The organism is Aeromonas sp. 600479, assembly GCF_049175515.1.
GTDB classification, from domain to species: Bacteria; Pseudomonadota; Gammaproteobacteria; order Enterobacterales; family Aeromonadaceae; genus Aeromonas; species Aeromonas veronii_A.
On the sequence record NZ_JAAKVF010000001.1, the window covers coordinates 403,018 to 608,858 of the forward strand.

General features: G+C 58.3%; 174 protein-coding genes, 1 other RNA gene and 2 pseudogenes (1 of these 177 running past the window's edge). 78 read left to right on the forward strand and 99 right to left on the reverse strand.

Annotated elements, in window-relative coordinates; all coding sequences use genetic code 11:
• The 10 genes from corA to G5149_RS01800 form a co-directional block, all read left to right on the forward strand.
• Nucleotides 1-234: the 3' end of a magnesium/cobalt transporter CorA gene (gene corA / locus G5149_RS01755; protein WP_005345036.1), read on the forward strand. The gene continues 714 nt to the left of window position 1, outside the view; the window shows 234 of its 948 coding nt (coding positions 715-948); its start codon lies off the left edge, out of view; the stop codon is at nucleotides 232-234.
• A 148-nt stretch (nucleotides 235-382) separates the two neighbouring features.
• The gene (locus G5149_RS01760; RefSeq protein WP_337072115.1) at nucleotides 383-859 is read left to right on the forward strand and encodes a DUF2919 domain-containing protein; all 477 of its coding nucleotides are present in this window, start codon (nucleotides 383-385) and stop codon (nucleotides 857-859) included.
• Nucleotides 860-1,108: 249 nt separating this feature from the next.
• Nucleotides 1,109-1,558 (forward strand): hypothetical protein, encoded by a 450-nt coding sequence (locus tag G5149_RS01765; RefSeq protein WP_005361249.1) that lies wholly within the window; start codon nucleotides 1,109-1,111, stop codon nucleotides 1,556-1,558.
• 4 nt (nucleotides 1,559-1,562) lie between these two features.
• Entirely contained in the window at nucleotides 1,563-4,553 is a 2,991-nt protein-coding gene (locus G5149_RS01770; protein ID WP_421211307.1) for a YncE family protein, read from the forward strand.
• Nucleotides 4,553-5,392 (forward strand): FTR1 family iron permease, encoded by an 840-nt coding sequence (locus G5149_RS01775; protein WP_421211309.1) that lies wholly within the window; start codon nucleotides 4,553-4,555, stop codon nucleotides 5,390-5,392. Before G5149_RS01770 ends, G5149_RS01775 begins: the two co-directional genes overlap by 1 nt.
• 102 nt (nucleotides 5,393-5,494) lie before the next feature.
• Nucleotides 5,495-6,919, forward strand: coding sequence for an NAD(P)/FAD-dependent oxidoreductase (locus G5149_RS01780; RefSeq protein WP_421211311.1), 1,425 nt, complete (start codon nucleotides 5,495-5,497; stop codon nucleotides 6,917-6,919).
• Between the two features lie 34 nt (nucleotides 6,920-6,953).
• Complete coding sequence (locus G5149_RS01785) at nucleotides 6,954-7,517, forward strand: hypothetical protein (RefSeq protein ID WP_421211313.1); 564 nt, start codon at nucleotides 6,954-6,956, stop codon at nucleotides 7,515-7,517.
• Between the two features lie 106 nt (nucleotides 7,518-7,623).
• Complete coding sequence (locus G5149_RS01790) at nucleotides 7,624-8,952, forward strand: hypothetical protein (protein WP_421211460.1); 1,329 nt, start codon at nucleotides 7,624-7,626, stop codon at nucleotides 8,950-8,952.
• Between the two features lie 58 nt (nucleotides 8,953-9,010).
• Nucleotides 9,011-10,705, forward strand: a complete 1,695-nt coding sequence (locus G5149_RS01795) for a hypothetical protein (protein WP_421211315.1) — start codon at nucleotides 9,011-9,013, stop codon at nucleotides 10,703-10,705.
• Between the two features lie 113 nt (nucleotides 10,706-10,818).
• Nucleotides 10,819-12,030 (forward strand): Bcr/CflA family multidrug efflux MFS transporter, encoded by a 1,212-nt coding sequence (locus G5149_RS01800; protein WP_076491839.1) that lies wholly within the window; start codon nucleotides 10,819-10,821, stop codon nucleotides 12,028-12,030.
• Between the two features lie 77 nt (nucleotides 12,031-12,107).
• Here the strand turns inward: G5149_RS01800 and nhaD are convergent, their stop codons facing one another.
• Nucleotides 12,108-13,532, reverse strand: coding sequence for a sodium:proton antiporter NhaD (gene nhaD, locus G5149_RS01805; RefSeq protein WP_421211317.1), 1,425 nt, complete (start codon nucleotides 13,530-13,532; stop codon nucleotides 12,108-12,110).
• Nucleotides 13,533-13,639: 107 nt separating this feature from the next.
• Nucleotides 13,640-14,107, reverse strand: a complete 468-nt coding sequence (locus tag G5149_RS01810) for a DUF4357 domain-containing protein (protein ID WP_005333716.1) — start codon at nucleotides 14,105-14,107, stop codon at nucleotides 13,640-13,642.
• Nucleotides 14,108-14,304: 197 nt separating this feature from the next.
• Between G5149_RS01810 and G5149_RS01815 the strand changes: the two genes are divergently transcribed.
• From G5149_RS01815 to G5149_RS01835, 5 genes are all read left to right on the forward strand, one after another.
• A complete protein-coding gene (locus G5149_RS01815) occupies nucleotides 14,305-14,985 on the forward strand; it encodes an ABC transporter ATP-binding protein (protein WP_421211319.1) in 681 nt (226 codons plus the stop codon).
• A 30-nt stretch (nucleotides 14,986-15,015) separates the two neighbouring features.
• Nucleotides 15,016-17,445 carry an FtsX-like permease family protein gene (locus G5149_RS01820; protein ID WP_421211321.1) on the forward strand — a complete coding sequence of 810 codons (2,430 nt, stop codon included), beginning with the start codon at nucleotides 15,016-15,018 and terminating at the stop codon, nucleotides 17,443-17,445.
• Entirely contained in the window at nucleotides 17,442-18,515 is a 1,074-nt protein-coding gene (locus tag G5149_RS01825) for a lipocalin-like domain-containing protein (protein WP_421211323.1), read from the forward strand. The genes G5149_RS01820 and G5149_RS01825 overlap by 4 nt, the downstream gene beginning before the upstream one ends.
• Before the next feature lie 383 nt (nucleotides 18,516-18,898).
• Entirely contained in the window at nucleotides 18,899-19,663 is a 765-nt protein-coding gene (locus tag G5149_RS01830; protein WP_421211325.1) for an SDR family oxidoreductase, read from the forward strand.
• Nucleotides 19,664-19,714: 51 nt separating this feature from the next.
• Nucleotides 19,715-20,542: a bifunctional transcriptional activator/DNA repair enzyme AdaA gene (locus tag G5149_RS01835; protein ID WP_421211327.1), complete on the forward strand. Its 828-nt coding sequence runs from the start codon at nucleotides 19,715-19,717 to the stop codon at nucleotides 20,540-20,542.
• A gap of 339 nt (nucleotides 20,543-20,881) precedes the next feature.
• Here G5149_RS01835 and G5149_RS01840 read toward each other — a convergent pair whose 3' ends face one another.
• From G5149_RS01840 to G5149_RS01870, 7 genes are all read right to left on the reverse strand, one after another.
• Nucleotides 20,882-21,691 carry a nucleotide-binding protein gene (locus G5149_RS01840; protein WP_335841998.1) on the reverse strand — a complete coding sequence of 270 codons (810 nt, stop codon included), beginning with the start codon at nucleotides 21,689-21,691 and terminating at the stop codon, nucleotides 20,882-20,884.
• 64 nt (nucleotides 21,692-21,755) lie between these two features.
• Complete coding sequence (locus tag G5149_RS01845; protein ID WP_139348866.1) at nucleotides 21,756-22,088, reverse strand: hypothetical protein; 333 nt, start codon at nucleotides 22,086-22,088, stop codon at nucleotides 21,756-21,758.
• A gap of 322 nt (nucleotides 22,089-22,410) precedes the next feature.
• Nucleotides 22,411-22,683 (reverse strand): hypothetical protein, encoded by a 273-nt coding sequence (locus G5149_RS01850; protein WP_005337011.1) that lies wholly within the window; start codon nucleotides 22,681-22,683, stop codon nucleotides 22,411-22,413.
• Nucleotides 22,684-23,062: 379 nt separating this feature from the next.
• Nucleotides 23,063-24,652 (reverse strand): glutamine-hydrolyzing GMP synthase, encoded by a 1,590-nt coding sequence (gene guaA, locus G5149_RS01855; RefSeq protein ID WP_040066364.1) that lies wholly within the window; start codon nucleotides 24,650-24,652, stop codon nucleotides 23,063-23,065.
• 84 nt (nucleotides 24,653-24,736) lie between these two features.
• A complete protein-coding gene (gene guaB, locus G5149_RS01860; protein WP_005345006.1) occupies nucleotides 24,737-26,200 on the reverse strand; it encodes an IMP dehydrogenase in 1,464 nt (487 codons plus the stop codon).
• Nucleotides 26,201-26,464: 264 nt separating this feature from the next.
• Nucleotides 26,465-27,100: a YitT family protein gene (locus G5149_RS01865; RefSeq protein ID WP_216953846.1), complete on the reverse strand. Its 636-nt coding sequence runs from the start codon at nucleotides 27,098-27,100 to the stop codon at nucleotides 26,465-26,467.
• Between the two features lie 610 nt (nucleotides 27,101-27,710).
• Nucleotides 27,711-30,917: an alpha-amylase family glycosyl hydrolase gene (locus G5149_RS01870; protein ID WP_421211330.1), complete on the reverse strand. Its 3,207-nt coding sequence runs from the start codon at nucleotides 30,915-30,917 to the stop codon at nucleotides 27,711-27,713.
• 330 nt (nucleotides 30,918-31,247) lie between these two features.
• On the opposite strand from G5149_RS01870, the gene xseA reads away from it, so the two are divergent.
• Nucleotides 31,248-32,621: an exodeoxyribonuclease VII large subunit gene (gene xseA, locus G5149_RS01875; protein ID WP_421211462.1), complete on the forward strand. Its 1,374-nt coding sequence runs from the start codon at nucleotides 31,248-31,250 to the stop codon at nucleotides 32,619-32,621.
• A gap of 127 nt (nucleotides 32,622-32,748) precedes the next feature.
• Here the strand turns inward: xseA and G5149_RS01880 are convergent, their stop codons facing one another.
• Complete coding sequence (locus G5149_RS01880; protein ID WP_005337027.1) at nucleotides 32,749-33,468, reverse strand: GntR family transcriptional regulator; 720 nt, start codon at nucleotides 33,466-33,468, stop codon at nucleotides 32,749-32,751.
• Nucleotides 33,469-33,715: 247 nt separating this feature from the next.
• On the opposite strand from G5149_RS01880, the gene mngA reads away from it, so the two are divergent.
• Both mngA and mngB read left to right on the forward strand, forming a co-directional pair.
• The gene (gene mngA / locus G5149_RS01885) at nucleotides 33,716-35,662 is read left to right on the forward strand and encodes a PTS 2-O-a-mannosyl-D-glycerate transporter subunit IIABC (RefSeq protein WP_005345000.1); all 1,947 of its coding nucleotides are present in this window, start codon (nucleotides 33,716-33,718) and stop codon (nucleotides 35,660-35,662) included.
• A gap of 86 nt (nucleotides 35,663-35,748) precedes the next feature.
• Nucleotides 35,749-38,403: a mannosylglycerate hydrolase gene (mngB, locus tag G5149_RS01890; RefSeq protein ID WP_421211331.1), complete on the forward strand. Its 2,655-nt coding sequence runs from the start codon at nucleotides 35,749-35,751 to the stop codon at nucleotides 38,401-38,403.
• A gap of 164 nt (nucleotides 38,404-38,567) precedes the next feature.
• Here the strand turns inward: mngB and G5149_RS01895 are convergent, their stop codons facing one another.
• Both G5149_RS01895 and G5149_RS01900 read right to left on the reverse strand, forming a co-directional pair.
• Nucleotides 38,568-39,557, reverse strand: coding sequence for a D-alanine--D-alanine ligase (locus G5149_RS01895; RefSeq protein ID WP_005344996.1), 990 nt, complete (start codon nucleotides 39,555-39,557; stop codon nucleotides 38,568-38,570).
• Nucleotides 39,558-39,761: 204 nt separating this feature from the next.
• Nucleotides 39,762-40,370: a 2OG-Fe(II) oxygenase gene (locus G5149_RS01900; RefSeq protein WP_005344994.1), complete on the reverse strand. Its 609-nt coding sequence runs from the start codon at nucleotides 40,368-40,370 to the stop codon at nucleotides 39,762-39,764.
• 350 nt (nucleotides 40,371-40,720) lie between these two features.
• Here G5149_RS01900 and G5149_RS01905 point away from each other — a divergent pair, with 350 nt between their 5' ends.
• The gene (locus G5149_RS01905; RefSeq protein WP_421211334.1) at nucleotides 40,721-41,197 is read left to right on the forward strand and encodes a glutathione peroxidase; all 477 of its coding nucleotides are present in this window, start codon (nucleotides 40,721-40,723) and stop codon (nucleotides 41,195-41,197) included.
• Between the two features lie 161 nt (nucleotides 41,198-41,358).
• Nucleotides 41,359-42,747, forward strand: a complete 1,389-nt coding sequence (locus tag G5149_RS01910; protein ID WP_421211336.1) for a DEAD/DEAH box helicase — start codon at nucleotides 41,359-41,361, stop codon at nucleotides 42,745-42,747.
• Between the two features lie 111 nt (nucleotides 42,748-42,858).
• Here the strand turns inward: G5149_RS01910 and hutW are convergent, their stop codons facing one another.
• Nucleotides 42,859-44,220, reverse strand: coding sequence for a heme anaerobic degradation radical SAM methyltransferase ChuW/HutW (hutW, locus tag G5149_RS01915; protein WP_421211338.1), 1,362 nt, complete (start codon nucleotides 44,218-44,220; stop codon nucleotides 42,859-42,861).
• 256 nt (nucleotides 44,221-44,476) lie between these two features.
• On the opposite strand from hutW, the gene G5149_RS01920 reads away from it, so the two are divergent.
• Entirely contained in the window at nucleotides 44,477-46,072 is a 1,596-nt protein-coding gene (locus G5149_RS01920) for a methyl-accepting chemotaxis protein (protein WP_421211340.1), read from the forward strand.
• A gap of 102 nt (nucleotides 46,073-46,174) precedes the next feature.
• Here the strand turns inward: G5149_RS01920 and G5149_RS01925 are convergent.
• Nucleotides 46,175-47,190, reverse strand: a pseudogene (locus G5149_RS01925) (S66 family peptidase).
• Nucleotides 47,191-47,455: 265 nt separating this feature from the next.
• Between G5149_RS01925 and G5149_RS01930 the strand changes: the two are divergent.
• The 5 genes from G5149_RS01930 to cysG all read left to right on the forward strand — a co-directional run bounded on the left by G5149_RS01930 (nucleotide 47,456) and on the right by cysG (nucleotide 53,003).
• A complete protein-coding gene (locus tag G5149_RS01930) occupies nucleotides 47,456-48,298 on the forward strand; it encodes a patatin-like phospholipase family protein (RefSeq protein ID WP_421211342.1) in 843 nt (280 codons plus the stop codon).
• A gap of 200 nt (nucleotides 48,299-48,498) precedes the next feature.
• The gene (asrA, locus tag G5149_RS01935; RefSeq protein WP_421211344.1) at nucleotides 48,499-49,557 is read left to right on the forward strand and encodes an anaerobic sulfite reductase subunit AsrA; all 1,059 of its coding nucleotides are present in this window, start codon (nucleotides 48,499-48,501) and stop codon (nucleotides 49,555-49,557) included.
• A gap of 1 nt (nucleotide 49,558) precedes the next feature.
• On the forward strand, nucleotides 49,559-50,404 hold the full coding sequence (gene asrB, locus G5149_RS01940; protein ID WP_421211346.1) for an anaerobic sulfite reductase subunit AsrB: 846 nt from the start codon (nucleotides 49,559-49,561) through the stop codon (nucleotides 50,402-50,404).
• Between the two features lie 11 nt (nucleotides 50,405-50,415).
• Nucleotides 50,416-51,426, forward strand: coding sequence for a sulfite reductase subunit C (gene asrC, locus G5149_RS01945; protein ID WP_040066440.1), 1,011 nt, complete (start codon nucleotides 50,416-50,418; stop codon nucleotides 51,424-51,426).
• Between the two features lie 197 nt (nucleotides 51,427-51,623).
• Nucleotides 51,624-53,003: a siroheme synthase CysG gene (cysG, locus tag G5149_RS01950; protein ID WP_421211348.1), complete on the forward strand. Its 1,380-nt coding sequence runs from the start codon at nucleotides 51,624-51,626 to the stop codon at nucleotides 53,001-53,003.
• Between the two features lie 116 nt (nucleotides 53,004-53,119).
• Here the strand turns inward: cysG and G5149_RS01955 are convergent, their stop codons facing one another.
• The 8 genes from G5149_RS01955 to G5149_RS01990 form a co-directional block, all read right to left on the reverse strand.
• Nucleotides 53,120-53,437: a heavy metal-binding domain-containing protein gene (locus tag G5149_RS01955; protein ID WP_216953896.1), complete on the reverse strand. Its 318-nt coding sequence runs from the start codon at nucleotides 53,435-53,437 to the stop codon at nucleotides 53,120-53,122.
• A gap of 171 nt (nucleotides 53,438-53,608) precedes the next feature.
• A complete protein-coding gene (dedD, locus tag G5149_RS01960; protein WP_421204757.1) occupies nucleotides 53,609-54,397 on the reverse strand; it encodes a cell division protein DedD in 789 nt (262 codons plus the stop codon).
• 74 nt (nucleotides 54,398-54,471) lie between these two features.
• On the reverse strand, nucleotides 54,472-55,731 hold the full coding sequence (gene folC, locus G5149_RS01965) for a bifunctional tetrahydrofolate synthase/dihydrofolate synthase (RefSeq protein WP_421211350.1): 1,260 nt from the start codon (nucleotides 55,729-55,731) through the stop codon (nucleotides 54,472-54,474).
• Between the two features lie 2 nt (nucleotides 55,732-55,733).
• Nucleotides 55,734-56,597, reverse strand: coding sequence for an acetyl-CoA carboxylase, carboxyltransferase subunit beta (gene accD, locus G5149_RS01970; protein WP_005344944.1), 864 nt, complete (start codon nucleotides 56,595-56,597; stop codon nucleotides 55,734-55,736).
• A 119-nt stretch (nucleotides 56,598-56,716) separates the two neighbouring features.
• Nucleotides 56,717-57,526: a tRNA pseudouridine(38-40) synthase TruA gene (gene truA, locus G5149_RS01975; protein WP_421211352.1), complete on the reverse strand. Its 810-nt coding sequence runs from the start codon at nucleotides 57,524-57,526 to the stop codon at nucleotides 56,717-56,719.
• A gap of 188 nt (nucleotides 57,527-57,714) precedes the next feature.
• Entirely contained in the window at nucleotides 57,715-59,907 is a 2,193-nt protein-coding gene (locus tag G5149_RS01980) for a FimV/HubP family polar landmark protein (RefSeq protein ID WP_216978585.1), read from the reverse strand.
• Between the two features lie 271 nt (nucleotides 59,908-60,178).
• A complete protein-coding gene (locus G5149_RS01985; RefSeq protein WP_337072090.1) occupies nucleotides 60,179-61,195 on the reverse strand; it encodes an aspartate-semialdehyde dehydrogenase in 1,017 nt (338 codons plus the stop codon).
• Between the two features lie 193 nt (nucleotides 61,196-61,388).
• On the reverse strand, nucleotides 61,389-62,510 hold the full coding sequence (locus G5149_RS01990) for a 4-phosphoerythronate dehydrogenase (protein WP_337072089.1): 1,122 nt from the start codon (nucleotides 62,508-62,510) through the stop codon (nucleotides 61,389-61,391).
• Nucleotides 62,511-62,757: 247 nt separating this feature from the next.
• On the opposite strand from G5149_RS01990, the gene G5149_RS01995 reads away from it, so the two are divergent.
• The 26 genes from G5149_RS01995 to G5149_RS02120 all read left to right on the forward strand — a co-directional run bounded on the left by G5149_RS01995 (nucleotide 62,758) and on the right by G5149_RS02120 (nucleotide 96,383).
• Entirely contained in the window at nucleotides 62,758-63,495 is a 738-nt protein-coding gene (locus G5149_RS01995) for a phosphatase PAP2 family protein (RefSeq protein ID WP_337072088.1), read from the forward strand.
• A gap of 102 nt (nucleotides 63,496-63,597) precedes the next feature.
• The gene (rnt, locus tag G5149_RS02000) at nucleotides 63,598-64,275 is read left to right on the forward strand and encodes a ribonuclease T (protein WP_216953912.1); all 678 of its coding nucleotides are present in this window, start codon (nucleotides 63,598-63,600) and stop codon (nucleotides 64,273-64,275) included.
• Nucleotides 64,276-64,548: 273 nt separating this feature from the next.
• The gene (locus G5149_RS02005; RefSeq protein WP_005344933.1) at nucleotides 64,549-65,871 is read left to right on the forward strand and encodes a Na+/H+ antiporter family protein; all 1,323 of its coding nucleotides are present in this window, start codon (nucleotides 64,549-64,551) and stop codon (nucleotides 65,869-65,871) included.
• A 364-nt stretch (nucleotides 65,872-66,235) separates the two neighbouring features.
• Entirely contained in the window at nucleotides 66,236-66,994 is a 759-nt protein-coding gene (locus G5149_RS02010) for a flagellar motor protein (RefSeq protein WP_335843154.1), read from the forward strand.
• A complete protein-coding gene (locus G5149_RS02015) occupies nucleotides 66,969-67,847 on the forward strand; it encodes a flagellar motor protein MotB (protein WP_245130660.1) in 879 nt (292 codons plus the stop codon). Before G5149_RS02010 ends, G5149_RS02015 begins: the two co-directional genes overlap by 26 nt.
• 162 nt (nucleotides 67,848-68,009) lie before the next feature.
• Nucleotides 68,010-70,148 carry a TonB-dependent hemoglobin/transferrin/lactoferrin family receptor gene (locus G5149_RS02020; RefSeq protein WP_421211357.1) on the forward strand — a complete coding sequence of 713 codons (2,139 nt, stop codon included), beginning with the start codon at nucleotides 68,010-68,012 and terminating at the stop codon, nucleotides 70,146-70,148.
• Nucleotides 70,148-72,154 (forward strand): prolyl oligopeptidase family serine peptidase, encoded by a 2,007-nt coding sequence (locus tag G5149_RS02025; protein ID WP_421211359.1) that lies wholly within the window; start codon nucleotides 70,148-70,150, stop codon nucleotides 72,152-72,154. The genes G5149_RS02020 and G5149_RS02025 overlap by 1 nt, the downstream gene beginning before the upstream one ends.
• Nucleotides 72,151-74,598 (forward strand): proprotein convertase P-domain-containing protein, encoded by a 2,448-nt coding sequence (locus G5149_RS02030; RefSeq protein WP_421211361.1) that lies wholly within the window; start codon nucleotides 72,151-72,153, stop codon nucleotides 74,596-74,598. Before G5149_RS02025 ends, G5149_RS02030 begins: the two co-directional genes overlap by 4 nt.
• A 59-nt stretch (nucleotides 74,599-74,657) precedes the next feature.
• A complete protein-coding gene (locus tag G5149_RS02035; protein ID WP_421211363.1) occupies nucleotides 74,658-76,097 on the forward strand; it encodes a DUF1566 domain-containing protein in 1,440 nt (479 codons plus the stop codon).
• Between the two features lie 13 nt (nucleotides 76,098-76,110).
• The gene (locus G5149_RS02040) at nucleotides 76,111-76,680 is read left to right on the forward strand and encodes a DUF1566 domain-containing protein (RefSeq protein WP_236345621.1); all 570 of its coding nucleotides are present in this window, start codon (nucleotides 76,111-76,113) and stop codon (nucleotides 76,678-76,680) included.
• 368 nt (nucleotides 76,681-77,048) lie between these two features.
• Nucleotides 77,049-77,453: an NADH-quinone oxidoreductase subunit A gene (locus G5149_RS02045; RefSeq protein WP_337072084.1), complete on the forward strand. Its 405-nt coding sequence runs from the start codon at nucleotides 77,049-77,051 to the stop codon at nucleotides 77,451-77,453.
• 29 nt (nucleotides 77,454-77,482) lie between these two features.
• Nucleotides 77,483-78,157, forward strand: a complete 675-nt coding sequence (locus G5149_RS02050; RefSeq protein WP_227094751.1) for a NuoB/complex I 20 kDa subunit family protein — start codon at nucleotides 77,483-77,485, stop codon at nucleotides 78,155-78,157.
• Nucleotides 78,158-78,159: 2 nt separating this feature from the next.
• On the forward strand, nucleotides 78,160-79,965 hold the full coding sequence (gene nuoC / locus G5149_RS02055) for an NADH-quinone oxidoreductase subunit C/D (RefSeq protein ID WP_421211366.1): 1,806 nt from the start codon (nucleotides 78,160-78,162) through the stop codon (nucleotides 79,963-79,965).
• Between the two features lie 80 nt (nucleotides 79,966-80,045).
• The gene (nuoE, locus tag G5149_RS02060; protein WP_005337236.1) at nucleotides 80,046-80,588 is read left to right on the forward strand and encodes an NADH-quinone oxidoreductase subunit NuoE; all 543 of its coding nucleotides are present in this window, start codon (nucleotides 80,046-80,048) and stop codon (nucleotides 80,586-80,588) included.
• Nucleotides 80,585-81,970, forward strand: a complete 1,386-nt coding sequence (nuoF, locus tag G5149_RS02065; protein ID WP_337072081.1) for an NADH-quinone oxidoreductase subunit NuoF — start codon at nucleotides 80,585-80,587, stop codon at nucleotides 81,968-81,970. The genes nuoE and nuoF overlap by 4 nt, the downstream gene beginning before the upstream one ends.
• A 41-nt stretch (nucleotides 81,971-82,011) precedes the next feature.
• The gene (gene nuoG / locus G5149_RS02070) at nucleotides 82,012-84,750 is read left to right on the forward strand and encodes an NADH-quinone oxidoreductase subunit NuoG (protein WP_421211369.1); all 2,739 of its coding nucleotides are present in this window, start codon (nucleotides 82,012-82,014) and stop codon (nucleotides 84,748-84,750) included.
• Complete coding sequence (nuoH, locus tag G5149_RS02075; protein ID WP_005337244.1) at nucleotides 84,747-85,715, forward strand: NADH-quinone oxidoreductase subunit NuoH; 969 nt, start codon at nucleotides 84,747-84,749, stop codon at nucleotides 85,713-85,715. Before nuoG ends, nuoH begins: the two co-directional genes overlap by 4 nt.
• Nucleotides 85,716-85,725: 10 nt before the next feature.
• A complete protein-coding gene (gene nuoI, locus G5149_RS02080; RefSeq protein ID WP_005337245.1) occupies nucleotides 85,726-86,268 on the forward strand; it encodes an NADH-quinone oxidoreductase subunit NuoI in 543 nt (180 codons plus the stop codon).
• A 10-nt stretch (nucleotides 86,269-86,278) separates the two neighbouring features.
• Nucleotides 86,279-86,830 (forward strand): NADH-quinone oxidoreductase subunit J, encoded by a 552-nt coding sequence (nuoJ, locus tag G5149_RS02085; protein WP_227340745.1) that lies wholly within the window; start codon nucleotides 86,279-86,281, stop codon nucleotides 86,828-86,830.
• Nucleotides 86,827-87,135 (forward strand): NADH-quinone oxidoreductase subunit NuoK, encoded by a 309-nt coding sequence (gene nuoK / locus G5149_RS02090; protein ID WP_005337247.1) that lies wholly within the window; start codon nucleotides 86,827-86,829, stop codon nucleotides 87,133-87,135. Before nuoJ ends, nuoK begins: the two co-directional genes overlap by 4 nt.
• Nucleotides 87,132-88,979 (forward strand): NADH-quinone oxidoreductase subunit L, encoded by a 1,848-nt coding sequence (gene nuoL, locus G5149_RS02095; protein ID WP_421211371.1) that lies wholly within the window; start codon nucleotides 87,132-87,134, stop codon nucleotides 88,977-88,979. Before nuoK ends, nuoL begins: the two co-directional genes overlap by 4 nt.
• Nucleotides 88,980-89,077: 98 nt before the next feature.
• The gene (gene nuoM / locus G5149_RS02100) at nucleotides 89,078-90,622 is read left to right on the forward strand and encodes an NADH-quinone oxidoreductase subunit M (protein WP_005337249.1); all 1,545 of its coding nucleotides are present in this window, start codon (nucleotides 89,078-89,080) and stop codon (nucleotides 90,620-90,622) included.
• The gene (gene nuoN, locus G5149_RS02105) at nucleotides 90,619-92,082 is read left to right on the forward strand and encodes an NADH-quinone oxidoreductase subunit NuoN (RefSeq protein WP_194496077.1); all 1,464 of its coding nucleotides are present in this window, start codon (nucleotides 90,619-90,621) and stop codon (nucleotides 92,080-92,082) included. Before nuoM ends, nuoN begins: the two co-directional genes overlap by 4 nt.
• A gap of 191 nt (nucleotides 92,083-92,273) precedes the next feature.
• Nucleotides 92,274-93,404: an FIST signal transduction protein gene (locus G5149_RS02110; RefSeq protein ID WP_216978569.1), complete on the forward strand. Its 1,131-nt coding sequence runs from the start codon at nucleotides 92,274-92,276 to the stop codon at nucleotides 93,402-93,404.
• A complete protein-coding gene (locus tag G5149_RS02115; RefSeq protein WP_421211374.1) occupies nucleotides 93,401-94,831 on the forward strand; it encodes an HD domain-containing phosphohydrolase in 1,431 nt (476 codons plus the stop codon). Before G5149_RS02110 ends, G5149_RS02115 begins: the two co-directional genes overlap by 4 nt.
• Nucleotides 94,832-94,847: 16 nt before the next feature.
• The gene (locus G5149_RS02120; RefSeq protein WP_254204468.1) at nucleotides 94,848-96,383 is read left to right on the forward strand and encodes an HD domain-containing phosphohydrolase; all 1,536 of its coding nucleotides are present in this window, start codon (nucleotides 94,848-94,850) and stop codon (nucleotides 96,381-96,383) included.
• Nucleotides 96,384-96,447: 64 nt separating this feature from the next.
• Here the strand turns inward: G5149_RS02120 and purL are convergent, their stop codons facing one another.
• Nucleotides 96,448-100,371, reverse strand: a complete 3,924-nt coding sequence (gene purL / locus G5149_RS02125) for a phosphoribosylformylglycinamidine synthase (RefSeq protein WP_216978567.1) — start codon at nucleotides 100,369-100,371, stop codon at nucleotides 96,448-96,450.
• 149 nt (nucleotides 100,372-100,520) lie between these two features.
• Here purL and mltF point away from each other — a divergent pair, with 149 nt between their 5' ends.
• Nucleotides 100,521-102,005 carry a membrane-bound lytic murein transglycosylase MltF gene (gene mltF / locus G5149_RS02130; protein ID WP_216978566.1) on the forward strand — a complete coding sequence of 495 codons (1,485 nt, stop codon included), beginning with the start codon at nucleotides 100,521-100,523 and terminating at the stop codon, nucleotides 102,003-102,005.
• A 373-nt stretch (nucleotides 102,006-102,378) separates the two neighbouring features.
• Here mltF and G5149_RS02135 read toward each other — a convergent pair whose 3' ends face one another.
• The 20 genes from G5149_RS02135 to trmJ all read right to left on the reverse strand — a co-directional run bounded on the left by G5149_RS02135 (nucleotide 102,379) and on the right by trmJ (nucleotide 121,382).
• Nucleotides 102,379-102,603, reverse strand: coding sequence for a zinc ribbon domain-containing protein (locus G5149_RS02135; protein ID WP_151286783.1), 225 nt, complete (start codon nucleotides 102,601-102,603; stop codon nucleotides 102,379-102,381).
• Between the two features lie 148 nt (nucleotides 102,604-102,751).
• The gene (gene der / locus G5149_RS02140) at nucleotides 102,752-104,248 is read right to left on the reverse strand and encodes a ribosome biogenesis GTPase Der (RefSeq protein WP_421211378.1); all 1,497 of its coding nucleotides are present in this window, start codon (nucleotides 104,246-104,248) and stop codon (nucleotides 102,752-102,754) included.
• A gap of 74 nt (nucleotides 104,249-104,322) precedes the next feature.
• Complete coding sequence (gene bamB, locus G5149_RS02145; RefSeq protein WP_421211380.1) at nucleotides 104,323-105,507, reverse strand: outer membrane protein assembly factor BamB; 1,185 nt, start codon at nucleotides 105,505-105,507, stop codon at nucleotides 104,323-104,325.
• On the reverse strand, nucleotides 105,500-106,150 hold the full coding sequence (locus G5149_RS02150; protein ID WP_041207428.1) for a YfgM family protein: 651 nt from the start codon (nucleotides 106,148-106,150) through the stop codon (nucleotides 105,500-105,502). Before G5149_RS02150 ends, bamB begins: the two co-directional genes overlap by 8 nt.
• 3 nt (nucleotides 106,151-106,153) lie before the next feature.
• Nucleotides 106,154-107,431 carry a histidine--tRNA ligase gene (gene hisS / locus G5149_RS02155; RefSeq protein ID WP_033114510.1) on the reverse strand — a complete coding sequence of 426 codons (1,278 nt, stop codon included), beginning with the start codon at nucleotides 107,429-107,431 and terminating at the stop codon, nucleotides 106,154-106,156.
• A 138-nt stretch (nucleotides 107,432-107,569) separates the two neighbouring features.
• Nucleotides 107,570-108,685, reverse strand: coding sequence for a flavodoxin-dependent (E)-4-hydroxy-3-methylbut-2-enyl-diphosphate synthase (gene ispG / locus G5149_RS02160; RefSeq protein ID WP_215801449.1), 1,116 nt, complete (start codon nucleotides 108,683-108,685; stop codon nucleotides 107,570-107,572).
• 10 nt (nucleotides 108,686-108,695) lie between these two features.
• Complete coding sequence (gene rodZ / locus G5149_RS02165; RefSeq protein WP_421211382.1) at nucleotides 108,696-109,661, reverse strand: cytoskeleton protein RodZ; 966 nt, start codon at nucleotides 109,659-109,661, stop codon at nucleotides 108,696-108,698.
• A complete protein-coding gene (gene tapF / locus G5149_RS02170) occupies nucleotides 109,651-110,442 on the reverse strand; it encodes a PilW family type IVa pilus biogenesis/stability lipoprotein TapF (RefSeq protein ID WP_085943024.1) in 792 nt (263 codons plus the stop codon). The genes rodZ and tapF overlap by 11 nt, the downstream gene beginning before the upstream one ends.
• An 11-nt stretch (nucleotides 110,443-110,453) precedes the next feature.
• Nucleotides 110,454-111,557, reverse strand: coding sequence for a bifunctional tRNA (adenosine(37)-C2)-methyltransferase TrmG/ribosomal RNA large subunit methyltransferase RlmN (locus G5149_RS02175; RefSeq protein ID WP_033136073.1), 1,104 nt, complete (start codon nucleotides 111,555-111,557; stop codon nucleotides 110,454-110,456).
• A gap of 167 nt (nucleotides 111,558-111,724) precedes the next feature.
• Nucleotides 111,725-112,153 (reverse strand): nucleoside-diphosphate kinase, encoded by a 429-nt coding sequence (ndk, locus tag G5149_RS02180; protein WP_005333805.1) that lies wholly within the window; start codon nucleotides 112,151-112,153, stop codon nucleotides 111,725-111,727.
• Nucleotides 112,154-112,420: 267 nt separating this feature from the next.
• Nucleotides 112,421-113,704: an aminopeptidase PepB gene (gene pepB, locus G5149_RS02185; RefSeq protein WP_005344853.1), complete on the reverse strand. Its 1,284-nt coding sequence runs from the start codon at nucleotides 113,702-113,704 to the stop codon at nucleotides 112,421-112,423.
• Entirely contained in the window at nucleotides 113,701-115,005 is a 1,305-nt protein-coding gene (gene pepB, locus G5149_RS02190) for an aminopeptidase PepB (protein WP_337072073.1), read from the reverse strand. Before pepB (G5149_RS02190) ends, pepB (G5149_RS02185) begins: the two co-directional genes overlap by 4 nt.
• Before the next feature lie 173 nt (nucleotides 115,006-115,178).
• Complete coding sequence (fdx, locus tag G5149_RS02195; RefSeq protein ID WP_005333808.1) at nucleotides 115,179-115,517, reverse strand: ISC system 2Fe-2S type ferredoxin; 339 nt, start codon at nucleotides 115,515-115,517, stop codon at nucleotides 115,179-115,181.
• A 1-nt stretch (nucleotide 115,518) separates the two neighbouring features.
• A complete protein-coding gene (gene hscA / locus G5149_RS02200; RefSeq protein WP_337072072.1) occupies nucleotides 115,519-117,366 on the reverse strand; it encodes a Fe-S protein assembly chaperone HscA in 1,848 nt (615 codons plus the stop codon).
• A 28-nt stretch (nucleotides 117,367-117,394) separates the two neighbouring features.
• Nucleotides 117,395-117,913 carry a co-chaperone HscB gene (gene hscB, locus G5149_RS02205; RefSeq protein ID WP_042013204.1) on the reverse strand — a complete coding sequence of 173 codons (519 nt, stop codon included), beginning with the start codon at nucleotides 117,911-117,913 and terminating at the stop codon, nucleotides 117,395-117,397.
• 118 nt (nucleotides 117,914-118,031) lie between these two features.
• Complete coding sequence (gene iscA, locus G5149_RS02210; RefSeq protein ID WP_005333812.1) at nucleotides 118,032-118,355, reverse strand: iron-sulfur cluster assembly protein IscA; 324 nt, start codon at nucleotides 118,353-118,355, stop codon at nucleotides 118,032-118,034.
• Nucleotides 118,356-118,370: 15 nt separating this feature from the next.
• Nucleotides 118,371-118,754: a Fe-S cluster assembly scaffold IscU gene (gene iscU / locus G5149_RS02215; protein ID WP_005333813.1), complete on the reverse strand. Its 384-nt coding sequence runs from the start codon at nucleotides 118,752-118,754 to the stop codon at nucleotides 118,371-118,373.
• A gap of 41 nt (nucleotides 118,755-118,795) precedes the next feature.
• Nucleotides 118,796-120,010 (reverse strand): IscS subfamily cysteine desulfurase, encoded by a 1,215-nt coding sequence (locus G5149_RS02220; protein ID WP_013723838.1) that lies wholly within the window; start codon nucleotides 120,008-120,010, stop codon nucleotides 118,796-118,798.
• Between the two features lie 53 nt (nucleotides 120,011-120,063).
• On the reverse strand, nucleotides 120,064-120,567 hold the full coding sequence (gene iscR / locus G5149_RS02225; protein ID WP_026035025.1) for a Fe-S cluster assembly transcriptional regulator IscR: 504 nt from the start codon (nucleotides 120,565-120,567) through the stop codon (nucleotides 120,064-120,066).
• A gap of 92 nt (nucleotides 120,568-120,659) precedes the next feature.
• Nucleotides 120,660-121,382: a tRNA (cytosine(32)/uridine(32)-2'-O)-methyltransferase TrmJ gene (trmJ, locus tag G5149_RS02230; protein ID WP_337072071.1), complete on the reverse strand. Its 723-nt coding sequence runs from the start codon at nucleotides 121,380-121,382 to the stop codon at nucleotides 120,660-120,662.
• 187 nt (nucleotides 121,383-121,569) lie between these two features.
• Between trmJ and G5149_RS02235 the strand changes: the two genes are divergently transcribed.
• Entirely contained in the window at nucleotides 121,570-121,986 is a 417-nt protein-coding gene (locus G5149_RS02235) for a hypothetical protein (protein ID WP_005344838.1), read from the forward strand.
• Here the strand turns inward: G5149_RS02235 and ubiT are convergent.
• Nucleotides 121,939-122,472 (reverse strand): ubiquinone anaerobic biosynthesis accessory factor UbiT, encoded by a 534-nt coding sequence (ubiT, locus tag G5149_RS02240; protein ID WP_005344837.1) that lies wholly within the window; start codon nucleotides 122,470-122,472, stop codon nucleotides 121,939-121,941. The two genes, G5149_RS02235 and ubiT, sit on opposite strands and share 48 nt — an antisense overlap.
• A gap of 189 nt (nucleotides 122,473-122,661) precedes the next feature.
• On the opposite strand from ubiT, the gene ubiU reads away from it, so the two are divergent.
• A complete protein-coding gene (gene ubiU / locus G5149_RS02245; protein ID WP_421211386.1) occupies nucleotides 122,662-123,657 on the forward strand; it encodes a ubiquinone anaerobic biosynthesis protein UbiU in 996 nt (331 codons plus the stop codon).
• A gap of 11 nt (nucleotides 123,658-123,668) precedes the next feature.
• A complete protein-coding gene (locus G5149_RS02250) occupies nucleotides 123,669-124,541 on the forward strand; it encodes a U32 family peptidase (protein WP_337072069.1) in 873 nt (290 codons plus the stop codon).
• 83 nt (nucleotides 124,542-124,624) lie between these two features.
• Here the strand turns inward: G5149_RS02250 and ppsA are convergent, their stop codons facing one another.
• On the reverse strand, nucleotides 124,625-126,997 hold the full coding sequence (gene ppsA, locus G5149_RS02255; protein ID WP_337072068.1) for a phosphoenolpyruvate synthase: 2,373 nt from the start codon (nucleotides 126,995-126,997) through the stop codon (nucleotides 124,625-124,627).
• Between the two features lie 347 nt (nucleotides 126,998-127,344).
• On the opposite strand from ppsA, the gene ppsR reads away from it, so the two are divergent.
• A complete protein-coding gene (ppsR, locus tag G5149_RS02260; RefSeq protein WP_005344832.1) occupies nucleotides 127,345-128,157 on the forward strand; it encodes a posphoenolpyruvate synthetase regulatory kinase/phosphorylase PpsR in 813 nt (270 codons plus the stop codon).
• A gap of 239 nt (nucleotides 128,158-128,396) precedes the next feature.
• Here ppsR and G5149_RS02265 read toward each other — a convergent pair whose 3' ends face one another.
• Nucleotides 128,397-128,732, reverse strand: coding sequence for a hypothetical protein (locus tag G5149_RS02265; RefSeq protein WP_337072067.1), 336 nt, complete (start codon nucleotides 128,730-128,732; stop codon nucleotides 128,397-128,399).
• A gap of 348 nt (nucleotides 128,733-129,080) precedes the next feature.
• On the opposite strand from G5149_RS02265, the gene G5149_RS02270 reads away from it, so the two are divergent.
• Nucleotides 129,081-130,463: an amino acid permease gene (locus G5149_RS02270; protein WP_005352966.1), complete on the forward strand. Its 1,383-nt coding sequence runs from the start codon at nucleotides 129,081-129,083 to the stop codon at nucleotides 130,461-130,463.
• A gap of 88 nt (nucleotides 130,464-130,551) precedes the next feature.
• On the opposite strand, the gene G5149_RS02275 is transcribed toward G5149_RS02270, so the two are convergent.
• Nucleotides 130,552-130,878, reverse strand: coding sequence for an ArsR/SmtB family transcription factor (locus G5149_RS02275; protein WP_064339937.1), 327 nt, complete (start codon nucleotides 130,876-130,878; stop codon nucleotides 130,552-130,554).
• Nucleotides 130,879-130,984: 106 nt separating this feature from the next.
• Here G5149_RS02275 and G5149_RS02280 point away from each other — a divergent pair, with 106 nt between their 5' ends.
• On the forward strand, nucleotides 130,985-132,055 hold the full coding sequence (locus tag G5149_RS02280; RefSeq protein WP_236354548.1) for a permease: 1,071 nt from the start codon (nucleotides 130,985-130,987) through the stop codon (nucleotides 132,053-132,055).
• A gap of 126 nt (nucleotides 132,056-132,181) precedes the next feature.
• On the opposite strand, the gene G5149_RS02285 is transcribed toward G5149_RS02280, so the two are convergent.
• Complete coding sequence (locus G5149_RS02285; RefSeq protein ID WP_421211390.1) at nucleotides 132,182-132,892, reverse strand: HAD family hydrolase; 711 nt, start codon at nucleotides 132,890-132,892, stop codon at nucleotides 132,182-132,184.
• A gap of 203 nt (nucleotides 132,893-133,095) precedes the next feature.
• Here G5149_RS02285 and G5149_RS02290 point away from each other — a divergent pair, with 203 nt between their 5' ends.
• A complete protein-coding gene (locus G5149_RS02290; RefSeq protein ID WP_421211392.1) occupies nucleotides 133,096-134,649 on the forward strand; it encodes a methyl-accepting chemotaxis protein in 1,554 nt (517 codons plus the stop codon).
• 90 nt (nucleotides 134,650-134,739) lie between these two features.
• Here the strand turns inward: G5149_RS02290 and gcvP are convergent, their stop codons facing one another.
• The 6 genes from gcvP to G5149_RS02320 all read right to left on the reverse strand — a co-directional run bounded on the left by gcvP (nucleotide 134,740) and on the right by G5149_RS02320 (nucleotide 143,265).
• A complete protein-coding gene (gcvP, locus tag G5149_RS02295; RefSeq protein ID WP_421211394.1) occupies nucleotides 134,740-137,616 on the reverse strand; it encodes an aminomethyl-transferring glycine dehydrogenase in 2,877 nt (958 codons plus the stop codon).
• 298 nt (nucleotides 137,617-137,914) lie between these two features.
• On the reverse strand, nucleotides 137,915-138,304 hold the full coding sequence (gene gcvH / locus G5149_RS02300; protein WP_005333898.1) for a glycine cleavage system protein GcvH: 390 nt from the start codon (nucleotides 138,302-138,304) through the stop codon (nucleotides 137,915-137,917).
• An 85-nt stretch (nucleotides 138,305-138,389) separates the two neighbouring features.
• Nucleotides 138,390-139,487 (reverse strand): glycine cleavage system aminomethyltransferase GcvT, encoded by a 1,098-nt coding sequence (gene gcvT, locus G5149_RS02305; protein ID WP_058056652.1) that lies wholly within the window; start codon nucleotides 139,485-139,487, stop codon nucleotides 138,390-138,392.
• Nucleotides 139,488-139,903: 416 nt separating this feature from the next.
• A complete protein-coding gene (locus tag G5149_RS02310; protein ID WP_421211464.1) occupies nucleotides 139,904-141,172 on the reverse strand; it encodes an FAD-dependent 2-octaprenylphenol hydroxylase in 1,269 nt (422 codons plus the stop codon).
• Between the two features lie 122 nt (nucleotides 141,173-141,294).
• The gene (gene ubiH / locus G5149_RS02315) at nucleotides 141,295-142,518 is read right to left on the reverse strand and encodes a 2-octaprenyl-6-methoxyphenyl hydroxylase (protein ID WP_421211395.1); all 1,224 of its coding nucleotides are present in this window, start codon (nucleotides 142,516-142,518) and stop codon (nucleotides 141,295-141,297) included.
• Between the two features lie 177 nt (nucleotides 142,519-142,695).
• Entirely contained in the window at nucleotides 142,696-143,265 is a 570-nt protein-coding gene (locus G5149_RS02320; RefSeq protein ID WP_005346580.1) for a UPF0149 family protein, read from the reverse strand.
• Between the two features lie 173 nt (nucleotides 143,266-143,438).
• Between G5149_RS02320 and zapA the strand changes: the two genes are divergently transcribed.
• Both zapA and ssrS read left to right on the forward strand, forming a co-directional pair.
• Nucleotides 143,439-143,771 (forward strand): cell division protein ZapA, encoded by a 333-nt coding sequence (zapA, locus tag G5149_RS02325; protein WP_005333910.1) that lies wholly within the window; start codon nucleotides 143,439-143,441, stop codon nucleotides 143,769-143,771.
• A gap of 16 nt (nucleotides 143,772-143,787) precedes the next feature.
• Nucleotides 143,788-143,969, forward strand: a non-coding RNA gene (gene ssrS / locus G5149_RS02330) — 6S RNA.
• A 165-nt stretch (nucleotides 143,970-144,134) separates the two neighbouring features.
• On the opposite strand, the gene G5149_RS02335 is transcribed toward ssrS, so the two are convergent.
• Together G5149_RS02335 and fdhD are read right to left on the reverse strand one after the other, a co-directional pair.
• Nucleotides 144,135-146,426: an FdhF/YdeP family oxidoreductase gene (locus G5149_RS02335; protein WP_421211397.1), complete on the reverse strand. Its 2,292-nt coding sequence runs from the start codon at nucleotides 146,424-146,426 to the stop codon at nucleotides 144,135-144,137.
• Nucleotides 146,413-147,207 carry a formate dehydrogenase accessory sulfurtransferase FdhD gene (fdhD, locus tag G5149_RS02340; protein WP_005346582.1) on the reverse strand — a complete coding sequence of 265 codons (795 nt, stop codon included), beginning with the start codon at nucleotides 147,205-147,207 and terminating at the stop codon, nucleotides 146,413-146,415. Before fdhD ends, G5149_RS02335 begins: the two co-directional genes overlap by 14 nt.
• Before the next feature lie 152 nt (nucleotides 147,208-147,359).
• On the opposite strand from fdhD, the gene G5149_RS02345 reads away from it, so the two are divergent.
• On the forward strand, nucleotides 147,360-148,268 hold the full coding sequence (locus tag G5149_RS02345) for a LysR family transcriptional regulator (RefSeq protein WP_005346583.1): 909 nt from the start codon (nucleotides 147,360-147,362) through the stop codon (nucleotides 148,266-148,268).
• Between the two features lie 84 nt (nucleotides 148,269-148,352).
• Here the strand turns inward: G5149_RS02345 and emrD are convergent, their stop codons facing one another.
• The 3 genes from emrD to G5149_RS02360 form a co-directional block, all read right to left on the reverse strand.
• Nucleotides 148,353-149,549: a multidrug efflux MFS transporter EmrD gene (emrD, locus tag G5149_RS02350; protein ID WP_005333920.1), complete on the reverse strand. Its 1,197-nt coding sequence runs from the start codon at nucleotides 149,547-149,549 to the stop codon at nucleotides 148,353-148,355.
• Between the two features lie 260 nt (nucleotides 149,550-149,809).
• A complete protein-coding gene (locus G5149_RS02355) occupies nucleotides 149,810-150,472 on the reverse strand; it encodes a glutathione S-transferase family protein (protein WP_005333923.1) in 663 nt (220 codons plus the stop codon).
• Between the two features lie 148 nt (nucleotides 150,473-150,620).
• Entirely contained in the window at nucleotides 150,621-151,076 is a 456-nt protein-coding gene (locus G5149_RS02360; protein ID WP_421211399.1) for a hypothetical protein, read from the reverse strand.
• 199 nt (nucleotides 151,077-151,275) lie between these two features.
• On the opposite strand from G5149_RS02360, the gene suhB reads away from it, so the two are divergent.
• The 7 genes from suhB to pseC all read left to right on the forward strand — a co-directional run bounded on the left by suhB (nucleotide 151,276) and on the right by pseC (nucleotide 158,287).
• Nucleotides 151,276-152,079 carry an inositol-1-monophosphatase gene (suhB, locus tag G5149_RS02365; protein WP_033137241.1) on the forward strand — a complete coding sequence of 268 codons (804 nt, stop codon included), beginning with the start codon at nucleotides 151,276-151,278 and terminating at the stop codon, nucleotides 152,077-152,079.
• 323 nt (nucleotides 152,080-152,402) lie between these two features.
• The gene (locus G5149_RS02370) at nucleotides 152,403-153,335 is read left to right on the forward strand and encodes a ZIP family metal transporter (RefSeq protein WP_335832032.1); all 933 of its coding nucleotides are present in this window, start codon (nucleotides 152,403-152,405) and stop codon (nucleotides 153,333-153,335) included.
• Between the two features lie 168 nt (nucleotides 153,336-153,503).
• Entirely contained in the window at nucleotides 153,504-154,196 is a 693-nt protein-coding gene (mtnN, locus tag G5149_RS02375; protein ID WP_040067225.1) for a 5'-methylthioadenosine/S-adenosylhomocysteine nucleosidase, read from the forward strand.
• A complete protein-coding gene (locus tag G5149_RS02380; protein ID WP_335832033.1) occupies nucleotides 154,193-155,155 on the forward strand; it encodes a cobalamin biosynthesis protein CobD/CbiB in 963 nt (320 codons plus the stop codon). Before mtnN ends, G5149_RS02380 begins: the two co-directional genes overlap by 4 nt.
• Nucleotides 155,148-155,993 (forward strand): cobalamin-binding protein, encoded by an 846-nt coding sequence (locus G5149_RS02385; RefSeq protein ID WP_421211402.1) that lies wholly within the window; start codon nucleotides 155,148-155,150, stop codon nucleotides 155,991-155,993. Before G5149_RS02380 ends, G5149_RS02385 begins: the two co-directional genes overlap by 8 nt.
• A 156-nt stretch (nucleotides 155,994-156,149) precedes the next feature.
• Nucleotides 156,150-157,154, forward strand: a complete 1,005-nt coding sequence (gene pseB, locus G5149_RS02390; RefSeq protein ID WP_005346596.1) for a UDP-N-acetylglucosamine 4,6-dehydratase (inverting) — start codon at nucleotides 156,150-156,152, stop codon at nucleotides 157,152-157,154.
• Nucleotides 157,151-158,287, forward strand: coding sequence for a UDP-4-amino-4,6-dideoxy-N-acetyl-beta-L-altrosamine transaminase (gene pseC, locus G5149_RS02395; RefSeq protein WP_335832035.1), 1,137 nt, complete (start codon nucleotides 157,151-157,153; stop codon nucleotides 158,285-158,287). The genes pseB and pseC overlap by 4 nt, the downstream gene beginning before the upstream one ends.
• 26 nt (nucleotides 158,288-158,313) lie before the next feature.
• Here pseC and G5149_RS02400 read toward each other — a convergent pair whose 3' ends face one another.
• From G5149_RS02400 to G5149_RS02520, 25 genes and pseudogenes are all read right to left on the reverse strand, one after another.
• On the reverse strand, nucleotides 158,314-159,588 hold the full coding sequence (locus G5149_RS02400; protein WP_337073743.1) for a radical SAM protein: 1,275 nt from the start codon (nucleotides 159,586-159,588) through the stop codon (nucleotides 158,314-158,316).
• 41 nt (nucleotides 159,589-159,629) lie between these two features.
• Nucleotides 159,630-160,409, reverse strand: coding sequence for a cephalosporin hydroxylase family protein (locus G5149_RS02405; protein WP_144715584.1), 780 nt, complete (start codon nucleotides 160,407-160,409; stop codon nucleotides 159,630-159,632).
• The gene (locus G5149_RS02410; protein WP_266133846.1) at nucleotides 160,399-161,127 is read right to left on the reverse strand and encodes a WbqC family protein; all 729 of its coding nucleotides are present in this window, start codon (nucleotides 161,125-161,127) and stop codon (nucleotides 160,399-160,401) included. The genes G5149_RS02405 and G5149_RS02410 overlap by 11 nt, the downstream gene beginning before the upstream one ends.
• On the reverse strand, nucleotides 161,127-161,813 hold the full coding sequence (locus G5149_RS02415) for a formyltransferase family protein (RefSeq protein WP_216978537.1): 687 nt from the start codon (nucleotides 161,811-161,813) through the stop codon (nucleotides 161,127-161,129). The genes G5149_RS02410 and G5149_RS02415 overlap by 1 nt, the downstream gene beginning before the upstream one ends.
• A complete protein-coding gene (locus G5149_RS02420) occupies nucleotides 161,810-162,502 on the reverse strand; it encodes a class I SAM-dependent methyltransferase (protein WP_421211406.1) in 693 nt (230 codons plus the stop codon). Before G5149_RS02420 ends, G5149_RS02415 begins: the two co-directional genes overlap by 4 nt.
• Nucleotides 162,503-162,506: 4 nt before the next feature.
• The gene (locus G5149_RS02425; protein WP_421211408.1) at nucleotides 162,507-163,619 is read right to left on the reverse strand and encodes a DegT/DnrJ/EryC1/StrS family aminotransferase; all 1,113 of its coding nucleotides are present in this window, start codon (nucleotides 163,617-163,619) and stop codon (nucleotides 162,507-162,509) included.
• Entirely contained in the window at nucleotides 163,616-164,923 is a 1,308-nt protein-coding gene (locus G5149_RS02430) for a methyltransferase domain-containing protein (RefSeq protein WP_421211410.1), read from the reverse strand. The genes G5149_RS02425 and G5149_RS02430 overlap by 4 nt, the downstream gene beginning before the upstream one ends.
• Nucleotides 164,836-165,396 carry a dTDP-4-dehydrorhamnose 3,5-epimerase family protein gene (locus G5149_RS02435; protein ID WP_005346616.1) on the reverse strand — a complete coding sequence of 187 codons (561 nt, stop codon included), beginning with the start codon at nucleotides 165,394-165,396 and terminating at the stop codon, nucleotides 164,836-164,838. The genes G5149_RS02430 and G5149_RS02435 overlap by 88 nt, the downstream gene beginning before the upstream one ends.
• Entirely contained in the window at nucleotides 165,393-166,496 is a 1,104-nt protein-coding gene (gene rfbG, locus G5149_RS02440) for a CDP-glucose 4,6-dehydratase (RefSeq protein ID WP_319890029.1), read from the reverse strand. Before rfbG ends, G5149_RS02435 begins: the two co-directional genes overlap by 4 nt.
• Nucleotides 166,457-167,230 carry a glucose-1-phosphate cytidylyltransferase gene (rfbF, locus tag G5149_RS02445; RefSeq protein WP_421211413.1) on the reverse strand — a complete coding sequence of 258 codons (774 nt, stop codon included), beginning with the start codon at nucleotides 167,228-167,230 and terminating at the stop codon, nucleotides 166,457-166,459. Before rfbF ends, rfbG begins: the two co-directional genes overlap by 40 nt.
• A 5-nt stretch (nucleotides 167,231-167,235) precedes the next feature.
• Nucleotides 167,236-168,072 carry a glycosyltransferase family 2 protein gene (locus G5149_RS02450; protein WP_236348971.1) on the reverse strand — a complete coding sequence of 279 codons (837 nt, stop codon included), beginning with the start codon at nucleotides 168,070-168,072 and terminating at the stop codon, nucleotides 167,236-167,238.
• 57 nt (nucleotides 168,073-168,129) lie between these two features.
• Nucleotides 168,130-168,765, reverse strand: a complete 636-nt coding sequence (locus G5149_RS02455) for a class I SAM-dependent methyltransferase (protein ID WP_337073745.1) — start codon at nucleotides 168,763-168,765, stop codon at nucleotides 168,130-168,132.
• Nucleotides 168,731-169,900 (reverse strand): glycosyltransferase, encoded by a 1,170-nt coding sequence (locus G5149_RS02460; RefSeq protein ID WP_005346631.1) that lies wholly within the window; start codon nucleotides 169,898-169,900, stop codon nucleotides 168,731-168,733. Before G5149_RS02460 ends, G5149_RS02455 begins: the two co-directional genes overlap by 35 nt.
• Before the next feature lie 78 nt (nucleotides 169,901-169,978).
• Nucleotides 169,979-171,166, reverse strand: a complete 1,188-nt coding sequence (locus G5149_RS02465) for a glycosyltransferase family 2 protein (RefSeq protein WP_421211416.1) — start codon at nucleotides 171,164-171,166, stop codon at nucleotides 169,979-169,981.
• A 7-nt stretch (nucleotides 171,167-171,173) separates the two neighbouring features.
• Nucleotides 171,174-172,289, reverse strand: coding sequence for a class I SAM-dependent methyltransferase (locus tag G5149_RS02470; RefSeq protein ID WP_005346638.1), 1,116 nt, complete (start codon nucleotides 172,287-172,289; stop codon nucleotides 171,174-171,176).
• A 40-nt stretch (nucleotides 172,290-172,329) separates the two neighbouring features.
• The gene (locus G5149_RS02475) at nucleotides 172,330-173,553 is read right to left on the reverse strand and encodes a hypothetical protein (RefSeq protein ID WP_421211418.1); all 1,224 of its coding nucleotides are present in this window, start codon (nucleotides 173,551-173,553) and stop codon (nucleotides 172,330-172,332) included.
• A 71-nt stretch (nucleotides 173,554-173,624) separates the two neighbouring features.
• Complete coding sequence (locus tag G5149_RS02480) at nucleotides 173,625-174,560, reverse strand: glycosyltransferase family 2 protein (RefSeq protein ID WP_421211466.1); 936 nt, start codon at nucleotides 174,558-174,560, stop codon at nucleotides 173,625-173,627.
• Nucleotides 174,561-174,599: 39 nt separating this feature from the next.
• A pseudogene (gene glf, locus G5149_RS02485) lies at nucleotides 174,600-175,697 on the reverse strand (UDP-galactopyranose mutase); the annotation flags it as partial.
• 44 nt (nucleotides 175,698-175,741) lie between these two features.
• A complete protein-coding gene (locus G5149_RS02490; protein ID WP_254204464.1) occupies nucleotides 175,742-176,713 on the reverse strand; it encodes a glycosyltransferase family 2 protein in 972 nt (323 codons plus the stop codon).
• Nucleotides 176,714-176,882: 169 nt separating this feature from the next.
• Nucleotides 176,883-178,088 (reverse strand): acyl-CoA reductase, encoded by a 1,206-nt coding sequence (locus G5149_RS02495; protein WP_337073749.1) that lies wholly within the window; start codon nucleotides 178,086-178,088, stop codon nucleotides 176,883-176,885.
• Nucleotides 178,067-179,122: an acyl-protein synthetase gene (locus G5149_RS02500; RefSeq protein WP_236768424.1), complete on the reverse strand. Its 1,056-nt coding sequence runs from the start codon at nucleotides 179,120-179,122 to the stop codon at nucleotides 178,067-178,069. The genes G5149_RS02495 and G5149_RS02500 overlap by 22 nt, the downstream gene beginning before the upstream one ends.
• The gene (locus tag G5149_RS02505) at nucleotides 179,119-180,477 is read right to left on the reverse strand and encodes an AMP-binding protein (protein WP_337073750.1); all 1,359 of its coding nucleotides are present in this window, start codon (nucleotides 180,475-180,477) and stop codon (nucleotides 179,119-179,121) included. The genes G5149_RS02500 and G5149_RS02505 overlap by 4 nt, the downstream gene beginning before the upstream one ends.
• On the reverse strand, nucleotides 180,474-181,223 hold the full coding sequence (locus G5149_RS02510; protein WP_337073751.1) for an SDR family NAD(P)-dependent oxidoreductase: 750 nt from the start codon (nucleotides 181,221-181,223) through the stop codon (nucleotides 180,474-180,476). Before G5149_RS02510 ends, G5149_RS02505 begins: the two co-directional genes overlap by 4 nt.
• Entirely contained in the window at nucleotides 181,223-181,456 is a 234-nt protein-coding gene (locus G5149_RS02515; RefSeq protein WP_005346661.1) for an acyl carrier protein, read from the reverse strand. Before G5149_RS02515 ends, G5149_RS02510 begins: the two co-directional genes overlap by 1 nt.
• On the reverse strand, nucleotides 181,453-181,989 hold the full coding sequence (locus G5149_RS02520; RefSeq protein ID WP_336885333.1) for a GNAT family N-acetyltransferase: 537 nt from the start codon (nucleotides 181,987-181,989) through the stop codon (nucleotides 181,453-181,455). The genes G5149_RS02515 and G5149_RS02520 overlap by 4 nt, the downstream gene beginning before the upstream one ends.
• 163 nt (nucleotides 181,990-182,152) lie before the next feature.
• On the opposite strand from G5149_RS02520, the gene pseF reads away from it, so the two are divergent.
• From pseF to G5149_RS02550, 6 genes are read left to right on the forward strand one after another with little or no spacing between them, the layout of a single operon-like run.
• Nucleotides 182,153-182,848, forward strand: coding sequence for a pseudaminic acid cytidylyltransferase (gene pseF, locus G5149_RS02525; protein WP_236768428.1), 696 nt, complete (start codon nucleotides 182,153-182,155; stop codon nucleotides 182,846-182,848).
• Nucleotides 182,838-184,094: a UDP-2,4-diacetamido-2,4,6-trideoxy-beta-L-altropyranose hydrolase gene (gene pseG, locus G5149_RS02530; protein WP_421211421.1), complete on the forward strand. Its 1,257-nt coding sequence runs from the start codon at nucleotides 182,838-182,840 to the stop codon at nucleotides 184,092-184,094. The genes pseF and pseG overlap by 11 nt, the downstream gene beginning before the upstream one ends.
• 6 nt (nucleotides 184,095-184,100) lie before the next feature.
• Nucleotides 184,101-185,147: a pseudaminic acid synthase gene (pseI, locus tag G5149_RS02535; protein WP_421211423.1), complete on the forward strand. Its 1,047-nt coding sequence runs from the start codon at nucleotides 184,101-184,103 to the stop codon at nucleotides 185,145-185,147.
• Entirely contained in the window at nucleotides 185,140-186,435 is a 1,296-nt protein-coding gene (locus G5149_RS02540; RefSeq protein WP_421211425.1) for a motility associated factor glycosyltransferase family protein, read from the forward strand. Before pseI ends, G5149_RS02540 begins: the two co-directional genes overlap by 8 nt.
• The gene (locus G5149_RS02545) at nucleotides 186,432-186,692 is read left to right on the forward strand and encodes a hypothetical protein (protein ID WP_421211427.1); all 261 of its coding nucleotides are present in this window, start codon (nucleotides 186,432-186,434) and stop codon (nucleotides 186,690-186,692) included. Before G5149_RS02540 ends, G5149_RS02545 begins: the two co-directional genes overlap by 4 nt.
• Complete coding sequence (locus G5149_RS02550; RefSeq protein WP_337073756.1) at nucleotides 186,692-187,438, forward strand: class I SAM-dependent methyltransferase; 747 nt, start codon at nucleotides 186,692-186,694, stop codon at nucleotides 187,436-187,438. The genes G5149_RS02545 and G5149_RS02550 overlap by 1 nt, the downstream gene beginning before the upstream one ends.
• On the opposite strand, the gene G5149_RS02555 is transcribed toward G5149_RS02550, so the two are convergent.
• The 12 genes from G5149_RS02555 to flaA all read right to left on the reverse strand — a co-directional run bounded on the left by G5149_RS02555 (nucleotide 187,420) and on the right by flaA (nucleotide 199,022).
• A complete protein-coding gene (locus tag G5149_RS02555) occupies nucleotides 187,420-188,781 on the reverse strand; it encodes a DUF4910 domain-containing protein (protein ID WP_337073757.1) in 1,362 nt (453 codons plus the stop codon). The genes G5149_RS02550 and G5149_RS02555 overlap by 19 nt on opposite strands.
• Nucleotides 188,778-189,182 (reverse strand): VOC family protein, encoded by a 405-nt coding sequence (locus G5149_RS02560; RefSeq protein WP_005346679.1) that lies wholly within the window; start codon nucleotides 189,180-189,182, stop codon nucleotides 188,778-188,780. Before G5149_RS02560 ends, G5149_RS02555 begins: the two co-directional genes overlap by 4 nt.
• A complete protein-coding gene (locus G5149_RS02565) occupies nucleotides 189,179-189,934 on the reverse strand; it encodes an AAC(3) family N-acetyltransferase (RefSeq protein WP_421211429.1) in 756 nt (251 codons plus the stop codon). Before G5149_RS02565 ends, G5149_RS02560 begins: the two co-directional genes overlap by 4 nt.
• The gene (locus G5149_RS02570) at nucleotides 189,931-190,164 is read right to left on the reverse strand and encodes an acyl carrier protein (protein WP_216954016.1); all 234 of its coding nucleotides are present in this window, start codon (nucleotides 190,162-190,164) and stop codon (nucleotides 189,931-189,933) included. The genes G5149_RS02565 and G5149_RS02570 overlap by 4 nt, the downstream gene beginning before the upstream one ends.
• The gene (locus G5149_RS02575) at nucleotides 190,157-191,776 is read right to left on the reverse strand and encodes an HAD-IIIC family phosphatase (protein ID WP_337073759.1); all 1,620 of its coding nucleotides are present in this window, start codon (nucleotides 191,774-191,776) and stop codon (nucleotides 190,157-190,159) included. Before G5149_RS02575 ends, G5149_RS02570 begins: the two co-directional genes overlap by 8 nt.
• Before the next feature lie 85 nt (nucleotides 191,777-191,861).
• Nucleotides 191,862-193,946 carry a 6-hydroxymethylpterin diphosphokinase MptE-like protein gene (locus G5149_RS02580; RefSeq protein ID WP_337073760.1) on the reverse strand — a complete coding sequence of 695 codons (2,085 nt, stop codon included), beginning with the start codon at nucleotides 193,944-193,946 and terminating at the stop codon, nucleotides 191,862-191,864.
• A 6-nt stretch (nucleotides 193,947-193,952) separates the two neighbouring features.
• Complete coding sequence (locus G5149_RS02585; RefSeq protein ID WP_005346693.1) at nucleotides 193,953-194,261, reverse strand: hypothetical protein; 309 nt, start codon at nucleotides 194,259-194,261, stop codon at nucleotides 193,953-193,955.
• Nucleotides 194,258-194,680 carry a flagellar export chaperone FliS gene (gene fliS, locus G5149_RS02590; protein ID WP_005346697.1) on the reverse strand — a complete coding sequence of 141 codons (423 nt, stop codon included), beginning with the start codon at nucleotides 194,678-194,680 and terminating at the stop codon, nucleotides 194,258-194,260. The genes G5149_RS02585 and fliS overlap by 4 nt, the downstream gene beginning before the upstream one ends.
• Before the next feature lie 25 nt (nucleotides 194,681-194,705).
• Nucleotides 194,706-196,124 (reverse strand): flagellar filament capping protein FliD, encoded by a 1,419-nt coding sequence (fliD, locus tag G5149_RS02595; RefSeq protein ID WP_421211432.1) that lies wholly within the window; start codon nucleotides 196,122-196,124, stop codon nucleotides 194,706-194,708.
• Nucleotides 196,125-196,150: 26 nt separating this feature from the next.
• On the reverse strand, nucleotides 196,151-196,591 hold the full coding sequence (locus G5149_RS02600; protein WP_216978512.1) for a flagellar protein FlaG: 441 nt from the start codon (nucleotides 196,589-196,591) through the stop codon (nucleotides 196,151-196,153).
• 33 nt (nucleotides 196,592-196,624) lie between these two features.
• The gene (gene flaB / locus G5149_RS02605) at nucleotides 196,625-197,530 is read right to left on the reverse strand and encodes a flagellin B (protein ID WP_005346708.1); all 906 of its coding nucleotides are present in this window, start codon (nucleotides 197,528-197,530) and stop codon (nucleotides 196,625-196,627) included.
• Between the two features lie 580 nt (nucleotides 197,531-198,110).
• Entirely contained in the window at nucleotides 198,111-199,022 is a 912-nt protein-coding gene (gene flaA / locus G5149_RS02610; RefSeq protein WP_005346712.1) for a flagellin A, read from the reverse strand.
• A 382-nt stretch (nucleotides 199,023-199,404) separates the two neighbouring features.
• On the opposite strand from flaA, the gene G5149_RS02615 reads away from it, so the two are divergent.
• Entirely contained in the window at nucleotides 199,405-200,037 is a 633-nt protein-coding gene (locus tag G5149_RS02615) for a trimeric intracellular cation channel family protein (protein WP_421211435.1), read from the forward strand.
• Between the two features lie 101 nt (nucleotides 200,038-200,138).
• The gene (locus tag G5149_RS02620) at nucleotides 200,139-200,531 is read left to right on the forward strand and encodes a hypothetical protein (RefSeq protein ID WP_005346723.1); all 393 of its coding nucleotides are present in this window, start codon (nucleotides 200,139-200,141) and stop codon (nucleotides 200,529-200,531) included.
• A 98-nt stretch (nucleotides 200,532-200,629) separates the two neighbouring features.
• Here the strand turns inward: G5149_RS02620 and G5149_RS02625 are convergent, their stop codons facing one another.
• The 3 genes from G5149_RS02625 to G5149_RS02635 form a co-directional block, all read right to left on the reverse strand.
• The gene (locus tag G5149_RS02625; protein WP_421211437.1) at nucleotides 200,630-201,349 is read right to left on the reverse strand and encodes an SIMPL domain-containing protein; all 720 of its coding nucleotides are present in this window, start codon (nucleotides 201,347-201,349) and stop codon (nucleotides 200,630-200,632) included.
• A gap of 55 nt (nucleotides 201,350-201,404) precedes the next feature.
• Nucleotides 201,405-201,965 (reverse strand): hypothetical protein, encoded by a 561-nt coding sequence (locus G5149_RS02630; protein WP_421211439.1) that lies wholly within the window; start codon nucleotides 201,963-201,965, stop codon nucleotides 201,405-201,407.
• An 85-nt stretch (nucleotides 201,966-202,050) separates the two neighbouring features.
• Entirely contained in the window at nucleotides 202,051-205,830 is a 3,780-nt protein-coding gene (locus G5149_RS02635) for a type I secretion C-terminal target domain-containing protein (protein WP_421211441.1), read from the reverse strand.
• Nucleotides 205,831-205,841 lie beyond the last annotated feature (11 nt).

A 205,841-nucleotide genomic window follows, 5' to 3' on the forward strand; every position in this document is an offset into this window, starting at 1 on the left:
CAGCTGGAAGCCTCCATGGGGGTAACCAATCTGGAGCAAAACAAGGTGATCAAGATCTTCTCGGTAGCCGCCGTAATCTTCCTGCCGCCGACCCTGATCGCCAGTATCTACGGCATGAACTTCGGCCGCATGCCGGAGCTCGCCTGGGAGTATGGTTATCCCATGTCACTGGTGCTGATGGTGATGTCATCGCTCGGCACCGGGCTCTTCTTCAAGCGCAAAGGCTGGCTGTAACGCCAGCTGCCCGGCACAAAAAGATTCTCGCGGATTGGGGGGCATGGCCCCCGATTAATTCCCACCCTTTCCCTTGCCTTGCAAAGGGGTCGCCTTCGCCCCATATCCTCTGCATCACTTGCACTCTATGAATGGATATCGGGCAACCATGACCCTCTACCCCGAACACCGCTATAACGATCACGGCCAGTTGCGCCCGCCCCTCTGGTTCTGGCCCATCGCCCTGTTGCTGACCCGCTCGGTCTGGCTATTTCTGATGGCCGGCGTCACCCGCGAGAGCGGCAGCGAGATCCTGACCCTCTTCTATCCCGACAGGATAAGTCTCTACATCAGTCTGCTGACCGACGTACCCGCCATGCTGGCGTTGCTCGCCTGCGGGGGCACCTATCAGCAGACCCAGAGCATTCGCGCCAGACTCCGGCGCAACAGCCCGTTGCTGCTGCTCTGCTCTGCCATCAGCGGCCTGTTGATGCAACTCCACAGCCTCAATCTGCAGAAGTGGTCATTCAGCTGGCCCACCGCACTGGTGCTGGTCGCCAGCCTCTGGTCACTATGGTATCTGCTGCGCAGCCGCCAGCTACGGGAATATGCTGCTGATGATCCTCATCAGGAACCCTCCATCTAGCCAGACACGTGGTCATAGCATCGGACCGTAAACATGAGGAGGCCGCTGCCCCGCTGTCGAGGAGCGACAGCGCCCGCACTCTAACCCCATTGGTGACACCCAATTGGATAAGGGATCATCAATATAGGTGTTCGGTCACTGCATTCAGCTTTGATTCATCAGCAATACAACTGATAACACTTTTCATTACTCTTACAGCGTTATAAACTTGCTCCCCCCGGGCTGCCCCGCCCGGGTGCTGGAGCCTTTATGACAAGCCTTTCTCTCTCACCCCGACAATTCTGGCAGTGGCTGGCCTACCACCATCAGGCCGCCGAGGGCACCCTCTATCTGATGTTCTTCTCCGGCCTGCTGCTGTGGGAACCGCTGACCCCGCTCTGGTCGCTGGCACGCTGGAATCTGTTTTTCCATGTGATGCTCTCGCTCACCCTGTTTCCCCTGCTGTTTGGCGCCTTCTGGCTCTCCCACCGCAGCTTGTTGAACCGCAGCAACAAACCCTTTTTGCGCACCACGGGGCGGATTATCGAAGCCCTGCTGCTGATCTGTCTGGCCAGCGGCCTGCTGCTGGTGCTGCACGGCACCCCGGGCGATGCCATGGGCAACCTCGCCAGCTGGGCCCACTGGTTGAGCGCATTGGCGTTAACTCCTCTGGTGCTGCGCCACGCCTGGCGCTGGACCATCTTGAAATGGCGCACCTGACCCCATGTTGAAGTCTTCGTTCTCTGCATATTTGTCACCCCTGCTGGCCCTCATCTTGCTGCTGACCAGCCACTTTGCCACTGCCCAGCAGATGGGCGCCGGGATGCTCGCCTATAAGGAGGGGCAAAGCCCGCGCCTCGTCACCGCCAACCTGAGCGCAGGTTCCGTCACCCTGCTGGAGCGCGATAGCGGAAAGCGCCTGAAAGAGGTGCCGCTGGGGGGCGATCTGCGCCAGCTGGCCCGCGCCGATGGTGGTACCCTGCTGGTCACCGACTACAGCGGCGATCGCCTGCTGCTGCTGGATGATGATCTCGATCTGGAAAAGACGATCCCCACCGGCCACCGCCCCTATGGGGTCATCTTCGATGTCAAGCGGCAGTGGTTCTGGGTCACCCTGTTCGAATCCGCTCGTCTGCAGGCCTACGACACCGCCGGCAACCTCCAGCTGGATGCAGAAACCGCCGAGACTCCCCGTGGGCTGGCCCTGACCGACGACGATCGCCTGCTGCTCACCCACGCCATGACCGGCCAGCTCGCCATCTATGATCTCGCCAAGCTCGGCCACGGCGCCAAGGGAGCTTCGCTTCCCAAGCCCAAGCTCATTACCCTGGCCGAGACCCATAGCGACACGCCGAGCGACTCTCAAGGCTTGCCGCGCCTGCTCGATGGCATCGCCCTCTCCCCAGATGGCAGCGAGGCCTGGCTGCCCCATGTGCTGTGGAGCTTCAGCCACCCCTTCCAGTTTCAGAGCACCGTCTTTCCGGCTGTCTCCATCATCGATCTCGATGAGGAGAAAGAGCGGGTCGATGAAAGAAAACAGCTCTTTTTGCAGATCAATCTGCCAAGCGTCGGCAACCGCAGCCAGATCGTCTCCAACCCGTTCGCAGCGCGCTTTGCCGCCGACGGCAAGCGGGTCTATCTGACCCTTGCGGGCTCGGAAGATCTGCTGGTGTTTGATCTCTCCCGCAGCGGCAAGCAGAACAGCAACCGCCACCGCCGCAAGAAGTTTCAGGGGGGCGCCAAGGCGACCCAGCTCTTGCGTCACCTGCCGGGCCAGAATCCGCGGGATCTGCTGATCGATGGCGACCATATTCTGGTGCACAACGCCATGGGGCAGGATCTTACCCGCCTCAATAGTGGCGGCAGCGGCCCGTTTGCCCGAGTCACGGTCGATGTGCCCCACTTCGCCAAACTGGTAGAGACGGATCCCCGCCCCGAGCCGATTCAGCGCGGCGAGCGGCTATTCAACCTTGGTAACACAGCGTCCAACTCACGCTTCCCCATGGCGGGAGACAACTGGATGAGCTGCAACTCCTGCCATCTGGACGGGTTCAATTTCACCAACCGCTATCTGATGGCGGCCCATCGCCAAAAGAGCGGCGACAACGCCATCAACGGCCACGCCAACCTCACCAACATGGTGGCGGGGGATTTTGTCGGCGAATACCTGCGCATGACCCAGCAGACCCAGGGCGGCATGGGCCATGACACCCGCGATGGGGCCGAGGTGGTTGACCCCGCCCAGCCTCAGCCCGAGGTGAAGGTAATGATGGAAGATCTGCACGCCTTCGTCACCGCCGATGGCAACCTCCCCTATCTCGCCAACTGGCTGCGACTCGATGCCCCGCGCACGGATCCCGCCAAGGCGCCGACCACTCACCCGAAGGAGTGGCTCAACTCCGCCTCCTGCCAGAACTGCCACCAACAGGCGTTCAAGGATTGGAGCGAGAGCAACCACCGGCTGATGGGCAACTCCCACCCCTACTACAAGGTGGTACAGGCGCTGGCCCGCGAAACTGAGGGCGAAGCCTTCGGTCAGTGGTGTCAGGGCTGCCATATGCCCCAGCAGGTGATGACCGGCCAGCTGGATCTGCCCAAGGGCTCCCACATGTTCGAGCAGGGTGGCGCCTCGCTGATTGCCGCCCACAAGGCGGGCGAACCTGTGGTGGAGGAAGGGACCGGCTGCGTGCTCTGCCATCGCATCACCAAGGTAGAAGATGCGGGCGGCAACAGCGCCTTTACAGTGAATTTGAAAGACCGCGAGAGCTATGTGTTCGAGGATGCCCCGGGCGGCAGCCTCCAGCACTGGATGGCTGAGCGGCAGATCAACGCCCGTCCGGCGGCCCACAAAGCCTCCTATCAGAAGGATTTCTACCGCGACGCGGCCCTGTGCAAGTCGTGCCACAACGAGTTTGCCCCGGGCACCGGCGCCAATATCGTCAACACCTGGGACGAGTGGGAGAACTCAAGCTTCGCCAAGGCCGAGGATCCTGCCAAACGGCGTACCTGCATCGACTGCCATATGAACCCGGAGCCGGGCAATGGCGGCGCGCCGGTGGCGGGTCAGTCCACCGAAAACGGCACCATGAAAGCGCGGCTCTATCGCCACAACTTTACCGGTGCCCAGCACCAGCTGGTGGGGCTGCGTAATCCTGCGCTTGAACAGGAGAGTCTGGCCCTGCTGCGCTCCAGCGCTACCCTCTCCGCCCGTATCGAACAGGCTGCCGATAGTCAGCAGCTGGTGGTGCGGGTCGCCAATACCGGCGCGGGCCATGCCCTGCCCACCGGGGTGGCTGATTTCCGTGAACTCTGGCTGGAGCTGACAGTCACCGACGCCAGCGGCAAGGTGGTGCTTGCCAGCGGCCAGCCGGTGGATGGTGCTGTCCCTGAAGATGCGCGACTGTTCAGAAAAGTGTTCGGCGATGCCGAGGGCAAGCCGGTGGGGCTCAAGTTCTGGCGCTACGCCAAACTGCTGGAAGATACCCGCATTCCGGCCGATGGTTGGCGCGATGAAGCCTGGCCGCTGCCTGCAGACGCCCAAGGGCCCTTCAAGGCCGATATCAAACTCAATTTCCGCACCTACCCCAAGTGGGTCAATGATGCGGTGCGCGCCGCCGAGACGAGCTTGCCGGAGCCACCCATAGTGCAGCTAAATCGGTTGCAACTGACCTTGCCGCCTCTCCCCATAACGCCCGCTACGGAGCCTCAATCCTGATGTTTGCAAGTTTTCTGATTACCCTGCGCGAGGGGCTGGAAGCCTTCCTGCTGGTCGGCATCTGCCTCTCCTACCTCGCCAAGCTGGGGGCGAGCCGCTACAACAAGTTCATCTATCTGGGGGTGGGGCTTGGCCTTATCGCCTCCCTTATCGTCGCCTTCCTGTTCCAGGTGGTGGTGAGCCAGTTCGAGAGCGAGCGCTACAACCACCTCTTGATGGCGGGGATCCTGATGTTTGCCACTCTGGTGCTCACCTATATGGCGATCTGGATGCAAAAACAGGCCAAATCCCAGGTGGGAGCCATGACGGCGCGCATCGATGCGGCCATCGATGGCGGCAACCTGTTTGGGCTGGTGCTGCTCGCCTTTCTGGCGGTGATGCGCGAAGGGTTTGAAACCGTGCTCTTCTTCTCTGCCCTGCTCTATTCGGGCCAAGGGGTCGATCTGCAATCCGGCCTGATAGGCGCGCTGGCGGGGCTGCTGGTCTCCATCGCGCTGGTGTGGGGGCTGCTGCGCTCCACCCGCAAGGTGGCGCTGGCCCCCTTCTTCCGCTGGACCGGCCTGCTTATCATCATCATCGCCGCAGGCTTGCTCTCGTCCGCAGTCAACATGTTGCAGGCGGCAGATATCATCACCTTCTGGACCACGCCGGTGTTCGACATCAGCCACATTCTCGACGATCAGGGGGTATTTGGTACCTTCCTGCGCGCCCTGTTTGGCTACAATGCTTCACCCGCTGGCTTGCAGCTGCTGACCTGGGCCCTCTATCTGGCGATCTTCGTTACCCTCTGGCAGCGCAGCTATCGCCCGCAGGTGAGCGCCGCATCCAGCAAGGGCTGAGCCCGCACGCCCTGTGGCAACAAAGCCACGGGGTAACAACACTATTCGGGAGCCGCGCCTTGGCGCGGTTCCCTTATCTATCAAGCAGTTTCGGAATAGGTCATGAGCGATAACAACAAGAAAAGCATTGCAGTGCTGGGTGCTGGCCCCGCCGGTTTGATGGCGGCCTGGCGCCTGCGCCGCGCCGGTTTTGCAGTCACCCTGTTCGAGCAGGAGCCGGTGGTCGGTGGCATGTGCGCCACCCAGACCTTCAAGGGGCGCGATGGGGAGTATCGCTTCGACTACGGCGGTCACCGCTTTATCACCAAAAACCCCGAGCTGCTCGCCTTTATCGACGAGCTGATGGGGGACGACCTGCTCCACGCCGAGCGCAAGAGCGTCATCCGCTTTGGCGGGCGCACCTATGACTACCCCCTGAACCTGCCCAACCTGCTCAAGACGGCACCGCTCGCCCTGATGGCGGGTGCGGTGAAGGATCTGCTGCTGTTGCCCTTTAGCAAGAAGCCGGATGATTTTGCCAAGGCGAGCTTTGCCGAGTGGATCCAGAGTCACTTCGGCCGCACCCTCTATCGCCAGTTCTTCGAGGGTTACACCGGCAAGCTGTGGGGCATCAATCCGGACAAGCTCTCCGCCGACTGGGCTGGCCAGCGCATCAGCCTCATCGATTTGAAAGACGTGGCGCGCCGCCTGCTGCCAAGACGCAACGGCAGTATCTCGGTGCGCACCTATGCCCGCAAATACCGCTACCCCAAATATGGCTTCGGCCAGATCTTCACCACCTTGGGCGAGCGGCTGGTGGCAGAGGGCGTTGAGCTCAAAACCGGTGCCACCATCACCCGCCTTGAGCAGGCCGATGGCCGCATTGAACGGGTTTATTGGAAACAAGATAACGTTGAGCTGAGCGAGCGCTTTGATCAGGTGATCTCCACCCTGCCGCTGCCGCTCACCTGCCAGCATCTGGGCTTGCCGTGCGATCTGCACTACCGGTCGCTTCGCTTCGTCAATATGCCGCTCAAACAGGAGAACCTGTCGGACAACACCTGGCAGTACCTCTCCGACCCCCATATTCTGGCCACCCGCTTGCAGGAACCGCGCCGCCGCAGCCCCTTTATGGCGCCCCAGGGCCAGACATCGGTGATGCTGGAGATCCCCTGCAATCCGGGGGATGCCACCTGGCAGGCACCGCTCTCTGATCTGCGCAGTCGGGTTACCGCTGATCTGGCGAGCCTCGGCGTCGATACCCAGAAGCTTGGCGATGAAACCTTCGAGGCCCGCAGCGAATACGCCTATCCGCTGATGGATCTCGGTTATCAGGCCCGTCGCAACGAAGCCATCAAGGCGCTGATGCCCATCACCAACCTCATCATGACCGGCCGTCAGGGGACATTCCGCTACATCTTCACCGACACCGCCATGGAGATGGGGATGATGGCCGCTGACATGGTGATCGACGGGGTGGACAGACGCCACGCCATCTTTAACCATCGCAACGAAAACACCGTAATCGAAACCCAGAGCGTGGCCTGATGGCCGCGCCATTGGCATAAGTAAGGAGAACAGGATGACCATCCGCCCGGGTTTACTCGCCCTCACCCTGCTGCTGCTGACCCTCAGCGAACAAGCACAGGCTTACTCCTACGCCGCCGCCGGCAAGGAGCCGCTGATCGACGCCCGCGAGGCACTGCTGGGCGCCGCCACTGACGGCAAGGATGTCAGCGCCACCTTGAGCGAAATTGCCGAGGAGCTGACCTATCTGGAGCAGCACCACAAGGTGGAATTGCAAGCGCCACTGGCCGCAGCCATCAAGGCCAAAGACGCCGCGGCTACCGCGGCCCTGCTCAACCGCGCCTACAAGGCGGAGATCGAGCGCCGCCTCGAAGGGGCAAGCCAAAATCTTGGCGACTACCAGACCGCCAAGGTGCTGGTGGTCAAGAGCAAGCGCTTCCTCGACTTGATCCTCCCCTCCCTCAGTGAAGGGGATCGCAAGGCGGCCGAGCAGGCGCTGGCCAAGGTGCTCGATGCCATCGGTAACCCGGGGGTATTCGGGGTGGGCGCCAAGCCCGCTGATTCCGCAGCTTTTAGCGATGCAGAAAAAGCGCTGATGGCCGTGCTGGCGCCGCTTTGATGACCTCTCATTGATGCCGACGGCCCCCCTCATCCCCGGCCCCTCTCCCGCAAGGGGAGAAGGGGGGCGTCACCACGGCCGATTACGCTTCGCTAATCGACCCTACTTGCTGATCCTGCTGCAACTGGTCTGGCTCGGCTGGCTGCTGGCCTTCCCGGTGGCGCTCGATTCCGACGATGCCCTCAATTTCGCCCACGGGGTGACGCGCTTTAGCGTGCTGGAGTTCTCACCCCACTTTCCGGGCTACCCCGCCTTTATCTGGCTGGCGCGGCTGATCAATCTGCTGGTGGACGACCCGGCCCGTGCGGTGCAGTGGGCAAGCCTGCTCGGTAGCAGTTTGCTGGCGCCGCTCGCCGCCTTGCTGGCGGTCAAATTGTGGCAACGGCCCAGCCTGCTCGCCCCCGTCTGGCTGCTGGTATTGGCCCTGCCGCTCACCCCGACGCTGGCGCTCTCCGGCCTTTCGGACGGGCCCGCGCTCGCCGCCTGGCTCGGGTCGCTGCTGGCCTTGCAGCAGCGCAGAATTGCGCTGGCGGGTCTGCTGCTGGGCCTTATGCTGGCACTGCGCCCCTCCTATTTTGTGCTGGCGCTGCTGCCGCTGTGGCTCGGGCTGGCGCAGCAGGGCACGCGCGTCAGGTTTGTGCTCCCCATCGTGCTGGTGGGGCTTATCAGCCTGCTGTTTGTCTGGCAAGCCGATGGCTGGGCCTATTTCAGCGAGGGGCGGCGCTTTACCGACGGCCACTTTACCCTGTGGGGCAACACGGCGGCTGCCCACGGCGATCGGCTGCTGAGCTGGGCGCGCACCTTCAACGATCAGCTGACCCCGCTCTGGCCTATGTTGATGGGTGCCTTGCTGGTGCTGCCGCTTTGGCAAAGATCAAAAAACCACCCTGCCGCCCTCTCCCCACTCTGGACACTCTACTGGCTCGCCCTGCTGCTCTGGACCCTGTTTGGCCAGAATCCCGACAATCCCCGCCATCTGGCGCCCATTACACTGCTTGGCATAGTTCTGCTGGCAGGTTGGCTGCCGCGCCGTGGCGAGGGGGTGGTCGCGGTGGCCGGATTGCTGCTGCTCGGAGTAACCTTTACCCTGCCCCGTCCACCCGCCATGGAGCAGGCAGCAAGGCTCGCAGAAAAAGCGTGTCCGGCATTGGTGACCCAGTGGGGAGTGCGGCTGCTGCGGGAGACCACAGCCTTGGCCGTCACCGATGGCTGGTACAAGGGGGATGCGGCGCTGGCACTCTCTCAGGGAGCCTGCCGCCTCAGTCGCCGCCCCATCGCCGCGAACGAAATGCCCAGCGCGGTGCGCCAGCACTGGTTTGCCCCACGCTTTGCCGCCGAGCCCGGACTCTGGCTCGCCATTCCCTCGCGGCAGACAACCCATGGGGAAAGTGACAAGAAACATATAAAGAGCACAAAAATCCGCCAAGGCAACTAAAAAAGAGGGGAACAACTCGGGTACACTCACAGCGCATCCATAACAGACGAGTCTCCTTATGCGTGTAACCAGAGAGTGGCTGTGGGTTTTGTCGGTGCTGACCGGGGCCTGTGCCCTCCTGTTGCTACCATTCTGGCTGCGCGGCGGCAGTCAGGGCCATGATCTGTTTCACCACCTGCTCTCCGGTCACTTCTTTGCCGTGCAACTGTGGCAAGGTGAGCTCTATCCGCGCTGGTTGATGGAGATGAACGGCGCCTTCGGCAGCCCGGTCTTTTTCTTCTATCCCCCCCTGCCCTACTATGTGAGCGCACTGTTCGCCGGCCCCACCCCACTGGCCCACGAGGCGATGACGCCGCTGCTCTGGAGCAGCAGCGTGGCACTCTGGCTCTCCGGCCAGTTTGCCTATCTCTGGTTGCGTCCCTTTGCCGGCCACGGACGGGCGCTGGCGGCCAGTCTGCTCTATATGGCGCTGCCCTATCATCTGGCCATCGATATCTACGCCCGCTTTGCCCTGGCGGAGAGCTGGGCCTTCGTCTGGGCGCCGCTGGCACTGCTGGCGCAGGATCGCCTCTGCCGCGGCGCCCCCTTTGCACTACTGCTGCTCGCACTGGCGGTCTCCATGCTGACGCTTTCCCATCTACCAAGCACCCTGCTCATTCTGGGCTTGCTCACCCTGCGCAGCCTGCTACTGGTCTGGCGCTACAAGGGGAGCACAGCGCTTGTCAGTGTCCCTGTCACCGCCTCCCCGCTCATTGGCACCCTGCTGGGCCAGCTCTGGGGGTTGGCGATGGCCAGCCTGTTGCTGCTGCCCGCTCTGCTGGATCAGGGGGGGATCTCCATGGAGCAGATGCGCACCGGCATGTTCGAATTTCAGCGCAACTTTCTCGATCGTTTGCCCCAAAGCCGTGATGACTGGCGCTTTCGCGGCCATCTCGCCTGGCTGACGCTGCTCACCCTGGCTCTGCTACTGGTAGCTTGGGCTGCCGCCCGCGAGCCGCGCCATCCCGAGTTGCTGCTCTGGGGGGTCATTGGCACCCTGAGCTTTCTGATGATGCTGCCTCCAAGCGAGCCCCTGTGGCGCCTGCTCACTCCGTTGCAACTGGTGCAATTTCCCTGGCGTCTCAATCTGCTGCTGGTCATCGCTACCGTCGCCGTGGTGGCGCTGGGTACCCCCACCTATCGCCCGTGGCAGTGGGTCTGGTGGCTACTGCTTGCCCTCACCCTGCTCTCGCAGGGACTCTATGTACGCGAGGCGCCGCTCACCCAGGCTCCCGTAAAGAGTCAGCTCGACGGGGAGTTCGACAGCAAGCGCAGCGCCCGCGAATATCGGCCAAAGCAGGTGCCACGCGGCATGTTTGCCCCCACTCTGCTGGCCTGGAAAGAGGAATTCCAGCCCGCCATCACCAGCGACCATCAGGGGGTGAACTGGCAGATCCAGCGCTGGCAGCCTCGTCATATCGAATTGACGGTGGATGCCCCGGCGCCCGCCAAACTGATCCTGCACCAGTTTGATTATCCGGGCTGGCAAGCAAGGCTCGACCAGCATCTGCCCCTTAGCGTCAGCAGCACCCGTAACGGGCTGGTACAGGTCTGGGTGCCCGCCGGACAACACAGCCTCACCTTTACCCTCACCGCCCGCTGGCCGGAGCGGCTCGGGTACGCCATCTCGTCGCTGGCCTGGCTGCTCTGGCTGGGGGGAGTGATCCGCGCAGCGCGCCCGCGTGACCGCAAGCGTGCACCCCAAGGTGGCTGAGCCGCCGGGCACCTCCCCCTTTTGAGGGGGCAGGAACGTCATGCCGAGCGGGGGCAAACCTGATAGACTCGCCCTTCTCCCTTTTTCAACCAAGGTTCACCAGCGGATACCCTATGCCCCAATCGCCAACAGCTCAGGCTGCCGCCCTCTCCCCCCGTTTTCTGTTTATCCTGCTCGGCGCTCTGGCGGGTCTGACCCCGCTGGCGGTGGATATGTATCTGCCCGCTATTCCGGCCATCGCCCGGGATCTGGCCACCAGCATCGACGGCGCCCAGCTCACCATCAGCGCCTTTTTGGGCGGCTTTGCCATCGGCCAGCTCTTCTACGGCCCGCTCGCCGACAGCTATGGCCGCAAGCCGGTGATCCTGGCGGGGCTGGTGATGTTTGCCATCGCCTCGGTGGGCTGCGCCATGGCGGACTCCCTGCCTGAATTGCTGGCCTATCGGATGTTGCAGGCGGCGGGCGGCGCGGCGGGCTCTGTGGTGGTCAATGCCCTGCTGCGCGATCTGTTCGAGAAGGATGCCTTTTCCCGCGCCATGTCGTTCGTCATTCTGGTGATGACCCTGGCGCCGCTGGTGGCGCCTGTGGTGGGCGGCTATATCAGCGCCCACGCCGACTGGCGGGTGATCTTCTGGCTGCTGGTGGGGATCAGTCTGCTGATCTGTCTGGTGATGCAGTGGAAAATTCAGGAGACCCTGAAACCGGAGCACCGTCAGCCGCTCAAGATCGGCCAGATCCTCAAGAACTACTGGGGGGTGCTCTCCCATCGCGGCGCCATGGGTTACGTGCTGTGCGGCTCCCTCTCCAGCTCCGGCATGTTCGCCTTCTTAAGCGGCTCCCCTTACGTCTATATCGAGTATTTCAAGGTGCCGACCGAGCACTACGGCTGGCTGTTTGGCCTCAATATCCTGCTGATGATGGTGGTCACCTTCGTCAACAGCCGACTGGTGAAAGGGGTGGGCGCCGAGCGGATGCTGCAATACGGTCTGCTGGTGCTGCCCTGCGCGGGCGCCCTGCTGGTCTACAACGCCTGGAGCCAGACCGGCGGCCTGTGGGGCATCGTCATTCCGGTGGTACTGTTTGTCGGCCATATCAGTCTGGTGGGCGCCAACGCCATGACCGGCCTGATGGGCCACTTCCCGCAATCTGCGGGCACCGCCTCGGCACTGGCGGGCACCCTGCGCTTTGGCATCGGCGCCCTGGTCGGGATTCTGGTCAACCTCAATCCGCCCCACTCGCCGCTGCCGATGGCCATCGCCATCGCCTGCTGCGGCGTGGGCTCCACCCTGAGTTACTGGCTGCTGACCGGCAAGCGAGGCGATTGATCCCCCCGCCGCCTGTCAGGGAAAACGAAAGAGGCTTCCGTCGACGGAAGCCTCTTTTCGTACTGGAGCCCAGACGTTCAGAACTGGGCACTGTTGAGCCAGAGGTGCGCCCCTATGCTCACCAGATAACCGAGCAAGATGGCCGGCAGCCACTTCAGGTGGCCAAAGAAGGTATACATGCCGTGGGCCTGTCCCATCAGGGCAACACCGGCCGCAGAGCCGATGGAGAGCAGGCTGCCGCCCACCCCGGCGGTCAGGGTCACCAGCAGCCACTGCCCCAGCGCCATATCCGGGTTCATCGACAGCACGGCAAACATCACGGGAATGTTATCCACGATGGCCGACAACACCCCGATGAAGATGTTGGCTATGGTGGGATCCCCACCGGCATAAAACCAGTGTGATACCAGCTCCAGATAGCCCATAAAGCCCAGCCCCCCTACACACATCACCACTCCGTAGAAGAAGAGCAAGGTATCCCACTCCGCCTTGGCCACCTTGTTGAACACATCGAATGGCACCACAGAGCCCAGGCTGCGCAATCTTTCAGTGTCGCCATTGCGTTCGTAGAGCGCCCGTTTGCGTGCAAGGGATCGTGGCAACGACTTGCGCAGATAAAACCCGAAAAACTGCAGATAACCGAGTCCCAGCATCATGCCCAGTACGGGTGGCAGGTGGAGGAAACTGTGGCATAGCACCGCCGTGATGATGGTCAGCAAGAACAGCGCGACGATGCGGCGGGCACCCCGCTTGAGATCGACCACCTCGTTATCAGCCTCCGGCACATGACGCGGCACCATCAGGCTCATCAGGATGGCCGGGACCAGAAAATTGAGCAGAGAGGGAATAAGCAGGGTGAAGAACTGGCCAAATTGTACCTTGCCCGCCTGCCACACCATCAGGGTGGTGATATCCCCAAAAGGACTGAAAGCACCACCGGCATTGGCTGCCACCACGATATTGATACAGGCCAGGTTCACAAAACGCCGATCACCATTGGCCACCTTCAACACGACGGCACACATCAAGAGCGCAGTGGTCAGGTTGTCTGCCACCGGCGAGATGCAAAATGCCAACCCGCTAGTCAACCAGAACAGGGTGCGCAAGTGAAAACCGGATCGCACCAGCCAGGCGCGCAGGGCATCGAACAGCCTGCGATCCTCCATGGCATTGATGTAGGTCATCGCCACCAGCAGGAACAGCATCAGCTCGGCATATTCCAGCAAGGTATGGCGAAATGCCTGCTCGGCGACAGGGCTCATCCCTTGTTGCTGGTAGGCGATACCGATCAGGATCCAGATCACCCCGGCGGCCACCAGCACGGGTTTGGACTTGCGCAGTTGCAGATACTCTTCAGCCATCACCAGGGCGTAGGCCAACACAAACAATCCGACACAAAAAAGTCCGATGGCGGAGGATGTCAACAAAACAGGGCCACTACTGGCATGGGCGGGAGGGATAAACAGGGAAAGCAGCAACATAACAGGGGTGAGCGCAGACATGGTCTCTTCCTTTTAGAACCGTCTGGCAACCATGCTAGCACCTGGATGAAAAGAAGAATTCATCCAGGTCAATTAACGATTAATTGGTGTGCTGTCAAAACGCGGGATTATTTCTTGCCGAAACCCGACTGCTTGAGGGTATAACCTGCGCTGTTCTGCCAGGCATCCAGCCCGCTACGGTTGTTGCCCGCCACCAGACTGGCCGCCAGACTCGGGCTGTTGAACAGCTGATCGGCGGTAAAGACAAATCCGCCCTGACTGCGGGGCACTATAACCCCCTTCTCCAGCAGTTCGTGACGCAGCTCGATCACAGCTTCACGCAGGGAGGCGGCATCCTCGCCATTGGCGGTGGAACCGGCCAGCACCATAAAGCCCGGATTTTGCCGCTTGCCCACCGGATAACCGTGGGCCTCGGCCCCTTTGCCGTTGAAGTGGTAGAGCTCGCGCTCCCCCGGCCGGTTGTCGGAGAGTGCCTTTTGCAGGGTCATCAGCTCGTTGTAGATCTCGATGGGGACGACGGCAGCCTGCTTGTTGCCCTTGCTATCGATGATAAAACTGACTTGCTTGTGTAACATCCTTGCTCATCCTGTGACCCATGGAAGCCCCTATTCTAACCACCTCGGGCAAGCGGGATCCAGCGAGGATCCACTGCTCTTTTGCCGCCTTGATCACTAACTGGCACTCTTGATCAGCCGTAAGGGGTGTTGATCAATGCTGGCCGTGCTAGCGTACCAAGCATGATGAAAGCCATTGACCATCAAACGGTTATCCCATGCTGACCCTGCGCAACCTCTGCAAGAGCTTCGATAACGGCAGTGAACGACTGCCGCTGTTCCACCATCTCGATCTCGCCCTCCCCGCTGGCGAGATCACCCTGCTGCTGGGCCAAAGCGGCTGCGGCAAGTCGACCCTGCTCAATCTGATCGCCGGGCTGATTGCACCGGATGAAGGGGAGATCTGGCTGGGGGAGACCCGGATCGACACCCGCTCCCCCGACGAGCGGGCGCGCCTGCGGGGCCGCCATTTCGGTATCGTCTATCAGGATTTCAACCTGCTGCCGACCCTCAACGTGGCCGAGAATCTGGCCCTGCCGCTCGCCATCAACGCTCTGCCACCGGATGAGGCCAGGATTGACCTGTTGCTGCACAGGCTCGATATGAGCCACAAGCGCCATGCCTGGCCGGAGCAGCTCTCCGGCGGTCAGCGTCAGCGGGTGGCGCTGGCCCGCGCCCTCATCCATCAACCCGGTTGGCTGCTCGCCGACGAACCCACCGGCAGCCTCGATGAGCACAATGCCGAACAGGTAATGGCGTTGATGGTGGCGGCAGTGCGCGATACCGGCGCCGGTTTGCTGCTGGTGAGCCACAACCCCGCCTATGCGGCCTTGGCCGACAGAGTGCTGCGCCTCGAAGGGGGCCAACTTATCGAGCTCAAGGGACCCCGTCATGACTAAACGGCGACTGCAACTGCCGGGAGCACGCTGATGCTGCCACTCAAAGCGCTGCTGCGCCTCTATCGCAGTCACCCCTGGTTGCTGCTGATGAGTCTGGCCGGGCTGGTGTTGGGGGTGTCACTGGTGGTGGCCATCGAGCTGCTCAACCACAGTGCCCGTACCAATTTTGTTGCCGCCCGCAGCCAGCTGGCAGGGGAAGCCAACTACCGGCTGGCCCCCGCTGGTGGGCTGGATGAACAGCTTTATGTACAACTGGTGACCAGCCAGCCCGCCCTCGATGCCATGCCCCAGATCCATGGCTGGCTCAAGGATGAAGAGGGGCGCAGCTTTCAACTGCTTGGGATGGATCTCTTCAACCCCGGCCCCCTGCGCCAGCTGTTTGGCGCCCAACCCGCAAGCGAGCCCGCCTTTTCCCTCAACCGTGCCGACAGCATCTGGCTGGCGGCCCCCGAGGCAGATCGCCTTGGCTGGCAAGCAGGCCAGAGCCGCCGCTTTGTGCTGGGCGGCAGTGATGGCGCAAGCGCCCGCCCCCTGACCCTGACGCTGGCGGGCACGTTCGAACCGGGCGCCGTGCCCATGGAGCGGCTGCTGATAACCGATATCGGCCTCGCCCAGCCGTTGCTGGATAAAACGGGTCGGCTCGATCGCATCGTCTTCAAGCTAAGCGACGCCGAGGCTCGTACCCTGCAGGCCACCCTGCAAACCCGTTACCCGAACCGGCCCTTGTGGCTTGAGCCCATTAGCCCGGCGCTCGATGCCAGCCAGCTTGGCGATGCGCTGGCCCTCAACCTGACGGCGCTCTCATTGCTCGCCATGGCGGTGGGACTGTTTCTGGTGTTCAACGCCCAGCGATTTGTCCAGAGCGTGCGCCGCCCCCAACTGGCCCAGTTGATCATTCTGGGGATGGGGCCGAGCCGGGTGCTCCGCTGGCTCATTCTGGAACTGCTTATTCTTGCCACCATCGGCACCCTGCTCGGGGTGCTGCTCGGCAGCCTGTTGGCGCTGGCGCTGATGGGGCAGCTCACCCAGGCGCTGGCCGATCTCTATGGGCCCAACCCCATCGATATGTTGCGCCTCTCCCCCGTGAGCCTGCTCAAGGCGCTGTTGATCGGGCTGCTCGGCACGCTGGCCGCCAACCTGCCCGGCTGGTGGCAACTGCTGCGCCAATCCCCCCTCGAACTGCGCGCCGGGAGCAGCCGCCCCCCTGCGCACCCGTGGCGACGGCGCGTGCTGGCCATCGCCATCTTGCTGCTGTGCGCTCTGTGCCTGTGGCTGCCGCAAACCGGTCTCACCGGTGCGCTGTTTATCGCCGGAGGCTGGCTGCTGGCCATGGCGCTCTGGCTGCCCGATGCCCTGCGCGGCCTGCTTGGCTGGCTGCGACGGCGCGCGGGCGGCCCCCTCACGGCCCGGCTCGGGGTAGCCGAGACCCTCTATCACCTCGATCGCACCGCCATCGCGGTGATGGCGTTGCAGCTCGCCATCGCGGCGGCCATCGGCATCGGGGTCATGGTGTCGAGTTTTCGCTCAAGCGTGGAGATCTGGCTCGGCCAGCGTCTGGCCGCCGATCTCTATGTCACCGCCCCCAAGGGGGTGGCGGGCAGCAAGGGCACCTTGAGCGAAGCGACCCTTAAGCCCCTGCTCGCCAATCCGCTGGTGAGCGCCGCCTCGCGCCGCTCAGTGCATCCGGCCCGCTGGCAGGGGCAGCCCATCGAGTGGGCGCAGATGGATTTTATCCCCCAGCTTAAAGCGGCCTATCCGCTGCTGGCCGGACGCTGGCCGACCCGCCCAGACGAAGCGCTGGCGAGCGAACCGCTGACGGTGCGCCTCGGGGTCAAGGTGGGCCAGACGTTGGCGATCAGCGGCGAGCAGGGGCCAAGGCAGTTCACCGTCACCGGCGTCTATCAGGATTACGGCAGCGACAAGGGGCAGATCCTGCATGCCTTCGAGGCGGGGGCGGTGCAATCCCTCGCCCTCTTTAGCGACCATCCCGAGCAGCTGGCCGACCACCTGCGCGAGCGCTTTGGCGAGCAGCTCAATCTGCTCTCCGCCCCCGCCATTCACAGCGCGGCCCTCAAGGTGTTTGACCAGACCTTTGTGGTGACCGAGCTATTGAAACTGCTGATCCTCGGCATCGCCTTTGTCGGCATAGGCTCGGCCTTTATGGTGCTGGGGCTGGCGCGCCGTGGCGAGCTGCAGATCTTGCAGAGTCTGGGCTTGAGCCCCCGCCACTGCCGCCAGCTGCTGGTGTGGCAAGGGGCTGGATTGGGGCTGCTTACCGCCCTGCTGGCTCTGCCGGTGGGGTATGGCCTCGCCTGGGTGCTGATCGAGGTGGTCAACCCTCGCGCCTTTGGCTGGCGCCTCGCCTTCGAGGCCGCCCCCCTTCATGCGGTCACCGCCCTGTTGCTGGCACCGGTATGTGGCGCACTGGCATCCTGGTATGCGGCAAGGAGAGTGGTATGAAACAGATCAAAGGGTGGCCGCTGGCGCTGGGTATGCTCTGGACGCTCTATAGCGGAGCTATCGCTGCCAGCGATCTGGGCGCCCTGCTCGGGGGTGGCAGCGACAGCTTTAAAAAGGTGCTGCTGGGGCAAACTATCAAACTGCCGGAGGATCACGCCGCCCACCCCGATTACCGCTCCGAGTGGTGGTATCTCACCGGCAACCTCAAGGATGAACAGGGGCGCGAATATGGCATGCAGTGGACTCTGTTTCGCCAGGGTATCGAACAAGATCTTCGCACCAGCAACCCCTGGCTCACGCCCCAGCTCTGGCTGGCCCAGTTTGCCATCACGGATCTCGACCGTGGCAGCCACCAGCAAGATGAGCGGGCCAGTCGGCAGGGGCCGGGACTGGCGGGGGCCAGCGGCGGCCAATATTGGCTCAGGGAGTGGCGGCTTGCCTCGCAAGGGGCGGCGCTCTTCCCCGCCACCCTCAAGGTACAGAGCAAGATTGGCGAGCTGAACCTCACCGTCACTGCCGCCAAGCCGCTGGTGCTGCAAGGCAAGGCCGGTTACAGCGAGAAGAGCCCAGGCAACGCCTCCTTTTACTACTCCTACCCGCGCCTCACTCTTCACGGCACCCTGACTCGTGATGGCGAGACCCGCACCGTCACAGGCCAAGGGTGGTTTGATCACGAATGGAGCAGCTCGGTATTGGCCGAGTGGCAATCGGGCTGGGACTGGTTTTCGCTGCAACTGGCCGATGGCCGCGAGCTGATGCTGTTTCGCCTGCGCACCAAGGCGGGCCGCGCAGAGCCTGAGAATCGCTACGGCATCTTGATTGAGCGGGATGGCAGCAGCCGGATGCTCGCCCCCGACGCGATTCGCCTTACCCCGGGCAACACCTGGCGCGGCCCCAAGGGGCAGAATTACCCCGTCGAGTGGCAGCTAAACGCCGCCGGAATGAGCCTCACCATCAAAGCCCGTCAGCCCAATCAGGCCATGACAGGTCGCTTTGACTACTGGGAGGGCGCGGTCTCTGTCTCGGGGGATGCCAAGGGGGTCGGCTATCTGGAGATGACGGGCTATTGATCCAGGAGCGTGTCTGTTGATTGCAATCGCCGTCAATGCCCTGCCAGGCAGGCTTGATGATGCACGCAGCCACCATGGCGCCGGGGCTCTCGCCCCTCACTGCAGCACACAGGGCGCGCCGCACCTGGATCCGGCGATTTTAAAGGGGGGCATTATAAAGAATTCGGGGCTCAGTTCTCCCCTTTTGTTGCCACGAAGGCCTGTATCGACATGTAGCAAAACGACTTGGGGACAAAGAGAGCAAGATTCGGGTCGTCCCGGCAAGGAGTGGTTGCCATAGTGGGGGCCAAACCCAAGTCGGTTGGAACCTATTGGGGTTCCAACCCACAGCCAACCTTGTGCGCCTCATATCTGGCGCACAACACACCTGCGAGGGAACTGCCATGTCATTACTGTCCAACAAGGTCGCCATCATCACCGGCGCCAGCTCCGGCATCGGTCGCGCCAGCGCCATCTTGTTTGCCCGGGAGGGCGCAAGCGTCGTCGTCGGCGCCCGCCGCCAGCCCGAACTGGATCTGCTGGTGGAGGAGATCCGCCACGAGGGGGGCCAAGCGGTGAGTCTGGCGGGAGATGTGAAAAGCGAGAGTTACGCCCGCGACCTTGTTGATCTCGCGCTAACCCGTTTCGGCGGGCTAGATATCGCCTTCAACAACGCAGGTACCACAGGCACGCCGGGCAGCGTAGAGCAGCTTGAACTGACGCAGTGGCAGGAAATTCTGGATACCAACCTCACCAGCGCCTTTGTGGGAGCCAAGTACCAGATCCCCGCCATGCAGGCGCGCGGCGGCGGCTCGCTTATCTTTACCTCCACCTTTGTCGGCCATACCCTGGGACTGCCCGGCATGGCGGCCTATGCGGCGAGCAAAGCGGGCCTCATTGGCCTGACCCGGGTGCTGGCCGCCGAGTATGGGGCACAAGGGATTCGGGTCAACGCCCTGCTGCCGGGGGGCACCGACACCCCCATGGGACGGGCTTTTGCCAATACGCCAGAGAGCCTCGCCTTTGTGCAGAATATGCATGCCCTCAAACGGCTGGCCCAACCGGAGGAGATCGCCCGCTCGGCCCTCTATCTCGCGTCCGATGCATCCAGCTTTACCACCGGCATTGCCTTGCTGGCCGATGGTGGGGTATCAATTTGTCGTACATGACCTTGCCACCCCCAAGATCCTGCGACCGAAACCTTATCGTGAGAGCGCCTTATGTCTGATTACGCCCGCATCGCCGATGCCATCCGTTTTATCGCAAGTCAGGTGGAGCGCCAACCCACTCTGGACGAGATAGCGGCGCACGTGCACTTAAGTCCCTTTCACTTCCAGCGGCTGTTCAGCCGCTGGGCCGGAGTGACGCCCAAACGCTATCTGCAGGTGCTGACCCTGGAGCGGGCCAAGGCGCTGCTGCAGGAGTCGCGTCCACTGCTTGAGGTGGCCGATACCCTGGGTCTTAGCAGCGGCTCACGGCTCTACGATCACTTCGTGCAGCTCGAAGCGGTAACGCCGGGCGAGTACAAGCAGCGCGGGGCCGGGCTGGTTATCGATCACGGGGTGCACGACACGCCCTTCGGTCAGGCATTCGTCGCCCTGACCCCGCGGGGGGTGTGCAACTTCTCGTTTCTCGATGAAAAGGCCCCACAGGCGCCGCTGGCCGCCCTCGCCCACAGCTGGCCTGCGGCAAGGCTGCAAGAAGCGCCATCACGCACCCAGGGGGTCATCAACACCATGTTCGATGGTAGCAAGGCGCCGGATCGCCCCATCTCCTTGCACGTGAGCGGCACCAACTTTCAGATCAGCGTCTGGCGGGCGCTGCTGCAGATCCCGCCCGCCAAGGTGGTGAGCTACGCCCAGGTGGCGAGCGCCGTCGGCAATCCCAAGGCTGCCCGCGCCGTGGGGTTGGCGGTGGGCGCCAACCCCGTCGCCTTGATGATCCCCTGTCACAGAGTCATCCAGCAAAACGGCAAACTCGGCGGCTATCACTGGGGCGAGACCCGCAAACAGGCGATACACGCCTGGGAAACGGCGAGGTATGAGTGAAGGTAGCCTTTAGTCTGCTCGGCCTGATGGGGGTGACGAAACAGGAGTGTTGGTTGTGAGTCAGCAGACAATAAGGCTGTGCCGGACAAGCGTGCGGCGATATACAGCGGGGAAAACAGAAAAATCGGGGCGCAGATCGCCCCTTTTGTTGCCTTGGCAAGACATGGTGCCTAGCCACCCCACCCCAGCGGATTTACGAAAAGACGTAGGGTGCAATAAGCGCAGCGCATTGCACCATTTGCCGAGCGGCTTTTGTGCAAGGTATGAGAAACAAAAGTAGAGGTGCAATTTCATTGCACCCTACGACACTCTAAATAGCGGAGGCATACCCCAGCCAGATTAACATTTCTCTGGTGAAGTAAGAGTTTCAATACGATCTTGATTTGATAGACAAACGTCAATTCCGTACTCAGTTAACTTGTAGCTAAAATACTCATTACCATTAAAATCAGAGCTATTTAATTTTTCGATCATACCTAAACGGGTGAGTTTTATTATAGCCAAGTTGATTTTAGCCGAACTTAAATCATATTTAACGAAACGGTTATACAAATCCCAACTAACGCAACCATCAACATCTGAGTTTACAGACTCAAGTAACACTGACAATGCGATCATATCTGTGTCGGTGAGCGTTGCTAATTGAGCATTTACATCAATACGTGGTTTTTCCTGAACAGAATCAAGTTCAAGCAAACCTTGTAGTTTGAAAGCTCGTTTTATTTGTGTAGCGGAGTAATTAAGAGATGAAGCTAAGTCTTCATCACTTCTGTTTGCATCAAAATCTGTTGGAGTAATACCTAGAAGATCACTTGGGAAATGCAAGTCAACGCCACGTGGTTTTACAATAAAACACCGGTTCTTTCCAATTGCACCAATAAACAAACCAAGTTCAAAAACTACGTTATCTCTTACAACATACTTTTCTCTAGATCTAATAACTGTCAGGTCATCAGGAGAAAAAATAAAAATAGAGAAATCTACAGACTTAGCTTTTGAAATCAAGTCATCAAGAGCGTTACTCGAAATGTTAAATGTACCATTCCGCCATATTGTAACTTCTGCATCAAACTCTAAGTTTTCAGCAATTGCATCTGCTATAGGTAGGCTTTCAACAGATGAACCGATAAATACTCTTGGCTTTCTCATAGTCCCTCCAATTTTTTGTTAAAAGTTCGCAAAGCCGTGAACGAAGTGAATAATATATTAAGGGTCATTTATTGAAATATGTCTCTAATACATTACCTGATGCCTCATCAACTCTGCAGTTGAATCCCGCAAAATTCCCTACCCATAATGGAGATTCACTTGTAATGTAGGTGTAAGCATCAACCGCACCTTGACCAATATCTGATGCCCGCCAAATAAAACTCCCCGCACGAGCATAGCAAAATAGGTTTCTAGCTGGGCTATTTCTCTCAAAGGCCATCCAGTCATATATGACCAAAACGTGTTCGTGAATCAGTGATGCGCTGAGGACTGGATATTCGCCTTTAAAGCGAACACCATCACCTTCAATCCAGTTTTCATGCACTGTAAGCTGCATGTGACCTCTAATGGCGATTAGATGGGAAGCGGTACAGGTCAGTTCACTGAGCTTGCCATATAACTCTGCGGCTACTCTAGCTTGACGAAAAAGGCTGTTACCGAGCCAGTATGCTAGCTAGTAAGGAAGATAATAAAAAGTGTGATATGGCAGTTTCCTGAGCAAGATCAACAAATTAAATAAGACGTACCAATACTGGACATATATCTGCGGTGCCAGATCATAGATAAAGAAAAGACGCCCTAAGGCGTCTTTCATATTTTCAGGATTTGGAGCAAACCGGTTAGGAGATCTCCCCCTCCCCGCCAAGCCCCGCCCCCAATCAAATCGGGGTAATGGAGGTGATATGGGCATCCCCGTCCAGTGATTTGAAGATCTGTACCACGGCTTCGCCATGGATCGGTTTGGCAAGCGGCACAGTGCTCTTGCACTTGAAGCGGTAGTTGGTGCCAGCCACCACCTGGGTGGAGACTTCAAAGGGTACGTACTGCACCCCGACAAATCCTTTCAGCGCCTGATCAAATACCGCCTGATCCTCGGCGGTCAGCTTGTGATATGCGGTCCATCCACCCACCAACACTGCTTGTTCTGACATATCAAACTCTCCGTGCTCTATGATCCCGACTCGTTTGGCCGTTCGGGCTGCGCCCCGTTGATTCAAGTGGTTTCCGGTCTCCACCGGGGTGTAATCACTGCCGGTTGGCGCGATAACGATGGGCCCGTTTGCGCAGCTATCTGCAACTGGCTCAGCCCTCCCCCTTGCCACAAGCCGCTGTTGACAGCGGGCTCAATTGGCATGAGAGAGCCTAGTGCGGGATGGCAAAAATGCCCCTGTCACATATGACAGGGGCAAGGTGGCGAAAAAGCTGCTCTAAAAAAGAAGATATGTAGCGCAAACGATTGAGAAAAGAAAAGACGCCTCAAGGGCGTCTTTTTGCATTTTTATGCTCGAAGGGTAGAAGGGCGCGAGTCGCTTATTCCCATTCGATGGTTGCGGGCGGCTTGCCAGAGACGTCGTACACCACGCGTGAGATACCGTTGATCTCGTTGATGATGCGGTTCGATACGTGACCGAGGAAGTCGTACGGCAGGTGAGCCCAGTGGGCGGTCATAAAGTCGATGGTTTCAACAGCGCGCAGGGCAATCACCCAGTCATATTTGCGACCATCACCCATCACGCCAACGGAGCGCACCGGCAGGAAGACGGCGAACGCCTGGCTGACCTGGTTGTAGAGGTCGGCTTTGCGCAGCTCTTCGATAAAGACTGCATCGGCACGGCGCAGAATATCGCAGTACTCTTTCTTCACTTCGCCAAGAACACGCACGCCCAGACCTGGACCCGGGAACGGGTGACGGTAGAGCATGTCGTAGGGCAGACCCAGCTCGAGGCCAACGCGGCGCACTTCGTCTTTGAACAGCTCGCGCAGCGGCTCGACCAGACCCATCTTCATCTCTTCCGGCAGGCCGCCGACGTTGTGGTGAGACTTGATGACGTGGGCCTTGCCGGTCTTGCTGGCAGCGGATTCGATAACGTCCGGATAGATGGTGCCTTGCGCCAACCACTTGGCGTTTTTCAGCTTTTTCGCTTCATCATCAAACACTTCGACGAAGACGCGGCCGATGATCTTGCGCTTGGCTTCCGGCTCGTCAACACCGGCCAGGGCCGAGAGAAAGCGCTCTTCCGCTTCAACCTTGATGATGTTCAGACCAAAGTGATCGCCAAACATCTCCATCACCTGCTCGCCTTCATTCAGACGCAGCAGACCGTTGTCCACGAAGACGCAGGTCAGGCGATCGCCGATGGCGCGGTGCACCAGCATGGCGACCACGGAGGAGTCGACACCGCCGGAGAGACCGAGGATCACTTCATCGTCACCCACCTGCTCGCGGATGCGGGCAACGGCGTCGTCGATGATGGTGGCCGGGGTCCAGAGGCATTCGCAGCCACAGATGTCTTTGACGAAGTGCTCCAGCATGCGGGCACCCTGACGGGTGTGGGTCACTTCCGGGTGGAACTGCACGCCGTAGAAGCGCTTGGCTTCGTTGGCCATGGCCGCGTGCGGGCAGGTCGGGGTCTGGGCGATGGTGGTGAAGTCGGCCGGAATGGTGGTGACCTTGTCACCGTGGCTCATCCAGACATCCAGCAGGGCATTGCCGTTGTCGGCGATGGCATCTTCGATGTTGCGCAGCAGCGCGCTGCTCTTGCCAGCTTCGCCCAGCACTTCCACCTTGGCGTAACCGAATTCACGCTCAGTAGAGGATTGCACCTTGCCACCCAGCTGCTCGGCCATGGTCTGCATGCCGTAGCAGATGCCGAACACAGGGACACCGGCGTTGAACACATACTCGGGGGCACGCGGGCTGCCCGCTTCGGTGACAGACTCGGGGCCGCCGGAGAGGATGATGCCGCTCGGATTGAATTCGCGGATCTGCTCTTCGGTTACGTCCCAGGCCCACAGTTCGCAGTAAACGCCGATTTCGCGCACGCGGCGGGCGATCAGCTGGGTGTACTGGGAACCGAAGTCGAGGATAAGGATACGGTGCTGGTGAATGTCTTTAGTCATTTTATTCCTGCATCAGGCTGATGTTGTCACAAAGGGCACGGGATAAAAAAAGGGTGGAAAAACGGGGCGCAGGGCCCCGTCTTATCAGCCCATCCGATAGTTGGGGGCTTCTTTGGTAATGGTCACATCGTGGACGTGGGACTCTTTCATCCCGGCGCCGGAGATGCGCACAAATTCAGCTTTAGTGCGCATGTCGTCGATGGTGGCGCTGCCGGTCAGGCCCATGGAGGAGCGCAGGCCGCCCATCTGCTGGTGGATGATCTCTTTGAGGCGACCCTTGTACGGCACGCGACCTTCGATACCTTCCGGTACCAGCTTGTCGGCGGCGTTGTCGGTCTGGAAGTAGCGGTCGCTGGAGCCTTTGGACATGGCGCCCAGAGAACCCATACCACGGTAGGATTTGAAGGAGCGACCCTGATAGAGCTCGATCTCGCCCGGCGCTTCTTCAGTACCTGCGAACATGGAGCCCACCATGACGCAGCTGGCGCCCGCGGCGATGGCCTTGGCGATGTCGCCGGAGAAGCGGATACCGCCATCGGCAATCACCGGAATACCGGTGCCTTCCAGCGCGTCAACGGCGTCGGAGATGGCAGTGATCTGGGGCACGCCCACGCCGGTCACGATACGGGTAGTACAGATGGAACCCGGGCCGATACCGACCTTGACCGCATTGACACCGGCAGCAGCCAGCGCCTTGGCGCCCGCGGCGGTCGCCACGTTACCACCGATGATCTGCAGATCCGGATAGGCGTCACGAGTAGCCTTGATGCGATCCAGCACGCCCTGGGAGTGACCGTGGGAGGAGTCGATCAGCAGTACGTCAACACCGGCTTCCACAAGCGCGGCGACGCGCTCTTCGTTGCCGGCACCGGCACCAACCGCAGCACCGACCCGCAGACGACCCTTGTCATCTTTACAGGCGTGCGGCTTGCGCTCGGCTTTCTGGAAATCTTTAACGGTGATCATGCCCTTGAGCTTGAAGTCGCCGTTCACCACCAGCACTTTTTCGATACGGTGCTTTTGCATCAGGGCAACCACCTCTTCGCGAGGGGCCCCTTCACGCACGGTGACCAGACGATCTTTCTGGGTCATGATCTGTTCAACGGTCTGGGAGAGGTCAATCACGAAGCGCACGTCACGGCCGGTGATGATACCGACCAGCTGATTGCCGTCAGTCACCACGGGGTAACCGGCGAAGCCGTTCTTGTGGCTCAGCTCCTTGATTTGGGCGATGGTCATGTCAGGGCGTACGGTGACGGGGTCAGTGACCACGCCGCTTTCGTACTTCTTGACCTTGCGCACTTCGGCAGCCTGCTGCTCGATGGACATGTTCTTGTGGATAAAGCCGATACCGCCTTCCTGGGCCAGTGCGATAGCCAGACGGGCTTCGGTCACTGTGTCCATGGCAGCGGAGATCATCGGGATGTTCAAGCTGATGGCGGAGGTCAGCTTGGTACGCAGATCGGCAGTATTGGGAAGAACTTCGGAGTGGGCGGGAACCAACAGTACATCGTCGAAGGTTAACGCTTCTTTGGCAATCCTGAGCATGGCAATATCTCACCGTTGAGGAAGTGGGGGTGTAAAATATTGCCGACGAAGTTTACTCACGCATTGGTCACTGGTAAAGAAGTTTTTTGAATTTTTTATGGCGTAGCCCGATTTAACGCGGCCAACGGCGCAAAAAACTAATAAATTCAGCTGTAATCATGCCTTTTTTCACGACAAGATGATCTTTTTTGTCGTTGAGCCCCTTTCTCCCTCCAACCTCCCGGAACAGCATTTTCCATGATCCAATTATGTGCAGCCGGGTGTTCAGTTTCCCTGATAGCGACCTGGCTTGTGCCAATTCATCAGCATGGCGTTCATCGCCAGCGCACTCAGGGTGGACCAGAGCAGCAAGGGCAGTGGCAAGGTGAGCAGGGAGAGTGCAAACACCAGCACATCAAGCACCATCTGGCTCTTTCCCGCGTTGATGCCAACGCGCCGTTGCAGCCAGAGCGTTACCACCCCGGTGCCACCTACGGAGGCATTGTGGCGCGCCAGAGACAACACCCCCATGCCGAGAAAGGTCCCCCCTACCAAGGCGGCAAACAGTGGGTGGACATAGCTCACCGTCAGCAGCAGCGGTACCGCCTGGGTGGCCGCCGAGAGGGTAACGTTGACGATCAGCGTCTTGATGGTGAAGGCGCGCCCCATGGTGTAGTAACAAAACACCATGAAGGGCATGTTGACCATGAAGAACAGAACCCCGATGGGCAAACTGCTGACATGGGCGAGCAGCAGGGCGATGCCCGCGATGCCACCGGTGATCATGCCGGAACACTTGAGCAGGTTGAGACCGACCGCGATAAACATGACCCCGAGCACCATGCCGTAAACATCGTCCTTGAGGGTGTGGGCCAGGGCTTTGGTCGCCGGCACGGGCGACATGGTCATTTCACCTTCCATATGACTCCTTTCCATGTTTGCTGTGACATCAGGGCACCAGTCACTGGGCCGAAGGGGTCGGCATACTCGGGCGCCCTGGCCATTTCCCCTGCCGGTCCCCCTGCCGACATCACAAGACTCAGCAAAAAAAGCGCCAATCAACACAAGCATCCAGGATAAGCTGAAAAATCAAATTTAAATTCCGACATTCTGCCTATGACAGGAGCAACACACCCATTCATGGGACAAACATCAGGCTGCATCAGCATGTTTGACCAGCCACACTGAAGGCAGCTCACCATCTCCCCTTTTAAAGCCCGTTATTAAGTGGATCATGTTGATATGCTGCCACATGGCAGCATGAATCATGCTCGTCACAGGAGGGGCATAGGGTGGATACGGCATATTTCTCCAAGGTGGGTTCCTGCTGCCAATGTCGATGATGCGCACCACTTTGGGGCGAAAGCACCATAACAGAGCAAGCCACCCTCGGATGCCGCTTGCTCCCAAGCGATGTCGACGCTACTGCTTATTGCCTTCCCCGTCTGGTCCATCTCCCTCGATCCCTTGATATGCGGCATAAAAAAGTCGGCCCCAAGGCCGACTCGCTGCACACTGTGACAGACTTTCCTTATTTGAGATATTTACCGTCAACGCCCACCTTGCCCGGGCCGTTCAGTACCCAGACCCGTGCCGAATAGGCGGGCACCGCAAAGCTCAGACTGCCGTTGCTGACGTTCTGACTCGCGCCGGTCACCGCATCCGTATAGGTGCCGTTCTTCAGGCCACTCAGGTTTATTTGCTGGGCCGAACTGGCCGCGAGGCCCACGGCAGCGTAGCTGCCTTGAGCGCTCAGGTCACGCACGAAGCTGATGCCGCTGCTCCACTCGTTCACCTGGCTCATGGGCGCCTTCTGCAGGGCGGGCACCGCCTTGCGGATCTGGTTCAGGCGCTTGATGTGCTGGTAGAGCGGGTGGCTCGGAGTGGCCGGGTTGTCCAGCACCTCCCCGTAGTAGGCACGACCAGTCTGATCCACCGTCATGGTGGCCCCGTCGATATCCTGAGGCTTGCCCGCCTGGAACATCACCTCCTCCCCGTAGTAGAGGGTCGGGATGCCCCGCGCCGTCCAGAGCAGGTTGTAGGTCATGGCCGCATTGCCCTCTTCCCCGCCGTAGCGGTACTTGAAGTCGTTGTCCGGCCCCACGTCATGGTTCTGGAAGAAGGTGATGAGCTTGGTGGCATCCCCATAGACCCAGTCCATGGCAAAGATCCCGCCCACCCCGCCAAAGCTCCCCCGGGTAACGTTGTCACGGAAGGTGGAGAAGAGGGAGAAGTCCAGCACAGAGAGGCCGGAATCGCCCCCTGCCCGGGGATCCGCCGGGTTCGGCGTGGTGCGGGTATACCACCAGGGACGGATCACCGCCGAGGCATTGTCGTTGGCCAGCTCAGAGCCCCAGCCGGTGCCCTTGACCAGGTTCTCGCCAAAGACGAACAACCCCGGCTTGTGGGCCTGCCAGTCGTGGACATAGGTCAGCAGCTCGTCCCGCTCGATGTGCTTCAAGGTATCGATGCGAATGGCGTCAACCCCCATGTCGAGGTACTGGCGGATGGCGCCGTTGAGGTAGTCCTTGACGTTCTGGTTGCCGGTGGCGAGATCGATGCAATCCCCCGCCATGTGTTTGCGCTGCAGGGCGAGCGGGCTCTCCCAGTCACCGCCTGACATGAAACCGTCTAGGTGATACCAGGCGGGATCCAGGGTCTGGGCGTCGATGCCGAAGAAGCGGTTGGGGTTGTAGCCAGCACTCGGCACGGTGGCGCCTGTCTTGGGGTCCACCAGAGGCTGGGTGCCCGCCGGATCGGACTGGCAGCGGGCCTTGTACCAGTCGGGAGCAACCGGGTTGTCGTCGTCACAGCGGTTGGCGCTGGCGTAGTCCCCGAGGTTGCCCTGATAGGGGCCGTTGTTGATGAGCCCCTGGCTCGACCCCGCCGGTACGTAGTATTTGACGGGCAGGCGATCGATCCAGGTCTTGCCGCGCAGGCCGTACTGGCTCGAGTGGTTGAGCACCACATCCTGGATCACCTTGAGCCCCTTGGCGTGGGCCGCCTGGATGAACTCCCGGTAACCCGCCCCCGGCGACTCCAGACGGGGATCGACCCGGTAGAAGTCGTAGGCGTGGTAGCCGTGGTAGTCGAGGCCGGAGCGGTTCTCCACCGGTGGCGTCACCCAGATGGCGGTGAAGCCGAGATCCTTGATGTAGTCGATCTTGGCGATCAAGCCCTTGAAGTCGCCGCGCCAATGGGGATCCCCCGCCTTGTAGCGATCCCGGTTATGGTAGTTGTTGCTGGGATCGCCATCATAGAAGCGGGCGGTCAGCAGGAAGTAGATGCTCTCGGCACGAAAATCGCCGCTCGCCACACCCTGCTCGCCGATACGGTACTCGAAGCGCTGCTCGCGCTGATTGCCGCTGGCGTCAATGGCAAGGGTGCGGATCACCAGATCAGTGCCGCTCCCCTTGTCGCTCGCCACCAAGGGCTGGCCTGCATAGCGGGCCGACGCAGTGGTGGGCTGGCTGCCGTCCGTGGTGAAATGCACGGCGGGGGCGCTGTCCTGATCGTCGCTCACCCCCAGGGTGATGGACTGGCTGTCCAGATAACTCCCCGGGGCCGGGGTGGCCGTCACCGTGGGGGCCTGCAGATCGGCCCCGGCCAGCGTCTCCACCTCGATGGCCTTGCGCAGGCTGTCAAAGCAGATGCGATAGCGGGTGTTGGCGCTAACCAGGTAATCCTGGGCCGGATACGCCTCGGTCCAGTCCCCCTTGTGGTCAATCTTGAAGCGGGGGTTGTTACTGCCAAAGGCCTGCTCGGTGCAGAAGGTGGTACCATCCTCGATGGTCATGGGGGTGAGCCCCCAGTTGTTGGTCGTGCCCCGGAAGTACCAGCTGTCGCTGCTCTGTCCTGCCCCAACCACCACGCTCACGCTGCTGCTGCCCTTGGCGCCCTGATCGTCGGTGACCGTGAGGCCATAGGTGAAGGTGCCGGTCTGGGTGGTGCTGACGACGATGCTCTCCGTGGTCTCGCCGCTGCTCCACAGATAGCTCGTGATCTGGCCGTCGGGATCCGTAGAGTCGCTGCCGCTCAAGGTCAGTGACGCCCCCTGGGTCACATTCACCGTGCTCCCCGGGGTGATGACCGCGAGCGGCGGCTGGTTGTCATCCCCAAGGGGGGTGATGCTGTAGACCAGGGTCTGGTCGTTGACCTGGATGCGCACCGTACCCACGGCGTTCCAGAAGATGTCGCCGCCACTTTTCTCCAGCACGCCGTCGCCGTTGCTGTCGCCAAAGTTGACGGCCCAGTCGCCAGCCTGATCAAACTTGAGGCGCTGGCTCGCCTTGCCATCCATGTAGGCTTCCACCTGCCACAGGTGATCCCCTACCAGAGTCATGGGGAGGCTGGCCCAGCCGTTGAAGGTGCCGCGTACGTTGAGTTGCGGCAAGGTGCTGGCAAACCCCGAGGCCTCGCAACTGGCCACCGCCGTCGCGCTCACCGCCTGAGTGCTGGCGTTGATGCGGATCTGGTACGCCGTGTTGGCATTGACCCCGTAGTCGGCCGCCGGGTAGCTCTGCTGCCAGTTGCCGTACCTGTCTATCTTGAAGCGCGGTCCGCCGCTGGCATCCCCGCTCACGAAGCGCTGGCAGGTATCAAAATTGACGCCGTCCGTCGACGTCATGGCGGTCGCCGCCCATCCATTCGCGGTGCCCCGGAAGAACCACTCCGCCGCCGACGTCGGCGCCGTGATCAGGGTTCCCAACAATCCGGCCGCGAGTATCCATCTAGCCATTGATAGTCCTTTATTTTCATTGTTTTGTGTGTGATGCCGGTGTGCCCCGGCATTCCCCCATCCGCTACAGTCCCGCCTTCGGATGAGCCCGATCAGTCTAGAGTTCCCCATAACCAATTCATGGCGAATACGCGCAAAATGTGACCACCATCGACTTCGCTATTGGCTGTATGTGATTGATAGCGCTTTCATTTCCATGCAACACCGATTTGCAGGGAGGAGTGACCAACCTGATCCATTGACTCGGCGGACGAGGTGAAGTGGGGTAAGATGGCGACATTGTTTCTCTCCTCCGCCTTCGCTGGCGAGGAACCGTGCGCAGGAACCGCCTTGAACTATCGCAACGAATCCGGCCAAAACAGGCAACAGCAGGTCTTTACTGTCACCCGCCTCAACAGCGCCGTGCGCATGATCCTGGAGCAGGATCTGGGGCTGGTGTGGCTGACCGGCGAGCTCTCCAATCTGGCGATGCCAAGCTCCGGCCACTGGTATTTCTCGCTTAAGGACATGTCGGCGCAGGTACGCTGCGCCATGTTCAAGGGCAACAACCGGCGGGTGGCCTTCCGCCCGCAGGATGGCATGCAGGTGCTGGTGCAGGCGCGGGTCTCCCTCTATGAGCCGCGCGGCGACTACCAGCTGATCATCGAATCGATGCAACCCGCAGGCGATGGCGTGCTGGCGCTGCGTTTTGAAGAGCTCAAGCGCCGCCTCGGCGCCGAGGGGCTGTTTGACGAGAGCCGCAAGCGGCCGCTGCCCCGCGAACCGCGGGCGGTGGGCCTTGTCACCTCCGCCACCGGCGCGGCTTTGCACGATATGCTGACCGTGCTTAAACGGCGTGCGCCGGATCTGCCGGTCTTTATCTACCCGACTCAGGTACAGGGCAGCGCCGCCATCAGCCAGATCGTCGCGGCGATCGCCAAAGCGAACCAGCGCGCCGAGGTGGATGTGCTGATCGTCGGCCGTGGTGGCGGGTCGCTTGAAGATCTCTGGTGCTTTAACGAAGAGGTGGTGGCGCGTGCCATTGCCCACTCAGCCATCCCTGTGGTGAGCGCGGTGGGCCACGAGGTGGATGTCACCATCAGCGACTTTGCCGCCGACTTGCGTGCCCCTACCCCGTCGGCCGCCGCCGAGCTGGTGGCGCCGGATCAGAGCGCCCGGGCCCAGCGTCTCGTTCACCTCAAGCAGCGACTTCTGCAGGCAATGAACCGCCAGCAGACCGCCGCCCGCCACGATTTCATCCTGCTGCAAAAGCGGCTCGACCATCAGGATCCGAAGCGGCGGCTGGAGCAGCAGTCCCAGCGCCTCGACGAACTTTCTGCCCGTTTGCAGCAACTGCTGCGCCAGCGGTTGCATCAGGGAGAGCGGCGCCTCGCCAATCTTGAGCTGCGTCTGCAGAGCAAGAGCCCGGAGCGTTTGCTGGCTGCTGGCAAGCGCCGCCATCAGCTGGCCGAGGAGCGGCTTCATGCCCTGATTGCCAAGCGCCAGGATCTGGCAAGCCACCGCCTCGCCATGCTTACCGCCCGCCTCGACGGTGTGAGCCCGCTCGCCACCCTAGGACGCGGCTACTCCATCACCCGCACTCCACGCGGCGAAGTCATCAGCCGCGCCGATCAGGTCAACCGTGGCGACCAGCTCGTCACCACCCTGGCACAAGGGAGCCTGCAGGTGCGGGTCGAGGAAGTTATCAAAGACTCAGCGCAGTAAATCAGCTGCATCAAACCACCAGCCAATCTGCTATTTAGCCCGGCATCGACCCGTTAATCGGTCAAACAAAAAGGCCACCACCGCAAACAGGGTGGTGGCCTTTTTCATCTCGGGTGCTGGCGTCTGCTCACCCCTTGGCGCGGCGCGCCACCAGGGTGAACTTGTAATCATCGCTCTTGAAGAAGTTGCGACTGAACTCGAACACGGTGCCATCTTGCAAGAAGCCACGGGAGACCTTCTCGATAATGGGCTTGGCAGGGTCGATACCGAGCGCCTCCACCACCTGCGCCGAGGGGAGCACCGGAATGATCTCCTGCTCGCTGCGGTCAATCACCAGCTGCTTTACCTCCTCGATGTAGTGGTACTTCGACCCCTGCATCACCGCATAGCTGAGATCGGGGAAGAGGGCGAGCGGCATCCAGGTCTCCTCCAGCGTTACCGCGATCTGGCGAATAAAGCGCACCCGCTTGACGTAGTAGACCAGCGCCCCTTCCAGCAGATTGAGCCGCTCGGCCAGCTCGCTGCTCGCCTTGATCACCTCGAAGGCAAGAATGTCGCTGTGAGTCTCGGCCGCCGGATCGGTCACCTTCTCATAGAGGCTGGTGAGCTGGTAGATGTCGTAGTTCACCTTCTCCTGCCGCACGTAGCTGCCACTGCCCTGAATGCTCTCGATGACGTTGAGTTCGGTCAGCTGCTTGAGAGCCTGACGCACCGTTACCCGGCTCACCCCGAACTGCTCGCGCAGCTCGGCTTCGGTGGGCAGGGCATCGCCGGGGGCCAGCTCCCCTTGCGCAATCCACTGCTGGATGGTGTCGGCTATCTGGCGATACATGGGTTTTTTCGACACGAAAGGCCACCTCGTCGGCTCTGCACCATGATAAATGGAAGAGGCGCCATTCTACCCCAGTTGCCCGGCAGACAAAACGGCTCGGCCCCATTTGACCTAACAAATCACCTTGAACAAACAATACAAAAACAATACAAATAACGAATTGTATGATACCACTCACAAAAATCAGTCGGCCGGTTTGTTAGCATCGCTGTCACTTTCACCATGACGGCTTGCTGGCAAGCCAACCTGACAGAGGATCATCATGAATCTGACCAGTCTTACCGGCCCCCATCTCATCACGTTGCAAACCCGGTTTGCCGATCGGGATGCAGCCATTCATGCCCTGGCTGATCGGCTCGATCATGCCGGCAAGCTGCACGACAAGGCCGCCTTTCTGGCTGCGGTCATGGCCCGCGAGGCGCAGGGCCCCACCGCCCTTGGCGAAGGGCTGGCGGTGCCACACGGCAAGTGCGATGCGGTGCGCGAAGCGGCCTTTGCCGTCGCTACCCTGAGCGAGGAGCTGGGCTGGGAGGGGATCGACGGCCCCGAGCCGGTCAACCTGATCTTCATGCTGGCGATCCCGACCGATCAGGCGGGCTCCACCCATATGCAGCTGCTCACCACCCTCACCACTGCCCTGGTGGATGACGATACCCGCGAGGCGGTGCTGGCGGCCCAAAGTGCCGAGCAGCTGATGGCACTGCTCGATGGTGAAGGGGATAGCGGCAAGCAATCAGAAAAAGAAGACAAATCAGATACAAATCAACCCACTGTGGTCTGTGTCACCGCCTGTCCGGCGGGGATCGCCCACACCTATATGGCCGCCGAGTATCTGGAAAAGGCGGGGCGCAAGCTGGGCATTCGGGTACTGGTCGAGAAGCAGGGTGCCAACGGTATCGAGGATCGCCTGCCGCAAGAAGCGCTCAATGCTGCCGTAGCCTGCATCTTCGCCGCCGAGGTGGCCATCAAGGAGCAGGAGCGTTTTGCAGGCATCCCCCGGATCGAGACGCCGGTGGCCGAGCCCATTCGCCATGCCGAACGGATCCTGAATGATGCGCTGGAAGCAGCCAAGGCCGGACGCACAGCCCCGAAACCCAACCCCGGTCAGAGTGACGCGCCGACCGGCAAAAAGGTGAGCCTCAAGACCGAGCTCAAGCAGGCGCTGCTGAGCGGCATCTCCTTTGCCGTGCCGCTGATCGTGGCGGGCGGTACCGTGCTCGCCGTCTCTGTGCTGCTGGCCCAGATCTTCGGCCTGCAACATCTGTTTGATACCGAGAACTCCTGGCTCTGGATGTACCGCAAGCTGGGCGGTGGCATGCTGGGCACCCTGATGGTGCCGGTGCTGGCGGCCTATACCGCCTATTCGCTGGCAGACAAACCGGCGCTCGGCCCGGGCTTTGCGGCGGGACTGGCCGCCAACATGATTGGCTCCGGCTTCCTCGGCGGCGTGGTCGGTGGTCTTATCGCCGGTTACCTGATGCGCTGGGTCAAGCAGCATGTGCGCCTTAGCCCCAACTTCAACGGCTTTCTCACCTTTTACCTCTATCCGGTGATCGGCACCCTGGTGGCGGGCAGCCTGATGCTGTTTGTCATCGGCCAGCCGGTAGCCTGGCTCAACAACAGCCTTACCGAGTGGCTCAACGGCCTCTCCGGCACCAATGCGCTGGTACTGGGCGCCCTGCTCGGTTTTATGTGCTCGTTTGACTTGGGTGGCCCGGTCAACAAGGCGGCCTACGCCTTCTGCCTCGGCGCCATGGCCAACGGGGTCTACGGCCCCTACGCCATCTTCGGCGCGGTCAAGATGGTCTCGGCCTTTACCGTCACCTTCTCCACCATGCTGGCGCCGCGCCTGTTCCAGACCTTCGAGATCGAGACCGGCAAGTCCACCTGGCTACTGGGGCTGGCGGGGATCACCGAGGGTGCCATTCCAATGGCCATCGAAGATCCAATCCGGGTGATCGGCTCCTTCCTCGCAGGCTCGGTGGTCACCGGCGCCATGGTGGGTGCCATGGGGATTGGTCTCTCCACCCCGGGGGCCGGCATCTTCTCCCTCTTCCTGCTCCACGATGGCGGCCACGGCGCCCTGATGGCTGCCGCCGTCTGGCTCGGTGCGGCGCTGGTGGGCACCCTCATCTCCACTGTGGTGCTGATCGGCTGGCGCCGTCACGCCATGCAGCGCGGCACCTATCAGGTGGTCGCCGCAGAGTAAGGCTCATCTTCACCACCGTTTTTTCAACAGACTATTTTTCCGCACGGCAGGCAAGGGCCGCCGTGCGTCAGCAAAGGATCATTGTCATGACAGTTTCACGAGTTCACATCACGCCGCACATGCACTGGGATCGGGAGTGGTACTTCACCACCGAGGAGTCCCGCATCCTGCTGGTCAACAACATGGCGGAGATCCTGGCGCGTCTTGAATCCGACCCCGACTACAAGTTCTATGTGCTGGACGGCCAGACCGCAGTGCTGGAGGATTACTTCGCCATCCAGCCCGAGAACAAGGCCCGGGTGAAGGCGCTGGTGGAAGCGGGCAAACTCATCATTGGCCCCTGGTACACCCAGACCGACACTATGCAGGTGAGCGGTGAGTCCATCCTGCGCAACCTGCTCTACGGGATGCGCGACTGCCTTAGCCTTGGTGAGCCGATGAAGATCGGTTACCTGCCCGACTCGTTCGGCATGTCCTCCCAGCTGCCCCACATTTTCAACGGCTTCGGGATCGAGCGGGCCATGTTCTGGCGCGGTTGCTCCGAGCGCCACGGTACCGACAAGACCGAGTTCCTCTGGCAGAGCAACGATGGCAGCGAGGTGACCGCCCAGGTGCTGCCGCTCGGCTACGCCATCGGCAAGTACCTGCCGGAAGATGAGGAGGGGCTGCGCAAGCGGCTCGAATCCTACTTCGAGGTGCTGGAGAAGGCCTCGGTCACTCAGGATATCCTGCTGCCCAACGGCCACGATCAGATGCCACTGCAACAGAACATCTTCGCCATCATCGACAAGCTGCGGGAGATCTACCCCCAGCGTGAATTCCACATGAGCCGCTTCGAGCAGGTCTTCGAGCGCATCGAGGCGTGCCGCGACCAACTGGCCACCCTCAAGGGGGAGTTCAACGACGGCAAATACATGCGGGTACACCGCACCATCTCCTCCACCCGGATGGACATCAAGTTGGCCCACGCAGCCATCGAGAACAAGATCGTCAACATCCTCGAACCGCTGGCGAGCATCGCCTGGGCGCTCGGCTTCGAGTACCACCACGGGCTGCTCGAGAAGATGTGGAAGGAGATCATGAAGAACCACGCCCATGACAGCATCGGCTGCTGCTGCAGCGACAAGGTGCATCAGGAGGTGATGACCCGCTTCATTTTGGCCGACGACATGGCCGAGAACCTGATCCGTTTCTACATGCGCAAGATTGTCGACAACATGCCTGTGGCGCTGTGCGAAGACGGGGTGCAGGTAGCCGACAAGCTCTGCCTGTTCAACCTGATGCCCTTCCCCCGTCAGGAGGTGATCAACACCAGCATCCGCATTCGCGCCCAATCCTTTGCCCTGAGCGATGAGGCGGGCCAGCCGGTCCCCTACTTCATCCGCGCCAGACGAGAGATTGACCCGGGACTGGTGGACAGACAGATCGTGCACTACGGCAACTACGACCCCTTTATGGAGTACGACATCCAGCTCTGCTATCCGCTGCCGGCCATGGGCTACTGCACTCTCCATATCGAGGGCAATCAGCCGGGACTGGAGCAGCCGGTGACGGCCAGCGGCGAGCTGCTGGAGAACGATTTTTACCGCATCGCCCTCAACGACAACGGCACCCTGCAGATCCTGGACAAGCTGCGCGGCACCACCTTTGATCAGGTGCTCACGCTCGAAGAGGGCTCCGATGATGGCGACGAGTATGACTACTCACCATCGCGGGACGAGTGGTTGCGCTACTCCACCGAGTTTGCGGTGACCCGCGAGATCACCCATCAGGCGTGGCAGAGCATCGCCACTCTCAAACTGCGTATGGCCTTGCCTGCCAACCTCGCCGAGCGTGCCAACCGCCAGTGCAGCGGCCACCTCGATGTCACCTGCCGCATCACGTTGGCGCATCAGAGTCCGCGCATCGACATCGAGCTGGAGCTCGACAATCAGGCCGATGATCACCGGGTGCGAGTGCTAATCCCCACCCCCTTCCCGAGCGACACCGTTGTCTCTGACAACCAGTTTGGCTGCATCACCCGCCCCACCCGCGACAGCGCCATGGCGAACTGGGAAGCGGAGGGGTGGAAAGAGGCCCCCATTCCGGTCTGGCAGCTGATGAACTTCGTCGCCCTGCAAGATGGCAAGCAGGGGCTGGCGGTGCTGAGCGACGGTCTGCGCGAGTTTGAAGTGATCGGCGAGCAGTGCGACACCCTGGCGCTCACCCTACTGCGCGGGGTCGGCGTACTCGGCAAAGAGGAGCTGCTGCTACGCCCGGGCCGCCCCTCCGGCATCAAGCTGCCGACCCCGGACTCTCAGGTGCGCGGCAAGCTCAGCTGCCGTTTCAGCCTGCTGGCGTTTGCCGGTGATCACATCAGCGCCAACGTGATGCAGGCGGCGCGCAGCTACCTCACACCGGTACGCTGCTACAACAAGATCCCGTTCGATGCCATGAAGCTCAACAAGGCAAGCTTCACCACCCCGCGCCACTTCAGCCTGCTCACCATGGATCCCTCCGGTCCGGTGCTGAGCGCCCTGAAAAAGGCCGAAGATGAAGAGGCGCTGGTGATCCGGGTCTACAACCCGAGCGAGCAGGCGGTGCTGGAGGGTGGCAAGGTGGCCAGCCAGCACACCCTGAGCGACTGGCAAGCGGTGCGGATGGACGAGCAGCCCCTGCCCCTTGAGCTGGCTGCTGGCGAGTTTGGCGAACTGGCGCCCTGCCACTCCCGCAGCGTGCGCTTTCGGGTGGCTCGCGGCTAACCGCCGGTAACACCCACAGGTAGCAACAGGCGAGGAAGAGTCATCCCCGCCTGTTTATCCCTTCAAGCTGGCCTGCCCCGCTTGATAAAGACATAAAAAAATCCCCGCCAATTGGCGGGGATTTTTATTGGGTTCTGCTTCATCCCGCGAGCGGGAGAACACGCTTAGCTGGCCTTGCGCAGGATCTGCTCAAGGTAGTCAGAGAAGCGGTGACCGTGATGCTCCAGCAGTTTCGGGAACATGGAGATGGAGGTCATGCCCGGGAAGGTGTTGATTTCATTCAGCAGGATCTCCCCCTCCTCGGTCAGGAAGAAGTCGATGCGCGAGAGATGGGTCAGTTTCAGCTGACGGAACGCCTTGAGGGCATAGTCGTGAATCGCATCGGCCTGCGCCTGGGTCAGCCCCTCGGCACGCAGCGCAGTCTCGGTATGGCTGGCGCTGCTGTACTTCTCTTCATAGGTGTAGAACTTGTCCTGCGGCACGCAGATCTCGCCCGGATAAGTCGCCACCAGCTCGTCACCGTACTGGTAAACCGCTACTTCCAGCTCGCGCGGCTTGACCGCTTTCTCGATCAGAACCTGTTCGGAGTAACCGAAGGCATCGGCAATACCTTTTACCAGATCCGCTTCGTTGCTGGCGGAGTAGCAGCCAACGGAAGAGCCCTGGGAAGCGGCCTTGATAAAGACCTTGCCCCACTTGGCCAGCGCGGCTTTGGCCTCGGCGAGCGCCGCCTCATTTTGCTCGGTCAGGAACAGGTACGGGGTGTTGGGAATACCGATAGCGGAGAGCCACAGCTTGGTGCTGATCTTGTTGAAGCAGATCTTGCTCGCCTCGGCATCGCAACCGAGATAAGGCAATCCGGCCAGCTCGAGGAAGGATTGCAGATCGCCGGTCTCACCCGGGTAGCCGTGGATGCAGGGCACCACGTAATCCACCGGACGGGCCACGCTGTCAAACGAAAGCAGCTTGTCGAGCCCCAGCTTGCACTCGCGGCCATCGGCACTGAGCCAGCGATCGGCGAACATCTCGACGCGGGTCACTTCGACACCGGGCAGAAGGCCCAGTTGTTGCTCGAGGAAATTGGCGCTGCGCAGAGAAACCTCGTGCTCGGAGCCACCGCCGCCGCACAGCAGCAAGACATGCATGTTCTTCATTAGATGTGATCCCTTGGGAAAAGCGGCCTCGTCATGACCATTTGATAAGCCAACCACCATAAAAACCGGACGAAGCCAGATACGAACATAAGTGCGCGCCAGTGTAGCAAGGGAGATCAACCCTTGTCAGCTGATGGGAGACCCATGACCCCACTTCTTGCAGTGAAAAGTCTCCCCTGTGTCAAAATCGGGACACATTGCCCCTCAGCGCGGGGGATCGACCCTTCCCATGCCGTTGCCATTGACCCGAAACCAGCCGGCAATGCTGTAGCGCTCCTGATTGGCAGGCAGCACCTCGTGGGGAAACTCCTCGGAGAGAAACATGACCAGCCGCCCCCCCTTGGGGCTGACATCCATCAGAAACTGCTCCTTGTCGTCATACATGCGCAGCACTCCACCCGCTTCGGGCAGCCAGTCGTTGTTGAGGTAAAACACGGTGGTAAGACGGCGGTTGGAGCGACCGGCAAAGGCATCCCGATGGGTGGCGTAAAAATCCCCGCTGCGATAGCGGGCGAAGTGGGCCTCGTAGTCGAACAATCCCAGCATCAGCATCCGGTTGGCGGCAAGACGCAGGGACTCCATCCGGGCGAGATAGTCGGCCACCGGCGCACCGAGGGAGGGCTCCAGCCAGTGGATCTGGTCACGGCGAATATCGGGATTGCCCTGATGCAGGGCGTCACGGCCGATCCCGGCCGGTTGCCATTCGCTTGGCAAACAGGCTTTGAGGGCATCCACCTCGGCGGCGGTCAAAAAATCATCCACTATCACCCATCCCCGGGTGTAAATGGCATCCATGGCAGCTTGATAGTCCAAGATTGGCTCACAATGAGTGGAGAGAGGGCGCTTTGTAGCGACTTACCGGCAAAGTCACAAACCGGTTTGCTTCTCTTGAGAAGTCCCACCATCAATACGCGAGTTGCTGCCCGCCTCCCCGCATTTTTGTCGCCAGTTGTGATCCCGCGCTGCCAAGGAGCGTATTGGCAGTCGAAACTGTGATGGCCCTTGCAATCGGGACGAGGAGGCGCCGCGGCCTCCTTGCGGTACCAAGAGCCAACCGATACCGTAGCCGCATCGCCATGTTGCTGTTCATCCGGCGCTTGTCTCTGTCACCGACCGAACCACTCACGGCACAACCCGCGCATCACCCACGAAAGGATCTTCTTATGCCTCTGCCCGATCTCACTTTGCAACGACTGGATGGTACCCCCTACCCGCTGACTCAACTGGCGGGCAAGGTGGTGCTGGTGGTCAATGTGGCCAGTCGCTGCGGCTTTACTCCCCAATATGAAGGGCTGGAAGCCCTCTATCGGGAACTCGGCCCCAAGGGGCTGGTGATTTTGGGCTTCCCCTGCAACCAGTTTGGCAATCAGGAGCCGGGGGATGCGGACGAGATCGCCCGCTTCTGCTCTCTCGACTATCCGGTCAGCTTCCCCATCATGGCCAAGTGCGATGTCAACGGTGAACAGGCCCACCCCTTCTATCAATGGCTCAAGAAAGAGAAACCGGGGCTGCTGGGGCTCGAAAACGTCAAATGGAACTTCACCAAGTTCCTGATCGACCGTGATGGCAAGGTGGTTGACCGCTTTGCTCCCACCACCAAGCCGGAGAGTCTGGTCACCCCCATCCGCGACCTGCTCTGATTGCTTTTCGCGATACAAAAGAGCGGCCGGTACAACAGCTACTGCGCAGCGGCCGCTCTTTTGCTATATTACGCCCCCGTTATCATTTCCATATCGTGGCTGGCCCCAACGCGCTGGCCACCCGTTGAGCCAAAGGCTCATCTCAGGAGTTTCTCTCGAACATGTCATTCAACGAACTGGGTCTGTCCCCGCACATCCTGCGGGCCGTCAAGGAGCTGGGTTACGAACAGCCAACCCCCATCCAGCAGCAAGCCATTCCGGCTATTCTGGCGGGTCAGGATGTGCTCGGCGGTGCCCAGACAGGCACAGGCAAAACGGCCGGTTTCACCCTGCCGATGTTACAGCGTCTGCTGGCCAACCATGGCCGCGGCCGACGTCAGGTGCGCGCCCTGGTGCTCACCCCGACCCGCGAACTGGCGGCACAGGTGGGCGAGAGCATCATCAAGTATGCCCACCACCTGCCGTTCAAGACTCTGATCGCCTATGGCGGTGTCAGCATCAAGCCCAATCTGGACGCCATCAAGCTGGGGGTGGACATTCTGGTCGCCACCCCGGGCCGTCTGCTGGATCTGCTGACCCAGGGCGCCCTGACCCTGAGCCAACTGGAAGTGTTGGTACTGGATGAAGCGGATCGCATGCTCGACATGGGCTTTATCGTCGACATCCGCCGCATCATGAAGGCGCTGCCTGCAGAGCGGCAAACCCTGCTCTTCTCTGCCACCTTCTCAAACGACATCAAGGCGCTGGCGGATGACCTGCTGAACGACCCCACCCTGATCGAGGTGGACCCCAGCAATACTGCCGCGGAGCAGGTGACCCAACGCATCATTCAGGTGGATCGGGAACGCCGCCGCGAGCTGCTCTCCCACATGATTGGCCGTGGCAACTGGCAGCGGGTGCTGGTCTTTGTTCGCACCAGGCAGATCGCCGACCGCCTCGCCCAGCAGATGCAAAAAGATGGCCTCAATACCGTGGCGATCCACGGTGACAAGAGCCAGGGTGCCCGCAACCGGGCGCTGGCCGATTTTCGCAGTGGCGAGGTGCGGGTGCTGGTGGCGACCGATATCGCCGCCCGCGGTCTGGACATCGATCAACTGCCCTACGTGATCAACTTTGAACTGCCCCAGATGGCGGAGGATTACATCCACCGTATCGGCCGTACCGGCCGCGCCGGTCGTGGCGGCGAGGCCATCTCGCTGGTCAGTCAGGACGAGCTGGGTCAGCTCAAGGCGATCGAAGCCCTGATCGGCCAATCCTTGTCCGTGGAGATCCTGGAAGGGTATGAGCCAAGCGGCAAGCCGAGTCGCCAGACTCTGCCGGGCAGCAAGCCGGTGCAGAACCCGCCTCGGTCTCGCGGTCATGCCAACGCCAAGAGCAGCAATGCCAAGGGCAAGCCAGCCGCGGGCAAGGGCAAAGCCAAGGGTGACGCCAGCAAAAAACCTGCACCGGCCCGCAAGCGGGAAGTAGTGGGCGAGGATATCGGCTTTGCGCCAATGCGCCGCTTGCCCAAAGCAATGCGCGACAGCTATCAGGAGAGCAGCGACGAGTAAGCTCGCGCGACGCTAACTGCCAAGCCAAAAGAGGGGGCCTGCAAGGCTCCCTCTTTCGTTATGGATCGCTCGGAGCCATGCAAGTGCTCCGTGCAAATGCTCCGCTCGGGCTCAAACCAGCGAATGGCGTACCGCGGCAGTACCATGGCTGGGCGGCGCAGAACCATCAAGCGGATTGAGCTGCAAGAACTCGAACAAGCCAGCCTGCATATTGACGTTCCAGAAGCGTCCGGCGAGGGTAAGTTGCAAGCGTGCGCTCCCGATCTCGGCCAGCCCGAGCTGCTGCCAGGCGGAAAAAAGCGGCATCAGATGGGTCAGCAAAGGCGCTGGCAGACGATCCAGCGCCAGCACACCGCTGTCGAGGGCGCCACGGAGCAGACCGTCCATCCTTGCATTGGGATTGCGTCCCATCACCATCCCGGGCGCCCGCTTGCCACTGGCCAGCGCGTCATGCCAGGGGGCCAGATCCCGACCATACATCAAGCCGTGGCCAAGAATGCTGCCCCCCGCACCGGCGCCAAAGGGGAGGATCTCCGCACCGCGCTTGGCCATCTGGTTATAACGGCTCTGCTCGGCCGGGCTGCGCCGCCAGTGACTGCAAGAGAGACGCTCCCAGCCGTGGGCTTCCAGTTGCGCCCCGCCATAGGCATACATGGCCGCCCGCTGCTGGCCATCGGCGAGCCAATCCAGGGTGCCCTTCTCCTGCGCTCGCTCCAGATTGGTGCCCTGCATGGCGATGAGCTGGTAGAGATCGACCCCGTGTACACCGCTCGCCATCACATCGCGGATATCCTGCTGCCACACGGCATCATCCTGACCGGGCAGACCAAAGATGAGATCCGCCACGATCACAGCCGCATCATCCCGGGTCAACTCACCCAAACGGGTCAGCAAGGTCTCCCTGTCATCGAAACGGGCAGCCTGCTGACGCACCCGGGTATCAAAGCTCTGCACCCCGAACGAGAAGCGGTTGAAGCCCCCCGCCAACGCCACCTGCCATTTCTCATCATCAAAGCCGTTGAGGCGTCCCTCCAGCGTCACCTCGGCATCCGCCGCCAGAGGAAAACGGCGGATCACGGCGGCCAGCATGGCCAGCTCGTCGGCGCTCATATCAGTCGGCGTACCGCCCCCCACATAGACGGCTGAAAACGGCATGCTCTGCGCCAGCGGGGTGTCAGCCGCCTGCGCAAGGGAGGCGCAGAGGGCGTTGACATAACGGTTGATCCGCGCCGGGTTGGCACCATTTTCAAAGAAATTGCAGAAGCTGCAGCGCTTTCGGCAAAAAGGAATGTGGATGTAGAGGGCGCGCTCCTCAGCTTCACTCTCTCGCTGCCACCAGCTCTGCCAGCCAGCCTCATCCAGCGGGAAGGGGCGCATCCCTCCCCGACTGGCGTGAGCCGAGGTCTTGGCGCTAAAAGCAAACTTGAGGGGATCCGGCGTGGCAATACCGGTCATGGAAGGGGTCAGATTCATGATGGTCACTATTATCAGCAAATAACGACAATGATAACGATTATCGTTACCGGCAATTTGTTCTGGATCAACCCGAGGAGCAGCCCCCCTCCTGAAAGCCATTTTGGCAACCTGCATTACCGATCTGCTTAACAGATTATTTACTCAAGAGTGGTTATCGTGTGCCGATAGAGAACCATCTCCCGCCGTTTCTTCGTCTACGATCAAGATGATACGGGATCACATAACAACACCAAGCGCATGGAACTTGCCCAAAATGCATAACCTCTCCTTGAACTGGAAAATATTCCTCCCTCTTGCGCTGGTCATCAGCACCACCTTTGGCCTCTGCTTCGAGCTCTCCGCCTGGCTGCAACGGGATCTCGCCATCCGGCTGGCAGAGGAGAAAGTTGAGAGCATGGCCAACACCTATATGGATCAGGTGAACGTGCTGATGATGACCGGTGGCATGGCCAACCGGCAGATAGTGCAGACCAAACTCAAGAGTGAAGCGGGCATCGTTGAGGCCCGCCTAGTGCGCGCGCCAGCCGTCAGCAACCTGTTTGGCCCGGGCCACCCGGATCAGAAAGCGCAGGATCCCCTCGATGAGCGTGCCATCAATCAGGGCGAAGCCATCCTGGAGCAGCAGGGCAACCGGCTCACCCTGATCAAACCGTTCAAAGCCTACAAGGAGTATCGCGGCACCCAATGTCTCACCTGTCACCAGGTCAATGAAGGGACCGTAATGGGGGCAGTGCGGATCAGTTATGACCTCAGCCACACCTTCGGCGAGATCCGCCACAACAACCTGATCCTGAGCGGCAGCCTGGCCGCCGTCTTCAGCCTCGGCTTCGGCTTGCTCTGGTGGGTATTGCAACGCTACGTGAAACACCCTCTGCGCCAGCTGCAACTCACCATGATCCGGATGGCCAAAGAGCGCGATCTCGCCCTCCCCCTGGTCAATCACAGCCGGGATGAACTGGGCCAGATGACCCGCGCCGTCAATGATATGGTGCAGGGCTTCCGCCACAGCCTGCAGGAAGTGGAAGGGGCAACCTACCAGCTCTATCAGGAATCAAACCAGATCCGTCAGGTCGCGACCCAGACCGAAAACTCGGCCCGTCAGCAAGAGGGGATGACCACCCAGGTCGCCGCCGCCGTCAGCGAACTGGCCGCCAGCTCTCATGAAGTGCGCGAACATGCCCGCCACAGCGCCGAGCTCTCCGCCCTCACCAATCAGGATGCCGCTGACACCAGTCGCCTCGCCCAGCACTCCATCACCGATATGGGCGAGATGTCGGCAGAGATCGATCGGGTGGATCAGGTGATCCAGCAACTCGACAGCCGCTGCCTGGCGGTTGACGGCGTACTCGAGGTGATCAAGGGGATTGCCGATCAGACCAACCTGCTGGCCCTCAACGCCGCCATTGAAGCAGCCCGGGCAGGTGAGCAAGGCCGTGGCTTTGCGGTGGTGGCCGATGAAGTGCGGGCCCTCTCCAACCGCAGCCGCGCCGCCAGCGAAGAGATCTCCCAGATGATCGCCGCCCTGCAAAATGAGGCCCAGAGCGCTGTTACGGTGATCGGGGATGCAAAAAGCAAGGCCGATGAGAGCATCAGCAAGACCGAAGCGACCCTGGCAGCCATGCAGAACATCATCGAGCGCATCGCCCGCATCAACGACCTCAACGCCCAGATGGCCCAGTCGGCCGAAGAGCAGGACAGGGTCTGCCATGAGGTAGACAGCTCGGTGAGCGATATTCGCAACACCTCCAATGACACCCTGGGTCAGGCGCACGCCGCCAACCTCGCCAGCATTCAGCTGGTGGAGCAGTGCCAGAAACTGGAAGCACTACTGAAAACCTACCGCTGGTAATACCGCCAACTGCAACAAGCGCGACTCTCAGTCGCGCTTGTTATTGCACATGGTTTTTGATGAGCAGTATCAATCACTTCTCAATCCTCTGAGCACATAGCCTCAACAACCATCCCACCAGGGCCCCAGCAAGGTGAGCTGCTGGCGGTCAAGATCGAGTGCCACCTCAATGCCAAGCGGCAACGTCAGCATGGGGTGGGTATGGGCGCAGTCAAACTCCGCCAGAATGGGGAAGCTCGGCTCCCCCACCACCTCCAGCAGGATATCGAGGGGGCGCTTGCCGCTACCCTGATCGTTGAACAACTCGTGCTTGCCGAGGATAAGCGCGCCGATCCGATCAAACACCCCGCACAGCTTGAGGTGGGCGAAGGAGCGCTCCAGCGTCTCGGCAGATTTCAGGCTGTCCTCCAGCAGCAAAATGTCGCCGCGCTCGATGGCCGGCATATAGGGAGAACCCCAGATCCCCGCCATGGTGTTGAGGTTGCCGCCGATCAGTCGCCCCACTACCTGGTCAGAACCCATCGAGATCAGCCGATTGGGCTGGCACTGCTTGGCCCGGGCCTGGTTCTCCCAGTCCAGCCGTTCATCGCTCCATTGTGCTGGCGTAGGCAACGTGCAGGGGACGCCAGCGTCATCGGCCAGCACAATCTGTAAAAAACTGGCCAGCGTCTCATCCACCAGCGGCGGCAACTCACCAAAGGAGGCCACCAGCGCCGGGCCATAAAGGTAACCAGGCCAGTTTGGGCATGGATGCCGAGCAGCAGCGCCGTCACATCGGAGTAGCCAACGATGATCTTGGGATCGCGCTTGAGCGCATCAAAATCGAGATAAGGGAGCAGGGAGTTGGAGTTGCTGCCGCCAATCACCGACATGATGCAGCGCACTTCGGGGTCGCGAATAAGGGCGTTGAGCTCCTCGGCCCGCGCGGCGATGGAGCCGGATCGCCAGTGATCCTGCTGGCCGGTGAGGCTGCCCGCCTTGAGCCTAAAGCCCTGCCCCTCAAGAAAGGCTTTTGCGCGGGCAAAACGCTGCGGGGCCCAGGCGGTCGCCGCGCTGGAGGGGGAGAAAAAAGCGATGGTATCGCCACATCGGAGCAGCGGGGGAACCAATAACGTCATGACACACTCATCCTTGCCAATATCCAGCCATCACAGAGTCGTTGAGACTCCTACACAACCCCTTTGATCACAACGGGTTTATCACTATCGTTTAGAAATACAAAACACTTGATTCATTATTAACAGATATTCTAAACACCATCCCCTTCCTAGAATGACCTCATTGCGATGGCCAACCCCGGTTGGTTGTCAGAACGGTCGGCCTGACAGCCCGAACGTTCTCTTTCCCACTTTTTCTCTCTGACTTATCAATGAGGTGCCTGTCATGAACAAAAACGCATCCCCCAGCGCATTGGTTGTAGAAGGCGGCGCCATGCGCGGCATATTTGCCAGCGGCGTGCTGGATGCGTTTATCGAACGTGACTATCGCCCATTTGACTTCGCCATCGGCGTCTCGGCGGGGGCCACCAACTTGCTGGCTTATCTCGCCAGCCAGCATGGCCGCAGCCACGAGATCCTGACCAAACTGGCGTGCAGCCAGCAGTTTATGGATCCCCTGCGCTTTGCCAAGGGGGGCAATCTGGTGGATATCCACTGGCTGTGGAACACCAGCTGCCGCAAGTATCCCCTCGACATTCACGCCTACCGGGAGACCGGCATCCCCTTCTATGCGGTGGTGACCAATACCCTGACCGGCAAGGCGGAGTACATCCGGGTCAAGCCGGAGAACATGAACGAGGTGCTGCCCGCCAGCTGCGCCATTCCCCTCGCCTCCCACGAATACCCGGAGGTACACGGGGTACCGATGACAGATGGCGGGGTGGCCGACTCCATCCCGGTGATCGAGGCCTACCGCCGCGGTGCCCGTCACCTGACGGTGATCCTCTCCGAGCCGCTCGGCTATCGGCTCAAGCCGATGCCCTTCCCCTGGATGATCCGCACCCTGCTCAAGACCCGCCCCGCGCTGGCACAGGCGCTGGAGCAGCGGGATCGCAGCTACAACGAGGCGCTCGATTTTATCGCCAATCCGCCGGAGGACTGCCAGATCGAGGTGATCGCCCCGGCCGACTACTTCCCCGTCTCCCGTTTCACCCGCGATATCAACAAGCTGGAGATGGGATACGTGATGGGCAAGTGCGCAGGCTATCAGGCCGCCCTGCTCAATTGATAAGGGTTTTACAGGCATGACCCGACCTGCCGCGACGCACGCGCCGCCAACACAATAACAATCGGGTCAGTTGAGCAACATGAGTCATAAAAACAGACCGTGGCGAGGCAAGCGCGGCCAGAACCGGTGCCAGACACTCTTAGCTGCTTGCGCCTCATCCCTATGCCAGGGCATCTCACCCTCATACAAGGTGTTTATTTATGTCGTTTCTTCTCACCCATCCCGCGCTGGCGCAGCTGTTCGAGCGGCTGCTGCCCGATTACCGGATCATGGCGCCCGCGGCCGAATATCGGGGCGGCCGCTTCTCCGACACCGACAACGTCACCTACCACAGCATCCGCCATCCGGCCGAGCTGGTGTGGCAGGAAAAGTCCCACTTCTCCCCGAAAGAGGTGGTGCTCCTCATCACCCAGACCCTGTTCCACTTCGACAATCTGGAGCTGCGCGAATCCAAGGTGGAGGCCAAGCCCACCCTGCTGTTCTTGCGCAGCTGCGATATCCACGCCCTGCGCAGGCTGGATCAGGTCTACCTGAAAAATGGCCAGAACAGCGACGTCTACTACGCCCGGCTGCGCAGCAAGCTCAAGCTGGTACTGCTGGAATGCCGCGAGAGCTTCGAGAACTGCTTCTGCGTCTCCATGGGCAGCAACGAGACCCAGGACTACGCCGCCGCCATTCGTCTGAGCGATGAGGGTGCCCGTATCGAGGTGAAGGATCCCGAGCTGCTCGGCTACTTTGCCGAGCAGGGTGAATCCGACGACTTCACCCCGGAATTTGTCCAGAGCAACCCGGTCAAGGTACGCACTCCGGACAGCGTCTGTGACGACCCCCAGCGGATCCGCCAGATCCTCACCGCCCATCCGGTCTGGGCCGAGTACGACAGCCGCTGCATCGGTTGCGGCCGCTGTACCACCTCCTGCCCGACCTGCAGCTGCTACAGCGTGCACGACCTCACCTATGCGGAGAACCCCAAGCAGGGCGAGCGCCGTCGCCAGTGGGCCAGCTGCATGGTGGATGGCTTCAGCGACATGGCCGGTGGCCACGGTTTTCGCGCCAAGCATGGCGAGCGCCTGCGTTATCGCGCCCTGCACAAGGTCAACGACTACAAGGTCCGTCAGGGAGAGGAGCACATGTGCGTCGGCTGCGGCCGCTGCGACGATCGCTGCCCTCACTACATCTCCTTTAGCAACATCATCAACAAGATGACCGATGTGGTCGAACAGACCATCGCAGCCGACAACGCGCAGGGGGCGAACTGATATGTGCCAGTGCCAGTGCCAGCAAACCGCAACAGCAAAACCGCAGCAGGACGTGGTCGAAAACCGCCTGCTGCCCAAGGCCTACACCATTCTGGCCACCGAGCGTCACACCGAGCTTGAGTGGAACTTTCGGGTCTCCCGCGACTTTGATGTCCACTACGGCCAGTTTGTGGAGATCTCCCTGCCCACCGTCGGCGAAGCGCCCATCTCGGTCTCCGACTATGGCGATGGCTATGTGGATCTGTTGATCCGCAAGGTCGGCAAGGTAACCGATGCGCTGTTTGCCCTCGATGTGGGCGACAAGGTGTGGATGCGCGGCGTCCACGGCAACGGCTATCCGCTGGAGACCTACCGCAACCAGCACCTCATCGTGGTAGCTGGCGGCACCGGCGTCGCGCCGGTCAAGGGGCTGCTGCGCCGCTTCAGCAAACATCCGGAAGAGGTGAAATCCCTCGACATGATCCTCGGCTTCAAGAACGAGCAGGCGGTGCTTTATCGCCACGAGATGCCGCTCTGGGCCGAGCAGCAGAACCTCATCGTCACCCTGGACGAGGGCAAGGAGAGCGAGCAGTTTCGCATCGGCCGGGTCACCGACTACATCGACCAGCTGGATCTCTGTGACAAGGAGGATATCCAGGTGATCGTGGTCGGCCCCCCCATCATGATCCGCTTCGTGGTGCTCGCCTTCCTCGAACGGGGCATCCCCAAGGATCGCATCTGGGTCGACTACGAACGCCGCATGGCCTGCGCCGTGGGCAAGTGTGGCCACTGCCGGATGGGCGACACCTATATCTGCGTGGATGGACCGGTCTTTCGTTTTGACCAGGCCCAGCATCTGATCGACTGAGGGAGAACACCATGAGTCTCGATATCGACATCATCAAGGCCCGCGCCAAGAACGAATACCGCCTCTCCAAGGTGCGCGGCGAAGCGATGATCAGCGTACGCATTCCCGGCGGGATCATGCCCGCCCACCTGCTGGCGGTGGCCCAGCAGATCGCCGAACAGTACGGCAACGGCCTGATCCACCTCACCACCCGCCAGAAGCTGGCGATGCCCGGCATCAAATATCAGGACATGGACAAGGTCAACGCCGCCCTCGAACCCTTTATCAAGGAGATCGAGGTGGAGACCTGCGGCATCGAGGTAGAGGACACAACAGCCGGTTACCAGACCATCGGCGGGCGCAATATCGTCGCCTGTCAGGGCAACACCATCTGCCAGAAGGGCAATATCGACTGCACCGGGCTGGCTCAGCGGATGGAGAAACACCTCTACCCCAACCCCTATCACCTCAAGATGGTGATCGCCGGCTGTCCCAACGACTGCGCCAAGGCCAACATGGCCGACTTCGGCATCCTCGGCATCGCCAAAATCCACTTCAATGCCGAGCGCTGCATCGGCTGCGGCGCCTGCGTCAAGGCATGCAGCCACCACGCGGTGGATTGCCTCGCCATCAAGCATGGCAAGGCGGTCAAGGAGGAGAGCAAGTGCATCGGCTGTGGCGAGTGCGTACTGGCCTGCCCGACCCTGGCCTGGCAGCGGGATCCCAAGCAGCTCTACATGGTCAAGCTGGGGGGACGCACCAGCAAGAAGACTCCCCGTACCGGCAAGCTGTTCCTCAACTGGGTGACCGAAGAGGTGCTGCATGCGGTGATCAAGAACCTGTTCGAGTTCGAGGCCGAGATGCTGGATGGCAAGCCCATCTACCTGCACATGGGTCACCTTATCGACCGGGCCGGTTATCACAAGTTCAAGGAGCGGGTGCTGCGCGGCGTCACCCTCAACCCGGAAGCCATGGTCGCTGACCGCATCTTCTGGGCCGAAGATCAGTACGTCGCCAACATGCACGTCAAAGCGGTGCAATAGGAAAAACCTCGTTTGGGGAAGCGTGATCAAGTGGCCGACACCGGTGGGGATCTGTCGTTGGCCCGGGCGTAGATCACCCTTCCCCTTTTTTATTCCCGTCGGGGGATCTTTCCCCCGACCATCCGGGGTGCGTCACGGCGTGCCCTGCTATCTCGCCCGGCGCGGCATTGCGAGCGGGCCAGCATCCGGAGCCTGTTATGGACTTTCTCCCTCTCTTCTGTCAGTTGCAAAACAAGCCGGTCCTGATCGTCGGCGGCGGTGAGGTGGCGGTGCGCAAGGCGCGCCTGCTGCTCGATGCCAAAGCGAAGATCACCATCAATGCCCCGCACCTGGAACCCCAATTGATGAGCTGGGCCGAGCAGGGACTGCTGACCGTCTGCGCCGCCGATTTTCATCCCGAACTGCTCGATGGCAAGTGGCTGGTGATCGCCGCCACCAACCAACAAGATGTCAATCATCAGGTCTTTCACGAGGCGAACCTGCGCCAGATCTTCTGCAATGTGGTGGACTCTCCTGCCCACTGCAGCGCCATCATGCCCGCCATCATTGACCGCTCGCCGCTGATGGTGGCCATCTCCAGCGCAGGCGCGGCGCCGGTTCTAAGCCGTCAGCTGCGGGAAAAATTCGAAGCCATGCTACCGCAACACCTCGGCCAGCTCGCGGCGCTGGCGGGCAAGCTGCGCGAGCGGGTCAAACTCATTCCGGACAAGCTGGCCCGCCGCCGCTTCTGGGAGCGGCTCTTTAGCCACGATCGCCTCGCCCGCCAACTGGCCCGCGGCCAGCAGCAAGCTGCCGAACAGAGTGTCGCTGAGCTGCTCGAGGAGCAACCGCAGAGCAAGGGAAGCGTCACCCTGGTGGGCGCCGGCCCCGGCGATGCGGGACTGCTTACCCTAAGCGGTCTGCAGCAGTTGCAGCAGGCGGATGTGGTGGTCTATGACCGGCTGGTGTCGCAGGAGGTGCTGGCACTTGTGCGCCGGGATGCCGAGCGGATCTTTGTTGGCAAGGAGGCGGGCCGCCACTGTGTGCCCCAGCAGGCGATCAACCAGCTATTGCTGGAGCAGGCCCGCCTCGGCAAGCAGGTGGTGCGGCTCAAGGGGGGCGATCCCTTTATCTTTGGCCGGGGTGGCGAGGAGCTGGAAACCCTGGCCGAGGCGGGCATCCCCTTCTCGGTAGTACCGGGCATTACGGCTGCGTCGGGCTGCGCCGCCTACAGCGGCATTCCCCTCACCCACCGCGATCATGCCCAGCGGGTGCAGTTCATCACCGGCCACGACAAGGAGGGCAATATCGCCCAGGAGTGGTCGGCGCTGGCGGCCCGCCGCCAGACTCTGGTCTTCTACATGGGGCTGGCCCACGCCGCCCGCATTCAGGATGAGCTGCAAACCCACGGCATGCCCGGTCATACCCCGGTGGCGCTGGTGGAGCAAGGCACCCAGCTCAGTCAGCGGGTGGTGCGCGGCGAGCTGCAGCAGTTGGCCGAACTGGCCCGTCAGGTGAAGAGCCCGAGCCTCATCATCATCGGCTCGGTGGTCACTCTGGCCGACCAGCTCGACTGGTATGGCAACGACAGAAATTGATCAATAAACGAGAAGGGCCGACAACCGGGTTGTCGGCCCTTGGGCAGCCAGCAGTTATCCACTTTATCCGTGACCCTGCCTGCGACGGCAGTTGTCGGCAACCCTTGCGTGGCGCATCACACCAGCACGGCAGTACCACTGATGCTGACCATCAGCATGCTGCCGTTTTGCCCCACCACCTCGTAGTCGATATCGATACCGACCACCGCATTGGCGCCAAGGGCGGCAGCGCGCTCTTTCAGCTCATCGAAGGCGATGTCGCGGGCACGGGCCAGCTCTTTTTCATAGGCGCCGGAGCGGCCGCCGATGATGTCGCGGATCCCGGCAAAGAGATCCTTGAAAATGTTGGCGCCGAGAATGGCTTCGCCAACCACGATGCCGCGGTATTCACGAATGGTTTTGCCTTCCAGCGTGGGGGTCGTCGAGAGGATCATCTTGAACTCCTGTGAGTAGCAGAAGGCCCCAGACTACCCCAACTGACAGCAAATCCCAACCGGGTGGTGGCCTGTACGACGCCGTCATTAAAAATCACGACGGTCAGATAAAAAACACCGCGCACGGGGCGCGGTGTTTGTTTCAGAGGGCCATTGCAAACGGCAACGCCATTACGGGTTGTAGGAGACCACCGAGCCACTGAGGCCGGTCATCTGGGAGATCCGTCCCTGCATCCCCTGCAGTTTGGCCTTGGAGACATCCGGCCCGATAAAGACACGGTTGAGCTGACCCTGCACCGGTGTGCGCGGCGAGGTGTGGGCAGAGTAGCCCGCCGCCCGCAGCTTGCTCACCAGCGCGTTGACGCTGTCGACGTTCTTGAAGGCACCAAGCTGGAGGATCCAGCTACCCTGCGCGGCCGCGGGTGCTGGTGTGGTCGACTGATTCATCTTGCTTTCAATCAGATCATCGAGGGACTTGATCTGACCCGCCTGTGGTTTGGCTGGCGCAGGTGCCTTGGCCACTTCAACCGGTTTGGCTGGCGTCGGCTTGGGTGCTGGCTTGGGCGGTTCGACCGGTTTTTTGGCCACCACTTCTGGCTTGGGCTGTGGCTTGGGTTGGGCATTCTGTTGCGACTGGACCGGTGCGGCAGGGGTTGTCGCCGGCTGCGCGCCGTTGCCCTGACCGGCGAGGGTCATGGGGTCAGCCACCTCTTCCACTTGCCACTGCTGGGCCGCAGAGGCCTGTTGCTGGCTGGCCAGATGATCGGCGGGCAGGCTGCTGGCTGCCGAGACCTGCAGCGCAGGCTTGGCAGGCTCCAGCTCGGGGCGCAGCGGGATCTTGGCAAAGGCCTCCTCCTTTTGTGCCAGCTTGTGACCATCCAGCAAGTCCGGCAGGAAAATAACAACCAGGGCCACCAGGATGACGGTGCCCACCAGACGGTTTTGAAACTTCGAGGCCAAGTTGAATCCTACCTTTACGTAACTCAATATGCGATTTGGCTCCCCGCCAAAGGGCTGGGGAGCCGGGGTGTGGCCTAGACGGCGACACCCGCCAGAATGTCGGCGACAGTGTAAAACGAACCAAACACAATGACCATATCGTCCGGACTCGATGCGGCCAACGCTGCCTGATAAGCGGCGCTGACATCATCAAACTCCCTGGCAGGCCCCTTGCCCTCTCCCAACGCCGCAGCCAGTTGCGCAGCGGTGGCGGCGCGCGGGCCGGTGAGGCTGGCCAGATACCACTCGCCGATCAGACCGTCGAGCTCAGCAAGTGACCCCGCCATGTCCTTGTCTTTGAGCATGCCGACCACGGCACGGCGCACACCCGTGCAGGGCATCTTACGCAATTGCGCGGCCAGATAGGCTGCCGAATGGGGGTTATGGGCCACATCGACGATCACCAGCGGCGCACTTTGCAACTGCTGCATCCGGCCAGCCAGCCGGGCATTGGCAAGCCCGTCACGAATGGCGGACTCCGGCAGCGGCAAGCCGAGGGATTCCAGCGCCGCCAGCACGGTCACCGCGTTCATCAGCGGCAGCGCCGGTTTTGGCAGATCCCGCCACTGGTTGAGGCCGTAATAATCCCAACCGCTCTCGTGCTCATCACCACGAAAATCGAGACCGACCTGACGCAGGTTGGCGCCAAGACGCTGTGCTTCGCTCGCGATAGTCGCAGGTGGATTGGGCTCACCGCTGATGGCGGGTTTGCCGGCGCGATAGACCCCAGCCTTCTCCACCGCCACGGCTTCACGGGTATCACCCAGCCAGTCGCAGTGATCGAGGGCAATGGAGGTGATCATCGCCACATCGGACTCCACCACATTGGTGGCGTCGAGCCGACCACCCAACCCCACCTCCAGCAGCAGCACATCGGGCGCGGCGCGGCGGAACAGCCACAGCCCAGCCAGCGTCGCGAACTCGAAGAAAGTGAGGGCAATTTCGCCGCGAGCCGCTTCCACCTCGGCAAAGGCGGCGCAGTGGTCGCTGTCGGGCAGCTCCTGCCCGTTGACCCGCACCCGCTCGGTAAAGTGCAGCAGATGGGGCGAGGAGTAGACGCCGACCTTATAGCCTGCGGCCATCAGAATGCTGGCCGCCATGGCACAGCTGGAGCCCTTGCCGTTGGTGCCCGCCACCGTGATCACCTTGAACGGCAGTTGGGTCAGCCCCATACGCCGGGCAACGGCACCGACCCGATCCAGACCCATGTCGATATTGACCGGATGGATCTGCTCCAAATAAGAAAGCCAGTCGACAAGCGACCGGCTTTGGGATTGTTGCATGTTTGAACTCATCTTCACTCTTCGATGACGTGAGTATTCAGCATTTTGGCGAGCAGGCTGGCCAGACGGTTACGCATGTCGCGACGATCGATAATCAGGTCGATGGCACCCTTCTCCAGCAGAAACTCGGAGCGCTGGAAGCCTTCCGGCAGTTTCTCGCGCACGGTCTGCTCGATAACGCGCGGGCCGGCAAAACCGATCAGCGCCTTGGGCTCGCCCACGTTGATGTCACCCAGCATCGCCAGACTGGCGGAAACGCCCCCCATGGTGGGGTCGGTCAGCACAGAGATAAAGGGCAGGCCAGCCTTGGAGAGTCGGTCTAGCGCCGCGCTGGTCTTGGCCATCTGCATCAGGGAGAAGAGGGCTTCCTGCATGCGGGCACCACCAGAAGTGGAGAAACAGACCAGACCGCGGCCCTCCTTGATGCACTCCTCGACAGCGCGCACGAAGCGGGCACCGACCACGGAGGACATGGAGCCACCGATAAAGGAGAACTCAAAGGAACAGGCGACAACCGGCACCCCTTTGAGGGTCCCTTTCATGACCACCAGCGCATCTTTTTCTCCTGTCGCTTTCTGGGCGGCAGACAAACGATCCTTGTAGCGCTTGGAATCCTTGAATTTCAGTACATCCTGCGGCTCCAGCTCGGCACCGATCTCGGTACGACCCTGCTCGTCGAGGAAACTCTCGAGACGGGCGCGAGCGCTGATGCGCATATGATGATCACACTTGGGGCACACTTCGAGGTTGCGCTCCAACTCTGCCCGGTAGAGCACCTGTTCACAAGCACTGCACTTGGTCCACACCCCTTCCGGAATGTTGTGACGACGGGGTGCAGTGATCTTGCTCTTGGGAAGAATCTTCTCAAGCCAGCTCATGGAATTCCTTAATGCTTTTGTGCCTGACAAAACGCATCGAGCATAGATTGTTCAATGACTTAATAGCTCGATGGCAACAAATGACGGGTCATTAAACCACAATTTTTCGGGCGCAGTTACTAAAAACTGGTCGTACCCGGTGCCGAGTCCGGCAGCCACAGCGGGCCGAGCGGCAACTGCGGCAGAGCAAACTCGGCCGGGTAATCCACGTCGACCAGATAGAGGCCACCGGCCTTGGCGGTCGGCCCGGCCAGATTGCGATCCTTGGCCGCCAGCACCTCGGCAATCCACTCCACCGGTTTGAGCCCCTGCCCCACCAGCAGCAGGGAGCCGGTGATATTGCGCACCATGTGGTGCAGGAAGGCATTGGCACGAATATCGAGCACGATGTAGGGCCCCTGACGACTGACGCACAGATGGGTCACATTGCGCCACGGGGTATTGGATTGGCAAGCGACGGCGCGAAAAGTGCTGAAGTCATGCTCCCCGATCAGGCTCTGGCCCGCTTGGTGCATCAACTCGGCATCAATGGTCTCGTGATAATGACTGACGCCACTGCCCAGGATCGCCGGACGGAAGTTGTGGTTGTAGATGACATAGCGGTAGCGACGAGCGGTGGCACTGAAGCGGGCGTGGAACGTGTCGTCCACCTCCTTGACCCAGCGCACGGCGATATCAGGCGGCAGGTTGGAGTTGAGCCCCAGGGTCCAGGCACCTTCGGCACGGTTCGCCTCGGTATCGAAGTGGATCACCTGGCCGGTCGCATGGACACCGGCATCGGTGCGTCCGGCACACTGGATGGAAACAGGGTGGTTGGCGATCCGGCTGATGGCCTTCTCCAACTCCTCCTGCACGCTGATCACTTCACGCTGACGCTGCCAGCCGAAATACCGGCTGCCGTCATATTCAATACCTAGGGCAATTCGCATGGATAAACTTGTCTTGTTGTGAAACGCAGTGAAAGAAACGGGGCGGATTATACGCGCTCAGCTAGAAAAGTCCCATAAAGCGCACAATTGGCTGGCATGCCTGGCCTCAACCCCATCAAACATCACCATAAAGAAGAGGGCAGCCCACTGGCTGCCCTCGTCATGCTCATCTCGTTATAGAAGGTGACTCATCCCAGCCGTTTGAGCAGTTTCTCAGCCTCGGCACGCTGATGATCAGTTCCCTGCGCTGCCGCCTCTTGCAGCAATTCGCGGGCGCTGTCCTTGTCATCAATCTCGAGGTAGGCGCGGGCCAGATCCAGCTTGGCTCCCACACCACCGTCGTCGGCATCCACGTCAAACCCGGTGGATTCCGGCAGCACCTCGGGGAAGCCATCGAGCCCCACATCCAGAGAGAAGCCCTGATAAGGCTCCTGCTCAGTGGTGCTGGCATCGGCATCGGCCAGCAGCTTGTCGATCTCGACGTAGCCGCTCTCCTGCGCTTGCTCACGCGGCTGCACATCTGCCGGATGAGACTCCACTTCGGTAAAGGCATCCTCAAAATCGGAGAGCGCCAGTTCATTGGGATCCCACTCCAGATCGAGCTCGGTCTCCTTGCCTTTGGTTGACTCAAGCCCCAACTCGGCCAACATATCATCAGCCGAACCATCCACGCTCAAGTCGATGGCATTGTTGCCCTCGCCCGCAGCCGGTTCATCCACCTCGTGTTCAAAATCACCCAGATCAAAACTGGCCAGATCATCAGCAGCCGAACTCTTGCTGCTTGCACTCAACTCCGGTTCCAGATCAGCCGAAAGATCCGCATCAAGCTCGGCAAACAGGGCTGCCTGCAGCTCCTCTTCACTCATGAGCTCATCAGCCCCCCTGGACTTGGGGTTGAACTCGCTGGCCAGATCCATGTCGGGTTCATTGGCCAACGCGACAGGCTCATCCAGCGAGAGATCGAGATCCGGAACCAGATCAGGGTCACGGCTGGTTGGCTGGGCAGCCATTCGCTCCGGCTCGAAACCTTGCAGATCTATCTCGCCATCGTCGCTGAAGACCAAGTCAACATCCGGCTTTTTAGCTGACGCATCGGGCTCGACCGGCATAAAACCATCAGGAGTGTTGAGATCCGGCATCGGGCGCACCGGCTCGTTATCAGTCAAATCGACGCTTAGCAGATCATCGAACTCGCTCTGCTCCTGATCCATCATCATGGCGGTGGACTCGGAGAGGCTCTTCTCCTGCTCCTCCAGCTCGCGACGAGCCCGAGCCCGCAGCCACAGGGTCACCAGCGCCAATACCAGCAGCACCGGCAACAAGATAATCATGGCGAGATTGAGCGGCGAGGAGAGTAGCTCCATCAGCCAGTGCTGCTTGGGTTCAGGCTCTGCCACCACGGGGGGGACAGGTCTGGCCTTCAACTCGGCTAGCTCTTTTTGCAGTGCTGTCTGATCCTGTAACTGGGCCTTGAGGGTCTCGACCTCTTCGGTCAGGGATTGCAGGCGCAGTTTGAGCCTGTGGTTCATCTCGGTCACCTGACCGAGCTGGGCGTTGGCATCTTCCAGTGCCAGCGCCATCTCGGTGGCCGGTTTGCCCACCGGTTTTTCAAGATCGGAAGGCAGAGGCGCCGGTGTGGTGTTTGCTGCGGCGCTCGTCGCCGGGACTGGGGCCACCGCCTCTTTTGACGCGGGCTCGCTCGCCTTGACAACATCTTTGGTTTCAGCAGACGGTTGCGGTGCTACAACAGGAGCAGGAATGGGGGCCGCTTTTGCCGCAGGCAACGGAGCTGGCGCAGTTTTCACCGGTTCGGCTTTGGCAGTCTCAACCTTCACGGGCTTGGCCGCCGGTTTGGCACCATGGGCCTGCTTCTCGGCGAGATACTTGGGACTCAGCCCCTTCCAGCTGGCGTTGTCACTGCGGAATCTGGCTCGCGCCTGAGCGTCGGTGATGACGCTCGCTTCGGCCACGGTCGGCAGCAAAATGCGGGACCCCACCAGAATGTGGTTGATGTTGCCATCGGCAAAACTGCGGGGGTTTTTCTCGTAGATCGCTACCATGGTCTGGTAGACGCTGACATTACTGGAGGGGCGGTATTTGCTCGCCAGACTCCAGAGGGTATCGGTTGGACGAACAGGGCCATAACTACCGGCATTGGCCGTGACCTGACGAACCACAGGCTGGGCGGTTGCACGTACCGGTTGCGCAACGGGTCTGGCGACCGGCTGCGCCAGCGGTTGGGTATTGACGGCGGGAGGTACGGGCTCGTCAGGGCCTTTTAGCTCGACAAAAAAAGGCTCCCGCGCCGAATCTTCAGCCTGGACGTTGCCCAGCAGACCCAATGCGAAAAGCGTTGCCAATGTTATGCGGGAATGTCCCATATTCGTTCCTTCGTATGACGGCCCTATCACATTGAAAAATCTGGATAGTTACCCCAAAACAGTCGGTTCAATATAAATCAGGCTCGCGTCGCAAGCCAGTAGTCCGACACATTTAGCACCCGACTTGACTCTGAGTGTAGGAAAAAACTTAATCAGTTGATATCGCAACAGAATCTTGATGTAACGGAGTGCGGCATGGGTCACACCCCGGTTTGATCACAGGCCGGATGCGCAGCACTCCCTGCTGCGCATCTGTGACATCTCTCCAGCCTTACAGATAGTCGCGAACCAGCAGCTCGGCAATCTGTACACTGTTGGTTGCCGCGCCCTTACGAACGTTATCGGCCACGATCCACATATTGATACCACTCGGATGAGAAATATCCTGGCGCACCCGACCGACCAGCACCTCATCCTTGCCGGTGGCATCACGCACCGGGGTCGGATAGTCCCCTTCGTCATCAAACAGGGTCACGCCCGGTGCATTGCGCAGCAGGTCCTTGACCTGTTCGGCATCGAGCGGCTGGTGCAGTTCGACATGTACCGCCTCGGCGTGGCCGTAGAAGACCGGCACCCGCACGCAAGTCGGATTCACGGCAATGCTGGCATCGCCGAGGATCTTCTGGGTCTCCCATACCATCTTCATCTCTTCACGGGTGTAGCCGTTGTCGGTGAAGCTGTCGATCTGCGGGATCAGGTTAAAGGCGATCTGCTGCGGATAGAGGGTCGGTTCTACCGGACGACCGTTGAGCAGATGAGCGGTCTGCCCCGCCAGCTCGCTGATCCCCTCTTTGCCCGAGCCGGACACGGATTGATAGGTGGCAACATTGATACGGGCAATGCCCACTTCGTCATGCAGCGGCTTCAAGGCCACCAACATCTGGATAGTGGAGCAATTGGGGTTGGCGATGATGTTGCGATTGCGAAAATCGGCCAGCGCATCCGGGTTCACTTCCGGGATCACCAGCGGGATATCTTCGTCATAGCGGAAGCAGGAGGTATTGTCGATAACGATGCAGCCGTGCTCGGCAGCAATCGGTGCCCACTTGGCAGATGCCTCGGCACCGGCGGAGAAGAGTGCGATCTGCACCTGGCTCCAGTCAAACTCCTCCACATCGAGGATCTCGAGGTTCTTGCCGCCAAAACGCACGGTATCACCGGCACTGCGGCTGGAAGCCAGCGGATAGAGGGTCGCTACCGGAAATTCGCGCTCTTCCAGGATCTCGATCATCGCCTGACCCACGGCGCCGCTGGCACCCAATACCGCTACGTTAAACTGCTGGCTCATTCTGTTCTCCTCTGATAATGCTGCAATGGCGCCGGCTGGCACCATGGTCGACAGACTCTCGCGCTGCGAGATGACGCTGCCTGATATAGCTGAGTTGGCGCAGCAGGATCTGCGCCAACTCAGTAAAAAATGGTTTCAGTATGGCCAGTACGGCTCACCTCTTCCCGTTATCTTCCAACAGTTTGCCCCCTGTTCAGGAGCGTGACAGCGCAAATCCCAAGGCGCCGAGCGCCTGACAGGCAAAGGCCCCCTCAATCTGCAGGGAGGACAGTTCACGGCGCTCGGGATAGTGTTTGCGCTGCTCGTCAAAGCTGCCGGACTGGCCGAGTCGTACCCGAAAACGGGCATCATCGCGGCGCACGTCATAGACCAGATGCACCAGCTGCTTGATCAGCGCCTGATCCGGTATGCGGCCCGGCACCACTGCCTGCACATCGGGAGCTGGCAACAGCTGACTCAAATCCTGACGAGGCTCGCGCCCCAGCTGCTGGCAGAGCGCCTGATAGAGCATCCAGGTACCGCGGGCCTTCCCCTCCAGGCTGTAACCGGCGATATGAGGGGTGGCAATCTCGGTATGGGGCACCAGCGCTGCCAGTGGCTCGGGCTCGTTCTCCCACACATCCATCACCAGTCGCAAAGGCGCATCGCCCAACTGACGCGCCAGCAGGGCCCGGTTATCCCACACCTCGCCACGGGATGCGTTGATCAGGATCTGCCCGGCAGGGCGCGCGGCAATCTGTTCGGCATCGAGCAGATGGTGGGTCGCATCCGGCCCTTCACGGGTGATGGGCACGTGGAAACTGACGATATCGGCGCCAAGGGCGGTCTGGTAATCGACAAAGCCCGCATCGGGAGTATTACGCGCCCTGGGCGGATCGCAGCGCAGTACCCGCATGCCGAGCGCTTGGGCCTTGCCAGCCACGCACTCGCCGGTATTGCCCGCGCCAATCACCGCCAGCGTCATGGCCGAGAGGTCGAGTTCGTAGCGCTCCGCCAGCACCAGCAGGGCTGAGAGCACATAATCCCCCACCGAATACTTGTTGCAACCGGGGGCGCTGAAGAAGGGAATATTGCGGCTTGCCAGCAGCGCCTTGTCCACATGGTCGGTGCCTATGGTGGCGGTGCCGACAAACCCGAGTTTGGGGCTGGTCGCCAGCAAATCGCCGTTGACGCGGGTGACCGAACGCACCAGCAGCACATCGGCATCCAGCAGATCGCGGGCCTGCATCTGCCGTCCGGGCAAGGCGACCACCTCGCCAAATTCGGCAAACAGCTCCACGGCATGGGGCATATTCTCATCAACGACTATCTTCATCGGGCTCTCTTTGGTCACAACCGCCACGGGGGCGCCATTCTAGCGCAAAGCCGCCCGAGATTTCAGCCTGTGATGCAATCAGGCGCGAAAGGGGACCACATTGTTCGGTGGCCACTCTCTTCTGCCGTTCAAACCGAGGATGTCGCCACAAATGTGTAAGCAGAGGTAACAAACGTGCTGCTCGGCTTTGTCCGGGCATGTCACGGTGGCACAATGCCCCTCTTTTTCGCGATCGCCCATATTCACCATGCCGCCACATTTCTCGTCGCTCTCTGTCTCCTCACTCACCCGCAGTCAGGTGCTTGGATTCACTGCCCTGCTGATCCTGCCCCTGCTGCTGCTCGCCACCCTGCCCTGGCAGCCTTTTCTGATCGACTCCCTGCATTCAGGCTGGTTATGGTGGTCATACGCCCTCACCCGCATGGTCGATATTCCCGGGATCGGGCTCAGTGGCGCTCTCTTGCTGCTGCTGACCCGCTACAAACTGAGACTGGAGTGGGCCTCCTTCATTGCGCTGGGGTGTGCACTGGCGGCCCTGCTAGCCAGCGACTGGGTGCTCAAGAGCCTGATCAAGCACCTGACCGAAGAGCCCAGACCCTATCTGATCTGGCTGGAGAGTCAGGCGCTGATCCCGGCTATCAAGAGCTTCTACGCCAGTAGCGTCGATGTGCGTAGCGAACAGGTTCATGCCGCCAGCCAGTTGCTGGCCCTGCCTGAGTGGCTCGGCCACCACTGGCAGGCCGAGGTGAACTACGCCTTCCCCTCCGGCCACAGCATCGCCGCCATCAGCCTGGCCCAATTTTTCGGCCTTATCTGGCTGGCCCGCGCTCCCACGGGCGTCTGGCTGCTGCCTCTGTGGGCACTGGGAATTGGTCTGTCGCGCATGGTGATGGGGATGCACTGGCCGGTGGATGTGCTGGCCAGCGCCCTGCTGGGGTCGTTCACGGCGTTGATAGCCGCCCGCTGGTGGCTGCACCGATACTGAAACCAGGCACTGCATTGTAAGCGGCTTACTGCAACGGGATGGGGGGACAAGCCTGTGCTTTTTTGCCATAATGCCGCCTCATTTTATCCCGACCGAGATCCCATGACCGACGCAGTTCATACCCTCAAGGGCCGTTTCCGTGGTTTTTACCCCGTCGTCATCGATGTTGAAACAGCCGGGTTCAACGCCAAGACCGATGCCCTGCTCGAGATAGCGGCTTACACCCTGAAAATGGATGAGCAGGGTTGGCTCGTTCCCGATCACATATTCCACTTTCATGTCGAGCCCTTCGAAGGGGCCAACCTGGAAAAGGCCGCGCTGGAGTTCACCGGCATCGATCCCTACAACCCGTTGCGTGGCGCTGTCTCGGAAAAAGAGGCGCTGACCGAGATCTTCAAGGGGATCCGCAAGGGGATGAAGGAGCAGGATTGCGGCCGCGCCATCATAGTGGCCCACAACGCCACCTTTGATCACGGCTTCGTGATGGCTGCCGCCGAGCGCGCTGGCCTCAAGCGCAATCCGTTCCACCCATTTGCCACCTTCGACACCGCTGCTCTCTCCGGATTGGCGCTGGGGCAGACCGTGCTGGCCAAAGCGTGCCAGAGCGCCCGCATCCCGTTTGACAATAAAGAGGCGCACTCTGCCCTCTATGACACCGAACGCACCACAGAGCTGTTCTGTCATATCGTTAACCGCTGGAAGAGCATGGGGGGTTGGCCGCCTGCGCATCCGGATGATGACACAACCGATGCCCCTACCGATGATGAGGGGCAAGAATAAACGGATGAAGGCTGCCACTGGCAGCCTTCGCTTTTTGGGGAAGTGATTGATTGCACAGCGCACCGGAAATCGCTATCAAGGTCACTATCCACCGCTGAGCGCGGGATGCACGGAGACAAACAGGTCACAAACCCTCAGGTTGAGCAACCTTGTGCCACATGCTGCTGCAATATGAGGGGTTTGACTGATTTTTTTCTCGACATTTGTCACATTTTTCGCAAACTAACTCCCCTTCACATGACAGACAGCAATAACAAACTATAAGGAAATCAAATGAATCCAGTTGTTATCGCAGTCGGGCTGATGCTGGTGCTCAGTCTACTGCGGATCAATGTGGTGGTCTCGCTGGCGCTGGGTGCCATTGCGGGCGGTCTGGTGGGCGGGTTGTCGTTGACAGATACCCTCACCACCTTCAGCGGTGGCCTGGGCGGTGGCGCCGAGATTGCCCTCTCCTACGCCATGCTGGGCGCCTTTGCGGTTGCCATCTCCCGCTCCGGGATCACCGACCTGCTGGCCCGCAAGGTGATCAGCCAGTTGGGCAAGGATGCCAGCTCGACCCGCATCATGTGGGTTAAAACCCTGCTGCTCTCTTCCGTGCTGGCCGTGGCCATCTCGTCCCAGAACCTGATCCCGGTTCATATCGCCTTTATTCCCATTCTGATCCCGCCGCTGCTGCATGTAATGGCGCAGATGCAGATCGACCGTCGTCAGGTGGCCTGTGTCATCACCTTTGGCCTGACCGCCACCTATATGGTGCTGCCGGTCGGCTTTGGCGGCATCTTCCTGAACAACATTCTGGCCAAGAACCTGATCGATAACGGCGTGCCCATCACCACCAGCCAGATCCCGCTGGCGATGGCCATTCCGGTTGCCGGTATGGTACTGGGCCTGCTGATTGCGGTATTCATCAGCTATCGCAAACCGCGCCAGTACGATCTGGCCAAGATCCTGGATGCCGAGCCCGAAGCGGTCGAGCTCAACCTCACTCATATCTGGGTGGCCCTGCTGGCCATTGGTGTAGCACTGGGGCTGCAGTTGATGACCAACAGCATCGTACTGGGTGCGCTGGCCGGTTTTGTCATCTTCACCTGCGGCGGCGTCATCAAGTTTCGCGAAAGCCAGGATGCTTTCACCCAGGGGGTGCGCATGATGTCGCTGATCGGCTTCATCATGATCTCCGCCGCCGGTTTTGCCGCGGTGATGAAGGCAACCCACGGGGTCGACTCTCTGGTACAGGTGGTCGCCTCCGGCATCGGCCAGCACAAGGGGATCGCCGCCTTCCTGATGCTGCTGGTGGGCCTGCTCATCACCATGGGGATCGGCTCCTCCTTCTCCACCGTGCCCATCATCGCCACCATCTATGTGCCGCTCTGTCTGCAGCTCGGCTTCTCACCGATGGCGATCATCGCGCTGGTCGGTACCGCTGGCGCGCTGGGGGATGCGGGGTCACCGGCCTCCGACTCTACCCTGGGCCCGACATCCGGCCTCAACGCCGATGGCCAGCACGACCATATCTGGGACAGCGTGGTGCCCACCTTTATTCACTACAACATCCCGCTGGTGATCTTCGGCTGGATTGCAGCCATGGTGCTCTGATCGCCCCTCTGACATCGAGCCATATACTGCAAAATACGAAACAAGAAGGCGACCTGATGGTCGCCTTCTTGATGATGACGTCACCTAATCACCAGGATATGGTCCCGAGAGGAGAAGCTCTTTATTGTGCTTCATGGATTCCCGACTCTGGATGATTGCGCACTATAGTAGCCGCAGACTGTTTCGCTCTTAGTCAGTCTCTCGCCACTGATGCCATAACAACGTTTGCCTCTCCCCGCTTTGTGCGCGACACCCGCAGCCACATACCACGCCGATTAATTGCTCAGCGATTGGATATCATTTTGAAAAACTGATACTTAACTAGCTACACTAGCCATTATCAACATACAGGGACGTGTAAAAAATGAGCTTGATTGGCTTGGTGCTGGCGTTGATCGCCATCCTTGGCGGCAACATGATCGAGGGTGGTCACCCCAGTGCACTGCTCGATCTGCCCGCATTCCTCATCGTGATCGGCGGCACCATAGGCGCTGCGCTGACCCAGTTCCCCTTCTCTGTCGTCGGTAGCACCATGAAGCGTTTCAAATGGCTGCTCTCTCCCCTCAAACTCGACATGCTGGAACAGGCCCAGTTGCTGGAGACCCTGGCAGGCAATGCTCGCCGCAGCGGCATGCTGGCGCTGGAAGGGATGATCGAGGAGATCAAGGATCCCTTCCTGAAGAAAGGGGTGCAGATGATGGTCGATGGCTACGAGAAGAACAAAATCCACGAGGTGCTGGAGAACGAGATCGAATTTGAACAGGAAGATCTCGAACAGACGGTCAAATTCTATGAAGCCATGGGAGGCTACTGCCCGACCATGGGGATCGTCGGCGCGGTATTTGGCCTGATCCACGCCATGGGTCTGCTGGATGCCCCCGACAAGCTGGGTGGCGCCATCGCGGTGGCTTTTATCGCCACCATCTACGGGGTATCCGCCGCCAACCTGATCTTCTTGCCGTTCGGCAACCGCTACAAGGGGTTTGCCCACCAGATCCGCCACTACAAGGAGATGACTCTGACCGGCATTCTCTGCATCGTGGATGGCGAGTCCCAAGCACGCCTGCAAGTGACCCTCGAACCTTATCTGGGAGGCCATGGTGGCGAAAAAGAAAAAGGCTGAAGCGCCGGAGAACCACGAACGCTGGCTGGTCTCCTATGCCGACTTCATGACATTGCTGTTCGCCCTGTTTGTGGTGCTCTACTCCTTTGCCATGGCCAAGCAGTCCGAAACCCGAGTGCTTATCCAGGGCTTTATCGAGTCGCTGGGTAAAATCGGCCTCATCTCCCCGCCTGCCGGCTCACCCTTGATGCAGGGGGGCACAGGGATTCTTGAACCGGAATCGAAGACCACGCCAAGCAGCCCGAAAGAAGAGACTGTGCTGGAGAAAGATGCCCCCATGGCGGCATCGGATCCATTCAACGAGACCATAGGTGCCTCGGAAAAGCCGAGCGCCACCGAATCCTGGCCCCATAAGACCAAGGAGCAGGAGTGGGTGCAGGTGACCAAGCAGAAGCTTGAGCAACAGCTCAAGGCCCAGATTGAATCGAAGGATCTGGAGGTCGAGCAACTCGGCAGTCAATTGGTGATCCGCATCGGCGAGAAGGCGCTGTTCCCCTCCGATTCGGCGTTCCTGCAGCCCCAGTTCATCCCGCTGGTCAACAAGATCGCCGGCATTTTGGCCAACATCCCGGGGCAGGTAGTGGTCACCGGTCATACCGACAACTCCCAAGCGCCGGTGGAGCTCTATCGCAACAACTGGGAGCTCTCGGTGCTGCGGGCCTCTTCCATCGTGCAGACCATGCTGACCAATCCCCAGCTGGATGCCAGACGAGTCATCGCTCAGGGTGTTGCCGACACTCAACCCCGCTTTGCCAATGACACCCCCGAACATCGCCAGGCGAACCGCCGGGTCGATATCACCCTCTCCCAAGGCAAGGCCGCAGAAGAGTCGCTGCAACTGCTCAAGCCCTAATCCCCCCGCTCCCGCTTCGCGCGGGAGCCTCTTTTTAAAAACAAATAACTCAATAATATCAACACCATAAGATCTTAATGATAATGATTGCCATTTATTGTCAAGTGGTCAGGCCTCTGCAATAATGCCGCCCTTCAGGCTTAAATAAAAACAATTATCATTATGAACAAACTGCTTCAGGCATGGCCGGCACTCCTGTGTGCCTCCGCTGGCGCGGCCGATCTTCCCCCTGTGGAGAAGGCTCGCAGCGACGACACCATCATTGTCACCGGGCAACGGGTACAACAGAAACTCTCCGATGTTTCCGGCTCCATCACCGTCATCACCCAGGAAGAGCTGGACCGTCAGGTCGCCAGCGAGCTGACTCATGTGTTTCGCAAGATCCCCGGTGTCTCGGTCACCGGCTCTGCCGGGCGACCGCAAAACATCAGCGTGCGCGGCATCGGGGGCAACCGTATCCTGCTGATCAAGGATGGGGTGCGCGTCAGCGACGGCTTTGGCGCCGACAACATCAATGACAAGGTGGGTCGCTTCAACTTCGACCTTGATGACATCAAGCAGATTGAGGTGGCCAAGGGGGCCGGCTCCTCCCTGCATGGCTCCGATGCCATCGGCGGTACCGTGGTGATGAATACCAAGCAGCCGGAAGATTATCTGCAACAGCAAGATAGCTATCTGGCGGCCAAAACCCTCTACGGTGGCGACAGCAACAAGAAGAAGCTCAGCATGACCGGCGCGGTGCGGGCACTGGAGAGCGAACATCTGTTGCGCCTCTCCGGCTGGCGTGGCAACGAAACCGCCAACTTTGAAGAGAACCGCATTCCGGCGGATCTGGATGGCATGAGTGCCTCCACCAGCAGCCGCCTCCCCCTCAATGCCCATCACGCTCTGCGGCTGGAGCTGGACTACTACGAGGATCACGCCAAACGCCAGATGGGGCCCAAAGCGGTGCCCCAACCCGATGGCAGCTGGGACGTGGTCGGTTTTCAGGAAGATGGCGATCAGCGCACCCAGGGCGGCAAGTTCAGCTGGGAGGCCAACGATCTGGGCATGATCGATACCCTCAACTGGAGCCTGTTTGGCAACCAGTCACGCAACGAAGCCAACCAGCGCCAGCTGCTGCGCAACGATGCCCTGAGCGGCTATCCCAGATATCGCAGCCAGCGCACCCTCTCCACCTTCGAGGAGCTGCGCCTTGGCAGTGAGCTGGAGCTGCAGAGCAAGCTGAGCACCGGCTCGCTGGATCACACCTTCAGCTACGGTGTGGAGCTGGAGCAGGCCAACCACGAGCGGCCGGTCAGCAATCTGACCCTGGAAGATGGCATCACCACCCAGGGACAGAAAGCCCCCTTCAGCAAGGCCGAGACCCGCCGCGATGGCATCTGGCTGAGCGATGTGATCGATCTGGGCAGCTGGCAGTTTACCCCGACCCTGCGCTTTGACCGCCAGCGCCTGCGCGCACCGGACAGTAATCTGGCCGAGAACCACAGCGACCACATCTCCCCCAGTGTGGCGGCCAGTTACCGCTTCAACGAGACATGGCGCAGCTGGCTCAGCTATGCCAACGGCTTCCGCGCCCCCGCTTACGATCAGGTTTACGGCAACATTCCTCACTACTTTGCCATGCCGCCGTTCGAGATCATTGCCAACCCCAACCTCAAGGAGGAGACCAGCCACAGTCTGGAGTGGGGAGTGAATGGCCAAAGCGACAACTGGAGCGTCAAACCGGCCGTTTTCTACAACCGCTACTACAACTTCATCGACTGGCGCCAGACCGGTTTTCGCCTCGATGACGGTGTCTTCCTGCGCCAATATCGCAACGTTGCCAAAGCAGAAACCTGGGGCGCCGAGCTGGCCGCCAGCCTCTGGCTGAGCGACGAGTGGGAGCTTTCGACCAATCTGGCCTGGATGGATGGCAAGGATCACCGCGGTGAGCCGCTGCGCACCCAGACACCGCTGGAAGGCAACACCACCCTGCGCTGGCAACAGCTCGACTGGGGGGTTGAGCTCAGTGGCAACTATGCCGCCGCCATGACCAAGGTGCCCCAGTGCGCCAATGCGCAGACTGGCTACAACGGTGCCTGCCAGAGCAGCGCAGGCTGGTTCAGTCTGGATCTCACCGGCGACTGGCAGATCACCGAGGCGCTCAAGGTCAATGCCACCATCGGCAACCTGCTCGATACCCGCTATGTCCGCTATCAGGATGTGGCCGGACTTCCGGCTGGCAGCGATACCTCTCTCTACAGCCAGAGCGGCCGCTACCTGTCAGCCAGCCTCAGCTACCGTTTCGTGGGGATGTGATGAAGCATCATGCAATCATGGCGGCCCTGTTGGCCGTCCCGTTGGCGTGGGCGCAAGAAGCCCTGCCACCGCCGATCCCGTCCCAGCCACACCTGATTTCAGGCAATCCCGTACGCCAGGATCCCTACTTCTGGTTGCGGGACGAGAGCCGTAGCAACCCGGCCATTCTCGCCCTGCTCAAGCAGCAAAATCGCTGGAGCGAGCAGCAGCTCGCCGCGCAGCAGCCGCTGGAAGCAACCTTGCGCGCCGAATTTGCCCGCCATCCGGCGGGGGAATCTGTGCCAGAGGACTGGCTTGTCCGCGGCGATCAGGCATGGCAGCTGCGCCCGGATGGCTCACTCTGGCAACGCCACGGGGGCAAGGTGCTGCAGCGGCTTCCCGCCAGAGCGGGTGAGGACTATTACGAAGCGGGCGGCTGGGCACTGAGCCCGGATAACCTCACACTAGCCATCGCCGAAGACAGGCGCGGCGATCTCGACTATCAGGTCACCCTGCTCGATCTCCAAAGCGGCAAGGTGCTGGCCAGTTTGGCGCAGCGAAGCGCTGATCTCGCCTGGTCACAAGATGGTCGCACCCTTTACACCATCGCCAATGAGCGCGACACCCTGCGCCCCTGGCAGCTGCGCGGCTGGCAGAATGGCCAGGAGCAGACTCTCTATGAGGAGCAGGATCCCGCCTGGCTGCTCAGCCTCTATCGCACCACGGATGGCCAGCATCTGGTGTTGCAGGGCAACAACCACGACAGCTCGGAGCAATACCTGCTCGACTCGGGCAAGCCGCAGCAGGTCAAACCCCGCCAGCGCGGGGTGGAATACTATCTGGACAGTCAATCCGGCTGGGTGATCAAGAGCAACCGGGAGGGGGCATTTGCCCTCTACTCAGCCAGCACGCCGCTCGGTGAGTGGCAGCGCCTGTGGCCCGCCAAAGAGGAGGATCTCGGCGATCCCGAGAAGTGGCGACTGTTTGATCGCCATCTGGTGGTGCAGTTTCGCCAGCAGGGGGAGGATTGGCTCGCCCTGCTCGACCGCAACGGCCATGAACGCCAGCGCCTGCCGCTGGCCAGTGGCGCCGGTACCGGCTGGCTGCAAGGAGAACATGACCCGGCCAGCGACCGTATTCTGGTGCGCAGTCAGGGCTTGAGCCAGCCCCCCGGCCAGCGCTGGCTGGATTTGAACAGCGGCCAGTGGATCAACGACCAGCACACCGCAGGCAATAAAGCATTGCCCTATCAGAGCGAGCGGCGCTGGATCACTTCTGCCGATGGCACCCGGGTGCCTGTCTCGCTGGTATGGCGCAAGGATCTGGCCCCTCGCGCCGTACTGCTCTACGGCTATGGCGCCTATGGCACGCCGATGCGCCCCTACTACCAGAAAGAGCTGTTAAGCCTGCTGGATCGGGGCTTTGTCTACGCCATCGCCCATGTGCGCGGCGGCGGCATGCTGGGGGAGCAGTGGACCCGCGACGGACGGGGCATCCACAAGCAGAACGGCATCAGCGACTTTATCGCTGCCGGCAACAACCTGCGCCACTGGTCGCCCGACGCCGCCCCTCTGCCCCTGTTTGCCATGGGGGGCAGCGCGGGGGGCACCCTGGTTGCTGCGGCCCTCAACCAGCAACCGACACTCTTTAGCGGCGCCGTGTTGCAGGTTCCCTTCGTCGATATGCTCGGCACCATGAGCGATCCTGCCCTCCCCTTGACCCGTCAGGAGTATCAGGAGTGGGGCAATCCGGCCAAGCCCGCAGAGTATCAGGCGATGCGTCGCATCAGCCCCTACGACAACCTGCACCGCGCCCCCTACCCGCCCCTGCTGGTCACTACCGCCCTGCACGATAGCCAAGTCCCCTACTGGGAGCCGGTCAAGTGGCTGGCCCGCCTGCGGGAGCACAGCACGGGCTCCGGCCCCTACCTGCTGCTGACCGAACTGGAGGGAGGCCACCGCGCCGGTGGTGGCGATCGGGCTCGTGAATTTGCCTTCTTGTTGCATCTGGCGGGGATCAATCAATGACCCTGCCGCTGATTGGGAGTACCACTATGAAACCCCTGTTGCCCGCCCTCTTGCTGGGGCTGGCTAGCTTTTCCACTCAGGCCGCCGAACTGCGTTTTGTCGAACAGGACGCCCCGGCCGATACCCGCCTCTGGCTCGAACAGCAGCTCGGCGTCACCCTGAGTGATGCCCCGGCCTATCAGCGCCAAGGCAAGCTGGGCCACTATCTACATTATCGCCAGCAGCTCAATGGCGCACCGATCGCCGGCCTGATGGCCGCCGTCAGTCTCGATGAGCAGGGTCGCCCGTGGCGCCTTTATCACAATACCCGGCTGATGCAGGCACAGGCGGCTCCATGTGATGAAGCAAGCCGCGCCGGGGTGGATGCCTATACCGCCACGCTGGATAGTACGGTGTGGCAATTCGCTGGCAGTGACGAAGCCCAGCCCTGGTACTGGCAGGATGGCGACACCTTGACTGCGGCCTGGCGTCTGCTGGCGGTGGAAAGCCAGCCGGGCAACAGCAAGAGCAGCCACTGGCAACTGTTTGTCACCTGCGATGGCAACGCCCTGCTGGGGCGCACGCTGCAAGAGGCCAACACCCGTGCCGAAGCGGTCCCGCTGGCAGGGGAAGCGGCTACGGTGCAGGCCCGCATCTTTGCCCTCGACCCACGCACCCAGTTGCAAGATGGCAACCTGCTGTGGCGCCACGATCTGGTGCTGGACAACGGGGCCTATCGCACCGTGCCGCTCAGGGTACAAAAGGTGGATGACACCTACCAGCTAAATGGCCCACGCGCCCGGGTCGTGGATGGCACGGCGCCGGAAACTGCCCCCTTTAGCAGCCCTGATGCCGATGGCTTCCAGCTGGATCACCAGCAACCCGCCTTCCTCGATATCAATGGCTACTACCATCTGGATCTGGCCCAGCGCCATGTGGAATCCCTTGGCTACCCGACGCTGATGGGCGGCCCCCTGGCCATCGATACCGATGCCGGGGAGCAGGACAACTCTCTCTATGACCCCTTCCTGCGCCGGTTGGAAATTGGCCGGATAGGGGTACCCGATGCGGAAGATCCCATGGTGATCTGGCACGAGTTTGGCCATGCGGTGCAGCACCATATCCTGCCCGACATGGGAGAAGAGGGTGACTGGGGCGCCATCGGCGAGGGCTTTAGCGACTATCTGGCCGCCAGCTGGCGCCAGCGTAGTCCAGAGGCTCGCCAGTTCGAGCCTTTCATGGTCTTCAACTGGGATGCCAGGATCAGCGGCCGAACGCCCCGTCAGCTCGATGATCTGCGGGCGCGCTATCATCCGGGCTTCCTCTATCCGGCTCACCTCACTATCAACGGCAGCAACGGCGACCAACTGTGGGGCACCCCGCTCTTCACCGCGCTGCGCCAGGCCGTTGAACAATATGGCGAGGTAGCCCGTGACGAGTTCGATACCCTGCTGATTGAATCTCACTTCGGCCTCGGCCCGCAGGTGCGGATGCCCCAGCTGGCGCGGGTCACCGTGGATACCGCCAACCGCCTCTATCCGGACCACAGCTATGGCAAGCTGCTGGAGCAGGCCTTCCGCCACCACGCCCTGCTGCCCACGCCCATCGCGGCCCGCCTTGCCGATGACAGCTACCTGTTGCCCGAGGAGAAAAAGAGCCTCGCCATCGAATTGACCAACCAGAGCGGCCGCCCCCTGACCGTGGCTGACGCCAGCCTGCTCCCGAGCAAGGGGCTCATGGGTGACGGTCACTGGCAGGGAGAGCTCAACGCCGATGGCACCGCCCGCTGGACCCTGCCGCTGGAAGCAGCGAGCAACCTGACCTGTGGCGAGGCAGTCACCTTGCCGCTGCAGTTCCAGCTCACCCTGCCCAGCCCCACCGAGCGCCAAACCCGCCTTGACCTGCAACTGCCGATCGGTGAACCGCTCTGGCAGCGGGCCATCGGCCAGGGTGGCCAGATCAAGGATGCGGTGAGCGATGAACGGCACGGCCTGTCCCGCTTCACTCTCACCCTGCCCGAGAGCAAGGCCCGCATCGACAGCGGATTCGTGGTCGCCCTCGATCTGGAGCACAGCAAACTGGAGCAGCTGGAGATCTGGCTCACCTCCCCTTACGGCACCCGGATTAGCCTGTGGAACAAGGGTTACGCCAGCCATACCCGGCTCAAGGGGGAGTTTCCCCGTGAACTGGTACCGTTCGAATCGCTGGACAAGCTGCACGGCGAACCGCTCGCTGGCCGCTGGCTGCTGGAGATCAACGACACCAGCGCCGGTGACACCGGTCAGTTGCGCAACTGGCGGGTCGCCCAGCAAGTCGGCGCCCGCTGCGACAAGGATGAAGCCCTGCCCAACACCGGCATCATTCCCCTTGAGCAGGATGAAGGGGGTGGCGGCACGACTTCACCCCTGCTGCTGTTGCTGGCCCTCTGGCCCCGCCTCTGGCGCCGGAGCACCCCGCGCCGTTGAATCCTGTACCACGGGGGTTACCGCCCCCGTGAACCTGTGACCGAATCAAGGAATGTGAAGTGAAACCATCCGTACTGGTTATTGCAACCCTCTCAGCCCTGCTCAGCGCCTGTGGCGGCGGGGAAGATAACGCACCACTGGCGATCCCGGACTACCGGGTCGATGTCGCCCTGCCGACTGCCGGTACCCTGTGCGCCGATCTGGATCAGAACTGGCAATGTGATCCTGCCGACCCTGCCGTCAGCGGCGAAGGAGTTGTGGCCCTGGTCAGCCGTTCGGCCAACATCGTCAACTCGCCCCTGCTGTTCGTACCGAGGAGCGGAGGCCTGCTGCTGGCACATCCGGCCGCCAAAGGGGATCCACAACGGCTGCAACCGACCCTGCTCAGCACCCTATTGCAGAGCCGCATTGCCGAAGGGGTGGCCGCCGATCGCGCACTGACGCAGCTGCTGGCCGATCTCGCGCCGCTGCAACCGGGCAGCGACCGCGCGGCCCTCGCAGGTCTCGGCCAGTTTGATCAGGCGCTGCAACAGGTGGCGATCAGTTTGCAGCAACAGGCCCGCACACGCCTTGCCAACGCCAAGGAGACCCAGTTGCTCACCACCAGCTATCGCGCCATCAGCCTGATGCTGGCGCAATTGGCTCAGGAGTGGCAGCGCAACGGCCAGTTTGCCGAAGAGACCCAAAGCGAGCTGCTGACCCTGCTGGTGCAGCAGCAGCCACGCAACCTGCTGACCGTCACCGGCGTCACCACCTTCAGCGATGGCAACGACCCGCTGCTGGAACAGGAACCCGCCGACTATCCGGGACAAGATGCCAGCTGGAATCGCACTCGTCCCCAGCTTGCCTATCGCAAACTCGATGATCGCGGTCAGGTTCTCCCCGACAACGCGCCGAGCTGGCAGTGCGTCAAGGATCTCAATACCGGTCTGGTGTGGGAGGTCAAATCGGATGATCCCTTGAGTCCTGACTGGAAAAGCAGACCCTTTGCCTATGAGGATGAGCAGTTCAAGGCGACCACAGGCGAGCAGCAAGCGGCCTACCAGCATATTCATAACAGGATCGAACAGCTCACCGCCGAAGGGGACCTGGCAGCCCTCGCCAGGGCCCAGGCGCTGACCACCCTGCTGACCACCCGCGCGTATCAGCAGTGGCTCAATGGCAAGCAGCGCTGTGGCATCAGCCAGTGGCGGCTACCCACCATGGGTGAGCTGATGTCACTGATGCACTACGGCAGCTTGGCCAGGGACCCGCTGGGTCAGCGCATCATCATGGATACTCGTTACTTCCCGGATATCGCCCCCTCGGAAGAAGGCTTCTTCCATGGTTACTTCTGGAGCGCCACCAGCAACACAGCTCAGCTCTTCTCCGGTGGCCCCATCAGCAAACGCACTGCCCTGTTCCTGGGAGACGATGCGGGCACCACCTATCCCGCGCTGGTGCAGCAAGATACCTATATCGAACTGATGCAGGTACGACTGGTCGCCACTTCCCAATAATCCGAGGAATATCATGAGCCTTTATCGCTTTTCGTTCGCCATGCTAGCACTGCTGGCCCCCCTGGCCCACGGTGCTGCCATTTGTGATGACACCATGGATCGCACCGCCCCCTCTGCCCGTTTTCTTGACCATGGCAACGGCACCGTCACGGATCAACACACCGGCCTCACCTGGATGCGCTGCAAACTGGGGCAGACATGGAGTGGCAACAGTTGCCTGGGGGAACCGACCGTTTACTACTGGCAGCAGGGGTTGCAAGTGGCGGAGCGGATCCGCAGTGACAGCAGCCATGCTCTCTATCACTTCGGCGGTATCAGCCAGTGGCGCCTGCCCGACATCAAGGAGCTGGCGACCCTGGTCGAGCATGCCTGCTACCAGCCCTCTCTCAATGAAGCCATTTTCCCGCGCGCCATGGCGGGGGGCGGTAAAGAGGTCAATGAGGGCTATGTCTATCTGATGAGCAGCACGGTGACCTCCGCCAATGGTCAGCGGGCGTATCTGGATATCACCTCGGGAGATATCGGTCTTCGCGCCATTGGTGCCTACCCGGATCAGGTCTTGCTGGTCGCCAATAAACCCTGACCGCCCCACGCTCGAAACCGGAACGCTATGACAGGAGAGGCTTGAAAGCCTCTCTTTTTATTGCCTTTTGAGCGTGCCCGTCTCCATTTTTCTCACCCCGACTTTCCCAACCCGCAATACCGATCAGCTCTGGTTTCACTCTCGGTATTTACCCCTTTAAGGTGATGGCAAGGATCAGCATTCTGCGCTCTCCCAGCCTTTCTCGCTCGCCATAATCAACAAAAAAGTGCGCTTCTTAACAAAATTTAATCGCCAGTTAACCGATTAATAATTAACCCGTAAAAATGACATGTAAATCAGTGCGAAAGTGTCATAATGCGTAACATTATTGTTAAGTCGCTTGATTAATTTGGTTAGGAAAAACCTCTATGTTTGCTGATATTTCTGCTCAACATTGGGCTTTTGCCATTTATGTCATCGGTGCCATCACCATCTGTCTGGTGATGATAGGCCTTGCCGCCCTGCTGGGAGGTCGCGCCTACGGCCGCTCCAAGAACAAGCCATTTGAATCTGGTGTGGACTCGGTCGGCAGTGCCCGCCTGCGTTTTTCCGCCAAGTTCTATCTGGTCGCCATGTTCTTCGTCATCTTCGACGTCGAGGCGCTCTACCTGTTTGCCTGGTCTGTCTCCGTGCGGGAGAGCGGCTGGGTCGGCTTTATTGAAGCCACCATTTTCATCGGACTGCTGCTTATCGGCCTGATCTACCTCTGGCGCATCGGCGCGCTGGACTGGTCACCGCGCAAACAGCAGTTGAACAACAAAAACAGTGATTGAACCACAGACCCTTTCCTTGAGGTTGCACCATGAAGTACACCCTGACCCGGATTGACCCGGATGCACCCGTTGAGCGCTACCCCCAGGAGCAGCGCCAGACCGTCGATGACCCACTGACGCAAGAGGCGACGCGCGGCATCATGATGGGCCGTCTCGAGGAGGTGCTGCAAGATACAGTCAACTGGGGCCGCAAAAACTCCCTCTGGCCTTACAACTTCGGTATCTCCTGCTGCTACGTGGAGATGTGTACCGCCTTCACCTCCCCCCATGATGTGGCTCGCTTCGGCGCCGAAGTTATCCGTGCCTCGCCCCGTCAGGCCGATTTCATGGTGATTGCAGGGACCCCCTTCATCAAGATGGCGCCAGTCATCCAGCGCCTGTATGAACAGTTGCTCGAACCCAAGTGGGTGATCTCCATGGGGGCCTGTGCCAACTCAGGCGGCATGTATGACATCTATTCCGTGGTGCAGGGGGTGGACAAGTTCCTGCCGGTCGACGTCTACATTCCGGGTTGCCCGCCCCGTCCAGAAGCCTTTTTGCAAGCCCTGATGCTGCTGCAGGACTCCATCGGCAAAGAACGCCGCCCCCTCTCCTGGGTGGTGGGCGATCAGGGGATCTACCGTCCCCAGATGCAGGCCGAAAAAGAGCGCAAGCGCGGCGAACGGATCAATGTGACCAACCTGCGCACGCCGGATGAGATCTGACCATGAAACTGACTCGTGATTTTCCCAGCAATTACGCCATGGCCCAGTGGCAGCCCAGCGACCACAAGGATGCCAAAGTCATTGGCGAACTGTTTGCCCACTTCGGGGCCGAGCACTTCACCGTGCAGACCACGCGCACCGGCGTGCCGGTGGTCTGGCTCCCCCGCGAACTGCTGCAGGATGTGATGGGCTTTTTGCGCAAGGTGCCCTCCCCGTTCGTGATGCTCTTCGATCTGAGTGCGACTGACGAGCGGCTGCGCAGCCATCGCGACGGTCTGCCCCAGAGCGATTTCACCGTCTTCTATCACCTCATCTCAATCGACCGTAACACCGATGTGATGTTGAAGGTGGCGCTGGCCGAGAGTGACCTGCATCTGCCCACCATCACCAACCACTTCCCCAATGCCAACTGGTACGAGCGGGAAATGTGGGATCTGATGGGCATCACCTTCGATGGCCACCCCCATCTGACCCGGATCATGATGCCCAAGAGCTGGCAGGGTCACCCGCTGCGCAAGGATTACCCGGCGCGCGCCACCGAATTCGATCCCTTCATGCTCGATGCCGCCAAACAGGACATGGAGCAGGAGAACCTGCTGTTCAAACCGGAAGAGTGGGGCCTGGCCCGCGGCAACGAGAACGAGGACTACATGTTCCTCAACCTCGGCCCCAACCACCCCTCTGCCCACGGCGCCTTCCGGTTGGTGTTGCAGCTCGATGGCGAGGAGATCCGCAACTGCGTGCCCGACATCGGTTATCACCATCGTGGTGCCGAGAAGATGGGCGAGCGCCAATCCTGGCACAGTTACATCCCCTATACCGACCGGGTCGAGTATCTGGGCGGGGTGATGAACAACCTCCCCTATGTGCTGGCGGTCGAGAAGCTGGCTGGCATCAAGGTGCCACAGCGGGTCGACATGATCCGGGTGATGATGGCGGAGCTGTTCCGCATCCAGAGCCACCTGCTGTTCCTCGGTACCTATATCCAGGACGTGGGGGCCATGACCCCGGTCTTCTTCACCTTCACCGACCGGCAGAAGATCTACACCATCATCGAGGCGATCACCGGAGCCCGTATGCACCCGGCCTGGTTCCGTATCGGCGGTGTGGCCCACGACTTGCCGAAGGGATGGCAACGGCTGGTACAGGACAACCTGCTGAGCTGGCTGCCCAAGCGTCTGATGGATTACGAAAAAGCAGCGATGCGCAACAGCATTCTGCGCGGTCGCACCATAGGTGTATCGGCCTACACCACCGAGCAGGCGTTGTCCTGGGGTACCACGGGGGCCGGATTGCGCGCCACCGGCCTCAACTTCGACGTACGCAAATGGCGTCCCTACTCCGGTTACGATCAGTTCGACTTTGAAGTACCGGTCGGCAGCAATGGCGATGCCTACGACAGAGCCACCGTGCGGATCGAGGAGATCCGCCAGAGCATGTCGATCATCGAACAGTGCATGAAGAACATGCCGGAGGGTCCCTTCAAGGCGGATCACCCCCTCACCACGCCGCCGCCCAAAGAGCGCACGCTGCAGCACATCGAGACCCTGATCAACCACTTCCTGCAAGTGTCTTGGGGCCCGGTGATGCCCGCTGCCGAATCGTTCCAGATGATTGAGGCGACCAAGGGCGTCAACAGTTACTACCTGACCAGCGATGGCTCCACCATGAGCTACCGGACCCGGATCCGCACCCCGAGCTTTGCTCACCTGCAGCAGATCCCCTCGGTGATCAAAGGCAGCATGGTGTCGGACCTCATCGTCTATCTGGGCAGTATCGATTTTGTTATGTCGGATGTGGACCGTTAAGTGATCCGCCCTCCCGGCCATGGCCGGGAATCGGGATCGCCGGACGAGCAGTAAAAGGACAAGCCACCAAAGGTCAAGTCATGAGCCAGCAATGTCAGTGTCACAATAATCAGACCCCACAGGGGCAAGGGGCATGCAGCAGCAAACAGGACGACTTCGTTCTGAGCCAGGCTGAACGCGATGCCATCGAACACGAGAAACACCACTACGAAGATCCCCGCGCCGCCAGCATCGAAGCGCTCAAGATCGTGCAGCAGGCCAGAGGCTGGGTACCCGACGGCGCCATTCACGCCATCGCGGCCGAGCTCGGCATTCCCGCCAGCGACGTGGAGGGGGTTGCCACTTTCTATAGCCAGATCTTCCGCCAGCCGGTAGGGCGCCACATCATCCGCGTCTGCGACAGCATGGTCTGCTACATCAATGGCCATGAAGATCTGCTGGCCGGTCTCAAGGAGGTGATGAACCTCGGCCCCGGTCAAACCACCCCGGATGGTCGCTTCACCCTGCTGCCGGTCTGCTGTCTTGGCAACTGCGACAAGGGGCCAGCGATCATGATCGATGACGACACCTATGGCGGCCTCGATCCGGTGACCTTGCTGAAAACCCTGGAGGCTTACCCATGAGCCTGCCGCAGAACAAAATCCTCGCCTCTCTTGGCACCGCCAACCGCACGGCCCGCACCGCCGAGACCCACCCGCTCACCTGGCGGCTGCGGGATGACGGCCAGCCGGTGTGGCTGGAGGAGTATCAGGACAAACAGGGGTATGACGCCGCCCGCAAGGCGCTCGGCCAGATGAGCCCGGACGAGATTGTCAGTACCGTCAAGGATGCCGGTCTCAAGGGGCGTGGCGGCGCGGGCTTCCCCACTGGTGTGAAGTGGGGGCTGATGCCCAAAGACGAGAGCATGAACATCCGTTACCTGCTCTGCAACGCCGACGAGATGGAACCCAACACCTGGAAAGATCGCCTGCTGATGGAGCAACTGCCCCATCTGCTGATCGAGGGGATGATCATCAGTGCCCGGGCGCTCAAGGCCTATCGCGGCTACATCTTCCTGCGCGGCGAGTATGTGGATGCTGCCATCCACCTGCGCCGTGCGGTGGAAGAGGCCAAGGCCGCCGGTCTACTGGGCAAGAACATTCTGGGCTCCGGTTTTGACTTCGAGCTGTTCGTCCACACCGGCGCCGGCCGCTACATCTGTGGTGAAGAGACGGCGTTGATCAATTCGCTGGAAGGGCGCCGCGCCAACCCGCGCGCCAAACCCCCCTTCCCCGCCGTCTCCGGCGTCTGGGGCAAACCCACCTGCGTCAACAACGTCGAAACCCTCTGCAACGTGCCCGCCATCATCGGCAACGGGGTCGCCTGGTATCACGGGCTGGCGCTGCCGGGCTCGGAAGATCACGGCACCAAGCTGATGGGCTTCTCCGGCAAGGTGAACAACCCCGGGGTCTGGGAGCTGCCCTTTGGCATCACCGCCCGCGAGCTGTTTGAAAATTACGCCGGCGGGATGAAGAGCGGCTATCGCCTGAAAGCCTGGCAACCGGGCGGCGCGGGCACCGGCTTCCTGCTGCCGGAGCACCTCGATGCCCAGATGTATACCGCCGGTATCGGCAAGGTCGGTACCCGGATGGGGACTGGCCTCGCCATGGCGGTGGATGACTCCATCAGCATGGTCTCCCTGCTGCGCAACATGGAGGAGTTCTTCGCCCGCGAGTCGTGTGGCTGGTGCACGCCCTGCCGCGACGGCCTGCCCTGGAGCGTCAAGCTGCTGCGGGCACTGGAGCGTGGCGAAGGGCAATCCGGCGATCTGGCGACCCTGGAGCAACTCTGCAGTTTCCTTGGCCCGGGCAAGACCTTCTGCGCCCACGCACCGGGCGCCGTCGAGCCGCTCGCCAGCGCCATCAAATATTTCCGCTCCGAATTCGAGGCCGGGATCAAGGGAAGCGGTGACAACCGCAAGCCGGTCAAAGGGATCCAGCCCAATCTGCTGGGCGAGCGCTGGTAACGACACCACAGATTTCACAAAACAGGTTTCAGGGAAGTTGTATGGCAACCATTTATGTAGACGGCAAAGAGTACGAGGTAGACGGAGCAGATAACCTGCTGCAAGCCTGTCTGTCGCTGGGTCTGGACGTCCCCTATTTCTGCTGGCATCCGGCGCTGGGTAGCGTGGGAGCCTGCCGCCAGTGTGCGGTCAAACAGTATCAGAATGCCGATGACAAGCGCGGCCGTCTGGTCATGTCCTGCATGACCCCGGCCACCGATGGCAGCTACATCGCCATCGAAGATGAAGAGGCTAAAGAATTTCGCAAGAGCGTGGTGGAGTGGCTGATGACCAACCACCCCCACGACTGCCCGGTGTGTGAAGAGGGCGGCGCCTGCCACCTGCAGGATATGACGGTGATGACCGGCCACAACAGCCGTCGCTACCGCTTCACTAAACGCACCCACCAGAATCAGGAGCTGGGCCCCTTCATCGGTCACGAGATGAACCGCTGTATCGCCTGCTATCGCTGCGTCCGTTACTACAAGGATTATGCCGGTGGCGAGGATCTCGGGGTCTATGGTGCCCACGACAACGTCTATTTCGGGCGGGTAGAGGATGGCACTCTGGAGAGCGAATTTTCCGGCAACCTGGTGGAGGTCTGCCCCACCGGCGTCTTCACCGACAAGACCCACTCCGAACGTTACAACCGCAAGTGGGACATGCAATTTGCCCCCAGCATCTGCCAGCAATGTTCCGTGGGCTGCAACATCAGTCCGGGCGAGCGTTATGGCGAGCTGCGCCGCATCGAAAACCGCTTCCACGGCAGCGTCAACCACTACTTCCTCTGTGACCGTGGCCGCTTTGGCTATGGCTACGTCAATCTGGCGGACCGCCCGCGCCAACCGCTGCTCAAAGATGGCAACGACCAGCTGACCATCACGGTCGATGGCGCCCTCAACCGCGCCGCCGATGCCCTGCGCACGGCCCGTGGCCTCATCGGCATCGGCTCGCCCCGCGCCTCGCTGGAGAGCAACTTTGCCCTGCGCGAGCTGGTGGGTGCAGACAACTTCTACGCTGGCGTCGAGCAGGCCGAGTGGGCCTGTCAGCTGAAGATGCTGCAGATCCTGCAACAGGGCGGCGTGCCGACTCCAAGCCTGCGAGACATGGAAGAGGCTGACGCCATTCTGCTGCTCGGCGAAGATGTCACCATGAGCGCCGCCCGTATCGCGTTGGCGCTGCGCCAAGCCGTCAAGGGCAAGGCTCGCGAGCTGGCCCGCAAGATGAAGGTGGATCTGTGGCAAGTCGCCGCCGTTCAGACCCTGGGTCAGAACGAGCGCTACCCGCTGCTCATCACCAGCCTCGACACCACCCGTCTGGACGATGTGGCGGCCGACAAGCTGCACGCCCCCTATGCCGATCAGGCGCGCATTGGCTTTGCCATCGCCAACCTGCTCGACCCGAGTGCACCGGCCGTGGCCGACCTCTGCCCCGAGCTGCAGGCACAAGCGACTCGCTGGGCCGAGCTGCTCGGCAACGCCAGGAAGCCGCTCATCATTGCAGGCTCCAGTGCCCGCGATGTGGCGCTGCTTGAGGCGGCCAGCAACATTGCCCGCGCCCTGAAAGGCCGAGGACTGGAAGCCAACATCGCGCTGGTTGGCCAGGAGGCCAACTCGCTGGGGCTGGCCATGCTGGGCGCTCAAACCTTGTCAGACAAGCCGCTCGAAGCCGCCCTTGCGCGTATCGAGGCCGAAGAGGGGTTGGCGCTGGTCACCCTGGAGAACGATCTCTACCGCCGCGCGCCGCGCAACCGGGTGGATGCTGCGCTGGCACGGCTGCAGCACCTGCTGGTCATCGACCATCAGGCGACCCCGACCGCCAACAAGGCTGATCTGGTGCTGCCAGCGGCCAGTTTTGCCGAAGCCGATGGCACGCTGGTGAACATGGAAGGGCGCGCCCAGCGCTTCTTCCAGGTCTATGCACCCGCCTTTTACAACGCCGATATTCAGGTGCGTGAAGGGTGGCGCTGGCTGGCGGCGCTGCAAGGGGCGATCGAACGCAAGCCGCTGCGCTGGCAGAACTTCGACCAGGTCAACCATGACTGTGCCACCAGCAATCCGCTGCTGGCTACCATGCTGGAAGCGGCGCCCAACGCAGGCTTGCGGATCCGTGGCATGCGACTGGCCCGTGAGCCGCATCGTTACAGCGGTCGCACCTCCATGCTGGCGGATCAGAACGTCAGCGAGCCGCGGGTAGCGCAAGATCCCGACTCCCCCTTCAACTTCTCCATGGAAGGGTATGCAGGAGCCCGTCAGCCGCTGCCGCAAGTACCGTTCGCCTGGGCGCCGGGCTGGAACTCTCCCTCCGCCTGGAACAAGTTCCAGGATGAAGTGGGTGGCAAACTGCGTGCTGGCGATCCGGGTCGCCGTCTGCTGGAAGCAAGCGAAGATACCCTTGGCTGGTTTACTACCATCCCCTCCCCCTTCAAGGCAGAGGATGCGCTGCAAGTGGTCAATTATGCCCAGCTGTTTGGCGGTGAGGAGCTGTCGGCCCGCAGCCCGGTCATTCAGGCCCGGATGAACGAACCCGAGCTGGTGCTCAATCCCCTTGATGCGCAGCGTCTGGCCCTCCACGGGGGCAGTCAGGTCTCCTTCTCCTGGGGCGGTAGCCACTGGCAACTGCGTCTGCGGCTTAGCGATCAGCTGAGCGCCGGTCTGGTGGGACTCCCCCTTGGGGTGAACGGCCTGCCGACTGCCCTGCAACAAGCCTCAATCACTAACCTGCAGGAGGTGATCGCATGAGCGAGTCGCTGATCGATCTGTTGCTGGAGGTGGGCAAGGCACTGATCGTGCTGGTGGGGATCGTGGGGGCTGGCGCCTTCATGAGCTTCATCGAGCGCCGTCTGCTGGCCCTGTGGCAGGATCGCTACGGCCCCAACCGGGTGGGGCCGTTTGGTCTGCTCCAGCTGGCCGCCGACATGATCAAGATGTTCTTCAAGGAGGACTGGATCCCGCCGTTCGCTGATCGGCGGATCTTTATCCTGGCCCCCATCATCGCCTTCACTGCCTTTATTCTGGCGTTTGCGGTGGTGCCCATTACCCCCACCTGGGGCGTGGCTGATCTCAATGTGGGGCTGCTCTACATCCTGGCCATCGCGGGGCTGGCGGTCTATGCGGTACTGTTCGCCGGCTGGTCGAGCAACAACAAATACTCATTGCTCGGCAGCTTGCGCGCCTCGGCCCAGACCCTCTCCTACGAGGTGTTTCTGGGCTTGTCGCTGATGGGGATTGTGATCCAGACCGGCAGTTTCAACCTGCGGGATATCGTCGAGGCACAGGCAGACTTGTGGAACGTGGTGCCCCAGATCCTGGGCTTTGTCACCTTCCTGTTTGCCGGTGTCGCCGTCACCCACCGTCACCCGTTCGATCAGCCAGAAGCCGAGCAGGAGCTCGCCGACGGCTATCACATCGAGTATGCGGGGATGAAGTGGGGTCTCTTCTTCGTGGGCGAATATATCGGCATCGTGCTGATCTCCTCGCTCATCGTGACCCTCTTCTTCGGTGGCTGGCACGGCCCCTGGCTGCCCCCCTTCATCTGGTTTGCCCTGAAGACCGCCTGTTTCATGGTGTTCTTCATCCTGCTGCGGGCCTCCCTGCCTCGCCCGCGCTTTGACCAGGTGATGTCGTTTGGCTGGAAAGTCTGCTTGCCGCTGACCCTGATCAATATGCTGGTCACCGCGGCAGTTGTACTGATAAGTACGCAGTGAGGCACTCAATATGAAAATTGTTAGTATTATTCAGGGTGTCGGCACCCAGTTACGCAGTCTGGCCATGGTCTTCTCCCATGCCTGGCGGCCCCGTGAAACCCTCAACTATCCGGAGCAGGCAGTCTATGCGGCCCCCCGCTACCGCGGTCGCATCGTGCTGACCCGTGACCCCGACGGGGACGAGCGCTGCGTGGCCTGCAACCTCTGCGCAGTTGCCTGCCCGGTCGGCTGCATCTCGCTGCAAAAATCCGAGCGGGAAGATGGTCGCTGGTATCCGGAGTTCTTTCGCATCAACTTCTCTCGCTGCATCTTCTGCGGCCTGTGTGAAGAGGCTTGCCCCACCACCGCCATCCAGCTGACACCGGATTTCGAGATGGGTGAGTATCGCCGCCAGGATCTGGTGTACGAGAAGGAGGATCTGCTGATCAGCGGGCCCGGCAAATACCCGGACTACAACTTCTATCGCATGAGCGGGATGGCCATCGACGGCAAGCCGAAAGGGGATGCCGAAAACGAAGCCAAGCCCATCGATGTCAAGAGCCTGCTGCCCTGAGGAGTCAATCATGGAACTGGCATTTTATGCCTCGGCCCTGGTGGCCATTTACAGCACGCTGCGGGTGATCAGCACCAGCAATCCCATGCATGCGCTGCTCAATCTCATCATCTCCCTCATCGCCGTGGCCATGATCTTCTTCTGCCTGGGTGCCGCCTTTGCGGGCGCCCTGCAGGTGATCGTCTACGCCGGCGCCATCATGGTGCTGTTCGTGTTCGTGGTGATGATGCTGAACCTGGGGAGTGCCCAGGCACAGGAGAAAAAGTGGCTCACCCCCATGACCTGGGGGGGCCCAGCCCTGCTCTCGCTGATCCTGCTGGGCTTTCTGGCCCACGGCATTCTCGGGGTGACCGGGGGCCTGATCGGAGTGACCGAGGTGACCGCCAAGCAGGTGGGTATCGAGCTCTTTGGCCCCTATGTGCTGGCGGTGGAGCTAGCCTCCATCCTGCTGCTGGCGGGTCTGGTAACCGCCTATCACCTGGGTCGGGAAGAGAAGAGCGGTGAAGTGCTCTCCGTCCCGCGCTCTGCTTCCCGCTCTGCACAAGAAGGAGGTCAGCAATGAATGGAATCCCCATGGAGCACGGCCTCCTGCTGGCCGCGGTGCTCTTCTGCATCGGCTTGTGCGGTCTGCTGATCCGCCGCAACCTGCTCTACATCCTGATGAGTATCGAGATCATGATGAATGCCTCGGCACTGGCGTTTGTGGTGGCGGGTAGCCGCTGGGCCCAGGCCGATGGCCAGATCATGTATATCCTGGTGATTTCTCTGGCGGCAGCGGAGGCCAGTATCGGCCTCGCCCTGTTACTGCTGCTCTATCGTCGTTACCACACCCTGAACGTGGACACTGTGAGCGAGATGCGCGGATGAGCCTCTTATATCTGACTTTTCTATTTCCGCTGCTGGGATGGCTGGTGCTGGCCTTCTCCCTCGGCCGGTTTGGCGAGCGTACCTCGGCGCTGATCGGGGTGGGCTCTATTGGCCTGTCGGCCCTCACTACCCTGTGGGTCGGCATCGACTTTCTGGGCAACCCGCCCGAGGGGGGCGTCTATATCCAGCGCCTGTGGCAATGGATGGCGGTGGGCAACTTTACCCCGAGCTTCTCGCTGGCACTGGATGGCCTGTCGCTGACCATGCTGGGGGTGGTGACCGGGGTGGGTTTCTTTATCCACCTGTTCGCCTCCTGGTATATGCGTGGGGAAGAGGGTTACTCCCGCTTCTTCACCTACACCAACCTCTTTATCGCCAGCATGCTGTTTCTGGTGCTGGCCGATGACCTGCTGTTTGTCTACCTCGGCTGGGAAGGGGTAGGGCTGTGCAGCTATCTGCTGATCGGCTTCTACTACAAGGATCGCAAGAACGGCGCGGCGGCCCTCAAGGCATTTGTCGTGACCCGGGTGGGTGATGTCTTCCTCGCCATCGGCCTGTTTATCCTCTATCGGGAACTGGGCACCCTCAATATCCACGAGCTGCTGGTGCGTGCCCCGACCCTGTTTGCCGAGGGCTCCCCTGCCCTGTCGCTGGCCTGCCTGATGCTCTTGGGCGGCGCGGTCGGCAAATCGGCACAGCTGCCGCTGCAAACCTGGCTGGCGGATGCGATGGCAGGCCCGACCCCTGTCTCAGCGCTGATCCACGCCGCCACCATGGTGACCGCCGGTGTCTACCTGATTGCCCGTACCCACGGCCTGTTCCTGCTGGCGCCAGAGATCCTCCATCTGGTCGGGCTGGTTGGCGCCATCACGCTAGTGCTGGCAGGCTTTGCCGCGCTGGTTCAGACCGATATCAAGCGGATCCTCGCCTACTCCACCATGAGCCAGATTGGCTACATGTTTCTGGCACTGGGTGTCGGCGCATGGGAAGGGGCCATCTTCCACCTGATGACCCACGCCTTCTTCAAGGCGCTGCTGTTCCTCTCCGCCGGTGCCGTTATCGTTGCCTGCCACCATGAGCAGAACATCTTCAAGATGGGGGGCCTGCGCAAGAGTTTGCCGCTGGTCTATGCCTGCTTCCTGGTGGGGGGCTCTGCGCTGGCGGCGTTGCCGCTGGTCACTTCCGGTTTCTACAGTAAAGACGCCATCCTGTGGCAAGTAGAAGCCTCTGGCCAAAGCGCGCTGCTGTGGGCCGGTCTGGCGGGGGCATTCCTCACCTCCCTCTACACCTTCCGGCTGATCTTTATCGCCTTCCATGGCAAAGAGCAGACCAAAGCCCATGCGGGCCACGGTCTGGTTCACCACCTGCCGCTGCTGGTGCTGCTGGTGCTCTCCACCGGCATAGGTGCGCTGATCACTCCACCGCTGGCAGGCGTACTGCCCGCAGGCCCTGGCGATCATATCGAAGAGGGGCGCCATGCACTGGAAATGACCTCTGGCATCATCGCCATCGCAGGCATTGCGCTGGCCGCGTTTCTGTTCCTTGGTGAGCGCCGTCTGGCCACCTCCATTGCCAACAGCGCGCCGGGCCGCCTGCTCAGCACCCTCTGGTTCAACGCCTGGGGCTTTGACTGGCTCTACGACCAGCTGTGGGTCAAACCCTATCTGCTGGCAACCCGTCTGGTCGGGCAGGATCCGCTGGACTGGATGATGGGCCTGCCCGCCTGGCTTGCCCTGCGTGGCAACCAGCTGCTGGCCTGGACCGTGACCGGCAAGTTGCGCTGGTATGCCGCCTCCATGGGGATCGGCGCCGTGCTGGTGCTGGCGCTGTTGCTGCTGGGGTAACGCGATGAACAACCGGACAATCATACAGCCAGGCTGTTTGCTCTCCCTGATGGAACAGGGAGCGCAATCTCATATGAACTTGAACGAGAGCTGATACCGTGACCTTACTCTGGATCTTGCTAATTCCTTTTATCGGCGGCTTGCTCTGCTGGCAGATGGAGCGTCTCGGCGGGCAGTTTGTCCGCTGGGTAGCCCTGCTCTCCATGAGCGCCAGCCTGCTGCTCTCCTGTGCCATCTGGCTAAGTGGAGACTTCTCCCTTGCCACCACGGGCCTCGACAGCGCGGGCGTCTCCGGTGCTGCCTCCGCCTGGGCCGCCGAGTGGCGCCTGCCGTGGATCCCCCGCTTCGGCATCTCTTTGCATCTGGCGGTGGATGGCCTGTCGCTCTTGATGGTTATCCTCACCTGCTTTATCGGGGTACTGGCCATTCTCTGTTCGTGGAAAGAGATCGTACAGCGCATCGGCTTCTTCCACCTCAACCTGCTCTGGATCCTGGGCGGTGTGCTCGGGGTCTTTATGGCGCTGGACCTGTTCCTCTTCTTCTTCTTCTGGGAGATGATGCTGGTCCCCATGTACTTCCTGATTGCGCTCTGGGGCCATTCGGTCACTGACGGCAAATCACGGATCAACGCCGCAACCAAGTTCTTCATCTACACCCAGGTGAGCGGCCTTATCATGCTGGTGGCCATCATCGGGCTGGTGCTGACCCACCAGCATGCCACCGGAGTCTTCACCTTCAACTATCTGGAGCTGCTCAATACCCCGATGAGCAAGGGCGTTCAGTGGCTGCTGATGCTGGGATTCTTTATCGCCTTCGCGGTTAAGATGCCGCTGGTACCGCTGCACGGCTGGCTGCCGGATGCCCACAGTCAGGCGCCGACCGCAGGTTCGGTGGATCTCGCCGGTATTTTGCTCAAAACCGCCGCCTACGGTCTGCTGCGCTTTGCCTTGCCGCTCTTCCCCGAGGCGTCCGCCGAATTTGCTCCCTACGCCATGGTGCTTGGCCTGATCGGTATCGTCTATGGCGCCATCGTGGCCTTTGCCCAAACCGACATCAAACGGCTGGTAGCCTACACCAGCATCTCCCACATGGGTTTTGTGATGATCGCCATCTACTCGGGTAGCGAGCTGGCCCTGCAGGGCGCCGTGGTGCAGATGATCGCCCACGGTCTCTCGGCTGCCGGCCTCTTTATCCTCTGCGGTCAGCTCTACGAGCGGTTGCACACTCGGGATCTGCGCCAGATGGGCGGCCTGTGGGGACGCCTGCGCTATCTGCCCGGCGTGATGCTCTTCTTCTCGGTAGCGTCGCTCGGCATGCCGGGCACCGGCAACTTTGTCGGCGAGTTCCTGATCCTGGTCGGCAGCTTCCAGGTTGCCCCTGTCATCACGGCGGTCGCCACCTTCGGTCTGGTGCTGGCCTCGGTCTACTCTCTCATCATGTTGCAGCGTGCATGCTTTGGCCCCGCCAAGGATGAGAGCATGCTCAAGGGGCTGGATCGCCGCGAGCTGACCATGATGATGGTGATCGCGGGCCTGCTGGTTCTGCTTGGCCTCTATCCCCAACCCGTGATTGACACCGCCAGCAGCAGCCTTATCAACGTGCTGCACTGGTATCTGCTGCCGACTGCTGGAGCCCTGCAATGACTTTCTCCGCTTCCCAACTGCTGGCACTGCTTCCCCTGCTGTTGACCACCGGGGCCATGGCGGCCCTGATGCTGGCCATCGCCTGGCGCCGCTGTGTCACCACCGCCTTTACCGTGACCATTGTTGGCCTCAACCTTGCGCTCTTCTCGCTGCCCATCGTGATGGCGCAAGGGGATCAGGGGGTCACCCCGCTGCTGCAAGTGGACAGTTACGCCGTCTTTTACATGGGACTGGTGCTCATCGGCGCCCTGGCCACCTGCACCTTCGGTCAATCGTGGCTGAAAGCCTACCCGGACAACCGGGAGGAGTTCTTCCTGCTGCTGCTGATCGCCACCGCTGGTGGTCTGGTGCTGGCCTGCTCCCGTCACCTCGCCTCTCTCTTTATCGGGATCGAGATGCTGACACTACCGATGTTCGGTCTGGTGGGTTACGCCTACCGCGAGCGCCACTCGCTGGAAGCCGCGGTGAAATACATGGTGCTCTCTGCCGCCGCTACCGCCTTCCTGCTGTTTGGCATGGCGCTGCTCTATGCACAGGCAGGCAGCCTGAGCTTTGCCGCCCTGGGGCAGACTCTGGCCGAGAGCCCGGCTCACCATCCGCTGCTGATGGGCGGTTTGGGGTTAATGCTGGTCGGCTTTGCCTTTAAACTCTCCCTGGCCCCCTTCCACCTCTGGACCCCGGATGTCTATGAAGGTGCCCCGGCACCGGTCGCCACCTTCCTCGCCACCGTCAGCAAGGTGGCGGTCTTTGCCGTGCTGCTGCGCTTCTATCTGGCGGTACCGGCGGCGAGCGATCCCATGATCCACTGGCTGCTGGCAGCCATGGCGGTCATCTCCATCCTGGTCGGCAACCTGCTGGCCCTGGTGCAGACCAACGTCAAACGGATGCTGGGTTACTCCTCCATCTCCCACTTCGGTTACCTGCTGGCGGTGATCGTGGCGAGCCGATTCGGCCAGATGCCGGTGGAAGCGGCCGGGGTCTACCTGCTGATGTATCTGTTCACCAGCCTGGGTGCCTTTGGGGTGGTGAGCATGATGTCGAGCCCCTATCGCGGCAAGGATGCAGACTCCCTGCACAGCTATCGCGGTCTGTTCTGGAAGCGTCCTTACCTCACAGCCGTACTGACGGTGATGATGTTGTCACTCGCGGGCATCCCGATGACCCTCGGCTTTATCGGCAAGTTCTACCTCATCGGCGTCACCGTCGAGGCGCAGCTCTGGTGGCTCTCCGGCGCCATCGTGCTCGGCAGCGCACTGGGTCTCTACTACTACCTCAAGGTGATGGTGACCCTCTATCTGCGCGAACCAGGCATGCAGCAGCGGGATGCCAGCGCCGACTGGGCACTCTCCTCCGGTGGTGTGGTAGTGCTGCTCTCTGCCGCACTGGTGGTCTTGCTCGGCCTCTACCCACAACCCGTCATCTCTCTGGTACAGGGTTTCCAGAACGTGGTACTGCAGTAATATCAAACAACCTCTCAATCAAAACCGGTCCATGTGGCCGGTTTTTTATTGCCACATAACCGATACCCCCTGCCACGACTCAAATTTGCCTGTCTTTAGAAAGGCTTATACTGACACATCAAATATTGATGGGTATTCAGCCAGCCCCCTTGCTGATATATTGATGACTGGCAGGAATGGAGTTCCGAGCGATGATGCAGCCTACTTTTCATCAATTTGATGCGCATCCACTGACCGATACACTGCTTCCCTATCGAGGGGGACGACTCGATGTGTTGCTGGCCGAGCGGGATGCCGCACGTGTTGCCGAACTGCAACAGCAGTGTCAGCGCCTCGATATTCAGCTCTGTGGCGCCATCTTTCCAAGCCTGGTCAGCCGACATGGTTTCCACGAACGGGGGGCCTGGCTGTTGCCCAGATCCACATCTCACAACCCTCTGCTGATCCCGCTCTCTTCTACAGCCAGCGCCGATGAACTGGCCGCCATCATCTGCGAGCGACTGGCCTCCAGACTTTCCGAGTGGCCGGATGCACAGAAAATTCCTACCCTCTTTCTCACTTTCGACGCCATGATCCCCAATATCGCCTCCATTCTTGAAGGGCTCTATTTGCGGCTGGCAGATAGGGTCAACTATGCCGGCGTCAATGCGGGCAGCGGTCAGTTCACTGCCATGCCCTGCCTGTTTGATACCCGGACATTGCTGGATCATGGGGTCAGTTGTGTACTGCTTCCCCACCAAAGTTACTCCCTGCTCGAGCACGGCTACCAGCTCACTGCTCAACCCATGCTTGCCACCAGCAGCGAGGGCAACAAGATCTCCTTTATCGACTGGGAACCCGCCTTCAGCCGCTATCAATCCCTGATCCGGCAGCAATTCCAGCAGAACCTCACCCCGGAGCAGTTCTACCAGTACGGCGTCCACTTGCCGCTCGGGTTGCTCAGAGCCAATGGCGATGTAATCGTGCGGATCCCGGTCGCCGTCACCGAAGAGGGTGCCCTGCTCTGCGTGGGAGAGGTCCCTGACCACAGTATTCTCACGCTGCTCAAGGCGCCGCAAAGTCCGACAACCCATGCCATTGAGCTGGCCGGAAAACTCAGCCAGCATGGTGTGCCTGAATACATCGAGCTCTACTACTGCGCCGGGCGTCAGCAGCACTTCGGTACGCAGAGTGCGCTTGAGCTGGAAACCCTCTTCACTCACAGTGGGGCACATGAATTGGCTGGTGCCCTCTCCCTTGGTGAAATAGGGAGCCTGCGACCAGGGGACTACCCGCTGTTTCACAACGGCGCCATTCTCTGCAACGGGGAGGGACCGCGGTGAACAACGATCACGCCATGGCCATTGTCTGCGATCTCGCCCTCTGTATTGGTCGGGAGGTCACACTCGATGCCCTGCTCACCAAGGTGTTGCAGCGTTTTATGTTTCACTGTGCCACACCGGTTGGTGTGGTATTGCAGCAGCAACGGGAAGGATATGAGCTGCTCAAGGTCATTGGTGATGATCAGCTATCCCGGCACTGTGGCTCTCGGCTCTCCTTGCCGACCTGGGTTGGTGAAGGAGATCAGTGTGCGCTGCAAACAACTGTGCCTCTCCCCGGTGGCCGGCCATACCACTTTGCCTATCGGCTCAGGGTTGACGGGGGATATCTCATCTTGCTGCTGGCACCCCACCCCCAGCAGCATACTGTACCGGTCTGCCATCTGTTCAGCCCGGTACTTGGTAATCTGGCTCGAGCCATCCAGCTATGCAAGGACAGCGAACAGCTCGCCAGGCGCCAGCAGGCCGAGCTGGTCGACATGCAGCGCCTCAACGAGTCCCTGCTCAAGGCCATCCCCATCCCGGTATTCTACAAGGATGTTGAAGGGCGCTTTATCAGTTGCAACCCTGCCTTTACTCAAGTGACCGGGATCAGCAGGACCGATCTGCAGGGGAAGCGAGTAGACGAAATCCTGCCGCCAGAGATGGCGGACGAATATACCCAACGTGACATGGAGGTGCTGCGCAGCAGGCAGCCGCAATATTTCGAACATACGCTGTTTGATCGCAGCGGCCACCGCTACCAGGTGCTGAACTTCAAGGATCTCTTCTATGACCATCAGGGCGAGGTGGCAGGTATCATCGGCGCCCTGGTCGACATCACTCATATCAAGGAGAGCGAGCAGCGCCAGCGCACCCTGCTGTTTCAGACCATAGCGGCCCTCTCCTCCGCGATTGCCCACAAAGATCCGGTCACGGCAGGACACGAACGGCGCGTGCACGATCTCGCGCTGGCCATCGGTCAACAGCTGCAACTGCCGCAGGAGCAGCTGGATGGGCTGGGCCTTGCGGCCATGGTGCACAACATCGGCCTGTTGCAGATCCCAGCAGAGATCCTCACCCGCCCACGGGAACTGAGACAGGTGGAGTTCGAACTGATCAAACAACATCCGGAGACAGGTCGCGAGATCCTGCAACAAATTGACTTCCCCTGGCCCATCACCACCATAGTGCAGCAGCACCATGAAAACATGGATGGTAGTGGCTACCCGCAGGGGCTGCTGGGGGATGCCATCTCTCTGGAGGCGAGAATTATACGGGTCGCCGACTCCCTCGCCGCCATGACGGCCCACCGTCCGTTCCGGCGTGCCCTCCCCCTCACCGAAGCCTTCGCCGAGCTGACGCGCTATGCCGGAGTGCATTACGACGAACGGGTGGTCGATGCCTGTTTCGCCGTCTGGCAAGCGGGCTACCGCTTTACTACCACCTGACTCTGGTTGCACCAAGATGATGTTTAAAAATATACCGCCATCCACTCAGCCACCGGGCGTCAGCGATCACCCTACCGCAGCCCTGCTCCATCAGGTGATGGAACAGCTGCCCTATCGCGTCCTGCTGAAAGATACCCGTTCACACTTCATCGCCTGCAACCGTCTCTTGGCCAACGATCTTGCCCTCACCCCGGCAGAGCTGGTTGGCAAGTGTGATGCCGACTTTTTTCCGGCCGAACTGGCACAACGCTATCGGGATGATGATCTCCAGGTCATGGCCAGCGGCAAAACCCGGCATCACGAAGAACCCTATCTGAAGGGAGGGGAAGGCCGCTGGCTCAGTACCACCAAGTTTCCCCTGTACGATGAGCTGGGCAAGGTGATCGGCGTCGGTGTCTTTTTCGAAGATATTACCGACCAGAAGCAGCAGCAGGAGCGTCTCCAGCAATATACCTGGACGCTTGAAGCCATTACCCGCGCCCACCATGCCATGCTCAAGCAGGGGGACGAGCAGACACTACTGCAGGAGATCTGCGATGCCATCACCTTCGATGGTCGCTTTCCTCTGGTGATCGTGCTGCAGGCCGCTGATCAGGACAGAATGCAGATCCTGGCGCAGGCAGGTCAGGCTATCTGGTTTGCCAGCGATGACTGGCTCACCCGGGATGTGGCCCTGATCCGGGCCATCAGCTCAGGCGAGATGCTTAACGAAGCACTCGGCATCGAACTGGTTCACCACTCCGCCACCCTGAGGGGCCGGCTGCTGCTGCCATTACCGTGGCAAGCCGCAGTGCCAGGTGGCCTGCTTATTCACAGCACGCAGGCCAGAGCCTTCACCGATGAGGAAGTACACCTCTTCAACGGACTGGCTGACTACCTGACATATGGCCTGCAAGCTCGTCGTACCCAGCAAGCCTATCTCGCCGCTCAGCGAGAAAAAGCCATGCATGCCCGCCAACTGGAGCTGGCCCTGGAGGATGCGCTGGGAGCCATCGCTGCCGTGCTGGAACAACGCGATCCCTACACCGCTGGTCACCAGAAGCACGTCGCTACTCTGGCGTTGGCCATCGGTCGGGAACTGGGGCTGGGTGACAAACAGTTACGTGGTCTTTATCTGGGCGCCATGGTGCACGATATCGGTAAAATCCAGGTGCCTGTCGAGATCCTGACCAAACCGGGCAAGCTGACCCCCCAGGAGTTCAATCTGGTCAAGGAGCACCCGACGGCAGGTTATCTGGTGCTCAAGGATATTGCTCTACCCTGGCCCATCGCCCGGATGATCCACCAGCACCACGAGTATCTGGACGGTTCCGGCTATCCAGGGAAGCTAAAGGGGGATGAGATCCTGCTGGAGGCCCGCATCCTCACCGTCGCCGATATCGTCGAATCCATGTCCTCGGATCGTCCCTATCGCGCCGCCCTCGGCATTCCCCAAGCAAGGGAGCAGATCATCCAGATGCGTGGCCATCAGCTCGATGCGGATGTGGTGGATGCCTGTCTGCGGATCCTAGACCGGGGAGACTTTATCCCCCAACCGCTCGGCAAGCCGTAACGACACGGATAAAAAAACCGGCCAATTGGCCGGTTTCTGTTTTTATGCGCTGGTGCTGTCTCTATTAACCCAGACGAACCCGGGCGTTGCGGAACATCCGCATCCAGGCGCCGTCCTCGCCCCAGTTGTCGGGGTGCCAGGAGTTGGCCACGGTACGGAACACCCGCTCCGGGTGCGGCATCATGATGGTGGCGCGGCCATCGGTGGTGGTCACGGCGGTGATACCATCCGGCGAGCCATTTGGGTTGGCCGGGTACTGCTCGGTCACGCTGCCGCGGTTGTCGACAAAGCGCAGCCCTACCAGACCGCTCTGCTGCAGTGCGCTCAGGTGAGCGGCATCGCGCACCTCGACACGCCCTTCCCCGTGGGAAACGGCGATGGGCATCACGGAGCCTGCCATGCCGGCGAAGAAGGCCGACGGGGACTCCTGTACCTGCACCAGACTGAAGCGGGCCTCGAAGCGCTCGGAGCGGTTGCGTACAAAGCGCGGCCAGAGATCAGCACCCGGGATGAGATCCCGCAGGTTGGACATCATCTGGCAACCGTTGCAGACACCCAGAGAGAGGGTATCGCCGCGCTCGAAGAAGCGCTGGAACTGCTCACGGGCGTTGTCATTGAACAGGATGGACTTGGCCCAGCCTTCACCGGCACCCAACACATCACCGTAGGAGAAGCCGCCACAGGCCACCAGGGTCTGGAACTCCTCCAGCTTGATGCGACCGGAGAGAATGTCGCTCATGTGCACGTCCACTGCCGCGAAACCGGCACGATCGAACGCCGCCGCCATCTCCACGTGGGAGTTGACCCCCTGCTCGCGCAGCACCGCCAGACGGGGGGAGACCCCGCGGGCAATGTAAGGTGCAGCCACATCCTCGGACGGGTTGTAAGTCAGCTTGGCATGCAGACCCGGATCGGTGGCGTCCTGACGGGCCGCGTGCTCACTGTCGGCGCACGCCGGGTTGTCGCGCAGGCGCTGCATCTGCCAGCTGGTCTCGCCCCAGATGGTGCGAAGTGCGGTACGGCTGGCACGATAGACCTCCTGACCGCCCCGCTGCAGGGTGATGAGATCCCCTTCGCGCACGGTACCGAGCACATGGGAGCAGGCCGCCAGACCGTGACCGGCCAGCAGGGTCATCACCGCCTCTTTGTCTTCACGGCGTACCTGAATGACGGCGCCCAGCTCCTCGTTGAACAACGCAGGCAGCAGCTCGCCGCCGATGCGATCGAGCTGGATGTCGAGGCCGCAGTGGCCGGCAAACGCCATTTCGGTCAGGGTGACGAACAGGCCACCGTCGGAGCGGTCGTGATAGGCGATCAGTTTGCGATCGGCCACCAGCGTCTGAATGGCGTTGAAGAAGCCCTTGAGCTGGACCGGGTTGTCGAGATCCGGCGCCTTGTCACCCAGCTGACGGTAGACCTGCGCTAGCGCCGAGGCGCCTAGGCGCTGCTTGCCATTGCCAAGGTCGATGAGGATAAGGTCGGTCTCACCGAGATCGGTACGCAGCTGCGGAGTAACCGTGTTGCGCACATCCTCGACCCGGGCAAACGCCGAGATGAGCAGGGAGAGCGGCGAAGTGACGCTTTGCTCCTTGCCATCCTGCTGCCAGCAGGTCTTCATGGACATGGAGTCCTTGCCCACCGGAATGGTGATGCCAAGGGCCGGGCAGAGCTCCTCGCCCACCGCTTTGACCGCCTCATAGAGACCGGCATCTTCACCCGGATGACCGGCAGCGGCCATCCAGTTGGCGGAGAGCTTGACCCGCTTGAGGGAACCGATGTGGGCCGGTGCCAGGTTGGTAAGCGCTTCCGCCACCGCCATGCGAGCGGAGGCGGCGTGGGAGAGCAGCGCCACCGGGGTACGCTCGCCCATGGACATGGCTTCGCCGTGATAGCTGTCATAGGTGGCAGCGGTGACGGCGCAATCGGCCACCGGGATCTGCCAGGGGCCAACCATCTGGTCGCGGTTGACGAGGCCCGTTACGCTGCGATCGCCGATGGTGATAAGGAAGGACTTCTCCGCCACGGTCGGCAGACGCAGAACCCGCTCGGCCGCATCACTCAAAGTGATGCCATCGAGCTGGAGCGCTTTGCCTTGTGCCGGCAGGGTCACCACGTCGCGGTGCATCTTGGGCGCCTTGCCCAGCAGCACATCCAGCGGCAGATCGATGGGCTGATTGTCAAAGTGGCTGTCAGAGAGGGTCAGATGCTTCTCTTCGGTCGCGGTGCCGATGACGGCATAGGGTGCGCGCTCGCGCTCGCACAGCGCCTTGAACAGCGGCAGCTTGTCCTGCGCTACCGCCAGCACGTAACGCTCCTGGGATTCGTTGCACCAGATCTCCAGCGGGCTCATGCCCGGCTCGTCGCTCTGGATGGCGCGCAGATCGAAACGACCGCCACGCTCACCGTCGTTGACCAGCTCCGGCATGGCGTTGGAGAGACCACCCGCCCCCACGTCGTGGATAAAGACGATAGGGTTGTCGTCACCCAGCTGCCAGCAGCGATCGATCACCTCCTGGCAACGGCGCTCCATCTCGGGGTTGTCACGCTGCACCGAGGCAAAGTCGAGATCTTCGGCTGACTGGCCGGAGGCCATGGAGGATGCGGCACCACCGCCCAGACCGATGTTCATCGCCGGGCCGCCCAGCACGATCAGCGCCGCGCCGACCGGGATCTCCCCTTTCTGGACATGTTCGGTGCGGATGTTGCCGATGCCGCCTGCCAGCATGATGGGCTTGTGGTAGCCACGCACCTCGACGCCATTGTGGCTCGGCACCTCCTCTTCGAAGGTACGGAAGTAGCCGAGAATGGCCGGACGGCCGAACTCGTTGTTGAAGGCAGCGCCGCCGAGCGGCCCCTCCTGCATGATGTCGAAGGCACTGACGATACGGCTCGGCTTGCCGAAATCCTGCTCCCAGGGCTGCTCGAAGCCGGGAATGCGCAGGTTGGAGACGGAGAAACCGACCAGACCCGCCTTGGGCTTGGCACCACGACCGGTGGCTCCCTCGTCGCGGATTTCGCCGCCGGAGCCGGTGGCTGCCCCCGGGAACGGGGAGATGGCGGTCGGGTGGTTGTGGGTCTCCACCTTCATCAGGATGTCGACCTGTTCCTGGTGATACTGGTATTCGCCGTTGGCCGGGCTCGGGAAGAAGCGGCCACCCTGGCTCCCTTCCATCACGGCGGCGTTGTCTTTATAGGCAGAGAGGACATGATCCGGCGTCTGCTCGAAGGTGTTCTTGATCATCTTGAACAGCGACTTGGGCTGCTGCTCACCATCGATGGTCCAGTCGGCATTGAAGATCTTGTGACGGCAGTGTTCGGAGTTCGCCTGGGCGAACATGTAGAGCTCGATATCGTTGGGGTTGCGACCCAACTTGGTGAAGTTCTCCACCAGATAGTCGATTTCGTCGTCGGCCAGCGCCAGACCCAGCGCCACGTTGGCTTCGGCCAGGGCTGCGCGACCACCGCCCAGCACATCCACCTGGGTGAAGGGGCGAGGCTCGTGGTGAGCAAACAGGGCGGCAGCTTCGCTCATCTCGGCAAACACCACTTCCATCATCCGATCATGGAGCACGGCGGCAATGGCGCTGCGCTGGGCGGCACTCAGCTCACCCGGCCCCTTGATGGTCAGGTAATAGGCAATACCACGCTCCAGCCGCTTAACCTGTTTCAGGCCGCAGTTGTGGGCGATGTCGGTTGCTTTGGAAGACCAGGGGGAGATAGTGCCGGGGCGGGGGGTAACAAGAAACAGCTGACCGCTGGGGGTGTGTTCGGGGATGGTCGGGCCGTAGCGCAAGAGCTGGCCCAAGGTCGCTCGCTCGGGGGGAGAGAGGGGGCTTGTCAGCTCGGCAAAGTGCACATACTCGGCATAGACATCCTCTATCTCTACTCCGCTCTCTACTCCACTCTCGTTTTTCATCTGTGCGAAGCGTTGCAGCAGTTTTTGGACACGAAAATCAGACAGTGCTGGGGCACCACGCAAGATATCCATATGACCTTTCTCACCAAGTTTTAAAGTGGGGGGGAATTGAGACGCGCGTATTATAGGGATCTGGCTCACAGCGGACAAACGTTTTTCTCACTTCACGCAGTGTGACTCTGCGCACACTCTCTGGTATAAAGGTGCCTCTTTTTTGACAAATGCCGATTTTTTCAACAAAGGTACTCACCTACTTGCGCTGCATTTTTCGACTGTTTATCGGGCTGTTGTTGACGCTGACGCTGGTTGGCTGCGACTTCTATACCCCCTCCAGCCAGCTGGAGCAGATCCGCCAACGAGGCGAGATCAGGGTTGGCACCATCTATGGCCCCACATCCTATTACCAGCGTGACGACCTCGCCCAGGGGTTCGATTACGAGCTGGCGCAACATTATGCCGAATGGCTGGGGGTCAAACTCACCATCATCCCGGTCAACACCACTGACGAACTGGTTACCCTGCTGAAAAAGGGTAAAGTCGATCTGGCGGCAGCCGCCATCATGGTCACTCAGGAGCGGCGCGAGCTGTTTCGCTTCGGCCCGGGCTTCTACCAGGTCTCTCCCAAGCTGGTATACCGTAATGGCAAGCCCAAGCCGGCCTCGTTGAACGATATCAAGGGCAAGCTGGTGGTGGCCGCCGGCTCCACCGGGGAAGATCTGCTCAAAGAGATGAGCAAAGAGAATCCCAAACTGACGTGGAGCACCAGCCACAACGCCGATGTGGAAGAACTGCTCAAGCAGGTGGTGGATGGCAAGATTGACTACACGGTGGTGCAGGATACCGTGCTGGCCCGTACCCAGCGCTACTACCCGGAGCTCACCGAGGGGCTGACCCTGGCACAGAAGCAGACCGTTGCCTGGGCCATGAGCAAGCTGCCCGATGACAGCCTCTATGCCAGCGTCATCGACTTTTTCGGTCAGCGCTTTATGGACGGCGCTATCGCCAAGCTGGACGAGAAGTACTTCGGCCACGTGCAGAACTTCGACTTTGTCGATACCCGCACCTTCCTCAAGCGCGCCAAGAGCCTGCTGCCCAAGTACCAGCCGCTGTTCCAGACCCACGCCAAGAATATCGACTGGCGCCTGCTCGCCGCCATCAGCTATCAGGAGTCCCACTGGGACCCGCAGGCGCGCTCCTACACCGGCGTGCGTGGCATGATGATGCTGACCGAGCCCACCGCCAAGGCGATGGGAGTCAACGACCGGCTTCATCCGGAAGAGAGCATCAAGGGTGGCTCCCTCTATCTGCAACAGATGATGGAGAAGGTGCCGGATTCGGTGCCCGAGGACGAGAAGGTGTGGTTTGCTCTCACCGCCTACAACATCGGCTACGGCCATATGATGGACGCGCGCCGTCTGACCAAGGAACTCGGCAAGAATCCCGACGCCTGGAGCGACGTCAAGGATGTGCTGCCGCTGCTGCAGCAAGCACGCTGGCATCGCAAGGTGCGTTACGGCTATGCCCGCGGCAGCGAGGCGCGCAACTATGTCAACAACGTGCGTCAGTACTACCAGAGCCTGCTCTGGCTCGATAACGAGCAACAGAAGGCCCACCAACGGGAGAGTCTCGACAACGACAGCGAGCCGGAGATCGCCGAGCGCCCGACTATCATCGCCGAAGTGGTCAATCAGATCACCATGCGCTAACCAGCCATTATTCGGCTGTTTTCACGCAAACTTCTCTGTTACCATCGATTCACATCGGAGCCTATCCGAAATCGCATTGTTTTCATTATGTTGAGAGAGTAAATAACAGCAATTTCGGATGGGCGCCATCAATGACCCAAGGCCGGGATGGCCACCTGAGTTGGGAGGAGACCAAGATGCAAAAACGTAGAAAAATCAGTCTGGTCAGAAAAGCGAAGTGCAGCTGGAGCCCCAGACGCAAACTCAAGCTTAATGACATCAAGCGCAACCTGTGGCGCAGAAATCGATCCTATACCCTGCTTATTGCAGAGCACACAGCATAAACCCGGCATTCGCCGGGTTTTTTTATCTTCTTTCTCACCTGAATACTGTCTTACACCAGCGCCGCCTTGAACTGTACCGACCGCTTGGAGATCAGCGAGTTGCAGTGGTTGCAGAAGTAATCCACCGCGCCGCACGCCTTGAGACGCTCCAGCTCCTGTTGGCAGGTGGGGCAGATGGCCGTAACGTGAACGTTAGCCTGGCACTGACCACAGGTTTGCTCCTTGCTGCGGGTATCCAGTTCAGCCTGGCATGATGGACAAAGCAGGGCTTTCATAATCAACTCCTCGAAAGTGGATCTGCCATGGTCTTGTTCCATGGCAGATCCCCCTCCCCTTATTCCTCACCTTAATTCCTCACCTTATTCCTCACCTTAACATGGCGAGGATAACAAAGCGGCTGCCGGTGAGGGCAGCCGCAAGGGCTTATTTCTTCTTCATCTTCAGCAGGCGTTTGCGCTGACGTTCCTGACTCAGGGTCATGGTGTTCTTCTTCCCTTCAAACGGGTTGATCGACTCCTGGAACTCGACCCGGATTGGCGAGCCCATGATCTTGAGGGACTTGCGGAAGTAGTTGATCAGATACCGCTTGTAGGAGTCCGGCAAGTCGTTCAGCTGGTTGCCGTGGATCACGATACGCGGCGGGTTGTAGCCACCGGCGTGAGCATATTTGAGCTTGACGCGGCGACCATTGACCATCGGCGGCTGGTGATCTTCCTGCGCCATCTGCATGATGCGGGTCAGCATGGCCGTGCTGGTACGACGGGTGGCGGACTGGTAAGCCTCCTGAATGGATTCAAACAGATGGCCGACGCCACTGCCGTGCAGGGCGGAGATGAAGTGGACGCGAGCGAAGTCGATGAAGCCCAAGCGACGATCCAGCTCGTTCTTCACATCCTCTTTCACCTTCTGATCCAGACCATCCCACTTGTTCACCACCAGCACCACGGAGCGACCGGCGTGGAGCACATAGCCAAGGATGCTCAAGTCCTGATCGGTGATGGTCTCCTGGGCGTCGATCACCAGCAGGCAAACGTTGGCATCTTCGATAGCTTTCAGGGTCTTGATAACGGAGAACTTCTCCACCGTCTCGTGCACCTTGCCACGACGACGCACACCGGCGGTGTCGATAACCACATACTTCTGCTCGTCACGCTCCATCGGAATGTAAACGGAGTCACGGGTGGTGCCGGGCATGTCATAGACGATGACCCGATCTTCACCCAGCATGCGGTTGGTCAGGGTAGATTTACCGACGTTGGGACGGCCAACGATGGCGAACTTGATAGGCAGGTCGGCGAACGGGGTCTCCTTGGTGTCCTCTTTGGTATCGAGTTCACCGGCAGCCACCATGCGCAGCAGGGCTTCTTCGTCGAAGTCCTCCTCTTCCTCATCCTGCGCATCTTCATCGGTAGCGGAGTCGACCAGGGTCTCCAGATGGGGAGCCAGGGCCAGTTCCAGCAGGCTCAGCACGCCACGACCGTGGGCGGCCGCGATCTGGTAGACCTCGCCCAGCGCCAGACCGTAGAACTCGGAGACCGCGGAATCACCGTCGATACCGTCGGTCTTGTTGGCTACCAGAAACACCTTCTTGTGGGTCTTGCGCAGGTGCTCGGCGATGGCCTGATCCGCAGCAGTCAAACCGGCACGAGCATCCACCATGAACAGCACCACATCGGCTTCTTCGATGGCCAGCAGGGACTGCTCGGCCATCTTCAGCTCGATCCCCTCCTCGGTGCCATCGATACCGCCGGTATCGACCACGATAAATTCCAGCTCGCCCAGCTTCGCCTGGCCATATTTGCGGTCCCGGGTCAGGCCGGGGAAGTCGGCAACCAGAGCATCCCGGGTACGGGTCAGGCGGTTAAACAGGGTGGATTTCCCCACATTGGGGCGGCCCACCAGGGCAACAACAGGAGTCATAAAAGCCTCATTCTCAAGACGACAAAGGCTCCGGGTCCGAAGACCAGGAGCCGGATATTCAAATTAACGGACGATCAAGGACGCTTTAGCGCGTACAGCTTGCCGCCACGGCTCTGCACATACAGGGTGTCACCATCCACAAGCGGGGCGGCATACAGACCACTGCTGTCGAGCTGCTGCATCGCCTTGATGGTACCGTCGGTACGATCAAGCCAGTACAGGTATCCTTCCACATCACCCACCACCACATAGTCACCGAAGATAACAGGTGCAGTGACGGTACGATTCTCCAGCTGGGTGTTGGACCACAGCTCCAGACCGTTGCGACGGTCGATGGCAAACAGGTGGCTGCGGCTGTCGGTCAGCACGATGGCATTGCCGGTGATAGCGAGATCGCGATAGCCGGAATACTTGCGCTTCCACACTTCATCGCCGCTCATCAGCTTGCGCGCCATCAACTGGCCATTGTAGGCGATGGCGTAGAGCTCATCACCGGCAATCAGCGGGCTGGCATCGACGTCCACCATGCGGTCAAGCTCGGTAGCACCGCGCGGATCGGCCACCTTGGATTGACGTACCGGCTGGCCGTTGCTCAGCAGGGCAATGCCAACCTTGCCATCGGCGCGGCCATAGATGACGGCGCCATTGGTGATCACCGGGGCACCGGCACTGCGCAGGGTCAGCGGTGGCTGCTCTTCGGAGAGCGTCCACTGCATCTTGCCTTCGTCGGTATCGAGCGCAATCAGGCGACCGGAGGTAGTCAGTACCACTACGCGACCATCTTCAACCGCAGGGCTGGCGACCACTTCGCCGGGCACATTGGTCTGCCACAGCACTTCGCCGTTCTCTTCGTTCAGGGCGTAGACCACCCCGTTCTCGGAGCCGAGGAACAGCTTGCCGTAACGGGAGACCAGACCGCCGGAGAGACGGGCGCTGCGCTTGTCAGCGTTGACCGGCAGGTCGGCCAGATCGACGGTCCAGAGGCGATCGCCACTGGCACGGTCAAAGGCTGTGACATCGCCATCGCGCGCAGCGGCATAGATGCGCTCATCTTCCACTGTCGGCTTGAGCTGGGAGTAGAAGTCACCGATACCGTCACCGACAGTGGAAGACCACTCGGTATCGGCACTGAAAGCGGATTCGACCTTGGGCAGCGGTGCCATGGGGTTCAAATCCTCTTCCGAGCTGAACAGGGAGCAGCCCTGCAGGGCGAAGGAGACCGCAGCCCCCAGCGCCACCATTTTGAATAGATTACGCATCCGGTGCCTCACCCGTGGTCATGGCCGGCAGGGCCAGATCGTCCATCTTCAACTTGAGCTCCTGACTGCCCTGCAGGCCGCCGGCATCGGCCGCTGCCTGATAGGCATCGCGAGCCTCCTCAATCTTGCCCTGCTTTTGCAGGATGTCACCGCGCACTTCGGCCACCTGGGCCTTGAAGGCGTCGCTATTGATCTTGCCAAGCTGGGCCAGCGCGTCATCGGCTTTGCCCTGATCGTTCAATACGCGAGCCAGACGCAGTGCAGCGATGGGACGAATGCTCTCGTCACCGCTGGTTGCGACCTGGGTAAGCTGCTCGGCAGCCAGATCCAGCTTGCCCGCCTTGACGGCGGCGGCAGCCAGTTGCAACGCGGCCAGCTCGCCGTAGGAGTCGCCCTTGTTGGCGGAGACAAACTGCGCTGCCTGCTCGAAACCGGCGGCATCGCCTTTAGCCAGCTGGGTAATCACCTGGTTGTAGGCGTGGGAGGATGCCTCCATGGTCTGTTGCTGGTACTGGTTGTAGTAGCGCCAGCCAAACAGGCCGACCAGACCGATCACGGTACCGGCGATCACCGAGGTCCCGTTCTCTTTCCACCACTCCTTGATAACCTCAACCTGTTGTTCTTCGGTGGTATAAACTTCCACAGCTTACTCTCCTTTGGCTGCCAGCAGGGCAATGGCGGCGTCAACCTTGACGGTCTGTTGCTCGGCCTGACCACGCAGATATTTGATAGTGATCTCCCCGTTTTGCACCTCGGTCTCACCAAGGATCAGGGCGATGGACGCGCCGCTCTTGTCGGCACGCTTGAGTTGTTTCTTGAAGTTGCCGCCGCCGCAGTGGCTCATCAGGCGCAAATCTGGCAGCGCATCACGCAGACGCTCGGCCAGCTGGAAGCCAGCCTGCTCGGTCCCCTCGCCCACCATCGCCAGATAGACATCGACCGCCGGGCGAATGTCGCCGTTGAGCTCAAGGGTCTCCAGCATCAGCACCAGACGCTCCATGCCCATGGCAAAACCGACCGCAGGCGTCGGCTGACCACCCAACTGCTCCACCAGACCGTCATAGCGGCCACCGGCACAGACAGTGCCCTGGGCCCCCAGGCTGTTGGTCACCCACTCGAATACGGTGAGGTTGTAATAGTCGAGGCCACGCACCAGACGCTCGTTTACTTCGTACTTGATGCCGGCAGAGTCGAGCAGGCGCTTGAGCCCCTCGAAGTGAGCCAGACTCTCTTCGCCCAGATGGTCGAACAGACGGGGGGCACCGACCAGCACGGCCTGCACTTTTTCGTCCTTGGAGTCGAGCACTCGCAGCGGGTTGCTGTACATGCGACGCTGGCTCTCTTCGTCCAGCTGATCCTTGTACTGCTCCAGATAGGCAACCAGCGCATCGCGGTAAGCGGCACGCTCCGCGCTCTGGCCCAGGGTGTTGAGCTGCAGGGTCACATGCTCGCTGATACCGAACAGGCGCCACAGGCGGTTGGTCAGCATGATGAGCTCGGCGTCGATATCCGGCCCGTTGATACCAAACAGCTCGACACCGAACTGGTGGAACTGGCGATAACGGCCCTTCTGGGGGCGCTCGTGACGGAACATGGGGCCCATATACCACATCCGGCGCTCCTGGTTGTAGAGCAGGCCGTGTTCGATACCGGCGCGGACGCAGCTGGCAGTCCCTTCCGGACGCAGGCTCAGGCTGTCGCCATTGCGATCTTCAAAGGTGTACATCTCTTTTTCGACCACGTCGGTCACTTCACCGATGGCGCGCTTGAACAGATGGGTCTGCTCGACAATCGGCATGCGTACTTCGCTGTAGCCATAGCTGGCAACGACCTGGCGCAGGATCTGTTCAACCTTCTGCCATACCGGGCTCTGCTCCGGCAGGCAATCATTCATACCGCGAATAGCTTGGATCTGTTTTGCCACGTTGATACTCGAGAAAAAGAGGTAAAATTTGGCCGCATTATAGGGATTTTCACCCCCGAGGTAAAATCAGGGAATCCGCAAGCGGGGTGTAAAATCAGTCACCTGGAAAGAGGGCCACCCGAAGTGGCCCCTGTCCGTTCAATCCTTGTCCACCATGATCCGGTTAACCGGGTCCAGCATGGCGGCGCGGGCACGAATGCGGCGCTCAAGGGTCGGGATGAGATCCTTGTTGTCGAGTCGGTCAACCCGCTGGCCTCCTTCGTAGAAGGCACTCTTGTTGGCCGCACCGGCAAGACCCAGATCGGAAACCAGCGCTTCGCCCGGCCCGTTCACCACACAGCCGATGATGGAGACATCCATCGGGGTGATGATGTCTTCGAGCCGCTCTTCCAGCGCATTGACAGTGCCAATGACGTCGAACTCCTGACGGGAGCAGGAGGGGCAAGCGATGAAATTGATGCCACGGGAGCGGATCCGCAGGGATTTGAGGATGTCAAAACCGACCTTCACTTCCTCTACCGGATCAGCCGCCAGCGAGATGCGCAGGGTGTCGCCGATGCCATCAGCCAGCAGCATGCCAAGACCAATGGAGGACTTCACCGCACCGGCACGGAAACCGCCCGCTTCGGTAATGCCCAGATGGAGCGGCTGCTCAATCTGCTTGGCCAGCAGGCGATAGGCGCCCACGGCCAGGAATACATCAGACGCCTTGACGCTTACCTTGAAGTTCTGGAAATCGAGGCGATCAAGATACTCGACGTGACGCATGGCGGACTCCACCAGAGCCTCCGGGGTCGGCTCGCCATACTTCTCCTGAATATCCTTCTCCAGCGACCCGCCATTGACCCCGATACGGATCGGGATATTGAGGTCGCGCGCGCAATCGACAACAGAGCGTACACGCTGCTCGTTGCCGATGTTGCCCGGATTGATACGCAGGCAGTCAGCGCCATACTCGGCCACTTTCAGGGCGATGCGATAGTCAAAATGGATATCGGCAACGATGGGGATGCGAGTCTGCTGTTTGATCAGCTTGAAGGCTTCCGCCGCTTCCATGGTAGGCACGGAAACCCGGACGATATCGGCACCGACCCGCTCGATCCGCTGGATCTGCTCGACAGTGGCGGCGACATCGGTGGTCTTGGTGTTGGTCATGGTCTGCACCGTAATGGGGGCATCGCCCCCTACCGGTACATTGCCAACCATGATCTGCCGTGATTTACGACGAATAATGGGAGATTCGTGTGCGGACATGACGAACAAATTACTCCTGCGGCAGTGAGAAGCGGGCAGTACGACCGTTGTTGTAACGGCTCATATCAAAGGATTTGCCCTTGTAGTCGAGCTTGACGGCCATCGGCGCGCCAATGATGAACTTCAGGGGCTCGGCACCTTCCAGTACCAGCTCGTCGTTGGCCTTCTTCAGACCGCTGAAGAGAGTCTTGCCCTTGGCATCCTTCACATCCAGCCAGCAGTCGGCAGTAAAGCTCATCTTGAGTTGCGGCGCAGTTGCCGGATCAACGACACTCTCTTCAGATTCGGTCGCAGTGGCACCGGAGGCGGCAACATCAACTACCGTGCTGACGGCGCCGCTGGCGTCGGTCAACGCCACGGCAGCAGAAGCCGGAGCCAGGGTGGCAGCAGCGTCGGAAACAGCAGCAGTCGGGGCAACGATGGTAGCTGCCGCGGCAGAGACATCCTGAGCCGGCGCAGTTGCATCATTGGCCACCGCAACGGTTGCGGTGTCGGCAGTTGGCGCTGCGGTTGTGCTCATTTCGGTCGCGGCCAGCGCCTCATCCCCGGCAGAGCGGCGGGTCGTGCTCTGCCACCACCATGCAACGGAGAGCGCAATCAGCACCAGGATCACCAGCCAGGTCACCACTTTCAGACGGCTGTCGCTCGCCTGCTGGCGAGAGCGGCGCGAGAAGCTCTGCATGTCGATATTGTCGGGCGGCGTCAGCCCCAGCTTGTCATAGGCGGCAAGAATGGTCTCCTCCGGGATCCCTACCAGCTTGGCGTAGGTGCGCAGATAGCCCCGGATAAAGGTATGAGACGTATGCTTGTCGTACGTATCCGATTCGATAGCGGCAATCAGGGTCAGACGAAGGTGAATGCGGGACGCAACCTGTTCTCGTGTCCAGCCGAGCTGTTCACGGGCGTTGCGCAGCAGCTGGCCTGGGCCCACTGCCTGGGTGTCGTCTTGAAAATCGTGTTGCTGTTCAGTAGTCATTGGCTAAATAACGCTTGGCTTGTTGCGAAGTGGGATATTGCCTTACCAGCTCAGTCCCGAATTGGTGAAGTAATGCCGGCTTGTCCATCGCCTGTGCCAGCCGAAGTCTCAACCAGAGACTCTCCTCGTTCTCGTCTGACACATCGGCAAAACGGGCGAGGTAGGACTGCACATCAGGCAGCTTGCCATCTTTCATGGAAAGCTCGGCCAAGTCCAGCAATAACCCTGGATTGCGGGGATTATACCCCAAGGCCAGGCGATAGTACTCGCCTGCTTTATCATTTCTGCGATTTTGCAGCGCACAAAGTGCCGCATTTTCATAGGTATCGGCAATTTTTACGTAGCCTGGCTGAATAACAGCCTGGTTGAACGCCTGATCTGCCTCGGCATACCTGCCGCGATCACAGAGGAAGGCACCATAGTTGTTCATTGCGTCAGCATTGGACGGATCCATGGCAAGGGCGTTCTTGTAATGGGTCTCGGCTGCCTTGAAATCTCCTACCTTCTGGTAAAAGTAGGCAAAACCGATCTGGATCTGGGGGTTGGAGGGGTCATACTGGAGGGCGCGGTCAAGATTGAACTTGGCCTGCTCGGCATTGCCCTGACGCAAGTACTGGATACCCAAGTCGAGGCGGGTTTGGGCAGCCGCCTTGAGGTCAGGACCCACTTCACGCTGGGTCGAGTTCTGGCCAGCGTAAGTGGTCTCGGTCACACAGCCTGGCAGCGCGCAGAGCGCTGCCACTACGATCAATGTACGTGTATCCATTCCCTGTCTATACAATGGCTTAGCATTTAAACCATTTTGACGGAAATCCCATCCTGTTGCATCCGATTTTTGATAGTTCGCTTGGTACGGTCAATCACGTCCCCCACCAGCTGACCACAGGCGGCATCGATGTCATCACCACGGGTCTTGCGGACAATCACGGTGAAACCGTACTCCATCAGCACCTTGGAGAAGCGATCGATACGGCTGTTGCTCGGCTTGCCGTAAGGGTTGCCCGGGAAGGGGTTGAACGGGATCAGGTTGATCTTGCTCGGAGTGTCCTTGAGCACCTTGGCCAGCTCGTGGGCATGCTGCATATCGTCATTGATATGATCGAGCAGCACATACTCGACGGTTACCCGACCACCGTTGGCATTGGACTTTTCGAGGTAACGACGGACACCGGCGAGGAACTCCTCGATGTTGTACTTGTCGTTGATCGGCATGATCTCTGAACGCAACTTGTCGTTCGGGGCGTGCAGGGAGATAGCCAGCGCCACGTCGATCTGGTCGCCCAGCTTGTCCAGCGCAGGTACCACGCCAGAGGTGGAGATGGTCACCCGGCGCTTGGAGATGCCAAAGCCGTAGTCATCCATCATCAGACGCATGGCGGGCACCACGTTGGCGAGGTTGAGCAGAGGCTCGCCCATCCCCATCATCACCACGTTGGTGATGGGACGCTTGCCACCGACCACACGGGCAGCACGCCACACCTGACCGATGATCTCGGAGACTTTCAGATTGCGGTTGAAGCCTTGTTGAGCCGTGGAGCAGAACTTGCACTCCAGCGCACAGCCAACTTGAGAGGAGACGCAGAGGGTCGCGCGGTCATCTTCCGGGATGTAGACGGTCTCTACCTCCTGATCGCCCACCTGCAGAGCCCACTTGATGGTGCCATCGGCAGAGCGCTGCTCGCGGCTGATCTCGGGCGCCTTGATCTCGGCGATTGCCTTGAGGCGCTCTTTGAGCACCTTGTTGACGTTGGTCATCTGATCGAAATCATCACACCCAAAGTGATAGATCCACTTCATGACCTGATCTGCCCGGAATGGCTTCTCGCCCAGTTCGACGAAAAAGGCACGCATGGCATCCCGATCAAGATCCAGCAGGTTGATTTTTGTTTCGCTCATCAATGGCCTCAGTTCAAACACTTCATCAATTATTGGCTGACGACGTCAGGGGGCGGCATTGTACAAATAATGGGTCTGGCTTTCCACCTGGAGAATAGAGGGATATTGCGTAAACGGCGAAAACAACAAAGGGAGCCGAGGCTCCCTTGGGTCATCATCCACGTAAATCAGCCGCGCGGGCAGATCTCGTTGTCAGAGAAGAAGTAGGCGATTTCACGTGCAGCAGAGGCCGGTGCATCGGAGCCATGGACGGCATTGCGATCGATGCTCTCGGCATAACAGGCACGCAAGGTACCAGCCAGGGCCTCTTTCGGGTTGGTAGCCCCCATGATCTCGCGATTGCGACGGATGGCGTCTTCCCCTTCCAGCACCTGCACCATGACAGGGCCAGAGGTCATGAAGCTGACCAGATTGTCATAAAAAGGCTTGCCCTGATGCTCGGCATAGAAACCGGCAGCCTGTTCACTGCTCATGTGCAGCATTTTGGATGCCACCACTTTCAAGCCTGCGCTTTCGAAACGGCTATAGATGGCACCGATCAGGTTCTTGCTGACAGCATCCGGTTTAACGATAGAGAAGGTACGTTCGATGGCCATTGATATCTTTCCTTAACTACAGAGTTTTATTGTTAGAATCCATGTTCGCTGGCGATTATACGTAAACAAAAACCGGAAAAACACACAAACAAGCAACTTTTTATTAAACATCACTCCCTTGCAATCAACATCCACACTCATCTTGACCGAGCAGAGCCGGAAAATATGTGCGCTTGCGCACGATAGTTACCTTAAGCCGCCAAAACCCCATCTTTTGTTCACAATTCGAACAGCATGAAAAAGGCACCTGAGGGTGCCTTGTCTCGCCTATTTGGCTTCCGCCAGCAGGGCCCGCGCTATGGTGCGCATCCCCAGGGTATTGGCCCCCGGCGCCCAGAGGGCATCGCCGTTGTCACTGAAGCAAGCTGCCAGATCGATATGCAGCCAGCCCATCCCTTCGTTGGCAACGAAACGGGAGAGGAAACCCGCCGCGTTGGAGGCGCCACCCGGCCCACCCCCCTTCACCGGACGGCTGTTGGCCGTGTCGGCGTAATGGGAAGGGCACTGCTGGCGGTGCCAGGGCTCCAGCGGCAACGGCCAGGCTGGCTCATGCTCGGCATCGGCATAGGTCATGGCCCGGCTTACCAGCCCTTTATCGAGGCCAAACAGGGCATTGTAGCGCCCACCCAGCGCCATCACGGCTGCGCCAGTCAGGGTCGCGGCATCGATGATCAGCGGTGCGCCGGACTCGCTCGCCAGTTGCAGGCCGTCGGCCAGCACCAGCCGCCCCTCGGCATCGGTATTCACAATCTCGACCGTGGTGCCATTCTTGTAGGTGAGGATGTCGCCCAGCTTGTAGGCGTGGCCGGAGACCAGGTTCTCGGCGCAGCAGAGGATCAGCTTCACCCGCTTGTCGAGCCCGCGCAGCATAGCCAGCGCCAGCGCACCGGTGACAATCGCCGCGCCCCCCATGTCACACTTCATGGTGAGCATCCCCTCGGAGCTCTTCATGGAGTAGCCGCCGGAGTCAAAGGTGATCCCCTTGCCCACCAGCGCTGCCGCTACCGGCGCCTTGGGGTCCCGCCCCGGATTGAAGTCAAGCTCCAGCAATACCGGCTCGCGCTCGCTGCCGCGGCCTACTTGGTAAAGGCCAACCCATCCCGCCTGTTGCAGCGCTTCGCCTTTCAAAATGCGATGACTCACCTTGTCCGGCGCCAACTCGGTAATAAAGGAGGCCGCTTCCACCGCCAGCTCCAGCGGGCCCAACTGCTCCGGGGTGGCATTGGTCATCTCGCGCACCCAGCGGCCACAGAGCCAGCGCGCTTCCAGCTCCTCTCGGTCCTCTTCCGAGGACATGGCCCACTGCAGTTGCACCTCCGCCTTGGGGGTTTGCAGCCCTTGGGCAAATGCCCACTGCTGTTCACGCTCCCAATGACCAGCCAGGGTCACTTTCTGGATCCCTTGCTGGCAGAGGCGACGGGCCGCTTGCTGGATATCGAGCAGCGGATTGGCCGTCACCAGATGGATCACCATGCCGTCGGCACGGTGAGAGAGCAGCGCCCCCTCCCCCCACTCGGCCGGTGCAAATTCACGACTCAGCCAGACATTCATGCGGTCACCTCCTGCAGCCAGCGGGCGATGGTGCGCAGACCGTGCCCCTTGGCGCCGGTTGCCCAGAGATCGTTACCCGATTTCTGATAAGAGGCTGCCAGATCTAGGTGCACCCAACCCTTGCCCTCATCACGTACGAAACGGGAAAGGAACGCAGCAGCCGTGGTGGCACCGGCCGTGCCTTCGGCTGAGGCGACGTTGCCCAGATCGGCAAAGGCCGAGGTGAGCTGGCTGGCATGCCAGGGCTCCAGCGGCAGCGCCCACGCCTGCTCGTTTTCCACCTTGGCGGCGGCCAGCGCACGCAGCTGTTCGCTCTCATCGAGGGCAAACACCGCATTGTAGTCGCGCCCCAGCGCCATCTTGGCGGCGCCGGTCAGGGTGGCTGCGTCAAGGATAAAAGCTGCACCGCTGTCGGAGGCCGCCATCAGGCCATCGGCCAGCACCAGACGCCCTTCCGCATCGGTGTTCTGGATCTCGACCGAGATGCCGTTTTTGTAGGTGAGGATGTCGCCCAGCTTGAAGGCGTGGCCGGAGACCAGGTTCTCGGCGCAGCAGAGAATGAGCTTCACCCGCTGGTTCAGACCGCGGCTGATAGCCAGCGCCAGCGCGCCAGTCACCATAGCCGCGCCGCCCATGTCGGACTTCATCGGCAGCATGTTGTCAGAGGACTTCATGGAGTAGCCACCGGAATCGAAAGTGATCCCCTTGCCCACCAGCGCCGCCACCACGGGCGCATGGCGATCACCGGTCGGGTTGTAGTCTAGCTCCAGCAGCACAGGCTCGCGCTCGCTGCCACGGCCAACCGACCAGATCCCGATATGGCCAGACTCACGTAGCGCTTCACCGGCGGTGATGCGGGCAGTAACCTGATCCCCGGCCAGACCACGAATAAGCAACAGAGCCGATTCCGCCAGACTCATGGGGTAGATCTCTTCCGGACAGCCATTGGTGATGTCACGTACCCAGCGAGCCGCCTTGAGCAGCGCATCTAGTTCACGGGCTTCAACGTCGCTCTGCTGGCCAAAATCCAGTTCACGCGCTCCCTTGGCGGCGTAGAAACCCTGGGCGAACGCGTAGCGACGCTCCAGATCCCAGCCTTCACCGACCAGCGTCACCCGCTTGATCCCGCTCGATTCGAGGCGACGGGCGGCGCGCTGAACGGTGCGCAGAACATCCTTCTCCTGACCGGCGGCACCAAGATGGATCAGTGCCTCGTCGCCATTGAAACTGAGCTGGGCGCCCTCGCCCCAATAGGCAGCCGCAGCCTGGGTGGATAACGCTACCTTCATCATGTCAGCCATCGTGTTTGCTTCCTTTTTACTGGCACTATGTATAAGCACTCTTTATGGGAAAGAGCTTATTAGCAAAGAGAGAATAACGAATACAAAAAAGGCCGTGCCCCCGAGGGTCACGGCCTTCCACCATATCACTGAAGCACCACAGGATGCTGCACGTGCAATTCACTCATGTGTAATTAATGGCGTTCAGAGGCAAGGTTCAGGGTGTACTTGGGCAATTCCACCACCAGATCCTCGTCCGCCAGTTTTGCCTGGCAGCTGAGACGGGATTCCGGCTCCAACCCCCACGCCTTGTCCAGCATGTCGTCTTCCAGCTCGTCGCTTGGCTCGAGCGAGTCAAAGCCCTCGCGCACCACGCAGTGGCAGGTAGTGCAGGCACAGGATTTCTCGCAGGCATGCTCGATTTCGATACCATTGCGCAGCGCCACATCCAGAATGGTCTCGCCGCTTTGCCCCTCGAGGGCGGCGCCATCCGGACAGAGTACGGGATGAGGAAGAATGATCAGTTTTGGCATATTACACCTTGTTGACGTTTTGTCCGGTCAGCACCTTGCGGATGGAAGCATCCATCCGGCGGGCTGCAAACTCGCCACTGACAGCATCGGCTGCCTCAATGGCTTCTTTGATTTGATGGGTTGCGCCGCTGTTGCGCATGATCAGCAGATGGGCGATGGCGGCATCAATCTCGGCACGCTCGGCTGCATTGAGCAGGGCATCACCATCGGCGGCCAGCGCCGCATTGAGACTCTCGACCACCCGATCGGCTTCAACCTGCTGCTCGGCCAGCATGCGGGCATCCATATCCTGCTGGGCGTTCTCGATGGAGGCACTCAGCATGTTGAGGATATCCTGCTCCGTCAACCCGTAAGAGGGCTTGACCTGGATCTCGGCCTGCACGCCGGAGGATTTCTCCATGGCGCTCACCGAGAGCAGACCATCCGCATCCACCTGGAAGGTGACGCGAATATGGGCGGCACCGGCGGCCATCGGCGGAATACCGGTCAGGGTAAAGCGTGCCAGGGAGCGGCAATCGGCGACCAACTCGCGCTCACCCTGTACCACGTGAATGGCCATGGCGGTCTGACCATCCTTGAAGGTGGTGAACTCCTGGGCGCGGGCAACCGGAATGGTGGTGTTGCGCGGGATCACCTTCTCGGCGAGGCCACCCATGGTCTCCAGACCCAGCGACAGGGGGATAACGTCCAGCAACAGCATCTCGGCATCGGGCTTGTTGCCCACCAGAATATCGGCCTGGATGGCGGCGCCGATGGCGACCACCTTGTCCGGATCGATGCTGGTCAACGGCGTGCGCTGGAAGAACTCGCCCACCAGTTCGCGCACCAGCGGCACCCTGGTGGAGCCACCAACCATCACCACTTCCAGCACTTCCACCTGCTCAAGGCCCGCATCGCGCAGGGCGCGGCGACAAGCCAGCAAGGTCCGTTTCACCAGCGGGGTGATGAGCTCATCAAACTGGCTACGGCTCACTGAACCCTGCCAGCCCGCAAAGGTGCACGCCACCTGCTCGGCATCGGTCAGACCGTGCTTGACGGCAGCGGCCACATCCAGCAGCTCGCGCTGCAGATGAGCATCCAGCTCACCGGTGAGGCCCGCCTGTTCCTTGATCCAGTCCGCCAGCAGGTGATCGAAGTCATCACCGCCGAGGGCGGAATCACCGCCGGTCGCCATCACTTCAAACACACCGCGATGCAGACGCAGGATAGAGATATCGAAGGTACCGCCCCCCAGATCGTAAACCGCGATCACCCCTTCCTGACCGGAGTCAAGGCCATAGGCAATCGCGGCCGCAGTCGGCTCGTTGAGCAGGCGCAGCACGTGCAGACCAGCCAGACGGGCGGCATCCTTGGTGCCCTGACGCTGGGCATCATCGAAATAGGCCGGCACGGTAATGACCACGCCATCGAGATCGCCCCCGAGAGTCTGGGCGCCACGCTCGGCCAGCTTTTTGAGAATTTCGGCCGAGACCTGCACCGGATTGACCAGCCCCTGACGGGTTTGCAGTTGCGGCATGCCATTGTCGGCGGCAACAAACTGGTAAGGCTGCTGGCGGGTATCGATATCGGCCAGCGCCTTGCCCATCATCCGTTTGACCGAGACGATGGTGTTGTGAGGATCGAGTGCCGCTTCGCGCTTGGCATCAATTCCGACTCGAATAGCGTCGCTTTGATAGTGCACCACCGACGGGAGCAGGTCGCGCCCTTGCTCATCGCAAAGGGTATCGGCGTGACCGCTGCGAACCGCAGCGACGAGAGAGTTGGTGGTGCCGAGATCGATGCCGACGGCACGTTTGTGCTGATGAGGAACAGCGCTCTGGCCGGGTTCGGCGATTTGCAGTAATGCCATGGGTAATGAAACTTCCAGCGTTAAAGGATCAAGACTCGAGAAGCGAGTCTTCGAATCGTTCCAGCTCTTCAAGGAGCTTGTCGACAAACTTGAGTTTGCGAACGCAATCAGCGGCAACGAGATCTTTACCGGCGGCAAGAGACTCGGTCAGCTGCTGCATCAACATCTGGTGATCATGCCTGATCTCACTGCGAAAATCCTTGATGGCGCGCTCAGGGTCGGCGTCATCTTTCAGATCGGCCAGACGCTCGCGCCACTCCAGCTGCTGCATCAGAAATGCGGTATCTTGCAGGGTCTGCTGTTCACCACGGATATCAGTGCCACGCAGGGAGAGCAGATATTCTGCACGGCGTAGCGGCGCCTTGAGGGTGGTGAATGCTTCGTTGATCTGGGCGGCACGTTGCACCGCAGCCAGCTGCTCCCGTTCGGGGGCGGTGGCAAAACGATCAGGATGGAATTGGGTTTGCAGCTGGCGGTAGGTATCAGCCAACTGACGGGTATCGAGCTCGAAGCCTTCAACCAGCCCAAACAGCTCGAAATGATTCATGCAAACCTCTTGGGAACATTCGCCACAACCTCACTCGCCCTTGGCAAATGAGATGTGGTTGAACGGGTCATGGGCAACCCGCTCAACCACAGACGAAGGATCATTGACGTCAAACAACTCAGACACTGAAGCTTTCGCCGCAACCACACTCGCCTTTGGCGTTGGGATTGTTGAACTGGAAGCCCTCGTTGAGGCCCTCCTTGACGAAATCCAGCTCGGTGCCATCCAGATGGATCAGGCTCTTGGCATCGACAATAATCTTGACGCCCTGCTGCTCGAACACCTGATCCTCATCGGTCAGTTCATCAACGAACTCAAGCACGTAGGCCAGACCGGAGCAGCCGGTGGTTTTGACGCCGAGGCGCAGGCCAATGCCCTTGCCCCGGTTAGCCAAAAAAGAGGAAACCCGTGCCGCGGCGGCATCTGTCATGGTAATAGCCATACTGCTCTCCGGCGCTTAGAGACCTTTCTTCTGCTTGTAATCGGCGATGGCAGCCTTGATGGCGTCCTCGGCCAGAATGGAGCAGTGGATCTTCACCGGTGGCAGAGCCAGCTCTTCGGCGATATCGGTGTTCTTGATGCCAGCCGCTTCGTCCAGGGTCTTGCCCTTGACCCATTCGGTCACCAGGGAGCTGGAGGCGATGGCGGAACCGCAGCCGTAGGTCTTGAACTTGGCATCTTCGATGATGCCTTCGTCGCTGATCTTCAATTGCAGCTTCATCACGTCGCCACAGGCGGGCGCACCGACCATGCCGGTTGCAACGCTGGGATCATTCTTGTCGAAACCACCGACGTTGCGAGGATTCTCGTAGTGGTCGATTACTTTTTCACTGTAAGCCATATCTCACTCCTGCTAATTCTGTTGCTCACTGACCAGATAGATCAGTGATGAGCCCATTCGACCGTGTTCAGATCGACGCCGTCTTTGTACATCTCCCACAGAGGGGACATCTCGCGCAGACGACCGATGGAGTCACGAATAAGCTTGACCGCGTAGTCAATCTCTTCCTCGGTGGTGAAGCGACCCATGCTGAAACGGATGGAGCTGTGTGCCAGCTCGTCGTTCAGGCCCAGTGCGCGCAGCACATAGGAAGGTTCCAGGCTGGCGGAGGTACAGGCCGAACCGGAAGAGACCGCCAAATCTTTCAGCGCCATGATGAGGGATTCCCCTTCCACATAGGCAAAGCTGACGTTGAGGTTGCCCGGAACACGCTGCTCAAGATCGCCATTGATGTAGACGGCTTCAATATCCTTGATGCCATTCCACAGACGCTGGCGCAGTGCCAAGATACGCTCGCCTTCACTCACCATCTCTTCTTTGGCGATGCGGAAAGCTTCGCCCATCCCGACGATCTGGTGGGTCGGCAGAGTACCGGAACGCATGCCGCGCTCGTGGCCACCGCCATGCATCTGGGCTTCCAGACGAACGCGGGGTTTGCGGCGAACAAACAGCGCACCGATCCCTTTCGGACCATACACCTTGTGCGCAGAGACGGAGAGCAGATCCACTTTCAGCGCTTCCACATCGACCGGGATCTTGCCCACACTCTGAACGGCATCCACGTGTAGCAGGATCTTGCGGGAACGGCACAACTCGCCGATGGCGGCAATGTTCTGAACCACGCCGATTTCGTTGTTCACATGCATGATGCTGACCAGGATGGTGTCATCACGCATGGCATTCTCGATCATCTCGATAGTGAACAGGCCGTTGGGCATCGGCTCAAGGTAGGTCACCTCGAACCCTTCACGCTCCAGCTGGCGACAGGTATCGAGCACCGCCTTGTGTTCGGTCTTGGAGGTGATGATGTGCTTGCCCTTGCTGGCATAGAAGTGGGCAACACCCTTGATAGCCAGGTTATTGGATTCGGTCGCACCGGAAGTGAAGACGATCTCGCGGGGATCGGCACCGATCAGATCTGCCACTTGATTACGGGCCAGATCCACCGCCTCTTCGGCTTGCCAGCCAAAGCGGTGAGAACGGGAAGCCGGATTGCCGAACAGGCCATCCATGGTGAGACACTGCATCATTTTTTCTGCGACACGCGGGTCCACCGGACAGGTTGCCGAATAATCAAGGTAAATAGGCAGTTTCATGTTTTTCTCCGTCACAGTCCGGGTCATACAGAGTCCCGCTGTGGAAAGCACGTTTATAGTTGGACTTTCAAGCTCACATCGCCGTGTTCTGCCCGATCAACCAGGGACAACACGGTCTTCATTTGTTCATCTTGCTTGCCGGCAATCCGGCGTACATCGGCCTGGCGTACCAGCTCGGCCAGGGTGATATCCCCGAGGAAGCTGGAGATCCGCTCGCTCAGATCGCGCCACAGGGAGTGCGTCAGGCACTGGGTACCACCGTGGCAGCCGCCCTTGCCGAGACACTTGGTGGCATCGACCGACTCATCGACCGCGGTGATCACCTGACCAACCGAAATCTCGCCTGGGGCCAACCCGAGGCGATAACCACCGCCCGGGCCACGCACGCTGCTCACCAGACCATGTTTACGCAGGCGGGCAAAGAGCTGCTCGAGATAGGACAACGAGATGCCCTGGCGCTCGGAAATATCGGCAAGGGGGACGGGCCCCTGCTCTGCATGCAGCGCCACGTCGAGCATGGCGGTTACAGCGTAACGTCCTTTTGAAGTCAGTCTCATGTGCCTTACCGTCTTGCGAAGCAATTTAATGGGGCACATGGTCACATACCCGACCAAATCAGTCAAGTATATGGTTGAGTAAATCAGTCGGATTAATCCGGTACGCGCGCTTTCTGCACCGAGGTCAGAATACCGCGCAGAATGTTGAGCTCCGCCGCTTCCGGCCGAGCCCGATTGAACAAGCGACGCAGCTTGCTCATCACATGACCCGGATGATCATCAGCAATAAAACCGGTCTTCATCAGAGTTTGTTCCAGGTGCTGATAAAACCCTTCCAGCTGGGCGGCACTCGGATAGGCCATCTCATCTTCAAGCTCGGCGGCCTGCCCCTGCAGCCAGCGCATCCGCACTTCGTAACAGAGGGTCTGTACAGCCATGGCCAGATTGAGAGAGCTGTAATCAGGATTGGCCGGAATGGCCACGTGGTAGTGGCACTTTTGCAACTCGTCGTTGGTGAGACCGGTGCGCTCACGACCAAACACCAACGCAACCGGGTGCTGCATCCCCTCAACCACCGACTTTTCGCCGGCCTCACGGGGATCGAGCATCGGCCAGCTCAGGGTTCGAGAGCGGGCGCTGGTGCCAATCACCAGACCACAATCGGCGATCGCGTCGTCCAGTGTCGGGACGATACGGGCATTTGCAAGCACATCGCTGGCACCAGCCGCCAGGGCGAAGGCATTGTCATCCGGCAAGGCTTGCGGATCAACCAATACCAGCTGGGTCAACCCCATGGTCTTCATGGCGCGTGCCGCAGACCCCATGTTGCCGGTATGAGAGGTGTTTACCAAAACGATACGAATCTGATCCAACATACCCAGTCAATCTTCAGTCAAAAATGGCGCGCAATTGTAACATAAGAGTACGCAATGTTGGCACCGTAAAAGCCGAGCCATTTCAGAACAAAACCACCTGTTTGTATAACAAACCAGCATGAGGGAAGTGAGAGGGGGGGACTAAACTTGATGGATATCCGATAAACGGCACAGGAGACACAACGCCATGCTTCCTCCCTTTATCTATGAGAGATTGCCCAGCCTCTACCTGCTGGCAGCCATTGCCATTATTACGTTGAGTGAACAGCCCCTGCTCTGGTTTGCAGGCGCCTTGCTGTTTATCGCCGGAGCGGTGACCTGGATGATGCGCTCCAGTTACCGGCGTACCGACCTGATTATCTTTCCAAGCAAACGCTGGCTACAGCCGGAGTGGCTGTATGAAGCGCAGCCCTTCATCTGGCTGGCTGTGGGGCTGGCCATGTCACAGCTGCCCGCCCCTGCGGCACTCATCGCCTTGGTGCCCTGTCTGTGGGCCTGTCGTTGTCTCTGGGCACGGCACCATTATCGTCGCCATGCCCATGGGGTGATTGTCCACTTAAGACGGGATCCCGCCCGGCGCCGTCTGCACCGGAGCCTGCGCTGACTCGGTACGGGCGCGTTCGATAAACGTCGCCAGATCCATCAGGGGATACTTCATCAGGCTTGGCAAGCCATCGAGATCCAGACTGTCCATCAGGTTTTTCACCTCAAGACCCAGTTCGGTATCCCCTTCTATCTTCAGCTTGCGCTGGAAAAAGAGCGAATCCGGATCCTCTTTGCGACCGGCAATCAGGATCAGGTCGTTGGCGGTACCGCTGAAGCAGACATCGGCCTTGTCACACTCGCGAGCCACCACCAGCTGGCCATTCTGCTCACTGATAAACCAGCACAGCTCCAGATCAGAGACTTCGACTTTCAGCCACTTGTCTGCCAGAAACTCGAAATCGCCATCTTCGATAGCCTCTTTGAAAACCCGGGCCAGCAAACTCTCCATCAGCTGCTTTTGCAGATTGAAGGGAACCAGCTTGAGGGGATGGCGCAAGAAGCGCGGAGCCTGTTCGACCAGGCGGCGTTGCAGTTGTTGAAACACGATAGACTCCCTTTTTTGCGCATTCAAACACAGGGAGTGTGGCAAGATCCTGTTGGAAATCAAACTTGTGCAGGGTTACCTCAAGAAGGGTAAAGCCACACAAAGCTGCCTCAGGTCAAAAAGCGGGAGTGCATGGCTGCATACAATCAGGGCTCGTTTGCCCTTCATATGCACTCTCGGAGCGTACCAATGGAATTACTCTGTCCGGCAGGCAGTTTGCCGGCACTGAAAACCGCCGTGGATAACGGGGCCGATGCCGTTTATATCGGTTTCAAGGATGACACCAATGCCCGCCACTTTGCCGGTCTCAACTTTACCGACAGCAAACTGGAGAAGGCGGTGGATTATGTGCATCAACATGGTCGCAAGCTGCATATTGCCATCAATACCTTTGCCCATCCCGGGGCCGATGCACGATGGAAACAGGCGGTTGATCGCGGAGTAGCCCTCGGCGCCGATGCGTTAATCATCGCTGACCTCGCCGTGCTGGAATATGCCAGCCGCCACTACCCCAAGATGGAACTCCATGTCTCGGTGCAGGCCAGCGCCACCAATGCCGCCGCCATTCGCTTCTATCAGCAGCAATTCAATGTCACACGGGTAGTGCTGCCCCGGGTGCTCTCCATGCATCAGGTCAAGCAACTGGCCCGTGAGACCGATGTTGGCCTCGAGGTATTCGCCTTTGGCAGCCTCTGCATCATGGCCGAGGGGCGCTGCTATCTCTCCTCCTACATGACTGGCGAAAGCCCCAACACAGTCGGCGCCTGCTCACCGGCCAAGTTCGTCCGTTGGGAAGAGACCGCGAACGGCCTCGAGTCGCGACTCAACGAAGTGCTGATCGACCGCTATGGCCCGGGCGAAAATGCCGGTTACCCGACCCTGTGCAAGGGGCGTTTCGACGTGGATGGCCAGACCTACCACGCGCTGGAAGAGCCCACCAGTCTCAATACCCTGGGTCTCCTGCCCGAGCTGTTCAAGACCGGGATCCAGTCGGTCAAGATTGAAGGGCGCCAACGCAGCCCTGCTTATGTGGAGCAAGTGACCCGAGTGTGGCGTGCGGCCATCGATGCCTATCAGGCCAATCCCGAGGCCTATCAGGTCAAAGCTGAGTGGGATGCCCAGCTCGCCCGCGTCTCCGAAGGTAGCCAGACTACCCTCGGCGCCTACCATCGTCAGTGGCAATAAGGAGTCCACCCATGCAATTTTCTCTCGGGCCCCTGCTCTTCTACTGGCCCAAAGCCGATACCGAAGCCTTTTACCATGCCGCTGCCGACAGTCAGGCCGACATCATCTATCTGGGGGAGACCGTCTGCAGCAAGCGGCGCGAACTCAAAGTCGATGACTGGATTGCGCTGGCCCGTCAGATGGCCTGCTCCGACAAGCAGGTGGTGCTCTCGACCCTCGCCCTTATCTCCGCCCCCTCCGAACTCAAAGAGGTGAAGCGGCTGGTCGACAATGGCGACCTGATGGTCGAAGCCAACGATCTCGGTACAGTGCAACTCGCCTGGGAAGCAGGGATCCCCTTCGTCTGTGGTCCCGCCATCAACGCCTATAACGCCGATGTGCTGCGCATGTTGCTCAAACAGGGGATGAAACGCTGGGTCATGCCGGTGGAGCTCTCCCGTGACTGGCTGATCCAGCTCAATCAGGATCTGGGCTCCCTGCGCGACCAATTTGAGGTGGAGGTGTTTGCCTACGGCCATCTGCCGCTCGCCTACTCGGCGCGCTGCTTCACTGCCCGCTCCCTCGACAAACCGAAAGACAACTGCGAGCTCGCCTGCATCAACTATCCCACCGGACGACTGGCCAACAGCCGCGAGGGGCAGCGGGTGTTCAATCTCAACGGGATCCAGACCCAGTCCGGCTACTGCTACAACCTGGGTAACGAGCTGGCTGGTATGGAGGGTCTGGTAGATGTGGTCAGGCTGTCGCCGCAAGGGATGGATACGTTGGAGATGCTGGCCCGCTTCAAGGCTAACCAGCAGGGCAATCAGCCCCTCGTTCTGCAGCAGGATCGCGATTGCAACGGCTACTGGCGCCAGATCCCCGGCATGAGCTTGGTGGAATAAGCCCAAGGGCAAAACATAAGATAATAACGATCAAAAGGGGGCAATTAGGGCCCCCTTTCTAATCTACTCATGTCGATAGTGGCTTACTTGGCGCCATGCTGCTCCGCCAGATAGATCCAGGTATCGACCACGGTATCGGGGTTGAGCGACACCGAGTCGATCCCCTGCTCCACCAGCCAGGCGGCAAAATCCGGGTGATCGGATGGCCCCTGGCCACAGATCCCCACGTACTTGCCCGCCTTGCGCGCAGCCTGAATCGCCATCGCCAGCAGCGCCTTGACCGCCTCGTTGCGTTCGTCGAACAGATGGGCGATGAGCCCGGAATCCCGATCCAGCCCAAGGGTCAGCTGGGTCATGTCGTTGGAACCGATGGAGAAGCCGTCCACGTGTTCGAGGAACTTGTCTGCCAAGAGGGCATTGCTCGGGATCTCGCACATCATGATCACCTTGAGCCCCCGCTCGCCACGGCGCAGACCGTTCTCGGCCAGGATGTCGATCACCTGCTCCGCCTCGCCCACGGTGCGCACGAAGGGGATCATCACCTCGACGTTGGTCAATCCCATCACATCGCGCACCCGCTTGATCGCCTCGCACTCGAGGGCAAAGCAGGGGCGGAAGCTGTCGGCGATGTAGCGGGATGCGCCACGAAAACCGATCATCGGGTTCTCCTCGTGGGGCTCGTAGCCACGACCGCCCACCAGATTGGCGTACTCGTTGGACTTGAAGTCCGACATCCGCACGATCACCCGCTCCGGCCAGAAGGCGGCCCCCAGAGTGGCGATCCCCTCGGTCAGCTTGGCCACATAGAACTCCCGCGGGCTGTCGTAACCGGCGATCATCTTGCCGATGGTGGCCTGCAGCTCTGGGGTTTGCTGGTCAAACTCCAGCAAGGCCTTGGGGTGCACGCCGATCATCCGGTTGATGATGAATTCAAGGCGTGCCAGTCCTACGCCAGCATTAGGCAACTGGGCAAAGTCGAACGCCCTGTCCGGGTTGCCGACGTTCATCATGATCTTGATGGGCAGGCGTGGCATATTGCCCACCTCGGTCACTGCCACATCGAAGTCCAGCTCGCCGTCATAGATAAAACCGGTATCCCCTTCCGCGCAGGAGACGGTGATCCGCTGGCCCGGCTGAATATGGTCGGTGGCGTTGCCACAGCCCACCACTGCCGGAATGCCCAGCTCGCGGGCGATAATGGCAGCATGGCAGGTGCGGCCGCCACGGTTGGTGACGATGGCGGAGGCCCGCTTCATGATGGGCTCCCAGTCCGGATCGGTCATATCAGTCACCAGCACGTCGCCGGGTTGCACCTCGTCCATCTGGCTGATGGAGGAGATGACCCGCGCCGGGCCCGCGCCAATCTTGTGGCCGATGGCACGCCCCTCGATCAACACCTTACCCGCTTGCTTGAGTGCAAAACGCTCGAGGGTGTTGGCCTCCTGACGGCTGCGCACGGTTTCCGGGCGAGCCTGCACGATATAGAGCTGGCCATCCTGACCATCCTTAGCCCACTCGATATCCATCGGGCGGCCATAGTGCTGCTCGATGATAAGGGCCTGTTTCGCCAGCGCCATCACCTCCTCATCTGTGATGCAGAAGCGGCTGCGCTCGGCCTCATCGGTGTCGACAATCTTCACCTGACGGCCGTGACCGGCATCGTCCGAATAGGTCATCTTGATAAGCTTGGAGCCGAGGGTCTTGCGCACCACCGCCGGGCGCCCCCCCTTGAGGGTCGGCTTGTGCACATAGAACTCGTCCGGGTTGACCGCCCCTTGCACCACCATCTCGCCAAGACCATGGGCCCCGGTGATAAAAACCACGTCGTTGAAGCCGGACTCGGTATCCAGAGTAAACATGACGCCGGAGGCGGCGAGATCGGAACGCACCATCCGCTGCACCCCGGCCGAGAGGGCAACGCCCTTGTGGTCATAGCCCTGATGCACCCGATAGGAGATGGCGCGATCGTTGAACAGGGAAGCAAAAACATGCTTGACCGCCGTCATGACGGCATCAATGCCACGTACGTTGAGGAAGGTCTCCTGCTGACCGGCAAAGGAGGCGTCCGGCATATCCTCGGCGGTGGCGGAGGATCGCACCGCAAACGAGGCCTCGACTCCTGCACTCAACTTTTCATAGGCAACCCGGATCGCCTGCTCCAGCTCGGGCTGGAACGGGGCTTCGATCACCCAGTCGCGGATCTGCTGACCGGCCCGGTTGAGGGCGGCGATATCGTCCACGTCCAGATTGTCGAGAAGATGGTGGATCTTGCCGTTGAGGCCGCTTGACTCCAGAAACTCGTGAAACGCAAAGGCGGTGGTGGCAAAGCCCCCCGGCACGGATACGCCGGCGCCAGAGAGGTTGCTGATCATCTCGCCAAGGGATGCGTTCTTGCCGCCAACTCGTTCTACGTCCTGCATTCCGAGTTGTTCGTACCAGAGCACGTACTGTTGCACTTGGATGTCTCCAGGTTGGTGGGCACCGATGCCATAGCACCTCGTGCGCCCGATTTAATCGATGAGGTTATGGGTAAGTCAGGTGCGTTATTGTCTGTTTCTTCTGTTGCCAACGACCATGAAAACGTTTTCCATTGGTTTTCAAAAAAATCCCCGAGCAAGCATTGGGGATGGTCGAATGACCGGAACATTCTACAATGGCGACACAAAAAGATAACGATTCAGGTTTGCAAGCCACTTCACAACTTGGGCACAGCAGACTGGTTGACAAAACTGATATGGTTTCGGGAGATACTTCTCACCCTTTACCCCATGCGATCCCACCCGCGGTATCACAGGAGCCCTACGTGCACACCGTATTTTATGTTTCAGACGGCACCGCCATCACCGCCGAAGTGTTCGGCCACGCGGTACTGAGCCAGTTTCCGCTGGCCTTCGAGCAGATCACTATCCCCTTTGTGGAGACACTGGAGAAAGCCCGTCAGGTACGGATGCGGATCGACGAGCAGTTCCGCCAGACCGGGGTACGCCCCATCCTGTTTCACACCATCGTCGACCCGCTGGTACGGGAAGAGGTACTGAAATCGGAGGCGTGCGGCCACGACTTTCTCAATACCTTCGTCAGCCCGCTGGAGCAGGAGCTGGGGGTAAAAGCCGAGCCCCGCCTCCACCGCACCCACGGTATGGAGAATCGCAAGCTCTATGACGATCGCATCGAGGCGGTCAACTTCGCACTGGCCAACGACGATGGCATCACCACCAAAGAGTACGATGAGGCGGACATCATCCTGATCGGGGTCTCCCGCTGCGGCAAGACCCCCACCAGCCTCTATCTGGCGCTGCAGTTTGGCATTCGCGCCGCCAACTACCCCTTTATCGAGCAGGACATGGGGATGCTGGAGCTGCCCGCCCCCCTCAAGGCCAACCGTCACAAGCTGTTTGGCCTCACCATAGCGCCGCAGCGGCTGCACGAGATCCGTAACCAGCGCCGCGCTAACAGCCGCTACTCCTCCATCGAACAGTGCGAGCAAGAGCTGGCCTGCGTGGAAAGGCTGTTTCGCCAGGAGGCGATACGCTTCCTCGATACCAGCTCCCACTCGGTGGAGGAGATCAGCGCCAAGGTTCTCGAGGCGACCGGTCTGCGCCGCCAGCTCTGTTAATCCAGCTTGACAGCTATCGGCATCAACAAAAGATAAAAGTTACAGTGTCTCGGCGAAAGTCAGCTGTTGCTAACTGCAATTCACATAGATGACAGTGAAAAGCATGGATAAAAAAGGGATAAGCACCACAAATGCTTATCCCTCTTCTTGTCGACCTTGCCGTTGTGCCCTTGTCACCCGCTGCCAGTTAGCTGCTATTCGATTCCGTTCTGCTGCGCTCGGCAAACAGCCAGCGTTAACTAACGATTGAGCTCAGGGTTGTTCATCAACCGGGCATAGAAGGCCAGCAAACCGTGGCGCAGGCGAACCCGCTCCGCCAGCCAGCCGCCAACGAGCGCCCCCGTTACCCCACCAACCAGCAACAGCGGCTGCCAGTAGTGCAGCAACTCCTGATCACCGAGTAACAGCCAACCCAGCAGCATGGTGGCGACCACCAGCAACAGCAGCGGACTGGCAGCTATCGCCAGCCAGAGCGTCACCAGCACTCCCCGAGCAACCCCTTGTTGCAGCACGCTTTCGCGTTCCCTGTGCTCCAACTCCCTGCACTCTTCCCTGTACTCTCGTTTGTTTGGCATCATTTGCATCCATTTGTGGCTTGGTACCACCAAAGCACACCAATAAGACAAAATGTCAATAAAACAGAATTCGATTGCACAAATATCAACCAAAAACTACCAAGAAGCCTCTTCAGATCATGAAAAAGCTGCCTTTGGTACAAAACACGGCCATTAGAGATGGAAAACAGGTGCATTCATGGCGGATTATCACTATTCTGCTTCGGTTGCCAGCCAACACTAAAAATTGAAAACGGCATGGCGTAACGAAATAAATACAGCTTTCGTCAGGTTTTGGCTACGCACTGCGTGCCTGCTCAGGATGAGCCCAACACCGACCAGAGACAACAGAGACGTAAGGACAGACCCATGGATTTGAAACAAGACGGTGAGGAGCTGAAGCGCGGCCTTAAAAACCGCCACATTCAGTTGATTGCTTTGGGCGGCGCCATCGGCACCGGCCTCTTTCTGGGCATTGCCCAAACCATCAAGATGGCAGGCCCCTCAGTCCTGCTGGGGTATGCCATCGGCGGCTTTATCGCCTTCCTGATCATGCGCCAGCTCGGTGAAATGGTGGTTGAAGAGCCGGTAGCTGGCTCCTTCAGCCACTTTGCCTACAAATACTGGGGCGAGTTTGCCGGTTTTGCGTCCGGCTGGAACTACTGGGTGCTCTACGTGCTGGTGAGCATGGCCGAGCTGACCGCAGTGGGCATCTATGTCCAGTACTGGTGGCCCGAGATCCCGACCTGGATGTCGGCAGCCTTCTTCTTCGTGCTGATCAACGCCATCAACCTCTCCAACGTCAAAGCGTTTGGCGAAATGGAGTTCTGGTTCGCCATCATCAAGGTGGTCGCCATTATCGGCATGATTGGCTTTGGCGGCTATCTGCTCCTCTCCGGTGCCGGCGGCCCCGAGGCGAGCGTCACCAACCTGTGGGCTCAGGGCGGTTTCTTCCCCAACGGCATCAGCGGTCTGGTGATGGCGATGGCGGTGATCATGTTCTCCTTTGGCGGTCTGGAGCTGGTTGGTATTACCGCCGCCGAAGCGGACAATCCCGAGAAGAGCATTCCCAAGGCCACCAATCAGGTGATCTACCGCATCCTCATCTTCTACATCGGTGCTCTGGCTATCCTGATGTCCCTCTACCCCTGGGGTAAAGTGGTGGAAGGCGGCAGCCCGTTTGTGATGATTTTCCACGCACTGGACAGCAATCTGGTCGCCACCGTACTCAACATCGTGGTGCTGACGGCGGCACTGTCGGTCTACAACAGCTGCGTCTACTGCAACAGCCGGATGCTGTTCGGTCTGGCCAAACAGGGCAACGGCCCGAAAGCCCTGCTCAAGACCAACAAGAGCGGCGTGCCGCTGGTTGCCCTCTCGGTCTCGGCCATCGCCACCCTGCTCTGCGTGCTGATCAACTACCTGATGCCGGGCAAGGCGTTCGGCCTGCTGATGGCGCTGGTGGTCTCCGCACTGGTGATCAACTGGGCGATGATCAGCCTCGCGCACCTCAAGTTCCGCAAGGCCAAGGTCGCAGAGGGCGTCCAGCCCAAGTTCAAGGCGTTCTGGTACCCCTTCGGCAACTATCTCTGCCTCGCGTTCATGGCCGGTATTCTGGTGATCATGTATATGACCCCCGATTTCCGCATCTCGGTCGAACTGATCCCCGCCTGGCTGGTGGTACTGGGCATTGGCTTTGTCATCAAGCGCAAAGGACAGGCCCAAAGCAAGGTTGCAGCCAATCTGGGTTAATACCCGCAGCTGAGAAAAACAATGCAAAACGCCGATCGGATGATCGGCGTTTTTTTATTGCGAGCAGCACGACTAGCAGCCGTAGCCCTCAGGAAGGCAGCCCTTGCCTTTGATCTTGCCGATGCTCCGGGCTGTTGACGCAACACTCATCGCGGAAAAAGGCGATGATCTCCTCCAGCACCGCGTATTGAGAGACGCAAAGCAGGGTGCGACTCTCCCGGTTTTGCTTCACCAGCCCCACTGAGACCAGCGCCGCGATATGGTGGCTGAGGGTGGAAGCGGGGATCACCAGCTGCTTTTGCAGCTCACCCACCGGCAACCCCTGCTCTCCCGCCTTGACCAGATGCTTGAAGATAAACAGCCGGGTCGGATGACCCAGCTCTTTCAATGCCTTGGCGACCTCTTCCAGTTGCATCTCTGCGCCCTCCACAAATTTGATATTTCGATAATACCAGAAATATCTTGACCGGCCATTCATTTCGATTATTTTGGAAATACAGAAACCAAGTGAGGATACGACAATGAATGAGTGGTTAACCATGCTGACCGATGCAGCCCAGATGTTCCTGTTTCTGGCTGTCGAGCTGTCGGTGCTGTTTCTGGTCATTAGCGCCGGGGTCAGCCTGATCCGTCAGAAGATCCCCGACGAGAAGATCCAGCGGATGCTGGGGGCGAGACATGGCAAGGGCTATCTGCTCTCGGCCCTGCTCGGTGCCGTCACCCCCTTTTGCAGCTGCTCCACCATCCCCATGCTGAGAGGGCTGCTCTCGGCCAAAGCTGGCTTTGGCCCCACCCTCACCTTCCTGTTTATTTCGCCACTGCTGAACCCCATCATCGTCGGCTTGATGTGGGCCACCTTCGGCTGGAAAGTGACCCTGCTCTACGCCGTGATCGCCGCCAGCGTCTCCGTCATGGCGAGCATGCTGCTCGACAGATTGGGGTTCGAGCGCCATGTCATCGACCCCAAAGAGGCCACCCCCTCTTGCGGTAGCGGCTGTGGCCCGGCGACCCGCGCCACCACTCAAGCACATTGCAGTGACAACCAACGCAGTGCCATTCGCGCAATCAAACCCCTCAACGGGGCAGCGTGCTGCCCGGCTCCGCAACCAGAGATGGCAGAGCAGGCCACCCTCTCCTGCTGCGGCGATGGCACGGCAACCCTGACCCGTGCACCACAGCTCCCCACCGCCTGGGTCAAAGCTCGCATAGATGCCTGGCAGCAGTTCAAAGCGGTATTGCCCTTCCTGCTGCTGGGGGTGCTTATCGGCTCGTTTATTTACGGCTTTATTCCGGCCGAGTGGATCGCCGCCCATGCTGGTGCCGACAACCCGCTGGCCATTCCATTCAGCGCCATCGTCGGGATCCCGCTCTATATCCGTGCCGAGGCCGTGATCCCGCTGGCGTCGGTACTGCTGGGTAAAGGGATGGGAATGGGCGCCGTCATGGCGCTGATCATCGGCAGTGCCGGTGCCAGCCTGACCGAGGTGATCCTGCTCAAATCGATGTTCAGAACCCCGATGATTGCGGCCTTCCTTACCGTGATCCTCGGCATGGCGATCCTGATGGGCTACCTGACGCAACTGCTGTTTTAAGTCGCCCATCTTTAAACAGGCAAAATGCCAAAGCAGCCGAGTGTGAAACCATCAGGCTCCCATAGACAAAACGCCGATCAACTGATCGGCGTTTTGTCTATTCCGTACGGCAATCTGCTACCGGCGTTACAGATATTGCCCGACGATGGGGAGCAGATCCTCGACGTCACGGGCGATATGGTCGGGTTGGTGTTCCCAGCGCTCCGGGGTCGCGCGGCTATAGGCGACAGCCACCGATATCACACGGCTCTGCTCGCCAAGCGCCGCTTGCAAATGACGGGCAAACTGCACATCCGCTTCATGGTCACCGATATATATCAGCGACTGGCACTTGGCTGGGCCGAAGATAGACTCCAGACATTTGAGGCCACCGTAAGGATGGGGTTTTTGCTGCTGTCCGGGCACGTCATCATAGCCGACTACAGCCTTGAACTGGCTGTTCACGCCATGCTGCTCCAGTACCCGGCGAATGTTCTTTTGGGAGTTCTGCGAACAAATTCCGTGGGGAATGGCAGAGAAATGGTCAATCACCGCCTCCAGCCCGGCAAAAAAACGCACCTCGGTCCGGTTCATCTCCTGATGTTTGGCCCACAGACTGCCAGCCAGCACCATCTCGTCCCGCGACAAACCGTAGTAATCCATATAGAGCGCCTGCCAGTTCTTGGCGGCGTGATTGGCATGGTGATATTCCGCTTCGCTGCGCAGATAGCGCGGCAAATGCTCTCCGGTCAGATGGGGGGCGACCTCAGCCAGGATCTGCTTGGTGATATCGATATTCTTCGGCACCGAATTGACCAGACTACCGTCATAATCCCATAAAATCGCATCCAACTTCATTGCGTTACCTGTCTCGCTGCACAGCCATAAGTCACGCCATGTTACTTGGCTTGCCTTTCCTCGCCAAACCGCGCTGTAAAAATGTGAGACCCGTCCCGTCCCCACGCAGTAGCACAAGAGTTAATGTGTAACAACACAATAAATGAACATCCTCTGCCATACTCAGGCGAAGCATTCCGTTATGGCAAAACCGGAGCCTGAACATGGTAACCAGTACACTTCACACCACAGATACCGAGGTTGAATTTACCGATAATGTGCAGTTGGTATCGACGACCGATCTCAAAGGGGACATCACCTATGCCAATCCGGCATTCTGTCAGGTGGCAGGCTATCGTCTGGAAGAGATGCTGGGGCAGCATCACAACCTGGTGCGCCACCCCGACATGCCCAAGGCAGCATTTGCCGATCTCTGGGCCCACCTGAAGGCGGGCAAGCCGTGGCGAGGCATGGTAAAGAACCGCTGCAAGGATGGCAGCTATTACTGGGTAGATGCCTACGTCACCCCGATTTATGAAGATGGCAAGATGGTTGGTTATCAATCCGTCCGTTGTCGCCCCACTGCGGAGCACAAAGAGCGGGCCAGCAAGATGTACAAGGCTCTTAAAGCCCGCGAAACCGGCTCTGCCATTCACATGGGACAGCGCCTGATCACGCCAACCATGATGACCATCCCCCTGCTGTTAGTTTGTGTTATCAGCGCAGGCTGGCTACTCCCACCACTGCAAGCGCTCTGGATCATCATTCCCCTGTTGACCGCCATCTGGTTCAACCGTAATTCTCTCTTCCGCACGCCGCGATACTTGCAGCAGCTCGAGCAAGACTACGACAGCATTAGCCGCCTCATCTTCTCGGGGGATGCACCCCATAGCATTGCCGATTTCCATATCAAGCTGTGGCAAGCCAGAATCCGTACCGTGCTGGGAAGAGTCGATGACACGACTGTCTCGCTCAACGCCATGGCCAACAACTTGAGCGGTTCGGCAGCATTGGCCAGCCAGGATATCTCCGCACAGGATATGCAAATTCAGCAAGTCGCCACCGCAGTCACCCAGATGGCATCGGCTGCCGAAGAGATTAGCCGCAACATTCAGGACAGCAGCAACCAGATCGAAGAGGCCCGCAGCCACTGCATCACCACCAGCGAGCAGCTTTCGGAAGCGGGAGAAGAAATGTCGGCGCTGGCAACCCAGGCGGAGCAAGCCTTTCAGTCAGCCGTCGAACTGGCAAGTGAATCCGAGCGTATCGGCAGCATAATGAGCGAAATTCGCGGTATTGCGGATCAAACCAACCTGCTGGCGCTCAATGCCTCCATCGAAGCTGCGCGGGCTGGCGATCAGGGGCGCGGCTTTGCGGTGGTTGCAGACGAGGTACGCAGCCTTTCGACCAGAACCCATAAGGCGACAGAGCAGATCCAGAACAGCATTGGCCATATCCAGCAAACCCTGGGGGAATGGAAAGAGATGATGCATCTCAATGTGACCAGAACCAACGCCTGCCTCGCCACCACCCAGGCAAGTACCGGCAACCTCAATCAGGTTGTGGTCGAGATAGACAAGGTCTCTGATTTTTCCAACCAGATAACCGCCGCAGCTACCGAGCAACAAGCGGTCATCGAGGAGATCAGCCGCAATATCAACCAGATATCCTCGCTCTCTCACGATAATAGCCTCAAAATCGATCAGGTCAGTGAAACCAGCGCCAACTTGCAGACCAAAGCGAGCCAGCTCAAGGACTTAAGCCGGACCTTTGGATAGCCGTAGCAATCAGATGACATATAAAAAGGGCCACCCGTTTGGGTGGCCCTGTTGTTTAGTATTGTTTAGTACGCGATTCTGAACACGCCTTTACTTGGCGTATTCCTCGGTCGGGATGCAGGAGCAGAACAGGTTGCGATCGCCGTAGACGTCGTCGATGCGGTTGACTGACGGCCACAGTTTGGCGGCACGCACGGCGTCGGACGGGAAGACCGCCTCGGCGCGGCTGTAGCCACGGGACCACTCTGCATCCATCACGTCATCCTGGGTGTGAGGCGCATGGACCAGCGGGTTGTCGGCGAGGCTCCACTGCCCCTCCTGCACCTTGGCAATCTCGGCGCGGATGGACGTCATAGCCTCGACGAAGCGATCCAGCTCACGCTTGGATTCCGATTCGGTCGGCTCGACCATCAGGGTGCCCGCTACCGGGAAACTCATGGTCGGTGCGTGGAAGCCGTAGTCCATCAGCCGCTTGGCCACATCCATCTCGCTGATGCCGGAAGCCTCCTTGAGCGGACGGATATCCAGGATGCACTCGTGGGCCACCCGACCGTTGCGCCCGGAATAGAGCACCGGGAAGGATTCGCCCAGCTTCTTGGCCAGATAGTTGGCGTTAAGGATGGCGACCTGAGTGGCTCTCTTCAGTCCCTCGTCACCCAGCATGGCGATGTACATCCAGCTGATGGGCAGGATGCTGGCCGAGCCGAACGGTGCGGCCGACACGGCGCCGTTGTTGCGGCTCTCCTTGTCGGTCTTGACCACGGCATGGCCGGCCACGAACGGCGCCAGGTGTTTCTTCACGCCGATGGGGCCCATGCCCGGGCCGCCACCGCCGTGAGGGATGGCGAAGGTCTTGTGCAGGTTGAGGTGGGAAACGTCCGCCCCGATAAAGCCCGGCGCCGTCAACCCAACTTGCGCGTTCATATTCGCACCGTCGAGGTAAACCTGACCACCGTGCTGGTGAACGATGTCGCACACCTCCTTGATGGTCTCCTCATACACCCCGTGGGTCGAGGGGTAGGTCACCATCAGACAGGAGAGCTGCTCCCCCGCCTCGGCCGCCTTGGCGCGCAGATCGTCGAGATCCACGTTGCCGGATTTGTCACAGGCGGTGACGATCACCTTGAGCCCCGCCATCTGGGCAGATGCCGGGTTGGTGCCGTGGGCAGAAGCCGGAATGAGGCAGATATCGCGATGCCCCTCACCACGAGACTCGTGGTACTTCTTGATGGCCAAGAGACCAGCGTACTCACCCTGCGCCCCGGAGTTGGGCTGCATGCAGACCGCATCGTAACCGGTCACTTTCACCAGCCAATCTTCGAGGTCGGCCAGCAGCAGCTGGTAGCCCTTGGCCTGCGCCAGCGGCGCAAACGGGTGCAACTTGCCAAACTCGGGCCAGGTCACCGGGATCATCTCGGCAGTGGCGTTGAGCTTCATGGTGCAGGAGCCCAAGGAGATCATGGCGTAGTTGAGGGCCAGATCTTTCGCTTCGAGACGATGGATATAACGCAGCATCTCGGTCTCGGAGTGGTACTTGTTGAACACCTCGTGGGTCAGCACGGCGTCGGTGCGCAGCAGATCCTGCGGGATGGCGTGATGGGTCTGGGCCGCCTTGTCGAGTGCTTCGATATCGAGCCCGTGACCTTGACCGAGGAAGAGATCGAACAGCTCGGCCACATCGCCGCGGGTGGTGGTTTCCGAGAGAGACACCCCTACCGCGCCATCCAGATCGGCGCGCAGGTTGATGCCCAGCCCCTCGGCTTTGGCAATCAGCGCCGCCTTGTCAGCAGTTTGCACGGTCAGGGTATCGAACCAGCTGGCGTGCTTGAGGGCCACGCCCTTGGCCTTGAGGCCGAGCGCCAGAATGGTGGTCAGACGGTGTACGCGGGAGGCGATGGTTTTCAGCCCAACCGGGCCGTGGTAGACGGCGTAGAAACTCGCCATGTTGGCCAGCAGCACCTGAGCGGTACAGATGTTGGAATTGGCCTTCTCGCGGCGGATATGCTGCTCGCGGGTCTGCATCGCCATGCGCAGGGCGGCCTTGCCGCGGGCATCCTTGGAGACACCGATGATACGGCCCGGCATGGAGCGCTTGTAGGCATCGCGGGTGGCAAAGAAAGCGGCGTGCGGGCCACCGTAACCCATGGGCACGCCAAAGCGCTGGGCCGAGCCCAGCACCACGTCGGCCCCCAGCTCGCCCGGGGATTTGAGCAGCAGCAGGGAGAGCAGATCGGCGCTGACGCAGGCCAGCCCTTTCTGGGCCTGTACCGCGGCAATCAGGGCACGCAGATCTTTCACCTCACCTGTGGTGGTGGGGTACTGGAACAGGGCCCCGAACACCTCTTCGCTCACTGCATCGCTCGCAGCGCCAACCGCCACGTCGAAACCGAAGTGAACCGCGCGCTCCTTGACCACGTCGATCACCTGCGGGTGCACGTCGTCGGCCACGAAGAAGAGGTTGGATTTGGACTTGGCCATCCGTTTGGCCAGCGCCATCGCCTCGGCGGCAGCGGTCGCTTCATCCAGCAGGGAGGCACTCGCCAGATCCATGCCGGTGAGATCCAGCGTCAGCTGCTGGAAGTTGAGCAGGGCTTCGAGACGGCCCTGCGCCAGCTCGGGCTGGTAGGGGGTGTAGGCGGTATACCAGCCCGGATTTTCCAGCACATTGCGCAAAATAACGTGGGGCACATGGGTATCGTGATAACCCATGCCGATGTAGCTCTTGGCAATCTTGTTCTGAGCGGCATAGCCCTTGAGCTTGGCCAGCGCCTCCACTTCGGTCATGCCGGCACCGATCCCCAGCGGACCCAGCAGGCGAATGGCGGCGGGCACGGTCTGGGCAATCAGATCGTCCAGGCTTTCGGCCCCGACGGTCGCCAGCAGCTGGCGCAGCTCTTCCTCGCCCGGGCCGATATGGCGGCGGACAAAATCGGTTTTTTGCTCGAGTTCAAACAGTGACTGGGTCATTTCCCTATTTCCTGATAAATAAGTCCTGGCATGACATCCTGATAACCAAGACCTGATGTTCCTGATCGTCGGCTGATACCGACTCCACTCATGTTCTGGGTCCCGCAGACAGGGTGCGGCACCGGATGCTGCGGCAGCATCGAGAGGGGATCGCCTTGTTGCGATCCGGCCTGTTTACCCCTAGGCTCCCAGGCTGGCAAACGGCAGGCGCGGACGACTTCACCCTTCCACCAGCCGGTGCTTGCCCGGCTGGCGGTCATACAAAGGGGCCCTGCTGTGTTGGCAGGGCCCGGGGGCATTACTCTTCGTCCACCACGTTCTGGTAGCCTTCGGCATCCAGCAGGTTGGCCAGCTCACTCTCGTCATCGAGCTTGATGCGGAACAGCCAGCCAGCGCTGTAGGGGTCGGAGTTGACCAGCTCGGGGCTCCCTTCCAGCTCTTCGTTAACTGCAATGATCTCGCCGCTCACCGGGCTGTAGATATCAGAGGCCGCCTTGACCGACTCGGCCACGGCGCAGTCGTCACCGGCACTGACCTGCTTGCCCACTTCCGGCAGCTCGACAAACACCATGTCACCCAGCAGCTCCTGGGCGTGCTCGGTGATACCGACCACGGCCTCGCCGTTGGCTTCAACACGGATCCACTCGTGGGAAGTGGCATATTTCAGTTCGCTCGGGATATGGCTCATTTGTGCTTCCTTTGATCTTTGAGTCGCGTTTAAAAACGAATATGAAAAGGGATGGAGGGAGGCACTGCCCTCCCCCAGGACGGTATTAAACCAGCTTCTGGCCGTTACGGACGAAAGCGGGCTTGGTGACCTTCACGGTGACCAGCTTCTTGCGGATCTCCACCTCGGCCAGCTCACCGATATCACGGGGCACCCGCGCCAGGGCAATACTGTAGCCCAGGGTGGGGGAGAAAGAGCCGGAGGTGATCACACCTTCCCGCTTCTCACCGTTTGCCGCGGTGAAGGTAACGGGCATACCGGCACGCAGCACCCCTTTCTCTTCCATCACCAGACCCACCAGCTTGGGCTGGTTGCCCGCCGCTTTCTGCGCTTCCAGCACGTCGCGGCCGATGAAGTTGCGATCGCTCGGCTCCCAGGCGATGGTCCAGGCCATGTTAGCGGCGAGTGGAGAGATTGACTCGTCCATATCCTGACCGTATAGGTTCATGCCCGCTTCGAGGCGCAGGGTATCGCGGGCACCGAGGCCGCACGGGGCGACGCCGTTATCCAGCAGTGCCTGCCACAGCTCGCAGGCTTTCTCTTGCGGCACCACGATTTCATAACCATCTTCGCCGGTGTAGCCGGTAGTGGCGATAAAGAGATCGCCAGCCTGCACGCCGAAGAAGGGTTTCATCCCCACCACGGCGGTACGCTGAGCGGCGCTCAGCACGGCTGCGGCCTTGACCTTGGCGTTGGGGCCCTGCACCGCAATCATCGCAAGCTCGGGACGCTCGGTCACTGTGATATCGAAATCGATGGCGTGATGGCGGATCCAGGCCAGATCCTTCTCGCGGGTAGCGGAGTTGACCACCAGCCGGTAGAAGGTATCGGTCAGGTAATAGGTGATGAGGTCATCGATGACGCCGCCTTCCGGATTGAGCATGCCACTGTAGAGGGCCTTGCCGGGGGCTGTGAGTTTGGCCACGTCGTTGGCCAGCAGGTGTTGTAGAAAGGCTTTGACCCGTTCGCCGGTCAAATCGACGATGGTCATGTGGGAGACATCGAACATACCGGCATCGCTGCGCACCGCGTGGTGCTCTTCCAGCTGGGAGCCGTAGTTGATGGGCATTTCCCAACCGTGGAAGTCCACCATCTTGGCGCCGGCTTCCAGGTGTTTGGGATGCAGTACAGTAGTCTGGATCATCGCATTCTTTCCTTAGCAAAAAGCCTTTTCGCTTTGGCGACCACCCTTGCGACCCGCGCCACCGCTCTGACTGCACTACGTACAGCAAAAAGCGACCGGATCCAAAAGTGTGTGCTCGCTCCTGCCCTTGCCAGGCAAGAGGGATTCCTTGAACGGAGCGGATTATATGACAAGCAGGCGAGCGTGCCGCTCAAAAAAAACTAATCCCCTCCCGTAAAACTGACTCCAGACACTAAGATAAATGCAGTGATAAAAACAGCTATAAGCCGACTCAGGCGAGATTAAATTTTGATTTTTACCGTTTCGTCACAATTTGCAGAAAAACGTTTCGCTCCAGAGCAAAATTAAAGGCTGACACCCAAAACGGGTCATCAGCCTTGTCGGATTACTTTTGTTGTCAAAAAACGCGAGTAATATTAGTTTTTTTCACCCTTGGCCTGCATGGTACTGCCCTTGGTCGCAGCAACAGCCCAGTCAGGACGGGCCAATGCGGGCAACTCGCCCTCCAGCCCCATAGCGGCGCGGATCACCCCCTCCTTAAAGGGCGTCAGCAGATTGGCCGCGCGCAATCCCACGCCCCGCACCAGCTTCTTGAGCGGGTTGGCCCCGCTGAACAGCCGCTTGAGCCCCTCCATCGCAGCGAGCATGCGAGCCGCTTCGCTCTTGCGCCAGCGCTCGTAGCTGCGCAGGTTGGCGAGCAGGCCGATATCCTCACCCGCGGCATCATTTTGCAAGATCTGCTCCGCCAGCGCGGCAGCATCCAGCAGGCCAAGGTTGACCCCCTGCCCCGCCAGAGGGTGGATGGTGTGGGCGGCATCTCCCACCAGCACCAGCCGCTCGCGAGCAAAGTCGCGGGCATAGCGGGCGGTAAGAGGAATCGCGCTGCGCGGCCCCTCCACCTTGCACAGACCGAGCCGGGCATCGAAGGTGGCAGTAAGGTGGCGATTGAACTGCTCGTCATCACAGGCACAGAGCGCCTCGGCGCGGGCCGCAGGCAGCGACCAGACGATGGAGCAGAGGTTCTCCTGCCACAGCGGCAAAAAGGCGAGCGGGCCATCCGGGGTGAAGATCTGGCGAGCAACAGCTTCATGGGGTTCGGCGCAGCGCACCGTCGCCACCAGGGCATGGTGGCCATAATCCCAGCTGGTAAGCGGGATATCAGCCTGACGGCGCACCCAGGAGTGGGCGCCATCGGCGGCTACCACCAGTTTGGCCGAGATGGCCTGACCATCTTCAAGGAGCAGCAGGGCGCCCGCCGGGCCGCTCTGCAGGCTCTTGGCTCTGGCGGGGGTCAACAACTGGATATTGCTGGCCCCTTCAATCGCGTCGAGCAGCGCCAGCTGGATCACCCGATTCTCGACAATATGACCGAGGTTGTCCTGACGCAGGCTGGCGGCATCGAAGTCGATATGGCCGAAACTGTCCTGCTCCCACACCGCCATCTTGTCGTAGGCCTGCAGGCGGCGCGCTTCAATGCCGTCCCAAGCGCCGACATGGCACAGGATCTGCTGGCTGGCCAGACTCAGGGCGCTGACCCGATTATCGGCCACCTCCCCCAGCTGCGGGTCGGGCAGTTGTCCCTCCACCACCAGCACCTTGAGGGCGCTATGTTTCAAAGCCGCAGCGAGCCCCAGCCCCACCATGCCGCCACCGACAATCACCACATCCACATTTTGCATCTGCATCATCTCATCCTTTCAGGGCTGACCGGCTGGCCAGCGAGGGGACGCCCGCAGGCATCACCTCTTTATTCAATAGGTTTTGATCAACGAATGGCAGTCAACAGGTTCCACTCAACAAGTGCTGGCTAGTTGCCGCACACATCAGCGACAAAGCCCAGGGTGCGCGAGGTAAGCGGCGCCTTGAGGCACGGGAATCGCCCCATCAGGGTGAGCGCCAGATTGCGCCCCGCCACCAGCGGATCGTGACCATTGGAGAAGAGCTGGGCCAGCGAAGAGGTGAGCCAGACAGTCTGCGCCTGATCGCGCTGACGCTGCTGCCAGTAGCCACTCAGTACCTTGAAGCTGCCGATATCCTCCCCCTCTGCCAACGCCTTGGCTACGGCGCCGGTAAGCAGGTCGAGATCCCGCATCCCGAGGTTGAAGCCCTGTCCGGCAATGGGGTGCAGGGCGTGGGCGGCATTACCGACCAGCACGGTACGCTGGGCCAGCGGGTAGTCGCAGGCTGTCAGAATGAGCGGATAGACGTGACGCACGCCACATCGCTCGAAGCGGCCGAGCCGCCAGCCAAAGGCCTGCTGCAGACGAGCAAGAAACGCCACCTCATCGAGGGCCATCAGCTCATCCACCTCATGCTGCCCGACGCTCCATACCAGCGAGGAGAGCCCATCCTGCATCGGCAGCAGGGCCAGCGGCCCCCCTTCGGTAAAACGCTCGAAGGCGCGTCCCTCAGGGTCTTGCGCCGTTTTGACCGTGGCGATGATGGCGTGCTGCTCAAAGTCGTGGCGGGTCACCGGCAACTTGAAGTGCTGACGCACAAAGGAGTTGCCGCCGTCTGCCGCCACCAGCAGGCGGGTCTCAATCTGTTCACCGTCCTCAAGGGTGAGGGTCACCTTCTCCTCATCGGGCACAATCTCGCTCACCCGTGCCGGACAACAGACCCGGATATTGGGAGAGGCCGCCATCGCCCGTTGCAGCTCATGACCGGCAGCTGCAAGCTCGATCACCTGGCCCAGCGCGGGCAGGCCGTATTCAGCGGCCGACAGGCGAGCCTGACCGAAGTGGCCCCGATCCGAGACATGAATCTGGGTAATGGGAGCGCAATGGGGGGCAAATAGCGGCCAGAGTCCGCGTCGCAACAGCGCATCACAGGTACCGGCCGAGAGCGCAATGGCGCGGGCGTCGAACCCTGAATGGGTGTGCTGTTCGGGGACGCTTGCCTCCAGCAGCAGGATCTCGAGGGGGGAGCCATCGGATCGAAGCAGGGCTGCCAGCGAGAGGGCCAGCACGGCACCGCTCATTCCACCGCCGACCAGGGTGACATCGACCTGTCGCACATCAGATTGAGACATAAGCAGAGAGGAAGAAGTGAAAAAGGTGGCCTCATGCTATCACAAAGCCGCAGGCCGAATGCGAGGTCACCGGCAAAAAACCGGTTGTGCCTCACAGGGTTAGCCACAACAGCGCCATAAAAAAGAGCGCCATCAGGCGCTCTTGCAGATTCAGTAAGGGTCGCGTTGACCCGCACCTCAATGAAGGGTCGGCGGCGCGCTCGGGGTATCGGGGCGCTTGCCAAACTCTTCGAAGGCCATCATGACCCCCAGCTTGACGTGTTCGTAGAGCACCAGGAAGGAGGCTTCGTTCTCGTCATCTTCCTGATCGAACTCGGCAGAGACCTGAGTGATGCTGGCGATATCCTGGATCATCTCCTGCAGCTCTTCCGACGCGCGGGAGAGCTCCTGCTGCACCACGCCGAAACCGGCCAGAAACGCCTGTGACCAGTCCACCAGCGAATCGATGCGCTCGTCGAGGGGGGCATCATCACTTGGCAGCAGCAGCTCGACGCCTTTCTGGGCCATCAAGCTCTCGACTACATTGTGATAAAGATCGGTCATCACCTGGCGCACCGGGGCCGGCAGGCCGAAACCGTCGTTCACCAGATCGTTGAAATGGGGCACCCAACTCTTGTCGTCCAGTGCCACACCGCCGCACACCAGACCGCAGATCACACCATGGGCCTCTACTGCGCTGGCCATCAGCTCATGTTGTTCCATGATGTCGGCCACTGCCGCATATTTAAGGGGGTTCGTTTTGCTCATCGAGGATCCGCTCAAAGTTCAGTCAAATTTGCAGAATTAATGGTCAGGATCCTAGCATTCTCCCTCTTGCAGAGCCAGCAAGGCCTTGAAACTTATGCATCTGCGCTATATAGTCCCGCCCAGTTGTCCACGTGGATAAAGGCGGAAATCAGCTCCGCCGTATTGAGGAAGGCATGAGCACAGAGGCCGTAGAAATCGTCATTTTGGGACGTCCCTACAAGGTATCCTGTCCCTTGGGACAGCAGGATGCCCTGCGCCAGGCCGCCGAGCAGCTGACCGACAAGTTGATCGACCTGCGTCAACGCTCCAAAGTCTCCAGCAACGAGCAATTGGCTATCATGGCGGCGCTCAATTTCTGTCATGAGCTCTGCCTTGAAAAAGAGAAGAACCACCAATACTCTGAGACCATGGACAAGCGGATCAAGATGCTGCAGCGCACCATCGAAGCGGCCCTGATCGAGCACGGACAATATGGTGATTCCAGCGAAGAGGGGCAGCAGCCCTAATCGCAAACCGTTTTAAAATTCCCTGGGATGTTTGTCAGCCGGTTCAAGTCCCCGAGCCGATATTCATACCAAACAGGGGATCTGCCTTCTGGCTATTGCGCATGCTCGGCACGACCGAGAAGCCTGCGGTCAGATCCGATCCCCGCCTTGAACCGACGGTTCAAGGGCCCAAACCGGCAACGGCATCTCGGGGTACCAACAGCAAAAGCCCGTCACCAGCGTGACGGGCTTTTTCTTTGCCTGATGATCAACGCCCCCTACCCCTTTCAGAGCTGAAAAAATGCCCCGGATGAAAAGCTCACCCGGGGCATCACCGCATTCACAGTGCATGCTGTGTTAGCGCAGCCAGTCGCGTTAGCGCTTCTATTTGAGCAGCAACAAGTTCTCCTGCTGGCGGGAGGCCGTCACCAGCACCGGGATGGACTTGGAGGTGGGGGTAAACGACCCGGCCCCGATACTGTCGATGGGCACCAGCGGGTTGGTCTCCGGATAGTAGGCCGCGATGTTGCCACGCGGGATCTCGTAGATCACCACGTTGAATCCGGTAACAATGCGCTCGCGCCCATCGTTGCAGATGGCCGCCATGTCGACCCGATCCCCTTCGGCAAAGCCAAGCTGGCGAGCATCCGCCTCGTTCATGAACACCACGTTGCGCTGGCCCTTGATGCCGCGATAGCGGTCATCCATGCCGTAGATGGTGGTGTTGTACTGATCGTGGGAGCGCAGGCTCTGCAGCAGCAACACCGGCTGGTCGTTCATCTGTTCGGCATGGCGGGTACACTCCGGCAGCACTGATTGCGGCAGGGTGCTGGCACGAAACTCAGCGCAGCCACTGGCGGTATTCCAGGTCAGCAGCGCCGCGGAGTTATCGAGATGAAAACCGCACGGCTGCTGGATGCGGGCATTGAAATCGGCAAAGCCGGCGATGGTCTGCTCGATGAGATCACGGATACGGGCATAGTCATCGCGCAGGGCCAGCCAGTCGACCCGCTCACTGCCCACAGTGGCATGAGCCATCCGCGCAACTATGTCGGTCTCAGAGAGGCAGAGCGGCGACACAGGCTCGGCTGCGCCGGTCGAGGCGTGCACCATGCTGAAGGTGTCCTCCACCGTGATCTTCTGGTTGCCGCTGCGCTGGATATCGAGCTCGGTACGGCCGAGGCAGGGCAGGATCAGCGCAGCCTTACCCACCTGCAGATGGCTGCGGTTGAGCTTGGTGCTGATCTGCACGTTGAGCTCGGCCTTTTTTATCGCCCCGTAGGTGAAGTCGGTATCGGGCGCCGCTGCCGCCAGGTTGCCGCCCAGGCAGATAAGCACCTTGCTCTTGCCCTCGTCCAGCGCCTTGAGCGCTTCGTAAACATTGTGACCGCGGGCCCCCGGCAGGCTCACCTGCAGGTGACGCTCGAGCCGCTCGATAAAGGCGGCGGTGGGCTTTTCGTTGATACCCATGGTACGGTTGCCCTGCACGTTGCTGTGACCCCGAACCGGACAGAGCCCCGCACCCGGCTTGCCAATCTGGCCACGCATCAGGTGCAAGTTGACGATTTCGCGAATGGTATCAACCGAGTGCAGGTGCTGGGTCACCCCCATGGCCCAGCAACTGATAATGCGCTGGCTGGCGGCAAAGACCCGGGCAGCCTGCACGATGTCGGCGCGGGTCAGGCCGGATTGCTGCTCGATCATGGCCCAGTCGGTGGCACGCACCTGCGCCTCGTACTCGGCAAAGTGGCGGGTGTGGCGGGCGATAAAGTCGCGATCCACCGCCTCCGGCGCCTCTTCCAGGATGTACTTGGCCATGCCGCGGATGGCGGCCATGTCGCCACCCAGTTTCGGCGTCAGGTATTGGTGGCTGATGGTGGTGGCAGCCGGAGTCAGCAGCTCCAGCGGGCTCTGCGGGCTGGCGAAGCGCTCCAGCGCCACCTCTTTCAAGTTGTTGAAGCTGACGATCTTGCAGCCGCCGCGCGCCGCCTGGCGCAGGGCATTCATCATGCGCGGGTGGTTGGTACCCGGATTCTGTCCATAGACGAACACCGCATCGGCCTGGTCAAAGTCATCCAGCACCACAGTCCCCTTGCCGATACCGACCGACTGGATCAGCGCCACCCCGCTCGCCTCATGGCACATGTTGGAGCAGTCGGGGAAGTTGTTGGTGCCAAACAGGCGGCCAAACAGCTGGTAAAGATAAGAAGCCTCGTTGCTGGCACGCCCCGAGGTGTAGAACTCCACCTCGTCCGGGCTATTCAGCCCATTGAGGGTGTCGGCAATCAGGGCGAAGGCGTCATCCCAGCTTACCGGCTCGTAGTGGTCGGTCGCCGGGTTGTAGCGCATCGGCTCAGTCAGCCGCCCCTGATACTCGAGCCAGTAGTCGCTCTGGGTGGCCAGCTGGCGCACCGAGTGGGCGGCGAAGAACTCGGCCCCCACCGTCTTGCCGGTGGACTCCCAGGCCACCGCCTTGGCGCCGTTTTCACAAAACTGGAAAGTGCCGTGGTCGTTGTCACCCCAGGCACAGCCCGGACAGTCGAAGCCGTCGGTCTGGTTGACCCGCAGCAGGTTCTTGATGTTCTGACGGGTCTTCTGGCTGCGCAGCACCTGTTTCATGGTGGATTGCAGGGACGAAAAACCGCCGGCTTTGGCGGGCTTTTCAATATGACTCATGGCACTCTCCGATGGGATCCGCCGGGCGATAGCTGGAATAGCTGACCGGGGCATCAAACTTGGGAATATGAACGACGTTGAGGTTGTATTTGAGGGCCAGCCTGACCGCCAGCTGGCTGGGCGATGCCAGGCAGATAAGATGACGGGCACCGAAACGGGCGGCTTTTTGCACCAGCTCGCTGCCGCAGCGGCTGGTCACCACCAGGGTGTCGCACGCACTGTGTTGACGCAGCAGCAGGCCGATCAGCTTGTCGAGGGCATTGTGGCGCCCGATATCTTCCCGGCAATGCAGGATCCGGCCCTCGGCATCCAGCGCCAGCGCCGCATGCAGGGCGCCATGCTGCTGACCCTTGAGCTGCCACTGGGCGATCTGCGCACGCAGCCCCGCCAGCAAGGCTCCATCCAGCGGCGGCGTCAGCGGCAGCACCGACAGTGCGGGCAGCGCCTGCTCCACCGCCGCCACGCCGCAGATACCGCAACCGGTCGCCCCGGTCAGCCGGCGCTTGTGCTCGGTCAGGGCGGCCAGAGAGCGGTTGGCGATGGTCACATCCAGTACAATACCCTGTTCGGCTGGCGTGACCTGGATATCGTGAACTTCGTGGTTATGCCGGATAATCCCCTCGCCAAACAGAAAGCCGACGGCAAAGTCGTCGAGATCGTCCGGGGTCGCCATCATCACCGCGTGGTTGATGCCATTGATGTTGATGGCGACGGCTACCTCTTCCACCAGATGATCCAGTGCGGGCGAGGCAGGCAAATTGACGGGCGTGTAGGCAGGCATGCAGGTTGGCCTAAAAATGCAAACTGCATTCAAGTTTAGAGAGGCGACTGACGCAAAACCAATGAAATAAATCTATATCCTGATAGAGTTGTTCTATCAGATATGTCTTTTCAATTGATTGATTCTTCAGCGGCCCGTTTCACTACAACCAGATGAATATCAAGCAACTTCACTACTTTCACGAGCTGGCCAAACACCGGCATTTTGCCAAAGCGGCCAAAGCCTGCCACATCACCCAACCCACCCTCTCGGCCAGCATTACCGCGCTGGAAAAGAGTGTCGGCACCGATCTGGTGGTACGCACCAGCCAGTTTGTCGCCCTGACCGAGGCTGGCGAGTTGGTACGCCAGTATGCCGAACGGATGCTGCTGGAACAGGAGGCGCTCAAGCAGGAGCTGGCGCTGTTCCAGGGCGAACTCTCCGGCACCCTGCGTATCGGCATAGTGCCCCAGTCCAATCTCGACATCATGCCGTTTATCGCCCGCTGCAAGCAGCGCTATCCCGACATCATCATTCGCCTGTCGGTGCTCAGCAACGAAGCGCTGCTATCACAGCTGGAGCTGCATCAGTGCGATATCGGACTGGGATTTGATGAACCCGCCGGCGGAGCTGGCCGGCGCGCCTTTCATGTCTACCCGCAAGGTGCCAACCAGATGGCGGTGCTGATGAACCGTGACGAAGCGGATCTGTACCCCCACAGCGGCGACATTGCGCTTGCTGAACTGCAGCAACAGCCGTTGGTGCTGCCCAGCCGCACCATGCAATTTCGCCAATATCTGGATCGCGCCGCCGAGCAGGTGGGGACCTCGCTCAACGTGGTACTGGAGACCGACTCGCTGTTCCATCTGGTCAGCGCCGTACGCCATCGGCTGGGCTGGGCCATCGTCAGCGCCGGCCTCGCCCGCTCTGCCAGCAAACTCTCGGATCTCGTTTGCCTGCCACTCGCTCCGCTGGAGAATATCGGCCATACCGCCTTTTTGACCCGCCAGCAGAGCATCACCCCCGCCATGCGCGCCTTTCTTGAACTGGTGGCAGAAGGTGAACCGGCAAACGCGCCTTGACGCAGGCCGAGCAGTAGACCGCATTAGGTTCTGGCAAAGAAAAAGCCCGCCAGAAGGCGGGCTTTCAGAGAGCAAGCGCGGGCATCAGATCGCCATCTGCTCGTGCGGCGAGCCGTGGTGGCGCAGCCAGACAAAACTCAGCGCCACGATCAGCACCATCAGGGTCATGATGGCCCCCAGAGTCACCTGACCGGTCATCGGGAAACCGGCCGCCAGCAGGGTCACCACTCCGGCTCCCAGATTCTGCATCCCGCCGAGAATGGCACCCGCGGTGCCGGCCTGACCCGGGAAGGGCTCGATGGCACAGGAAGTGGCGGTCGGGTAGAGAATACCGCTACCGATGAAGTAGACAGCCGCACCACCGACCAGCGAGGCGGCACTCACCACCCCGAACAGCCCCGGTACCAGAATGATGAGGGAGCCGAGCGCCAGAAAGGCGATGCCAAGACGCATCAGTTTGCCCTGAGTCAAACGGAAGCTCAGCTTGGCAGAGAGCCAGGCACCGAACAGATAGCCGGGCAGCGGCAGCACGAACAGCACACTCACGGTACGGGCGCTCAGTTTCAGCACATCGCCCAGCAGCACACCGGCTGCTGCCTCGAATACCGCCAATCCGGCAAAGGTCGCCATCAGGCAGAGCAGGTTGCCCTGAAACTTGGGGTTACCCAACACATGGCGATAGGCAGCACCGACACGCAGCGGCTGACGAGCTGCGGCAGGCAGGGTTTCACCAAACCAGGCCATGATCGCCAGAGTGGCTACGGCACCAAAACCGAACAGGAACCAGTAACCGGCGCGCCAGTTGAACAGCTCGGTCAGCCAGCCACCCAGCACAGGCGCCAGCAGCGGGGAGAAGATCACCCCCATGCTCACCAGACTATTGGCGCGGTTGAGCTCGGCGCCATTGTAGCGATCGCGCATCACGGTCCGGCTCATGGCGCCACCGGCACCGGTACCCAGCCCCTGAATAAAGCTGCCCACCAGCAGGGCGGCAAAATGGGGGATGACCTGAATGATCAGCGTGCCTACCAGAAACACCATCATGCCGACGATCAGCACCGGACGACGACCGATGCGATCCGACAACGGCCCGTAGACAAACTGGGAGAGGCCATAGGGGATCAGGTAACAGGCCATCACCGCCTGCAGCTGACCCGAGGCCACATTGAAGTCCCCCGCCATCATGGGAATGGAGGGAACATAAAGGGTCTGGGTCATCTGGCCCACAGCGACCATCAGAATGGTCAGTAAAAACAACGGATAAAAACTGTGCCGATCCATATCAGTCCCAAAAAATCGAAAAAATGCTGCCGCCCTCTGGCACAAAATGGCCCAGAGGAATCTGATCACAGAGGCTGTGATGCAATCAAAACAGTGTTGGAAACAGTAGGCGGGGAGCCCGCCAGACCACCGCACAGGACGCTTGGTGGTATGGGGGCATCATAGTGATTCAGCTCACAAAAAACGAACGAATCTTTATAATCGGCTTGCCTTAGTTTTTCTAATATTACGGGGCGACACGCCCCGTCTGTGGTTCAAAATCAACGTGTTACCATCTGTTGCGCCTGTTTGATCAGCTCATCCGGCTGCTCTTTGCGCGGCGGTATGGTGATCCCCTTCTGGCAGGCAGGCTTCTCGGCCATCCGATCCATCCAGGCTTGCAGATGGGGTAACCCCTCGATGGAGATGCCGCTCCAGTCATAAATCCGCACCCAGGGCCAGGTGGCGATATCGGCAATGCTGTACTCGTCCGCCAGATATTCGTGATGAGCCAGATGGCTATCGAGCACCTCGAACAGGCGGCGCCCCTCCTTCTGGTAGCGTTCGATGGCGGCGGGGATCTTCTCGGGGAAATAGCGATAGAAGACGTTGGCCTGCCCCATCATGGGCCCTACCCCGCCCATCTGGAACATCAACCACTGAATGGCCTGAGAGCGGCGTTTGGGATCGGCCGGCAACAATTTGCCCGCCTTCTCAGCCAGATAGATAAGGATAGCGCCCGACTCGAATACGGCGAAATCGTCGTTATCCCGATCGACGATGGCCGGAATGCGGCCGTTGGGGTTGATGGCGAGAAACTCGGGCTTCTTCTGATCCAGTGCCGACAAATCGAGGGGAATGACCCGATAGGGTAATCCCAGCTCTTCCAGTGCAATGGCCACCTTGAAGCCATTGGGGGTTGCGGCGGTATAAAAGTCGATCATCCTTCACTCCTTGCTGATGTAGTCACACTCAAGAGTGAGCATCCTGATGCCCACTCTTTCACCAAACATGGTTTTACCATAAAGAGTGCGGCGCGCTATCTGTCAGTGATGACAGATAGCGCGCCGCTTGCATAACTTGCCGGGGCAATCAGTTCAAGACGACGGCCGACTTGCGCTGACGCAGCAGGATAAGACGAGAGAGCAGCGGGAAGTAGGATTCCAGCTTGCGCAGCAGCACCCGGCTACATGAGGGGTCAGCCAGCTCTGACTCATCCAGCATGATGCCGTTGGAGACAAAGTAGAAACGGGGGTCGCGCACATCGGGGCCGCAGATGGTGAGCTCCTTGTCCCCCTTGCGGATCAACAGCGGCAGTACCGGCAATCCGATGGCATCGTCTTCGCCACGGATAAACCCGGCATCCTGCCAGGGGGTATCACCATCGATCAGCAGGATCGCCGCCTCGGCCTTGGCCGGTTGCCACTCGGTCAGTGGCGTCACGCTGATGTGGGCAAAGTGGTCACCATACTCGGGTGATGACCGCAAAATGGCCAGCAGACCTTCACTGGCGCCAGACACGTTTTGACTCACTAATGACAAATTCATGGCTCATATCCCTATGCTCATGACAGCCTGTATCCGGCTGCCGGGATAAGACTAGCGCAGATCTGGTCTATATTGGAGCCGTCAGATCTGGCAGTCACAATCAATTGGTCGTAGGGTGATAACAGTTGCCATCGCACAAAATACTGGTACTATACCGCGTCCTTTTGTCCCCCGTTCTTTAACATCCAGTGGTGAACCTATGCATCCGATGCTGAATATCGCCGTGCGCGCTGCGCGCAACGCCGGTCAAGTTGTAGTAAAAGCCTTCTCCCAGCCCGAGAATATTGAGGCTATCCAAAAAGGCAGCAATGACTTCGTGACCAACGTTGACCGTGAAGCTGAAGCGGCCATCATTCACACCATCAAAAAATCTTACCCGGAGCACAGCATTGTTGCTGAAGAGTCTGGTGAGATTGCCGGTACCAATCCGGACTACCAATGGATCATTGACCCGCTGGATGGCACGACCAACCTTGTCAAAGGCATTCCGCACTTTGCCGTATCCATCGCCCTGCGTGTGAAAGGCAAAACAGAACAAGCCGTTGTTTACGATCCGATCCGTGACGAACTGTTTACTGCTACCCGTGGTAGCGGCGCCCAGCTGAACGGCTACCGTATCCGTGTCGGCAAAGCCAAAGAGCTGGCTGGCACCGTACTGGCCACCGGTTTCCCCTACAAGCAGAAGCACCACATCGAGCCGTACCTGAAGATGTTCCAGAGCATGTTCATCGAGTGTGCTGACATCCGTCGCTCCGGCTCTGCTGCACTGGATCTGGCCTACGTGGCTGCCGGTCGCGTCGACGGTTTCTGGGAAATTGGCCTGAAACCCTGGGACACCGCTGCTGGTGAACTGCTGGCCAAAGAAGCTGGCGCCATCGTCACCGACTTCGTCGGTGGTCATAACTACGAAAACTCAGGCAATATCGTGGTTGCCAACCCGCGTGTGTTGAAAGAGATGCTCGGCAAAATCCGTGAAGAGCTGCCGGAGTCCCTGGCCAAATAAGCCAGCTCCCCAGCATTCACCAAGACAAAAAAACCGGCGCAAGCCGGTTTTTTTGTCTCTGTTATCCGAACACCAAGGCAGACATCTACAGCTGATTTAAAAGAGTTAGCGATGCATCCCCACTTGCCACTCAACATCCACCTCAGTCATTTGCAGACCCCCTCTTGCCCCCGCCTTTGGCTTCCGATAAGAGTTCCCATGTGGTTGCTTGGATAAACTATTTCCAGATTTTCAGATAGTGGCAATCGCCTTGCAGGCATGGACAAGGGGCGGCCAAGTGGATGTAATGCCATTATCCGCTTTGCTCACCTTGAGGCCATGCCATGGACCATCTCTCTGCCCTTCCCCCGTTATCCTGGTCGCAGCAACTGCGCAGCCAGATGCAAAGCCGGCCACTCACTGCTCTCGGTCTCTTTATCGCGCTGGCTGCCGTCTTGTTGCTGCTGTTGCAGAGTCTCATCATGCTCGCTACCGGCGAGGTGACCAGCGGCGTGCGCTACGGCCTGATCGGTGGTGCCGCCGGGTTTGCCGCCACCGCCATCGGCGCCCTGCCCGCCCTGTTTCTGCGCTCGGTACCGCAAAAGGTTGAGGACACCATGCTGGGCTTTGCCGCCGGTATGATGCTGGCGGCCAGTGCCTTCTCCCTGCTGCTGCCGGGGCTGGAGGCCGCCGAGGGGATTACCGGCAACGGCTTTAGCGCCGCCGCCGTGGTGGTGGTAGGCATGACCCTCGGGGTGCTGTTGATGCTGGGACTGGATCAGTTCACCCCGCACGAGCATGACAAAACCGGCCCCTGCGGCCCCGGCCACGAGCAGTGCTCCCGGGTCTGGCTGTTCGTCTTTGCCATCGCCCTGCACAACCTGCCGGAGGGGATGGCCATCGGGGTGAGCTTCTCGCAGGGGGATATGTCGGTGGGGCTGCCGCTTACCACTGCCATCGCACTGCAGGATATTCCGGAGGGATTGGCGGTGGCGCTGGCCATGTGCGCTGCCGGTTTTCGCCCCTCGGTGGCGGTGCTGGTTGCCATCGCCAGCGGCCTGCTCGAACCGGTTGGCGCCCTGCTCGGGGTCGGGCTCTCCAGCGGCCTTGCCATCGCCTATCCCATCGGACTGGGGCTCGCCGCCGGCGCCATGCTGTTTGTGGTCTCGCACGAGGTGATCCCTGAGACCCACCGCAACGGTCACCAGACCTATGCCACCCTCGGCCTGATGGCAGGCTTTGCCCTGATGATGACCCTCGATACCGCGCTCGGCTAAAGGCCTTCTCCCTGCCTCATCAATGCTTTTTGTCACCTGCGGCGCTCCCATATGGAGCGCCGCGTTTCATCTCTCCTTTCGCTTGCGCCTCTCGGCGCCGACGACATCTTTTGTTATGATCTACAGCAACTTAAATTCAGCCACACGGCTATCAAGACGAGGTCAGCAATGAAAGTAGGTATTATCGGCGCCATGGAGCAAGAAGTAGCCCTGCTGCGCAGCCAGATGAGCAACCCCACTACCCTGCAACTGGGCGGCTGCGAGTTCTATCAAGGGATGCTGGCAGGCAAAGAGGTGATCCTGACCCGCTCCGGTATCGGTAAGGTTGCCGCCAGCGTGGCCACCAGCCTGCTGCTGGAAAAATTTGCCCCCGACTGCGTCATCAATACCGGCTCTGCGGGCGGCTTTGCCCAGGATCTGCACATCGGTGATGTGGTGATCGCCAGCGAGATGCGTTTCCACGATGTGGACGTGACCGCCTTTGGTTACGAGATGGGCCAGATGGCGCAACAACCCGCCGCCTTCCCCTGCGACGAGAAGCTCATCGCGGTCGCTCAGGATTGTATCGCCGAGCAGGGCAAGCACCAGACCAAGGTCGGCCTTATCTGCACCGGCGATCAGTTCATGTGCAAACCGGACGCCATCGCCAAGGCTCGCGCCGACTTCCCGCAGATGCTGGCGGTCGAGATGGAAGGTGCCGCCATCGGTCAGGTGTGCCACATGTTCAAAGTGCCCTATCTGGTAGTACGCGCCATGTCCGATATCGCCGGCAAGGAACAGGTTGAATCCTTCGATGCCTTCATCGAAGTGGCCGGCAAGCACTCCGCCGAAGTGATCATCAAGATGCTCGGCAAGCTGTGATCGAAACTGGCTCGCTTGATTTGATGGCCGACGCCCTCCTCTCGACGACGGCGGTCATTCTGGTGGGGGCAGCCCTGCTGGAGACGGTGATCCCGTGGCCATCCCATCTGCGTCTTTCGGCCGTCACGCCCCTGCTGACCCGGCTGGGGCACAAGGTACACAGACCCGATGGTTCACCCGGCCAGCAAATGCAGGCCGGCCTGCTGGCAATGCTGGTAGTCTGGCTCCCCTGCGCAGCCGGGCTCTGGTCGCTGCGCAATCTGGCCCTGAGCGAACCGATCTTCGATCTGCTGTTCCTGCTGCTGATGCTCGAATCCCGCCCGCTGCGCGAACTCGCCCATGCCACCCGCTCGCTCGCCACCCAGGAGACCCTGCCGCTGGCGAGATTGCAGTCCACCCCCTGGCTCAAACGGGAGACCGGCAAACTCTCGGCCATGGGTCTCGCCAAAGCGGTGACGGAGAGCTGCGCCCTGCGTCTGGTCGGCCAATGGGCTGGCCCGCTGCTGGGATTTGCCCTGGCTGGCGTACAGGGCGCCCTGCTCTGGCGGCTGGTACAGCTGATGAATCAGAGCTGGAGTCGCAAAGACCCCGCCTTCGACCACTTTGGTCGCGCCGCCAGTGCCCTCTATCAGGGGCTCAATGCCTCCGTCATTTTGCTGCTGGGGCTGCCACTGCTGGCAAGCCGTCTCAAACATGCAGCACAGCTGCTGCGCAGTGGCGCGCTCTGGCCCTATCCCGCCATGGGGATGCTGCTCACTCTGCTGGTAGACAAGTGCCGGATCCGCCTTGGTGGCCCTCGCTACTATCAGGGAACCTTGCAACGCTGGCCAGTACTTGGCAGCAGTGGTGACCCCGGTGGAGAGTCACCACGCAAGGTCCTCAATATTCTGCAAGCAATAGGCTGGGGCTGGTTGATGCTGGCGCTGCTTGTCACTGTTGCGGGGTTATTTCATGGTTAGATGGTTGCGCTTGCCGATCTGGCTGCCCTGCGTGCTGCTTGCCTGGTTGCCCGGTGCCCTGCTGGCCGCCACGCCGACTCGGGTGGTGAGCGTTGTTCCTCACCTGACCGAATTGCTCTACGAGATTGGCGCCGGCGACAAACTGGTGGCCATCGACGATGCTTCAGACTATCCCCCCGAGGTCAAAACCAAGCCAAAGGTGGCGAATTATCGCAGCATCAACGTCGAGGCAGTGCTGGCGCAAAAGCCGGATCTCATTCTCGGTTGGCGCTCGGCTCAATCACGGATGCTGGCCCCGTTGGAGCAGCTGGGTATCCCGGTTTTCTACTCGGAGCCCACCGATTTTGCCTCGCTGGCCACCGAGATGCGGGCGCTGGGCAAATTGCTGGGGGTGGAAAAGAGCGCCAACGAAGCCGCCGATCGCTATCTGGCACGCCTGCATTCCCTACAACAGCGCTATGGCCAACCAACCGGCGTCAAAGTGTTCTACCAGCTCTGGTACCCGCCGCTCACCAGCGTGAGCGGTAACGCCTGGCCTGCGCAGGCCATCGAACTCTGCGGCGGGATCAACATCATGGCGAATGCCAAGACCCCCTATCCTCAAGTTGACATGGAACAGGTGATCAGGGCCAACCCCTCTCTGCTCCTGGCCGGGAGTCAAGATCCTGACGCCCTGCGTCACTGGCGAAAGTGGCCAAATCTCGACGCGGTGCAGCATCAGCGACTCGATTTGATCAACTCGGATGAGCTGCACCGCTTCACCCCGAGAGCCCTCAAGGGGGTTGAAGAGGTTTGCCAGGCTATTCAGCTAAGCACACAGAGCTCCAGCACATCTTGATAAAGCTCTACTGATGCGAGCCAATCCGAGGTGGTCTGGGTGCGCCCAAATCTTTAAAACTGTTTTTGTGAATGGATCACACTCTTTGCCAAAAAAGCTGGTACTTTATTTGCTAGCATATGATTCATCTACTGTTTTTATGACGAGATGCCCACAATGTTCAACGATAAAACGCTACTGATCACAGGTGGCACCGGCTCGTTTGGCCAACGATTGGTCAAGACAGTACTGGAACGTTATAAGCCGAAACGGCTCATCATCTATTCTCGTGACGAACTGAAACAGTTCGAGATGCAGCAGGAGTTTAACGACCCCTGCATGCGCTATTTTATCGGTGATGTCCGAGACGCCAACCGGCTCACCATGGCAATGCGTGGCGTCGATTACGTGGTTCATGCAGCAGCACTGAAACAGGTTCCAGCCGCTGAATACAACCCCATGGAGTGTATTAAAACCAATATCCATGGTGCTGAGAACGTCATCCAGGCCGCTTTGCTCAATCAAGTCAAAAAAGTTATTGCCCTCTCCACTGACAAAGCTGCCAATCCAATCAATCTCTACGGTGCCACCAAACTGGCATCAGACAAGCTCTTCGTGGCAGCAAACAATATCGCGGGGCAGGATCCCACCCGTTTTGCAGTGGTTCGTTACGGTAACGTGGTGGGTTCTCGCGGCTCTGTCGTCCCCTTCTTCCAGAAGCTGATTGACCAGGGTGCAGATGCGTTGCCCATCACCCATGAGGAGATGACGCGTTTCTGGATCACCTTGCAGCAAGGGGTGGATTTCGTGCTGGACAATTTTGGCCGCATGAAAGGAGGAGAGATTTTTGTTCCAAAATTGCCATCGGTCCGTATTACCGAGCTCGCCAGCGCCATGGCCCCTCACCTGCCACACAAGATCATCGGTATTCGTCCGGGAGAGAAGCTCCATGAAGTGATGTGTCCTGCCGATGACTCTTATCACACCTTCGAGTTTGATGACTTCTTCGTGATTGGCCCAACCATCAACTTCAATAATCGCAACAACGATTTCTCCAAAACAGCGGCGGGCGAAAAAGGAAAAATGGTAGAACAGGGCTTCGAATATAACTCTCGCAGCAACCCTCACTTTTTTACCATTGAACAGCTTTTGAAAATGAACCAAAAGGGGAGTGCTGAATGATCCCTTATGGCCGCCAATCCATCAGCCAAGCAGATATCGATGCTGTTGTGGATGTTCTCAAGTCCGACTTCCTGACCCAGGGGCCCGTTGTCCCCCGCTTTGAGCAAGCAGTAGCTGATTACTGTGGCGCTAAATTCGGGGTTGCGGTCAATTCAGGTACAGCAGCACTGCATATCGCCTGTCTGGCACTTGGCGTTGGCCCCGGCGACTGGGTCTGGACATCCCCCATCAGCTTTGTTGCATCCGCCAACTGTGCTCTCTACTGCGGTGCACAAGTCGACTTCGTCGATATTGAGCCAGATACCGGCAACATGTGCGCCTTGGAGCTGGAAAAGAAACTAATTGTTGCTAAAGCGGCGGGTAAGTTGCCCAAAGTCGTTATCCCGGTGCACTTTGCCGGCCTCCCCTGCGACATGCAGGAGATCCGCCGCCTGGGACAAGAGTATGGCTTTCGGATCATCGAAGATGCCTGCCACGCCTTGGGAGCTCGCTATCACGATGAACCAACCGGTAATGGTCGCTACAGCGATATAACCGTTTTCAGCTTCCACCCGGTGAAGATCATCACCACCGGTGAAGGGGGGATGGCCATGACCAACGACCCTGTGCTCGCCAAGACGATGCGCATGCTCCGCAGCCACGGCATCACCCGCGAACCGGAAGACTTCATCAATGAACCGGATGGCCCCTGGTACTACGAGCAGCAGATGCTCGGCTTCAACTACCGCATGACCGACATTCAGGCTGCACTGGGGGTGAGCCAGATGGTACGCTTGGAGGAATTTCTGACCAAGCGCCGCACTATTGCCGCACGTTATCAGGCCAAACTGCCTAGCCTGGGGCTTGAGATCCTAGCCAACCGAGAGGGGCGTCTCTCGGCATGGCATCTGTTTGTAATAAAGATACCCGCAGATGATCGAAAGGTTTTTTTTGAACAACTGCGTTCTGCAGGACTCGGAGTTAATGTGCACTACATGCCAATCTATTCTCAACCATTTCACCATATGGTAATCAAAAAACACCCAACATCCGAAATATTTTATCAACAAAGTATATCAATCCCTATCTATCCCGATTTGACCAAGCAACAGGAGAAGGTCATATACCATTTGAAAAATATCAAATCCAAATAAGTCGAATACCATCAAAAATATGAAAACTATATGTTGATTTCGAATTTTATAATAGGGTTAGTTATTTTAAATTCACGACGAAGCATATGATATATCTCATCGATTGACTTGGATGACAACGAAGCTATTAATACTTTTTGACTTGGATTATTTTTTAGCACATCAATATTTTCAACTTTATGACCTCTAAAAAATATATTTTTTTCTACAGACTGCCCATGAATTACACCATTCACATTAAACAATTTATTGTTCAAAAATGAGCCAAATAAGGCATCGGCAGTTTCACCCGTGCCATACACATATATATCCCCCCCCATCTGTTTTTCGTTGCTATCGTAATCAACAACGCTGAACAACTCGCCATACAGCCTGAGGAAATCAATAATCCCAATCGAATTATGGCCTATATAATCAATAGCAAGGGATGTACATTCATCACAAATGGTCATCTCTCTCTTTCGTTCTTGGATGTCGTTGAAATCCATCTTAAATAAATCACCAACGAGTCCCCTATCGCCACATGTTTTTTCCATCCCGCAACACATAAGTACATTGCAGCTTTCATCGATCGAAAGTCGTTCGAATTGTGGGCAAATATAATCGGTAGGTCTTTGTCGCTGCATCTTCCCCAGATGTTCTGTGAAAACTTCCGTCGAAATCACCTCAATTTGGTTAGGTTTCATAGCCTTTGTCAGAAAGTGGCGAAACATGTTGTAACCATTTAAATATGCAAGTGACGGAACGAAATTTATGCAAACTTCCTTTGCAAAATTTGCTGCCAAGCTTATTTCATGCAGATTAAACTTGTATATATGATAAGCAAGATTTATGGGGCCTGTATAGCGACTAGAACGAAGAGATAAAACCATATCAGAGATATTATTTTTGATCCTGTCAAATTTGAAACCATGAATCCTATCGTATGAGTCCTGACTAAAGCCAGGCATTGAAAAGGTTATATTTTTTAGACGAGATATCTGTTCCTCATTAAATGATATACATATAGATGCATTAGTACTGAGGCTATAAAATAGCTCATTGCGATTTAATATATCTATTATCATTTTTAGATCTTTGTGTAAGAATGGCTCCCCCCAGCTATATAGAATAACCTCACAGTCAGGAGCAATTATTTTTTTGCTCAGCATATGAGTGATGGCCCCAGAAAAGGTCTCAATATCGATAAACTTTCCCTGTTTACGATGTTCAGAGCCAGATATTGAATCTTTACCACTTACACAATATCGACAGTGTGCATTACAAACCCCAGAAATGTCGAAATAAATTCTTTTATACATATAGCTCCTGTATTTTATATCTGATGTTGTAGTGTCGCTGATTATTTGAGTCGCTTCAAAAATCCACTTGGAGCTACAGTTATAAGCAGCTTATGGGCAATATTCTCGTCGATACAAAAATCAGAGCAGTTTTTCATAAACTCGAAAACAGCTGTTTTAGGATTATTACCTTTCCCCCACGGTCGGTCTGGAAACAGACTATCTGGCATATCTTCAATGATGGTATCAAATACAACACAGTAACTACCGACGCTGACCAATGATGCATACGCGTTTAACTCGGCAAGAACATGGTCATGCGTATGGTTGCTATCTAGACAAACGAGTACTCTGTTATATTTCCGTGCAAGCTCTCTGACTTCAGAAATCACCTTTTCATCCGTACTTGATCCTTGAATCATGTGAATCCTTGATGACATTGGATGTTTTTCAATCGCTTCTCGATTATGACTCCGAATATCAATATCAATTCCAATGACTTTCCGTTCTGATCGTTTAGCATCAAATTTTTCATCACGTTCAATGGCTTCGCACAAATCTAGTTGTGCCAGCATCGAAGCACTAAATATAAGTGATCCACCATGAGCAATGCCGGTCTCAATAATAAGATCTGGACGTATTTCCCAAATCAACTCCTGCATTGCCCATGCGTCATTCGGAAACTGTATAGCAGGCCTTCCCATCCATCGAAAGTTATATGACCATTTATGGGGGGCTATCTCCCTAATCCAGATCCTTGATAAAGCTTGTAGATCCATATCTGACGCGAGAGAGCGAATATTTGTCTCAACTTCTTCTTTGAATAGATCATTATGATTCATCAGCAAACTCCTGCCAAGGTATAGTTCCAGAATGGATAAATTTTTTCCCATGAGCCCCACAATTTGCAATCAGATCAAGAGCTGACACGTAAGGAGTAAAGTTTCCGAATAATTGGGGGTATGCTGCTTTCTGATAGTTCATATATTCAACAGAAATACCAGATGTTAAAAATTGCTCATGGTTTAAGTAATTTTTAGCACCGTGCCCAGTGACATATATATTTCCACCAAGTCTTTTAACAATTCCAAGTAATCTGTCAGTGCTATTGCCGGACACATTTAATTGGCTAGATTCATAAAAAATAGTGGATGGAACGAGTTCAAAGTACTCGGCCAATGCGACAGTCGAACGTCTTGATAGGTCATTTAATGTATTACAGGGTAAAGAGAAAACTCCATCTACAATATCCATAACATCTTGGCAATAGGGAGCAAATGAAAATGCCTCCTTGAGAAGGATTTTGTGTTGTCTTTGCCAATCTATTGAGTTGTCAATTTCTATTTCATTTATTTTTTCTTTCTGATGATGTTTTTTTAGAGGAACAGTCATCCAGACAATGCCTCTTGACGTTTTAATTTGTACACGGTTGAAAAAACCACGAGAAAACTGAACATCATCATAGTGTACAAAAATATCAGCTAGACGGATTTGCTCAAGCAATCCAACCCATGGGAAGTACATGGATTGTGATATGACAACTCGTTTGTTATCGACCATTACCGTATCCAATATATTTTCTCACTTTTCAAAAAGTCTTCGAAGGCATCTGCTAATTTTTTACTCCTGAGAGACTGGCTGTTCCATGAATGCGCGGGGTATGTGTTTAAGTTGTCTTTAGACTTGTATAAATAACTAACGCCATCCAGAAGTACTGACTCACACAAAACAAGAAATATATATAGCTTCTGCGCAAAAGAGAGCCGCTCTAATTGCTGTATATCATGCATATTGACTACAGAGCCAACCACTTGAGCCACGAGCTCGCCACCATCCGTACTTCCATCAACAAAGTGAGCTGTTGCGCCAACAAATCGGACCTTTTTTTCAAAGGCCCGCTGCAGAGAGTTAAATCCAGGAAACGCAGGCAACAAAGAAGGATGTATATTTATGCACGGTTTAAATGAATATATCGACGAGCTGATCAGCCTGGTAAAAAAAAGACAAACCCAGTCGACATTATTTTCAAAAAATAACCACTGGCTGGCTTTACATGAAAAGCCAACATTATCATTATCAATTATTCTAGTGTAAGAGACACCTAACTCGTCACAGGCTCTTTCTATCCCACATTCACGATCCGTAACCACATATGCAGATACTTCATAGCCACACGACTTTAGCAAGTTAATGCCTGTCGCGAATACAGAACCACCGCTTGAAGCAATAATACCAAGCCGCATCATACTGAACTTATCGCCGAATTATATTTCATATCACAATCCTTATCTTTATTATCCACATCCCGATATAAATAAACAGTGTATTCGAATAAAGGATAAGAATGATCAATTCTAACTTTCGATGATAACTCACTCATACACCAGGCGAGCAATTCCGCCGGGTTTCGGTAATACAAATTATCAACTTGAAAGTTAACATGGGTTGTCATGACATTGAAGGCAATCCCAACACGACACAAGCTAAACATTTTTTTTATTAGTTCATGAGCATAGCGATCCATTAGTTTATGACTGACATTCAGTTTTTGCGTCAAAATACCATTGCAAACGACATAATCATATTGCCCAGAACACGAATCATTCAATATATCAATACACCTCCATTCATCGTTAGGATGGAGGCTCTTTGCTGAATTAATCATGGGCAAACTGATATCGATTCCAGTGTATTTTACGGGCATTTTTTTTTGTCTGATCAACTCAAGCAAACTTCCATATCCGCAGCCGACATCCAAGATTGAGCTGGCGGTTGAAACACTAGTCACATCTATGACATTCAGCATTTTCTCAAGGCGCAATAAATGACCTGTTTTATTATCACCCCAATCAACCCCTTTGGAGTTTCGGCCATGCTTAATGAATGTATTTGAATAGTGTTCACATAACAACTGACTAATTTTTTGATTATTCATCTCTCTAATTACTCTTCAGCACGGAACGAATGATTTTGATGATTTTCTCTAGAGATTCATCGCTCATATCATGATAGCTTGGAAGATTTAGCGCACTTTTAGATATAAATTTCGCGAGAGCATTACAGTTATTTTGCATGAACATGGGCAGAGATGACAATGGATGAAAAAATACTCGCGCATCTATATTTTCAGTGCTGAATTTAAATTTCAGCTGTTCAACTGCCTCCGAACCTGATTTTTCAATCAGAATAGTTGGCATCCAGGCACCGTTAATCGTACCGATCGGTTCTGGATTCATTCTGACTCCATCGACACACAATAATTCACGCCGATAGCAATCTAAAATATATCTCTTCCGCGAAACTAACTCTTCGATTCGTTCCATCTGGCCACAGCCAATCGCAGCCTGAATGTTCGACATCTTGTATTTATAACCCACAACGTCAGGCCAGAACTGACGAGTCTGTCCACGAGCCCGGCCGTGGTTGCTGAGCGTTAACACACGTTCATAGAGGTCAGCATCGTTGGTAACAAACATGCCACCCTCCCCTGTAGTCAGGGTTTTGGTTCCATGGAATGAGAAAGCACCAAAACAGCCCATGGAGCCAGCTCGCCGTCCGTGATACACAGAGCCAATCGCCTCAGCGGCATCTTCAATCACCGGAATGCCATATCTCTCACCAATAGCCAGCAACTGATCCATATGGCAGAGATTACCATACAGATGTACTGCTAGGATGGCCTTGGTGCGCGGCGTAATTGCCGCCTCAACCAATTCAGGATCAAGGCACCAAGAGTGCGGCAAGATATCGACAAAAACAGGCGTCGCCCCCAGATGGACGACGGGTGCAACACTGGCAATCCAGTTGCTATCCGCCAATATCACTTCATCGCCAGCTCCTATTCCTAACGCAGCCATCCCCATATGCAAGGCGCCGGTACAACTTGACGTGGCAATCGCATATTTCACTCCCAAATAGTTACGAAAAAGCAGTTCAAAGCGGTCAATATATTCGTAACAGCGCTCACCCCAGCCGTTAGTCGCCGCATCGGTGGCGTAGCCAATTTCTAGCTCGGTGATAGATGGTTTGGTATATAAGATACGCTCACTCATAGGAACTCCAGATGAGGAACCGCAACAACGAAACGAGTTCCTGCTGCCCTCAGGGGTGCCAATTGACAACTAATTTCATCAGCCAAATTCCAAGGTAAAATCAGGACAAAATCTGGTGGATTAGCCATCAGTACTTCCGGCGAGAAGATTGGAATATGGCTGCCAGGCATAAATCGCCCCTGTTTCGAGCCTGCAGCATCGCAAACATAGGGCAGCAGATCGGGACGAATACCGGCATAGTTCAACAATGTATTGCCTTTAGCAGCAGCACCATAAGCAGCCACCGTCTTCCCCGCTTGATGCTGTGTTAATAAGAAAGAAAGTAGTGAATTTTTTACTCTGTCCACCTGCGCTTGAAATTCCAGATAGAGATTCAACTGATGTAATCCAGCTACAGCCTCCTGATACAAACAATCAGCGACAGCCAGAGTATCCGGTCGTTGTTCATCGGCATGACAGGCAAATACCCGTAAACTTCCACCATGGGTCGCTAATGACTCGACATGAAACACTCTCAGGCCCACCGAAGCCAACATCCGCTGCACAGTCTGCAGCGACAGATACGAAAAATGCTCGTGATAAACCGTATCAAACTGAACCTGCAGCAGTAATTGCAGCAGATGAGGAAACTCCAGCGTCAGCGTTCCACCAGGATTAAGCAGATACTTCAAGCCACGACAAAAATCATTGATATCCGGCACATGAGCTAGAACATTATTACCGATCAGTAGATCCGCCCCTTGTCCTTTTCCTCTCATTTGTTGAGCTAACTCGGAACCAAAAAACTCCCGGATAATCGGAATATCCAGCGATTCAGCCGCAGCGGCAGTACCAGCGGTAGGTTCCACTCCTAGGCAAGGAATCTCTGCGGCGACAAAGTTCTTCAGCAAATACCCATCGTTGGCTGCAATCTCAACCACATGACTCTTGGACGTAAGAGACAATTCGTCAATCATACGCGCACAATAACGGGCTGCATGAGCTAACCAGCTGGTCGATGTACTTGAAAAATATGCATAATCTGCACAAAAAAGCTGATCTGCCGAAGCAAAATCCTCCGTTTGTACCAGCCAACACCGGTCACACACGCACAAGCGTAATGGGTAGGTTACTTCTGGTCGGGAGAGATCGCTGGCAGACAGATAGGCATTCGATGGCGGAGCAAAGCCCAGATCGAGAAAACGATGGACCAGCAGGGTACCGCAGTGTCGGCATCTCATCGAACTATCACTCCCTGAAAACTGTCGTTTAATGCAGAATGCTGGCGATCTCGTGCGGAGATTTCTGTTATCGGCATCGGCCATGAAATCTGAAGATACGGATCCAACGGATCGAGTCCTCCTTCTGCTGCTGCAACATAGGCTGCCGAATGACAATAAAGCATTTCGACATCATCACTCAGAGCCTGAAAACCGTGCGCAAATCCTTCTGGAATCAGCAAAGAACGGTGGTTATCACCCGAAAGCTCCTCCGCATGCCACATCAGAAAAGTCGGTGAACCAGCCCGAATGTCGACAATTACGTCCCAAACCCGACCTCGAGTACAAGTCACCAACTTTTTCTCGGCATGCGGTGGATATTGGAAGTGAAGACCACGGACAGTGCCGCAACGGGACGTACATGTCAGATTGACCTGTGCCACGTATGTCCCCCACCCCAGCACAAACAACTCTTCGACACAGAAGAGTCTGCTCAAAGCACCGCGTGAGTCACCATGCACTTCACGCTGCAACAATCTGGCACCAAGCGGCTCTGACAATAGGGTAAAACGATTCATGGCTGAGCCTCGTAGGCTTTAATTTGTTGCTCACACAAGTCTCGGGCCCTCCCCCCCTGATACCAGTCGCGATACCAAGACATGGTCTTCTCAACGGCCTGTGGCAATGACCACCGAGGTGAAATGTTCAGAGTATGTCGCGCCTTGGCTGTCTCCAGCGCCAGCCAACTGGTCTCATGAGGGCCTGGTTCACCCACCAAACGCCAAGCCTTATGACTGAGCCCATAACTTAAAGCCGCCAAATCCACCACCTGCGCCACACTCGCAGCATCCCGACTATCTGGACCAAAGTTATAAGCCCCCGCCAACCGAGGCTCTTGATACAGACGTTGTGCCAACACCATATAGGCAGCAACAGGCTCCAAGACATGCTGCCACGGCCGAACAGCCTCAGGGCGCCGAATGGATAAAGTCTGACCGCCTTGCCAGGCCCGTATTGCGTCAGGAATCAAACGATCGACGGACCAGTCCCCTCCACCGATAACATTGCCTGCTCGCGCGGTTGCAATCGCAACGCCTCGTGCTGCCAGAAAAGCATCACGATAACTGGTAATAACCAGTTCGCTGGCCGCCTTACTCGCACTATAGGGATCATGTCCTCCCAATAGGTCGGTTTCGCGATACGGCCAGATGGACTCCTGGTTGTAATAGACTTTATCCGTGGTCACCATGACAACGCTCTTAACCGAATCCAACGTACGGAGCGCTTCTAATAGATAAACAGACCCCATCAAATTGGTTTCAAATGTCCGCGCAGGCTCACGATACCCCTCGCGCACTAATGACTGCGCCGCCAGATGGAATACCACTTCAGGTTGCGATTCCTGAACCAGTGGCACGAAATGTTCCGGTGCACAGACATCACAAATATGGTGTCGACATATCTTCGCAACCTCTGCAGCCTCGAACAGATTTGGCGTTGAATGGGGCAGCAAGCTAATTCCCGTCACATCCGCCCCGAGGCGATGCAACCATATAGTCAGCCAACTCCCCTTAAACCCTGTATGCCCGGTAACGAGCACTCTCTTTCCTGACCAAAAGGATGCATCGAGACCTCGTCTCATTCCCAAACCCTCCAGGGAGCCTTGTGACTGGCCCATAGCTCCTCCAGTTGATTTTTCTCGCGCAACGTATCCATCGGCTGCCAAAAACCTTGATGCTCAAATGACATCAACTGCGACATATCGGCCAACTCAACCAAAGGTTCTCCTTCCCAGCTACAGTGGTCGCTATCCAACAACTTGAACACGTCAGGAGAAAGCACAAAAAAACCGCCATTAATCAGGCCCCCATCACCGCGCGGTTTTTCAGAAAAACCTGTCACCAAATTTCCGTCTCGAGTCAAAGCCCCATAACGACCTGGCGGTGAAACAGCGGTAACAGTCGCCAGCTTGCCGTGGCTATGGTGAAACTCTATCAGTTTTCCAATATCAACATTGCTGAGACCATCACCATAGGTAAAGCAAAAAGCCGATTCACCTTTCACATACTCTTCGACACGCCGCAATCGTCCACCTGTAAGCGTATCTTCACCGGTGTCGACTAATGTCACTCGCCAAGGTTCTACATGGTTATGATGGACCTCCATTCGATTATTCGGCATATCAAACGTGACATCAGACATATGTAAAAAATAATTTGCGAAGTATTCTTTTATCACATAGCCTTTATAACCAAGACATATTACAAAATCATTAACACCATAGTGAGAATATATTTTCATAATATGCCAAAGGATCGGTTTACCACCAATTTCAATCATGGGTTTAGGTCGAAGATGAGACTCTTCGCTGATCCGGGTGCCTAAACCACCCGCTAGAATAATTGCTTTCATTATTTTCACCGATCATCGTTAATCATCAGGCTATGTATACCTCGGTATTGCTGCAAGGCATGGATGATTTCATATTCTAGATATTGCTTTATTCGCGGGTCTCCATCATATAAATTAGCTAATGAATCTAACTGGTAAATGATGAAATCATAATTACTCAAATATATATCTTTTTGACCAGTAACTCGCTCATCCGAGGTTTCCGACGTTGCAGAAAAAAAGCGGGCATAATATTTATACCCTTCAACAAATTTAATATTTCCATACCAAAGCAAGTGACAAATCATTACGAAATCCGCACCAAGCTTCATTCTGAAATCAAAGTTTTGCAACAGTTCTCGTCTAAATAAAGCCTGACACATAGCACACAGAGTTATGTTTTTTGTCGCTTGAAGAAAACGAGCAATTCGTCTTTTTGAAAACGTATGGATAGCCTTTTCCATTCGACCATAATCGATGCCATCTAGGATCTTATGTGGTATACCAAATGCCATTGACAGTGATTCATCATGATCGAGGGTTTCTTTCATCGCAGACAGGTAACCATCCGAAATATAGTCATGCCCCCCAAGCCACATAAAATATTGTGAGTCAGAAATATCATATAACTGTTTGAAGTTTTCAAATGCACCTACATTTTTCTCTTGCCTAGTCAGGATAAATCGTTTATCGCGAGCACAGATATCATTGATAATGTTCCATGTATTGTCGGTTGAACAATTATCAGACACGTGAAAGCAAACATTGTCTTCATCTTGCCTAATTAAAGAAAGTAGAGTCTGCTCTATATATTTTTCTTCGTTGAAAACAGGAACACCAACATAGCATTTGAATTTTGGCATCTTTCAACCACCATTTAACTTTAATAAGATTTAAATCTGTGCAAATGGAAAACAAACTCATCTACGTTGGTAGATGTAAAAGTCCGAGAACGAACCAGTTAAATGGTCTCCTGTATATGGATATATATTATTTATTTTATTAGTCTGCAACCAATTCGGGAAATGCCTGGAAATATATTTTTCAATGTTTCGATGCTTAATATGCTTCGGGGATGACTCGTTATCATCCGTATTGCTAGAATATATAACAACATATTTATCTGCTACACTAAAAAGCTGTTTCATGTAATTAAAGAACACAACATCCTCAACTAAATGAAATATTACATCAAGCGATATAGCCAAATCTGCCCGATGTTCTTTCAGCTCATCAGAGATTAAAAAACTTTTTCTTACATCATTTATGAATTTTTGCTTACAGATGTTTATAGCTGACGGACTGACGTCAACACCTATATAGAAATTATAATCTGCATACGACAATTGATTCCCATCGCCACACCCAAGTTCGATAACGCTATCAATATTGTTAACCTTTACGAATTCGTTCAATACTGCAGATTTGAACTCGGCAAATTTTTCATATGAACCAGCGCCAGAATTTCCACCAGTTGCATATCTTTTTTCCCAATATAGTTTTGAATTAAACTCCTCCATATCACCCCCGATTAAACTCACTAACAACGTCATCATAAAATGACTCTAGAATTTCGGTCTGCCTGACGATGTCAAAGTTATTCTTTACAAAAGCATACCCTTTTTTCCCCATGGCATGGGCTAGCTCATCATCCATCAGAAGCCGATATAAATATTCTGCTAACGATTTATCATCTCTTTCATCAAACGCATATCCGGTCTCCCCATGAATCAGTCCCTCCCCCTTCCCCCCTCTGGATGATGTGATGACAGGCACCCCTAAACTCTGAGCCTCCAACAAAACCAACCCGAATGCCTCCGATTCCCCATTACCGATAGTGATACTGGGCAAGCATAAAACCTTTGACTCTGATATTTCTCTCATCACATTAGCACTAGGTAGCACGCCTAAAAAAGAAACATTTAGATTGTATATTTTGGCAAATTCTTCCAATCCATTACGCAGAGGACCATCACCGATGATTCGCAGATGCACACCATCAATCCTTTTTTGCAAGATGCGCATGGCCCTTAACAAAAAAATACAGCCTTTATTTTCTGTCAGTCTACCAACAAATATAACTTCCTTGTTGTGCTGTTTGAACTTAAGATTAAATTTTTCAGCATACGAAACATCCACCCCTATCGGGATATGGGTCACTTTGGATGGAGATATACCAAACTCTATGGCTCTCTGATGGATAGCCTTTGAGACGGCAATAAACCTTACTTTGGGGTCTGTGGACATTTTCACCAGTTCTTCGGGATAAGTAATCATGCTCCGACCACCGAGCCCATTCTGCCACCAATCATGATTTCTATTAATATCATAACCATGTAGTGTTACAACCAATGGAACATCCATTTCCTTAGCTAATGGATAAACGCGCAGTGCATCGACAGCAAAATGCGCATGAATTAGCTTATAACCGGCATTCTTAAATGAATTAGCCTTTGACAACAGGGACGAACGAACAAATTCATTTACAGCCCGGTTCATTGATAAATTTTTATAATGCTCCTCGTTTTTCAGCAACGTATCAACCTCCAGCCCCTGAAGCGACAAGCCGTTATCTAATCTGACCTCTCCCAAGATGGCTGCATGCCAACGTTTCAAATGACAAACCTGAGCCAAGACAAATGTTTCAGAATATGGCAGAAGATGAGTTCTAAAAACCAGAAGCTTGTTCATTATCAATTAACCACCATAATTAAAATTCCGCCGCAATGGCTTAATCATGCAAGGGCATAAAAGTGACAATAAAATTCATCAAAAAGCAACAACAGGTATATTTTCTGCATATACCTTTATATCACCACTCATGCTTTCATGATGTTTATCAGTCATAGTTACCACGCAATCTAAACTTTCCCATAATACTGGAGCGAGATCTTTCACGGAAAATACACACCAACCATAAAAAGACTCTCCATGCTTATTTTTATCAATCAGTCTTTGAATTGATAAATACGAAGCATAGTTTTTGATAAAAAAACATGTGTAATCATTGCATCCCATTAACGCAATATTCTTTTTGTTGTGCCAGCGACACCACAAAACCAACCGTATACAGCGCCAATGTAGATGCAGCTGTTTTATTTTCCAGTTTCCGATCAAAATTGGGTAAAACAGCATAGCCAGCCATTCATAGCGATTAAATGCTTGAACATTAGCTGTCATTTTTTTAGGTAACAAGATATGGGCCGCATACCCGGCCTGAGCTTGCCATGAAAAATAGTGTTGGTTCTCACGTAGAAAGGCCAACGAGTATGCGTAGTCAAGAGAACGGGACACCATGCCAGTCGCTGCGTCAGCGACATGACGCAGCGTCAACACCTGATCGATAAACAAGAAGCGATCCGTTTCTGCGCCAAGCCGCAATGCAAAATCCCAGTCCTGATGCCCTCGCAACTTGTCATTGAAACGTACCCTCTGCGCGAGTTCACGCTTGACGATGAGACAGCTCGATTGAATACCCCCGACACGATTAGTACAGAACGAGTATTCAGCAACGCTCTCATCGGTGCGGCGGGCCTCCCGAGGAAAGGGTGCACTACGCTCACCATGGCTCACGTTCTGATACGGATGATGAATCACCTGCCAATGTGGCTCAATCGCTAATATCTGGTCGATGCGCTCCAGTTTCTCCGGTAACCACTCATCATCCGAATCCAAAAAACATAGATACTCGCCTCGAGCAACCTCGATGCCACGATTACGCGCATAAGCGCCATTTCGGTTAGGCTGGTAGCAGATCAGCGAAAAGCGAGAATCAGATAAAGTGGTCACTAAAGCTTGTATTCGCTCACCAAACTCGGGAGTTGAACCATCATCGATTATGATGACCTCAAAGTTTCCGAATTTTTGCCGAGAAAGTGAATCCAGCGCCCGCTGTAACGGCTCATCCCGGTTATAGACCGGAATAATAATACTAAACCGCACAAATGCTGCGCTCATCCCGACCTCACACCTTTTCCGCGATAACGATCATGAAACAGCCATCGCTGCCAGGAACAATCTCTGGATTCTGGAGGTTTTGCTGCTTGCTGACTTGCTGGAGGCGGAAACCACAGCGCGTCAGCATCGACTCCAATTCGGCATAGGTATAGTGCTTCACGTGATAGGGAAATTGTGCGGCACTAAAAGGCATGACACTCTCGTTCGGCGTCGACATCACTAGCTTGCCCCCAGCACGTAGCCATTCATGAAACTGACCCAGTAGGGCTTCATCAAACGTCACATGCTCAATGGTTTCAAAACAGACAACCGCGTCAAAGGAAGCTGAATCCAGCTGCAGAGTTCTAGCATCGGCACACAGATGAGTAATCTTCGGCGAACTATAGTGTTTTCGCGCATAAGCAAGCGCTTCGGGTTCAATATCGACGGAGGTGACCTGACAATTAAGCTGGTTAGCCAGCAGTTGGCTGCCGTAGCCGATCCCGCATGCCAAATCGAGCACTCGTTGTGGCATAGCTGCGCGTAGGCACTCTGCCGCGAACCGATAACGATTCAGGTGGTCCTGGCGGATATTACGCAAATCCGGTGCCACTTGTCGCTCACCACGCACCATCGACTGCCGAGCCGAAGCCTGTAATAGGTGGGTATCATCAGTCACGATGTTGATGTCAACCAACCCCTGGCGGGCAAGCAAAAAAGCCAGTCGTTTACTGTTATAACCAGACTTGTTGCAGCCCGAATAATGCGTCGAATAGCCCGGTAGCATGGGATTACCATCGTGCTGGGGGCCAAAGAGCCCGGCGAAGCTCTGACGAGCGACTGAGGTCACATCGCGTAAAGTCCCTTCATCCCACTCAGCCTGTAGCCATTGGCCCACGACATAATCCAGATCGGGGACCGTAACCTGTAAGTGACCATTAACTGCAAGTTTATCGACTAGACGTGTTAACAGTGTATCTGCTTCCATACTGGTCAAAAATTGCAAATCCAGTACTTGGATCAACTCAAATTCGCTATCCAACTGATGTGCAATTTCAGGGATCGGACAACTCACCTCGGACTGTCCCTCGACCCGCAGAGTGACCTGCCCACAGGTTGCACGGGTTACCACCAGCGTTCTCATTTTATACATCCTTTAACTGTCCGATATTGAATAAACATCGTTATATTTCAATTCCAAACTGCTGCATGTAAGGCCCTATTTTTCGTACTAAATCGCTCCCATCAACCCGGAACTGGTTTTGAACCATTTGCAGCATCACCTCTTGCTCATCGGGACACTCGCTTAACAATGAACGACCGTAAAAGTGCACAGGAATTCCAACCAGACGAGCCTCAAACAGAGTGCTGGAGTTGATACCGCAAATAAACTTGCTCGATAGCGCCAGCGTCATGAAATCGCCACTAACAATTTCACGGCCATGAAAATCATATGTGTCTCCCAGAGGATCCAACGGGTGGGGCTTAAAGAGCAGTCGTTCGTTTCCGTAATCGCGGATCACATCGTTAATAAACTGCTGCATTTTGTCTCCATAGTTGGAATAGAGACGCACATTGGTGTCGGTAGCAATCTGTAAAGGCACAAGAACGGCATCCCCAGGAACCCATAGGCGCCCGCCCAGAAGCCGTTCCCTCACTCTCACCAACTCCTGCTCAGCGTCATCTTTCTGGCATGGCATTAGCCCCATGCATCGCCCCAGGTTGACGCCTTGTCTATCGAGATAAACATGCTCCCTTTGCGGGAAAAAACCCAGTTCGGCATAGAGATATTGCTTCCCCATATCCTGAAGATACTGTTTTACGCTGTCATAGTAGGCCGGTGTACCATTCCAGATGATGGCGCCAAGTAGGCGTGAAGGGGGAATAGCCATAATCGCATGCGCATCATAAGAGCGGACTACTCTGCACAAAATCTGCCGCTGATGTAGCCAAATCATAAGACTAGCCAACTGCTGAACATGGTGATCCAACATGCAGACAAGTAACAACACCGGCCAACTCTCTGTATCGGCCAACGAATCGGCCAAAGGATCAAGTAAGGGTGGCAGGATCTCTTCTGGCTCAAGAGCCACCAGCCTATGGCAGCCATGTTGCCGCAATTTGGCCATCACCTCCTGCTCATAGTCATAGGGAGAAGAACCAATGATGATGCTCAGATCATGCTGGCTCGCCTGCGTCATATCGATCACCGGAAGACCGAACTTTTCCGAACAATCGCTCGTCATGGTATCGATCAGTGCAACAGGCAGTGGACGCTGCATCTCTTGTAACCGTTGCAGGATCAGTTGACTGTAATTTCCCATACCAGCCAACAGGTACCCTGATGAAGGCAGCTCAGCAATAGATAATGAGCAGACCCCTTGCCGACCGACGATCTCAAATCTCACGGCAACCCCCAACCATAGCTATCTCTGATCCTGGGGGAATGTTTTTAACGACCATGTCCATCTTCCCTTCATTACGCAGACATCGGTGGAAGCCAGCAAATATCGAACTCTGCGTGATAGCGCTTATAAATATCTAGGCGGGCTCGGTTCTTTTGACATAGTTGATGCCAGCGCTCGGCCAATACACCATACTCATCTGGCAGCGCACTATGCTTGAGTACCGCAATATGGTTCAGCCAATTGGCCAAGCGATATAGCTGCGAATCCGACAAGTTAGTCGGTTGATCCACCAGCCATTCATGAGCCTCCATATCTTGCTCAGCAGCTGAAACACCTAGCGAATCCAGATACTTGCTGACAATACGCCGGTAAAGCTCTCGTTGTCTGACTTTGCGCAATATGGACGATTGGGCGCCATGAATACGATACAGCACCAACACCTCACGCAAGTTGGCGAAACGAACTTCGGGCTTGCTGATAGCCATTCTGGTCCACAACTCGGTATCTTCAACATCCGTATATTCGGGGTCATATCGAAAACGCTTGTAAACATCAGCACGCACCAGAATCGCGTTGTGTCCAACTCCATTACTAAATAGCAGAATCGCATTTTTGATAAAGTTATCATAAGGTCGGTAATGCCATACCTCATCACGGGCACCGAACAGTTTGAGCCAACACCCCACCAGATCTATATGCGGATGTTCGTGTAAAAATGCCATCTGTTTCTCTATCCGCTCTGGTAACGAAATATCATCCCCATCCATCCTGGCTATAAATTCTCCCCGAGCTAGCAATAGCGCTTCGTTCAGACAATTGGCTATTCCCTGCTGCCGCCGGTGATAATGAAGGATGCGACTGTCCTTTGCTGCCATCCTGCCAATGACGGTTCCAGTTTCATCAGTTGATCCGTCATCAAATATTATTATTTCCAGATTCTTATAGGTCTGCCTCAATATGCTATCTAGCGCATCTTCGATATAGTTAGCACAGTTATGAACAGACATAATGACCGAAACCAAGGGTTTACTTGGTATTTTCTCAATATTTTTACCAAAAATATTTAATGCATTACTCACCGCATCATCCATATCGAAATAGCGATACTCGGCAAGGCGGCCCAAAGCAAGCAGTTGTGGGAACCGTGCCAATTCATCGCGGCAAGCCTGATAGTTCTGTTTGGCTGCGTCGGTAAACAACGGGTAGTAAGGCTCCAGCCCCTGCTCTGGCTGATAGTCACAGGGATATTCGTACACTATGCTGGTACCGGGATGCACCTGCCCACTGAAATGCTTGAACTCGGTGATCCGGGTAAAGGCTTCTTCATTCGGATAATTGACGGTGGTGACAGGTTGAAATTGCTCTTGCGCCAGATGGCGATGTTCAAAACGCAGTGAGCGGTATGGCAAGCAATCCCCTTCCGCCGGCATCAACTGATCCAGCATACCGGTATAGATCAGTGGACCATCGAATAGTGCACCATCCAACCACACCAACTTCTGCAGCCAATCCAGCCTGACGTGCTCTGCCATTGGGGTCGACAGTCGCACGTCAATCAGCGGATGCGCGAGCATGCGCTCAAACATGGCGGTATAACCTGCGGCCGGCACTGCCTGCCAGGGGTCGGTGAAGTAGCGATCATCCCGGCTGACCACCACAGGTACCCGCGCCGTCACCTCGGGGGAGATCTGCTCGGGGGGGATTCCCCACTGTTTGCTGGTGTAGTTGACGAAGGCTTTCTGATAGATGAAATCCGCCAGTTCACCCAGCAGGGGATGCTGCTCTTTGCGCAGCTCCAGAATCGGCACTCTGGCGCCATCCCCGAACCGGGTACGCAGGGCCTCAATCATGGCGCCGGCCTTGTCTGCGGGGAAACAGCACTCGATGCTGGTCAGGTTGAACGGGATAGGCACCAGTTGCCCGTCGATACGTGACAGCACACGATGCTCGTAAGGCAACCATTCGGTAAACTGCGACAGGTAATCCCACACTTCCTTGCTGTCGGTATGGAAGAGGTGCGGCCCATAGCGATGGATCAGCACACCATGCTTATCATACTCGTCGAAACAGTTGCCCCCGATGTGGTCGCGCTGTTCCAGCACCAGCACCTTCCAGCCAAGCTGGCTGGCCATTCGTTCAGCCATGACGGCGCCCGAAAGCCCGGCGCCGATGACAATCGCCTGATAGCTCACGCTCTATCTCCAAACAGTTGCTGCATGACACGCGCGGGATGGGACCGCTCTGCCCATGCCAACTGATGTCGTTCATCGAAGAACCAACCGGGGGCTAGCCTGGCCACAGCATCGACAGACAGCTCGATAAGCTGCGTGAAGCGGGCGACATCATCCTGCCGCAAAAAGTAGAGCGCGGCAGAGTAGTAGTGATGGGCACGCCCCTGAGCAATGATCACGGGATCAGCACCGAATGCCGCCGCATTGTCACAGGCACGCAGCAGATCGCGCAGCGACTGTTCACGACGCTCAGCCGACTTGCGGGTTTGCCCGCCAAAACTCTGGGTATGGAAGCGATAGCGGCCCAATAATTCGGGGATAAAATCCAGCGTCCCCGGATTGTGGGAGAGGTTCAAGATGTGCCAGGGATAATCGAGGATGATCTTGCACCCCTCATCGATGGCATCAGCCATGCCGTCATAACGACGGAACATGATGGAGCTGGCATTGACGAAGACCCCGAAGCGGATCAACGCCTCCCGCGTCATCACGGGTTCGAGGTAACGGGCGTTGTAGTAATCGCGGGTGAAGAGCTTGATCCGAGCATCGGTCTCATCATCAAACATCTCCGCCTCGTGATAGCAAAGTGTGCAGCCGGGGTGTGCGTCCAGATAGTCGGCCTGACGCTGCAGCTTGCCCGGCAGAGCCAGATCATCCCCGTCGACATAGGCGATATATTCACCGTCCGCCTCTCTCAACAAGCGTTTCTGGGTTTTAGCCAACCCCATATTTTGCGCGTTCTGTAGTGCCCGTAGCCGAGGCCACAGTGACGCCAACCGCTGCATAATGGACCAGGAGTCATCGCTCGAGCCGTCATCAATGGCGATCACCTCGAATTCGAAATCCGTTTTTTGTTCCAGCAGGCTAAGCAGGCAAGGTTCAATGAAGCGCCCGAGGTTGTATACCGGCACCAGTACGCTGATTTTCATAAGGAAACCCAGGATTTGAGTAAAAAAGAAGCAAAACAAAGAAAATGGACAAGGCTACCGCACGGTCTCTGTCAACCTTTCCTGCCCTTCATCACAATAATTACTGCAAGAGCTGTGCCTGACCAAGCTAATTGATTGATATAACTTGATTTATGTGACCTGGAATCCACTATTCAATGCGGGCAAGCTGACGGCTGCAGGCCACCAGCATGTCGATGCCGTCCCAGAGCCATTCGAATGCCAGCGCTTGTCCCGGACTTGCCACCCTATCGATACGACAACCTGGCGATACCAGGAGCGCATGCTCAAGCTGCGTTTTATCCGGGCCAACCCAGACACAGGTCTGCATATCCCAAGGTTGTAACAGCAACTCATCAAGGGTATCGGCAACAAATTCGGCAACTGTACCTCCTCCGATGTGTGCAAGCCGCAAAGAGGCGGTGGGAGTCAATAAGGTGACGCCAGAAAAGGTCTCCAGCTTCATCTGGCCATCATGGGCGGCATTTTGTTGACTATTGATAAGGCGTTCCATCATCAGGGAGGGATTATCTGCAAATGGAGCGAAGATCCCTTCAAGCAGACAACGGCGCAACGCACTGGTGGGAGTGCCCAGCCAGCAAATGGTGGTGGGTGAGGCGCAGGCTTGTTGATTGAAACGGGTAAAGTCTTGTTGCAAAGCCGCGACCACTTGCCGCCACGCAGCAGCATCAAGGCTGGCGAGCCATTGACTATCCAGCACCGCCATGGAACGACGATCCGGAAACACAATTTCCTGAGCGCGAGGTGAAAGCGGAATAGCCCGTACCCGGCCGATGGTTTCATCACCGCCCCAAATGATGCGAAGGCGGCACCGGGCCGACAGCCAAGCGGTGACGCGCTCGTCATGGTCATAGCGGATGAAACGGGTACGGGAGGCAATCTCTTGCCACTCAGACAGAGAGAAAAGCTCGTTCAGGATGGTCAACATGGCCTCTTGCACCGGATCGATACGCGATGAGAGACGTACCACGGACCCATTGCCCATCAGCAGCGCCATGATCCAGGAGTAGAATGCAACGGTCGGCACGTTGGAGGGGACCAGATGAAAAACCATCCCCAAGGGTGCACGCCCTGCCATGCGTTTGTGCTGTACCTCAATCTGGCGCGGCCGCAACCAAAAGCCAAAGGCGACCAGATCCGGGTTCTCTCGCCCCTCCTTCAGCAGACGTGCAGAGAGCGCAGCCACAAAATCGCAGATGACGGGCGCAAAGCTTGGCAGCGGGCGAGTGACAAAACCTTGCCAGCCGCTGACGGGAGCCGCGAAAGCAACCTCTGGCCCCGCTTGCCACACGGCATCTTCTACATCTGACCGGCTCACTGGAAAGTGTCGCTGCATCCCCTCACCTCTGCGCCTTGCTGACGTCCTGATACCTGAAAATAACGGCCACGACGGCCGCAGGGGCAATCATCCTCCCCCAGCAGCACACCAAGATCCTCGCTGAGCAAACTGTGGCCGGGATAACTTTGGGGAATGGCGGAGATCACCTGCAACAAGCCTGGCTGGCCGACCACGAGTGGTCGATGAGTCAGCGGATCCCGCACCAGCAGATCGGCAAAAAGGGGGGCGTGCAGATGGCCCTGCTCACACTCGACAAACACCGACCCCACCTGCTCCACCATGCCGTAGAAGTTATGCACCCGCTTCAGCCCCAGCTGTTCATGGCAGCGCTGCTTGAAGGCAGGATTATCCACCGCGAGGTGTTGCAGCTTCTTCCAGCCACCGCTGTGAAAAAGCGTGCCCTGCGTCAGCTGCAATTGCAGACCGCGCTCACGCAGCGGTTCCAGCAAACATTGCCATACCATGAAGGTAAAGCCGAACAACAGGACCGGCTGGCCCGCATATTTGTCACAAAACGCCTCGATGACCGGCCAGTTGGGCCGCATCTGCTCATCGAGAGCATAGGTATGGTCACGGCCAAGGAAGGAGAGGCCCAGCGCACCGGCTCCGCGGGCTGAAAAGCCGCTGCGGTTTTGAATCAGGGCAGGCTGCTCCACCAGCAGCATGGGCAACCGTTGCTTGCCGACAAACTCTTGCAGGATCTTCACCAGCACCTTGCTCTGTAACGCGGCGGTATCCCGATCCAGCACAATGCGTGACGGCGTTCCGGTAGTGCCAGAGGAGGTGAGCACCTTGAACACGTCTTCTTGCGGCACACTCTGCCATTGGTCCAATTTGAACAAGCGGGCGGCCAGATAGGGAAGCTCTTGATAAGTCGAAGCCTGCCCCCAACCAAACGCCGACAGAATATTGGCAAAAGCTGGACACCCCTGCGCATGGCGCTGCGTCAATTCATTCAGGCGAGCAAGGAGCAGCCCACTTTTTTCCTGTTGGGGCAGCCCGAAAACCGGCGCATCAAACAGCCTGTTCATAGCTGCTCCAGTTGTGTTAACAGGGCAGGATAATCAATCTTCATATTGCTGCGTCGTGGCAAATGATGCCGATAAATGCGAACGCTTGATGGCGGCACCATCAGCCAGCGGGCCAGCTCCAGCTGTAGTGCATCACTGGGGCACGCGTCTGCCTCGATGGCTACCAGCAGGCGATCATCGCGGCCGGTCGCAGCGCAGGAATAGCCCCTCCCCTGCAACCAGGCTTCCACTTCAGCCAAGCTCACCCGTTTGCCAAACAGCTTCAGGAAACGGTTGAGCCGTCCGGTCAAATAGAATCGGCCCGCCTCATCACAACGAGCCAGATCGCCAGTAAAGAGCGCATCCATATCACGTCCCCGAGCCAGATCTTCAGTGCGCTCGGCATAGCCCAGCATCACGTTTGGCCCTTGGTAGACTAACTCCCCTTCCCCGTCGGGAAAGCAGGGCTCATGACGCAGAGAGAGACGCCCGCCCGGTACGGCACGGCCGATGGCATCCGGGGCAATCATCACTTCATCGTGCGCCAGCCAGGCGATGCGTGGTGCCGCTTCGGTCTGGCCATACATCACGAAAAAACGGCGTCCCAGCGCAGCTGCCTGTTCGGCAAATTGCTTTGCCAGTGCTGGCTCAAGTCGTCCTCCCGCCTGGGTCAGTGTCATCAGGCTGGGATAGCGGGCCCAGTCAAAACGCAAGCGGTTTAGCATCTGAAAGGTAAAGGGTACCCCTGCCACGCTGGTGACCTGATGGCGATTGACCTCATCCCAGAAGTGGCGCTCAAGGGGACTGGCAGTACATGAAACCAGCGAGGCGCCAGCCAAAAGATGGCTGTTGAGCACCGACATACCGAAGGAGTAAAAAAGTGGCAACGAGGTGATGGCGCGCTCACGCCCGTTCAGCGCCAAGTATTCGGCGATGGCCGCGGCATTGGCATCAAGATTGGTTCGCGACAATCTCACCCATTTGCAGGACCCCGTGCTGCCCGACGTGGGCAGCAGCATGGCCAGCTCAGGGTGAAGTGAAGGCGCATCGCCAAGATGCGCAACTGCCCCATCCTCTAATACCCGCAGACTGACACCAAAGCGCTGGCACTGCTCATGGTGCAACCGGGCATCCTGTGCAGGATCGGCCAGCATGATGGCGTGGCCATCACGCAGGGCCAGCAAGTAGTGCAGCAGATGCATGGTAGACGTCACAAATGGCAGGTAGACCAAATGGCGGCCAGCAGGATAGATGGTGGCCAACTGCGCCACACGCCGAGCCAGCTCACCATAACTGAGCCACCCCTCTTGCGGGTCTCGCCAGGCGGGCTCGCTGTTACCCTCAACCAGATGGGCCAGCAAATCAGGCCGGTTCAAATCACCATCCCCCCATCGACCCCAATCACCTGCCCGGTCACATAGCTCGACAAGTCGGACGCGAGAAACAGGGCCACTTTGGCCACTTCATCTGGCGTGCCAATCCGTCCCATGGCGATGCTGGCCACCCGCTCGGCAAACTTCTCTTGCGGGATAGCATGCGCCATATCGGTATCGATAAACCCGGGGGCAATGGCATTGACCCGGATCTGGCTGGCGGCCAGCTCCTTGGCCAGTGACTGGGTAATACCGATCACCGCCGCCTTGCTGCCGGCATAGCAGCTTAGCCCGGCGGCCCCCACCTGCCCCATCAGGGAGGCGAGATTGATGATGCTGCCACCACCACTGCGCCGCATCAGGCGGGCGGCATACTGGCTGCAGTAGATCACGCTAAAGGTATTGTTGCTGAATGTCTTTTGCAGATGGGTCTGGTTAGCCATCCCCAATAACGCCTCTTCCAGCATGCCGGCATTGTTGACCAGCACATCCAGCGATCGGCTCTGGGTAAAAAGTTGTTGAAAGGCCTGCTTGACCGCCGACGGGTCAGCCACATCAAAACAGAGAGGCTGGCAGGGCACGCCAAACTCGGTACCAATCGTGGTCGCCAGCTGGCTCATCGTCACCTCATCACGGCCTCCCAGCCACAGTTCAGCCCCCTGAGAGGCAAACTGACGGGCGATGGCAAGACCGATGCCACGCCCGGCACCGGTGATCAACACCCGCTTGCCCTGCAACAGCCCCTGCATCAGAAAGCGACCCCGTACTTGACCAGGATCTCGCGTGCCTTGGCGACTGAACTCATGTCGATAATGTCATCGGTGTCGAGCAACACGCCGTAGTTATCCTCCAACTGGGCAATCAGCCCCATGTGGGCGACAGAATCCCACTGCGGGATGCTGTTGTAGGCCAACCCATCGCTGACGCTGCCGATATCAATACCCAGCGCCTCGGCAAAAACCTGTTCCAATGCGATTGTCATCTGAAAAATCTCCGTAGCCGCTCACGGGCTGCATAGTAATTCGCCGGCAGCAGTTCCAATGCAAAAAATCCGTTCTCTTGTCCTATCTGGCTATAACCCAGTTGTTCATTCAAGCGTAGGGCAGAGCGATTGTTCTCCCGAACCAGAGTGCGAATACAACCGATATGCAACTCATCAAAACCCTGATCAAGCTGGGATAGGGCAGCAGCAATGGCCAACATGGGATGCCGCACGGTTGAGTTGCCCAGATAGAGCCCCGCATCGGCGATCGCCTGACCCTGCAGCTCGCCCTGAGACTCACCTTTCAGATTGACGTAACCCGCTCGCACGCCCTTGCACCAGAGCACCCAGTGCTGCTGATCCCGCCGCTCACGGGTGGCGGCAAACCATTGGCGCTGTTGCCGCGGTGAAATACGCGTCTGGGATACCATCTGCATTCGCACCTCATCCTGATTGCGCCAACGCCGCAAAGCAGGAAGATCCCACAGCGCTATCGGGCGTAGCTCAACGCCATAACTCATCTTCAACGCCATCCAGTTCCATGACCCGTCTCTCTTATCGACCACACTGCTGCCATTCCGTAGCAAAAATCGATAATACAAGCAGAAAAACCAGTATAATATCAAAAATAATCAAAGAGTTGTCATCGATTATCCTGGCTTTGGCCAGTCATTAATCCAGCAGAGAGAGCCCATCATGGCCATCGCCATTATCCCGGCCCGGGGTGGCAGCAAACGCATTCCACGCAAGAATATCCGCCCCTTTTGTGGCCAGCCCATGCTCGCCTATTCCATCCTGGCGGCGCAACAATCAGGCTGTTTCAACAAGGTGGTGGTCTCCACCGATGATGAGGAGATTGCCGAAGTTGCTCGTCAACTGGGCGCGGAAGTGCCATTTCTTCGGCCTGCAAGCCTCGCCGATGATCACACAGGTACCACCCCTGTGGTGATCGACACCATCCAGCGGCTCGACCAGCTCGGCAGCCAGGCAAAGCACTACTGCTGCATCTATGCCACGGTCCCGCTTATTCAAGCCGATGACTTGAAGGCCGCCCATCAGCGACTGAGCGCAAGTAATGCTCCCTTTGTCTATACCGTGGCCGAGTTTGGCTTCCCTATCCAGCGCGCCGTGCGCATGGATGAGCAGGGCCGGGTCACCCCCTTCTGGCCGGAGCAGATGGCGAAACGCTCTCAGGATCTGGAGCCCGCCTATCAGGATGCCGGCCAGTTCTATTGGGGGACGCGGGACGCCTGGTTGGGTGGTATAAGCCCGGTGGGGGGAGAAGGGATTGGCCATATTCTGCCAAGACACAGGGTAGTCGACATCGACACGCCGGAAGATTGGCACCTGGCCGAACTGCTCTATCAAGTGCTGGCCCAAGATGACGTTTAGGGTTGCCTTCCGGCTCGACGCCGGCGCCGAGATCGGGCTGGGCCACCTGATGCGTTGCCTGGCCATCGCCGATCGGCTGCACGCCGCCGGGGCCGAGTGCCACTTCCTCTGCCACGATCTGCCGGCGCACCTGCTGTCGTTGCTGCGGCCCCATCACCATCATCCCCTGAGCGCGCTGGACGCCGCCGGCCCGTTGCCTGGCTTGCAGCCCGATTGGCTGGTGTTTGATCACTACCAGATTGACCAGCGGCTCGAAACCCAGCTGGCCGCCCACTGCCGCCGCGTGCTGGTGATCGATGATCTGGCCGACCGACCGCACCACTGCCAGCTACTGCTGGATCAGGGCCCCTTGCGCCGCACCGCCGATTACCAGCCGCTCACCCCAGCCGATTGCCGGCTGCTGCTGGGCACCGACTATGCCCTGCTGCGCCCCGCCTATCGCCGGCTGGCGCGGCCACACGCCAGTCAGTGGCAACGGGGCCTTGTCTGCTTTGGCGGCGCCGATCCCGCCGGCGCCTGCCTCGTCACCCTCAACAGCCTGGCCAAGCTGCCCTGGGCCCGCACCATTAGCTGGACCCTGGTGGCGGGTGGCGCCAACCCCTTCTGGCCCGAGCTGGAACAGATAGTGACCGAGCTGGCCGACCTCGATTTGTTGCTGCTGCGCCAGAGCGACCAGATGGCCGACCTGATGAGCCGGCACGACTTCGCCATCGGCGCCGCCGGCGGCATGACCTGGGAGCGGGCCTGTCTCGGCCTGCCGACCCTGGCGGTGCCCATCGTCGACAACCAACAGTTTAACGATGAGGTGATCGCCCGCTTTCAGCTGGCAGAGCGGCTGACCCTGAGCGAACTGGCCGAGCCTGAGCGGCTGATGCAGGCCCTGCAACGACTTGAATTGCAAGCAGATAACTATCGCTGCCGCGGCCAGCAACAGGTGGATGGGCTGGGGCTGGATCGGCTCACAGCCTGGCTGCTACCACAATCCGATTATCAACTGTTGCCAGATGGCCAACAGTGGCAACTACGCCATGATGACCAACTGCTGCTCACCCTGACTCTGGACGGTCAGCATCTGACATGGCAGGCCGCCCGGCCACTTCAACCAGCGGAGTGGCAAGAGCTGGCACATCGCTTGCAAACAATTTTCTCCCAATTTCCCCTCTATCTTGCCGAGCCACCGCAGATAGCGCCCCCTGCCCCCTGGCAGCCGGCGCCGCAAGGCTGGCAACTTGGCACAGGAATCTGAACACAGATGCAGATCGATCATCGCCCCATCAACCAGGAACAGGCCCCCTATGTGATTGCCGAACTGTCGGCCAACCACAATGGCAATCTGGACCGCGCCCTGGCCATCATGACCGCCGCCAAAGCAGCGGGTGCCAGCGCCGTCAAGCTGCAGACCTACCGGCCCGACACCATCACCCTCAACAGTGATCGGCCCGAGTTCCAGATCCACGGCGGCCTCTGGGATGGTCGCAACCTGTACGACCTTTACGAGTGGGCGCACACCCCCTGGGAGTGGCACCAAGCACTGTTTGCCAAAGGGCGCGAGCTGGGGCTGACGGTCTTCAGCAGTCCGTTCGACTTCAGTGCGGTGGATCTGCTGGAATCCCTCGACTGCCCGGCCTACAAGATCGCCTCCTTCGAGCTGGTGGATCTGCCCCTCATCCGCTACGCCGCCCAGACCGGCAAGCCGCTTATCATGTCCACCGGCATGGCGAACGAGGCCGAGATCGCCGCCGCAGTCGAGATGGCACTCAAGCACGGCAACGGCCAGCTGGCCCTGCTGCACTGCGTCAGCGGCTATCCGGCGCCGGCAGCCGAATACAACCTACGTACCATCCCCATGTTGCGCCAGCGCTTCGGGGTCGAGGTGGGGCTCTCCGATCACACCCTGGGGTCGACCACGGCCATCGCCGCCACTGCGCTCGGGGCGACCCTCATCGAGAAGCACTTCACCCTGGCCCGCGCCGACGGCGGGCCGGATTGCGCCTTCTCCATGGAGCCGGCCGAACTCACCGAGCTGGTAGCCTCGGTCAATACCGCTCATGCCGCCCTCGGTGTGGCAGATTACCAGCTCACCGCCAGTGAACAGGGTAACCGCGCGTTTCGCCGCTCCCTCTATCTGGTCAAGGAGATGGCCGCCGGCGAGCAGCTCACCGCAGCGCATATCAAGTCGGTGCGCCCCGCCCTCGGCCTGCCCCCGGCCGATTACGATCGGCTCATCGGCAAGCGGGTCAACCGCAGCCTGAGTGCCAATCAACCGCTGAGCTGGGAGTGGATAGATAACGATGAGTGATGATCTCTTCAACCAGCACGGCAGGCTCATCAGCCAGCGCTGGCCCGCCCTCTGGCCCCGCTTGCTGGCACAGGACGTTGAAAGCCTGCCGGCCGAGCTGACCGAAGGGCTCGGCTCCACCCTAAGCCTCCACGGCATCCAGCTCACCAGCCGGCACGATCGGGTGAAAGAGGCCGAGCTGCAGGCCGCCAGCCTGCCCGAGCAGCCGGTGCTGCACCTCTACGGCACCGGGCTCGGCGATCTGCCGCGCGCTCTGCTGGGGCGCAGCAGCCTCAAGCGGCTGGAAGTGAAGATCATGAATGGCGCCCTGTTTGCCCTGGTACTGCGGCTGCTAGACCAGCAGGACTGGCTGACTGACCCCAGGGTCGAGCTGATGATGGCCGGCGACGAAGGGGAGGTGCGGCAGCCCTTCTTCGCCCTGCCGCCCGAGCTGCTGCTGGTGGAAGATGCTGCCGCCCGCATCCGCGACCGGCTGGTGAGTGAAATCGATTTGCCGTTCGCCCGGGCCAGGTTCGACGCCGAGCACCCCGACATCACCCGGCGGCTGGCCGAAAACCGCGATCTGCTGGCCGGCGACGGCGATGTGGCCTCCCTGTTCGGTCTGGCTCAGGGCAAGCAGGCGCTGATCGTGGCGAGTGGCCCAACCCTGCAGCACAACCTGGCCACCCTGCAGGCCCAGTTGCAGCGCCGTCGGCAGGATTACCTGCTGATCAGCGTCGATACCGCGCTGGCGTTTTTGCTCAGCCACGGTATCCGGCCCGACATCGTCGTCACCATCGATGACGCCATCCACGGCAACCGGCTGCCCGCCGCCCAGTCGGCCCAGACCACCTTGGTCTATTACCCCACGGTTCCCACGGCAGCCCTGCTGGCCTGGCAGGGGCCACGCATGACCGCCTACTCCCGCAGCCCCATGTATCAGCAGCTGCGACAGACGCTCCCCAAAGGCGTGCTGCACTCGGGCGGCAGCGTCATTCATCCCGCCGTGGATCTCGCCGTGCTGATGGGTTGCCGCCAGGTCATCCTGCTGGGCACCGACTTCGCCTTTCCCGGCGAGCTCACCCACTCGGGCTGGGCCGACGGTGCCCTCGGCCCCAGCGCCGCGCTGGCACTCAGCTGGGCCCTCGACGGCCATGGCCGGCGGGTCAAGACCAATCCGAACTTTTCCGCCTACCGCACCGAGCTCGAGCGCTACATAGCGCGCCACCCCGAGGTGCAATTCTGGAACTGCAGCAGGGAGGGGGCGGAGATCGCCGGCTGCCACTATCACCCGGAGTACGTGCAATGAAAAACGGCCAGATCACCCGTCTCACCGCCCTGGCGCACCAGTTTCGGCTGGGGCAGTCGGTCGCCGCGAGTCAGGCACTGCCGGAACTGCTGCAAGAGGTGCTCACCGAGCAGGGCAACCTGCCGCCCGGACTGGTAGCCGCCCTGCTGCAGTGCCAGGAACGCCAGGACTGGCTGGGGCTGGCCGACTACCTCGAATATGAAGTGGTGCACTGCCTGTCGACCCCGGCCGGCGACACCAACACAGGAGACCATTGATGATCAAGGCCATTTCCAACGCCTCCGATGAAGAGCTGTCACGCCACCAGACCTTCAGCGAGTTGCTGCACACCAGCCCGCTGCCCGCGGCCGAGTTGCAGAACAACCTGGGCCTCTACCTCAAGCGCCAGTCGCTCTCCCGCATCCTGTTCATGCACGAGCTGTATCAGAAGATCGTGCCGGTCCACGGCGTCATCATGGATTTCGGCACCCGCTGGGGTCAGAACCTGGCGCTCTTCTCCTCGTTTCGCGGCATGTATGAACCCTACAACTACAACCGCAAGCTGGTGGGGTTCGATACCTTCAGCGGCTTCCCTTCCCACGCCCCGCAAGATGGCAGCGACGCCGCCATCCAGCCCGGAGCCTACGGGGTGACGCCGGGCTATGAGCAGCATCTGGCCCGGCTGCTCGCCGCCCATGAGGCGGAAAGTCCGCTGGACCATATCGTCAAGCATGAGCTGGTGAAGGGAGATGTGACCGAGACGCTGCCGGCCTATCTGGCTCGTCAGCCGGAGACCATGGTTGCGCTGGCCTATTTTGACTTTGATCTCTACGAGCCGACCCGCCGCTGCCTCGAGCTCATCAAGCCGCACCTGACCAAGGGATCGGTGCTGGCATTCGATGAGCTCAACTGGCCCGCCTTCCCGGGGGAGACCCTGGCCCTCAAGGAGGTGCTGGGGCTGGATCGCTACGCCATCCGTCGCACCCCGCACAACCCGGGACCGGCCTATCTGGTGATCGAGTAGTCCGGTTGCGGGCTGAGGCGACGCAGCAGCCCGGCCTCCAGCAGCATCCGCGCCAGCGGCTCCACCCGCCAGAACGGCGCCCCTATGGTCTCGGCGATCTCGAACAGGGTCAGCTTGCCGTCGCTGTAGGCCAGCAGATTCATCATCTCCCGCACCTGCCAGCCCGAATAGCGGGTCGACAAATCCGGGTAGAGCCCCCGCTTGCCGAGCTGGGGTTCGCCCAGCACGGTGACCTCGCAGCGCTCGTCCAGCTCCAGACACTCGATGGCCCGGCGCAGCGCCATGAAGCCGCCCGCCAGACCGGCCGGCGTCACCAGCGAGAGGTCATCGAGCGAGGTGTGGTACTCGGCATAACAGCCGTATCGGCTGCGCATCACCGAGGTGACCGGCAGATCGATGCCGGGCGCGCACAGCTGCCGCTCGTTGGAGCCCCGCTCCAGGAAGCTGTAGGCTTTATAGCCCGGTGCCAGATGGCCGAGCACATGGCGACCGATGCGATCCGCCAGCGTGTTGCCCTGGCGGGAAGGCAGGAAGGAGTAGCCACGATCATCGCCAAGGCAGGTCAGATTGAACCCGGCCAGAGTACGCTGCTTGAGCTGGTCCAGATGGCGGGAGAGATAGACGATGGCCCCCAGGGTTTCAGGGACCAGCATCAGCCGGTAGCTGTAGCGACGTGTTGGCAGTGACGCCAGCCAGGCCATCAGGAAGACGCCAACGCAGGGGCCGGAGAGCTCGTTGTTGGCCATGGAGGGGTGGCAGGTGTAGCTCGACAGCAGGATCTCCTGCTCGCTCTCCCCCGGCAGCACCCAGTCGCCATAGGTGAGCGAGCCCGGAGCCAGGGTGGCATCGATCACCACCTGATATTCCCCCTCCGGCAGCGCCTCTCGCAGCCGATGGGGCAGACAGAATCCCCAGCGACGCTTGTAGTAGGAGGTCACATAGGGAATGGCGTCTGGCTGCTCGGGCAGAGAGTGAAGATGGGGCTGCAGCTCGGCCAGCGAGAGGGTGCAGCGCACCGGCTCCGAGTAACCGACCAGATGCAGGTTGTGGTCCTGGAAATCCACCACCCTGCGTCCATCCGGCCCCACTATGTAGGCCTCCCGCACGTTCCACTCGTCAGGCACGGTCCAGTCGAAACACTCGGTGCCGCTGGCCACTTCATGGATCTGCAGCTCGGGCAGGCAGTGCTCGCGCCACAGGGCCAACGACTGTCGAACCCCGTCCCCGGTCAGGCTGCGGTTGAGCGGAAACAGCAGGGTAAGCAGCCGATGCAGCTGTTCACCGATCTGTGCCTGGTCATCCCAGTCGGTGGGCAGATAACCGCTCTTGGGTGAAAAACTCATGGGGTAGGTGCCTCGATCAATTCGACAATGTGGCCAAGGGGGCTCAGGAAAAACTGGACATGGGCGCCGCCAAAGGCGATGGCAGGCTGGCTGGGCCCTAGGGGAAGATGACGCTGGGCCCGCAGTTTTTCGGCAGCCATTGCCAGGTCTGCCACCTCATAAGCCAGATGATTGAGCAGGTTATGACGGGTACGTAGCGCCTGACTGACGGGGCTATCATCACTGGCCGGTGCAATCAGTTCATAGCAAATCCCCGCATCATCATAAGCAAAACAGATATGCACCCGCTGCAACGGATCGAGCACCGGCTCGCTAAAGCGGGAAAGCCCGAGGGTCTCGCAGCAATAACGTACGCCAAGATCCAGTTCGGCCACCACCAGTCCAATATGGTGCAGTTTCATCTCCTCTCCCTGATAAGCGCATGGGGGTGGACAGCGATCAGCTCTTTTGCCACCGCGGCAAAGTCGGCGCAGCGAACTGCCCAGACAGGTAACCGGCCAAATAACCCCTGGTGCCATTTGTCCTGATTTTTAAGGGCTTCAACCAGACGGGAAAGATCTATCTCGCTGGCCAGATCGAGTCTTCGCACAAAGTAGTCACAATACCAGGGGCGCACCATTCCCTGCTCGCGGACATCCCCCTCAAAACGTTTCATAAAGCGATAATCGACACCTAGTTGCTGCTCGACATAGTGGGTGAAGGTAATGCGATCGGGATGACAGGCAAAACCGGCAATCCAACCATCGTGAGCCGCCAACCAGGCGAAGGGGCTCTCTTCACCAAAGCAGTCATGACCCCCTGCTGCAACCACCTGGTCACGCCCCGCTCCCCATACCGCAACGCTGAAGATAGGATCGCGGGTCCGCGCAACCCCTGGCAGAGTGCGAAACAGCTCCGTCATCAGGCCCACTTCACTGGGAGACGTCGCCCTGTCGAAACAGGTCTGACGAGTCAGGCTATACGTGAATGTTGGCACCAGCAGAGTGCCCTCGTTTCCAAGCCACTCCTGCATTCCGAGCCAAAAAGCATGTATGCCGGCTTCATTGCCCCGTCCTGGAAACTGGGCCACAGCCATGGCGTCAGAGTGAACCATGATAGCGCTCCCTCGCGCGATCCCAAGGGAGCCAAGAACATGAGAGAGAGCTTCAATCACAGCACAAGACCACGCCGCAACAGCGCCTCACGAATATCCTGAAGCTGTTTCATCGTCGCCAGCTCTTCAGGCTCGAAGCGTACCGAGAACGTCTGTTCAACCAGTAACAGAAAATTGAAATGGCCGAGCGAATCCCATTCCGGAAAGGCCCCAAGTCCCAACTGATAGTCGTCTCGCGTGACGGTTGCAGAAGGAAACTGCTGTTCCAACAGAGTGAAGAGATCAGTCATGGTGATAAAACTCCAAAAAAGGCAAATTCAGCTGTTCGAGCGCCAGACTATGGTAATGCTCATGGGAAAAACGGGCGGGATCTGGATTATCACAGGGAGTCAACGACAGGGATGCCAACCATGTCAGCGCAGGTTCATTACGAGCACAACGGTTCGAGCCAATAACCAAGCGCTCGATCCCCGCCTCGCGCAATGCAGCCGAGACTCTATCCAGTAACCAATATTCGAGCCCTCTGGACAACACTCTGCAACTCAGAGCCAGCGTATCGAGCAATGCCAGTTTGGGCGTGAGGTTTATGATCAGCACCAAGCCAACCAAACCATGATCGGCAAAGCGATCCTGCAACGACACTAGCCAGCACCAGCCAGACTGCGCCAGCCGTTTGAGCTCGCTCGCCTCATATCGCTGACAGGAGAGATTAAACTGGTTGGTTTTATGGATGATCTGCTCGGCACGAGCAAGGTTATCCACCGCCAACGGCTGTATCGCCGCACGCAACGACAAGGAGGCGAGAAAATGTTGTTCACTGCCAACCTCGCTACGTAACCGGGCGGCGTCTGCCAATGCCAGATAGGAGGCCTGACGAACAGCGTCATCACCACTGAAGGTACGCGAGAACCCCCCATAAGTGAGCAAGGTTGTAGGCCATGCCCAGATATCTGCTGGTGGTTCAATGACATCGACTTGTGGCAGGGCATGGCGAACTTCGGCCCTTTCCAGGGGGGAATCATCCCAGAAGACCAAGGCCTCAAGCCCCAGATTGAGGCTGGCAGCAATATGTCGCAAACCTTGAGATTTAGAGCCCCAACCAATGGCAGATGCTGCAATATTTCGCCTTTTGAGTCTCATGGCGCCATGCTGCTCAAACACCAGCCAAACATCTGCAGGCTCGTTTTTAGAGCACAATGCCAACAACACGCCGCGCTGATACCAGTAAAGCGCCGCATCCTGAAACGACTGATAGAGTTTGCCGAGACCGTCCTGACCAAGGTAAAGGCCAGTCAACCCCTCTTCACCCACTACCCCCCCCCACAGGGTATTGTCACAATCGAGCACCAGCACCTTGCGTATTGGCGCCTGATCAAGCATCCAACGCGCGGCAATCCAGTCGGCAAGGCTGGTCAAGCCGTGCATCGAGAGAGGACAAGAAAGAAGGTAACGATTACGCTCGTCCACACAATGGGCTCGCCCCTGCTCAGAGAGCCAGCGACCCAGCCCCAAATCCCTAATGTGGTGACGTGCAAGCGCTCGGGTAAAGCAGACATCCAGCTGCATCATCCAGGGATGAAGAGCGCTACTCACACCGCCGCCTTGCAGTGAACAGGCACCGAGATAAAGATGAGGGAGCCCCCGCAGTGGCGAGAGCAATGCTTCCAACCAGGTGTCGATGGTCTCGGACAATGCGGGTTCAGCCAAGGTGTACCAATGCTGGCATTCGCTGTCGGTCAGCAGTTGCTCCCAAAACCAGAGCACCAGATGTCCGTCACAAGCGGCCATCGGCTGCCATTGACCTTGAGGACAAAATTGCAACTGTGCATGTCGGGCCAAAGGAGCCCATGCCACATTACCGGGCATGAGAAATGCGGTGGATGCCAGGGAAAGGGTGGCCATATATGCACCTGAAAGGATTAAATACTTCTATATCATACTGTTAGGGAATGGAGATGAACAGAGTCATCCCCATCCGATTCAAGGACTAGCGCTTGAACACATCCAGGCCGGTAAAGTAGGTGGTATCATGGCCATCGAACGCATCGGCATACATCACTTTGCTGTCCTCGAAAAATAACTCCAGGATTGCCTGCGCCTCTTTTATCTTGACCGCCAGTACCTCGGGTTCTGCTGTCACCTGCGACATCATCAGGCTGATGATATTGGCGTAGAAATAGTTCATTGAACCGATCAAGACCCGATAGAGATGGGATTCGCGGCTCATCAACAGATAAAGCAGATAGTCGTGATGGCGTTGCATCATAGCCAGCACCGCGTTGTGCTCACAGGCTACCTGGCTCCAGTCATCACGGAACTTGTCCACAAGCTCAACGAACAGCGGCACCTGCAACGCAGCGGCAAAATCAAAACTGGCCATGTCAAAAGGCTGGAAACAAGTCGCCATCACTTCATCCATGAGTGCGATCTTGTCAAGTACCGGCCATTCTGGTTGCAACGATTCAACACGGCGAGGGATCGCCCCTTCGATATAAGCGCCGTCACTACTGTTGACGCACTGCATCTCGGGATAATCACGCAATACACGGGCCATATTATGAATGGCCAGTCCAAATAGATGGTTGATACGCACTTCGTCGCCAAAGTTACCCGGTGCCGGGAAAGTATTCTTTAAGTTTTCCTGGTATTTAGCCTCTTGCTTGTCGTTGTAATAGAGACTCAGGCTGGAGTGATGCTGTCCGGCTGTTTTATAGCCATTGTCGATACCAAACAAATACACCTGCTTGAAGCCAAGCAAGGCCGCATAATTGAGGCCGGTATTACCAACGAACGGATTGGAAAATTCGATATTATCGTACTCGAATGCCTGACCAAACGCGCTAATCAGCATGGAGAACATCGGCTCATTGGGCTTGAATGCCAATCCTGTTTTGCGAAAAAAACGCTTGCATTCAGGATGGATGACATCAACGCTCAGAAACACCGTATCCTTGATAAAGTCATCGGCATTGAGAATATTCAGAAAATCCGCAGAGCTTTTAGTTCGCTCCACTGCAACGTAGATATCCGGTTTGACGCCAGCTTTATACAGCGCACTGACCGCCGTACCACATGCGATGATGATGGCCTGCTGCTGATGCTGCCGGATGAACTCGATGCTCTGATCCAGTGAGGGACCATTGCCAACCACAAAGACCGGGACCTGTTCGAAGGGGCGGCTATCCCGCCAGCGTTTCAAAAAGGGGGTGCCATCTTGCAGATGGGTGTGGCTATGGGCAAGTGCATAGATGTTGTCATCAAAGAACCCCCACCCCGTCTTAAGCAGATAAAACTCCCTTTCTACCTGTGTTATCAAGGCGTCTAGCTTGGGAGAGTGGTAATGGCAGAAGGAGAAATAGCTTGCCGACCAGAATGCGCCCTTGCGATGCAGCGCCTCCATCATGTCAGCGACCAGTAATTGCTCGTCAACACCGATAAAGAGATGAAGGCTGATCGACTCCTCATCCATGTAGGCGAGCAGCTGATGCCAGTCAAAGCAGAAAAGCGAGGCATAAAACATGTCAAGATCAGGCTCAAAAGCAAACAGATTCTTGATCTTGCACTGTTCATACAAGCAACCGAGCTGGTAGCCCAAACCAATGCCATACATCAGTGCCAGAGGAATATCGGAATGTAATGCCGCGTTGAGACGCAATCCTTCCAGCGCTGACTTCTCTTTTAATTTGGAGATTTCATTGTTGTATTTGATATGGATTTGGCCGTCAATATACCACTGAGGCACAAAATCGATGCACTGCAAAACGCTTTGTTCAATGACCTCGGCAATCTGCGACTGAACCTCGCTAAATGGATCGTCCCCATAAAGCGAGACGCCCTCGTCAAGCCACAGAATATTGGGAACGCCATTTTCATTACAGAAGAAACGAAAAGGCCTGGCAGGCTGGTATGCTTTGAAAAAGTCATGAATGGCGGGCATGAATTTGGCAAATGCAGCCATATTGAGATCATAACGAACAGGGAGTACTTCCAGCATGGCGGCTTCCTGCTGCTTTTGCAGAGCCAGGCGTGCCAGTTCACTTTCTACATCATGAATTTTGTGATGGATATCCATGTCAAACTAACCTGCATTCAGCTTGTAGAGACCGGATGCACGTCCAGCCTGGGAGAATTGTCGTAATTGTGCTTCAGCCTGCTGCTTTTCCTGACCCACCCAATCATGAATAAGCTGGAACTGCAGCAGTGCCTGCCGCTGTTCCACATTGATTGCCTCTTCCCGAGGCAGTGACCCGAACACCTCTTCCAGATCATGCAGATAACGTTCAGCCAGCTGTTCTGCAGCAACCAGCTCACCTTGTACCAGTAGAGACTGCAACTGTTCGCCCAGTCTCATCAAGGCTGACACAGAAGTGTCGTTGACCTCATTCATGCCGGTCTGCCTACCTTTTGCTGTGCCAGCGCCTTGTCGCGCTCATCGACAGGGATGGCATCCCAACCGCTCTTGACCGTCAGCATGAGGTTCATAACTTCATCAATAGCGCCTACATCCATGTCACGGCTGGCATCCATCATGCGCACTTTCATATAGTCATAAAGTGCGAACAGATCTTCGGGTACCTTGCCATAAGAGAGATCAAGTGAATCTTGCAGACCATTGATAATGGCCAGCGTCTTGGAGATAGATTGGGACTTACCCTCGAAATCGCGACGCTCGACTGCACCGCGGGCCTGAGCGAGACGCTCGAGACACCCTTGCATCAACAACTGGATCACGCGATAGGGATCCGCCACAGCCAGCTCAGACTGCAAACTCTGGGTTGTATAGGCCTTGATCGTTTTTCGATACATATGAGACACCGCTCCTGACTACAAATTAACTGGTTTTGGTGTTGGTATTGAGCAGGTTGAGATAGGAGGCAGACTTGTTCATCTTGGCCAGCAAGGTATCCAGACTGCCGTAGCGGGCCCTCAACGTCTCTTCATATTTGGTGAGCTGCGCCGCAACATCTGCTTGTTTGCGGTTGACATCACGCAGGTCCGAATTGAGCGTCTCTTCCCGCTTGGCAAGTAGCCCCCCTGTCTTGGAGTAGGTCTCAAGCTGGCTAGCCAACTTACCAGCAACTCCGTCCTTGCCACCAAACACAGCCACTACCTGGTCGAAGTTCTTCTCGACCGCTTCATCGAATTTCGTCGAATCAAGTGAGAGCACTCCCTTGTTGTCCATCTTGACCCCCAACTGAAAGATGGTCGAGAAGGTTGAGGAGTTGTTCGAAGGCTCAGTGACGGTGCCACTCATCAGGTTGGTCACTGCCTTGGTCGTTGCATCCCCCGCCAAGGCGCCACCATCATTCTGACTGACGCCGGCTACGATAGAGCTGCGTTTGCCCAGATCGTTGCTCTTCTTCACCAGAGCGTTATAGCCATCGATAAAGCTCTGCACCATGGTCTTGATGCCAGCCTTGTCTGTCGTCACATCCACTCTGTTTGGCTTGTAAGTGGTCGTCACGGTACCATCACTCGGGCTCGTGGTAGTGGTGCTCTCAGACTCTTTCAACACCGTAATTTTGAGACCCACAATGGTGCCATCGAAGGTGTTGGTCGAACTGGTCAATTTATTGCCATCCACGCTTATCTCAGCATCACGGGCTTGTTGCTTCTGGGTCAGCTTGGAGATGAAATTGTCAGCCAGCTCTGGTGTACTGCCGGTTATCTGCAGATCCTTACCTGTTCCACTGACACCAGAGTCAATCACAAGTGCCGCCTTGCCATCGGAGGTATTCATGATATTGACGCTAAGACCAAAGTTGTCACTATCATTGTTGATGCGCTTGCGAATGGACTGGAGTGAATCTCCTGCTTTAACATCTACATCAAAGGTCTTGTCGCCAGCCTTAAATGTCAGGGTGCCATCTTGAGTGATCATAGATGTGGTCGAAGAAGCGAAACTGCCTTCAAATTTGCTGGTCTTCGCCAATTTTTCGACACTGATGTCATATTGCCCGTTTGAAGCGCCGCTCTTACTCTCCACCTTCAGGACCGGATTATCTTTATCCTGGGTGATGTTTATCGCACGTTTGTTAAACGCATCATCCTTTGACATCGCCTTCAGAGTGGTGACAAAAGTCGCGATTGCTGACTTCAGCTGTCCTACCCCTGAGAGAGTGATCTGGGCGTTGGTCTTTTTGGTGGTAATTGGCTGCAAAAGCTGCGCTTTCTTGGCATCAACACTTGCAGCGATGACAGACTCCAAGTCCAGTCCAGAGCCCGCACCAGCAGACGTAATAGTGGCCATACTCACTCTCCTCGCAAACGTAACTATTAAATCTCTTTATCAAGCAATAACCCGACTCGGGAGCCGCCACCAATCACATCCCCTTCGCGGAGATCCTGGATTCGTTTGCTGATAGCCAGCAACTCTTCGCTTGGTATCTGACGGATCATTGATTTGGTATTGGCATCCATTACCTTGATAACAACCTGCTCCAGTTCCTTTTCGACACTAAAATTGACGGTCCATCCTTGCAACTGACTGAACTCTTGCAAGTTTTGTACCCCTTTCTCAATTTCCTTGTCTGAAATCTTCGGCTTGCCCGCCTTCTCCTGCTCAGGCAGTCCCTGTTGCTTTTCAATATCCTTGGCCGCCCCCCGCTGCTCTTCTGCTGTGCCAGATAGCACTTGAGCGGCCGATTGGCCGCTCTTGCTACTTGACTGAAGAGAAGAAGGAGTGACCGATGACGGAATTCCAATTTCATTGGCCATATCGTCGCTCCTTTTTTATCTCATCACAGCCTGTTAACCCAACAGGGACAGGGCTGATTGCGGTCTTTGGTTGGCTTGGGCCAGGATGCTGGAGGCAGCCTGCTGCAAAATGTTCTGCTTGGTCAGGTTGGCTGTCTCGGTCGCAAAGTCTGCGTCACGGATACGGGAACGAGCTGCGCTCAGGTTCTCAGAGACGTTGGACTGGTTGCGAATGGTGGAGTCAAACCGGTTCTGCACAGCACCCAGCTCTGCCCGTTTGCTGTCCACAGCCTTGATCATGAAATCAAGGTTGGCCATGGCTGTCTGAGCATCTTTAGCGGTTTTAATACTGCTGACACTAGTTGTAGTAACTGCTGAAGTTGCTTTGCCAATCGTATACGGCTCACCTGTGGTAGTGGTCGTGACTGTTGCACTTCCTTTTGTCGCAGATGCAATACCCTTGATGGTGAAAGCCGATGTCATCTTGAAGGTAATTGTTTGTCCTGCATCTGCACCGACCTGGAAGGACCCCTTATAAGTACCATCAAGCAGCTTTTGACCACCAAAAGTGGTATCGCCAGAGATACGATTTATCTCAGTCGTCAGTTGGTCATATTCCTGCTGCAAAGCAACACGATCATCCGTGTTGTTTGAACCGTTCGCCGATTGCTGAGCCAAAGTGCGCATCCGTTGCAACATGGTGGTCACTTCATCCATCGCACCTTCTGCAGTTTGTGCTACTGAAATACCATCGTTAGCGTTACGGTTACCTTGATCCAACCCGTTAACCTGTGAAGTCAAACGGTTAGAAATCTGCAAACCGGCAGCATCATCCTTGGCTGTATTGATACGAAGACCGGATGCCAACCTGGTATAGGAGGTGTCCAGCGACTTGTTGGTGTTCATCAGGTTACGCTGGGCGTTCAGTGATGAAACGTTGGTGTTAATGTACATAGCCATAAAATATTCTCCCGAAGAACATGCGACTGCGGGTTGCGCCAGCAAAGCGGCATCCCACCGTTAGAAGAACAGGTTGAACAAGCCTGATCCTTCTGGCGGGTGTCTGTTTGAACGGACAGGTCACCCGCAGTAGTGCAAACGTTGGATTCCGAACACCCCTCGATTGCTTCACTTTGTTTAACGGCAGTACAGAGACAAGCTTTAGGAAAATTGTTGCCTAACGCGGCAATTTTTCTCCGGTATATGGCAAGGAAAAGCCAGATGGCCAACACAGCATAAGAGGAGAGAGAGGAATTGCCGGATGGCATGACCGAATTATGTATGTGGCACGGTTTGTGCTTAGGTTGTGTAGAGTGACGTCAATTTGGCGACACAATAAAAAGAGGCCGGTAAACCGGCCTAAAGATGAGCATATGCTCAGGAGAATATGACCAAGCGTGACAGAACTGAACAGCTGGACAACACTTGGCATTACTAGTAGAGAATTATATCTCTCCCGATAGAACAGAGTGCGAACCGAACACCCCTTTGTTCCATCTCTTGACCAGGGCGGCCTGAACAACCGCCCTGTTTTCTTTTGTTAGCCCTGCAGCAACGAAAGGGCTGACTGGGGACGCTGGTTCGCCTGTGACAGGATTGTCGAGGCAGCCTGTTGCAAAATGTTCTGCTTGGTCAGGTTTGCAGTCTCGGTGGCGAAGTCCGCATCACGAATACGTGAACGCGCAGCACTGACGTTTTCAGAGACGTTCGCTTGGTTGCGAATAGTTGAATCAAACCGGTTCTGAACAGCACCCAGTTCCGCACGCTTGCTGTCCACCACCTTGATCATGTAGTCAAGATTAGCCATGGCGGATTGTGCATCTTTGGCTGTGGTAATAGTACCAATGCTTGTGGTCGTCACTGTCCCGCTCGCATTTTTCGCTATCGAATAGGGCTCACCTGTTGTAGTTGTTGTTACCGTAGCATTACCTTTCGTAGCCGATGCCATACCGGAGATACTAAAAGCGGTGGTCATCCTGAAAGTAATTGTTTGACCAGCATCAGCCCCCACCTGGAAAGAGCCAACATAACCACCATTAAGCAAGGTTTGACCACCAAAAGTGGTATCTTTGGCTACCCTGTCAATTTCTGTCATCAACTGGGTATACTCTTGCTGCAACGCGGTTCGGTCATCAGTATTATTAGAGCCATTAGCTGATTGTTGAGCCAGCGTCCGCATCCGTTGCAGCATGGAGGTGATCTCCTCCATGGCCCCTTCAGCAGTCTGCGCCACAGAGATGCCATCGTTGGCATTACGGTTACCCTGATCCAGACCGTTGATCTGGGAGGTCAATCGGTTTGAGATTTGCAGACCGGCAGCATCGTCTTTGGCACTGTTGATACGCAGACCGGATGCCAGTCGGGTGTAGGATGTATCCAGTGATTTTGTCGTATTCATCAGGTTACGCTGAGCGTTGAGTGATGAAACGTTAGTGTTGATATAAAGGCCCATGACTATTCTCCTAAGCTATTAAATTTACTCTTCTATTTACTCAGGCTTTATTATTTTCTGTGCCCGATGCGTCTTATTTAACGGCTCGTTTTTGGATGTCTTTAGCATTTTTTTCAACGCTTCATCGCATTAACGCCGCTTACCCTATATATCGACAGGTCGGGGATAAACTTAAGGAAAAAAACGCCCACTAAAACGTGGCAGAAACTCATCGCGCCCCTCCTCCAACAAGGAGGTAAACAGGCACACTCGAGCCCCTCCCTGTCCATGATGCGAGAAAAAAGCGGTGTCGACTCTCAATTTTGTCGAGCACAGTTGGCGATTGGGCTCTCCAGCCCCTAAAATCGCGGCCCCATCAACAATTTGGCGTGAGTTGTTTTCCATGCAGACACTGGTTGAGCAGATTGTTTACATCAGCGACATGTTTGGTACTGCGGTATTCGCGTTTTCAGGGGTTCTGGTGGCGGGCCGGCTCAGAATGGACGGATTTGGCGTCATGGTTTTGGCGGCAGTCACCGCCATCGGCGGTGGTACCATACGTGACATGATCCTGGGAGCAACCCCGGTGTTCTGGGTTCGCGATCCTCTCTATATCTGGGTGGTCATTGCAACGGCGCTGCTCGGGATGTGGATGGTCAAACTGCCCCGCAGAATGCCCTGGTATGTACTGCCCGTCGCGGATGCATTCGGGCTGGCTCTCTTTACGGTGATCGGAGCCCAAAAAGCTCTCAATTTTGGCACCTCGGGGCTAATCGCGGTGCTGATGGGGACCATGACTGGAGTAGCTGGCGGCATGATCCGGGATGTATTGGCACGCGAAGTGCCTATGGTGCTGCAAAAAGAGATCTATGCAACAGCCTGTATTCTGGGTGGAATCCTCTACACTCTGGCCCTAGAGGCAAACATGGACAGGGTAACAGCCATGCTCATCTGCATGACGGCCGTATTTGGTTTGCGGGTGGCAGCCATCTACTGGCACCTGTCACTGCCCACCTTCTCGCTGCAACGCAACTGAAAAAGCACACCCACAGGGGCATATGCCTCCGTGGGTTGTGCGTTGAACCAAATGGGCTTTTCTGTTGTCATAGAAGCAGTCGTTGTTAGCCGGATATTCTCATGTACAAAATCGGTATGCTTACCACTCTCCTCCTGGCGAACGTGACAGCAGCACATGCCGAAGCACAAGCCGTTTTTGGACGACTGGCCTCGGCGCCAGTGCAGCAGTTCAACCAGCAGATACGTCAGGCGAGCGAGCAACATCAAAAATGGGTCAATGACTACCGTGAGGTAGCGCTCCGTTTTGTCGGCCATAGCGACATCCCCAGTCGCATCCATGCACAGCAACTGGATAATGACTTGGTGCTCTCGGTTGCGCTCGATGGAGGCAAAAGCGACATGCTCTATATTCTGACTCTTTATCGCAGCGATAATCTCTGGCAAATGAGAGGAGCGGAAATGGGTTGGCGTTGCCTGGGAGATCACTCCTTCACTCCCGTACCCTGTCCATAAACTCGCTCTCTGACTTGTAAAATGAAAATCCGGCACATTGGCCGGATTTTTTATGGCTCTGTCCCACTACAGTGTTCATCTGCTGAAGAGGGAAGGGGTTACTCCAGCAGGAAAACAGCCTCGATATTGTCAGTGACCGTAATCTGCTGTTGCTGATAACTGCTATCCGCCATATCCGGCACCGGAGCAGCCGCCATTGCCATGGGTTGTGCCATCTTGAAGTTGCGACTATAGCCGGTGATGGGCGATGTGTTGCGATACTCCACGCTGTACACCTTGCCAAGCTTCATCCCGAATGCCTTGGCCAGAGATTCAGCCTTGGTTTTTGCATCCTCAACGGCATTAAGTCGAGCCTGTTCCTTGATAACCTGTGGAGATTTCAACCCGTATTCAATCTGGGATACGGACTCCAACCCAGCTTTGAGTGCGGTGTCCATCAAGGGGCTCAACTTGTCGAGCTGATAGAGCTTCACCGCCAATTGTCGCTGGGCACGGTACCCCAGCAAGACCGGCTTTTTGTTATCACCATACTGATATTCCGGCGAGACCATCAGGTTACCAGCTTCGACATCGTTGCGCTTGATGCCCAACCCTTCCAGCTTGCTAAAAAAGGCGGCCACCTTGGTATCAACCTGCTGCTTGGCCTTGAGGCCCTGCTTGTCCAACGCACTCACCGCCACATTGAGGGTGAGCATATCGGGCTCGGTCTTCTGTTCAGCATAACCACTCACCACCAGATGGGGCGCTTGCGGAACTTCAATCGCCAGCAGCGGAGCACTGACAATCAGAGCGGAAAGAGTAAGAAGGGGACGCCACATAGAAAAAACCTCTATCGGAAAGATTGAGGTCATTATGCCCGTGCAGCCAATGGATTCATATATCGTGCAAGGGCGGGAGCTGCTCCAGTATCTGATTGGTCAAATCGAGACTGATGGTGACCACACTGCCGGTATCTGGGGTCCGCTCTACTTTATCCAGTGGTGATGTCGCACCACAGACCAGCACCTCATCATCAAAATGGAAGGAATCCCACGACAGAACATGTCCCTGTCCCCCTGCGCTACAGTCACGGCCTTCACCGCGATATCCCTCTGTGGACCAAGCAATGGTATCTGACTGGCCCAGCAAATCCTGCAACAAAGGAGCATGAAAACTGCTCAATGGATACTCCTGCTGCCCCAGATCATGGCCAACCAGAATCATGTTCTGAGCTGACTCGGCCCCCATCAAGGGCACATAGGAAATAGATGCAGAGGCAAAATCAACATAGAGTGATCCGGCTACATCTCCGGCATCATTCTCTATCTCCATCCCATCCAGCCTGTCTCCCGCGATCGAGGCCTGATAGCCAAACTGGCCTGCGCAGGTAATATTACCCTGTCCATCCCAGCTATAACGGATGCCATCAATGTCGACCCAGTTGAATGACTGCATGATTACCCTCTCCTCTACAGCCGCTATCTTATCCATCCACCTTGAGAAAAAACAGGGGCCAGGCCAGCCCGGCCCCGAGACAAGGTTACGGATCGACCTTCAGATTGCCCTGATTCAACAGGTCTTCAATGATGGTCTGATCATTACGTGTACCTCCCAGCGTCAGATCGATGTTGTCAAACTGGATAACATGGGTCGTTGTGCCACTACCCGCGCCATCAAGGTCGATCGTGAGCGTAGACTTGCCAGTACCCGGACCGCTGGTGAAAGTGAGATAGGCATCTAGCGACTCCTTACTGGCATGTTCGCCAGTGAGCAACTCACTGATATCCAGCACATCTCCTCCAGTTCCAGTGGTGAAGTCCTTGATCACATCGGTCCCCCCCACATCCCCAGCCAGCCACTTGAAGGTATCGCTGCCAGCACCCCCGGTCATGATATCGCTTCCCAGACCGCCGAGCAGGATGTCATTCCCCAGCCCACCGATCAGGATATCGTTGCCCGCGCCCCCAATCAGAGAGTCATTTCCTGATCCACCATCCAGGTAATCATCTCCATCACCCCCATCGAGGATGTCGCTCCCTTCCTGACCGAAGAGAAGGTCATTGCCACTGCCTCCTGACAGAGTGTCATTGCCGCCACTACGACCACTCTCCTCACTCAGCTCGGTAAGATGGGTTCGGATGTAATCCACAGTCTGTGCTCGCGTCCAGCCATGATTGGTTTCCAAGGTTTCAAAAACCAGCCAACCGGAGCCAACTGGCAGACTCAAACCAAGCTGGGTAGCCAGTGCGTCTGTATTGAGCACATCACCAAACAGGATATCATTGCCTGCACCGCCATCGACTACATCATTGCCAGCCCCCAGCAGCACAGTGATCTGATCCCCCTCGGTCAGAGCTGCCGTCAGCTGCTCTGCACTGGTCACAATCTGGGCCTCTCCAATCGGGGCGTTGAATCCCTGCTCGATCCGGATGTTGTCTATCCGCACTTCAGCAGTCCGTGAGCTGGAGCTATCGAGCAGCTCAAACACAAACCCGTATTGCCCAACCTCCAACCCATTGGTAGTAATGGTGCTGGAAGAGGTAGTACCAGAATTACTGATACCTGTGACAGTACCGCTTTGCAGAGGGTTGGCCAGATCCCAGACCCCGCCATCCAGCCTTACAAGTTTCCATGTGAAACTGTCACTCGCATTGACAGAACTCAATGCGTACTGGAACTGCAGGCTTGCTCCGGCTTGCGCAGCTGAAATCTGGATCGCATTGGCCACGGCCAGCGCCAGCACAGTGCGATCCGTATCGGAATTTGTGCGATCCTCACGGATTCGCAAATAACCGTCGGTAACCGTGTGCGTTCCCTGTTGATCACCGCTACGCACCCAGCCAGCAGCCGCATTGATGCCACTGCCTCCAGAACCAAAGGTAGCCAAATCAAGGTAACTGCCGGCAGAGTAGAACTGTGAGCCGGTTTCCGTTGTGTTGTCAAAGAACTTGAGCAGTTCCTGGTTGACGCTGCTGGTTACCCCGATGGCATTGACCTGACTGATGCCACTTAGCGATTCAAACGCATCGACAGACTCCTTGATCACCGTGTAGGTCGTGCTATCGCCCGGACCGGCAACCTGATTGCTGTCGTTGATGTAGTAGGTCGGATTGCCATCCGTGACGAAGAAGGTCAGATTCTCATAGTCGGGATCTGCCTGAGTGCCGTTGTTGAACCACTGCACGGCCTGATTGAAGGCTGCCTCATAGTTGGTCCCGCCGTTGGCAACCAGGGCATCAATGGCATTGGTCAGATTGATCACGTTGCTGGCGTCCAGACCTACAATGGTCACTCGTTCACTGGCATTGGTGGCAAAACTGATCAAGGTGACATTGATCTCGCCATCATGCTCCTTGAGCTGATTGGCCAGATGGGTCAGGGATGCCTTGAGCATGCTCAGGCGGGCCCCAGCCATGCTGCCAGATACGTCGACCAGGAGGGCGATATTGTAGTTCTGACCTGGAATGAAATTGGTGGTGGTACCACCCACATCTCCTACCAGAATATCGTGACCTGCACCGCCAGCCACAACACCATCAACACTACCATCCGAGTTGGGTACTTTGTGATCATCCCCGGTCGTCGGCGTCCCCGTACTGTCTGGGATATCCGAGGTATTGCTGCCAACCACCAGAATGTTTGAGGCAACAGGGGGCTCATTGCTCTTGACCGATACGGTGAAGTTGGCGCTGGCCTGATCGCCATCACCGTCCGTCAAGGTAGCGCTGAAGTCGAGTTCAATGTCGGGGGGAGTTATCTTGTCTATCACCCCGAAGTTTTCGATGCGCACCGAGTCATTGCCATCCAGCACAAAGCGCACATAGAGCTGACTGAACTCTCCATCTGGTTCTATGCTGGCCAACTGCATAGCTCCTTTGAGTCCCGACAGGACAAGCTCGCCGGAGTCAATGACGGTCACTCCATCGGCGGCATAAGCTACCCACTGTATGGTGCTGGTATTGGTGTTACCTACCCCATAGACATTGAAAGAGAGCCCGTCAACAGCCGTTGTGGTGGATACCTTGAACCCTTCGTTATTGTCCAGATTGCCATTCTTGATCCCGAACCCGTTATTGTTAGGATTAAGATCATCCAGATCACCGCTCGGCAGATTCTGGGGGTTGTTCACACTGCCATTGAACAGCAAACCATCAAACAGAACTCCAATGCCGCCAGCAGTCACCCCGATAGTCTCGACTGGCCCACCGGCACCAAACTGTGAGCCGATCGCAAATGTTTGCGTTGGCTGGGGTGTAACCAAATTGAAGCTGTAGGTATTGTTCTCATTGAGTGTCAAGGTATAGAACACTTTAGGTGGCAGCCCGCTGTCATCTATAGTAGCCACCAGAGTCTTGCCATCTGCTGACAAGGTCTCGGTGATCCCAGCCAAATCAGGCCATCCGGTCAATTTCAATCCACCGGTAGCCAGGGGACCATCTGCACCGAAAGAAACGCCAAACAGCCCACCGGTGGTGATGGCGGCGACATTCATCACCTCCAGACTTTCAATGCCGGTAATCACGGGCATATCGTCTTCAATCACCACGTTGACCTGCTTGGTATCACTCAAGTCACCGTCGCTGACCGACAGATTGAAGGTAAATGTCTTCAATCCTTCCTGATCGTCTCCAAACGTATGGTCGACAGGGCCCAACAAGGTGACTGTATATTTGCCTGTGAGATCCACAGAAACTTGAATAACAGGATTACCTCCCACAGAACCTACCAGGGTTGTAGATCCCATACCGCTCCACACAACAGGCTGCCCACCGGAGCTCAAGCCAGATGGTGCAGAGAGAGTGAAGGTAAAGGCACTGCTGTCTATATCCGTCACACCTGCCGTGGCCTCTGCGGATGTGCTATCAGTGGTATCGCTCGGATTGGGTGAGTTATCCGGATTGGCTCCAAGCAAACCCTCTTCAGATATGCGCAGATCCGAAACGGTCAGCATGGGCGCGTCGTTGGTCGCATTGACGGTCACGGTGAAGGGCTTGTTGTCTGCCCCGCCCTCGTCCGTGGTCCCCGCCACATTGCCATTCACAACCCCGCTCCAGTCCGCCGGCAAGGTGAAGGTCGGCACTCCCGCTGTGCTCGCACCGCTCCAGCTGTAGCTGCCCGCCACCGTGCCAGCCACCCAGCCTGCCCCCATCACCGCACCTTCCGGCACATTGCTCAGGGTCACCGTGACACCAGTCACCTGCTCCGAACCATCCGCGTCGGTCGCATTGACACCCAGCTGCGCCGCCAGCGATACCGACACCGGTGCATCCGTTTCTGCCAGCACCAGGTTGGTGGCGCTGACACTGATATCCCCTTCCACTCCGATAGTGA

Bases quoted from the DNA above. Each gene is read 5' to 3' on its own strand.
- G5149_RS02455 (WP_337073745.1), bottom strand. From the start codon at position 168,765: ATGATGACGTTGTTAGTGAGTTTAATCGGGGGTGATATGGAGGAGTTT.
- G5149_RS02425 (WP_421211408.1), bottom strand. From the start codon at position 163,619: ATGAGTGAGCGTATCTTATATACCAAACCATCTATCACCGAGCTAGAA.
- G5149_RS02630 (WP_421211439.1), bottom strand. From the start codon at position 201,965: ATGCAGTCATTCAACTGGGTCGACATTGATGGCATCCGTTATAGCTGG.
- G5149_RS02435 (WP_005346616.1), bottom strand. From the start codon at position 165,396: ATGAATCGTTTTACCCTATTGTCAGAGCCGCTTGGTGCCAGATTGTTG.
- G5149_RS01930 (WP_421211342.1), top strand. From the start codon at position 47,456: ATGAACAAAAACGCATCCCCCAGCGCATTGGTTGTAGAAGGCGGCGCC.
- G5149_RS02345 (WP_005346583.1), top strand. From the start codon at position 147,360: ATGAATATCAAGCAACTTCACTACTTTCACGAGCTGGCCAAACACCGG.
- G5149_RS01980 (WP_216978585.1), bottom strand. From the start codon at position 59,907: ATGGGACATTCCCGCATAACATTGGCAACGCTTTTCGCATTGGGTCTG.
- iscA (WP_005333812.1), bottom strand. From the start codon at position 118,355: ATGGCTATTACCATGACAGATGCCGCCGCGGCACGGGTTTCCTCTTTT.
- flaA (WP_005346712.1), bottom strand. From the start codon at position 199,022: ATGGGCCTTTATATCAACACTAACGTTTCATCACTCAACGCTCAGCGT.
- G5149_RS02430 (WP_421211410.1), bottom strand. From the start codon at position 164,923: ATGGCCGATGCCGATAACAGAAATCTCCGCACGAGATCGCCAGCATTC.
- G5149_RS02335 (WP_421211397.1), bottom strand. From the start codon at position 146,426: ATGAGTCATATTGAAAAGCCCGCCAAAGCCGGCGGTTTTTCGTCCCTG.
- G5149_RS01775 (WP_421211309.1), top strand. From the start codon at position 4,553: ATGTTTGCAAGTTTTCTGATTACCCTGCGCGAGGGGCTGGAAGCCTTC.
- G5149_RS02560 (WP_005346679.1), bottom strand. From the start codon at position 189,182: ATGAAACTGCACCATATTGGACTGGTGGTGGCCGAACTGGATCTTGGC.
- nuoN (WP_194496077.1), top strand. From the start codon at position 90,619: ATGACTTTCTCCGCTTCCCAACTGCTGGCACTGCTTCCCCTGCTGTTG.
- G5149_RS02030 (WP_421211361.1), top strand. From the start codon at position 72,151: ATGACCCTGCCGCTGATTGGGAGTACCACTATGAAACCCCTGTTGCCC.
- G5149_RS02250 (WP_337072069.1), top strand. From the start codon at position 123,669: ATGCAATTTTCTCTCGGGCCCCTGCTCTTCTACTGGCCCAAAGCCGAT.
- G5149_RS02015 (WP_245130660.1), top strand. From the start codon at position 66,969: ATGGTGGCGAAAAAGAAAAAGGCTGAAGCGCCGGAGAACCACGAACGC.
- G5149_RS01910 (WP_421211336.1), top strand. From the start codon at position 41,359: ATGTCATTCAACGAACTGGGTCTGTCCCCGCACATCCTGCGGGCCGTC.
- guaB (WP_005345006.1), bottom strand. From the start codon at position 26,200: ATGCTCAGGATTGCCAAAGAAGCGTTAACCTTCGACGATGTACTGTTG.
- mngA (WP_005345000.1), top strand. From the start codon at position 33,716: ATGAATCTGACCAGTCTTACCGGCCCCCATCTCATCACGTTGCAAACC.
- G5149_RS01770 (WP_421211307.1), top strand. From the start codon at position 1,563: ATGTTGAAGTCTTCGTTCTCTGCATATTTGTCACCCCTGCTGGCCCTC.
- folC (WP_421211350.1), bottom strand. From the start codon at position 55,731: ATGAGTTCAAACATGCAACAATCCCAAAGCCGGTCGCTTGTCGACTGG.
- emrD (WP_005333920.1), bottom strand. From the start codon at position 149,549: ATGGATCGGCACAGTTTTTATCCGTTGTTTTTACTGACCATTCTGATG.
- G5149_RS01810 (WP_005333716.1), bottom strand. From the start codon at position 14,107: ATGTTACACAAGCAAGTCAGTTTTATCATCGATAGCAAGGGCAACAAG.
- G5149_RS02420 (WP_421211406.1), bottom strand. From the start codon at position 162,502: ATGAATAATCAAAAAATTAGTCAGTTGTTATGTGAACACTATTCAAAT.
- G5149_RS02550 (WP_337073756.1), top strand. From the start codon at position 186,692: ATGATCAAGGCCATTTCCAACGCCTCCGATGAAGAGCTGTCACGCCAC.
- G5149_RS02235 (WP_005344838.1), top strand. From the start codon at position 121,570: ATGCTTCCTCCCTTTATCTATGAGAGATTGCCCAGCCTCTACCTGCTG.
- G5149_RS02005 (WP_005344933.1), top strand. From the start codon at position 64,549: ATGAATCCAGTTGTTATCGCAGTCGGGCTGATGCTGGTGCTCAGTCTA.
- G5149_RS01990 (WP_337072089.1), bottom strand. From the start codon at position 62,510: ATGAAGATAGTCGTTGATGAGAATATGCCCCATGCCGTGGAGCTGTTT.
- G5149_RS02045 (WP_337072084.1), top strand. From the start codon at position 77,049: ATGTTTGCTGATATTTCTGCTCAACATTGGGCTTTTGCCATTTATGTC.
- mtnN (WP_040067225.1), top strand. From the start codon at position 153,504: ATGAAAGTAGGTATTATCGGCGCCATGGAGCAAGAAGTAGCCCTGCTG.
- G5149_RS02500 (WP_236768424.1), bottom strand. From the start codon at position 179,122: ATGAACAGGCTGTTTGATGCGCCGGTTTTCGGGCTGCCCCAACAGGAA.
- nuoH (WP_005337244.1), top strand. From the start codon at position 84,747: ATGAGCGAGTCGCTGATCGATCTGTTGCTGGAGGTGGGCAAGGCACTG.
- G5149_RS02050 (WP_227094751.1), top strand. From the start codon at position 77,483: ATGAAGTACACCCTGACCCGGATTGACCCGGATGCACCCGTTGAGCGC.
- G5149_RS02415 (WP_216978537.1), bottom strand. From the start codon at position 161,813: ATGATGCGGCTTGGTATTATTGCTTCAAGCGGTGGTTCTGTATTCGCG.
- hutW (WP_421211338.1), bottom strand. From the start codon at position 44,220: ATGAATCTGACCCCTTCCATGACCGGTATTGCCACGCCGGATCCCCTC.
- trmJ (WP_337072071.1), bottom strand. From the start codon at position 121,382: ATGTTGGATCAGATTCGTATCGTTTTGGTAAACACCTCTCATACCGGC.
- G5149_RS02175 (WP_033136073.1), bottom strand. From the start codon at position 111,557: ATGAGCGAAACAAAAATCAACCTGCTGGATCTTGATCGGGATGCCATG.
- G5149_RS02495 (WP_337073749.1), bottom strand. From the start codon at position 178,088: ATGCAGCGACACTTTCCAGTGAGCCGGTCAGATGTAGAAGATGCCGTG.
- nuoC (WP_421211366.1), top strand. From the start codon at position 78,160: ATGAAACTGACTCGTGATTTTCCCAGCAATTACGCCATGGCCCAGTGG.
- G5149_RS01785 (WP_421211313.1), top strand. From the start codon at position 6,954: ATGACCATCCGCCCGGGTTTACTCGCCCTCACCCTGCTGCTGCTGACC.
- nuoJ (WP_227340745.1), top strand. From the start codon at position 86,279: ATGGAACTGGCATTTTATGCCTCGGCCCTGGTGGCCATTTACAGCACG.
- G5149_RS02025 (WP_421211359.1), top strand. From the start codon at position 70,148: ATGAAGCATCATGCAATCATGGCGGCCCTGTTGGCCGTCCCGTTGGCG.
- G5149_RS02120 (WP_254204468.1), top strand. From the start codon at position 94,848: ATGATGTTTAAAAATATACCGCCATCCACTCAGCCACCGGGCGTCAGC.
- G5149_RS02280 (WP_236354548.1), top strand. From the start codon at position 130,985: ATGAATGAGTGGTTAACCATGCTGACCGATGCAGCCCAGATGTTCCTG.
- G5149_RS01765 (WP_005361249.1), top strand. From the start codon at position 1,109: ATGACAAGCCTTTCTCTCTCACCCCGACAATTCTGGCAGTGGCTGGCC.
- G5149_RS02370 (WP_335832032.1), top strand. From the start codon at position 152,403: ATGGACCATCTCTCTGCCCTTCCCCCGTTATCCTGGTCGCAGCAACTG.
- rfbF (WP_421211413.1), bottom strand. From the start codon at position 167,230: ATGAAAGCAATTATTCTAGCGGGTGGTTTAGGCACCCGGATCAGCGAA.
- nuoF (WP_337072081.1), top strand. From the start codon at position 80,585: ATGAGCCTGCCGCAGAACAAAATCCTCGCCTCTCTTGGCACCGCCAAC.
- G5149_RS02400 (WP_337073743.1), bottom strand. From the start codon at position 159,588: ATGTATAAAAGAATTTATTTCGACATTTCTGGGGTTTGTAATGCACAC.
- ubiU (WP_421211386.1), top strand. From the start codon at position 122,662: ATGGAATTACTCTGTCCGGCAGGCAGTTTGCCGGCACTGAAAACCGCC.
- fliD (WP_421211432.1), bottom strand. From the start codon at position 196,124: ATGGCCACTATTACGTCTGCTGGTGCGGGCTCTGGACTGGACTTGGAG.
- nuoL (WP_421211371.1), top strand. From the start codon at position 87,132: ATGAGCCTCTTATATCTGACTTTTCTATTTCCGCTGCTGGGATGGCTG.
- G5149_RS02275 (WP_064339937.1), bottom strand. From the start codon at position 130,878: ATGCAACTGGAAGAGGTCGCCAAGGCATTGAAAGAGCTGGGTCATCCG.
- accD (WP_005344944.1), bottom strand. From the start codon at position 56,597: ATGAGCTGGCTTGAGAAGATTCTTCCCAAGAGCAAGATCACTGCACCC.
- ndk (WP_005333805.1), bottom strand. From the start codon at position 112,153: ATGGCCATCGAACGTACCTTCTCTATCGTTAAACCGGATGCTGTCAGC.
- G5149_RS01820 (WP_421211321.1), top strand. From the start codon at position 15,016: ATGCTGCCACTCAAAGCGCTGCTGCGCCTCTATCGCAGTCACCCCTGG.
- G5149_RS02460 (WP_005346631.1), bottom strand. From the start codon at position 169,900: ATGAACAAGCTTCTGGTTTTTAGAACTCATCTTCTGCCATATTCTGAA.
- G5149_RS02265 (WP_337072067.1), bottom strand. From the start codon at position 128,732: ATGCCAAACAAACGAGAGTACAGGGAAGAGTGCAGGGAGTTGGAGCAC.
- G5149_RS02615 (WP_421211435.1), top strand. From the start codon at position 199,405: ATGCAGACACTGGTTGAGCAGATTGTTTACATCAGCGACATGTTTGGT.
- G5149_RS02545 (WP_421211427.1), top strand. From the start codon at position 186,432: ATGAAAAACGGCCAGATCACCCGTCTCACCGCCCTGGCGCACCAGTTT.
- G5149_RS02135 (WP_151286783.1), bottom strand. From the start codon at position 102,603: ATGAAAGCCCTGCTTTGTCCATCATGCCAGGCTGAACTGGATACCCGC.
- G5149_RS01985 (WP_337072090.1), bottom strand. From the start codon at position 61,195: ATGAGCCAGCAGTTTAACGTAGCGGTATTGGGTGCCAGCGGCGCCGTG.
- rfbG (WP_319890029.1), bottom strand. From the start codon at position 166,496: ATGGGCCAGTCACAAGGCTCCCTGGAGGGTTTGGGAATGAGACGAGGT.
- guaA (WP_040066364.1), bottom strand. From the start codon at position 24,652: ATGACTAAAGACATTCACCAGCACCGTATCCTTATCCTCGACTTCGGT.
- nuoG (WP_421211369.1), top strand. From the start codon at position 82,012: ATGGCAACCATTTATGTAGACGGCAAAGAGTACGAGGTAGACGGAGCA.
- G5149_RS02470 (WP_005346638.1), bottom strand. From the start codon at position 172,289: ATGAGAACGCTGGTGGTAACCCGTGCAACCTGTGGGCAGGTCACTCTG.
- flaB (WP_005346708.1), bottom strand. From the start codon at position 197,530: ATGGCTATGTACATTAACACCAACGTTTCATCACTGAACGCCCAGCGT.
- gcvP (WP_421211394.1), bottom strand. From the start codon at position 137,616: ATGACCCAGTCACTGTTTGAACTCGAGCAAAAAACCGATTTTGTCCGC.
- iscR (WP_026035025.1), bottom strand. From the start codon at position 120,567: ATGAGACTGACTTCAAAAGGACGTTACGCTGTAACCGCCATGCTCGAC.
- iscU (WP_005333813.1), bottom strand. From the start codon at position 118,754: ATGGCTTACAGTGAAAAAGTAATCGACCACTACGAGAATCCTCGCAAC.
- G5149_RS02575 (WP_337073759.1), bottom strand. From the start codon at position 191,776: ATGGCCACCCTTTCCCTGGCATCCACCGCATTTCTCATGCCCGGTAAT.
- hscB (WP_042013204.1), bottom strand. From the start codon at position 117,913: ATGAATCATTTCGAGCTGTTTGGGCTGGTTGAAGGCTTCGAGCTCGAT.
- G5149_RS02465 (WP_421211416.1), bottom strand. From the start codon at position 171,166: ATGAGCGCAGCATTTGTGCGGTTTAGTATTATTATTCCGGTCTATAAC.
- cysG (WP_421211348.1), top strand. From the start codon at position 51,624: ATGGACTTTCTCCCTCTCTTCTGTCAGTTGCAAAACAAGCCGGTCCTG.
- G5149_RS02570 (WP_216954016.1), bottom strand. From the start codon at position 190,164: ATGACTGATCTCTTCACTCTGTTGGAACAGCAGTTTCCTTCTGCAACC.
- G5149_RS01800 (WP_076491839.1), top strand. From the start codon at position 10,819: ATGCCCCAATCGCCAACAGCTCAGGCTGCCGCCCTCTCCCCCCGTTTT.
- G5149_RS01905 (WP_421211334.1), top strand. From the start codon at position 40,721: ATGCCTCTGCCCGATCTCACTTTGCAACGACTGGATGGTACCCCCTAC.
- G5149_RS01760 (WP_337072115.1), top strand. From the start codon at position 383: ATGACCCTCTACCCCGAACACCGCTATAACGATCACGGCCAGTTGCGC.
- pseG (WP_421211421.1), top strand. From the start codon at position 182,838: ATGACGTTTAGGGTTGCCTTCCGGCTCGACGCCGGCGCCGAGATCGGG.
- nhaD (WP_421211317.1), bottom strand. From the start codon at position 13,532: ATGTCTGCGCTCACCCCTGTTATGTTGCTGCTTTCCCTGTTTATCCCT.
- G5149_RS02110 (WP_216978569.1), top strand. From the start codon at position 92,274: ATGATGCAGCCTACTTTTCATCAATTTGATGCGCATCCACTGACCGAT.
- pepB (WP_005344853.1), bottom strand. From the start codon at position 113,704: ATGAATGTCTGGCTGAGTCGTGAATTTGCACCGGCCGAGTGGGGGGAG.
- G5149_RS02555 (WP_337073757.1), bottom strand. From the start codon at position 188,781: ATGAGTTTTTCACCCAAGAGCGGTTATCTGCCCACCGACTGGGATGAC.
- pseI (WP_421211423.1), top strand. From the start codon at position 184,101: ATGCAGATCGATCATCGCCCCATCAACCAGGAACAGGCCCCCTATGTG.
- G5149_RS02385 (WP_421211402.1), top strand. From the start codon at position 155,148: ATGGTTAGATGGTTGCGCTTGCCGATCTGGCTGCCCTGCGTGCTGCTT.
- G5149_RS01835 (WP_421211327.1), top strand. From the start codon at position 19,715: ATGTCTGATTACGCCCGCATCGCCGATGCCATCCGTTTTATCGCAAGT.
- hscA (WP_337072072.1), bottom strand. From the start codon at position 117,366: ATGGCATTACTGCAAATCGCCGAACCCGGCCAGAGCGCTGTTCCTCAT.
- G5149_RS02040 (WP_236345621.1), top strand. From the start codon at position 76,111: ATGAGCCTTTATCGCTTTTCGTTCGCCATGCTAGCACTGCTGGCCCCC.
- G5149_RS02480 (WP_421211466.1), bottom strand. From the start codon at position 174,560: ATGTCTGTTCATAACTGTGCTAACTATATCGAAGATGCGCTAGATAGC.
- G5149_RS02620 (WP_005346723.1), top strand. From the start codon at position 200,139: ATGTACAAAATCGGTATGCTTACCACTCTCCTCCTGGCGAACGTGACA.
- nuoE (WP_005337236.1), top strand. From the start codon at position 80,046: ATGAGCCAGCAATGTCAGTGTCACAATAATCAGACCCCACAGGGGCAA.
- G5149_RS02310 (WP_421211464.1), bottom strand. From the start codon at position 141,172: ATGCAGATGCAAAATGTGGATGTGGTGATTGTCGGTGGCGGCATGGTG.
- ubiH (WP_421211395.1), bottom strand. From the start codon at position 142,518: ATGTCTCAATCTGATGTGCGACAGGTCGATGTCACCCTGGTCGGCGGT.
- fdx (WP_005333808.1), bottom strand. From the start codon at position 115,517: ATGCCAAAACTGATCATTCTTCCTCATCCCGTACTCTGTCCGGATGGC.
- G5149_RS01895 (WP_005344996.1), bottom strand. From the start codon at position 39,557: ATGAAGAACATGCATGTCTTGCTGCTGTGCGGCGGCGGTGGCTCCGAG.
- G5149_RS01840 (WP_335841998.1), bottom strand. From the start codon at position 21,691: ATGAGAAAGCCAAGAGTATTTATCGGTTCATCTGTTGAAAGCCTACCT.
- mltF (WP_216978566.1), top strand. From the start codon at position 100,521: ATGCCGATTTTTTCAACAAAGGTACTCACCTACTTGCGCTGCATTTTT.
- der (WP_421211378.1), bottom strand. From the start codon at position 104,248: ATGACTCCTGTTGTTGCCCTGGTGGGCCGCCCCAATGTGGGGAAATCC.
- G5149_RS01780 (WP_421211311.1), top strand. From the start codon at position 5,495: ATGAGCGATAACAACAAGAAAAGCATTGCAGTGCTGGGTGCTGGCCCC.
- zapA (WP_005333910.1), top strand. From the start codon at position 143,439: ATGAGCACAGAGGCCGTAGAAATCGTCATTTTGGGACGTCCCTACAAG.
- G5149_RS01955 (WP_216953896.1), bottom strand. From the start codon at position 53,437: ATGATCCTCTCGACGACCCCCACGCTGGAAGGCAAAACCATTCGTGAA.
- G5149_RS01995 (WP_337072088.1), top strand. From the start codon at position 62,758: ATGCCGCCACATTTCTCGTCGCTCTCTGTCTCCTCACTCACCCGCAGT.
- G5149_RS02490 (WP_254204464.1), bottom strand. From the start codon at position 176,713: ATGAAAATCAGCGTACTGGTGCCGGTATACAACCTCGGGCGCTTCATT.
- G5149_RS02270 (WP_005352966.1), top strand. From the start codon at position 129,081: ATGGATTTGAAACAAGACGGTGAGGAGCTGAAGCGCGGCCTTAAAAAC.
- G5149_RS01920 (WP_421211340.1), top strand. From the start codon at position 44,477: ATGCATAACCTCTCCTTGAACTGGAAAATATTCCTCCCTCTTGCGCTG.
- G5149_RS02625 (WP_421211437.1), bottom strand. From the start codon at position 201,349: ATGTGGCGTCCCCTTCTTACTCTTTCCGCTCTGATTGTCAGTGCTCCG.
- pepB (WP_337072073.1), bottom strand. From the start codon at position 115,005: ATGGCTGACATGATGAAGGTAGCGTTATCCACCCAGGCTGCGGCTGCC.
- G5149_RS02010 (WP_335843154.1), top strand. From the start codon at position 66,236: ATGAGCTTGATTGGCTTGGTGCTGGCGTTGATCGCCATCCTTGGCGGC.
- fdhD (WP_005346582.1), bottom strand. From the start codon at position 147,207: ATGCCTGCCTACACGCCCGTCAATTTGCCTGCCTCGCCCGCACTGGAT.
- G5149_RS01830 (WP_421211325.1), top strand. From the start codon at position 18,899: ATGTCATTACTGTCCAACAAGGTCGCCATCATCACCGGCGCCAGCTCC.
- rodZ (WP_421211382.1), bottom strand. From the start codon at position 109,661: ATGACTACTGAACAGCAACACGATTTTCAAGACGACACCCAGGCAGTG.
- G5149_RS02285 (WP_421211390.1), bottom strand. From the start codon at position 132,892: ATGAAGTTGGATGCGATTTTATGGGATTATGACGGTAGTCTGGTCAAT.
- nuoI (WP_005337245.1), top strand. From the start codon at position 85,726: ATGAAAATTGTTAGTATTATTCAGGGTGTCGGCACCCAGTTACGCAGT.
- G5149_RS02580 (WP_337073760.1), bottom strand. From the start codon at position 193,946: ATGGATATCCATCACAAAATTCATGATGTAGAAAGTGAACTGGCACGC.
- G5149_RS01845 (WP_139348866.1), bottom strand. From the start codon at position 22,088: ATGCAGCTTACAGTGCATGAAAACTGGATTGAAGGTGATGGTGTTCGC.
- G5149_RS02515 (WP_005346661.1), bottom strand. From the start codon at position 181,456: ATGACAATCGCATTGGAACAGGTTTTTGCCGAGGCGCTGGGTATTGAT.
- nuoK (WP_005337247.1), top strand. From the start codon at position 86,827: ATGAATGGAATCCCCATGGAGCACGGCCTCCTGCTGGCCGCGGTGCTC.
- G5149_RS02290 (WP_421211392.1), top strand. From the start codon at position 133,096: ATGGTAACCAGTACACTTCACACCACAGATACCGAGGTTGAATTTACC.
- G5149_RS02520 (WP_336885333.1), bottom strand. From the start codon at position 181,989: ATGGCGTTGAAGATGAGTTATGGCGTTGAGCTACGCCCGATAGCGCTG.
- G5149_RS02220 (WP_013723838.1), bottom strand. From the start codon at position 120,010: ATGAAACTGCCTATTTACCTTGATTATTCGGCAACCTGTCCGGTGGAC.
- truA (WP_421211352.1), bottom strand. From the start codon at position 57,526: ATGCGAATTGCCCTAGGTATTGAATATGACGGCAGCCGGTATTTCGGC.
- G5149_RS02450 (WP_236348971.1), bottom strand. From the start codon at position 168,072: ATGCCAAAATTCAAATGCTATGTTGGTGTTCCTGTTTTCAACGAAGAA.
- asrA (WP_421211344.1), top strand. From the start codon at position 48,499: ATGTCGTTTCTTCTCACCCATCCCGCGCTGGCGCAGCTGTTCGAGCGG.
- G5149_RS01815 (WP_421211319.1), top strand. From the start codon at position 14,305: ATGCTGACCCTGCGCAACCTCTGCAAGAGCTTCGATAACGGCAGTGAA.
- G5149_RS02585 (WP_005346693.1), bottom strand. From the start codon at position 194,261: ATGAATGAGGTCAACGACACTTCTGTGTCAGCCTTGATGAGACTGGGC.
- purL (WP_216978567.1), bottom strand. From the start codon at position 100,371: ATGGATATCTTGCGTGGTGCCCCAGCACTGTCTGATTTTCGTGTCCAA.
- G5149_RS01870 (WP_421211330.1), bottom strand. From the start codon at position 30,917: ATGGCTAGATGGATACTCGCGGCCGGATTGTTGGGAACCCTGATCACG.
- pseB (WP_005346596.1), top strand. From the start codon at position 156,150: ATGTTCAACGATAAAACGCTACTGATCACAGGTGGCACCGGCTCGTTT.
- bamB (WP_421211380.1), bottom strand. From the start codon at position 105,507: ATGCGTAATCTATTCAAAATGGTGGCGCTGGGGGCTGCGGTCTCCTTC.
- G5149_RS02405 (WP_144715584.1), bottom strand. From the start codon at position 160,409: ATGAATCATAATGATCTATTCAAAGAAGAAGTTGAGACAAATATTCGC.
- G5149_RS02320 (WP_005346580.1), bottom strand. From the start codon at position 143,265: ATGAGCAAAACGAACCCCCTTAAATATGCGGCAGTGGCCGACATCATG.
- G5149_RS01825 (WP_421211323.1), top strand. From the start codon at position 17,442: ATGAAACAGATCAAAGGGTGGCCGCTGGCGCTGGGTATGCTCTGGACG.
- G5149_RS01850 (WP_005337011.1), bottom strand. From the start codon at position 22,683: ATGTCAGAACAAGCAGTGTTGGTGGGTGGATGGACCGCATATCACAAG.
- G5149_RS02410 (WP_266133846.1), bottom strand. From the start codon at position 161,127: ATGGTCGATAACAAACGAGTTGTCATATCACAATCCATGTACTTCCCA.
- G5149_RS01865 (WP_216953846.1), bottom strand. From the start codon at position 27,100: ATGGAAGGTGAAATGACCATGTCGCCCGTGCCGGCGACCAAAGCCCTG.
- G5149_RS02020 (WP_421211357.1), top strand. From the start codon at position 68,010: ATGAACAAACTGCTTCAGGCATGGCCGGCACTCCTGTGTGCCTCCGCT.
- gcvT (WP_058056652.1), bottom strand. From the start codon at position 139,487: ATGATCCAGACTACTGTACTGCATCCCAAACACCTGGAAGCCGGCGCC.
- fliS (WP_005346697.1), bottom strand. From the start codon at position 194,680: ATGTATCGAAAAACGATCAAGGCCTATACAACCCAGAGTTTGCAGTCT.
- asrC (WP_040066440.1), top strand. From the start codon at position 50,416: ATGAGTCTCGATATCGACATCATCAAGGCCCGCGCCAAGAACGAATAC.
- G5149_RS02360 (WP_421211399.1), bottom strand. From the start codon at position 151,076: ATGAATTTGTCATTAGTGAGTCAAAACGTGTCTGGCGCCAGTGAAGGT.
- G5149_RS02355 (WP_005333923.1), bottom strand. From the start codon at position 150,472: ATGATCGACTTTTATACCGCCGCAACCCCCAATGGCTTCAAGGTGGCC.
- ispG (WP_215801449.1), bottom strand. From the start codon at position 108,685: ATGTCCGCACACGAATCTCCCATTATTCGTCGTAAATCACGGCAGATC.
- pseF (WP_236768428.1), top strand. From the start codon at position 182,153: ATGGCCATCGCCATTATCCCGGCCCGGGGTGGCAGCAAACGCATTCCA.
- pseC (WP_335832035.1), top strand. From the start codon at position 157,151: ATGATCCCTTATGGCCGCCAATCCATCAGCCAAGCAGATATCGATGCT.
- G5149_RS02540 (WP_421211425.1), top strand. From the start codon at position 185,140: ATGAGTGATGATCTCTTCAACCAGCACGGCAGGCTCATCAGCCAGCGC.
- asrB (WP_421211346.1), top strand. From the start codon at position 49,559: ATGTGCCAGTGCCAGTGCCAGCAAACCGCAACAGCAAAACCGCAGCAG.
- G5149_RS02600 (WP_216978512.1), bottom strand. From the start codon at position 196,591: ATGGCCAATGAAATTGGAATTCCGTCATCGGTCACTCCTTCTTCTCTT.
- G5149_RS01795 (WP_421211315.1), top strand. From the start codon at position 9,011: ATGCGTGTAACCAGAGAGTGGCTGTGGGTTTTGTCGGTGCTGACCGGG.
- gcvH (WP_005333898.1), bottom strand. From the start codon at position 138,304: ATGAGCCATATCCCGAGCGAACTGAAATATGCCACTTCCCACGAGTGG.
- mngB (WP_421211331.1), top strand. From the start codon at position 35,749: ATGACAGTTTCACGAGTTCACATCACGCCGCACATGCACTGGGATCGG.
- G5149_RS02510 (WP_337073751.1), bottom strand. From the start codon at position 181,223: ATGCAGGGGCTGTTGCAGGGCAAGCGGGTGTTGATCACCGGTGCCGGG.
- suhB (WP_033137241.1), top strand. From the start codon at position 151,276: ATGCATCCGATGCTGAATATCGCCGTGCGCGCTGCGCGCAACGCCGGT.
- rnt (WP_216953912.1), top strand. From the start codon at position 63,598: ATGACCGACGCAGTTCATACCCTCAAGGGCCGTTTCCGTGGTTTTTAC.